Raw genomic sequence first — 199142 nt, forward strand, 5'->3', positions numbered from 1 at the left:
ACACACGCCCTTATTTAAGCGAATCCGCTGGTAGAACCATGAAAAGAATTCACTTTAGTTAACCCCGTACGCCAAATCAGAGACTTCCTACGGACCTGACCCCCATGTGGTGGACACCTGATATCCAGCCCAGTCGAGCTGGGAAGAAAGGTAATCTACCACCATGTCCAGGTACTCCGAACAGTTCAAACGCGATGCCGTAGCCCTCTATGAGAACAACGAGGATCTCTCGCTGAACTCAGCATCAGCTGAGCTCGGTATCAACCGTGCCTCGCTACATTCTTGGGTCAAAAAGTACGGCACTGGCAAACGTGCCCGCATTAAAGCCGTGCACGATCAAGCCCAAGCGGCGAATGATTCTGCGCGAATCCGTCAGCTGGAAAAAGAAGTCTCTAAGCTGCGCGAAGAACGCGACATCCTGCGTAAGGCCGCGAAATATTTTGCCGAAGAGACTCACTGGTGATCCGCTTCCAGTTTGTCGATGACCACCGAACCGAGTACTCGGTTAAGCGGATGTGCGATGTGTTAAAGCTGAATCGTTCCTCGTTTTACAAGTGGGTGAGCACCCGTAAAAACGCAGGTTAAAGATGTATTCTGATGCCGTTATTGGTGCAAGAATCAAGACCATCTTCGATGATGAGCACGGGCTTTATGGTGCTAAACGCATCGCCGCAAGCCTCAAGGAGGACACGACGTATACCCCGATCAATCACAAGAAAGTTGCACGCATCATGAAATCCATGGGGTTAAAAGGCTTTAGCAAACGGCGTCGATGCATTACTACCAGGCGTAAGCCTGGTCACCGTGTCATGCCAGATCTAGTAGGCCGCAAGTTCACAGCTGGCGAGCCAAATCGTGTGTATGTCGGTGACATTACTTACCTGCCGTGTAGGGGAGGCAAAAACATGTACCTTGCCACAGTCATTGACACGTATTCACGTAAACTTGCAGGTTATGCACTCGCAGACCACATGCGGGTCTCACTAGTTATCGATGCTCTAGCCCACGCACACGGCGTGCGCGGCAGTCTTGACGGGACTATTTTCCATTCCGATCACGGCAGCGTGTACACCTCACAAGACTTTAGGAACTACTGCTCGTCGTTAGGTGTGCGCCAGTCCATGGGCGCGGTTGGAACGAGTGCCGATAATGCCCTGGCAGAATCCTTTAACGCCACCTTAAAGCGGGAAGTGCTGCGTGATCGGAAAGTCTTTGACAACCCAATTAGCTGTCGTCAAGAGGTCTTCCGGTGGTGCATGCGCTACAACACGCGCAGGCGGCACTCCTGGTGCAATCTCGTAGCTCCTGATGTCTTTGAAGCCGAGACTTCGGCTATACTGACCACAGCAGCATAGCTAGCCCCCGATGTGTCCACTTTCCGGGGGTCGGGCCCTACGGCTCGGTCTCTACTTGTCAGCAACTCAGCAACCGACCAATTACTTAGTCAGAGCCGCCTTGTCACCTGCGAGTCGTCGCCAAGCAGTGGCAGATGCGACACCCATCAGCGCACCCGCCCCCAGAAACACGCTGCCTGCACCCATCGCGGTAGCACCCACACCAGCAATCGGCGGCAGGATGACCTGCGCCAAGCGGTTACCCATTAGCCGGATGGACAACGCCTGAGCACGCACCTCGGCATCCACCAGGGAACTCACCCACGTCATCGACATGGGCATCACAAAGCCCCAGGCCAAACCGCAGATACCAACAGCAATAACCATGAGCCACGCACTCTGCAGCCACGGCATAGCCAAAAGCGGCATGACACCGGCACAAACTGCAATGATAAGGACCCGATTGCGATTAGCTTTGCGCAAAACAGTCGGCATGAGGGCTCGGGAAATAATCGCAAGACCACTACGCGCACCAAGGATCGCCGTCACCTCGGCAACACTAAAGCCCAGTTCACGTCCCAGCACCGGCACATATGCCGTCAACAGGTCAATGGCTACGATGACCGCAATTGAGACAGACATAGCGCTGGACATGCCATCGATACGCAGGATGCTTAAGACCGATGCGCCACTGGCTTCGGCCTGCGCCAGCCGCCTCTCCTCCATCCGGCTGCGGTCGCTAACAGTCGACGCCGGAGAATACTCAGTTGAGCTAGCAGCTTGCACTTCGGCGGCTGCATTTGCTTCGTGCCGTCGATAAGCAGTTGCGACCGGCCAGCCGATGACCAGGGCGACCGCACCGATTCCCGTCATCGTCCAGAGCGCGGAAGTGGTGGCGGTCATGGCGCTGCCGTCGTGGTTGGGAGTGAGCAGACCCGCACCGACGATGCCGAGGAACTGCCCGACGGAGATTCCAAGCGTGAAGTATGCAAAGAGGCTATCAAGCCCGGCGACGCCGCCACGCAGGTGCGAAACCATGCCTTGAGCGGCGATGAGCGTGGTCATGTGGGCAAAACCCAGGGCCACGTAGCCGATCAGAAGAATAGGTAGGTTCGGCGAGAGCGACATTACTGCTGCAGCGATGACGGTGGCGACGAGACCGGAGTACATGACTTCGGTGGCACGATGGCTGTCGACAAGCTTGCCGGCGGGAAGCGCAATAATAAGAGGTACAAGTGAAAATGCGGCAGTGAACCAACCGACGGTGGCGGCGGAACCGCCAAAATCGAGGACTCGCCAAGAAAGCAGCACGCGACCGCCGTTGAAAACCGCTTGCCCCAACACAGTAATGAGAACCAATAGGCCGAACCAGCGTCTCATACCTGTTTGTAACTCCCCTTCTCCTGTGTGGTCGCACTCTTCGCGGGGCGATTTCTTTGCACGTCAATACCTAAATTGATCGGTGCTTTCTCGTCGGCTCGCACTTCTGCCAACCCGCGAAGAACGGTCAAAGCAATGCGGCTTATTAAGAATAGTCCCTGAAGTTAAACATGTTTAGCGCATAGAATGAATTATTCGGGCATCCTTGTCGATGTAACCGGTTTTCTTATTTAGTTAATAAAGAATCAGGAATTAGGAGCCATGCTTGAACGCACATTGGTGTTCGTCGATACGTCATATTTACTGGCGAGCTTTTACAACTCGTGGGAAACCGGAGCCCGCGGGCAATTAGAAATCGACCTTAGAGAAGTAGTTAGTGTCCTTGACCGAATGATTAACCAGCAGCTGAACCAGCCAGTTCAGCGGCAACTTTGGTACGACGGCATCCCGGAGTCGGGGCCGCATCGTTACCAGCGCTCACTGCGCACGATTGATGGTGTGCAGCTGCGCGCAGGTCAGCTCATTGAATGGGGTGACCGACGGACGCAGAAGGCCGTCGATACGCGACTCGTCGCAGACATGGTTGTCGCCGGCCTGCGCAACCAAGTTTCCGATATCGTGCTGGTCTCGGGCGATGCGGACATGCTGCCCGGCGTCGCTGAGGCTTCGGCCGCCGGTGTGCGCGTGCATCTCTACGGCTTCGGCTGGGACTCCATGTCCGGTGCACTTCGCCATGCCTGCGATTCGACGACAATCCTCGATCCCCGCGAGGACTTCGCCGACGCCATGCAGCTCAATGTCCTCGAGGGCCCAATCCCACCGGTCGTCCGCACGAATAAGCCGCTGGGCGATGCCGAACCAATCGAAGATCTCGGTGCCACCTGTGTACCGGATACGCGCATCACTCCTCCGGGCGAGGACTCGCTTGACGACGGCACGGAGAACACTCCCTCCGCTGCCGACGGTGATGTTGCTTCGCCGGAGGCCGGCTCTCCGGAGGTTCCGCAGGACCAGCGCGTTGTGCCATCCCCCACAGCTGACCGCGACTCCGACTGTCGCAGCGAAGACAATGCCGCAGCCACGCCGACGGCCAAGGCCGACTCGCCGAAGTTCAACGAGGTCGAACACGCGGCCAAGATGGGTGCCCGGGAAATCCCGGCGCAGGCTGAGCACCGCGCTGAGGTAGAGCGCACCGGCGGTTTGGAAACTACACAGGTGGATTCCGCTGCTTCGGGCGTTTCGGCTGACTCGCCAACACAGCAAACGCAGCCAACGCAGCCAGCACAGCCTTCTCCAGCGGCCATGCCCGGCGCGACAGTCAACACTGGCAGTGGGGCTGGTAACGACACTGCGAACAACACCGGAGCCGAGAATGCAGGCGCGTCTGCCCCCGATTCCGCGTCGTCGACTGCAGTTGGCAGTGGGGGGTCGGCGACGGAGCCGTCGACAAGCGAAGACGGTGCCAACACGAGTACGCCGAAACCAAGCCCGCGGCCGAATCCTTCGATGATGGCGCCAAGGAGGAAGCTGCGTAGTCGATACGTGCCCCTGCCGAACGAGGTGTGGGCATCCGCGGGTTTTCAGACGCCGTTCGATGTGGGACAGCAGTACGCGAACTGGTGGTACGAGAATATTGCGAACGAGCAGGCGCGCGATAGTGCCCACTTGCTCTCTGGTGGTGGGCTGCCACCGGACATTGATCGTCCGCTGCTGCAGTTTGCGTGCGAAACCCTGCACGAATACACGCTGACGGAGACGCAGCGCGTCAATCTGCGCGATGGTTTCCACGCCGGTATCCGCGGAGTGCTGCTCGCGCGGAAGAACGGCGAATTGGAGTAATAGCGCGCCTCACGGATTCGGCAGTTTCGGTGGCTTCAGCACTGCTGGCGCTACTGTCGCTGCTGGTGCTGCTGGCGCTGCTGGTGCGAGAAAGTGTCGGGGTTTATGTCAGTTTAGGGTGGTTTTTCCCGCTCAAACTGACATAAACCCCGACACTTTCTTGTTGGCGATCGTTGGCAACTGGTGAACGCTACTTCGCTTCGTCTGCGTCCGTTGTGGTGTCCTCAACGGCCTCAACGGACTCGGCGGACTCGGCGGCCTCCAGCTCGCCGGCGTTATCCTTCGCGGCAGAACCGGATTCGAGAGCAGCGTTTTCATTATTCATCTGGGCACGAATTTCGGCCAGACGCATGTCAGCAGCGGCATCGCGAGTCGAAGTCTCGATCTCAGCCATACGACCTGCCTGTGAGGATTCCGCGAGCTCCTGAGCGCCCAACGCATTGGCGTAGCGGCCTTCAATCTTCTCACGGACCGAATCCAAAGTCGGCACATTCGGATCCTCGGAAATACCCTGCATGCTCTGGAGAGTCTTCGACGCGGTCTCTTGCATCTTGGCCTGATCCGCCTGCGACTCCAGCTTGCGGATATCCTGCTTAATCTGCTCGTAGCGAGCCTGCGACTGCTGCGCCTGACGCTGTGCCTCCTCAGCAGCAGATACGGCCTGCTGGTGGAGCTGCGTAGTATTTTCCAGCTCCTTTTCAACATTCACCAGCTGGGTGGCAAACACCTCAGCAGTGCTTTCCATCTTCTGTGCAGTGGCCTCATCGCCCTTGGCACGAGCCTGATCCGCGTTGGCGAGTGCCTGGCGGGTGTTCTCGGTAATCTTGTCACGCTCAGAGGTCAACCGCCCCAGCTGCATTTCCAGCTGATTGCGGTTGCCGATGATAGCCGCAGCCTGACGCTGAATCTCCTGATGGCGCTGACGCTCGGCCTCAGCTGCCTGTGCAATCTGAACCTTCGGATCCGCATTGTCCTCGATTTTCTTATCAAACGAAGACATCATGTACTTCCAGCCCTTGGCAAATGGATTAGCCATGCAAATCCAACCTTCCTCAACATATGCGGAATAACTAATCGGAACCGAGAAGATTCCATCTCTTAAAAAATTGTACGTGAGCTAGCTCGCTCTCTCTCGGCAAACGGAAAGAGCTGGTTACCGACAAGCAAGACTCCCCCAGAGTTGTAAACTCTCTAAACATGGTTCATTGCCCTCAACGCGCGTACCGCGGACTTGCCGCGAGTCTCGCCGCGGTAATTACTCTGTCAGCAACTGCGCCGCTGGCTAACGCGACAGTCACCGCAACTGCTGACTCCACCAATACCGGCGCATTTTCGCAGGTAGTCGTCGCAGCTCCATCCTCAACGGAGCCGACTAAGCCCTCCGACGCAAAAACCAAGAAGACCACCGAAAAACCAGCAGGAAAGGCTCCCGAGAAGCACACAGGGAAAACCGCGGAGAAGTGGGCGGAACAGTCGGCAGAGAAGTCGGCAGAGAAAACCTCTTCAACGACATCGGAAACGTCCTCAACGGAGCCGTCGGAAAGCACTGCGAAAAGTGAGCCGAAGGCGTTTCCCCCACTTGTGCCAGGGGCGAATACCCAGTGGGGCCTTGGCGTCCAAACTCGTCTCGACCAGGTGACCGAGAAGTTTGATGCTAAGGGCGGCATGCTCGGCATGGGCATCCTGGATCGCCAGACCGGTGAGTTCATCTGCAACGCACACTGTGATGATGTTTTTCGCCTCGCCAGCCTGATGAAGGTATTCATCGCCGATGTCGTGGCCTACTCCAACTACACACAGCCGAAGAAGGGCGAGATCGTCGCTGGCCAGGGCGATATGCCGGTTGAGGGCAACCCTGATGCCATGCTGCGCGACGACATGATTCGATACTCCAACAATGAAGCAACTGACGAGCTGTGGGATTCCTACGGCGGTGTACGCATCGTTGACAATGTCCGGCAGCGCTACGGCCTGTCGGATAAGACCGTCGGCTCGCCTATGTGGGGAGCCACCACTAGTACGCCAGCCGACATGGTCGCCTACTTTGACCGCATGCTGAGCGAAGAAGGCGGACTGAGCGACACGGAGACCAAATACATGCGTCAGCTGATGTACTCACTGCCGCGTTACTCCTACGGCGATGCAGACCAGAACTTCGGTCTGCGTGCAGCGCTACCGAAGGAAACGATTGCCAACAAATCCGGTTGGTACGAAGAGCAGCACACCACTGCCGGGTTCCTTGGCGACGATGACCGTTACGCTATCGCGGTTCTGGGCAAAAACCTGACCGCCAACGACCTCACCGAAGCTGTCAAGCACGTGTTCCCGAGCGGGCAGGTTCTGCCAACAGGTGAGAAGGAGACAAAGCATGCCCGCACCAGCGCACCACTGTCGATTGAGGAAAACTCAAACAAAGTCGCTCCAGCCCTGTGGGCACTAGTAGCGGCACTCGCTGGCTTTGGTATTGGCTGGCTCATTCGTGGCCAGCGCGCGGACTAGATACAAAAAGTCCCCGCGGGCTTGAGGCGCGGGGGCTCATGCGGCAGTGCTCTAAGTTGGAAAACGCACAGTATGCGGACTAAACCGCAGAATTTACTCGGTAGCGCTATCCTGTGCGGCCTGCTCGGCAATCTGCGCACGGACATCATCCATGTTCAGCTCCGAAGCCTGGCCAACCAGGTCGCTCAGAGCGGTCTCAGGCAGCACACCAGAGTGCTGGAACAGCAGGATTCCCTCGCGGAAAACAAACAGCGTCGGAATCGACTGAATGCCCAGGGCGGCCGAAACCTCCTGGTTGGCATCGGTGTCCAGCTTTGCGAACACTACCTCTGGGTGCTTCTCCGAAGCCTTCTCATAAATCGGGGCGAACTGGCGGCACGGACCGCACCAGGATGCCCAGGCATCAACGAGCACAATGTCGTTGTTCTGAATAGTCTCAGCGAAAGTCTCGTTCGTAATATCAACAGTTGCCATGGGTCTAACTCCTCTTACTCTTTAACGTCGTGTTCTAACTTCACGTTCTTTACGTAGGTTTTTACCCGTTAGTTCCCCACAACGCACGCGGGAGTCGATTCATTCCCGCCGGGTTCGCGGGGACGTCGTAAAGCGGCGCGTGCTAGTGGTTGATGCGGACAGTGTTGGCCTGTTTACCCAGGCCATCGATGGTGATGATCATTTCCTGACCATCCTGAAGGTAGGTCTGCGGGCTCATGCCGTGACCAACACCCGCCGGCGTTCCCGTGGAGATGACATCGCCCGGGTTCAGCTGCACGAACTGTGAGATGTAGGCGATTAACTTCGCCGGGGAGAAAACAAGGTCCGCAATCGGGGCATCCTGGCGCAGCTCTCCGTCGACATATGTGCGCACCCGTGCGGAGTCCGCATCGAAAGCATCTGCTGTGAGCATCCACGGGCCGAAAGCACTGGCGCGCTGCAACGTCTTCCCCTGTAGCCACTGCGCGGTGGCGTACTGGAAATCGCGCTGGGTGAAGTCATTCATAATCGCGTACCCAGCGATAGCGTCCTGTGCCTGCTCCTCCGACACCCGCAAGCAGGTCTCGCCGACGATAACCGCGAGCTCGCCTTCATAATCGAGCTTTTCCGCGCAGGCCTCCGGCACTCGGATATCATCCTTCGCACCGGCAACGGCATCGGCAAACTTCGCGAATAGCGTCGGCACCTCGGGACGCTCGTGTCCCATCTCATCGATGTGGGCGGCATAGTTCAGGCCGACGCAAACAATCTTGCCCGGCCGCGTGATCAGCGGCGCGAACGCCCACGTGCTCTCCGCCATGACGTTGTCAGGGTTGTTCCCCGCCTCCGCCAAGAGTTCTTCCGCTTCACGACGCCACGTTGGCCGCGCTAACACATCTCCGAGACAGTGGTCATCAAAAAGGACCGCTACGCCGTCGCCGAGAACAGCGGCGCGGGTTGCACCCTGGTATCGCAACGTTGCTAGACGCATGGCTTTCTCATTTCTTCATGGCTATTCTCTGTGTCACTTCTGCCGCCTGATCGGCTCCCGGTTCCACGCTACCGCCTTGTTGAGCTGAATTAGGAAGCAGGTTCGCTCTTAGGCTGCCGCGGAGCCTCGCCTTCAGGCAGGGAAGAAGGATTCTGACTGCGCTGAAGGGCACGCTGCCCCGGCGTAGTCATGCGCACTACCCACGCAGGACGGACAAAGAGCCACCCGGCACCGATGGCAAGCAGCAACCTGTGCAGACCAAGGCACAGCATCGCCGCAATGATAGTCACCAGCGGCGTCATGATGGCCAAGTGTGGGTCCTTTGGCAGGATGAGGTCGCAAATAATCATGACCACAACCAACATTGGAATGTGCATAAGGAAGATAGGCAGCGTTCGGCCGCCAACCTTTTCAAAAGGCACAACTAGGCGAGTGTTCTGCAGCATCGCCATGACATTGATTGCAGCCAGTGCGCCAGTGGTGGACAGGTACACACGGGTGAAGCCGACGTTGCCTTCGTTAAAGCTCGAGTAGGTCGCCTGCACCCAGATCGCCACCGACAGGAACGCCGTCAGCGTCACTAGTAGTGCGAGACCACTGCGACGCTGTGCCATCCGGAAGATCCAGGGCGCGCCGTACATGCCCAGCACGTAGAAGAACAGCATTTTGCTGACAAAGTCCCACGACCAGCTGGACGAGGCAAAAGGCGCCCATGCACTAATGAGGCCTGTAACGATGAGCTGAATCACCGGATGCACCCAGCGGAATGCTCGTGTGAGAATTGCAAACAGCGCCAGCGCCCACAGAAACCACAGGTAGGAAGTTGGCTCGATGATCGCGTGAAGCGTGTTGTAAATTCGCGGCCCCCACGCGCTGTGGTCCGTAATCGGCGGCGGAGACACTATGCCATCGGCATCCACGTGCGTATATGGCATGAGGAAAAGCACGAAGTCACGCAGTGGCACCCAAATCACGTAGAGATAGACCATCACCCAGATTCGGCGATTGGCCAACTTATGCCACGACTCCTTGAGTGCCTTGCCGGCGAACAGACCAGATAGCAGGAAAAACAGCGGCATACGGATTGGTCCGAGGAAGAAGTTAATCCCCGCCCACTGCGCCGTGTAGTAACCGTGCGCTTGCAGCTCTGTGATGGCATGGCCAAGCACAACTAAAAGAATGCACAGCCCCTTAGCCGCATCTACCCAACCGACGCGCTGTTTCGGCGCACTCTTCTGCCTTTTCGCTTTGGCCTCCGCTGCCACGGGAGCGGCAGTTGGTGACATAGTGCTTCCCCGCTTCCCGACGACTCCGCGTAACCCTCAAAACCTTCAAAACCATCAACGCACGAAAACTCGCCCTATTGACTGTCACTCACCTTACCTAGCCACCCGGATTGCACTAATTCTGGGTGGCTAGGCCAGGCACCTAGAGAGAACCGCTGGGCTCCTCCGCCAGGTTGGCGAACCTGGAGTAATGCAGCTGGTGGGCCACAGCAATGCTTCCGGTCGGTCCACCACGGTGCTTTGCGACGATAATATCCGCCTCACCAGCACGTTCATGGTCAGCCTCCTGCGAGTCCGGCCGGTAAATCAGCATGACGATATCGGCATCCTGCTCCAGCGAACCCGACTCACGCAGGTCCGAGACCTGTGGCTTCTTATCTGTGCGAGCTTCCGGACCACGATTCAGCTGCGAAATTGCAATCAGCGGTACCTCGAGCTCCTTCGCCAACAACTTGAGCTGACGGGAGAACTCCGAGACCTCTTGCTGCCTGGACTCGACTTTTTTACCCGAGCTCATCAGCTGCAGGTAGTCGACCACGATCATCTTCAGATCGTGCTTCTGCTTCAGCTGACGTGCCTTCGCGCGAATTTCCATCATGGTCAGGTTCGGCGAGTCATCAATAAACAGCGGAGCATCACGAATCTTGTCGCCGACCTCGACCAGCTTTGTCCAGTCCCGCTCATCCAGGTCACCGGAGCGCAAAGATGCCATGTTGATCTTCGCCTCTGCGGACATGATGCGCATCATGATTTCATTGCGCGACATTTCCAACGAGAAAATTGCGCTGGTCATGCCGTTGCGAATCGAGGCCGAACGCATGAAGTCCATTGCAAGCGTGGACTTACCCACACCCGGACGGGCCGCAATAATCACCATCTGACCTGGGTGAAGGCCATTTGTCAGCTTGTCCAGGTTGGTAATCCCCGTCGGCACACCCTGCGCCAGACCGCCGTTTTGGGTAATAAGATCCAGTTCCTCCAGCGTGTCATCCAGGACATCGGCGATGGGAACGTAGTCATTCTTCGTGTTCTCACGTCCAACGCTGAAAATGAGCTGCTGCGCCTCATCCACCAGCTGCTCCGGCTCCGTGTCCTCCGCGCCCGCATAGCCAATCTGGGCGATTTTCGTGCCGGCCTCTACCAGGCGACGGATTGTCGCCTTCTCCGCAACAATTCGGGCATAGAACTGCGCATTCGCCGCCGTTGGCACCAGGGAGGCCAAGGTGTGCAGGTACAGCGGACCACCGATGCGCTCCAGGTCTCCAGTTCGATCCAGACGACCTGCCAGCAAAATGGGGTCAATTTCCGAGGACTCACCGTAGAGGTGCAAAATCGCCGAGTAAATCGTCTGGTGCGCTGGCCGGTAGAAATCCTCCGGCGTCAGCTGCTCGTACACATCCGCAACGACCTCTGAGTTCAGCAGCATCGCGCCGAGCACACTCTGCTCCGCCTCGATATTGTGCGGCGGGGTGCGCTCAAAAGTCGCGCCCGCGACCGCACTCGCACGAGCGCCACGACCACGGTCTCGCTCCCAGTCCCGCGCCCCAGATCCGCTTGCCGACGATCCGTTGCCCGAGCTCTGCGAGAAGGAATACTCCTCCGGTGGCGCATCCTCTACCGGCGGTTCCGGGGGCAGCGGAACGTCATCGAAGGAATCATCGTGGGAATTTACCGAGTAGGAGGACGCCTCGTCCCCTGCTCCGGAATGACCACCATCACCTACAGGCTGACTCATCGTGAGCAGCTCCTCCCCTTCTGGACCACTTAGGTGCCTTTTCAACCCTGTTGCTGACTGACCGTCACACTCAATATGTCTGTTCCGACCGCCAGCACTGGACACCTGATTACCTACCGCAGTTATACCTGTTCGAGCGGATTGACGGACCTGTAAAAGTACCCTTGAAGGCCCCGGAAAACAATCTTCTACGGTGTTTATCCCCGAAGTTATCCACAGCACCTGTGGACAAGCCTGGGGAGAACATGTGCACAATCAAGAAAAGTCCAGGTGAACGGTCCGTAACCCTAAACCGCCGCTTGAATGTTAACGGGGGTAGCGGAGTTTCAACCCGGAAATATTCTATCTACGCAGGTCAGTGCGTATTTGCCTTAATTCTGCACAAATGTAATCCTCTGTTACCTCGTTAGCATCGATGCTGCTCATGCGGAGATTATTAACGATAAATTAATAAAAATCTCGCGCTCTCCAGAAAAGTTATCCACGGCAGCCAGGCAAGTTACCCACAGGTTTATCCACAGCAATCATCGTTAGCCTGTGGACAAGTCGTAGACGCTCTTTCCAACACCTGCGTAAAAGGCTTTAAACCAGCCTTAAACCACGAAAAGCCCCGACCTTTCACTACGAAAGATCAGAGCTTCACGTGTGCTGTTGTCATTGGGCCTCAGAGCCCGCGCAGTCTTTAAACGCGGTGCTCGTCAGCCGCCGTCAAAGTAAAAACTCTAAACCGCGAACTTACGCGGCGACGACCTGTACGGAAACATGCGCGGTAATCTGCGGGTGCAGCGCGATGTCAACGGTGTGCTTACCAAGGGACTTGATCTGGCTCGGAGCAAGCACGACTGCGCGCTTGTCGATAGCCTGACCGGAAGCCTTACGAACTGCATCGGCGATGTCACCCTTGGTGACAGAACCGAACAGCTTGCCATTTTCCGAAGCCTTCACAGCAACGGAGACGTTGTCGAGCGAATCAATCTTCTGCTTGACTTCACGTGCATGGTCGAGGTCGCGGATAGCGCGAGCCTCCTGGGCACGACGAATGCCCTCGATCTGCTTTTCTGCGCCGCGGGTGGCAACAATTGCCAGTCCGCGAGGAAGCAGGTAGTTACGTCCGTAGCCGGCCTTGACCTCAACGATGTCGCCTGCGACACCGAGCTTGTCAACGTCGGCGGTGAGGATCAGCTTCATGATCCCTGCCTTTCGCTGGATATGTCTTTAAAAGATTATGAGAATTGTGGATGCTAAATCTGCTGCAAACTAGTCACGTAGTGCCGTGGCTGGAAGGAGCTTAGAACGGAGGCTCATCGCCGCCGAAGCCGCCACCGGCCGGAGGAGCTGAGTTCCACGGATCTTCCGCAGGAGCTCCGCCACCAAAACCGCGATCGCCCTGTCCACCCTGGTTGCCCTGGTTTCCACCAAAGCCACCGCCGAAACCACCACCGGCATTTCCGCCCTGGCTGCGGTTGCCGCCGCCAAAGTTTCCACCGCCGTTGCGTGGAGTGCGCGTGACCTGAGCTCGAGCGAACTTCAGGGACGGGCCCACCTCATCGACCTCAACCTCAAAGACGGTACGACGCTCGCCCTCGCGGGTCTCGTAACTGCGCTGGCGCAGACGACCCTGGACGATGACGCGCATGCCCTTGGAGAGACTTTCGACAGCGTTCTCCGCCGCCTCACGCCACAGGCTGCAGGTGAGGAACATGCCCTCGCCGTCAACCCACTGGCCATCTCGGTACACCCGCGGAGTCGACGCAACGCGGAAGTTCGCGACGGCGGTGCCGTTCTGGGTGTACTTAAGCTCCGGGTCAGCAACCAGGTTGCCAACCACTGTGATTTGTACGTCTCCCTGAGCCATGCTTCTTCTCCTCGGTTGTATTCTGTCGAGCTGATGATGGGGCTTTCGCCCGCTATCCTACGGCTTTCGCTTTACCGGTGTGCCCCATTCGAGCACTCTGGCTACGCAAATATGACGCAGATTAACGATCAACCCGCAGCACCTTGGTGCGCAGGATGCTGTCGTTCAGATTCAGACGACGGTCGAGTTCCAGCACGGTTGCGGACTCGCAGGTGAGGTCGACGACAACGTAGATGCCGTCTTCCTTCTTCTCGATCGGGTAGGCGAGGTGGCGCTTACCCCAGATGTCCACCTTCTCCACCTTGCCGTTCTCCTTGCGGACAACGTCGAGGTACTTCTCCAGGGACGGGCCTACGGTGCGCTCATCCTGAGACGGATCGATAATAATCATTACTTCGTAGTGACGCACGGACCTCATCACCTCCTATGGTCTAGTTCTTGTATTTCGGCTACACAGCGTGGTGCGCTGGCACTGTCTTTCATGCCAACCGCTATGCAGCAGGAGGATCGTTGCGTCAAGCAACCCTGCCAGGGTACCGCAGGCAGAGGTATATGTCCTAATCGCAGGCGCCGTCGGCAAGCAGTACCGGCAAGCGGTGTCAGGGCGCCGAATAAAAAGAGACGCACACAGAGCTACTGCGTGCGTCTCTTTGAATTGTGAAGTTGTCGCGTGCTTGGTGGGCAGTTAGCGCTCTAGCAGCTAACTACCTGGCCTGCGTCCTACATTGATGTCGAGGAAGCATGTGCCAACGCAATAATCACCGGAATGACTGTCGCGAATAGGAAAGCTGCCAGGCACAGAGCCCAAATGATTGCCGGTTTCCACTTCTGCATGAAGCCCCAAAAGGCCGTGCCGAACATCAGGAAGCCAATCGCGACGCAGACGATGGTGAAAATCACCCACGTGTCCACTTACTGTCCACCTCCAGGGTTACCGGGGTCTCCGCCGCCTTCATTGCCACCGCCGAAACCACCGCCTCCCGGAATCGGGATGGGCAGTAGGTCAGCGATTCCGCCGCCACCGCCTCCGCCATCGCCACCCGGAACCGGAAGCGGTGCAGGCTGCTCCTCGGAGGACTCAGAGGTCGACTCCTCGGCCGACTCCTCTTCTGTGGTCTCCGGGGCATAGCCCTGGTCATAGCCAGAGTCAGAGGTCGACGGCGCCTGGTACTGCGGCGCACCTGCGACACCACCGATTGGCTCCGGCTTGGTGAAGTACTCAAAGTCCTCGTTAGACAGTGCGTTATCCATGGTGTACTTCCACAGATCGCCCGGGGTTTGCGAGCCGTACATGATGCCACCATAGGAGTTGTAGAGCGCCGAACCATCGACGTTGCCAACCCACACTGCAGTCGACAGCTGCGGTGTCGAACCGATCATCCACGCATCCTTGTTCTGGCCGGTGTCACCCAACTGCGTAGTACCGGTCTTGGCGGCCGACGGGCGACCACCACTCAAGGGCTTGTTGCTGTAACCGGCAATAGGCTCCATGGCCGATATCATATTGGTGGCCACTGCCTTGGAAACTCGACGGTCGCCCTTGTCAGCGTTGGACTCGTAAACAATCTCGCCCTTGGAGTTTTCGACCTTCTCTACGAAGTGAGTCTGCTGATAGACGCCATCGTTAGTCAGGGTAGCCAGACCAACGGCCATATCCAGCGGACGTGAGAGGTACTGACCCAGGGCGATACCGTCCTGCGAGTGACCGTTGTCGTCCATCAGAGTCTTTTCAATACCCGGGATGGACTCAGCCACGCCCAGACGATGAGCCATTTTGGCGGTGTCATCCGGACCATTCTTCAGGTCGCGCTGCAGGCGAATAAACGGGGTGTTCAGCGACTGCTTCAGGGACTCATAAAGCGGAAGCACGCCACCGCCGGCACCGCCGTCGTTGTGCAGAGTGACGTTACCGGACTGCACAGGTGCCGAAGAGTACTGCGCGGTCAGTGGAATACCTTGATCGAGAGCTGCTGCCAGCGCAAAAATCTTGAAAGTAGAGCCGGTCTGCAGACCGCTGTTTGCGTAGTCCCAACCAGTCGGATCGTCGCCACCGTAGTAGGCGCGGACAGCACCGGTCTTCGGCTCCACCGAAACGATGGCGGCACGCAAACCCGTTGACTGATCGACGTAGTTTTCCATCGCATCCAGGGCAGCCTGCTGCACCGTCGGGTCAATGGTCGTCGTAATGCGTAGACCGCCAGTGTTGACCTCCTGCTCGGAGATACCTTCGCGCTCCAACTCAGCCAGAACCTGATTCTTAATCATGGCAGCCGGGCCGGGCTCCGGAGCCTGCTTCGGCGCCAACGCCGGATCGATGGTCTCCGGGTACTGCATTCCCGCGCGGTCCTGCGGCGAGACGATGTTCATCTCCACCAGGCCATCGAGGACGTAGTTCCAACGCTGCTCAGCCTCCGGGCGGTTAGTCCACGGATCCAGTGCAGATGGACGCTGAATCGAGGCTGCCAGCACAGCACCCTCTTCGGCATTCAGCTCACCGACTTCCTTACCGAAGTAGGCCTTCGACGCTGCCGCGATACCGTATGCGTTACGACCAAAGTAAATCGTGTTGAGGTAGGCCTCAAGGATTTCGTCCTTAGTCCACTCCCGCGCCATCTTCGCCGACATGACCAGTTCCTTGGCCTTACGGGTCAGCGTGCGCTCATTGCCCACCACAGCATTCTTGACGTACTGCTGCGTAATGGTCGAGCCGCCACCGGCACTGGAATTACCAGTCACGACTCCCAGAGCCGCACGGGCATAACCAGTCAAGGAAAAACCCGGGTTGGTATAGAAATCACGATCCTCAGCTGCCAGCACTGCATTGCGTACAGCATCCGGCACCTTGTCGATAGTGATGTTGCTTCGGTTACCGCCCTCGGGGACGATGCGCGTGATTTCCTTTTCACCACTGCGGTCATAAATCACCGCAATCTGGCTATTGGCCAACTCCTCTGGCTCCGGCACGTCCGTTGTCGCATAAGCAACACCGAACACAACTACCGGCAACAGCACGACCAGCGCCACGGCTAGACCGAGCCACGCTAAAATTCGCCGCTTATTATCAGTCGGCTGTTCTTCTTGCGCCATCGAGCTTTCCTCTTCATGGTCATCTGGTTCATGGTCATCTGGGGCGTACTGCCCCTTCTCCGGGTCCGGCTCGCTTGCCGACGTCATCTCTGAATCGGTAGCCAGACCCTCGTCATTGCCACCGACCGGAACAGCATCAATGCTGTCACTGGAATCGTCGTCAAGCGATGCGTCATCGGAGCGTGCGTGCGTATTGAAGGAATCAGCATCCGGCTGATCCCACCACTCGCCTGATGAATTAGAACCCTGGCCCTCGTGAGGGCTGTTAGGACCGCCTGGGCTATCGGGTCGATCATTGCTCACGGGTGCTCTCCCTAGTTTTCTGACTCTTCTCGAGCTGCCTGAAGTGTCCGGGTCAGGAAACTCCACTTGCAGTCGGGGCACACCTCAACTTCTTTGACGGTGCACGAACCATATTCATTAACTATTGCGGATAATTCGTTTTCAGTACAAGCAGAGCCGGAACGACGGCCCAAGTTTTCTCCGAACACCCAGAATACGAGTCGGAGGTCGAATTTGCGACATACTGGGCACTCTTCCTGGGACTTTCTGCCGTGAAAACGCGCGGCAGCGACCAGCCGAGCATCGGCATCACAGAGTGATTTTCGTGAAATCTCCCCTGCACGCCACTGCTCCAATAACTGCTTCTTGAGCAAGGAGTGATCGATCTCGCCCTGCCATGTCATCACGAAGACAGATTAGCAGGCGTGTGCGGGCTGATTTCACCCCCGCTTTATCGGTACACACATGCCCCCTCACGGTTCGGGCATCGGCAAAAAACGCATAAAGGTATAACGTCACGCTCGTTACCTCAATGCGTGCACCCACTCACGGCCGCACCGCGGACGTAAGGCCCTGGTGCGGGGTCCTGATGCTTGGTCCTGATGCGGGTTCCCGGTGTGAGTTCCCGGCGCGAGGTCAAAGCCTCCGAGCACATAGTTTCAAGGAGAATTACCAAATGAGTTCAATTCGCGTCGCTATCGTCGGCGTCGGCAACTGCGCCTCCTCCCTGGTGCAGGGTGTCGAGTTCTACCGCGATGCAAAGCCCGATGAGACCATTCCTGGCCTCATGCACGTCGTCTTCGGCGACTACCACGTCTCCGATGTCGAGTTCGTCGCAGCTTTCGATGTTGACGACAAGAAGGTCGGCAAGGACCTCTCCGAGGCCATTGTTTCCTCCGAGAACTGCACCATCAAGATCGCCGATGTCCCGACTCTCGGCGTTGAGGTTCAGCGGGGCCCGACCCTGGACGGCGTTGGCAAGTACTACGCGGACACCATCGACGAATCCCCAGCTGAACCGGTCGACGTTGTTCAGGCGCTGCAGGATGCCAAGGTCGATGTCCTGGTCTCCTACCTGCCAGTTGGTTCCGAGCAGGCCGACAAGTTCTACGCACAGTGCGCCATTGACGCTGGTGTAGCCTTCGTCAATGCCCTGCCGGTCTTCATCGCTTCCGACCCGGAGTGGGCCAAGAAGTTCGAAGACGCAGGCGTTCCGATCGTCGGCGACGACATCAAGAGCCAGGTCGGCGCAACCATCACCCACCGCGTCATGGCCAAGCTATTTGAGGACCGCGGTGTTCGCCTCGAGCGCACCCTGCAGCTCAACGTCGGCGGCAATATGGACTTCAAGAACATGCTCGAGCGCGACCGCCTCGAGTCCAAGAAGATCTCCAAGACCCAGGCCGTCACCTCCAATCTCACCGGTCCGCTGGCCGGCAAGATCGACGACCGCAACGTCCACATCGGCCCGTCGGACTGGGTGGACTGGCTGGATGACCGCAAGTGGGCCTACGTCCGACTCGAGGGCAAGGCCTTCGGCGAGGTGCCGCTGAACCTTGAGTACAAGCTCGAGGTCTGGGACTCCCCGAACTCCGCTGGCATCATCATCGATGCTGTTCGCGCTGCCAAGATCGCCAAGGATCGCGGCATCGGCGGCCCGGTCTACGCCGCTTCTTCCTACCTGATGAAGTCCCCGCCGAAGCAGCTTGCCGACGATGTTGCGCGAGCACAGCTCGAAGCATTCATCAAGGGCGAAGACTAAAAGGTACAAGCACTCAAAAGTACAAGCGAGCAGCTCCGAGAGCATGTGCCTTGAAAAGTGCCAGCCGGTTACCCATGCGGTAGCCGCTGGCGCTTTTGTGCTTCTCTCTCCCCTATCCTCCCCGCGTCTCTTCCACGCCTTCTCGCCCTACTCGCTGCTGCGCCCATCTCGTCCCCGCCATGGATGCGTGCGCTGCAGTCGTCGTAAAGCAGACAGCAATACACCCGCGAGGATGAATCTGCGAGACATATCACAAGCCAAAAGCATTCGCGAAAGTAGCCGTATGGCTACCTCCAACCCAACGTTCTAAGTACAGAAGAAGTGACACTTTAGGGGGTTTCTGCCAGCACCGAAAAACCTTATACGCAGATAGGTTTAATGTTTTGTACTGGGGTTTTAGATGTTTGGTGGAAAATTCCTGGTGATTTCATCGCCGAAATCACCAGTTGTAGAAAAATAAATAGCACCCCAAATAAATTTCGTATTGGCAACTAGCACTGTTCGCATATAACATCGTCGCTATGACATTATCTTCGGGCTCGATTGGCAATCCTGATGCCGTTACTCCTCTGTCGCTCGCTAAGCGCATTCGCCCTCTCCTGACTCGCGCTGAGCTGCTCTACAGTCGCCGCTCCTCGGAGTCCCAGCTCAGCCGCGCGCAGCTGTCCATCATGATGACCCTGGAGGCACTGGGCGCCTGCCGTATCAGCCAGTTGGCTGAGGCCGAGGCCATCCGCATGCCCACCGCCTCCAACGCCGTGCACCACTTGGAGGTCGCCGGCATGGTGGAGCGCGTCCGCGACAGCAAAGACCGTCGTGGCGTCCGCGTTGAACTGACCGACCGTGGCCGTGAAGAGCTGCACCGTGTTTCTGAAGAGCGCGATCAGCAGATGGCTGAGATGTTCAGCACGCTGAGCCAGGAAGAGCTGGAATTTGGCGCTGGTCTTGAGACGATTCTGTCCAAGATTCTCGAAAACTACCCGGAGCACCCAAAGACAAACCCAAACGTCTAGTCTCTTTTCCAGCTAGCCCTGCCCTCTTTAAGCCCACAGGCAGGATACATAGCTTTTACACTTCCTCGGTGCCGTTTTAAATATGCCCGCCTATCCACGTAGGCTATTACCCAGAAGCACCACTTGGATATTTCTGAGTAATCACAGGAGGATTAGCGATGGCTTCCCGCCCGCTTCGTATCATGATTGCGTGGCGTCCAGGCGAGTACGGCACCGAAACGCTTGCTTACGCCGCTTGGTTAGCTCGCACCACGAAGGTGCAGATTCGCGTTGTCAGCGCACTGTCGCGCGGCTGGCCGCTGACCTCACTGGCTCGGTTGAGCACCAATGACTCCTGGGTTTCCCACGAAACCGAGTCTCTTGAAAAAATCATCAAGGATGAGCTAAAGCTCGCTGGCCTGCGCAAGGGCATGCTTGACGACGATGCCGTACGAATCATCGAATCCTCCAGCGAATCCACAACTATCTGCAACGAAGCCGAAGAATTCGAAGCCGATGTGGTTTTGCTTGGCACGCGCCGAAGCAATACCAAGGACTGGACCGCCAAGAACCGCAGTCGCTTTACTGCGGGATCAACCTCGGATGCGCTGCTGCATTACTCGCCAATCCCGCTGGGATTGGCGATCCCCGGCGCGAAGCTTTCTAAGCACGGTGTGACCCGTGTCAGCATTTGCTACATTGACACCCCGCAGTCCCACCATGCATTGAATAAGGCTGCTGACCTGGCATATCGCTGGGAAGTTCCCCTGCGCCTGGTCTCGTTTACGCCTCGTGGTGCGACCATGTACCCAACGGAGAACGGCTACGGCCCCTCCTCTGACCTGATGATTGAGTGGCGCGAGCAGGCTATGGGGCTGCTCGACCGCGGTATCGACCGCGCACATACCCGTTACCCAGACCTTTCCGTTGATGCGGAAGTGGCGTCCGGCAACGGTTGGGAAGAGGCCATTCAGTCCATCAAGTGGAAAAAGGGAGACTTGCTCGTTTTGGGTTCGTCTACCCTTGGCCCATTCGGACGAATTTTCATCGGCTCGTCGACTAACCACATCGTTCGCCACAGCCCGGTGCCAATGCTGATTACTCCGGCCTAGTATGGCAGGCACATCAGACGGCATTTAGAGGCGAGGGGAGCAGAAGGTGGATAATTCACCGAAGCGCAGTACACCAGAGCGCAATGAGGATGAAATCTTCGACGAGCTTGAGCGCAAGATGTATTCCGGAAAGCGTGCCTACATCTACACCGCGGGTGTGATTCTTACGACGCTGCTCGCGGGCCTCATTATCGGCATCGCCGGCGCCATTGTCGGTGGCCCCACCTGTGATGCGGGTAAGTCCAGCTTCCTCTGCTCCCGCACTTGGGAGATCCTTTTCCCCGTTGTCCCGGGCGTAATCTCCCTGGTCGGCTGCCTTTTGGGCTTCTGGCAGACCTACGTGGAGTGGAAGAACTTCCGCAACTGGCGCGCGTGGCTCGCTATGTGCTGGGTGCTCATGCCCTTCACTTTGATGTGGATGCTCTCCACATTCGGCGTCCTGATTCTGGGCGTTAAGTAGGGGTAAGAGGCGGCCAGCCTCGGAGCCACCCCTTGAGGCTTTTGCGAGAAAGTCTCAAGCGAGAAAGTGTCTGGGTTTATGTCAAATTTGAGCCGATTTTAGGCTTCAAACTGACATAAACCCAGACACTTTCTTGTAGGCATTAGCCTCCCGGCTACTTCTTCACAACCAGGTTGACCATCTTGCCCGGAACGACAATGACCTTCACGATATTGCCACCGGCGTTTTCCACAGCTGCGACAACCTTTTCGTCGGCACGCGCGGCGGCCTCGATGTCCTCGCGGGAAGCATCGGTAGCCACGTCAATGCGAGCGCGAACCTTGCCGTTAATCTGAACTGGCAGCTCGACGGTGTCGTCGACCAGCCACTTCTCGTCAACTGCCGGCCACGGGCCGTGTGCCAGGGACTCGGTGTGGCCGAGGCGGCTCCACAGTTCCTCCGCGATATGCGGCGCGACCGGACCAAGCATGAGGGCCAGCGGCTCCACGGCGGCGCGCGGTGCACCGGCCGAACCGTAGGTCTTAGTCAGGTAGTTGACGTACTCAATGAGCTTTGCGACGGCCGTGTTGTCACGCAGCTCTGCGTAATCGGAGGTAACCCCTTCCACGGTGCGGTTGAGGGCCTTGAGGTCGTCGTCGGAAAGCGCTGCGTCCGTGACGGCGAGCTCACCGGAGTCCTCATTGACCACCAGGCGCCAAGCGCGCTGGAGGAAGCGCTGCGAGCCGACCAGATCCTTCGTCGCCCACGGGCGGGAGGTGTCCAGCGGACCCATGGCCATCTCGTAGACGCGCAGGGTGTCAGCGCCGTAGTTGTCGCAGACCTCGTCGGGGGAGACGGCGTTCTTCAGGGACTTGCCCATCTTGCCGTACTCCTGGAAAACTTCCAGGTCAGAGCCGTCTTCGGCGCCGCCTGGGATGAGGAACTTACCATCGCGCTCAACAACCTGATCCGCCGGCTGGTAGACACCACGGGCATCGGTGTAGGCGTAGGCCTGGATGTAGCCCTGGTTGAACAGACGGCGGTACGGCTCCTTGGAGGTCACGTAGCCGAGGTCGAAGAGGACCTTGTGCCAGAAGCGGGAGTAGAGCAGGTGCAGCACTGCGTGCTCGACGCCACCGACGTAGAGGTCGACGCCGCCTGGGTCGTCCTTACCGTGAGTCTCCGGGCGAGGGCCGGTCCAGTAGCGCTCGTTTTCCAGGTCAACGAACTCCTCAGCGTTGTTCGGGTCGATGTAGCGCAGCTGGTACCAGGAGGAACCTGCCCAGTTCGGCATGACATTGGTGTCACGGCGGTACTTCTTCTTGCCATCGCCGAGATCGAGCTCGACATTGACCCAGTCAGTGGCCTTGTCCAGTGGAGCCTTTGGCTCGGTGTCGGCGTCGTCCGGGTCGAAGGTGACCGGCTTGTAGTCCTCGACCTCTGGCAGCTCGACCGGAAGCATGGACTCGGGCAGCGCGTGGGCGTGACCGTCCTCGTCGTAGACGATGGGGAAGGGCTCGCCCCAGTAGCGCTGGCGGGCGAACAGCCAGTCGCGCAGCTTGTACTGGACCTTCTCGTGACCAGCACCTTCCTTCTCCAACCACTCAATGACGGTGGCGATGGCGGTGTCCTTGTCCAGGCCATTGATGTCCAGGCCGGAATCATTGGCGGAGTTCACGCACGTACCGTTACCGACGTACGCCTCCTTTGCAATGTCACCACCTGCGACGACCTCGCGGATTGGCAGACCGAAGGCAGTGGCGAACTCGTAGTCGCGCTCATCGTGGGCCGGGACAGCCATGATGGCACCGGTGCCGTAGCCAATCAAGACATAGTCGGAAATGAACACCGGCACCTGCTCACCGCTCACCGGGTTGGTGGCGTAAGCGCCCAGGAAGACACCGGTCTTTTCCTTGTTCTCCTGGCGTTCCAGGTCGGACTTGGAGGCAATTGCGGCGCGGTAAGCGGCGACGGCCTCGGCTGGGGTTTCCTTGCCGAAGGTCCAGCGCTCATCCACGCCCTCGTAGGAACCGCTGCCGGCTTCGACCAGCTGATCCACCAGCTCGTGCTCAGGAGCGAGCACCATGTAAGAGGCTCCGAAGAGAGTGTCCGGGCGAGTGGTGAAGACCCTGATCTTGGTGGAGACCTTCGGGCCGACCTCGGCTGTGAAGTCGACCTCGGCACCGCGGGAGCGGCCAATCCAGTTGCGCTGCATGGACTTGACCTTGTCTGGCCAGTCCAGCAGCTCCAGGTCGTCGACCAGGCGGTCAGCGTATGCGGTGATGCGCATCATCCACTGGCCCAGCCGCTTGCGGAACACCGGGAAGTTACCGCGCTCCGAACGGCCCTCGGCGGTCACTTCTTCGTTGGACAGCACAGTGCCGAGGCCCGGACACCAGTTGACCATCGAATTCGACTGGTAAACCAGACGGAATTCGTCGACTGCTTCGCGCTGCTCGGTCTCGCTGAGCTCAGCGTAGACGCGACCGTCCTTGGTATCCATCTCGCCCGACTCCAACAGTGGAATCAGCTCATCGATGCGACGGGCCTTCTTCTGATCCTCATCGAACCAGGCGTTGTAAATCTGCAGGAAAATCCACTGCGTCCACTTGTAGTAGTCCTGGTCAGTGGTCGCGAAAACACGGCGGCGGTCATGGCCAAGTCCCAGGCGGCCCAGCTGGCGCTCCATGTTGGCGATATTCGTTTCCGTCGTCACGCGCGGGTGCGTACCGGTCTGGATTGCGAACTGCTCCGCCGGCAGACCGAAGGCGTCGTAGCCCAGGGTGTGCAGCACGTTTGCGCCCTGCATGCGGTGGAAGCGCGCGAAGACATCGGTGGCGATGTATCCCAGCGGGTGGCCTACGTGCAGACCGACACCGGACGGGTACGGGAACATGTCCTGGACGAAAAGCTTGTCCTTCGGCGGAGTCGAACCGTCGGCAGCTGCCAAATCCCCCACCGGGTTGGGGGCGTAGAAGGTGCCGTTATCTTTCCAATACGCCTGCCACTTTCCCTCTAGCTGAGTCGCCAGCTCGGGGGAGTAGCGGTAGTCGGTGGCTTCTGCCGAGGACGAGGACTTTTCGCTGTTGGTCATGGTCTCACAGTCTAATAGGTGCGTTTGGCACGTGCTCAACCACCTATATAAATTGGAAGCATGATTGTCATCCCTGTAATTACCCTGGTTCTGGCTGTTTGCATAGCCGTTGTCGCTGGTTTGGCATGGTCGGCGAAGCTACCGGGTAATAACTGGATCGGAATTCGTGCGCCTGAGGCTCGAAAGTCCCAGGAAAACTGGGATATTACGCACCGCGTCGCCGGCCCGCCGTGGGCTGTGTCCGCTGTCGCTTTCCTCGGTGCCACCATGCTCGGCTTCCTCGCCATCCGCCCGGAGGCCTCTGGTTGGATGTGGCTGTGGTACGCCGTCGCTCTGCTCGCCGGTATCGCCATGCTCGGCATTGGTGCGGCTATCGGCTCGCACACCATCGCGCTTTACGACGCCAAGGTCTCCGCCGAGTCCGGCTCCGGTTGTGGGTGCGGCGACGGTGACAGCGGCTGTGGCTGTGGCTCCGCCGCCACTGATGCCACCGACACTGCGGCTGATGATGCCTGCTGCTCCGACAACCCGGCAGCTGACTGCGGTGTCTCCGGTGGCTGCAGCTCCTGCGGTCTGGAAGGACTGTGCACGGACAAGGGCTCATCCGCGAATGCCACTTTCAAGCCTGTGGACAAGGATGCGCTGCGCAAGGCAGCTGAGCAGAAGAAGTAAGAAAATTATTGCAGAGAAAAGCTTCTGCAAAATAGTAAGACAACCTCTGGTTGCCCACTAAGCTATTTGTCCATGTGGCAACGAATTGTGAATTGGCGTCCAGATCCCCTCATCGTCGGTATCGTTGCTGCAGCGATACTGGCGATTATTTTTCCTGCAAGCGGCACTACCGCTGAGGTTTTCAGCTGGGCCACAAAGATCGCCATTGGCTTCTTGTTCTTCCTCTATGGCGCGCGCCTGAGCCCGCAGGATGCGTTGGCCGGTGTTAAGCATTGGCGGCTGCACATAACCATTCTGGCTTTCACATTCGTGCTGTTCCCAATCCTCGGCCTGCTGATGAAACCCCTGGATTGGATTCTTTCTCCTGGCCTCTACCTGGGCATTTTGTACATGACGCTGGCACCGTCGACGGTGCAGTCGAGTGTGAACTTCACCTCCATCGCCAAGGGCAATGTCGCCGGCGCAATCGTCAGTGCCTCGGCATCTAACCTGCTGGGCATTGTGGTCACACCGGTGCTGGTGATGCTGTTGATGGCCACCGGTGGCGGCGTTCATGTGGATTCGTCGGTGTTCTTGGATATTTCGCTGCAGTTGCTGCTGCCATTCGCAATCGGCCAGCTCACTCGCCGTTGGACCCTGAAGTTTGCCGCCGCGAAGACGACTAAGAACGTTGACCGCCTATCCATCGCAATGGTCGTTTACGCAGCCTTCTCCCAGGGCATGGTGCAGGGCATCTGGTCGAAGGTGCCGGCAGGGGACATTGTCATCCTGTGTGTGCTTTCGGTCGTGCTGGTGGAATTCGTTTTGCGGTTGTCCGGATTCATCGCAAACAAGATGGGCTTCGACCGCAAGGACCGCATTGCGATTCAGTTCTGCGGTTCGAAGAAGTCCCTGGCCACCGGTCTGCCAATGGCTGCCGTTATCTTCGGTGCCGATGCCAGCCTCTACATTTTGCCGCTGATGATTTTCCACCAGATTCAGCTGATGATCTGTGCGGTCTACGCCGCTCGCTGGGGCAAGGAAGCAGAAGCTGAGCCGGAGCCACAACCCGCTTAACGCGGTCTAGCGCATGGACCCGAGGGGCGAATCCGGCTTGGCACATATACTGGGGCGCACAACATATGGTTCGGTTTTAAACGAGCAAACGAAAGTGTGAGATTCAGCATGGCTAACGAGAATCCGGCTCCGTTCTCCCCGGAACAGCGCGCCGCAGAAGAGACCGCAATCAACGAGTTCTGGTCGTGGTGGAACTCTTTTGGCGCCGATGCGCTCGACTCGATGTTTAGTGTCCAGCTCGGTATCGATGGTGCTCCGAACGCCGCCGATGTGGACATTATTGATGTCCAGAAGGAGGTCGGCGGCCGCATCGCCGCTATTAATGACCGGCTCATCTGGGGGTTTGAGGCTGGCGCTCCGTATTCTCGCCACCTTCTGACTGTTAGCGCTGCCGGCGATCCGGAGCTGCGTCCGGTCGCTCGCCGTTGGCTGGAGGCCGCGCCTGACGACGGCGCGGTGTGGTCTTTCACCGACCTCCGTCAGGCGGATCCGGCGATGAAGCTGTCGCTGGGGGATGTCGCGGCCACGTTGGTTGCACAGGGTGCGCTCGAGGCCGATGCTCCGGCCGAGGTCGATCCGGCAGACGCCCGCGTGGCTGTTAGCAGTGGTCATGGGGCAGTGGACGTTCGTCTATTCCACCCGCTGTTCCCGGCAATTGCTCAGTTGGAGGACGGTGAGCGCTTGGTAGCTCAGCTCGGTTTCACGCTGCTGCAGCTGGCTCTGGGGGAGGAGGACTTCGGCCTATGGCTACGCGGTTTTGCCTTCGCCGGCGAGGAGCCGGAAGGTGCGATCCCGCTACCGGAGCTGGGCGGTGTCGTCGAGAAGCTCGCGGAAGAGTGCCCGGAGTGGCTCACCATTGATGCCGAAGCCAACGGCCAGCCACTCGTCGTCGCCACCCGCGCTCCGATTACGCAGCTGGTGAGCCCGACTATGACGCAGCATGTGCTGATTCAGCTCATGCTCGGCAATATTGACGACAAGGGCTTGCCGACGGACGAATCGAAGGAATCCCTCTCCGAGTTCAATACCGCTGCCGCTGAAGCCATCGCTGAGGACAAGGGTATTTTTGTCGCAACTGAGCAATCCGATGGCATGGCTCTGATGCACTTCTTTATTGACCCGGCATCTGATGCGGAGGCGGGTCTGCGAGCTGTTGCGGAGACGTGGGCCGAGGGAGAGCATGTCGTCGATACCGGTTACGATCCAGCTTGGCAGCGCGTCGGTCACCTGCGCGTGTAGATTGGTTTTTTGTTATGCACGCTCGTCATCGTGACGGTTTCGTGAAACGACCTTCAATCGTTTGCGAAACTGCCTCCGATAGATAAACCCACCGCTTTTCGCGGTGGGTTTAGTCGTTTTCGCCGCGATCCAGGCGCTAACCAATAAGAAACACAACATGGTTCGTCCCCTCTAAAACGACTAATAGCCCGGAACCTCAAATCGGTTTTCCGAGCTAACTGTGTGATAAGTATTCAGTTGGTCTTAGGCCACGTGCTGCGCAGGCGGCGCGTTCGGGTGCGCGCTAGCAAGCTCCGGATCGCGCGGCGGATGCGGCTCTCGTACTTTTGGTGGCGGTGTCTTTTCATCTCGCTCAACCCGGCCAAGAAAGCGCCGGATCATGGAGGCATTGGCCGCAACCACACCAAGGGCTGTATAGAAGAAAGCCGCAGCAAAGCCACGAACAGGCCTCCTAGTGTGATCACCAATAGCAGCACCACCACGATTGTTCTTCACATAGTCGTTACGGGTTTCAATCACATTGCGCCAGGTACCGTAAATTTTCTGCCACTCAGGTGTCTTGTACGCCGGGCCAGTCTGGCGGTAGCGAATACCCTCTGTGTGAGGGATGGTCACAGAGGACTTATTGGTACAGCACTTGCCCATCTGGCTGCGCGGGGCTTCAAGACTAGGTGTTGGGATAATAGGAAGACCTTTAGCCCGAGCGTCCTGCCTCTCGGCCTTTTGCACCAAGGGACATACCAGTGTCTTTCCCCTACCGCGACCAGGACAAATAAACATTTGGCTCTCGCCGGTATCATCAACACCTTTACGACGCATGGCATAAGCGCGGCGCTCGTTAATACGGGCCTTGTAGGTGTCCTCATCAATAAGACCAGCCCTAAACTGCTCAGTGGCCTCAATCAGTGACTTCGGCATGGCCGGGCAATACCAGTGGCCTTCCACAAGGCTCATGGTTTCAAAGCTGCCACGTTGGCCCAACTGGTTGGACTTGTAATCACCAACCAGCGTGTATCCCTTTTTACGTAGTGGCTCGTGGAAGTCTTTGGTTTTGGCCACAGCGAAGTACGCACGGTCGCCAACTACCACGCCTTTTGGTGTGCTCGGATCATCGGTGAGGTGCCTCATGGCTTGCAGCCCACGGATAGCAGGACTGTGACTGGGCCGGTCAAAAGCCATGCCCATAATCAGGTGAGGCTGTGCATATGGGCCTTGATTTCGGATAACTCCAGCCACAAGGGTGGCCTCCCAGCCCCACACGTGCTTAGCGTTCTTCCTTCGCTTGTTCTCGCCGTGGGTTTCCTGCCGCTCGTCGCGGGAGTACCAGCCTGCCTCCGGCTCAGACGACATAAGATCATCCGGCCGGTTCGTCCATCGGTTGTTTCCACGGCGAACCCCTGGAATCAGTGTGCCGTCTAGGGTGAGGTCTCCCTGCCAGTTGTTTAGGTACTCCTCCGGCATGTCTTTAGTACTGGCCATGACCAGCTGGTTGAAGACATAGGTGGCACGCTGCCATTTTTCTTCGCGGCGCTTTGGGTCTTGTTCGTCCATTAGCCGGTTGAACTCGGCACGGGTTAGCCGCGCGTGGTGCGGGATGTTGTCGAAAGGATCAACCAGCTCTAAGAACCTGTGCAACGCACGCCATAGGCGGTGGTACCACAGGCCGTGCTGAACAAAGTAATTGTCGCCCACGCGGTGTGCCTTGTCGCGGCTGGGTAGCTCAAGGAGTTCCAGGGCTTTTTCAGTGGTGTCTTCACTGGCTAGCAGGGCAACCATGGTGGTCAGATGCATGGGTTGCCCGGAGCGAGCCAGAATCAGATACAGCGCAAGGATGGCGCGGTCGCTGACAGTCTTTGGTCGTCCACCTTTCTGCGGGTCGTATCCTTCCTCGCGCCGCCACGTCTCAAGGTGAAAGCAGATGTCGGTGCGGTCGATGATGCCCAGTGCCCAGGACACACTAGCTCCGTCCAGGCGCAGCAGCGGGGTGGGAGTAACCGATATGCGGGCCATTTAGCTCTCCTCCCCTGTAGGTTCCACCAGCCGCAGCGGCGGGTAAGCCGGTTCGTCCCTGTTGCCTGTAGTCCACACCCAGTACTCGGCCTCAGTTAGTGCCCCGGCCTCGACGATCATTCGGTGGAAGGTGTCGTGGAAGGGCTGTATGGTGCCGGTGGCATAGACCAGCTGGTTAAAGTCCACGCGCTCGGCGGCATGATGAGCAATCCAGGTATAGCGCAGCCTGTTGATGTTGGGTGCAAGCCCGGTACTCGACGGGTTTTGGCTGGTCTTGTGGATAAAGTCAGGTATCAGGTGTGGGCCTGTGGCATCGTTGCGGCGGCGTGCTGAGTTTGGTTTCACCAGTGGTTCGTGCTTACGGTCTGCGCCCACACCGCGCAGGACTTGGCGCATGACATCGCTATAAGGCGCGGAAAGCGGAATGGTTCGCGACGTAAGGCCTCGCCCACCGCGGGCATGTACTGCCAGCACGGTGCCGAAGTCAGTGAAGTCACCATAACGGCAGTGATAGATCTCCTCCGTGGTCATGCCAGCACCCAGACCTAAGGCCACAAGGATCCAGGCCACGCGCCGCGATTCGCGGCGCGGTCTAGAGCGCAACCAATCCGTAATACGGATCAGCTCGTGGGAGGTGTAGGCGCGGCGCTTCGACTCGCCGCAGGATGAATAACTTCGGGTAGATCTTCTACCCAATCCAGCGCGCCGTGGTGCTCGATGACGTGGCGCGCGCAGCGGTTAAGGAGGCGGCGGGTGGCATCGAGGCTGGTTGTGGATAAATCCGTGCGGTATTGCAGGTAGTTGTGGATGGAGCCGCCGTCTTTAAGCAGCATGATGCAGTTGTCCAAGGTTAAATCCACGTACCAGCGCTTATGCACGTAGCAAAAATATGCAGCGAGTTGGCGCTTGCGGTTGCCTGCGGCCACAGGTGTGGTGGCGGGCAGTAATCCACGTGTAGTCAGTGTGTCGATCACGGCATAGACCTCACTGTATTTAGACTTAAGTGGTTCGTCCTTTAGTTCTGTTGTCTGAAAAGGTGGCTCGTGGCTTCCGACATTCCTGCTGAGGCTCCGGTCAGGCGCTACGCCGACTGGCCCAACGCCCACATCGAGGCCCATGACCCGGTGATGCGGAAGTTGCAGGACTTCGCCCGCAACGTCCAACAGCTCACCGTGGACGGCAGCTACCCCAGTGCCAAGCACCTGGCCGAGGCCTGCGGGGTTCCGGCCTCCACCATCACCCGCATCATCCGCGGCGAGATGATCCCGACGGGACGTGTCATCGCCAATATCGAGATCACCACAGGCAAATCCTTGTGGCCGCGCCATAGCAGCCACCGATACGGGATCTAGTGGCCCCAGCGTTGGAAACTGCATGTCTTCAACGCTGGTCAAGTGGCTTTTCGGGTGGCGTTGTGTACTCATGGCCCAAGAGATGAGCACACATCGACCTCAAAACTGGTGGCGGTACCTTCGCTTTAAGACCCCGCATTAAACCCGCAGGTCAAAGCCTGGTTCGTCCCCATGTTCAGTTTTGTCGAAATCGAGCCGGTTTGCGTATCCGCAAATATGGTTTGCATATCCGCAAACGCCGGGCCTTAAAAAGACCCCATGTACAGCGCTAGCTACAGCACGTGCAGCCCGCCGACAATTGGCCCATTGGCGGAGCCTCCTGCCAGCAGCATCCGGTAGGCGTGGCGGCGGTTAGCCCCGGCCTCGACCACGTAGTCCTCGAACTGATGCAGCGACTTTAGTCCCGCTGCCGCACACAGCACATCAGCTGGCACCCCGGCTAGAATCCGGTCAACGATCCAGGTGTTGCGCAGCCTGCGGGTATCCGGCACCATCTCCGGGGACGTGCTCGGTGTTACCCGGCGCAAATACGCCGAGAGCTGGCCCACATGCTCATTATCGCGGCCGGGCCGAAACAGGTAGTCGTCTGGCGCGGTGGAGTTAATCACGGCTTGTAGTGACTCGATGTGTGTTTTCAGCAGGGGCACCTCGCGCGGGCCTGCCCCACGGTAGCCGTGCGGGAAAAGCAACACGCCGTCCTGGTCTACGCGCACGTCCTGGCCTTTAAGCGTGCAGATTTCACCTGCACGCAAGCCCGCGCCCAGTGTCAGCGACAGCACGGTTAGGAAGTTGCGGCGGCGCGCAGCCGTGGGCTGGGATAAAGCCCAATCCCACAGACGGTCGGTGGCGTAGCGGTCGTAGGGTTTAAGCGCAGGCTCATAGGTAATCGGGTGCTGAAAGTCGGGGTTCCAGTCGTCGTTTAGTGCCTCGCCCACCCGGTACAGCAGCGAGCGCTGCGTACCTGCGGTGGACGGGCTTAACTTCGCTCCCGCCCCGGTCAGGAAGTAGTTTCCAATGATGTCGGGGTGGAAGACGGTTTCGACGGAGACCACACCGTAGCTCACCCACACCCAGGCGGATAGCTTGGCCACGACATTGAGCGTCATGCGCAGTGTGTCGCGGCTGGTGGACTCGGGTGTAATGTCCAGTGCTCGCACGCAGTCGCGGGTGAAGTCAGCAACCTGGCTCCAGTGCTCCTCGCGTACGGCCTGTGGTGTGTAGTTGGCGATGATTGCCTCAAAGTCAGCTGCGGTGTAGTTACTCGTCATGTCCCTTTCTCCTTAACCCAGCAGTGATTAGGGATGTACAAGATGCAGCAGGCGGGTTCTTTAACTCAGAGAGCCAGACTGCATCTTGCGCTATCCAGTCTGGTTTGCGGATACGCAATTTCGCAAGGAGGTGGTGCCACAGCGCCGACCGCGCAGGTCTTGTTTATATGGCCAGTATCTGCGCGGTTTTATGCGCACCGGCGGAACGAACCTCCACAGCATGTGGTGTGTTTTCTCACGTGGCCACACCATATCTAGTACCCCCGCTCATGTGGCGTGGTGACCTCCTGACGCAACCCCGAGTCACGCGGTGGTGCCGTCTTGTGCCTCGCCGCGACTGGCACCCCAACATATAGATCTGCTGCCCCCGTGTGAGGTTAGTAAGTCAGGCCACGACCTGCGCAGCTACGAAAACACGGTGCGCCATGGGCTAGCGTGAGCACCGTTGGGACAGTTTGCGGATACGCAATTTAGGCCAGTTCCCCAATGGCACCCGTGCCGTGCCGCGCGGCGCAATCCCGATCCACCGCGCGGACAGTTTGCGGATACGCAAATCTACATCCCCGCAAGCTGTGCCCAATGCCTGTCCACACCGCACACGAAAGGGGACGAACCATGTCCACACTCGACATGAGCACACCACTGTACTGCCAGTACTTCACCGCCGAGCTTGAGGTAGACGACCTCGCCCAAGTCACCGAAACCCTGAAACAGGGAAAACAGGTGGCCGACACCATCTTGTCCATGTCCACCGCCGCGCTCTACAACCACGTCCTTGACTTCACCGGCCCAAAGGGGCGTATCACCGAGCGCGAAATCAACGTCCTCACCGCGTTTAACTCCATGTCCGTAGCCACCGCCCCGGTGCGCGTCACGTTTGTCACCTTGGCCGACACCTACGGCAACCGCACAGGACTCACCCGAATCCAGGGCGGTTTGCCCGCCTCGCAGGGGATAATCCCGCTTACCCGGTCTGTAAACGAGGCCACGGTTGCAGACATGTCTGCCACCACACCAGGACTCACCATCAATCTGCCCTATAGTGTCCACGACGACCTGATCATTCGCTGCACGACTTTTGACCCGGACGGGTGCGTTCCCGAAGCAAAGGACGAGTTTCCCGGCGTGGACTACTGCCCTAGCCTGTACCACCTTTTGCGGGACGAACCATCTCCAGGCATCGACATCACCCACGACATTATCCGCGCACTACTTCCCTACCGCGGGATCCACATGGAGGTAGAGCCGAGGATTCTCGATGGCGATGTAGACATCGAGCGGCTGTAGCTGCTGGCTACGCTGTAAGCCATGAAGGAACCCAGCTGTGGTGTGTGCTGCGGCTGGGTTTCTTCTTGGGGAGGGTGAAGAGGGGACGTGATGGGACACCGGCCACGTCTTAAGTCGGGCAGCGTCTCCGCCAGACCCGGCAGAACTTGCGCACCGCTGACTGTAAGCATATACTTACACCTGACATCGTTCGATTACGATACGGAGGGATGATGGACGCAGCACGGCTCGCTCAGATGCTCAGTGCTCTTGGAAGTGAGCCTCGGTTGCGAATTATCGCCTCCCTAGAGACGGATTCGACCCATGTCAGTGAGCTGGCCCGCCGACTCGGGATGTCTCGGCCACTGCTCTACCAGCACCTCAACCGCTTGGAAGCTGCTGGACTCATCGAGAGTGGCCTGGAACAGCTCGGAGAGAGCCGAGTGAGGAAGCACTACTGGGTCGCTCCGTTTCAGCTTGAAGTAACTCCAGACCACATTAGGCACCTGATTAATCAAGAACAGAAAAGGGAATCTTCGTGACACTTACCGCTACCGTATTTCTTGTCATCCTCGCCGCCGCATTACCACTCGCGATCTTCGTTGCTCTTACCGTCTGGGTGGTACGCACCGTCACCAGCGCACGACGCGAAACGGCGACGGCGATCGATGGTTCCAACCAACTCATCGTGGAGCATCTACGCAACATCACCGAGCGGTTGGATCGGATTGAGGCCCAACTCAGCGAGATCCCCGAGTAATCAGGCTCTTCCTTAAACAAGGGGCGCGGTGGTTTTGGCTCCGCGCTATGGGCTGTCACAGCGTATGCGCTAAGCACGTCGCGTAGACCTCCAGCAACATAAACTTGCTTGTGACTTTGGCGGCGGGGTGTGTCTCCGGTCGTGGCGTTATCCTGTCCCTCTCGCGGATAGGGGCTAGGACTGGGGACGAACCACGTGGTGTGCCCCCACCTCCGACACCGCCCCGGCCCACCTGCCGACGGAACCGGGAACGGAAACCGACGGAAACCATAGCTGTGGTTCGGGTCGTTGCAGGTGGGTGGGTAGTTTCGCAAAAGACTCATCGTCTTACTCCACGGCCTTCCCGCGCGATTCGCATGGGTCTTACCGGTGTCATCGCTGTCACCAGCCTTCCGCTGGCAGCTGGAAACGTCGCTGCGGCTCCGCAGCCAAAACTGACTCCGCAGGGCACTATTGATGCTCCGGGGCGAACCCAGATCAGCTTTACCCACACCCCAAGTGGCACGCACTACGGTACGGCGAACGAGAATGAAGCTCGTCCGGGGCTTTCGATTGTCAAGCTCTACATTGCGGACTACGTCTTCAAACATGGCACAGAAGCGGACAAGGCGAAGGCCACAGAGATGATTCGCTACTCCGATGACAATATCGCCAGTGAGCTCTATGGCCGTTACCCGGATTCCATCAACGCCACTGCGCGTGAATACGGCCTCAGCAACACCCACGATGCAGGTCACTGGGGAAATTCAACTACGTCCAGCGCGGACACTGTGAAATTCCTGGAGGCCAAGAAGCGCGAGAACCCCTCTGACCCGGTGCTGGTTGCTATGAGCACCGCGTCACCTGAGGCGGCGGACGGCTATCGCCAGGACTATGGCACCGCCACGCTGCCGGGTGTGATTGGCACAAAGTGGGGTTGGTCCGATGACCGCCAGAGCGTTCACGCCTCGGCATCCATTGGACCTGACTTCAGCGTCGCTGCTAACACCTACGGCACGAAGGAAACTCACACCAGCGATGTTCAGAATGCCTTCGACGGCACGCTGGGCACTCCATCGCTGCCTGGCCTGCCCGACAGCCCGAGCCTGCCGGGCATCCCAAGCGTCCCGAACCTGCCCGAGAGCCCGAATCTCGGCGAACTACTGAATCTGCCGGAAACCCCGCAGCTGCCCCAGATTCCGGGACTACCGGACTTCACAGGCCAGGTACCGGCGCAGTTCTAGCCACTGCCGCTAGCCACTGGTTCGCTGGCACTGTCCACACACAGCGCACCTCACGCGACAAGGTTCACGAGGACCATATACAGCGCCGTGCCTACAAAAATCGAAATCACGGTGTTACGCCGCCACCAGTGCAGGCCAATGGTGACCACCAGTGCTACCGGCACGGCCCAGGCAGCGCCGGGGTCGCCACTCTCACCACTGAGTCCTAGCCGCCCGAAGACGGTGTAGGCAACCAACGCCACCATGACTCCAACCGGCATGGTCGTGCCGAGGAACTCGAACAGGGGAGACCCTTTCAGAGTGCGCACGAACGCAAACGGCAGCGCACGCAGCGCAAGAGTCACCGTACCCATCGCAAAGAGCGCGGCAAGCACATAGCCGGAATCGGGCATCGCGGTCATGCTCGCTCTCCCTCCGTTACACGCTGATTGCTTGCCGACGTCATGCGCATCACCCGATCCACCCGCGGTGACCACACGCGCAACAGCAGCAGGCCGAAGTACATCAGCAGTCCGATAACCAGCATCTGGTTCGGGTTAATCAGCCAGCCCACCAGCGTGCAGACGATAGCGGACAGGGGCAGTGACCAGTCCTTAGAAGTCTCAAACGCGTCCATGGCCAGCACCGTAAAGAGCGCCACCAGTGCGAACTCGGCACCGCGGATACCCTCGGGCAGTGCTGCGCCGGTTAGAGCCCCGACAATACCGGAGCCCACCCACAATAACTGGCAGAGAATCTGAATCGTCAGCAGTCGGTGGCCCGACATCTTTTCGTCCGCATTTGCCGCAGAGACGATGGCATACGACTCGTCGGTAAGCGCGTATGTGGAGTATGCGCGACCGAGACGAGACTGTATCCGGTCGCGTGGGAACGTCAGCCCATAGAAGACGTGGCGGAAGTTGACCATAAAGGACGTCACGGCACAGCCGAGCAGACCCGTATGCGCCATAACCAGGCCGACAGCGAGGAATTCCATCGACCCCGCGTAGACCACGAAGGAGAAGATGGGGGCCCACCACCAGCTAAAGCCAGTCTGTGCGATGAGCAGGCCGAATGCGAGCCCCAGCGGAATGAGTCCCATGCCCACGGGCAGTGTCTGCCGGATGCCGGCAGCTATGTCGCTGCGGTCGCTGTTTCCTGTGGCGCTACTTCCTTCAGCCCTGTTTCCTTCGGTATTGATGTGCTCACTCATCTAGTTGTCACGTACATCTACGGGGTAGGTGCCATACAGTGGCAGCGGCCATGGCTGACGGCGCATGCAATCACCCCAGATGTCCGCGGCAGCAGGAGCGAGTACATCAGAGGGCAGGGCAGGGGCGACGTACCAGTCACCGCGGTCGAGCTCGTCTTCCAGCTGTCCCGGGTCCCAGCCTGCGTAACCGGCGAAGATGCGTGCGCCATCTATGCGGTCGCGTACGTCCTCCGGCTCCGCACCGAGGTTGACCAGCGCAAACCTGTGGGCGATGCGTTCCATCAGCGGGGTACCGGTAATACTGTCGGTCTCCTCTGGGAGGGTGGCGCCGTTTCGCACCACACCAATGCAGATTGGCTGTGTCTGGTTGACCGGACCCCCGACGTAGAGCACCGGCGGCTTGGCCATCAGCGGCGCCCAAGGCTCGAGCACATTGTGCACCGGCGTCTGCGAACGCTGCGTGAGATCGACACCAAGGGTGCCGTGTTCATCGTGCTCAATGAGGAAAATCACCGAGCGGGAAAACTCCGGCGAGAGCATGCCGGGTGCTGCGAGCAGCAGCATACCGGCAGCCGGGTCGTTGCGCTCAAGGCTGGTAAAAAGCCGGTCGCCGTAGAGATTTTCCGGATTAATCGATGCCATTAGCTCTCACTTTCGCTTTCAGCCTGCTCACCGGACTGCTCGTACCACCATTTCTTCAGCGCCAAGATAGCATCTTCACGCTCCAGCGGACCGGACTCCAATCGCAGCTCTTTCAGGTAATTCCAGGCCTGTCCGACTTCTTTGCCGGGCTTCAGGTCCAGAATTTCCATGATTTCGTTGCCATCCAGGTCGGGGCGGACGCGTGCGAGGTCCTCCTGCTCGGCGAGCTCCTTGATTCGCGCTTCCAGGCTGTCGCAGGCTCGTGCGAGGCGTGCTGCTTTACGACGGTTTCTCGTCGTACAGTCGGCCCGCACGATTTTGTTGAGTCGTTCCAACAGATCTCCGGCGTCGTTGACATAACGTCGCACCGCCGAGTCCGTCCACTTGCCTTCGCCGTAGCCGTGGAAGCGCATGTGCAGGTAGACCAACTGCGAGATTTCGTGGTTGGTCTTCTTCGGGAACTTCAGTTTCCGAAGGCGGCGTCGCACCAGCTTCGCGCCGACAACTTCGTGCTGGTAAAAGGTGACGTTTCCCTGCTCGTTGTAGGCACGGGTAGCGGGTTTGCCGCAGTCGTGCAGCAGTGCCGCCCAGCGCAGTACGAGGTCCGGTTCACCGGGTTCTTCCTGGTCAATAGCTTGCCGCATGACCTGCAGAGAGTGTTGGTAGACATCCTTGTGCTGGCGGTGTTCATCCTGCGTCATGCGCATGTCGGAGATCTCCGGCAGCACGCGGTCGGCCAACCCCGATTCCACCATCAGGTCGATACCTCGGCTTGGGTCCGCACCCAGGATGAGCTTGTTCAGCTCGGTGGAGATGCGCTCGACCGTGATGCGGTCAATTTCGCTGGACATTTCCTTCAACGCCTTGAGCACACGCGGTGCCACATCGAACCCCAACTGGGATGCGAAGCGGCAGGCACGCAGCATCCGCAGGGGGTCGTCGCCAAAACTGACCTCCGGCGCACCCGGGGTATCCAACACACCCGCGACAAGATCCTCGAAACCTCCGAGCGGGTCAAGGAAGGTGCGGGTGCCGTCACCGTGGAGCTCCACGGCGATGGCGTTACAGCGGAAGTCACGGCGGATTAGATCGCCCTCCAACGTGTCACCGAAAGTGACCTCCGGATTCCGGCTGACCTGGTCATACGTATCCGCGCGGAAGGTGGTGATCTCCACCTGACGGCCATGCCGTTCCGCGGAGAGTGTGCCGAATTCAATGCCGGTATCCCAGACAATGTCCGCCCAGTCATCGAGGATTGCGCGTGTCACCTCCGGGCGTGCGTCGGTGGTGAAATCGAGATCCACGCCCAGTCGCCCTAAGAGAGCATCGCGCACAGAACCGCCGACAAGGTACAGACGGTGGCCAGCTGCACTAAACGCAGCTGCCAGCGAATCGAGAATCTCCGACTCCTTAGCAATCGCCTGATCCGCCACTGCCAGCATTGCCGTCCTACGCACCTGTGGGTCCGCATCAGCAGCCGCCGGAGTAGCGCCGTGAGGTGTAGTCCCCCCGGGCTGGTCACCATTTGTCGTTGAAGGAGTCGATTGTGTCACGACCGACACAATACCCGCTTATACCTATAAACCCGGTAGTCTAAGTGGAATGAACAACGTGGTACGCAATGACAACTCGGCGGCGAAGAGCCGTCGACGTCGTCGGCGACCGCGCAGAAGGGGTGGCGCTTCCGCGTCCACCAACACCAATAGCGCTACTACCAGCGGAAATTCCGCAAAACGTAGTGGCTCCGGTGCCAATGGCCCCAAATCGGCCAAGCCAAACTCCGGTGGCGCCAAGAAATCTTCCAAATCACCGAAGTCGGCACGACCCTCGAAGCAGTCGAACAACCGCGGTGGCCGTAAGAACGGTCAGGATAGGAACAATCGCCGTCGTCACGCACAGACGAAGCGCACGAACAATCGCCGTGCGCACTCGTCGCGCGCGCAAAATGCAGCGCCGATGCAGACCTCGATTGAGACTTCGGCGGGCGGACTGGTCGTCTCGGGGCTTGCTGAGGCGGTCGGCGATGGCGGCAAAGTCAACCTGTCACGGATTTATGTCGCGCTGATTGGTCGGCACGATCGTCGCGGGCGCCTGCTGTGGTCGATGCCCAAGGGCCATGTCGAGCCCGGCGAAGCTTTCGATTCCACCGCCGAACGTGAGGTGTGGGAAGAAACGGGCATTCGCGGCGAGGTCATCGACGAGCTCGGTGTGATTGACTACTGGTTTGTCTCCGATGGCACGCGGATTCACAAGACCGTGCACCATCACCTTCTGCGCTACGTCGATGGCGATTTGAACGACGAAGATCCCGAGGTCACTCAGGTCATGTGGGTCCCGGTAGACACCCTGGTGGAGCGGTTGGCCTACGCTGACGAACGCAAACTGGCCCGGCGCGCGCACAATCTGCTGCCCGATCTCTCCCGCGCGGAAAAGCGAGCAGGCCGGCAGACGCCGAGGTGATTGCGCATGTTCAGGTTGCAGTTGCCAAGGAATGTTGTTCGTAAAGTCACGGCCGCCACCGCAGCGCTCATACTGTGCTTGCCGACGGCCGTTGCGCCCCCAGCTTTTGCGCAAGATGAGCAGTTGTGGGGCAGTGGTACCAATCGAGTCGGTGAACAGGGACCCCTTCGGCTTTCGATAACCAGCTTCGCTCCGCATGTCGCGGCTCTACATTCGACACTGACCATCAAGGTGCAGGTGCACAACACCTCCAACGCGGATATCAGCAATGTTGCGCTGCGCCCACAGCGGGCCGGCGCACTAGCTTCCTCTGCAGATGCGCGGACGATTCTCGCTGAGCCTGAATCGGTGTTTGATGTGGCTGGTACCTTCAGTGCCCCCATCGAGCTGAAAGCGGGCGAGACGCGTGAGGTTACGCTAAGTGTTCCTATCTCCGCACCGGCCCCAGAAGGACTCGACATCACGGAAGCCGGCACGTTTCCGCTGCTCATCAATGCTAACGGGCAACCGGAAGATGACATCGACCGCCTGCTGGCGGAAACACGCGCACTGCTACCGGTGACGGATTCGCAAGCCGCAGGTGATGAGCCGGAACCGCCTGCCGGTGATGAGAACGACAACGATGAGACCGACAATTCCGATGCGCCCACCCGCCGTGACCCAGTGCCGTTTTCGCTGATTTGGCCCATCAGCCAGCCAGTGCCAGTGGTCGGCGGTGAGACCGGTGACGCACCCTCGTCGCCGAATCTCATCCTCACCGACAATTCTTTGGCCGAGTCTCTCGAACGCGGTGGCCGCCTCGACGGTTTGCTCACCTCGTTGGAAAAAGGCTTTGCCGGCCCCGATGGGGAGAGATTGCGGGAATCGACATGCATCGCCATCGACCCGGAGACCCTCGATGCAATCTCCCGGATGACCCGTGACTACTGGATTGGCACCAGCCGCCCAAGTCCTGTGGAGTCCTCTCCACGACTGCGGGATTCCTGGGGAAACGCGGATGACACCAATCTCACGCATATGCCCGCCAGCGACAATGCCGCCGACTGGCTTAATCGGCTGCACGATCTCACACAGGACACATGCACACTGTCACTGCCGTGGGGCGGCACCGATGCCAGCGCCGTAGCTCGCGTGGCGGATCAAGAGCTTTCCATGGAGGCACTCGCCGCTGGTCGGCAGACCATCGCCAAGCATTTGGACGTTCAGACACTGCCGGGTATCTATTTGCCCGCCGAGGGATACGTAACGTCGGAAAGCGCCCCGCTGTACTCGGCGGCGACAGCTCTGAACGGAACCACCCCGGAGCGCGCATTCGAAGACCGCGTAGATACCGGCGAGACGCTGCCTCCCTCGCCCACTCCACGCGAAGCCGCGCACGACACCACCGTATTAGTCGCGGACAACACCACTATCACCGCCGATGGTCAGACACTACGGCCTGGCCACAGTGGCGTGCTTGCCGACGGTAGCCGCGCCTTCGCCCTCTCTGGGGCACTGACAGCCTCTCTGGCTGTAACAGGACGGTCTCCCCAGACTGTGGCGTATTCGAATCTGCTCGGACGCTACGATTTCCGAATCGACTCCGAGGCTGCACGGATGCAGACAGCGATTGGCACTCTGTTCCAATCACTGACTGATTCGGATGCCCCTCGCGCGGCTGTGGTGGCAGCACCACCGTCCGGTTGGGATCCACGCGCTAGCGACGCTGAAGATTTCATGGCCGCGGTTCGGAAAGCCGTGGACGATAACCTGGCTGAGCTGACTCCGCTGATGGACTCCATCACCGCCGCAGCTCGTGACCTGGATGCGGGCTCGGTTACCCCAGTTGCCGAGTTCGCCGATCCCGCGCCGGTGGGTGAAGCGCTCGTGGAGAAGGCTCGGATAGCCTCCCGCGAAATCACGGACCTGACCACAATCATGTCCAACGATCCCAACGTCGCGCTGACGCGGTATGAATTCACCCGCCCCCTGCGGCACGACTTACTGCGCTCGTTTACCACTCTCGGCCGGCGAAATCAGCTGCAGTCAACTGACGTGCAGCGGCGGAGCGAAGAACTCAGCGACCAGGCACTGGTTATGACTCGACGTCTGCGCAATTCAGTGACATTGGTAGCTCCCGGCGGTGTCTACACCCGCGCAACGCAGCTGTCGCCAATTGCGGTGCTGGCTCGCAATGGTCTGCCACTGCCGGTTCCCGCGTTCGTGCGCGTCGGCTCTGGAGATTCGGTGATGGAGGAGAAGTATGAGGCCGCCATCCCTGCCAAGGGATCGGTGACTGTTCAGTTCACTCCGAAGTCGGGTGATGATGCAGAATCTACTCCGGCAACCAATGCTCCAGAGGGAGACCGGCCACGGGATAGTGGAGACAACTCCCACAATCTGTTGCTGTGGCTCGAATCACCTGGCGGCACGCCCATTTCCCGATCAGTGAGTATTTCCGTGCAATCGGGCGCTTCGGTTGGGGTTTTGGCTATCGTGACCCTCGTCATCGTCACTGTTGGTGGGTTTTTTGCCGCAAAACGGTCACAGTACTTTCGGAAATAGACCCCCTTTTAAGCAACAATAGGACATGTGACTGACTCAGACGCGCATAAATCTGGACTTCGAGGCCGCATTCGTCGCCCCGCGCCACCGGCTCCGGTTCCGGCGGCGCGGCCAACGGCTGAATCTCAGCCGGCCGAAGCGGCCCCGGACCTAACTCGCGTATCCGGCCATAAGGCAAATGCCGATACCGCCACTGACGCGATGACGGAATCGGCATCACCATCGCCAGCAAAGGCGGCAACTGCGACAGCAACCGCTTCCAGCGATTCCTCCGCAGGCTCGACGGCGGACGCAAATCAGGGACAGTCGAACTCGGACATCGTCGCCTCCACGGGCTCGATGGCAATCGCTACCCTGATTTCGCGCATTACGGGTTTTTTGCGAAACCTGCTCATCGGCGCGACGCTGGGTCCGGCTGTGGCTTCAGCCTTCAACGTCGCCAACACACTGCCGAACCTGATTACGGAAATCGTCCTCGGCGCAGTGCTGACTTCTCTGGTGGTGCCAGTGTTGGTGCGCGCGGAGAAGGAGGATCCAGATCACGGTGCCGCCTTCATTAGACGTCTCTTGACTGTCTCTATGACGCTGTTGGCAGTGGTGACGGTGCTGGCGGTGATAGGTGCGCCACTGTTGACCAGATTGAGCCTTAACGAGGCCGGTAAGGTCAACGTTCCGCTGGCAACGTCATTTGCGTTCTTACTATTGCCGCAGATTATCTTCTACGGCATATTTGCGCTGCTCATGGCGGTGCTAAACACCAAGGGAATCTTTAAACCCGGTGCGTGGGCACCTGTCGCCAACAACGTCGTGGCCATTGCCACGCTCTTGCTATATCTGTTCCTGCCCGGCCAATTGAGTCCGGATTCGGACGGTTCACTCTCCGATCCGCACATCCTGCTTTTGGGTCTTGGTACCACCCTGGGTGTCGTCATTCAGGCAGCCATCATGATTCCCTACCTCAAGCGCGCGGGCATTGATTTGCGTCCGCTGTGGGGTATCGACGACCGCATCAAACAGTTCACCGGCATGGGTGTTGCGATTATCACCTACGTGGCAATTTCGCAGGCTGGTTACTTCATCACCACCAATATTGCCTCGACTGCCTCCAAGGCAGCGCCGACGATTTACCAGCAGGCTTGGCTGCTGTTGCAGGTGCCCTACGGCATCATCGGCGTTACCTTGCTGACCGCCATCATGCCGCGACTGTCCCGCAATGCAGCCGACGGCAATGATGGGGCAGTGGTCCGCGATCTATCCATCGGTACGCGTCTGACCATGATTGCGCTGGTGCCGATCGTCGCCTTCTTCACCGCATTCGGCCGCCCCATCGCCGTCGGGCTTTTCGCGTATCTGGAGTTCCCCCGCGAAACCGCGGAGATTCTCGGCTGGACGCTGTCCTTCTCGGCGTTCTCGCTTATTCCATATGCCATCGTGCTTTTGCACTTGCGTGTTTTCTACGCCCGTGAAGAGGCCTGGACCCCGACTTTCATCATCCTCGGCATTACCACCGTCAAGGTGATTCTGTCGTTCTTCGCTCCTCGTCTGGCTTCTGACGATGAGACCGTCGTCGTGTTGCTCGGTGCCGCCAACGGTTTCGGTTTCGTCGCCGGCGCAGTAATTGGCTTCTTGCTCTTGCGCCGCACTCTCGGACACTTGGACAGTAAGGCGACCGTCCACACCGTGCTGTGGGCACTGGGGGCGTCGCTTGTCGGTGTCGCCGTTGCTTGGGGTGCATTCGCATTGACCGACCTTGTGCTGTTCGATTTCTTCGGTTCCTTCGGCGTGCTGCTACAGACCATCGTCACCGGCCTGGTCTTCCTCATCGGTACCGGTCTGGTGCTCGCTCAGGCGCCATTGGAAGAGGTCCGCGTTCTGGGTGGCTTCCTCGGTCGCATTCCGGGTCTACGCCGCTTTGCTCCGCAGCCCCATGCAGCCGACAATGCCGTCGCCGACCGTGAGGATATGGAGCGCGAACGTGGCTTCGCCGCTGATGCTTTCTCGATTGCCCCGTCGAACCTGATTGGCGAGGCCACGGGTCTGGCAAACGAGGGCTTCACCGCTTCGCCGCTGCTGCCGCCGATGCCGACGCAGGGTTCTCGCCCAACCCGCTATGTACCCGGCGAGATGGTCTCAGGTGGACGTTTCCGTCTGCGTTCTGAAGTCGCGACCTACCCAGGTCTGCGCCTGTGGCGCGCCATGGATATGGGAGATCCCGATAACGCAGATGTCGCACTTGTCTTCGTCGACACGATTGCACTGCCGTACTACGACACTTCGCCATCGGCTGCCGCCCAGAAGATTGCCACGACCACCAATGAGCTGCGTGACCTGGCCGGCGCCGGGATGTCGCGGATTCATAGCGTGGCGAAGACGCGCACCGAGGTGCTCATCGTCGCCGACTGGACCAGCAGTATCGGTATTGAGCGGTTCGATCAGGCCGCCCATCCGGATGCCCTGGCACTCGCAGTTGCATCACTTGCCGAGACGATCGCCGACGCCCACGAATCTGGACGCTGCCTTGGCCTGACAAACAAGCCTGGACAATTGCGCATCAGCAGCGACGGCCACATCTACGACGCTTTCCCCGTCGTTTTGCCCAATAGCTCGCAACGTTCGGACTACAGCGCGTTGCTTTCAGTCATCGACGAGCTGTTCTACAGCGTGACAAACATCCCCTCCGATATTTCTGCTGCCATCGACCACGCGAAGCAAACACGCCCGGAGAACTTCAATGGGCAGGAGTCGCCAGCTCGCACGCTCGCCGAGGACTTGCGCGCCGCAGCGCTGGGCCCCGATTCTTCGGAGTTTCTCGCAATCGACCCCGACACCGGTGCGCGCGAATCCGTCGATGCCGGCGGTGCAGCCCAATCAAACGCTCATCACACCAAGAATCGCACCCGCGCATTCAGCACCGGCGCAGTCGTTGTCGGCGTAGTCATTGTCGGTGCACTTGTCGCCGCGGGCATCTTTGGTCTGGTTAACCGTTCCTCGGACGCACCGATTAACTCCGAGTCCGTACGACGCGGTCCGGCTCCGGTCACGACGCTCTCGCTTGCCGACGCTAGCGAGTGGCAAGCCGACACCGACAACCCTGCAGCAGGTCCAGACAATCCGGACATGGCTGAGCTGACCATCGATAATGACGAGGAAAGCTTCTGGGTAACTTCTACTTACCTCAGCCAGTTCGGCAATCGTCCAGAGGACTTTAAACCTGGTGTTGGTATTCGGGTCACTCTGGATGAACCGGCAACCATTCGAGAGCTTAAGGTCTCTGCGACCCCGGGCGCACACATTGAAGTTCGCGGCCTACGCGATGCTGGCTCGACAAACTTGGATGACACAACGGTTCTCGGTAGCGCAACCGCCACCTCAGGTACGACAACTATCGAAATTGATAGCCGCGACACCGAGTGGAAGAACCTTGTTGTCTGGATCTCCGGCTTGCCGACGGCTGCGGAAGCGGTAGCCGACAGCAACTCAGACACTGATGCTGATACGAATGCTGATGCTGAGTCGCAGAATTCCGATGCGGACAACCCACTTGTCGGCGACCGCAATCTGGCTGAGCAATCTCCGGATTCGTTGCTGCCAGTTGCTATTGGCGACATTCAGGTGCGTGGTACGGAATAACGCTCTGAGCTTGCCTTAGGTGGCAACAGTTCAAGTTGTCCCAAGTTATCCACAGCTACTGGGACGTTTTGAAATTCATCCACAGCCCGCGGTCTCCACAGCAGTTTTGCCAAGCGGAGAGCGCGGGTTTCGTGTTTGCATAGGAGCCATGAACTTTGGGGGAAGAAATCGAATTGGGGACAGTCACCGTAAGGCCCGCATGGGTCGGCGACTGGGGGATTGTGGCGTCGTCGGTATGCAAAAGCATGCATCTGCGGACGAGGTCGATCGTGAATTATTGAAGGCGCACCTGGCGGGGGATCGTCGCGCGTTCGCGGTGTTGGCACGGCGTTATTATCCGCAGTTGGTAGCGATGGCGCGGCGCTATCGTCGGGATGATTTCGATCCCTTGGATGGGGTACAGGAGGGGCTGGCGCGGGCAATTGCGGGGGCGGCGAATTTTCGCGGGCGTTCGACGGTGGCGACGTGGCTGACGTGCATCGTGAAGAATGCGTGTATTGACCACAACCGCGGTCGTTTCGGGGAGATCCCTCTCTGCGATAAGGAGGAGGATTTTGAGACGTTTATGAGTTCACAGCCGATTCCCTGCCCGGATGTTCCGCTACGTGTGACTATGGCCGCCGCATTGGAGCAGCTGCCAACGGATCAACGGGATGCCCTGCTGTACTTGGACATCTTTGGATATTCGCTGCAGGAGACCTCTCGCAGTATTGGGCAGCCGAGCGGGACGTTGAAGTCTCGGCGGGCGCGGGCGCGTCGTACGCTTCGGCGACAATTGGAAGAAGTGCAGGTGGCCTAACAACTGCGGAGCAGGGGAGAGGCTGGGGGAATAGAGATGGCTAACCTCACGTTGGTTGAGGTGGCTGGTTCCGGTAATTTCTTTCCCGGAGCTGAAAAATTTGCTTACTACTGAGCATCACTGTGCGCCATGTGATGTGAGAGATAAAAATTATAGGAGTCTTCATGAGCGATATCGTTCACGACCTGATCATCGTCGGTTCCGGTCCCGCCGGTTACACGGCTGCCACCTACGCAGCCCGTGCCGACCTGAAGCCTGTGGTGTTCGAGGGCATCGAGTTTGGCGGCCTGCTTATGACGACTACCGATGTGGAGAACTACCCAGGTTTCTCCGAGGGCATCATGGGCCCAGAGCTGATGGATCAGATGCGCGCACAGGCAGAGCGCTTCGGCGCTGACCTGCGCATGGAGATTGTCGATCGCATGGATCTCACCGGCGATATCAAGTCTGTCTGGGTTGGCGAAGAAGAGCACAAGGCTCACGCTGTCATCCTGGCAACCGGTGCCGCTCCGCGTTATGTGGGTGCTCCGGGTGAGCAGGCGCTGCTTGGTCATGGTGTCAGCGCTTGTGCCACCTGTGATGGTTTCTTCTTCCGCGACCACGATATCGCCGTCATCGGCGGCGGTGACTCCGCAATGGAAGAGGCAACTTTCCTTACCAAGTTCGCCCGCTCGGTGACGATTGTCCATCGCCGCGATGAGTTCCGTGCGTCGAAGATCATGGTCGAGCGCGCGCAGAACAATGACAAGATTCGCTTTGCGACGAACAAGGTTGTGTCCCAGGTTCTTGGTGAGGACAAGGGTTCGGTTACCGGTCTCGAGCTGGAAGACACCGTCACTGGTGAGAAGTCCGTCCTGGATGTGACTGCCATGTTCGTAGCAATTGGCCACGAGCCACGTTCGCAGATGGTTCGCAATCAGCTGGATTGCGATGAGAATGGCTACATTCAGGTAGCCGCTCCGAGCACCCAGACCTCTCTCAAGGGCGTCTTTGCGGCGGGCGATGTTGTTGACTCGCATTACCAGCAGGCAATTACCGCCGCTGGTTCTGGCTGCAAGGCTGCGCTGGATGCTGAGCACTACTTGGAAACTGTTGCTCGGTAGCTGACAGCAGGGCAGTCGCACTAGCTGGATAAACACCTAATAGTTGGGGTATCGCAATTGTTGGATAAGCCCTACGATTGCAGATATCCAACTATGGGGAATATCCGATAGCCGGTAAGCCCAATTGTTGTTAGCTGTAGCTCAATCAGGGCGCAGCAGGACGTGTTATAGCCCGGTACGCCCCGTACTCATCGAGCACTTGCAGCGTTCTCAAGAACACCATTAATTAACAATTTAGTACTTCACTCGCACCACCGGAAGCCCTAATTTTTGACGCCTTGAGCGCCAAATCCGTACGCGAGGCTGAAGAAGCTAGGTTGAAAAATTAGAATCAAGACCACAAAACAAAACCACTAAGAACTCAAACGAGCTCATTCTAAGGAGAAGAATTTCATGGCTCCGGTAACCGTCACCGCCAACACCTTTAAGTCCGATGTCCTCGAATCCGATAAGCCGGTGCTTGTTGATTTCTGGGCAGAGTGGTGTGGCCCGTGTAAGAAGATTGCTCCCGTTTTGGACGAGGTTGCGACCGAGCTCGATGGCAAGGCCGTCATCGCCAAGGTCAACGTTGATGAGGAGCGTGCACTGGCTGGCATGTTCCAGATCATGTCCATCCCAAGCCTGCTCCTATTCAAGGACGGCAAGAAGGTCGAAGAGATTCGCGGAGTCCGCCCGAAGGGCGAAATCACGTCGCTCATCGAAAAGCACCTTTAAAAGAACTTGGGGTTGCTCCTTATCCGATACGAGGTTACGACTGCCCACCCGCCACTTCGCTATTGCCACCTTCGTTGGACACACCCCATTATGATGTGACTGAAGTTGTGGTTGTGATTTAGAGTTAGTCCTGGGGTTCTGCCGTCGGGCTAGCCGACGCGCCCTCGTAACAATCAATTCGCGCCTGCGACCTGGTAATCTTGCTGGAAATGGCGGTTTACGTCTTCCTTAATACCGTGAAGGAACCAGGTTGCCGCCAACTTGAGAGGTATTGCTGACCATATCCTCTGAGAGTGCGCGAGATTTCTTAACTGAAGTTTCGTTTAGCTCACTGGCCAGTAATACTGATTAAGTGTTGTGAGGACCCACAACGGCCTAAACATAATTGTGGAGTTCGGAAGGGAGTTTTCGTGCCAGAGTTTCTGAAGGTGGGCGATAGGTCACCTCGTGTAGCCGAGGTACGTTCTACCCTGGCTCGTCTTGGGCTTCTGCCCAATTGGGAGGGCTCAGCCGCGGAGGAGAACTCGCCTCAGTGGTCTGGTGACGATGACCTCTTTGATGAGGATATGCGCAACGCTCTCCTGGCGTTCCAACAGTCCCGCGGTGTCTATGCCGACGGGATCATCCGCGACAGCACCCTGCGCCTACTGCGAGAAGCCTCGTACACTCTGGGCACCCGCGTACTGTCCTACGATCCACTGTCACAAATGACCGGTGAGGACGTAGGCGTTCTCCAAGCTACCTTGCAGGAACTCGGCTTCCACGATGCCCGAGTAGACGGCCACTTTGGCCCGAAGACCGATGCCTCTGTACGTGAATACCAGCTCAATTACGGGCTGGAGCCCGACGGTATCTGTGGTCCCGTTACTCTCCGGGCGCTCAGCTACTTGGGCAGGAGGGTTACTGGTGGCTCTGTAAACGCCTTCCACGAGAAGGAAATACTGCGCACGATGGGGCCGAAGCTCTCTGGAAAGCGCATTGTCATTGATCCAGGTCTTGGGGCAGGGGAGCCCGGCATTGTGGTCGACGGCCCTTACGGTCAGATTTCTGAAGAAGAGATTCTTTGGGATTTGGCCTCTCGCATCGAGGGTCGCCTTGTCGCGGCAGGTGCAGAGACTATTCTGTCTCGTCCTCGTACCGACAATCCGTCCATCGAGGATCGCGCTGAGATGGCCAACGCATTTGGCGCTGACGTCTTCATCTCCCTGCAGGCCGACCACTATCACAACAACCGCGCCAGCGGTATTGCGACTTTTTACTTTGGCTCGATGAAGGGCTCCAACTCCATTCTGGGCGAACAGCTCTCTGGCCTTATCCAGCGAGAGATTGTTGCCCGTACGAGCCTGGTAGACTGCCGCTCGCACGCCCGTACCTGGGATCTCCTCCGTCTGACCAGGATGCCCACGGTGGAAGTCGCCGTTGGTTACCTGACCAACGAGGATGACGTCGCAATTCTTTCTTCCCCAGATCAGCGTGACGTAATTGCCGAATCTATCGTTGTCGCTGTAAAGCGTCTGTACCTGGGCGATGAAGAGCAGCAGCCAATGACCGGCGCTTACAGCTTTGCGCAGCTGATTGAAGAGGAAAAAGCCTAAACACGGCTGATCAATCAAACCCGGCGCTAAAGACTGAACAGCTTTGAGCGCATAAAGGGTTCTTTCGCACTTAGATCCAACGCATGGCCGATTTCTTCGTCCCAATCCAATTCCGCATCCAACTCGATACGGAGTTTCGGATGAATCGGATGTGGAGTGACCACCCGAAACCCGGAGTCAAGAAGGGTTCGCGTACGAATCAAATCACCGGCGTTATGGTTAATCGCCGCCAACGAATCTGAAATACACGGCTTAGGATTTAGCTTTTCTTCAAGTTGCGCTTCGAAATCAGCGATTAGGTTCTCCGTACCGTCGTCAGGCGTTGGCGATGACGGCGTGGGTCCCGACATAGAATCCGCTGTGCCACTGCAACCAAACGCCTCTACCGCTGAAATCCCGCGCAGCGCGAGCTTGTGCAGAGCGGTCACAATGAGAACGCGGAGCATGTCATCATCGACCTCTAAAGCGTTGTAATGGAGACTCGTCAGCGCAATCGCATCCGGCGATATTGGCCCGGAAGGCATGGAAAATGTCGTCGGGCAGAAGCGCGGGGGCGCAAAGAGGAGCGTGCCGACGGTCTCAGGCTTCCCATCGATAAGTGATGCCGGTGGCTTTCGCCGTAGCGAATATCCGCACGGCCCCCAGGAAAGGTAGACGGTATTGAGCCATGCTTCCTTCTCCAAGCGCACCTGGGCGGCTAAATCAGAGCTTAGGACGCTATTTAAGGGGCTCTCACTAGCTCCGGTAGGCCGAGTAGGGGGTTGGCTGTCCGAATGCTTTAAATCGCCGTTGAGAGCTTCATCCTCTTTTGCCCTGCGAGGGTCCAATTTAGGTTCGCGCGGCTCAGACGAGAAGTGGGGTAGGGCAGTTGCAGTACGGATATGCTCCATGCCCTGTTCCCAAAACAGGCTTAACATCGTCTCCGGATAGATTCCATCGATGTCGGCCAGCGAGATTTTCTCGATGAATACTTCAGTCACAGTAGCCGGGTTTACTCTTCGTCGAGATGCATCAGTGACATGATGCGATCAAAGTCCTCGAGGTTGCCGAATTCGATGACAATTTTGCCCTTACGCTTGCCCATCTGGGCAGTCACCTTCGTATCAAAAGAATTGGACAGGCGATCAGCCCAATTGTGGAGTACCTCCGGCTGCGGAGTGGGCTCGCGGTGCTGCTTCTTTGGTCGCTCGCCTGCATTGAGTAATGTCACTGCTTCTTCGGTCGCACGGACGGATAGTCCTTCAGCAACAATTCGCTCGGCGAGGCGCTGCTGTTCCTCCTTACCTGCCTTGACCCCAAGCAAGGCACGTGCGTGGCCAGCCGACAGAACACCGACCGCTACTCGTCGCTGTACCTCCACCGGCAACTGCAAGAGTCGAATCATGTTGGTAATAACGGGCCGCGAGCGACCGATACGATCCGCGAGCTCTGCCTGAGTAACACCAAACTCATCGAGCAGCTGTTGGTACGCAGCGGCCTCTTCGAGTGGGTTCAACTGAACGCGATGGATGTTCTCTAGTAGGGCATCGCGAAGCAGGTCCTGGTTTGGAGTATCGCGAACGATGGCGGGAATCGTGTCAATTCCAGCTCGCTGAGAAGCACGCCAGCGACGTTCACCCATGATGATTTCAAACTCGGGTTGCGGCGCGTTCGGATCTTCCTTGCGCGCTGCCTCGAGTGCGGCCGCACGACTATCCTCAGAGATTGGTCGTACGATAATCGGCTGCAATAGACCGAACTCACGAATAGAGTGAGCGAGCTCATTTAGGGGCTCCTCATCGAAGACCTCTCGTGGCTGCTTCGGGTTCGGCGTGATCAGCTTCAAGTTGATCTCGCGATAGGTCGCGCCAAACTCGTTTGCGGCCGAAGCGTCAACATCGGTAGCCTCGGCGCTGCCATGGTCCGCTGCTCCCGACGTCGTCGAGGGCAATGTTTCACGTGAAACATCACTAGACTTACCAATAACCTTATCGTCACTGTGACGTTTCTGCGCCTCATTGGTATGAGGTTTGCTCTGGCCGGATTTTGCAGATTTTCCGGCGTTTTTGCCTTCAGTCAACGAGGTGCCGGATCCCGTCGCGGCTGCCCCCAGTACGTCGGCAACTCCGCTACTTCCAGGCTGCTTCGTCCCCTGGGTACGGCGGGGACCGAAGATAATATCCGCGGCACTCTCACCTACCGAGGGGTTAGCCGCCGGAGCAGTTGGGATCAGCGCGGCGATACCGCGACCGAGCCCTCCCTTGCGGTTCTCCTTTTTTTGATTCGACATCGGTAACTACTCCTAGTGGCTTTAATTTGTCTCAGTGGAATTGGACGGGGTAGGGGAGGAAGCTGGTTTTTGCCCAATCGCACTTCCACCCGGAACTGCGGAATAGTCGCCACGCGTTGCCAATTCCTTCGCGGCGTCAAGATAAGCAACTGCGCCCCGAGACCCTGGATCGTAGGAAATTACGGTCTGCGAATATCCCGGCGCCTCCGATACCTTCACGGATCGAGGGATGAGATTACGTAGCACAACCTCACCGAAGTAGTTACGAACCTCATTGGCAACTTCTTCCGAAAGCTTGGTGCGGCCATCGAACATAGTGAGCAGCACAGCAGAAATATGTAGCTCCGGATTGAGATGCTGACGAATCATCTGCACGTTATTCATCAGCTGAGTCACACCCTCCAAGGCGTAAAACTCACACTGAATCGGAATCAAAACCTCGTTGGCGGCAGTCATCGAATTCAGAGTCAACAGACCGAGCGAAGGAGGGCAGTCAATAATGAGAAAGTCAAAGCCGTTGTCAATCAGGTACTGATCTGACACTGCATCGAGAAGTCGGCGCTCACGGTTCAGGAGCGAGACCAGCTCAATCTCGGAGCCCGCCAAGTCCAACGTCGCTGGCACACAAAAGAGATTCTCAGATTCAGGGGAACGCTGGATGACATCGTCAATCTGTAGTTCGCCAATTAGAAGCTCATACGTCGACGGGGTCCCGGAAACATGCTCAATCCCCAGGGCCGTAGAAGCATTTCCCTGCGGGTCATTATCGATGACTAGCACCTTGAGACCATGCCGCGCGAGCGCCGACGCGATGTTGACTGCCGAAGTGGTCTTGCCCACGCCACCCTTCTGGTTGGCGATAGTAATACGGCGCGGGCGTTCGGGGCGTGGAAGCGATAAACGGTTCGGGGCCTTAACTTGCGCTGCCCGTTGAGCTGCCGCAGCGATGGGTGTGTCTTGCCAGGACTTCCGGCTCATTAACTATTCCCCTTACAAGCACAGCAATCACCAATCATGGCCACTGGAGTGCGAATAAAAACTTAGTAACTATCTGCAAAAGCGTAATCATCAAGCCCCAACAACCGTTAGACGCCGACGATTGTGGAATGTTTCACGTGAAACATCCACCTTGGTCGCTAGGACTTTGCCATACCGCGATACTTATCCCACTCTAGCCCGACGGCACTACGCGCCTCAATGCCGAAACCAGAACACAAACGAATCCGCAGTGGAGTTGGGGGAGCGGGGCTTACAGCCTACTTCTTCTGAATAATCACGGCGTACGTCGAAGTTCCCAACACGGAACCGCCGACCTCTACGACGCGGGGATTAATTCCCTTCGCCTTAGCAATAAGCTTTGCATCCCGATCGATTTCCTCTTGGGCAGTTCCACCCTTCAGTGCAACCATCGCGCCTCCGGATTTAACTAAAGGAAGCGACCATCCCGCCAACTTCCCAAGAGGGGCAACAGCGCGGGAGGTGACGACATCCACTTGGCCAATCTCAGCGCGAACCACTTTCTCCTCAGCACGCCCGCGAACTACCGTTACATTGTCCAGCTCAAGATCTTCCACAACTTCGTTCAAAAAGGTTGTACGGCGCAGCAATGGTTCCACAAGAACCACCTTCAAATCCGGTCGCGCAAGAGCAAGCGGAATGCCGGGCAAGCCAGCCCCCGAACCAATATCCGCAACTACAAGCCCTTTGCCTATCGCTTCTCCAACTACCGCAGAATTGATAATGTGCCGATCCCACAGCTTTGGAGTTTCACGTGGTCCAATCAAACCTCGGACTGTCGCCTCCTCGGCCAACCATGAGTGGTAGCGGTATGCCCGATCGGCATTGTCTCCAAACACGGTATCTATCACCGAACGCAGATCTGCATCGACCAAACCTGCGGAGGCTTCTTGCTTATCGACGTCTTTCGCGGAGTTACTCAACAGTTCCTCTAACCTTTCCAATGGGGCAGCTGTGCCGTCACTCGTCGAGCTTTTCAACACCCCTAGTGTACGACAGTGCAACAGCGATGTTTCACGTGAAACATTGATCAAAGTTGGATGCCAAACTCCAGGCCCCGGAGAAAATTACATGCCTGTAATAACAGTGACGTTGTTTGCTCGATAGAGCACCAAGGCAAGCAAAAACGCCCCGCATCAACTGCGGGGCGTTTCGATTATTTAACTTATGTAGACGAAGGGCGATTCCACTTCAGCTATTTCTTTTTCCGCTTCCGGTTCTTCCGATTTGCGGGTTTCTGTCCTGGCGCTGGCTTCGAGGCTGGGCCCTGCTGTCCCTTCCCCGAATTACCATCCGGAAGATGGCTAGAAGCCTTTTTCGCTGCAGAGGCCTGACCGGACTGCGCCTGCTGCGCATTCTGCGCTGCCTGACGCTTGCCACCCTTCTTCGGATTGATTGGCTTCTGGCCAACCTTCGGAGCGAGCTTCTCCTGTGCCTCGCGCTTGGCAGCCTTCTTAGCTGCGACAGCTTCCTTCTCTTCCTCATCCAGCTTGCCGAAGATGTAGCGCTGCTGGAAGTAGGTCCAGACGTTGTTAGTCACCATGTAGACAAGAAGACCGATGTGCCAGAAAGCACCGGTAACAAGAATCATGATCGGGAAGAACCAAAGCATCATCTTGTTCATCATGTCCATCTGCTGCCCCATAACGCCTTCCTGGCGCTTCACCAGACCGGCTTCCTGGCGGGCACGCGTGCGGTCAACAGACATGCGAGCGTTGAAGTGCGTTGCCAGTGCCGCGATAACGATCAGCGGAATGGCAACGATCATGATGTCCATGCGGGTGAAGTCCGCAGGCGTACCAGGCACGGTAAAGGCTGCGTATTGATCCTCACCCATACCAACCGAACTGGACAGTGGAGCATTGAGCACACGAGCCAGCAGGAAAGACCGCACCTCATCTACACCGAAGATGTAGTTAGGCGTATTCCAGTTCTGCTCCACCGACATGCCGAGCGCATTGCCCGACGTACCCGTTCGGTTAAACGAACGCAGCACGTGGAAAAGACCAATGAACACAGGCATCTGAACCAGAATCGGCAGACAGCCGCCGAGCGGGTTGACACCCATTTCCTTCTGCAGCTGGCGCATAGCAAGAGCCTGCGCCTGCTGATCGTTCTTGTACTTCTCCTTGATCGCCTGCATCTCAGGAGCGAGTTGCTGCATCTTGATGGCAGAACGCTGCTGGTTCAGCATCGGCTTAAACAGGAGGATACGGATGGTGACCACAAGCAAAACAATGGCCAGCACCCATGAGATACCCGAGGAGGGATCGAATAGGAAACCTGAGGCCTTATGCCAGAACCACAGGATGGCCGAAATCGGCCAATACACGAAATTGAGCACGGTCTAAGATCACTCCGTTCTTTAGGGGGACAGCGCACTCGCGCCTTCGTCTACAAAGCCCGGTCAAAGGCTAAGCATTACTAGAGGTTACCTGTGCATTCGCTTCAACCACGAACCCAGGCCGGGGAATGTGACAGGAACTGGATCCCAGCCGCCCGGATGCCAGGGTGCGCAACGGAAGATACGCAGGAGAGTCAGCCACAGGCCACGAATAGCTCCAAAGCGGCGCACGGCCTCAAGACCATATGCGGAGCAGGTCGGTTCAAAACGACATGTGCTCGTTGGCTTCAGATTAGAGATACGACGGCGGTAGAAGAGAATCGCCCTCTCAGCCACACGTGCAGCGGGGGCCTGGGCGAGGGGGCCGTCGTCAAGCGAATTAGCGCCGACGTTCGTATGTGGCGAGTGCCGATTGCACATCGTGGGACAGCTCCTGGCTGGTGGCTGTGGCAGATGCAGGCAGCGCGCGAACGACAATGTCCATGGTGGACGGAAGATTCTGCGCGGCCGCGGCCATAACATGGCGAAGCTTGCGGGATACAGCGTGACGAGTCACAGCGTTGCCCACAGCTTTAGATACGACAAGACCGACACGCGGACCACCAAACCTGGCAATCTGCGTATCGGTCTTATCTTCACCGCCAGAAGCGGCGGTGTCACGAATATGCAAGACCAAGGTCTTGCGTCCGATTCGGCGTCCACGTCGTACGGTGACCGTGAAGTCACGCGAAGAACGCAGCTTATTGCTCTGAGGGAGCACCGAAATCGGTGTCCTCTTGCTTAAGCGGACAGGCGGGCACGGCCCTTGCTGCGGCGTGCTGCCACAACGGCGCGACCGGAACGGGTACGCATACGGGTACGGAAGCCGTGCACGCGTGCACGACGGCGGTTATTCGGCTGGAACGTCCGCTTCGACACGGTTGACACTCCTTGAAACTCAAACGACCACGAGTCCACGCTGAACACACCGCAGTAAACTCCTCGCTTCGAGTGCGAGGCAGCGATGCGTCTGACGCATTCCCGTGATGCACGGAAAAATTACTTACCGACAGATTGAAAGCTACATGCGTTCTGTCGGGTCCAAGCACAAGCTCGGACTCATATCTCAATGGATATGAAACACCCAGATAGGTTACGTCGAATCGAGCGAGAAATTCAAATCAACACGCCGGATTTACCTGGAGAATCATTTTCCAAGTTTTCCGACGGTACCGATGTTGACCTGTGGAAATACTGACCTATGCACTGCAATCCACAGGGCGTTTATCCCATCAGCTGTGGATAACTTCCACACCATGAATCACAGCGAGCAGGGGAAATAACGTGTTTACCTAGGTAAACGCAGACTAGGGGGCTATTTTTCATTGTGGGCAAACTGTGGATAAACTGTTAGTCAATTAGCGACAAGGTTTATCCACAGGTGTGGACAAACATGTGGAAGTCCTGCTCGGGGCGTATAGCACCTTGTGTAGAAACACCCCACAGGGCGAATTACAATAAATAGCCCCCAAATGGGCAGATATGGCGCTCTCGCCATGCCAAAAACACTCCACAAAAACAGGTCGCCTCGATAAATTTGATGAACGTAAACATGTAAAAGGACATTCACACAGTGAGCGAACAACCAGAATTGCCAGGTGGACTCTGGGAGCAGGTCGTTTCTATCCTGACTTCACCAGAAGGTGCGCCGGAGTTGGGCATTGCACCACTACGCCCGCCACACAAGGCACTGCTGCGGTCAGTGACGCACACTGGTGACTTTCCAGGTTTTTTCCTGCTCAGCACTCAATCGCCAGTGGTGCAGGCACTGGTAAAAGAAGAGCTCAAGGGCATTATCGAGGCCGTCTTAGCCTCGCTGACCGGCGAGGAGTTGGAAACGGTCATCACCGTTGCCGATCCTGCTGACGACGCTGAAGATAGCCAGGCAGCAGAGACCACTCAACCATCTGCACAGCACTCGGGGCAGATGCCATCTGCAGCTTCGCGTCCGCAGCAGGCTCAGCGTCAACAGCCAAACCAGCAGCACCAGCAGCAATCTGGCCGCAACTACCCGTTCCCCAGTGCAGATACGAACGACTTCAATCTCCACGAGCAGCACCAGGGATCGACGCAGACGCCACAGGTGTCGCAGACGCACCAGCCGAATGTCCATAATCAGCAGAGTGCCCAGTCACAACGCCGATCGATGGACGCCGTAGATTCGATGGCCCAGGGGCTTTCGCACTCATCTGCCGAGAATCCGATGACTATTGCTGATCAGCGCCAGGTCACAAGTCCTTTCCGTTCCGAGAGCCACGGCACTCCAACCGAGATGAGCATGCCTTTCGAGGAGCCCACCCTCAACCCGAACTACACCTTCGAGACCTTCGTTATTGGTCCGCAGAACAAATTCGCCGCCGCAGCCGCCGTCGCTGTTGCAGAGTCTCCGGGGCGCACCTACAACCCGCTGTTTATCTCCGGCGGTTCGGGTCTTGGCAAGACGCACCTGCTCCACGGCATTGGTCACTACGCCAAGCATTTGTACCCTAACCTGCGGGTTCGTTACGTTTCCTCGGAAGAGTTCACCAACGACTTCATTAATTCCGTGCGTGACGACGCCCAGGAATCCTTCAAGCGTCGCTACCGCGATTTGGACATGCTCATCATCGATGACATCCAGTTCTTGGAGGGCAAGGAAGGTACACAGGAAGAGTTCTTCCATACGTTCAATGCCCTGCACCAGTCCAATCACCAAATTGTGCTGTCGTCGGACCGCCCACCACGCGAGCTTAAGACCCTGGAGGATCGCCTTCGTACCCGCTTCCAGTGGGGGCTCAATCCGGATCTGCAATACCCGGACTTGGAGACGCGAATCGCAATTCTGTCGAAGAAGGCACAGCTGTCTGATTTGGTCGTTCCGCATGATGTACTCCAGTACATCGCGGAGAACACCTCGTCTTCTATTCGTGAGCTCGAGGGGCGTCTCCTGCAGATTAGTGCTCACGCATCCATGATTCATGAGCCTGTGACCTTGAAGTTTGCGCAGGAGATCCTCGGTGCCGACGAAATCGAGGTGCAGATTACCCCGGAGATCATCATCTCCACCACGGCTGAGTACTTCGACTTAACGGTTGCGGATTTGGTGGGCCCGGGTAAGACTCGCCCGGTCGCTCATGCACGCCAGATTGCTATGTACCTGACGAGGTCCTTCACCGAGCTTTCGTTGCCGTCGATTGGCCGAGAGTTCGGAAATCGTGACCATTCGACGGTTTTGCACGCTGAACGCAAGATTGTTAAGGAAATTCAGGAGAAAAAGCCCTCAAAGGACCAGGTCAACGACCTGACTACACGCATTCGTGACCGAGCTCGCGGCACGGCTTAAAATCCTTGGGTTCGGCGTGCGGAATTCTTGTTATTAACTGCGGTTTTTCCGTGCACAGAGCTGTGGACAACTCCTAAATTTTGTGGATGAAAGATGAAGCCCGAACACTATCCACAGACACCCCAAGTTATCCACAGTTAGACGCACTGGTTATCCACAGCGCGAAATCAGTGAAGACCAGCGGGAATCATGTAATTTCACAATGTGCACACCCCCTATTACTACTCCCGACTTTAAAAATCTCTAGAAACTTCTAGATAAAAGGGGGCCTGCGCACAACCTCTGGCAAGCAACCTCTCGCGCACAACTTCATAAATGCCAAGAACGAGTAAGAACTACGATCAAGCACTAGACGGACTACAAGAATCCCAGTGAGGTCTTTGGCAGTCTGCAGTAGAGTTGTACGATGGAATCTTTGTAACTCCAGTCATGTGCGCTGACATAGCGTGCTGACAACACAAAAGACGGCTAATAACAGACATCCAATACCGGTGGAGGAACGATGGAGCAGACCGAAGTCCGTATTCGCGCGGCTAAGGACGATCTCGCGGGTGCGGTGAGCTGGGTTGCTCGTAACCTGCCTGCACGCCCGACTCAGCCGATTCTGCGTGGCATGATTTTTCTCGCGGATGACAATGGTCTGCAGCTCGCTGGCTATGACTACGAGGTCTCGACTCAGATTCGTATTAGTGCAGAGGTCGATGAGCCCGGTCGCTTCGCCGTCAATGGCAAGTTGGTTTCTGACATTGTCTCTAAGTTGCCGAATAAGCAGGTAGAGATGCACTTTGATGGCACGAAGGTCATCGTTCGCTGTGGTTCTTCCCGCTTCGAGCTACCAAGCCTGACCTTGGAGGATTACCCTCAGCTACCAGAAGCTCCGGCTGCTACCGGTACTGTCGATGCTGCTCTGCTGGCTGAGGCTATTGGTCAGGTCGCTATCGCTGCCGGCAAGGATGAGTCGCTGCCGATGCTGACCGGCATCCGGATGGAAACCGAAGGTAACGAGGTCACTCTCGCTGCCACCGACCGTTTCCGCCTGGCGGTTCGCAGTTTCGAGTGGGAGCAGATCCCTGAGGGGGAGACCAAGCTGCTCATCCCGGCAAAGACATTCGCGGAGACTGCCCGCACTCTCGATACCACTTCCAGCGAGCCAGTGACCTTGGCATTCGGCGACGGATCCGATGATCGTGAGGTCGGCTCTGAAGGTCTGCTGGCTATCCTCGCCGATCCTCGTCGCACTACCACGCGACTGCTGGACGCCGAGTTCCCGAAGTTCCGCCCGCTGCTGCCGAAGCAGCATTCCTCCATGGCTGTTGCTCGTGTTGACCAGCTGCAGGATGCCATCCGTCGTGTGTCTCTGATGGCGGATCACGGTGCGCAGATTCGCATGGACTTCTCCGACGGCCAGGTTGTCCTTTCTGCTCATGGCGACGAAGTTGGTCACGCAGAAGAGACTGTGGCCTGCAACTTCTATGGGGAACCACTTCTGATCGCCTTCAACCCGCAGTACCTGCTCGAGGGGCTCAGCGCTGTTCGCTCCCACCGCGTTCTGCTGGGCTTTACGCAGCCGTCGCGTCCCGCGATTCTCATTCCAGAGCCGGAAGCTATCCCGGAGCTCGGTGAGGACGGCTTCTACCCAACGCCGGAGACCGACTTCACTTACCTGCTGATGCCTGTACGCCTGCCGGGCTAGTCTGCGGCTATGCACATTCGGTATTTGTCCTTGCGGGACTTCCGCTCCTGGCCGGAGTTGGAAGTCGAGTTCACGCCTGGAATTACCGTATTTACCGGGCAAAATGGCTACGGCAAGACCAATATCGTCGAGGCCGTTGGGTATCTCTCCACGCTCGGTTCGCATCGAGTGTCTACGGATGCTCCGCTGGTTCGTTCGGGGACCCCGTCGGCACGCATTTCGGCGACGGCGGTCAATGATGGCCGCGAGCTGACGGCGCATCTGCTCATCAATCCGCATCGCGCGAATCAGGCGCAGATTAATCGCACGCGGCTGAAGTCTCCGCGGGAGCTGCTGGGGATCGTTAAGTCGGTCTTTTTCTCGCCCGAGGATCTCACGCTGGTCAAGGGCGAGCCCGCTTCCCGTCGCCGATACATCGATGATTTGCTCGCTTTACGACGGCCATTGTCCGCCGGTATCCGCATTCAATATGACAAGATTTTGCGTCAGAAGAATGCGCTGCTGAAGTCGGCGGGCTCGACGCTGCGCCGTGGCTATTCTTCCTCGGAGGGGCAGGCCGCCCTGAGCACGCTGGATACCTGGGATGCGCAATTGGCGCAGGTGGGAGCGGCGTTAATGGCTGCGCGCATGGATTTGATCGCCGAGCTTTCCGAGCATGTCAGCGAGGCCTATGCCACGCTTGCCCCGCACTCGCGCCCAGCCACGATTGCCTATGCGCCGAAGGTCGACAGTCTGGATGGCGGGCCATTGCCCAGCGAACCGGAGCTGCTCGAGGCACTGCTGCTGACGAAGATGGCGGAGCGCCGCACCGCGGAGATTGAGCGCGGTTCCTGTCTCGTTGGTCCGCATCGCGATGATCTCAACCTCATTCTCGGCAATGACCCCGCCAAGGGCTTCGCTAGCCACGGCGAGACCTGGTCTTTTGCACTCGCGCTGCGTCTCGGCGCGTACTTTTTGCTCCGTGCCGATGGGCCCGACCCGATCTTGGTGCTTGACGACGTGTTTGCGGAGCTCGACCGGCATCGTCGGGAAGCTCTCATGGAAATCGCGCAGCAGGCTGAGCAGGTGTTGATCACCTCGGCGGTGGGGGAGGAGTTGCCTCAGGCACTGGTCGAGGATTCTTCTGTCACTCATCACACGGTGACGGTGGCGCAGACTGAGCAGGGGCGAATCTCACTGCTGGATGAAAACCCAGTCGCGGAAGAGTGACGGGTATGGTCGAGAACATGGAGCCGGATAACTCACCGGAAGAAGAAAAGGACCTGATCAGCGACGCTTTCTTCCGCATGCGCGATGCCGCTAAGGAGGGCGGTCACAAGTTACCGAATCTCCAGCGGCCACCGAAGAAGAAGGGCTCGTGGTCTGGCCTCGATAGCCGTGTGCCTGTGAAGGCCGCGGAGGGGATTGTTGCGGACGTCGATAAGCAGCGGGCAGCGCAAGCAGTGGTGCGAGATCGTGCCGGTACGGTGATTTCGCCGAGCTTATTGAAGGAGGCGGGGATTCGGCTGTACCGGAAATATGACCGTCGACCTGCGCCGATTGGTGCGGTGCTGAATAAGGCAGTAGTCGATCGCGGCTGGCAGATCCACATTGCCCACGGTGTGATCATGACGGAGTGGGATTCGATGGTCGGCAAGGTCGTCGCGGAACATTCCCAGGTGAAGGAGTTCAAGGACGGCACTTTGGTGGTCGAGTGCCAATCGACAGCATGGGCAACACAGCTGCGGCTAGCACAGCGACAGGTTTTGAAGTCGATCGCGGAACGCGTCGGCGATGGGGTGGTTGAGGAAATTAAGGTGCTGGGGCCGAAAGCGCCGAATTGGCGCAAGGGCAAATTGCACATCGAGGGCCGAGGACCGCGTGATACTTATGGGTAAAGGTCGGTAAACGGTCTACGAATAGGCGTCGGTATGCGTAAAACTGCGAAATTTGGTCCTTTGAGCGCATCGGCTATATCCACAGTAGGGGACTACGTTGGGGTAAGATGGGCAGGAGAATACCGGCAGGCGGTTCTTGAGACGTTCTCGGCATCCAAACTAGCCAGACCTATCTAGTAGTCCTATGTAGTTCTGGCTGGCGCCGATAGCGCTTGACCGCCGGCCTATTTTTCGCGCGCTGACGAATGTTGTGCGGGGAGAGAACCAAGAATAGGAGACGCGCCGAACCGTGGCTGCTACCGAACATCAATATGACGCCTCATCGATTACCATCCTCGAGGGCCTCGAGGCCGTGCGTAAGCGGCCGGGTATGTACATTGGCTCGACTGGTGAGCGTGGCTTGCACCACCTGGTGTGGGAGGTTGTAGACAACTCCGTCGACGAGGCGATGGCGGGTTACGCCACCGATGTTGAGGTCACTCTGCTGGAAGACGGCGGCGTTCAGGTCCGCGATAACGGCCGTGGTATTCCTGTCGAAATGCACCCGTCGGGCATGCCGACGGTGCAGGTGGTTATGACTCAACTGCACGCCGGCGGCAAGTTTGACTCCGAGTCCTACGCTGTTTCCGGTGGTCTGCACGGTGTGGGTATTTCGGTGGTTAACGCGCTGTCGACGCGTATGGAAACCGAGGTCATCCGTGATGGCTACACCTGGTACCAGAACTTCGACCAGGCCGTCCCGGAAGAAATTATCCGAGGTAAGAAGACTCGTGGTTCGGGCACCACACAGCGTTTCTGGCCGGACCCGGAGATTTTTGAGACCACCGATTTCAAGTTCGACACCATTTCTCGCCGCTTGCGTGAGATGGCGTTTTTGAACAAGGGCCTGACCATCACGTTGGTGGACAAGCGTGTCTCCGAGGAGGAGCTCGAGGCTGAGGCTCTGGCGGAGCAGGCGGAGACCGAATCCGCTGAAATCGCCAAGGATGCGGTTGAGGAGCAGAAGGAGAAGGCAGAGAAGACCACCAAGCCGAAGGAGCGCCGTAAGGTCTTCCACTACCCGAATGGTCTGCGGGATTATGTCGAGACTCTGAACAAGTCGAAGAACATCATCCACCCGACCATCATTTCCTTCGATGCTGCAGGTGACGGCCACGAGGTCGAGATTGCCATGCAGTGGAACTCGGGTTACTCCGAGTCGGTGCACACCTTCGCCAACACCATTAACACCATTGAGGGTGGCACGCACGAAGAGGGCTTCCGTTCTGCGTTGACATCGCTGATGAACCGCTATGCGCGTGAGCACCGCCTGTTGAAGGAGAAGGAAAACAACCTCTCCGGTGAGGATTGCCGTGAAGGTCTCGCTGCCGTGATTTCGGTGAAGGTCGCCGATCCGCAGTTTGAGGGCCAGACGAAGACGAAGCTCGGTAACACCGAGGTGCGTTCCTTCGTCCAGCGCATGACTAATGAGCACATCGGTCACTGGCTGGAGGCCAATCCGGCTGAGGCCAAGGCCATTGTTAACAAGGCCATTGCTTCGGCACATGCCCGTCAGGCGGCTCGTAAGGCCCGTGACCTGGTGCGTCGTAAGTCCGCGACCGATCTTGGCGGTCTTCCGGGTAAGTTGGCGGACTGCCGTTCGAAGGATCCGAAGCAGTCCGAGCTGTTCATCGTGGAGGGTGACTCCGCAGGTGGTTCTGCAAAGGCAGGCCGAAACTCGCTGTTCCAGGCCATTTTGCCGCTACGCGGTAAGATCTTGAACGTCGAGAAGGCGCGCCTGGATAAGACGCTGAAGAATAACGAGGTCCAGGCCATTATTACGGCGCTGGGCACCGGTATTCACGACGAATTCGACATCGAGAAGCTGCGCTACCACAAGATTGTGCTGATGGCCGACGCCGACGTCGATGGTCAGCACATTGCCACGCTGCTACTGACGCTGCTGTTCCGTCTGATGCGTCCGCTGATTGATGAAGGGCACGTCTACCTCGCCCAGCCGCCGCTGTACAAGCTCAAGTGGGCCAAGGGTGAGCCGGGCTACGCCTACTCCGATGCTGAGCGCGATCAGCTGCTGGAAGAGGGGCTGGCTGCCAACCGCAAGATCAACAAGGACGATGGTGTTCAGCGTTACAAGGGTCTCGGTGAGATGAACGCCGCTGAGCTGTGGGATACCACCATGGATCCGGATCACCGCGTGCTGCGTAAGGTCGCCCTCGAGGACGCGCAGAAGGCGGACGAACTGTTCACCATTCTGATGGGCGATGACGTCGCTTCACGACGTTCGTTCATTACCCGTAATGCGAAGGACGTTCGCTTCCTCGACGTCTAAGCCGATACCAAGTCTGGTTATCGGCTTGTCGGTTCCCCTGACAAAACCTCCGTTCAGCCATTAATGTTTATGAAATGGAAGATACTCGGGGAAGCATGGTCAACGGGGAACCGCCAGTCGTGCCACGTATTGTGCAGGAGACATTGCCAGATGGCTCCGTGACCCCGATGGCGCTTCGGTTTCCCGAAGGTTCGCCTCGGGGCATTGTCGTTATTTGGCCGGGCTTTGGCATGGGTGCTCGCTACTACCGGCCGATTGCCCAAGAGTTACAGCGTCGGGGTTTTTGCGTCCTGACCTCGGAGTTACGCGGCCAGGGTAACCAGACTGCGGTGGCCACCCGCCGTCACAATTGGGGCTACCAGGATCTCGCATCGGTGGATTACCCGCTGGCCGTGGCGCGGGCTCGCAAGGAGTTTGATCACCTCGCGGCAGGGGAGAGCACAGGGGAGAAGCTACCCGTCTACTTGCTGTGTCATTCCATGGGCGGTCAGATTGCCTCGCTGTATCTGGCCCGACCGGAAGCGGACGTGGCCGGCGTAGTGATGGTCGGCTCCGGTACTCCGCACTACAACTGTTTTACTGGCAACGAGTACAAGCGGCTTCGCTACGGTGCACCGTTTATGCAGGTGGTGTCCCAGATCCTGGGCTATTGGCCAGCGGGCAGGCTTGATTTGGCCGGCTATGGCCGCCAGGCTCGTAACCATGTGGTGGAGTGGGCGCGGTTCTCGCGCACGGGTCTTCTGCGACCGCGCGGTGCGGATATCGACTACGCCGCTGAGATGCCGAAGGTGACCACCCCGGCGCTGCTGCTGAACTGTGGTGGTGACCGTGACTGCCCGGAGGCTTCCGCACAGGCGCTGGCACGGATGCTGCCGAATTCGGCAAAGTACGAGTTCATTGAGCAGCGGCTGGGCCACAATCGCTGGGCGCGTGAGCCACAGGCTGTGGTTGACCGTCTAGAGCAGTTTATTGAGGAAATTTAAACCGCAATTTTCCAGCTGGTAATCTGCGCTTCTTAACGTAGATGCCTATGGCAACTTCACCTAAAAATATATCTGAATTTTCCCGTCGGCACTTCCTGCAGACCGCCGCAGGAGTCGGTGCTGTCACCGCTGCGAGCACGCTGCTGCCGCCATCATTGCGCCATGCACTCGCGCAGCCCCGACCGGCTGGCTCCCTCGACCAGGTTGAGCACGTTGTCGTGTTGATGCAGGAAAACCGCTCTTTTGATCACTACTTCGGCACTCTCCGAGGTGTGCGGGGGTACAACGACAATTCCGCTTTGCCGGGCGTTTTCAACCAGAGTGGGGTCAGTCCATACCTGATTCGCAACGCCGCTAATCGCGGTGATCTCTCGGTGGAGTACATTGCAAGTTTGCCGCACGGTTGGGAAGACGGGCAGGTTGCACTAAACGGCGGCCGCTGTAACGGCTGGATCGAGGCTAAGGGCAAAGGCACGATGGCCTGCTATGACCGTCAGGACATCGCGTTCCAATTCGCACTCGCAGAGACATTCACTATCTGTGATGGCTACTTTTCTTCAATGCCTACGTCGACAAGCCCGAACCGCAACTACCTGTTTTCGGGTGATACCCGAAAGGAACCGTGGGGGACTGGAGCGGTTGGCAATGCGGCGTACGAGCCGACGCACCCGGGGTACAGGTGGCGCACGTATGCCGAGGATCTCTCGGCGGCTGGGGTGCCATGGCGCGTCTACCAGGAGTGGGATAACTACACGGACAACAACCTGGATTTCTTCGCCGCGTTTCGAAATATTGGCCGCAAGGTCATTCGTGAGGCCGGGCTGCCTGGTCTCGACATGACGGGCTTCCACGAGGAGCTGCTGGAACTGGGCGATGGGATGCCGCCAACTGCAGAGCAGCAGGAGATGGTCGACCGCCTGAATGCCGCTGTGGAGAAGCTGCCTGAGGCGGAACGGAATCTCTACGATCGTGCACTTTACCGTCGCCAGCCGGGCACGCTCGCTGATGCTTTCCGACGGGACGTTGAATCCGGACAGCTGCCAAAGGTGTCCTGGATTGTGCCGTCGGCCGCGGAAAGCGAGCACCCGGGAGCGTCCTCGCCGATTCAGTCGGCGAATATCACTTACCGCCTGTTGGATGCGTTGGCCTCCAACCCGGAGGTGTGGGCCAAGACCGTCTTCCTGATTAACTTTGACGAGTTTGATGGTTACTTCGACCATGTGGTGCCGCCGCTGCCGCCGAAGAATGAGCCGGGGGAGTGGTACCTGGGCAAGCCGAAGGGGCTCGGTTTCCGCGTCCCGATGACTGTCATTTCACCGTGGTCGGTGGGTGGTTTGGTGTCCTCAGAGGTCTTCGATCACACTTCGGTGATCCGTTTCCTGGAGCAAGTCACCGGCGTGAGCTGCGGAAATATCACTGATTGGCGTCGTCGGGTATGTGGTGATTTGGTATCCACACTGGACTTCTCGGCGTCTACGGGAATGCAGCTTCCAGAGCAGCCGGGACCAGCGCCGGAGTTTGTGAAGCGCTGGGAGGCGGAGCCGGCCGGTGACTATCCTGTGCAGGAGTCCGAGCAGGCGACCGCGCTGCCGACACCGTACCGGCTGCACGCCTACCTCAAAGGCGGCAATCTTGTGCTGGTCAATGACGGTTCCCGTGAGGCTGTTTTCGCTGTTTACAGTGGCAATAAGGTGGAGCATCACACGGTGCTCGGTACGTTAGAGCTGCGAATTGGACTCCTGGAGCGCGAACTTACCGTGTGCGGCCCGGACCGCTTCCTGCGTGTATTCAGCAAGACGGCGAAAGAGTTGCCGGAGGTCACTTTGGAGCACGCGGCGGGACGTGTTCTAGTTGGCGGGCAGGACCGGACGGCTGATTATGTCCGTGATGGTTGGTACGAGGTTGAGCTGGCTGAAGGTGAGGCCACGGCGTATTACACGGGCCGGCTGGAGTCCGGCAATCGCATTCCGACCAGCCCGTTTACCCGAAAGAGTGACTAGGCCCTGTCCCCGGCTAAGTGCCGCCTTTGACCAGATCCCACGTCTCTGCGAATGACAGCTCTTCGCCGTTGGTGGTGAGGAGTATGTGTGCAAGTAGTGCGCCCAGTGCGGTGTTGCCAAAACTTAGTGGTTTCACGTGAAACGTTGCGTAAGCGACCGCTTGTGCAGCCGCAGAAACCATGGGAAAGCTACGGTGACCAGCAATGACTCCTGAGCTGGCGGCGACAATAGCGCTGATTGTCCATGGTCTCGCAAGTGTAGCGTCGGCCAATTCCGGCACTGTGGCCACCAGTTCATCGGTGGCCGCCAGGATAGCGGCCTCGCTGAGAAGCTGAATCTGGAGCGCGCTCATTCCTGTGCTCCCCGGGGCCTCGGGGAGCACAACTTTCGCAGCAGCGCCATGTCAGTATCAATTACGCTTGCCGTAATTTCCCGAGCCTGACCTTGCTGAAGGGCTCTCGCTGCGGCGGATTCGATGGCGCGAATGGCGGCCTCGTGTTTAGACACGCCCTCCATGTGCGCCAGCAGCGCCAGAGCGGTGTCCTGTTCTTTCGTGAGTCTCAAGGTCATCGCCATCGTATTTGCTCCTTGCTGCCTAGCTTGTGCCGTCTTATTCGTCTCTACTAGGCCTAAAACCCCAGATTTGATACCACAATGGTATCGAAAAGTTGCACACGGCGTCGTAAAGCGGGCTCTAAAGCCCTGTAGAATGGATGCGAACCTCTTTTAAGTAAAGGAAGCAGTCATTGAGCGACGATAACAACAACGACGGCTCATCTTTCGGAAGTGGAGTATTGGGCCACCAGGTTCGCCCGATCGACATCAATGAAGAGATGCAGTCGAGCTATATCGACTACGCCATGAGCGTGATTGTTGGCCGTGCGCTGCCGGAGATCCGTGATGGTCTCAAGCCGGTGCACCGCCGCATTCTCTACGCCATGTTCGACAACGGCTACCGCCCGGAGCGCGGCTATGTGAAGTCCGCAAAGCCGGTTTCGGACACGATGGGTAACTACCACCCGCACGGCGACAGCGCTATTTACGACACCATGGTGCGCATGGCGCAGCCGTGGTCCATGCGCTATCCGCTTGTCGACGGTCAGGGTAACTTCGGCTCCCGCGGTGACGACGGCCCCGCAGCTATGCGTTACACCGAGGCCCGTCTGACGCCGTTGGCCATGGAAATGGTGCGCGACATTCGCGAAAACACCGTCGATTTCCAGCCGAACTACGACGGTCGTACGACAGAGCCGGTTATTCTGCCGTCGCGTGTCCCGCAGCTGTTGATGAACGGCTCCGGCGGTATTGCCGTCGGTATGGCCACCAATATCCCACCGCACAACCTGCGTGAGGTCGCGGATGCCATCAACTGGTGCCTGGACAACCCGGAAGCGGATGAAAAGACCACGCTGGATGCGGTCATGGAGCGCATCAAGGGCCCGGATTTCCCAACTGCCGCCCAAATTGTCGGCGATAAGGGCATCAAGGAGGCCTACACCACCGGCCGTGGTTCGATTCGCATGCGCGGTGTGACCTCGATTGAGCAGGAGGGCACCCGTCAGTCGATTGTCATCACTGAGCTGCCGTACCAGGTCAACCCGGACCGCATGATTGCCAACATCGCGGATCAGGTCAAGGACGGGCGTCTGCAGGGCATTGCCTCGATTGATGACGAATCTGACCTGAAGTGGGGCATGCGTATCGTCGTCAAGCTCAAGCGCGACGCCGTACCGCGTGTGGTGCTGAACAACCTGTACAAGCACTCCCAGCTGCAGACCAGCTTCGGTGCGAACATGCTCGCCATCGTCGACGGTGTGCCGCGTACGCTGCGCATTGACCAGATGGTGACGCTGTATGTCGCCCACCAGATTGAGGTCATTGTTCGACGGACCCAGTTCCGCCTGGACGAGAAGGAAAAGCGCGCCCATATCCTGCGCGGCCTGGTCAAGGCTCTGGATATGTTGGACGAGGTCATCGCCCTGATTCGCCGGTCCGCCACGGTTGATACCGCGCGCACGGGCCTGATGGGTCTGCTCGAAATCGACGAGATTCAGGCTGACGCCATTTTGGCGATGCAGCTGCGTCGCCTGGCTGCTCTGGAGCGCCAGAAGATCATTGACGAGTTGGCTGAGATCGAGCTCGAGATCGCCGACCTGAAGGACATCCTGGCCAAGCCGGAGCGTCAGCGCGCCATCGTCAAGGAAGAGCTGGGCGAGGTCGTGGAGAAGTACGGCGATGACCGTCGTACCCAGATTGTGGCCGCTGAGGGCGACGTCACCGAAGAGGACCTCATCGCCCGCGAAAACGTGGTTGTGACCATTACTTCCACGGGCTACGCCAAGCGCACCAAGGTCGATGCCTACAAGGCCCAGCGCCGTGGTGGCAAGGGCGTGCGCGGTGCGGACCTGAAGCAGGACGACATTGTCCGCCACTTCTTCGTCTGCTCCACGCACGACTGGATTTTGTTCTTCACCAACAAGGGTCGCGTCTACCGACTCAAGGCCTACGAACTGCCGGAGGCCACTCGCGCCGCCCGCGGCCAGCATGTCGCCAATCTGCTGGAGTTCCAGCCGGAGGAGCGCATCGCCGAGGTGCTGCAGATTCAGAGCTACCAGGACAGCCCGTACCTGGTGCTGGCCACCAGCGAGGGCAAGGTCAAGAAGTCTCGCCTGGAGGACTACGAGTCCGCTCGCTCCGCTGGCCTGATTGCCATCAACCTGCGCGAAGGCGACTCCCTCATCGGTGCCCGTCTGTGCTCTGCTGACGATGACCTGCTGCTCGTCTCCGAGCGCGGCCAGGCTATCCGCTTCACCGCCTCCGACGACGCGCTGCGCCCGATGGGCCGCGCCACTGCCGGTGTCCAGGGCATGCGCTTCAAGGGCGACGACAAGCTGCTCAGCATGGTCGTGGTCGAGGAAGAGCACAACCTGCTGGTCGCAACGACCGGTGGCTTCGGCAAGAAGACCAAGCTCAGCGAGTACACCCCGCAGAACCGCGGCGGTATGGGCGTGCTGACGCTCAAGTACGACCCGAAGCGTGGTCCGCTGATGGGCGCCCTGGTGGTCGACAACGACGACGAAATCTTCGCTGTCACCTCCGCCGGCGACATCATCCGCACCAACGTCAACGAGATTCGCGCCACCTCGCGTGCCACTAAGGGCGTGCGCCTGGTCAACCTCGCTGACGGCGTGGAACTGCTGGCTATCGACCGCAACGTCGAGGATGAGGGCGAAGAGACCGCTTCTAAGGTTTCTGAGGCCGGAACCTTGGACGTAGTCCCGAAGCGCACCGGCGCGACCAAGAGCACCGGTGCCGCTGAGTCCGGTGACTCGGAGGCGGAGAAGGAGTAAGCGCATGGCCGAAACTAACTTGGTAGTCGACAAAGTGAGCCCCTGGTCCGCCATGCGCATTACGGCGGCCACCGGTTTCATTGGCTTCCTCGTCTGGCTTGCCGCGGTTGGCCTGCTCTACCTCTTGCTCTCCGGGATGGGATTGCTCGCTCCGATCAGTGAAATGGTCGGAGGGGAGGATTCCATCAGCGCGGGTCTTGTCCTTGGCCTGGCGGCCGCTGTGGGAGCGCTGTGGTGGGTGCTGTCGATTGGGCTCATGGCTCTCGGCGCGGTCATCTACAACGCTTGCGGCGGTCTCGTCGGAGGTCTCAAAATTTCGCTTGCCGACGACGACTAGGCTGCCTAGCCTCCCGCTGGCCCCGGTGTTACCCCCCCGTTCGGTGGCCCCGGGGTCGCGTTGGTTTAGAGGTGTTTTCAGTAATCTGGTCATGGAGTAGCCGTAATGACTACTTAATGACTACTTTTTAACTCAATATTTAGGCCTCTGACCAGGCGATTTGTGAAGTGTCATGGTTACGGGTTAAGTTATATCTCGTTCCACGGGGCCTATAGCTCAGGCGGTTAGAGCACTTCGCTGATAACGAAGGGGTCGGAGGTTCAAGTCCTCCTAGGCCCACTGCCGAACAAGGTATAATTGCTCGGTGTACGGGGCTTTAGCTCAATTGGTAGAGCACCTGCTTTGCAAGCAGGAGGTCAGGGGTTCGATTCCCCTAAGCTCCACAAGGAACAAAATCCCCCGGTCGTAAGGCCGGGGGATTTTTGCGTTTTGGGGATGTAGAAGGGGAGGGGGCAAGAACGCCGAGTTACTGACTGCGTTTATGACAAAAATGCCGTGAAAAATGGCTTGAAACTGTCATAAACTTGCACAGTTTCACATTTGCAGCCCGTCTTTCTGAAGTTGTCAGGTTTGCTGCTTAACCAAAAACGCCCGACCGCCTGCGCATCAACTGCACAGAACAATCGGGCGTGAAAAGGCTTTTGGCTATCTAGCCGCCTATTTACTTCTTGCGAGCCTGACCCGGCTTCGGAGCCGGCTTGGACGGCTTGGAAGAGATCTTCTTAGCGTCGTCAGCGTTCTTCTTCTCGGTCTTGACCTCGTCGACCTTGATTTGAGCCTGCTTGGAAGCCTCTGCGGCCTTCTCCTCAGTGGTCTCCTTGGCCTCAGCAGCCTTGTCCTTGGCCTCGTCGGCCTTGTCGGCTGCCTTGCCCTTTACCTCTTCAGCCTTGTCCTTAGCCTCAGAAGCCTTCTCTTCAACGGTCTCCTTGACCTCTGCGGCCTTCTCTTCGACCTTGTGCTTAACTTCCTGGGCCTTCTGCTGGTACGGAGCTGGGTCAACCGGGAGCTTGTCGTCCTTGCGCAGCTTCCAAACGATGACACCGACGATTGCTGCAACAACAGCGAAGACCAGGGAAGCGGTTGCGATGCGACCGTTCTTGGCGCGCTGCTCTTCCTTACCGGTTACCTTGTCGATAGCCTTCTGGGTACGCACCTCGAGGTCCTTGCGAGCCTTCTTGGCCTTCTTTTCAGCCTTCTTAGCCTCGCAGCGAGCCTTGCAACGGGTCTTCTTGCCCTTGCGCTTAGCGTCCTTCTCGGCCTGCTTCGCAGCCTTCTTAGCCTGCTTCTTGGTCTCCTTGGACTTCTTCTCAACCTTGCCGGTCAGTTCTTCGGCCTGCTCAGCGAGCTGATCGCGGGCGTCGGAAACCTTTTCCTTAACGTCTTCCGCCCAATTGGTTGCTGCGTCCTTTGCTGCCTCGTTCTGTGCAGCTGCCACCTTCTTAGCCTCCTGCATCGTGTCGTAGAGCTCTGCAGCCTTCTTGTCCCGGTAATCCGAGTAGCTGTCGTAAGCGGACTTCAGTCCCTTGACAGCCAGCGAGATTGCGTTGGGGTTCATGACTCTCCTTTATTAGTGCGTCGCCAACAGGCATCGCCTTTAATTCTCAATCAATGATTAATACTGCTGCGGCGCCAGTGCCTCTGAGACCAAGATGCTTCTAAGTCCAAGAGCTAGGGCCCAGTTAGGCCTAGCGCCGAAATATTTGCAGCAGGCTCACATTCCAGCTTAGGCACTATTTGGCCTCCATGGGGGTCAACGAAGAACTCTTTTCCTTATCTTGAGAAACATTTTCGCTGGTTTCTGCCACGGAGAAACTCACCAGTAGGAGCAATTGGCCACCAAGGTCGGTATCCTAAGGAACGTGACTATTAAGACTGCTACTGCAACTGTGCACACCAACCATGGCGATATCGTGATTGACCTGTTCGGCAACCACGCGCCGAACACCGTCGACAACTTCATCGGCCTGGCAGAAGGCACCAAGGAGTACAAGGGTCAGAACGCCTCTGGCACCGAGTCCGGCCCGTTCTACGATGAGGCCATCTTCCACCGCATCATCGCTGGATTCATGATTCAGGGTGGTGACCCGCTGGGCACCGGCACCGGCGGCCCGGGCTACATGTTCGACGACGAGATCCACCCGGAGCTCCAGTTCGATCGTCCGTACCTGCTCGCTATGGCAAACGCCGGCAAGCGCGGCGGCCGTGGTACCAACGGTTCCCAGTTCTTCATCACCGTTGTTCCGACCCCGCACCTCAATGGCGCTCACACCATCTTCGGTGAGGTCGCTGATGACGCCTCGAAGAAGGTTGTCGACGAGATCGCTCGTGTGGCTACCGATCACTGGGATCGCCCGCTGGAGCCGGTCGTGATTACCTCCATCGACATCGAGAAGTAATCCGCTAGCTTCTACGCTCTTTAACCCGTCCGGTTGTTCCGGGCGGGTTTTTTCATGCCCATTTTCGCTTTACGACGGCCCGTAACCTCAATGTTGTGTTTAGGGGTAGTGGGGGTAGTAGCAAATCGTGTTGATTCTCCACATGTCCACAGCCCTGTGGACAAAATACTCCACTGTTCACCTAGGTGAACACGGGCCAAGAAGCACGTTACGGGCCCCAATTTTCACAAATTACAACAATTCACAGTTGTCCACAGACTTGTGCACATGTGTGGATAATTCCATTCTTGTAATTTACGAACCAGCGTTCGAAAGTGGTCGAACTCCGCAGAATATTGGAGTTACGCACAACTTGACTTGCAACTATGTTACTTGTTCACAGAGTTATCCACAGGCTGTGGATACTGTGGACACAGGGGATAGAACCAAAGTTGTCATGCTTTACGGTTTCTGTCACGTAACCCGTGAGAAATTTGGGACGAAATCTCTCCACAGTTATCCACAAATTACATGATTGTTACACAGGTTTCTGTGGATAACTTTTTTGCGCGATCAGTAGGAGGGAAATCCTCATTCGTCGAAAAACGTGTGGGAAACGGGTGTATTGACGGGGGTGAATTGACCTGGGTTTTTAGGTATGAAAAAAAGGCGCATCCAAAAGTGGATGCGCCTGAGGGGGTGCGATGTATTAGAGCTGACTAACGCCAACCCATAGTCATCAGCAGACCAACAATGAAAAGACCAAAGCCGATGACGTAGTTCCATGCGTTCAAAGTCACCATGAACGGAATATGCGGACCCGCGATGTAGTTGACCAGCAGCCAGCCCAAACCAATCAGCATGAACCCGAACATCAGCACCTTGTACCACACCGGCGTCTGAGTGCTGTTGATTTTGACCGGGGTACGGCTGACGGAGGAGCCACCGGATTGTGGTGAATTAGTGCTTTCGATCTTTGCCTTAGGCATAGCGCTTTAAACTCCTTAGGTTGTGGTCAGCAGGTTGCGATCAGCGCGGTATCTACACTCCCGCGGTATATGCATAATTGTAAACTTTGCATCCGAACTTACCAGTGAAGTTCGCAGGCAGTAGAATCCCCAGTTATGCAGATTCTCGTCGTCGATAACTATGACAGCTTCGTATTCAATCTGGTCCAGTACATAGGCCAGCTCGGCGAAACGGTTACTGTCTGGCGCAATGATGATGCGCGTCTCCGCGATGTTGACGACGTCGTAAAGCAATTTGATGCAATCCTACTGTCGCCCGGTCCCGGTGAGCCGTCCAATGCTGGATGGACAGAGGACATTATTCGCGCGGTGAGCAGGCAGGACGAGCCGACACCGGTGCTGGGTGTGTGCTTGGGTCACCAGGCGATTGGTGAGGTTTTTGGTGCGCAGGTTGTGCGTGCCGACGAGCTGTTGCACGGCAAGACCTCCCCGGTCACCCATGACGGCACGGGTGTTCTGGCCGATGTGCCCAGTCCTTTTATTGCCACGCGCTACCACTCGTTGACGGTGGATCCGAAGACGTTGCCGGAGGAACTCATTGCCACGGCATTCACGGATTCGGGCATGCTGATGGCGATGCGCCACCGCGACCTGCCGATTCACGGCGTGCAGTACCACCCGGAGTCGGTACTCACCCAGTACGGGCACCGCATGCTGGTCAATTGGCTGCGGCTGGCCGGCGGTGAGTACACCGAGGAACTCCTGGCGGAGTTGGAAGAGCAGCAGGCCGTGTACCAGCGCGCCTTCTCAGACGTGCTGGCACACTAGCCGCTAGTTAGGCAGCAGATCCGGCAGCCTTATGGGAGGTTCAGGAGCAGGCCGTTCCTCTGAAGAGCTCTCCGGGGCAACCCCCAGCCGGTAGACGCGCAGGGTGACCTCGCCGTCCTTGTTGACCTTGGAGCCGGCCGACGGGTCGGCCTTCTCCACGTGGTCGACCTTGGACAGATCCAGCGTGGTGACTTCCTCGGTGCGGATAGTTCCCTCGAAGCCGGCATTGGTGAGTGCCTTCTCCGCATCGCTGCGAGTCTGGCCCTCAACTCGTGGCATCTTAATTTGGTTGCCGCGCGAAACGTGCAGCTCGACAGTCGTTCCGACGGTGAGCTCCGTGCCCTTCTGGGGAACCTCAACAACGGTTCCCTGTTCCTCAGTGGAGTCAACCTCCACCACCTCGACAACGAAACCAGCGGATTCGAGGGTCGTGCGGGCGGAATCCAACCTCTGACCAGTGACATCCGGAACAGTCTTGGTCTCGATACCGGAGGAGACAGTCAAAGTTACACGGGTTCCCTTCGACACCTGAGAACCGGCAGCTGGAGACTGCTCGATGACATTGCCGCGCGGAACGTCCTCACTCGGTTCCTCTTGCAGCTTTGGATTGACGACAAGCCCCGCCTCCTCGAGCAGGCGGCGAGCTTCCTCGGCCTGTTTGTCGCGCACATCCGGCACATTGGTCAACTCTGGGCCCGAAGATACGCGCAGCTTGATACGAGATCCCTGCGGCAACCCCGATCCCACACCCGGTTCGGTGGCAATCACCGTGTCTCGGGGCACATCTGGGTTCGGCTCGTCGACGCGGTTGACCACGAAACCAGCCTGCTCGAGAACCTGCGTTGCCTCATTGACATTTAGACCCTCGACCTGCGGAATGGCAACGGTCTCGACCTCGGTGGACGAGTTGAAGAGCTGGTAGGCACCATAGCCGACACCGCCGAGAGCGACCAGCGCAGCAGCCGCCAGTGCGACAGTCTTTCCTGCGCCACCCTTCTTTTTCTCAGGCTCGTCAGTGTTAGCGATCTGAGCAGGGGCTTCCGGCTGGGCAGCCGCTCTCTCCGGTTCCGGAGCCGGAGCAGGGACAGCGGCCGGAGCCGGAGCCGGAGTTGCCTGCTGCGCAGGGGTCACCCGGGTCTCAGCATCCGATGGAGCTGCCGGAAGGAATTCGGTGGTCTTCGCGTCGTCGTCATGCGCGCCGTGGTGTGCCAGCGCCAACGGATCCTCGCCGCGTGCAAGACGACGCAAATCCTGGGCGAAGTCCTCTGCAGAGTCGTAGCGCTCCATCGGATCCTTGGCCATCGCGGTCAGAAGCACCGCGTCGAGGGCCTGAGCCGTGTTCGGGTCGGTGTTGAGCTTCCCCGAAGGCCGCGGCGGCTGATCCTGAACGTGCTGGTAAGCGACAGAAAGAGGGGTTTCGCCGGTGAACGGCGGGGCGCCCGTGACGGCCTCGAAAAGTACGCAGCCGACAGCGTAAATATCGGAACGGGCATCAGCGGTCTTACCGCGCGCCTGCTCCGGCGAGAGGTATTGCGCGGTACCCAGCACCGCCGCAGTCTGCGTCATCGTGGTGGAATCACCGAGCGCGCGAGCGATGCCGAAGTCCATCACCTTCACCTTGCCGGTGTTGGTCAGCATGATGTTCGCCGGCTTGATGTCACGGTGAATAATGCCCGCATGGTGCGATGCCGTCAGCGCATCACACACCGATGCCATAATCGACGCGGCTTTCTTCGGGTCGAGCCGCCCCTCACGACGAACAAGATCACGCAGGGTCTCGCCCTGAATCAGCTCCATGACAATGAAAGGCACGCGCCCCATCGGGCTATCCGTCTCGCCGGTGTCGTACACCGACACGATCGACGGGTGATTCAGCAGCGCTGAGTTTTTCGCTTCACGACGGAACCTTGCGAGGAAGTTCTCATCCCTGGCAAGGTCGGCCCTCATCATCTTGACCGCGACAGAGCGACCGAGAACAGTATCTTCAGCGCGGTAGACATCGGACATGCCGCCAACGCCAATGAGCTCGCCGAGCCGATAACGGCCGGAGAGGAGATCGTCATTGCCAGACATTGTTCGTCAGTCCCTTCGGAAGGATTTCCACCAAAACATCTTGTACCTGAATATTACTGTGCATCTGGAGTCCCCAAGGTATTACCGGAGTCATTTCCCAAGGGCAATTGAATACCGGGTAGACCACCGCCACTGGAGTCGTCGCCACTGTTGTCGCCACTGTCGTTGCCCGAATCCTGGGTCGGTTCGGACGTTTCCGGAGCGGTCTCGCTGGTGTCCTGCTCAGTGGAGCTGTCAGAGGCACCGTCATTGTTGCCGCCGTCGTTATTTCCCCAGTTACCGGAATTGTCTCCCGACCAACCGTAACCAGAACCGTCGTTGGGGTCGGTGTTTTCCTCTGTGGTTTGCTGCTGTGACTGGTTCGGAATGTACTGCTCCAAGTTCGGAATGGTTGGCAGTGAACCGGTAGTCGACAGCGAATAGACGACCGCGATAGCACCGGCCAGCAACACTAGCAGCACCAACAGCGCAATGCTGCCGCAGCCACAACCGCAGCCGCTGCGCTTCTTTGCCGGCTTACGCTGTCGGGCGGGTCGCTGCGGTGGCCGCTGCGGTTGCTGCTGTGGCTGCGACACCGGCATGGGCGGTCGCGTCATGGCACCGAGTTCGGTGGTCGCCGGGTTGGCAGCGTTGGATTGACGGTGCACCGTTGGGGTCACACCACGCGGCTGTGGTGGGCGGTGCCCCGCGCGCACTCGCAAAACAGCCTGTGCCAGCTCACGGCCATCGGCATAGCGACGCTGCGGATCCTTGCGCAGCATAATGCCGATAAGTTCGCGGATATGCGGATTGACCGTCGGCGCCAACGCAGGTGGTGCCTCGTTGATGTGTGCCACGGCAACCGCGACGGTGGAGTCGCCCTGGAAGGGCCGGGCGCCGGCCACCATTTCGTAGGCGACACAGCCAAGCGAGTAGATGTCTGTCGCCGGACTCACCTGTTTGCCCTGTGCCTGCTCCGGTGAGACATACTGCGCGGTACCGACGACCATGCCGGTACGCGTCAGAGGCACCGCTTCAGCGGCTTTGGCAATGCCAAAGTCGGTAATCTTCACGGTGCCCTCCGGCGTCACCAGGAGGTTGCCCGGCTTAATGTCGCGGTGGACAAGGTTCGCAGCGTGAATTGCCGACAGGCCGTGTGCAGTCTGCTCCAGCACGTCGAGCATCAGGTGCTCTGGCAGGGTGCGACGCCGCTGCAGCACCTGCGACAGAGATTCGCCACGGATGTACTCCATGACGATGTAACACGCGCCGTGGCTGCCGATGTCGCCTTCCTCGTAGGTGACAATTTTCACCACGTTTGGGCTGTTGACGCTGCGCGCAGCGGCGGCTTCGTTCTGGAAACGCTGCCGGAACTCGTAGTTGTCCGAGTACTCCTGGTTCAGAAGTTTGATTGCAACCAGTTCGCCGCTGGTGGCGTCGTCGGCAAGCCAGACGGTGGACATGCCGCCACGGCCGAGCAGACGGCGAACGTGATATCGGTCGCCAACGATGTCTTGAACTTGGTGGGCATCCATGCTTATCGACCCGCCTGTTCGACCGCGTCAATGAGTGCACGGCCAATCGGGGCAGCAACGGAGGCGCCGGTAGCGCCCTGGCCCTGGCCGCCACCGTTTTCCACGACGACAGCCACGGCGACATCGGAGTCCGGCGCGAAGGCGATGTACCAGACGTGCGGTGCGTACTCGCCGCGGACAGCACCGTGTTCCGCGGTACCGGTCTTGGAGGCAATACGCGAACCGTTACCGCCCGAGTGCGACTCGGAGCCGCGCATCAGCTCAGTTACGGTCTCCGCGACCTCCGGCGAAATCGCCTCGCCGGCTTCAATCGGCTTAAAGGACTTGATTTCGGAGAGGTCGGCACCGCGCACCGATTTGATGATCTGGGGTTCCATGCGCACGCCGCCGTTGGCAATCGTGGCGGCGATGATGGCGTTGTCCAGCGGCGTGAAAGACACGTCGCGCTGACCAATGGAGGTCTGACCCAGCGAGGACTGATCCGGAATATCACCGACAGCGGAGGGCTGAATCGGCAGGCCCGCGTCATCGTGGGTCTCACCGATGCCGAATCGCTTAGCGACGTCCTTGAGCGCATCGGCCCCGTACTGCATACCGAGCTCAGCGAATGCCGTATTACAGGACTGCGCGAAAGCCTGGCGGAGAGTTGTAGTAGCCCCACCACAGGTCGAGCCACCGTAGTTCTCCAACGTAGTGGTGGTATCCGGCAGCGTAATCTGCGGTGCGCCAGTGACCGAGGTGTCCGGGGAAGCGCCTTGCTCCAGTGCCGTGACCGTGGTCAACACCTTGAAAGTGGAACCCGGCGGCAGCGGACGCTGAGTGGCGTGGTTGAGCAGCGGTGCGCCCTCATTGTTATTGAGGGACTGCCAGGTACTCTCGTCGCCGGCGGCGATGTCATTCGGGTTGAACGACGGTGTGGAGGCCATCGCGAGAATTTCACCCGTCGATGGGCGAATGGCGACGGCGGAGCCGACGTAGCCGCGTTCAGCGAGTTGTTGGTACGCAGTCCGCTGAGCGTTCGGCAACAGCGTCAGCTCCGTGGAGGCCCCAGAGGGTTCCTTGCCCGTGACCATGTCGAGGGCGCGGGAGGTAAACAGCGAAGGGTCGCTGCCGTTCAAGATCTCGTTCTGAGAGCGTTCGATACCGGCCGAGCCGTAGATGTCCGACAGGTATCCGACCACCGCGGCATATGCCTCCGGGTCGGTGTCGTAGCTGCGGTCATAGAAGCCGCTCTCGCCCTTGACCGAGTGGGCCAGAATGTCGCCGTCAGTGGTGATTTGGCCGCGAGGTTTGGACTTTTCCTCCAGGAACTGGCGGCTATTCAGCGGATTGTGGGCGTACTTATCCTGCTGGAAGCCCTGGATGTAGGTCAGGTTCGCCAGTAGAAGAACGAAGAGTCCGAGAACGACAACAAAGATTTGGCGAATGGTTTTATTCATCTACTGGTTCACCTCCTGAGATGCGTTGGCATTGTCGTTGAGGCCCGAAGGGCTGCTTTGAATGCCCCAGGGGCGGTTGGCCTCGTCAGAGACGCGCAGCACGATGGCCAACATGATGTAGCTGGCCAGCAGTGAGGAACCACCGGCTGACATGAACGGAGTAGTCAGACCTGTCAGCGGCATCAGCTTGGAAACACCGGCTGCAACCACGAACAGCTGAATGGCCATCGAGAATGCGACACCGGCCGCCAGCAGCTTGCCAAAGGAATCACGTACCGCCAAGCTCGCCGAAATACCGCGGGAAATCAGAATCGCGAACAGCAGGATGATGGCACTCAGACCGGTAAAACCTAGCTCTTCACCAAAGGCCGAGAGGATGAAGTCAGAGTGTGCCACCGGAATGTTCTGTGGGTAGCCCTGGCCCAGACCGGTGCCACCGATGCCACCCCAGCTCATGCCGAACAGACCCTGGGAGAGCTGATAGCCGCCCTCGTCGTAGGAGCCCAACGGATCCAGGAAATGCGTGACTCGCGCCTGAATCTTGTCCGAAACCATGTAGACACCGACAACGCCGACGGTCACCAGCACCATGCCGATGATCAGCCAGGAACCACGACCGGTGGCAGCGTAGAGCATTGCCAGCACAGTGCCGAAGAGCACCAGCGCCGGGCCAAAGTCATTCTGCAGAGCCATGATGACGGTAGCGATGCCCCAGATCAGCAGAATCGGACCCAGGTCGCGAACACGCGGGAAATCAATGCCCAGGAAACGCTTGCCCGCCACATTGAACAGCGAGCGCTTATTCACCAGCAGCTGAGCAAAGAAGATCAGCAGCATGACCTTGGCAAACTCACCCGGCTGCATGGAAAACGGGCCGATGGAAATCCAGATGCGGGCATCAGCATTAATCGACGACGGCCACACCAGCGGTAGCGCCAACAGAATCAAGCCGCCGAGACCCAGCAGATACGAGTACTGCGACAGCGAGTGATGGTTGCGCAGCAGGACAATCACGCCGATAAACAGTGCGACACTAAGTACGGTCCACATGATCTGGTTGCGCACCAACGAGGTGTCATTGGCCAGGTCGAGGCGGTGAATCATCACCAGCCCCAAGGCATTGAGCGTGGCTGCAACCGGCAGCATCACCTGATCGGCGTTGGGCGCCACAAAGGTCAGCGCGATATGCGCCACTGCAAAAATCACAAAGAATCCGCCAATGATGTAAAAGACATCTCCGGTCAGAGAGTTGCCCTGAGCCAGTTCCAGCGAAATTAGTGCCAAAAGCAACAATCCTGCCGACAGCAGCAGCAGGAGCATTTCCTTCATCCGAAGCTGTCGCTTCGTGGTAGTTTCACTCATTTTCGCACCTGCCTACAGTTGACTCCTGGCTTCGAGCCCAGCTTTTCATCCTTCTTGTCATCGTCGGAAACGGACAGACATACCGGCAGTGCCGACTCCGCCAAACGTCCAATCTGGTCGCTGACACCGTCGTAGGAATCAGCCGGCAGACCTTCCAACGAATTGCGTGCCGCCGGCGAGAGATCTTCCGGCGTCATGATGTGGCAGTCGACCTTCTCCTTCGCCGTCCCAGCCGGAGGAAGCTGAACTTTATTGTCATCGGTCAAACAGATGAACTGATGTGGCTCTTGCAGATCGAAGCCCAGCAAACTACCGGGCACGCCGTGCATCAGCTGCACCTGCCCGTCGACCACCGCGAGATGGTACATCGACTCCTTCTTCTGCCAGCCCCAAACACCAAGGCCGACCAACCCGGCCACCAGCACCAGCACCACAGAAATAACCAGCCACTTGCCCTTGGAAGCTTTCTTCTCCGGCGCCGAAGTCACTGCAATTTCCTGCGACTTCCGCGGGCGGAGTGCCGCCGCGCGTCCCGCTGACGTATTGGGGCGGGGGAGTTCCTCCTCCGCACTCTGCAGGGCACCGGCCAGGGCGGGCTCGTAAGGCGTGCGTGCCGACGAATCGACAACATCGGCAACCACCACGGTGATGTTATCCGGACCACCGGACTTCAACGCGTAGTCAATGAGCTTGGTAGCGGCCTCGTCCGGAGTGCCCTCCGAGAGCACATCCTTGATGGTGTCCGCGGACACTGGATCGGATAGACCATCCGAGCACAGCAGGTAGCGATCGCCCTCGTGAACATCGCGATAAGACAAAGTAGGCTCCACCGGGCGACCGGTGAGAGCCTTCAAAATCAGTGAGCGCTGAGGGTGAATTGCCGCTTCTTCTTCGGTGAGATTGCCCTCATCCACCAGGGACTGCACATAGGTGTCATCCCGGGTAATGCGGATGAGCTCTCCGTCGCGCAGCAGATAGCCACGCGAGTCACCGACATGGCACATGCCCAGGCGGGTGCCGTCGAAAAGCAGAGCAGTCAGCGTAGTGCCCATGCCTTGCGTAGAGGGGTTCTGCTCAATTTCATCCGCAATGGAGTTATTGCCCTCCATGCAGGCGCTGCGCAGGGACTCGAGCAAATCGGGGCCGGGCTGATCATTGTCCAGCCGAGAGACGGCCGCAATCATCAGCTGAGATGCGATTTCTCCGGCGGCGTGGCCACCCATGCCGTCGGCAAGCGCGAGCAGACGCGAACCCGCATAGGCGGAGTCCTCGTTGTTCTGTCGGATGAGGCCGCGGTCAGAGCGGGCCGTGTAATTCAGAGCAAGACTCATGGTTGCAACCTCAAAGTTGTACGGCCAATACGAAATTCCATACCCGAAGCCAGGCGTTCCGGCTGTTCCACGCGCTGGCCATTGAGGAATGTGCCATTGCGGGAGTCCAGGTCTTCCAGGTACCAGATGCCGTCGCGGTTGATGACGCGAGCGTGCTGGCCCGAGGCGAAGTCATCGTTGAGGACGAAGGCATTCGACTCTGAACGGCCAATAGTGATGTCGCGTTGGTTGTTTAGGTTCATGCGCGAACCCGCCAGCGGCCCGGAGGTGACAAGGAGCTGATGTGGAGTCTGCGAGCGCTGGAAACGCTTGGCCGGAGCACTGCTGGCCTGCCGAAGTGGGCGCAGCGGAGCCGAGCCTGTTGTTTCTGTACGCAGGGTGCGAAGCGTCATCCAAATGAAAAACCACAGGACGACCAGCACGCCGATGCGCGAAAGCAGAAAAACGATAGCTTCCACGTCCGAGGAACCTCCTTATGTAGAGCTGGTGGGTCCGCAAACCGAACACACGGACGTAATTATTCCAGGAATGTGTCGGCAAACCTAGGGCAGTGGCATGTGAACCTGGTGAACCTCACTACTTAGCGGATCTGAATCAGCGGATTTAACTAGCGGATCTGAACTTCGAGAACAGAATGCCCCAGCGAGATTTCGTCGCCGTCAGCCAGCAGCCAGTTCTCAATGGGTTCGCCATTGACAATGGTGCCGTTGGTCGAATGCAAATCGACGAGCACAGCGTCCTGGCCGTCCCACGTGATCTCGGCATGCTGGCGGGAAACACCAGTATCCGGGAGACGGAAGTCGGAAGCGGTGCCGCGGCCGATGATGTTCGAACCATGGCGCACCTCAAATACGCGCGAGGAGCCGTCCTGCAACAGCAGGGTGACGGTCTTTTCCTGGGACTGGTCTTCGCCCACGGTCGCGCTGCTCAGCTCAGTTGCAGCCTCTGGGTCGACCGCGGGGATGGGGCGGGAAGCGGTGGGGAACTGCTCAGCTTCCGGCTGCGGGTGGTAGGCGGCAGAGGTCTCTGCAGCTTGGGGTTCATCATCGCTTTGCGACGGGGCTGCGTCAGTGTTGGCATCATCGGCACTGTCCTCGAATGGGACGAACTCCGAGGTGCCCACGGTGTCCTCGGTGAAAGTGCTGGCCGTCTTCAACTGGCCGGTGTGGAGAGACTCCACTGCCTGCAGGTGGACGCTAATGGAACCGGTGAAGCCCCAGCCGTTGTTACGGCAGTAGCGCGTCATGCGGTCAGCCAACTGATTCGGCAGGTTGGGCTCGGACGCAGAAAGGTTCTTGTAGTCGGCAGCGCTGATGCCAATGCGGAAATCATTGGGTGCCAAGTACTGACCGTTGGCGTCCTGCATCAGGAAGTCTTCAATTTCCTGCTTCAGGCATTCTTCTAACTCATTCGGGACAACCTTGCCGCCGAACACGCGCGCAAAGCTGTTATCGAGCCCGCGCTGAAGCGAGCTATCGAGCTTGCGGATGCGTCCTAGGAAATCCATCTGACTAAAGAAATTCGCCTTCTCCCGCCAAACCGCGGCGGGTTACGTGAAAAAAATGTGCACAAAAATTATCGATACTTAAGCAACAGTATAGAGCCCTACACCTTCAGTTAAGGGCTAGGAACTACTGAGGTTTATCAAATAGTGACGACGGTTGTGGAGGAAGTTGCTATTGCTAAGTGCTGAAAAGTGATGGAAAACGTGCGCTGGCCTGGGGATTTGGTGGTGTATTAGCGCGGGGTGTTATAGTTCTATTCGTTCCCACGGGCGAGTGGCGGAATGGCAGACGCGCTGGCTTCAGGTGCCAGTGTCCTTTACGGACGTGGGGGTTCAAGTCCCCCTTCGCCCACAGCGAAGATCCTCGGAAGTGTAAAAGCTTCCGAGGATTTTTTGTTTCTGGGGTTGGGGTTTGGGTTGAAGCAGAAGCAGATGCTGAGCTGACGTTGTTGGCTTGTCCTTTAACTCTCCTTTAACCCTGTCCGGCACTTATGGCCAGGTTTCGGGGACTTGTCGATGTATTCCCCTGACTTATCGATGGTTTTTCGGCACTTATGCGCACGCTGTGAGCCAGGCTCTCTCACTTGTCGATGCGCTATTCACTTGTGGACACGCTGTAGCGCATCGATAGGTGAATAGCGTGGCCATAAGTCGTCGGATGCGTCGGCCAGCTAGCATTGCAACGGCTCACGAGAAGAAATGTAGAAATCTCACAACTCATTTTGTATTGAAAGTAGAAGAAAACTTGAATAGTTTTGAGATGTGCATGAGGGCAGTCGGCCCTCATCTGGGGCATTGATATAGCGGTGTTCAGTCATGAGCTTGGCTTACGGCCATATTTTAACGACCATTTGGTACCTGTTCATATCGTGAAAAGGCAACTCAAGAATGTGTAAGAAGTATTAAGAGAGAGCCCGTTTGGTGAGTAATCTTCTTCCGAGGAAAACCTGCCAATTCATAGTCGGAAGGCAAACATGAAAATTGTATTTAGAGCAATGCTGGGTGCCGCAATTATTTTTGAAGGAGTTCTTTTCCTTCTTATGAATGTGGTATCTGGTTTGCCGGGTTGGGTATTCCTGTTACCACTTGCCGTGGTGGTTGCGGCTTTTCTCTTACTGTTTAGAGGTATGTGGCAAGACTATCTCAGAAATGGCAGGTCATGGGCTTCTTCGCTGTCCGAGACGTCAAAGAAATTTGGCGTACCTCGAAAAATACTAGCGTTACTCGTTTCGGAAGTTGGTTCGCTGCTAGCTGCTTTCACCTTTTTTAAGCCTCAGAGAAATGTCGACAGTGAAGTCAGATCCTTCACAGCATATAGAAACCTTCGAACTGTTGTTTTTATGATACTGGCGCTGAGCGTTGCAGAAATAAGCATAGTGCATTTTGCTATTTCTAATGCGTTTTGGCGATATTTATTGCTGGTAATTAGTGTTTATGCCGTAGTTCTTTTATCTGGATTTTACGTAACTGTTCGGGATCATCCACATCTAATGACACCGCAAGGACTCGTACTGCGAAATGGGCGAAGGCTTATTTGCGAAATTCCGTGGTCACAGTTACGTCATGCGAGCTCCGTAACGGCAGGTGAAGGAGGGGACATAGCAATTGACGAGGACGGCAATCTCAGGGTGCCTGTTTTGAGTGAAGTGAACGTCAGATTAGAAGTGGATTCGCAAGTCGTGGCAGAAGATCTTTACAAGGGGCTAATGACCGTTTTCTCGATTGAGATTTACTGCGACGACAAAGACGCATTCCTCCGCAATCTCGCTGAGGAAAGGAATGCTCATTAAATGCTTGGCAGCTTCCAGGTCTGGTAATCAACCCCGGCCTATCGCCAAAACTTGGTCATCCCGCGCTTGTCCTCCATGTTGAACTCAATCATCTTGGCCAGCAGGTCCAGCGGCATGGACTCGGCCTTGCCGTCCTTTGGCCAGGGGAAACGGACCATCATTTTTCCGTAGGAGAGGCCACGGGCATCGAAGTCGTCGGCGAACTTTTCAATACCTGCGCGTTCCGGGGCAATCGCCATGTGTTTCTTGGCGTAGGAGAAACCGATGATAAAAGTGCCATCGAGCGTGAACATCGGCTGATTCCAAGCGATGCGAACGCCCAGTTCCGGGTACTTTTCGTGAACCCATTCCAGCACCTCGAGAGCGACAGCGCGCTGCGTGTCATCATCTACGCGCGAGAGGTGGTCGGCGAAGAACTCGGCGATGGTTTCGTCGGTCATATGCTGAACAGCCATGGTCTGGATTTTACTGTGCCATCAACTAACAACCGTGCCATCAACTAACATGACTCCGAGTGGCTACAGATTTGAATACTCAGTTTGATCCCAAAAAGGCGTGGCCAGCGCTGTGGACCGTTTTGCTCGGCTTCTTCATGATCCTGGTCGACGCCACCATTGTCACCGTTGGTATCAACACCATCCAGCATGAACTGGGCGGTGAGCTCAACCAGGTCATGTGGGTGACCAGTGGTTATCTGCTGGCCTATGCTGTGCCGTTGCTTATTACCGGCAGGCTCGGTGATCTCTGGGGAGTCAAGCACACCTATGTAGCGGGCCTGGTTATCTTCGTGTTGGCGTCGCTGGCGTGTGGGTTGGCGCCGTCGTTAAGCATGCTGATCATTGCCCGCGTGGTGCAGGGACTGGGGGCCGCGCTGCTGACGCCGCAGACGATGGCGCTGATTACGCAGATGTTTCCGCCGGCACATCGCGGTGCGGCGATGGGGCTGTGGGGTGCGGCGGCCGGAATTGCCTCGCTGACGGGGCCGCTGGCCGGAGGCGTGTTGATTGAGCTGCTGAGTTGGCGCTGGATTTTCCTTATTAATGTGCCGATTGGGCTGATCGGGCTCGTTTTTGCGTTCCGCTATCTGCCGACATTTGAGACGCACCGCAACAAGATTGATTATCTCGGTGTTGTACTCAGCGCGATTGGTATGTTCCTGCTGGTCTTCGGCATTCAGGAAGGTGAGAGCGCCGGTTGGGCAGGCTGGATCTGGGCGCTGATTGTCGCTGGTGCGGTGGTTCTTGGACTATTCACCGCGTGGGAGGCCAAGACCACGGCCGAACCGCTGATGCCGCTGTCCCTTTTTAAGGATCGCAACTTCACCATCTCCTCGCTGGCGATTGCTGTGACGGGGGCGCTGGTGGTCGCGGTTGGTTTCCCAATCATCCTCTTCGCCCAGAATGCTCGCGACCTATCGACCATCCAGGCCTCACTACTGCTCGTGCCGCAGGCGGTCATTTCCGGTGTCATGGCACCGTGGACTGGGCGAATGCTGGACCGGCTGAAGTTCCGCGAGTTCGCGCTGATTGGTTTTGGGTCCTCGCTGGTGGGCATGCTCGGGTTCCACTACCTCATCCACGAGGACCTCTCTGTGCTGTGGCTGCTGCTGCCGGGCGCCGCATTCGGTGTGGCAAACGCGTTTATTTGGGGCACGCTGTCGACGGCTGCCACCCGCAACATCGACCCGTCCCTCGCCGGTGCCGCCTCCGGTGTGTACAACACCATCCGCCAGATCGGCAGTGTGCTGGGCAGCGCGCTGATTGCCACCGTCATGGCCGCGGCGCTCAGCAGCAGCCGTGGCGACTTCACCACCGCCATGAGTGACGCGATGTGGTTGCCGGTGGCACTGTCGGCCCTGGGTGTCGTGGCGGCGCTGGGGCTTAAGAATCCGAAGTAAAACGCTCCACCATGTAGTCCGCGATGCCGACGGGATCGGCTAGGAAATCCCTGGTTGCCCGTACCGCGAGGGTGTCTTCGAAGTGGGTGGTGTCGGCGTCGTCAAGCGAAATGATTGTTGCTTCCGGTGCGGCGAGCAGGATAGGGGAATGCGTCGCCATGATGATTTGTGCGCCGGCTTCCGCGAGCGCGCCGAGGCGGCCGAGGAGCTCCAGTTGGCGTAGGACCGACAGTCCGGACTCGGGTTCGTCAAGGAAAATCAGTGATTCGGGACTGAAGCGGCGTTCGGCCAGCGTCATGATGGATTGGCCGTGGCTCATCTGGGTGAGGTCTGCCATTTCTCTGCCACCTGGTAGCAGCCCAAGCGACTCGTAATAGCGCGCGAGGTTCAGGTGCGCGTCGCCGCGAAAGAAAAACGTATCCGGGGGATTGCGCCTGGTCAGCGCCAGGGGGACTGGGGAGGTGCGCTCCTGCGTCTTGTACCGCGAGCCGCCGTCCGTATCGACACCCATCGCCGATGCCAACGCCTCCAGCACTGTCGACTTTCCCTTGCCGTTTTCGCCGGTCAGGATGGTAATCGGCGTGGTGAAGGCCATGGGGAAGGGCAGGGCGAGCTTTACGACGTACGCCGGGAGCTCGGCATCATCGTGAATACGGGCATGGCGGAGGTAGATCATGGTTGCGGCAGCTGGTCGATCTGTTTGAGCAGTTCATAGCCGTCTGTGCCCTCGATGAACGGGACCTCCTTGTTCTCCAACTTTTCAATTGGCACCGCCGTGCCGTGAGAGAGCACGTGCTCGCTGGGAGTGAGGTTGCGGATTGCGATGGCCGCGACCTTGTCCGGATGCTCCGCCGCGGCCGTGCCGTAGATGAGCGGGTCGTACTGGCCATCATCGCCGACGAGAATCCAGTTGATTTCGGGGAAGTCAATAAACAGGTCGCGAAGTCGCACCTTCTTGTGTTCCTTGCCCGAGCGGAACAGGCCGGTGGGCGTTGGCCCCCAGTCGGTGAGCAGCAGTGGGCCCTTCGGCAGGTTGTTGCGGTGTAGGAACTTTTTTAGTGTGCTGAAGGTGTTCCACGCTCCGGTGGAGAGATAGATGACGGGAACGTCCGTGTCCTCGTCGGTTTTGCTCGCGTAACGACGGCGAAGTTGCGCATAGAACTCGCTGAAGCCAGCGACGGCCTTGCGCTCGTCTGTCTCCTTGACCCAGGAGTTGTAGGCGGCGATGAGGGCGCGCGGCAGCATGGTGACCAACACGGTGTCATCAATATCGGAGACGATGCCGTATTTGGTCTCCGGGGAGAGGATGAGGACCTCTGCAGGAGTGTCGTTGATGGTAATTTCGTGCCAGCCGGGTTCGAGGCCGTGATTCCTGATTAGTACCTCGATATAGCCGTTGCTATCCGTGGTGGTTTCCACCGTGCGGTCGCCGGCAGTGATGGTGACGGGAAAGTCCGCGAGTTCGACGGTAAAGAACTGCCAAAAACCGCGTTTTTTGTTTCGTTCTTCGTCTCGTTTTTTGGCCGGATCCTTCAGGAGGACACGGCCGAATACGCGAACGCGCTCTGCACTTCCGTACCCGGTGAAACCGATGATTTCCGGTTCCCAACCAGCGTTTTTGGAACGCTTGGCGGCCAGCGCGTTGATCCTTCTCTCGGTCTTGCGGACGACATCTGCCACGGACATGCTTTCCAGGATACGGGTTGACAGGACGGGGGAGGGTGCGCGTAGGTTGGTCGCCCAAGAGAAAAGTCAACCCTTTAGGAGTGTTCTCTTTTTATGCGTTTTTCCGGTAAGTTCATCGCATCCGCCGCTGTGGCAGCAGGCATGATTGCTGCCCCGACCGCGGCCGCTAACGCTGCATCAGTTAGCGCCTGGGATCAGGTTGCGGCTTGTGAGTCCGGCGGAAATTGGCAGACCAATACCGGTAACGGCTACTACGGCGGACTGCAGTTCTCGCAGCAGACCTGGAGTGGCCACGGCGGTGACCAGTACGCACCGACGGCTGACCAGGCCACTAAGGAGCAGCAGATTGAGATTGGCGAGCGCGTGCTTGCCTCCCAGGGTGCTGGCGCATGGCCGAACTGCGGTGGTCCGCTGGGTTAATCCTCCCCATCATCAAAGACCAGATCTGGCACAGCCGCGAATGACAGCCACCACTTCATGTAGTGGTCATGGCGTGCTTTCGTCTTCTGAGTAGCGCGTTTGTCAAAAGTCTGTCGCCCGAACCCGGCTAATGGTCCGGCCGGGACGGTCGCCGCGGTAATACCGTCGGCAGAGGACCACACCTCTGAGCCGTCCTCATAAGCGGTGATATCCCAGAGCTTGTGGGTTTTCAGGTTGTGGTGCTTCCTGCATAGGCAGTGCAGATTCTGTGTGTCGGTGGGGCCACCGGCTTCGGGGGCTTCCTGGTTGTACGGCGCGATATGGTCAATATCGCACTTATATGCTGGGACTTCGCAGCCGGGGAAGCGACACGTGCCGTCGCGACCGTGGACGCGGGCGACCTGCGCTGGAGTTGGACGGTAACCATTGGTGGCGCTGTCTGCTGAGAGGCGGACATGCGTCACCTTTTGCATCCACTCTTCCGTGACCAGCGCGCCAAGCCAGCCGGCGCCGTCCAGCCAGGCATCATCACTGTGGGGCTCGCGGAAAACATTGAGCACAACTTCCGCATTGGTGCGCTGGTGGATGAGTTCCACAAATGCATCCGCCTGCGTCATTTCCTCATTCGCGCGGAAAACCGTTTCAATCGCGCACATGGCAAAATAGGCGCGGTCCGGCCGCAGTGTGAGAATGATTTGGGAGTAGCTGTCGGGACGTTCCACCAGAGTCACCGATTCCGTATCGGTGATGGTGGGAATTGTGCCGTCGGCACGAGCGCGGTCATCCAAATCCGCAGCAATATCACCAATTTTGGTGGTGAGCGTGCGAGGACCAATCATTGCTTGACGACGCTTCCGTGGCGTAACCAATGCCAGAATCTTCTTCTCTGCATCGGGTATTTGATCAGGCTCGATGCCGACTACGCCATGTGCAATGATGCCGAGTTGCCGCATGGATAATGCGCAGCTTTCCCGGGCATATTCCGCCAACTGTGGCATTTTCTCCAGCAACAGGCCAATGTCACAGATACGCAGTGCCTCACTGCGGGTGATTCCCAGCCGAATGCTGATGCGAGCGGCATGGTTTTCAACGTCATCATCACCTGCAGGGCAGCAGGCTTCAATCAACTCAAGTTGGGCGCGGTTGGTAGCCCGCGCGAGTGCTGAGAGCTCATCTTCAGGATTTTCGTGAGCCCAATATGGTTCGGGTACTTGTTCGGACTTCATTGGATCCCCCTGGTGCTCCAATGGTTGTCGGTTTTCTTTCGAACTTACTTGCTATCATACGGGCATGTTTCTAGTTTGTAAAGAGAAATGAAAAGAAATATTGGGGAGTTTTCGAAGATGGTTAGCCGACTATAAAAGCACATGTTACCTGGGTGTTTGTGGGTTGTTCGCGGGGTAGCGTACCAAAATACAAATAAAACACCCGTTCGAAATTGAAAGCTTGGTAATCTCGCTTTCATAAAAGCGGAGTTGTAGAAAACAGCACAGAAACAGCGCAGACAGCGGGGAGTAAAACCATGATCATCCGACAGGCAACGCGGGAGGACGCCGCAGCAATCGCGGAGATCTACAACGAGGCCGTGATCAACACCGTCGCCATCTGGAACGATGACACCGTCAGCGCGGAGAATCGCATCGCATGGCTGGAGGCGCACTGGGACAAGGGCTACCCGGTTTTCGTCGCCACGCTTGACGACGAAGTCGCTGGATATGCCACCTTTAGCGATTTCCGTGACTTCGACGGGTTTCAGTACACGGTGGAAAACTCCATCTACGTGCATCCGAACTTTCAAGGCAGGGGAATTGGAGGCGCACTGTTAAGCGCGACCATCGATGCTGCTCGTGAGGCGAGAAAGCACGTCTTGGTTGCGGCGATTGAAGGCAGTAACGAGGGGTCGACTGCGCTGCACAAAAAGTATGGCTTTCAGCGTGTTGGGCTACTGCCGCAGGTGGGGACGAAGAACGGGCGATGGTTGGACATGCTGTTGATGCAGGTCATGCTGACAGACGGGCAGCCACCCGCTCGGCCGCGCGCTTAGCAAAGGGGCCAACACCCATGATCGTGGCGGCACCGGGGCCAACCCAGTCGCCGTAGCCGACGAACTCGATGAGGTCAGAGTCGATGCTGCGGAAAGGGTCGAGCGCTGGGCGGAAACCGGTGCACCAGATGAGGTGGTCCGCGTGGACGTCGTCAAGCGAAGAAAACATGGGTGTCCAGGTGAGTGCGCCGGAGTCGCGGGCTTTGCGGACGGGCGGTAGGGCAACGATGTCGCCAATGCTGTCGGTGGCGCCCTGGCGGTAGCGTTTGAACAGGACGCGGCCGTCGACGTCGTCGGGCATCCAGCGTGGTTCGTGGCGGGTGAACCAGGTGGTGTCGATGCCGGAAAGCACCAGTTCAGAGGCTATTTGGGCGCCGGAGTTCGCCGCGCCGACAACGGCAACGCGGGAGCCTTCGAATGGCTCGGGACCTGGGTAGTTGGCCGAATGCCACTGTTTCGCGGAGGTCGTGCCGGGGTAATACGGGACGAAGGGCCGGTTGCCGGTGGCGGCGATGAGCTGGCGGGATTCGAAGTCACCGGCATCGCTGGTGAGGTGGAAGGTGCCGTCGTGGGAGACGTCCGTGACGGCGACCGGGCGCTGAACGCGCAGTTCGTAGCGCTTTTCGTAGGAGCTGAGGTAGTCAATCACGTGGGAAGCGGGCGGGAAACCGTCATAATCGGGCATCTGGATGCCCGGAAGGTTGGAAAAGTCCGGGGTGGAAAAGAGCGTCAGTGAGGGCCAGACATTGCGCCAGGAGCCGCCGGGAGCGGGCTGATTGTCCAGAATGAGCGGATCAATGCCGCGTTTGTGCAAGTAATAGGCGGTAGCGAGGGCAGCTTGGCCGCCACCGACGATGATGACATCCTCAAGCATGTTTCCAGCTTAACGACGAGTGCCGCACCTCGAGCTGTACTACCGTGGAGCATCATGAGCTCGCTGTTTGATCTTTCGGACAAGCCTATCGACGAACTACCCGGTTACCAGCGCACATTCGCGCCGGGCCGACTCACGGTAGGGCTGAGTCTGCCCATCGAGCAGGACGCCGAAGCCGAGCCCAGGGACGCGCTGAGCAACCAGATTCGGCTGATTCAGAAAGTCGAACGCGCAGGCATCGCGGCGGTCTGGGCACGCGACATCCCGCTGCGCGTGGAAACATTTGGCGACGTCGGCCAGGTCTACGACCCCTGGATGTACCTCAGCTACATCGCCGCACACACCACCGATATCGCGCTCGGCACCGGTGCAGTCGTCGTGCCCTTCCAGCATCCGCTGGTGATGGCCAAGCGCGCTGCCACACTGGACAGGCTTTCCGATGGCCGTTTCCTCTTTGGCGTTGCCACCGGTGACCGACCCGAGGAGTTCCCCGCCTTTAACCAGGACAAAGGCAAGCGCGGTGAGCGTTTCCGCGAGCATATCGAGGTCTATGAAAAAGCCCTCAGCACCAGCTACCGGCCTATCCGGTGGTCCGAGGGCAAGATGGGCGGATCCGATGTGGTGCCCAAGCCGCTGGCACGCCGAGTTCCGCTGTTGGCCACTGGCTCCTGTCAGCAGAGCCTGGAGTGGAAGGCCGCGCATACCGACGGGTGGTTCATGTACCACAAGGGTTTGGAGATGCAGAGGAAAAACATCGTCAACTGGCAGGAGGCGGTGGCCCAGGAGTGCGGCGAGGGCGTGTTCAAGCCCTTCTTGGAATCACTGTGGATTGACCTGCATGAAGATCCCGACGCCCCCGCGCAGGGCGGCCACTTCGGGTACCGCCTTGGCCGCAACAAGCTAATTGAGCTGCTGCAATCGCAGCGACAGCTCGGGATCAACCACGTCAGCATCAACTTTCGTACCTCGAAGCGGGATGCGGAAGAGCAGATTGATGAGCTGATTGAGTATGTGCTGCCGGCGCTCGATGAGCTCCCTACACAGACTCCGTAGCGCCCTGCCACTGATTAATCCCGCGGTCGACGGCCCACTTGTCGATCTCCGCGAGTTCTTCATCGCTAAACGGCGCAGCCTCCAGGGCGCCGAGGCTGTTCTTCAGCTGCTCCACCGAGGATGCGCCGATCAGGGCGGAGGTCACTTCGTCACGGCGGAGCACCCACGAGATGGCCATCTGTGCCAGGGACTGGCCTCGTCGTGAAGCAATGGCGTTGAGCTCGCGGATGGCGGTGAGCGTGTCGTCGTTGAGGAACCCCGAGTTCATCTTGTGCGCCCCGAGACGCGAGGATTCCGGCACGCCATCCAAGTAGCGGTCGGTGAGAAGCCCCTGCGCAAGCGCGGAAAAGGCGATGACACCCATGCCTTCATCGGCGCAGGTTTCCAGCAGTTCGTCCTCGATCCAGCGGTTGAACATGGAGTAGCTCGGCTGGTGAATGGTCAGCGGTGTGCCCAGCTCACGGGCGATTTTCTGCGCGCGGCGAGTGAGCTCAGGGGAGTAGGAGCTCACGCCGACGTAGAGCGCGCGACCCGACCGGACGAGGAAATCGAGGGCGGCGACGGTTTCCTCGATAGGCGTATCCGGGTCGGGGCGGTGGTGGTAGAAAATGTCCACATAATCCAGCCCCATGCGCTTCAGCGAGGCATCGCAACTGGCCACGAGGTACTTCCGCGAGCCGCCGAAGCCGTAGGGGCCATCCTGCATGTACCAACCGGCCTTGGAAGAAATGATCATTTCATCGCGGTAGGGAGCGAAATCCTTGGCCATGATGCGACCGAAATTCGCCTCCGCAGAGCCCTGCGGTGGGCCGTAATTGTTGGCGAGGTCGAAGTGCGTGACGCCGTGGTCGAACGCGGTGCGCAGGATTTCACGCTGCGTCTCGAGCGGTCGGTCATCACCAAAGTTATGCCAAAGTCCCAGCGTAATGGCTGGAAGCTTCAGCCCCGTGCTGCCGGAGCGGTTGTACGGCATTGTCTCATAGCGGTTGTCATCGGCGTGGTACACGTCTGGATAAGCCATGTCTACGAGGGTACGCGTGCTTAACGACGGGTAGTTGCGCACAAGGTGGCCGACAACGAGGTGCGTGGCCGAATGGCTACCCCTGGAAGTAATAAAAGTGAGCTTGCTGGGGAACAACTGGGGCAGTTCGTCCGACTAATAAGGCATGACTTCAATAGCCACAGGCGATGCCGCTGGAACGCCAGCCGCAAACCCCGTCGCACAGACTCAGAAAAATGGTGGGCCACGAGCATTACTGCACCGAATCCATGTCGTTGCAGGCATCCTCGTTGCGCCACTACTCGTTATTGCAGCTATCACAGGCGTGGCGTATGCCCTCGCCCCGAGCATAGAAAAGGTGGTTTACCACGAAGAGCTAACCGCAACATCAAGCCTTCCCGCACAACCGCTGGAAAAGCAGGTTGAGGTCGCGCAGCGCGTGCACCCTGACCTGCCGGTGACCGCGGTGCAGGTCCCGGAAAAGCCGGGGCAGACAACGCGAGTCATGTTCAATGATGAGCAGCTGAAGTCGGAGTCCTACCGACATGCGGTGTTCGTCGACCCAGGCGACCTGAGCATCAAGGGTGACCTGGTGCAATACGGTTCCTCGGCGGCGCTGCCACTGCGGGCGTGGATCTCTGAAGGGCACCGCAGACTCTGGATTGATAGCAACTTCGGTCGCCTCTACTCCGAGACGGCAGCATCCTGGATGGGCGCACTGGCTATTGGTGGCCTCTGGCTCTGGTGGGACCGTTCGCGTCGCAAGCGGACACAGGGAACAAGTAAGAGGGCGCATCATATGCGTCGTCACGCGAATGTTGGCGTGGCGGTTAGCGTTGGACTTCTGTTCCTGACCGTCACCGGCCTGACGTGGTCGTGGGTGGCTGGAACGGGCATCGCAAAGCTGCGCGAGACGATGGACTGGTACGCACCGAAACCAGCCATGACTGCGACTGCACCAGCGAATTATGACTGGTCAGAGGCAGATAGTGTTATGAACCTCGCACGTGCCGAGGGCCTGTCCGGGAAAGTCGAACTGACACCACCGGAGGCTGGCACGGTGTGGATGGCCAAGGAAGCCCGCGAGGAATGGCGGATGGGCATTGAGACCGTCACCGTTGACGGCTCGACCGGAGCGATGGTCGATCGGATTCACTTCGCGGATTGGCCGCTGCCGGCGAAGCTGACCGAATGGCTGATTAACGCGCACATGGGCATCCTGTTCGGTTGGGTGAATCAGCTGGTCCTGGCACTGATCGGTGTCGCTTTGTTGGCGATGATTGTGCGCGGGTACGCCATGTGGTTTGGGCGCGGTCGAGGTGGCCGCCCGGGCAGGCTCCCGGCGCCGACGCGCTGGCGGGACATTCGCCCGGGAGTTGCAGCGGCCGTTGTGGCGCTGCTGATTGCCTACTCGGTGGTTGCACCACTGTTCGGTGTGACTCTCGTTGGCTTCGTGATCGTTGATTGGGTCTGGCGGAAGCTGCGGAGAGGTTAGTGTAGGTTCTGTCGCCTTCGGGTTCCCTGTACCTAACGGCGTGGTAAGACCCATGAAAAACACTCAGGAGGGTAAACGCATGACAAGGTATTGGGACCACAGCGGCAGTATCTACAAAGACGACGGTCAGGAAGACTGGTGCGACCCCATCACCGAGCAACAGGCACTCGCTGAGATTGCAGAGCAGCAGGAACAGCATGACGAAAGGGCGAAGAACAAAGTCAAGGAACTGCGCGCAAGAATGAAAGCTGTCGGCGCGCAGGCCAGGCAGACCACCGAACAGCCGTATCCAACCTTTTCTCAGCAATCCGCCGCATACCGTGAGGGCGCGCAGGCCTACAACGAGGGCAAATCTTGGCGCGATAACCCGCATGCCCCCGAGTCAGGTCTAGCCGCCCCGTGGCGCATGGGTTTCAATACCCGCAAGCAGCAGGTAGCGGAGATTAGGGCACAGCGAGCCGCCGCTGCGAGACAGGAAAACTAGGCCCTGGCCGCAAAAACGCTCAACCAAAGCTCTAAATTCCTCACAAATTCCCGGTTCCATCCCCACTCAATCTGTTACACTTAGCAAAACGAAACCCAGGAGCTTGGTGTGCAGTACTTTTTCACGGTCCATGGCCGCAGAGATATCAACGCGTATGACTCTGATGAGGAAATGCACGCTGCCTTTGAACGGATTGGACGCTTCAATCAGAAGCTCCAGGACGAAGGCCACTGGGTTATGTCCGGCGGGCTGGTACCGCCGGAGGATGCCATGACGGTGCTGCCGGATGGTTCACATAGCGATCTGCCGTACTACAACGCGATGACGTTCCCGTCAGCTTTTTGGATTGTCCAAGTCGCAGACGAGCAAGAGGCCATCAACCTAGCCCACGAAGCCGCGGAGGCGTGTGCACAGGCCGTTGAAATGCGCGCCGTCGCCGATTAACTCACCGCAGCCCGTGCACCCGGCGCATGATGGTCAACACCGCTTGCGTCGGGATTCGCCGCATGAAGGGCACTGCAACGCTTGCCGACGACCCCCGCGCCACCAGAGCCAAAGGTCGCTCGGCAGATACCTCGCGCATAACCACCTCAGCAATCTCCGAAGCGGGAATGCCATCTTCCTCATTGGCGTTCAACTTCGTCAGCATGCGGTGGACATCAGCAGCGTAAACGGAGCCCTCATCGCCATACGTCGTCCGACGTGTAGAAATCCCCGTGTTGATGGCACCCGGTTCGACAACCGTCACCCCAATACCGAACTGCGCGACTTCACCGCGCAACGAAAGCCCAAAGCCGCGGATAGCGGCCTTCGTCGCCACATAGGAAGAACGGTAGGACAGCGGCAACCCGCCGAGCATCGAGCCAACCAGCACAATTCGGCCACGACCGGCCTCGCGCATGCCAGGCAGCAGCTGCTGTAACAGCTCCACCTGCCCCAGAACATTGACTTGGAAGAGACGCTCAAGCGCCTCGCGGGGTAGCTCCTCGAAAGCGCCCGACTGGCTCTCACCGGCGTTGGCGACGACGACGTCGTAAGGCCCGTGGGCGACCACAGCAGCGATGTCGTCGGCGCTGGACATGTCGAGTGCCACCATCTGCACGCCCTCGGGGTGCGGCGCCTCGGCGCCCCTGCGGGACGTGCCAACGACCTCGAAACCGTCCTTGACCAGTGCCTCCGCGCATGCCCAACCGATGCCGGAGGAAGCGCCGGTCACTAACGCACGGCCGCCACCTACACTCGGCAGTTTCGGTCCGCGGGTGAGATTCGCAAAAGCACCGGTCAGGCCATCAGTCATCGAGCCTGCACCGCCTCAATGGTCATGCCGCCCGCGCGGAGACGGCGGGATAGGGCGTCGCCAAGCGCGACAGTGGGAGTGAGCACGCCGGTAGCGTCCGGCAGATCGTCGTGGACGAGTGCAAGGGCGGCGCTGGAAATCATGATCGCGGTGCCTGCGTACCCCGGGTCTTCCTCGAGCGACACCTTGGAACGCCAGTGAATACCGGAGGTATCGACGGTGTAGGCCTCGATGGTGAAGCGTCCCTCGGCCTGTTCTTCAGCGCTTGGGCCCTCGCCCGGCTTCGGCAGCTTCTTATCAATGAGCTTGGCCGTCGGCCCGAACGCCATCGCCGCCAGCGCCAACCTGCAGACAGCCGCGAAAATATTTGCGCGCACGAAAGCCTTCGGACCACGGCCGACATTGAGTAGCTCACGGTAGCGGAAGGAATCGCCGTAATCCGCCAGCATCGCCGAGCGCTGAACAATGCGGGTGTTGAACGGCGACATGAAGAAGGGTGCTCGCCAATGGCGGCGGAAGCGCGCCGGGCGCAGGTCGACGCCGAACTTACCCTGGTCGGGACCCGGCTCAGCCAGGGCGTACTGATCCGCGATGATGCGACGCAGCTTGGGGTCCTTCTTGGCCTGTGCTAGCTGGACACGGACCGAATCGATAGTGCCGCCGGAGACCCCGCCCTTGACGTGCTTGAACAACAGGGTTGTCTCACCGAGCTTGGTGTGGGCCGCCTCGTGGAGCTCGCGGACAGCGACGTCGGAAGGAATCGAGTCGAAGCCGCAGGAGTGGACAATCTTCGCTCCGGTCTGCTGCGCCACCTCGTGGTTATTCGCAATGGAGTCGTGGACGAACAGCACCTCGCCACAAAGGTCGACGTAGTGAGTACCGGCCTTGGCGCACTCGGCCACCAGGGTGCGACCGTACTTCGCATACGGCCCCACAACGGTCAGCACCACCTTTGTACTGGCCGCAAGCTCAGCCACCGCCGGCTGGTCGGCAGCATCCGCAACAATGACCGGCCAGTCCGATACGCCTGCGTTCTCCGCGACGTCGGCAAGCTTCTGGGCGTTCCTGCCTGCAAGCGCCACCTTCGTCTGACCGGCGTGTTTAGCCAGATAGTCCACAATCAAACGGCCCACGAAACCCGTGGCACCGTAGACGACGATGTCGTACTCGCGGTCGTGATTGCGACTCTGTGGCTGTGCGGAAGAAGTAGTCATGCCTACGAAACTAATAAAACGAAAGCGATACCGCGGGCGAATTAAAAAGGTTTTCTGAATCCGTGTATTCAGCGAGGGGTTTGGAGGGAGGGCTAACCTAGGACAAGTGACTAGCGCTAACGAAAACCCCGAACAGATCGAAGGACTACGGCCAGAAGATCCCGGATTCCGTCGCGCGCTTATCGCTGTGCTTTTCGCCGGCCTGGCATCGTTCCAAGCGCTCTATGCAACGCAGGCGCTACTGCCCACGCTTTCCGACGAGCTATCGGTCGACCCCGCCACCGCGGCGCTGACGGTATCCGCCACCACCGGTGGCTTGGCCTGTGCGATTATCCCGGTGTCCATCTTGTCGGAGCGCTTTGGACGCAGGCGCGTCATCGTCATCAGCGCATTTGTGGCAACGCTACTGGGGCTCGTGGTGTCAATCGCGCCGGGCATCGGTTCGATGATTGCGCTGCGCCTGTTGCAGGGCATTGTCATTGCCGGTGTGCCCGCAGTGGCTATGGCGTATGTCAGTGAGGAAGTCCACGCCGACCACGTCAGTCGCGTGATGGGGCTGTATATCTCGGGCACGACGGTCGGTGGCCTGCTCGGCCGTATCATTCCGTCCATTGTGCTGGAGTTCGCCTCCTGGCGGGTGGCGATTGCGGTCTCGGCGACGGTGGCGTTCATCTTCGCCATTCTGACCTGGTACTTCCTGCCGCAACAGCGCAGGTTTAAGCCGAAGAAACTGTCGTTTGCAGGGGAGGGGCAGGCCATTGCGCGACACTTGCGCGACCCGCGCATCCTGGCGCTGTGCGCCCTGGCGTTCCTGTTTATGGGAGCGTTTGTCTCCCTGTACAACTACCTGGGCTTCCGACTGGGCGATAAGTTCGGGCTCTCCCCGGCACTGGCAGGGTTCGTATTTATTCTCTACCTGTCGGGCACATGGTCGTCGGCACGCGCGGGTGTGTGGGCGAAGACGGTGAGCCGCCGTCGGCTCATCGCCATTGCGACTCTGGCCGCGTGCTTGGGCCTGGGGCTGGCGCTGCTACCGTGGCTGCCCGCGCTGATTGTGGGCGTGCTCGTGTTCACGGCCTCGTTCTTCGTGGCGCACTCGCTGTCCTCGTCCGGCGTGGGGCTGGTGGCACAGCGCGACCGCGCCGAGGCATCATCGATGTACCTGTTCAGCTACTACGCGGGTTCGTCCATTGTCGGTTGGGTATCCGGCATGGTGTTCAGTCGCTTCGAGTGGGCAGGACTGATTCCATGGCTGGTGGCGCTGTCCTTCATCGCAGGTGCGTGTGCTGTGGCGGGGTTGAAGCCGCGGCGGTAGAAGATAAACCTACTTCTGGCCCACAATCAGCTCAGTGCCTTCGGCTGAAAGCGATGCCTGACCAGCGGGCTTACGCGAGGGGCCAGAAACAACCTCACCAGTAGCAATATCAAAGTGTGAGTTGTGGTTCGGGCAAATCATCACACCATTGCTGACCTCAGTGATACGACCATTCTGGTGCGGGCAGGAGCTGGAGAAAGCGGCGAACTTGCCTTCCTCCGGCTGCGTGACGACGTAATTGCCAATCACCACACCGCCGCCAACCGGAATGTCGGCAGCGTCAACCTTTTCCACCGCAGACTTTGGTGCACAAGCGGCTACGAGTGCGCCAGCTGCAGTGGCGGCAGTTCCCAGGAGGAAACGACGACGGGAGCACGGGGAGACATCAGAACTCATGGCACTGAGATTACCTTCATTTGATTACCTTTATTTCTGATAGGAGCGCTCACCGAAGATGGCGCGTCCCACACGCACGGTGGTCGCCCCTTCGGCGATGGCTTCGCGGTAGTCGCCGGACATACCCATTGACAGTTCGTCGAGGCTGACACCCTCCGGTAAATCCCCGAGCAGACTGTCCCGCAGCTCCCGCAGCTCCGCGAAGGTCTCGCGCACATTCGGATCATTCTGGGCCGCGATGGTCATAAACCCGCGCAGACGCAGGTTCGGGTACTCGCCATCGGGTCCAAACATGCGGACAAACTCCGCCGCGTGGCTTGGTGCCAGCCCCGACTTCTGCGGCTCGCGGGAGGCGTTGACCTGAATCAGCACATCGAGCGTGCGCTCGGAATCGGCCAAGCGACGCTGCAGTGCTCCGGCCACCTTCGGGCGGTCCAGAGCCTGAAACTCATCGGCACAGCTGACCAAGTGGCCGGCCTTATTCGTCTGCAGTGGACCAATGATGGCCATATGCGGTGCCTTGTCGCCGAAGGCCTCCCGGAATGCCTCCGCCTTGGCCACCGCTTCCTGGACGCGGTTTTCCGCCAGGCCAGCGCAGCCGGCTGCTGCGAGCTCCGGCCAGGATTCCACCAGGGCGTCGACAGGCACAGTCTTGCTGACGGGCAGCAGGCGGACCTCGGAGGGCTGGCGCCCAGCTCGTCGGCAAGCGTCGTCGATCTCGGAGCGAACCTTGCGATAGTTTTCCACGAACATACCTCCCACTCTAAGGCCTGAGTAGGAAGAACTGTGCGGTAGTGTCGAATCATGCTCATGGACAGACTCTCGACGCTTTCCGTCATGCAGAGACGGATCTTGGCAATTGTATTTGGGCTGGTGTCGCTGGTCGTTGTCATCGACTTCATCTATCTTGCGGCAACTGCCTACATGATGGACCTCGAGGTCTTCCAAGACGCCGGCTGGGCGCTACGACGAGACCAGGATCTCTACTCACCAGAGTTTCCCACCAGATCGGGTTTCCGCTTCATCTACCCACCCTTTGCAGCGCTGCTGTTTTACCCGCTGACCTGGGCGGGGCCGGTCACCCTGCAAATCATCTGGACGTTCGCCACGCTGGCGGCGGTGTGGGCGATGCTGTGGATGGTCTTCACTCGTCTCGGCTCTGAGCGTCCGAAGCTGATGGCTACCTGCCTGCTCGGGGTGGTGATGCTGCTCGACCCGCTGCGCGCCAACGTGCTCTTCGGGCAGATCAACGTCTTCCTCGCGCTGCTGGTGGTCTCCGATGTGCTGGGCTTTTTGCCCAAGAAGCTGCGTGGATTGGGCGTGGGTATCGCGGCGGGTATCAAGATCACCCCCGCGGCATATGCGCTGGTGTTCCTCATGCGCCGTGACTTTGCGGCCGTGGCCAAGAGCTTCTGCTGGTTCCTGGTGACCGTCGCCATTGGTTTCGCCGTGCGCTTTAAAGAGTCCATCTACTTCTGGACCGATGAGTTCTTCGCCGGCAACCGCGGTGGCGCCCCGGCTTACGAGGCCAACCAGGCGTTCAGTGGTCTGCTCGCCCGTGCCGGGGTGGAGGGCACTGCGCTCGATATTGGCATCTACGGTTTCTTCCTCTTTGGTGCCATCGCCGCTGCTTTCGTGGCGTGGATCTACCACCGCAATGGCTATGAGGTCGCAGCCCTCGGTTTCGTCGCGCTGGCGGTCAGCTTTGCTGGACCGTACGCGGTCAGCCACCACTGGTCGATTGTCATGGTCTTTGTGCCGCTGGTGCTCTTCGTCCGCGAGATCGGGAACATCGTTGTCGGCACCTTGTTCATGATCGCCCACTGGTGGGCGCCGTACAAGGTCTTCGTGGGCAACGACTTCGGTCACGCCGCGGGCGTGGGGCAGTGGTTCTACGGCAACATGCAGGGAATCATGGGCGGCGTGCTCTTCTTCACCTGCCTGGGCTACGCAATCTACCTCTGGTACAAACCCAGTCGCGTGCGGGCGCAGGCAGTTGCTTAACGACGAGCCTGCTTAACGACGGCGCTTCGTTCTCGCAGTAGCCTGCTCCTCCCACGGGTTCTCCGGCCACGGGTGCTTGGGGTAACGGCCCCGCATCTCGGAGCGAACCTGTGCGTAGGCGCCATTCCAGAAACTTTCCAAGTCTCCAGTGACCGCGAGTGGTCGCTGAGCCGGTGACAGTAAGTGCATTGTCACCGGCTTTTCCAATACCTGCGGGGTCTCCGCCAGGCCGAAGCACTCCTGCAACTTCACGGCGAGCACAATCTTTGCCTCAGGGTTCGTGGGGTCCTCCGGGTACTCCAGGCGAATCTTCGAACCGGAGGGGACCTCCAGGCGTTCGGGCACCAGCCGGTCGAAGTCCGTGGCCTCCGGCCAGGGCAGCAGGCGGCGGAGGTGCTCGGCATCTAGCTTGGGAGGGGTCGGGCGGTCCAGCTCGCCAGCAAAGAGGAGCTCGGCCTGGGCCGCGAGCCCTGCGGGGGAGACATCCGGCCATGGGGCACCGCGATGAGTGTGGAGAAAGGCCATGCGGCGGCGGAGTTGTTCGGTGTCGCGGTCGAGGTTGGGGGCGGCGTCGGCAAGCGCGTCGGCAAGCCAGGCGGAGTTGGCAGCAATGCACTGCTCAGGTGTTGGGGAGACCTGGCGGGAGGACAGCTCGATGGCGCCGAGCAGGTCACGCTCGCGGGCGCGAACGCGGCCCTGTTCGACGCGCGCCGTGGTCTCCGTGCGGGCGAGGTGGCCGGCGGCGAGCATGGCGATTTCCAGGTCGATCGCCTCGCCGTCGCGAATCAGTGCGCGGCCGTGTGAGAGCCGCGAGATGTCGGCGGCCGCGATCCATTCGTGGCCGTGTAGGTCAGAACCGCGGGCGAGTTCCGCTGCGGTGCCGCCGGTGAAAAGGTACTCGTCGGAATTCGCACTGCGCCGTCGCCCGATGAAATCCGGCCACGCCAGGGCCGTGACCAGCGCGGGGATGTCCGAGGGCAGCAGGTTGGCGGGGGCTTCAGTATCCAGCTCAATGCGGCGCACCTGCTTGGCCAAGCCGCGGGCATCGGTGAGTTTCTCCACCGCGCGTGCGACCGCGTCGGCGTGCTGCGGCATCATGGCCGTGGCGGTCAGCAGCGCGCGTCCCATGCGCGGATGCACCGGCAGGGTAGCCAGGGTGCGGCCGAGTTCCGTGATGTCACCGGCCTCATCAACAGCGCCCAGGCCAGCGAGAATGCGGTTTGCAGCCTCGGCGTGGTGGGGTGGTGGGGCGTCGAGAAGCTTCAGTCCCTGCATCCCCGGCGTGCCCCACGCGGCGGCGTCGAGGAGCGCCTGGGTCAGGTCGGCGACCTCGATTTCCGGCGCGGGCCAGGCGGGAAAGGACGCGAATTCCGACTGGGAGACGCAGCGCACCACGATGCCCGGGCCCTCACGTCCCGCTCGGCCAGCGCGCTGGTTCGCGGAGGACTGCGCACACGAGCTGGTGACCAGGCCGGAGAAGCCACGCGCAATGTCGAGTCGCGGTCCGCGCGCGAGGCAGGCGTCGACAACGGCGCGCACGCCCGGCACAGTCACGGATGATTCCGCAATCGCGGTGGACACAATTACGCGTCTACCATCCGCTTGCCGACGGAACACGCGGTCCTGCTCCTCGGAGCTCTGCTGGCCGTGCAGCGTCAGCACCGCCACCTCCGAGGAATCCGCGATATAGCCTGCGCAGCGTTCCACCTCGCGGATGCCAGGGAGGAAAACCAGCACATCACCGGCGGCTTCTTCCGCGAGTGTGCTGGCCTGGGCGGCAACGTGCTGCAGGAAGTCGTCGGTCACACCGCGTGCATTCAGCCGCTGCGGAAAGGGCGCGTAGCGGATGTCCAGAGGAAAGATCTCCGCCTCCGCCGCCACAATGGGAGCCGGGGTGGAGCCGCCGAGCAAGGCCGCGAACTTCGGTGCGTCCACCGTTGCCGACATAGCGACAAGGCGCAGGTCATCGCGGATATCCCGCAAGTCGCGCACCATTGCCAACACCAGGTCGGTGTCCAAGCCGCGCTCGTGTACCTCATCGATGAGCACCGCGCTGGCATCCACGTCGCCGTCGCGCAGCAGTCGGCGCAGCAGCACACCGGGAGTGACAAACTCCACGCGGGTGGCGCGGGAAACTTTTGCGTCGCCACGCACCGAGTAGCCAACTTCCTCACCGAGCTTGGTGCCCGACAACTGCGCCAACCGCCGCGCTGCCGAGCGCACCGCCACACGCCGGGGAGCCGTGACCACAATGCGGCCGCCCAGGGTGTTGGCTACTGCCGGCGGAACCAAAGTGGTCTTGCCGGTGCCCGGTGGGGCCTGGACTACTACGTCGTGGTCGCGCACGGCGTCGGCAAGCGAGGCGAGTTGCGACGCGAACGGCAGGCCTGCAGAAATGTTCTGCAAATTGAACTGGAAATCGGTGCTCATAGAACTGGTAGTAACTCCGGAAAGGCGGGTAAAGTGCCCGCATATGCAGGACTTATCTCGTTTTGGTTGGCTTTCAGTGGGGGCGGCGGTCGTCACCATCGCGCTGAAGTTTTGGGGCTACACTCTGACCGGATCGGTGGGCCTGCTTTCCGACGCGACGGAGTCGATTGTCAATCTGGTTGCGGCAGTTGTCGCAATTATTGTGCTCAAGGTTATCGCGCGGCCCGCGGACCGTGATCATGAGTTCGGCCATTCCAAGGCAGAGTACTTCTCGGCCGGGCTGGAAGGTGCCATGATCTTCGTGGCGGCGGCGGCCATTATTTATGTCTCCATCGAGCGGTTGGTGAACCCGCAGCCGATTGAGCAGATTGGCCAGGGCCTCGTCGTGACCGTAATTGCCTCGGTGATCAATGGTGCGGTGGCGCTGATTCTGCTTAAGGCCGGGCGCCAGCACAACTCCCTGGCGCTGACCGCCGACGGCAAGCATCTGATGACCGACGTGTGGACCTCCGCCGGAGTGCTCGTAGGTGTGGCGCTGGTGTGGGTTACCGGCCTGTGGTGGCTCGACCCGATTATCGCGCTGGCCGTGGCCGTAAACATCCTGGTCACCGGCTACAAGCTGCTGCGCGATTCCGGTAACGGCCTGATGGACAAGGCCATGGAGGGCGACGACCGCGTGGCGGTGGATGAGATTTTGGCCTCGCACCGTGACCGGAGTCGTGGCATCGACGTCCACGAAATCCGCACTCGCGAGTCGGGGCATCAGAAGTTCATTGAGTTCCATGTGCTGGTGCCGGGCGCGTGGAGCGTGGAGCGCGGTCACGATGTGCTTACCGCGATGGAAGATGAGCTGCGGGAGCGTTTCCCAGGTGTGCATATCTCCTCGCATCTGGAGCCAATTGAGGACGAACGCGCCTATGGGGATGTGCAGTTGTAACGCGTGTGAGGCAAATTCCACGAAAGCGCTGAAAGTGATGAGCCTTACACTTTAAGATTGTGTATACAAAATCATGCACTGTTTAAGTCCACTCGAAGGAACTGCATAAATGACCTCCGAAGCCTCAACCACTTCCACTGGGGATAGCCGTTTTTCCGCGAAGAGCCCGAAGTTGCCGGAGCCGTGCCCTCGGCAGGACATCATTATTCCGGCTAATGACCGCGTCCTGCTGCGCGGAACCATGTTCCGCCCGAAGGAGAACCCAGAGAACATTCCCAACGGCATCATCACCGTTCACTCCGGTACCGGTGTGCCGCAGGGTTTCTACCACCGTTTCGCTGAGACCGTGGCAGAAAAGGGCTACGGCGTTATCACCTATGATTACCGCGGAATTGGCCAGTCCGCTCTGAAGACTGACCAGAACAACGAAGACATCCGGATGTCGGACTGGATCACCAAGGATATTCCGGGTGTGATCGAGTGGGCCAAGGAGACCTACCCGGACGTACCGCACTTCGCTGTCGGCCACGCGGTTGGCGGTCACGGCATCGTCTACGCCGGCTCCGAGGGCACCTATGACGCAGCGGCGTTGGTCAACTGCCGCGGTATGCGTATTTCCAAGGTGCCGTCCGTGGCGGGCAAGGTCCGCGCATTCTTCATCTTCAATATTCTCGGCCCGATTAGCGGTTTCATTACCGGCCACATTCCGGCGTCGGCGTGGCGTCTGGCTGTTGAGCCGCCGAATGGTGTCATGCGTCAGTGGGCTCGCTGGGCTCGCAAGGAAGGCTACTTCTTCGACGATTCCGAGTTCGACTTCGCTAACCGCTTCTCCAAGGCTCCGCAGCCGTTCCTGTCCATCCGCGTTCCGGATGATTACTGGACTGAGGAGTCCTCGGCAGACCTGATCACCAATGTGATGAGCTCTGCTGAAAAGATTGAAAAGCGCCAGGCTCAGCCGGCTGGCGGCAAGGGCGTGGGCTACGGTGGTTACTTCCGCTCCGGTCACGAGAAGGAGTGGGACGAGCTGCTGGCCTGGTTCCAGGCCAACAAGGGCTAAGTAGGAGGTTTTATGGCGATTTCCCAGGTAGAAACGCCTTTCGGCGTGCTTGGAATCGCCACCTCCGCTCGCGGGGTCGTCGAAGTCAATCTCTTAGGCCCCGTGCTTGACGACGACCCCAGCGCCGCCGACCCCGAAGCGCAAGCGGTGGCGGAACAGGCAGCGCGGCAGTTCCGCGAGTACTTTGCCGGGCAGCGCCGTGAGTTTGCGCTGCCGCTGGACTGCGACATATTCACCCAGGATTCTTTCCGCGCCCGTGCGCTGACCGCACTGCGCGATGTGCCGTATGGCCAGGTCGTAACTTACGGTGAGCTCGCTGAAATGGCCGGATCACCCCGTGCCGCCAGAGCTGCCGGCTCGGCCTGTGCCACCAATCCGCTGGGCATTCTGATTCCCTGTCACCGCGTGGTGCCCGCCAGTGGGGGAGCGGGGTCTTTCGGATCCTATGCCGGCGGCCGCGAAATGAAGCGCTGGCTGCTCGAACTCGAAGGTTGGCAAACAGTTATTCTTTAATGCATGACTTCGCATTCTCCGCGCGACCAGTTCGCCACCGAATTTGAGAACATCATCCGCAACCGCCGTGCCACGCGCGTCTATGCTGACGAACCGCTTGACGACGCTGACGTGCGCCGCCTCCTGGAGCTATCTCTGGAAGCTCCCAGCGCCTTTAACATTCAGTCTCGGGCTATCGTGCGCATCGAGGACCCTGAGGTGCGCCAGCAGGTAGTGGAAGCTGCCGGTGGTCAGAAGCAGGTTGCCAATGCGCCGCTGCTGCTCGCCTTCATTGGTGAGCCGACCGGCTGGAAGCGCGGTATTCCACGCCTGGTTGAGGCCAACAAGGCGACTGGCCTGTGGGACGAAGTTGCCGCTGCCGAGCGGGAAGCCTCGATGACCTCCTTCCATAAGGTCCGCGAGGAAAAGGGTCTCTCCCGCGAGTTCGCAATCCGCGACGCCATGATTGCCGCTTCTTTCGCTATGGTCACTGCCAGCGCCTTTGGTTGGGCTAGCTCCCCGATGACGGGCTTTAGTGAGCAGAAGGTCAAGGAAGCTATCGGTGCCGGTGACACCGATGTGGCGGTAGCGCTGTTGCTGGCCATCGGTGTCCCGGGTGAGTTCCCGGCTCACCCGGGCCGTTTCGAGTTCGAGCAGCGCGCCTACACCGACCGCTACGAGGCGTAGCAGCCCTAGCCCTACAGCGCGAGCGCTACCTCGACGGCCTGGCGGATGGCACGCTTAGCGTCCAGCTCAGCGGCCACGTCCGCGCCACCGATGATGGTGACATTGGAGTTATCGCCGGTGACGCTCTCGCGATCCTTGCCGCCCAGGCAGTCCAGATTGGATACCTGACCAGTACAGACAATCACGTTGTCAACTGCGATGACCTGTGGCTTTTCATCGATGGTGATGTGTAGGCCCTCGTCATCGATACGGTTGTAGGTGACGCCGGTGTACTGCTTGACACCGGCCTTCTTGATCTCCGCACGGTGAACCCAACCAGTGGTCTTGCCCAGGCCCTTACCGATGCGGGAGGTCTTGCGCTGCAGCAGGTGCACCTCGCGCTCAACCTCAAACTCCTCAGCTGCGCCAGAGACCGTGCCCGGCTTGGTCAGACCCGCGCGGAACTCCGCAGGGTCACCGACGCCCCAGGCGTCCTTCCAGGCTTCGATGGTCTGGTTCGGCTTGCGAGTGAGGTATTCACACACGTCCACACCGATACCGCCAGCACCGATGACGGCCACCTTGTTGCCGGCCTGCTTCGCACCCGAGAGCAGCTCGTCGTAACGAATGACCTTCTCGTGGTCGATACCGTCAATGCCCGGGATGCGCGGGGTGACACCCGTGGCCACAATCACGTGGTCAAACTTGGTCTTGAGCTCGTCGACGTCGGCACGCGTGCTCAGGTGAACTGGAACTTCGAGTACCTCCAGACGGCGGGAGAAGTACTTCAGCGTCTCGCCGTAGTCCTCCTTGCCCGGAATCTTTGCGGCGAGGTTGAACTGGCCACCAATCTGGTCGGCGGCCTCGAAAATCTCCGGGTGGTGGCCGCGCTGAGCTGCGGCTTCCGCGAAAGCGAGTCCAGCCACACCAGCGCCGATGACGGCGACGTGCTTGGCCTTGTCCTTCGACACCGGCACGGATACCAACTCGGTTTCGTAAGCAGCCTTCGGGTTGACCAAACAGGTGGAGCGCTTGGCCGCGAAGGTGTGGTCCAAGCAGGCCTGGTTACAGGCGATGCAGGTGTTGATCTGGTCAGCTCGACCATCGCCCGCCTTGATGGCGAAGTCCGGGTCAGCCAGCAGTGGGCGGGCCATGGAAATCAGGTCCGCATCGCCGTCAGCGAGGATCTTCTCCGCAATCTCGGGACGATTGATTCGGTTGGAGGCTGCCACCGGGACGTCGACAAGCGAACGGAGACGACCAGTCAGATCCGTGAATGCGGCGCGCGGCACGGACGTAACGATGGTGGGGACGCGTGCTTCGTGCCAGCCGATACCGGTGTTGAAGACATCGACGCCAGCCTCGACCAGACGCTGCGCGAGTTCAGTGGTCTCGGACCAGGTCTGGCCGTCTTCCACCAGGTCAAGCAGCGAAATGCGGTACTGCAGCAGGAAGTCCTCGCCCACCTCGGCGCGAATGCGACGGACAATTTCGATGGGCAGGCGCATGCGAGCCTCGGCGCTGCCACCCCAGTTGTCCGAGCGGTGGTTGGTGCGCTCGGCCAGGAACTGGTTGAGCAGGTAACCCTCGGAACCCATAACCTCGATGCCGTCGTAACCGGCACGTTTCGCGAGCTTCGCGGCGCGGACGTAGGCGCCAATGGTGCGCGAGACATCAAAGCCGGTGAGGCGGTGAGCCTTAAACGGGCTAATCGGCGACTGACCGGTATTGGCGGAGCGAGCCAGCGGGCTGTAGCTGTAACGACCGGCGTGCAGCACCTGCAGCACGATGTGGCTGCCGTGGGAGTGCACGAGGTCAGTAACGCGGCGGTGATTGTCCGCCATGCGCTTCGACGCCATCATCGAACCGGCCGGAGTCAGCCAACCTTCGATGTTGGGAGCATAACCGCCGGTGACGATGAGCCCCACGCCACCTTCGGCGCGTCGACCAAGGTAGGCAGCCAGCTTGGGGATATCACGGGTGCGATCTTCCAGGCCGGAGTGCATTGAGCCCATGATGATGCGATTGCGCAGAGTTAGAGGACCGACGTCGAGAGGGGAGAGAAGATGTGGGAAGTGAGGCTGGTCAGACATGCAACCAGTATCGCGGTTTTAGCGGCTGTGTATGAGGTGAATCGGAAAAATTCCGGCACAGTTTTATATACGTTTCACGTGGAACATCAGGTGTAAAGCACGCGCAGTCTTCGGCGCAGGAGGGTGTCGTATGACTACAGTCGGGAATATTAGTAGACGCATGTAGCAAGGAGTTGAGCCCCCATGACCTCTGAAACTTCAACTAATGGCAAGAAAGTAGCTGTAGTTACCGGTGCTTCTTCCGGTATTGGTGCAGCCACTGCCAAGCAGTTCGCAGCTGAAGGTTTCCGCGTTGTGCTGGGAGCCCGCCGCGAGGACAAGCTGGAGGCTGTCGCGGAGGAGATTCGCGCTGCCGGTGGTGAAGCGACGGTCTACAAGGTTGACGTCACCTCTGACGCCGATGTGGCGGCGCTGGCTAAGGCCGAACCGCGCGTCGACGTGCTGGTTAACAACGCCGGTGGCGCCTGGGGCATGGAATCGGTTGAAGGCGCTGTCGAGGAAAAGTGGCGCTGGATGTACGAGGTCAACGTGCTGGGCACCCTGCGCGTCACCCGCGCGCTGCTGCCCGCATTGAAGTCCACTAGCGGCATTGTGCTCACCGTCGGCTCGATTGCCGGCCGTCAGGTCTACACCGGCGGCGCCGGTTACAACGCAGCCAAGCACGCTGAGCGCGCGCTGGTGGAAGTCCTGCGTCAAGAGGTTGCTGCCGATGGCGTGCGCGTCACCGAAATCGATCCGGGGCGCGTCCACACCGACTTCTCACTCGTGCGTTTCGACGGCGACGAGACCAAGGCCGCAGCGGTCTACGATGGCGTTGAGTCGCTGACCGCCGATGATGTTGCCGACATCATTGTGTTCGCGGCCACCCGTCCGAAGCGCGTCAACATTGACTTCCTGCAGGTGACCCCCATCGACCAGGTGGGCGGCGCGAAGCCGAAGAAGTAAACCGACTACATAGAGGAGCCGTACATGAGCATCGATATTGCCGCTGACACCAAGATTGCCCTGGTCACGGGTGCAAGCCGTGGTATTGGCCTGGCGGTCGCCAAGGATCTCTCCCGTGACCACCATGTCATTGTGGGCGCTACCAGTGCTGAGTCTGCCGAGAAGGTGGCGTCGCAGTTGCCGTCGGCAAGCGTATTCGTTGCTGATCTGGGTGATACCGACGCCGTAAACGCGGAAGTGGCAAAGCTGTTGGAGGCGCTCGGTGGGCGCGGGCTGGATGTGCTCGTGCACTCGGCGGGCGTGTACGTCGATGGGGACGTGGCGGAGGTTTCGCGTGCGGACTGGTCGCGAATTATGGACATCAACGTCGTCGCCGTCGCCGACCTGACACGCCAGCTGCTGCCAGCGCTGCGCAAGGCGGAGGGCACGCTGGTAACCATCAACTCGGGCTCGGGATTCCGCGCTTCAGCTGGTACTTCACCGTATGCAGCGTCGAAGTTCGCGCTGCGGGCCTTCACCGATGCGCTGCGCGAGGAAGAGCGGGGCGCGGTACGAGTCAGCTCCGTGCACCCTGGGCGCGTCGATACCGATATGCAGGTTCAGCTGCAGTCGAATTGGCACCGCGATGATGCGGATTGGCGTTACGACGGAACGAAGTTCATGCGGCCTGAATCGATCGCAGCCGCAGTACGTCTGGCCGTTGATACCGGAGCGGATGCCAACGTGGATGAAATCCAGGTGCGCCCGCGCGGATAGCCGTGTAAAAGGTAGCGAAGATAAGCAAAAAGTGTGCCCACCAGGCGGATAGCCGGTGGGCACACTTTCGTGTGCAGGCTTCTTACTGAGCGTCCAGGTTCAGGCGCTCGTGCATTGCTTTGACCTCGCGCGGGACAACCTTGCCGATGGCGTTGCGCGGCAGGGAGTCGACGAAGAAGACGCGGTCCGGAGTGGAGTGCTCGGCCAGAGTTTCGCGGACGTACTCGCGCAGCATGTCCTCGGTGAGGTTCTTGCCGGCCTCATTGTCCTCGCGGACAACGTAGAGGAACAGGTCAGCGAAAATCTCGTCGTTTTCGTTGCTGCCGTGGCAGAAGACATCGGCGATGCCCGGCACCGGGCCCAGAATTTCTTCGACCTCGCGTGGGAAGACGTTCTCGCCGCCCTTGATCACCATGTCGTCGGAGCGACCACAGATGTACAGGTAGCCGTCCTGGTCGATACGGCCGAGGTCACCAATCTGGAACAGGCCATCGACGGTGGTGAACTTGTCCTTCTTGTTCAGGTAACCGATGAAGGAGAGCTCCTGAGCGGTGTGGATCATGCCAACCTCACCCGGCTCGACTTCCTTGCCGTCGTCACCCAGGATGCGAACCTTGGCGCCAATTGCCGGGCGACCTGCGGAGTCCGGGCGAGCTGCGAGGTCCGCGCCGGATGCGATGGAGCACAGGCCGGCCTCGGTGGAGCCGTAGAAGTTACAAATAACCGGACCGAAGCGGTGAGTCAGCGCGGAGACGAGCCAGCCCGGGATGGCGTTACCAGAGGAGACGATGAAGCGGAACGGGCCAATCTTGCGGTTCGGCTCCTCATCCAGAACGTCCTTGATCTGGCGCAGGAAGAAGGCCGCGGAAATCATGCCGTTACAGCCGTACTGCTCACACTGGTCAACAGCCTTCTTCGGGTCGAAGACACGCATGGTGACAATGGTGGAGCCGGTAGCCATGCCAATCAGCACATTTGCCCAGCCCCAGGCGTGGAACATGGATGCGGACTGGTGAATGACCATGTTGCGGCGCCACGGAATACGATCGGCGATTGCACCCACAGTTGCCGGTGTCTTCGGCTCATTGCGCAGGACACCCTTCGGGATGCCGGTGGTGCCGGAGGACATGATGATGATGCGTCCCTGCTCCGGCTTCGGATCTAGCTTGGCGTTCGATGTACGACCTTCTTCAATGAGGTCTTCCATGAACACGAAGTTCTTGCCCGCGTTCTTGCGGGTCTCCGGCTTGGTCACGGAGGTAATAACGACGGTGACATCGTCGAGGTCTTCTGGCAGGTTGCCCAGGAACTCGTCATCGACGAACAGGAACTTGGCCTTATTCTGGTCAACGACACCGCGAATCTGAGTCGGGCCGGAGCCGATGTTCATCAGCATAATTTCGGAGCCGATGAATCCCTTGATGGCCATCGGCAGGATGATGCCGCGGCCGTTGCGTGCGATAACGCCGAAGCTGGACTTCTGGGTCATGCCACGGTCCATCAAGGCGCGAGCCAGGGCGTGGGCGTTGTCAAGCAGCTGAGAATAGGTGAGTTCACCGTCATCGTCGACAAGGGCGAGGCGATCCGGGTAGCGCAGCGCACTCATGGAAATCAGGCTGGCGACGGAGAACTTCAGGCGACGCAGGTAATCGAGAATCTTCGGCGCCGTCTTCGGAGTCATGTACAGGGCACCAGTACGCAGGAGTGGTGGAATCGACTGGGCAAAAGCCTTGATTTGGAGCCCAAGTGGTACTTCCGGAGCCTTCATTTCAGCTGCCATGGGTGAGAATCCTCCAAGATGATGGACAAGCGATTAATAGCGCCAAGCGACTCTTTAGTCACACTGACACCATCAGTCACGGTAGTGCGATTTTGTAACAACCAGACTTTAACAAACCTGTGCCGCGTCAAAAAGTAGTTTCCACGAAGAAAAGTAAAAAATACGCAGTCGGCGTGCGCAATGCTTTACGACGGATACCTTTTCGCGTACGGGCTCGAGGATACAGTGTTATCAAACAGTTATAAACCGACAGGAAGCAGTGAATATAACGAAAGGATAACACTGCGGTAACGAATTCAATTCTGATATTGACGTATATAACTCTATGAACCCAGGGTTTTCGGTTGGTTTGTTTGACGGGGCGGGCAGTAGCTGAATGGCGGTCGCCCCCAGAAATTAGGGGGCTAGGAATCTTCTGAAAAATAGAAATGTTCGAGACTAGGAGGGGCGGAGGTTGCGAGTGCGTAGCTGAATAGGTGGCATATTCGCTGGCTTGAGCCTCGGTGTGCGGCATCGGTGAGCGTCGGAGGAAGTTGCCCTAATTCAGGGTTAGGGCGGCAAGTGTGGGCTCATCCTCTGGTGTGCAGGTAGAGAGCCAACGGTCGATGGCATCGTACTCCGCCTGTGTGAGCCACAGGTGGTATTTCTGTTTTACTGCCACCTGGCGAGCGACATACTGGCAGCGAAATGGCTTATTGGCGGGTACCCAGGATGCGGCATCGCTATCCCGCTTCTGTTGATTGGCGGGGCCATCGACGGCCAAGAGGTTGAGGGGGTCATTGGCAAAGTCCTGCCGAACCTCGGGCGGGAGTTGCTGTGCCCCCTTTTGCCAGGCGTCGCTTAAGGCTACGACATGGTCGATTTGAACGGCAGAAGAGGTATCGCGGCCACGCTGGAACTCAATCATCGTGCCGGTATAGGGATCCAGTAATTGCCCTGAAAGCACGACGCAATCGTGGCTATTTGGTTTGTACTCCTTATTAATAAGGTCACGATTCAAAATATCGTTTCGCGTGTCACATCCGTTGTGCCCAAACTCGGCAGAGACGTCGTCGCTCCAACGTTGCCCGAACTCATCGCGCGCATAGCCGGTTTTCGGTGCGCGCCCTTTTACCTCCAGCTGGTTGAGGGCGCTACGGATGCCGTCGATAGGCGATGTGCCGGGCGCTGGGGTGTCCGGGGCGTCGGGCGCTTCAGGAATCTCGGGCGCGGGTTCCTCTGGCTCGGGCGTAAATGCGGGTGCCGGTGCCGGGCTGTATGACTGGCTCTCTGGAGTGGGGGCTGTGGGAGCCGTGCAGCCGCTGAGGATTGTCGCTGCGCCGATAAGGAGGGCGAGGCCCTGCAGTGGCGAGCGGAAACGACGGTTGACGAGCATGGAGCTAACCATAGCGGTGGGAGCGGATTGGGTATGGAGGGAGGTTTGCTAAAGAATCGAACAATTGTGCGTAGTTAGCGGGGGTGGTAGCTCGATTAGGGGGTTATGGCGTTAAAGCGGGTAGTAAAAGCCCGGTTTTAGTCGAACGGGAAGGGTGTTCTAGCTCCTTCGGGGGTGGGTAAATATAGCTAATTCCCTAAATACGTATTGCAATACGCCTAGATGAAAGTGCATTGTTAAAACAGTTGGAAATATAGATAACCCGTGTCCCCCAATTGGCACATTGCACCTATAAGGGGAAAACAGCCATGACAGCTAAGACAGCCATGACTCTGACCGAAACAGCGGCCACATTGCCTCGTGGTCCTCAGAGGGAAGGTCTCTACCACCCGTCGAACGAACACGATGCGTGTGGCGTGGCCTTTGTCGCCGACATTTACGGTCGCCAGACCCATGACATTGTGGAAAAGGGCATTCAGGCACTGGTCAACCTCGACCACCGCGGGGCCGCTGGTGCCGAGAAGACCACTGGCGACGGTGCCGGCATTCTCATTCAGGTGCCGGATGCCTACTACCGCGCTGAGCTGAGTAAAGAAGGCGTCATTTTGCCACCGGCTGGCACCTACGCCACCGGTATTGCGTTCCTGCCGCAGTCGCGCATGGCCACCCTCGATGCCATCCGGGCTATTGAGGACATCTGCGCCGAAGAGGGCATCGAGATTTTGGCATGGCGCGATGTGCCGATTAACGCTGACGGGCTTGGCCAGATGGCCCGCCAGGCTATGCCGGTGCTGCGTCAGCTCTTCGTTACCGCGAAGAACTACGAGGGGCGCCAGCTCAGCGATATTGATCTCGACCGCAAGATGTTCTTCCTGCGTAAACGCTGCGAGCGCGAGCTGGGTGAACAGGGCGCCGGCGAGGGCTCTGGTGGTGACACCGTGTACTTCCCGTCGCTGTCCAGTCGCACGATCGTCTACAAGGGCATGCTGACTACACCGCAGCTGAAGGATTTTTACCTTGACCTGCAACAGAAAGAAGTCACTTCCGCGCTTGCCATCGTGCACTCGCGCTTTTCCACGAACACTTTCCCGTCCTGGCCACTGGCACACCCGTACCGCTACGTCGCTCACAATGGCGAAATCAACACCGTGCGCGGCAACGAGAACTGGATGCGCGCCCGCGAGTCGCTGATTCGCTCTGGCAAGCTGGGCAATATCGACCGCGCACTGCCGGTGTGCGATCCCAACGGTTCTGACACTGCGCGTTTCGACGAGGCCCTGGAGCTACTGCATCTCGGTGGTCGTAGTCTCCCGCATGCGGTCATGATGATGGTTCCGCAGGCCTGGGAGCACGACGATAACCTCAGCCCGCAGGTTCGCGCGTTCTACGAGTACCATGCCTGCCTGATGGAGCCGTGGGACGGCCCCGCCGCCATCTGCTTTACCGACGGCCAGGTCATCGGTGCCACCCTGGATCGCAATGGCCTGCGCCCGGGGCGCATCTGGGTGACCGACGAGGGCCTGGTGGTGATGGCCTCCGAAGCTGGTGTCTTGGATATCCCGCCGGAGCACATTGTGCAGCGCACGCGCGTACAGCCGGGGCGTATGTTCCTGGTGGACATGAAGGCCGGCCGCATTATTGAGGACAAGGAGATTAAGTCCACGCTGGCCGCCACTGGGCCCTACGAGGAATGGATCAAAGAGGGCCTGGTCGACATCGCCGATTTGCCACGAGAGCGCTACCAGTACATGCCGCATGCCCGCGCGGTGTTGCGACAGCGCGTCTTCGGCATCACCGAAGAAGACGTTGACCTAATCATCCGCCCGATGGCACTCACCGGCGCGGAGGGCCTGGGTTCGATGGGCTCGGACACGCCGATTGCAGCACTGTCCAACCGCCCTCGCATGCTGTTCGACTTCTTCTCGCAGCGGTTTGCACAGGTGACCAATCCGCCGTTGGACTCGCTGCGCGAAAAGTCCATCACCAGCATGAATACGTTGCTGGGCGCAGAGACCAACATCCTGGAGCCCACTGCCGATGCCGCCCGTCGCATCCGGCTTGAGCATCCAATCCTGGACAACCACGACTTTGTCACCCTGTGCCAGGCAGGCAAGAACGAGGAGTATTCCGAGTTCCGTGCCGAGGTCATCTCCGGCCTGTACCCGGTCGCCCGCGGTGGCCGCGGCCTGCGCAACGCTATCCGTCGTGTCCGCCGTGAGGTCTCTGAGGCCATCGACCGTGGTGCCCGACTGATTGTGCTGTCTGACCGCGAGTCCAATGAGCGCTTTGCCCCCATCCCGTCGCTGCTGCTGACCTCTGCGGTCCACCACCACCTGGTGGAGGAGCGCACTCGCACGCGCGCCAGCCTCATCATTGAGGCTGGCGACGCCCGCGAGGTGCACCACATGGCCATGCTGCTGGGCTTTGGTGCCGATGCCATTAATCCGTACATGGCTTTCGAAACCATCGATGAGCTGCGCATGAAGGATCAGCTTGGTGATCTGACGCTGGATCAGGCCTGCTCGAACTACTGTAAGGCCGCCTCCAAGGGCGTGTTGAAGGTCATGTCCAAGATGGGTATCGCCTCACTGCAGTCCTACCGTGGCGCACAGCTGGCCGACACCGTCGGTCTGTCGCAGGAGTTCCTGGACGAGTACTTCACCGGCGCTGTTTCTCCGCTGGAGGGTATCGGTCTCGACGAGGTCGCAGAAGACGTTGCAGCTCGTCACCGCAGCGCATTCCTGCCGCGTCCGGAAGAGCAAGCACACCGCGAGCTGGATCTCGGCGGCGAGTACAAGTGGCGTCGCGAAGGCGAGTACCACCTATTCAACCCGGAGACCATCTACACGCTGCAGCATGCGACCCGCACTGGTCAGTACGCGGTCTTCCGCGACTACACCAACAAGGTCGATGAGCAGACCAAGCAGCTGGCAACTCTGCGCGGCATGCTCGAGTTCGCCTCGGACCGCGAGCCGATCGACATTGAAGAGGTTGAACCGGTCTCCAGCATCGTCAAGCGTTTCTCCACCGGCGCGATGAGCTACGGCTCCATCTCTGCGGAGGCACATGAGACGCTGGCCATCGCTATGAATCGCCTGGGTGCGATGTCCAATTCCGGCGAGGGCGGCGAAGATCCAGACCGTTTCGAAATGGAGGCCAACGGCGATTGGAAACGCTCTGCCATCAAGCAGGTAGCGTCGGGCCGCTTCGGTGTGACCAGCCACTACCTGTCCAACTGCACCGACATCCAGATTAAGATGGCCCAGGGTGCAAAGCCCGGCGAAGGCGGCCAGTTGCCACCGAACAAGGTCTACCCGTGGATTGCGGAAGTGCGCATCACCACCCCGGGCGTGGGTCTGATCTCGCCACCACCGCATCACGACATCTACTCGATTGAGGATTTGGCGCAGCTCATTTACGACCTCAAGAACGCCAACCCGCGCGCCCGCATTCACGTGAAGCTCGTCTCCGAGCAGGGTGTGGGTACTGTCGCCGCTGGTGTGTCGAAGGCGCATGCCGACGTTGTGCTGATCTCCGGCCACGATGGCGGCACTGGTGCCTCGCCGCTGACCAGCCTCAAGCACGCGGGCGGTCCGTGGGAGCTGGGGCTCGCTGAAACCCAGCAGACCCTGATGCTCAACGGGTTGCGCGACCGCATCCGCGTGCAGTGCGATGGCCAGCTCAAGACCGGTCGCGATGTCGTGGTCGCGATGCTGTTGGGCGCTGAGGAGTTTGGTTTTGCTACCGCTCCGCTGGTGGTTGAGGGCTGCGTCATGATGCGCGTCTGCCACCTGGACACCTGCCCAGTCGGTATTGCCACCCAGAATCCGACGTTGCGGAGCAAGTTCACCGGCCGTGCCGAGCACGTGGTCAACTTCTTCACCTTCATCGCCCAGCAGGTCCGTGAATACCTCGCTGAGCTGGGTTTCCGCACCATCGATGAAGCGGTCGGACATGCCGAGTGCCTGCGTCCGCGCAAGAATCTGGGCAACCTTCCGCGCGTCGCAAAGCTTGACCTAGAGCGAATCCTGCACGTTGCCGAGAGCCCCTTCTTTGTGGATCAGGATTCCTACTGCACGAAGGCGCAGGACCACGGCCTCGAGGGGGCGTTGGACGAGCGCCTCATCGACGAAGCGCAGCCCGCGCTGCGTACGGCGCGTGCGAACGGGTTGGCGCCGACGCCAGTGGCGCTGCACCACGCCATCAGCAATGTGAACCGTTCCGTGGGCACGCGCCTCGGGTACGAAGTCACCAAGGTCGCAGGTAAGCAGGGGCTTGCCGACGACTCTATCGTCGTCAACCTGCTCGGTTCTGCCGGTAACTCGCTGGGCGCGTTCCTGCCAGCCGGTGTGACTATCAAGCTGGAGGGCGATGCCAACGACTTCGTCGGCAAGGGCCTATGCGGCGGCAAGATTGTGGTCCGACCTTCACGTTCGGCCCCGCCAACCGCGGATGTGGCTACCGACACGATTGCCGGCAACGTCATTGGTTTCGGTGCCACTAGCGGTGAAATCTTCGTCCGCGGCACCGTCGGCGAGCGCTTCTGCGTGCGTAACTCCGGTGCCACGGCCGTGGTCGAGGGCATCGGTAACCACGGTTGCGAGTACATGACCGGTGGCCGCGTCGTAGTGGCGGGCCCGGTCGGTCACAACTTCGGCGCCGGTATGAGTGGCGGTATCGCCTACCTGCTGGATAACGAGGCGACGCGAGCGAACATCAACACCGAGTTGGTCGACATCGTGCCGCTCGACGATGAGGACATCAGCTGGCTGGAGGCAACGCTGTCGAAGCACCGCAAGCTCACGGGTTCTAAGACTCGGTTCCCGGCTGCACAGTTCATCAAAATTATGCCGCGTGATTACGCCCGAATTCTCGACGTAGTCGCGAAGGCAAAGGACAACGACGCTGACATCAACGAGGCAATCATGGAGGCAGTAAGCAATGGCTGATCCGAAGGGTTTCATGAAGTTCCAACGCGAAGAGCCTGCTCATCGCCCGGTTCCGCTGCGTCTGATGGACTGGAAAGAAGTCTATGAGGAGGCTAGTCAGGAGCACCTGCAACAGCAGGCGACCCGCTGTATGGACTGCGGCGTGCCGTTTTGTCACTCGGCCTGCCCTCTGGGCAACATCATTCCGGAGTGGAATGACCTGGTTCGTCAGAACCGCTGGCACGAGGCTTTCGAGCGCTTGCACGCCACCAATAACTTTCCCGAGTGGACCGGTCGCCTGTGTCCGGCTCCGTGCGAGGGCGGTTGTGTGCTCGGCATCAACGACGATGCGGTGACCATTAAGAATATTGAGCTGGCCATCGTTGAACGCGGCTTCGATGAGGGCTGGGTGCAGCCGATTGTGCCGACTTTCGACACCGGCCAACACATTGCTGTCATCGGCTCCGGGCCGGCGGGCCTTGCTGCAGCACAGCAGCTCACTCGCGCCGGGCATGATGTCACGGTCTTCGAGCGTGACGACAAGATCGGTGGTCTGATGCGCTACGGCGTTCCGGACTACAAGATGGAGCAGCGCTTCCTCGACCGTCGCCTTGAGCAGATGGAGATTGAGGGTACTGAGTTCCGCACCTACATCTCACCGACAGCCGCTGACCTGGCCGACTTCGATGCAGTGGTCCTAGCTACCGGCGCCTCGCTGGCTCGTGACCTGCCCGTCGATGGCCGTGACCTCGAGGGCATTCACCAGGCTATGGAGTACCTGCCGGGTGCCAACCGCGTTGCCGTAGGCGAGCTCGACAGCCCGCCAATTGATGCCAAGGGCAAGAAGGTTGTCGTCATTGGCGGTGGCGACACCGGTATTGACTGCTTTGGTACCGCGCTGCGTCAAGGTGCTGCGTCCGTCACGCAGTTCGATATCCGTCCGCGGGCTCCGAAGTCCCGTGCGGCGTCGACTCCGTGGCCGATGTACCCGCTGGTCTGGCGCGTGGCGACTGCCCACGAAGAAGGTGAGTACACCATCACCGGTTCCGAGCCGCCAGAGGTTACCGAGGCGCTCGGCCTTAACGCTCGCGTCACCGGTGAGACGCTGGGCAAGCGCGTCTTCAACGTCAACACCGTCTCCTTCCACGGCGAGGACGGTCACGTGACCGGTCTGTCCGCCAACGAGGTCGAGGTCATCGATGGGAAGCGCGTGCCCATGGAGGACACGGATTTCGAGCTCGATGCCGACCTAGTTCTCATTGCTCTGGGCTTCTCCGGTCCGGAGCGCGGGGGCCTGCCGCATGAGCTGGGTATTCAGTTCAACGATCGCGGTGTGATGATGCGTGACGACGACTACCTTGCCGTGCGCAGCGACATCGAGCAGAACTTCGACGGTCCGGTGTTCGTGGCCGGTGACAATGGCCGCGGTGCCAGTTTGATTGTGTGGGCTATCGCCGAAGGCCGCGCCTGCGCCGAGGCTGTGGACCAGTACCTGATGGGCGAGTCCAACCTGCCTCGCGCGGTGGAGCCAGAAGACGCTCCAATTAAGTTGTAAACCCTGGTTTAGTTCACCACTATGTTGCCGCGTGCCCCCATTTCGGCATGCACCATCTGGTGGTCAACAAAGTGGTACGTGCCTGGCTCCGGGAATTCGGCCTCAACATAACCACCCTGCGCGGCACCGAGGTCAAGGGCTTGGGCGCCGCCCACGCCGTCGTCAAGCAAAAGTGTTCCCTCTTTGTACACGCGATGGAACTGCGTGCCGACGATGTGGAAGCTCGTGCCTTTGTTGGGGCCTGCGGCCAGTAACCAGAAACGTACCATCTCACCTGCGCGAATACGAATCGGGTGGGTGAGATACTGGTCGGGGTAGCCGTTGAACTTGTAGATATCGGGGTCCTCGGCCATGGTCTTGTCGGCATCGGGGCCGTCCTCGCCCCAGTAACTTTCCGACTGCACCAGAAGAACTTCGTGGTCGACTTCGGTGAGATTCGGTGGGTCGATAATGACAGCACCGTGCATGCCGGCAGCGATGTGCATGGACATGGGCATGGTTGCGCAGTGGTACATCCAGATACCCGCCCGGTCGGCACGGAAGCGGTACTCAAGCTGTTCACCAGGGGCAATGTCGCGCATAGGTTCATCCGGTGCAACGATGCCCGCGTGGAAGTCGATGGAGTGACTCATCGTGCCATCGTTAATGAGCGTGACGACGAACTCGTCGCCCACCTTGCCGCGCAGGGTTGGCCCCAGCGGTTTGCCGTTGAATACCCAATGCTGCTGCTCGACTCCAGGGGCAGCGTAGCCGGTGAACTCGCTGGCTCTCAGGGTGACGTGGTGAACCGTGGCGTCCTCGGCGGGTTCTAATAGCGGGTTGATGGTGGGGGAATCCGGGCCGGGTTGCTCGCCGACATTCCCGAGCGCACCGGGAGTGGCATGGTCAGCGTGGTTGCCACCTCCGGTGTGGTGTGAATGATCAGTGCTACCTGTATTGACTGTGAGGGTCATGCCCATCTGTCGGTGACCAGCAATGGTGCACCAGCCGTCAATGTCACCGGGAACAACCGGCACTTCAATGGTGGCGGAGTTGCCAGGGGCGACACGTCCGGTGTCCTCGCCGGTGGCCAAGCGCAGATCGTGGACCTGGGAATCAGCGTTGACCATGGTGATGACCAGTCGGTCGCCGGGGTTTGCCTCTATAACGTTCGGGGTATAGGTCATATCGTTGGCGGTAACCGTGACCTCGACGGTTTCTCCGGTGGGCGCAACATCGCTGGTGGTTTTAATGCTTCCCGTACCGCCACCGCTCAGCGCAACACCAATAGTCACTACCAGGCCCAATACAGCCAGAGCGGCGGTAGTTTGAGCACCGAGTCGACGTGCAGTTGCGTGCAGTTCGACCGGCTTCGGCGTTGCTTCTTTGTTGGCCCGTGCCTTCTGACTTTCTTTCAGCGCACCAATCTGAGCCTTCGCGGCACGGCCGACAAGTGGCAGATAGGACACCAAGGCAAGGGAGACCATTGCGGAGACCGCTACTTTGGTCCAGGACGGCAGCGGCATTAGCCACAGTGCCAGACCAATATTGATGGTCGACCAGCGGAATGCTCCCGCGCGGTCAAGTTCCTTCATACCGGCGGAGACTGGACCAGCACCTCCGCCGATGGTAGCGGGCAAGAGTTGGCTCATCATGCCGATAAGCAATTGTGCGCCGAAACCGATTACCAGCGGCAGCGTAAGGGATGAGATTACGAAGCTGCCGTCAAGCGCCTTGACTGTGGCAACTGTGAGTGTGCCGATCAGCCAGACGGCCGCAGCCGCAACAGACAGCGCCGGGTAGCTGAGGCGGTCGCGGGGGTCTTTAGCGACAGTCATGACGTTGTGCGCCCACGGAATGGCGGCTATGACCCAGCCGATAGTGATGATGCCAAGGCCGACGGAGGCGAACCAGTTGAAGCTGGTCAGTGCACCGATTGTGGTAGTCGCGATACCTATGAGCTGTACTACTAGTGCCAGCTTCGGGCGGGAATGCGGCGACATCTGGGTTCGCCACAGCGCTGGGAACATGGTGATGAGCGTGCCGCAGGCCGCGAGCCCGAGGAAGCCAATGAGGTTGATGGCTTCATGTGCCAGTAGGAGGTCGTCGTGAAGCGCTTCGCCCTTCGGAGATGCGAGGATGGCGCCGAGCGCGGCGCCGATCGGCAGTAGGCATGCCGACGCGACGTAGTACGCAACGGAGATGGCGAATGGTCGATTGCGCTTCGCTACCAGGTCGCGTCCGAGGGAAATCGCATGCCATGCGACGGCGACGCCGACGACCGCCGCGCCGGCCGTGGTCACTGGCCACCAATCACCCAGCTTGCCGACGACCGTTGCGCCAACACCTACGTTGAGCAGGTAAATGTTTGCTAACTGAATGTGCCGATTGCCATCGGGCACATCGATTTTCAGTAGTTTCTCGGTGAAGTGGCGGCCCCAGATAAGGATGGAGTTGGTGACGGCGCCGAGAGTAAAGAGGTGCACCAACAGCCAGCGCCCATCGGAGACAAATGGGTGGACTAATGCGGCCACAATGATGGCAGCGAACCACCAGCGCACCGGCATACTGGCCTTGCGATGCCAGGACATGCGGTGACTCTTGCCAGGTTTAGAAGGTGGTTTGGTTGTGGGGGCTTGGGGTTCTGGTGTGGCGGGCGACGACATATATCAATAATACGCATACTAGTTGCGTATTTAATAGGGGTGCATGTAAGAGTGCTTTTATTTGGGCAGGTCTTCGCCGTTTTTGTAGGCCTGCCAGAACTGTGTGGTCTGCTGTGTCCAGACCGCATTGACACCATCGTCGGCAGGGCCTGTCGGTAGTGTCGCGGTGGACACCGGTGTGGACGCGGCGCGCTGCATCAGGCTGCGGACATCATTCAGACTGACAGTAGTGGCCGTTCCATTAGTTAGGGCGGTGAGGAGGGCAGTGAACTCCTTCATGGAGTTCACGGAGCCGCTGCTGTCAATGATTCCTTCGCTGCGGTAGTAATCCAGTAGCGCTCCCAGAATTTCCTGCTGGTGGTTGATGCGCGAGAGGTCACTGCCACCCGTTTCGGTCTTGCGAGCGCGAAGCTGTGTGACCACACCTTGGCCGGAAAAGTGCTGCTCACCTTTGCCTTCGCGGACGATGCGACCGCCGTCATCGACGGGGAGGTCTGCGCCGCCGAGGCTATCGATGATGCCGGTGACACCGTTGAAAGTGGTGGCGATGGTGTCATCGATGGGAATCCCAGCTTCTTCAGTAATCGCCATGGCTGCGCAGTCCATGCCCGCTTGGGCTGATCCGCGGTCATCGACATCGGCGACGGATCCGTAGGCGAATGCGGAGTTCAGTTTGTCCTTTTTGCCGGAGTGCTCGGTGGCGTGAGAACCAGCGCAGTCGGGTAAATCTACCAGGGAATCTCGCGGCACAGAGACAATGTCAATCCACTCCGGATCGTGACGCATACGCATGAGCATGATGACATCTGAGCGGTGTCCCACCATGGATGAGTCTTGACTATCGACACCAAGGATGAGCAGTGTCTCTTGGTGCGTGGCCGATGTGTCGGCGACGTTCTGTGTCTGACTCATCCGGTTTTGAATCAGCATCAGGGTAGCAAGCAACAGCGCCATCACCGTTAGAACTGAAACGGCAGTAATCAGTGCAGCAAGGAAGGGCTTTCGGATGATGAAAGCGCGTGCCCGACGCGTTGATGATGTGCTCACGGGGGAAGTGTAACCCTTTTGTCAAAAACGATTGTTTGAGTATTCACGCAAATACTTCCTTGAATAAGCATCTCAATAAAGAGGTGATTTTGCATTAATTGCAATCGTCAGGAAGTGGTTACGTTAGAAGTTAGTTTGTACAGCTAGTTATATGAATGTAAACAGATTGAAGCTTCGGTAAATAGTTGGTGAAACATTGTTTTACCAGGGAGAATGATGGGTGGAAAGGGTGGCTTTTTGGCTACCCGAACGATGGGGTAGCCCTTTGGGGTAGGAGCTGTAAATGTAGTTTATATCGCATAGTATGCCAAGCCTGTGGAACGCATTGTGCGTTAGGAAATTTAACCAGCAGTAAAAGGCATAAGAATGTTTATCCGAGACTGGAAGCAGCTCGCCTGGTGTGTATTTGATGTACTCGCTTGGCTGGTTGCGCTGTCCGCCGCTAACGGAATCGTCCGCGGGGAATTGGTATCTTTCTCTGAGATATCAGGCACTAATTTTTTGGTTGTCGCCGTCGCCGTAGTCGTCATTGTCCTGCTAGGCCTGCTGCTCGGGGAGTACACTAACCCGCAACGCGTATGGCCCGGCAGTCGAACTGAAGATATTGTTCTGCTGACCATCAGCATGGGTGGCGCTACCGCAGCCACTGGTTTGGCTCAAATTCTGAAGACCGTCCCGGAAATTGCGTGGTACGTTCCGTTCGCCGGTGGGTGTGTCGCAACTTTGGCAAGTATCTATACCCGAACTCTCGCTCGCTGGATCACCAACAACTTTGGTTCCCGCCAGACGGATGATCGCTTGATTGTTCTCGGTGCAGGCCGTCGAGCCAAGTTTTTTATTAACAGCCTTACGGATTCCGGTATTTCCCGTGAGAACCGCTTCCACTTGGTTGGAATCGTCGATCCCGAAGAAAGCGGCGAGAACCATATTTCTCGTATCCATGGTCTCCGCGTGATTCGTGGCATTGATCAGCTGGGCGAAGTCGCATCGCGCACTTCGGCGGAGTCGGTCATTATTGCGACTGATGAGCCACTGTCCACTGAGTGCATCAACGTCCTCAACCACATTTGTGAGGAATCGTCCCTGCGCCTGCTCATTCTGCCGCCGGTGGAGGAGTACTCGCGCCACCGTGGCGCTGTCGCTACCTCGCAGGTGCGCGAAATTAACATCGCCGACCTCATTGGCCGTCAGCCCCTACACCTGGATGAATCCAAGGTCGCTTCGATAATCCGCGGTAAGAAGGTGCTGGTCACAGGCGCTGGCGGTTCTATCGGTTCCGAGATCTGCCGACAGGTTCACCGCTTTGAGCCGGCAGAACTTATCATGCTGGATCGCGATGAGGGCGGCTTGCATGCCACTCAGCTGTCGCTGACGGGTTCGGCGCTTCTCGACGGCTCCGATACCGTCTTGGCTGATATCCGTGACGCGGAAATGCTGACGCAGATCTTCACCGAGCGCAAGCCCGATGTTGTCTACCATGCTGCAGCTCTCAAGCACCTGCCGCTGCTGGAGAGCTACCCTGCAGAAGCAGTGCAAACCAATGTCATCGGAACCCAGAACGTCCTGGATGCAGCCGCTGCGGCCAATGTCTCAACCGTTATTAATATTTCCACGGACAAGGCTGCGAACCCAGCCTCGATTCTGGGTGAATCCAAGCGCGCCGCAGAACGTCTGACTGCGCACATGGGGCAAACTCACGAAGGTGTCTGGGCATCTGTCCGATTCGGTAACGTGTTTGGCTCGCGTGGCTCGGTCATTACGACTTTCCAGCGTCAGATTGAAGAGGGCGGCCCGGTTACGGTGACGCACCCTGACGTTCAGCGCTACTTCATGACCATTCCGGAGGCATCGCAGCTGGTGCTGCAGGCTACCGTTATTGCAGAGTCCGGTGAGACTCTGGTGCTGGAGATGGGTAAGCCGGTCAAGATTGCTGAGCTGGCGGAGAACCTTATCAGGCTCCATGACGCAGACGTAGAGATTGTCTACACGGGTCTTCGCGAAGGTGAGAAGATCTCCGAGGACTTGGTTGATGACCGCGAGGTTCCCAAGATTGGTGATCGTCATCCGCTGATCACTGAGGTACGTGTTGAGCCGGAACGGCTGAATTCGCGGATTCTCCAGTGCACACATAATCACGATGCTTCACGTCGTTGGCTTGCAGAGCTCGGTGGGGCGCAAAGCAGTATTGCGGCGTATCCCGCTGATGCACAATCACTTGCAACCGCTAGCTCGAAAGCAAAATAGTTAGGATGACTCCCCACCGTGACAACCACCAGCTCCTCTAACTCCGGGCAGCTGGCGCAAAGAGTTCGAACAGTTGCGACGATTTCGGCAGCTTCAGCGCTCGCCGCAGTCGTCGCCTTTGTGGTCAGTATTCTTTCCGCGCGAGTGCTGGGGCCCGCCGGTCGAGGCGAGGTCGCTACCGTTTTGCAGTTCGCCTATATTGTGGCGCCCTTCGTCGGCTTTGGGGCCGATCGGCTTTTGCTGCGCCGCGATGATTACGACCACGGTCTCATTCCGAGTGGTTTCGCCATGACTGTGGTCGCTCTGATTGCCTGTGCCATCGCAGGTGTCGTCTACGGACCGTGGACGGCAATGGCCGGCATTGTCGCCTTGGTTACCGTGTCATTTTCCATGGTTCGTGCGATGGCTATCAGCCGCCATCGAGTGTCTTTCTTCGTCGCAGTATTCGTCTGTTTCCAGGGCTCAGTGCTGCTGATTAGCACTGCGCTGTATTTCGCTGGAGTCGAGGACTGGCGCTGGTGGGCTGCGGCCTACATCTTCCCGGCGCTGCCCCTGGCAATCTGGTCGCTGGCGAAGTCACGCGAGCATACCGATTCCCGTGTCGGCGGAGTGGTAGAGACGGCTCGTACAAATGCTCCGTTCATCGCATCGGGTCTCGGACCGCTGACGACCACACGCTTGGGGCGCGTTTTACTGCCGGCGCTGGCCTCGCCGGCGTCGTTAGGCCTTTTCGTGGTCGTGGCGACGGCGACAGAGCCGCTGTACTGGGTCGCGCAGTCAGTCGCCGATCAGCGCACCAGCGACCAGAGGGGTCGCGAACTCACCCCGTCTCGTGTGCTCCGACACCTTGGCATAGTCACTGCAGCGTACGGCGCGCTTGGTGCGCTCGGTGGTATGGCACTCTACTTCCTCATCGTGCCGGTATTCGGCCATGAGTTTGAGCCTGCTCGGGAGTTGGTGCTGCCACTGACTATCGCGGCCGTGGTGCTCGGCTGCTACCGACACCTGTGCGGTGAAATTCTCGGCAGCGACAATCCCCGTCGAATTGGCCGAGTGGAGCTCATTTCCGCCGTTATCGCTGTCATTTGTTACCCGATTGGCATTCTTCTCGGAGACGCCCTCGGTCTCGCGTGGACCAGCGCAGTTGTCTACTTTGCAGCAGCCGTTGTTGCCGCAGTGGCGTTGATGCAGCCGAGCAGAGGCCCGAAAAATCCATCAACCACCAACGAAGAACTTCCCGTCGACGTAATCGAGGAAAGCTAAACAATGCGAATCACTTATATCCACCAGCACTTTGTTCTCCCCGGTGAGCCGGGTGGTTCCCGACCCTACGAGTTTGCCCGCCGAATGGCCGCTGCAGGCCACGAGGTGACAATGATCTGTGGTCGCGATGAGGCCATGGATAAAACGGTCGATGGCATCCACGTGCGTCGTTTAGCGATTCCGTACCGCAATGAAATGTCGAAGCGCGAGCGCATCGTCAGTTTCTTCAACTTCCTGGTGCGCGCCTCCGCGGTTGCTGCCCGTGTGCCTGCCGACGTGATTTACGCGTCCTCGACTCCGCTGACTGTGGCGGTTCCGGGAATTGTGGCGAAGTTTACCCAGCGTGCGTCGTTGGTGGCGGAGATTCGTGACCTGTGGCCAGAGGTGCCAATCAAGTTGGGCTACCTCAATAATCCGGTGGCGATTTTCCTGGCCAAGCAACTGGAGAAGGCATTTTATGCGGCATCGAGCGAGGTCGTGGCGCTGTCGCCGTCGATGGCCGATGGCGTCAAAGAGGTCGCTCCGAAGAAGCGCGTGACCGTCATTCCGAATGCGTCGGACTTTGAGCGTTTTGATGTCCCGGCCGAGCAGCGTGCAGCTTTCCGCAAGGAGCAGGGCTGGGGCGATGACGTGGTGGCGGTCTACGCCGGTGGTTTTGGCATGTCCTACCAGCTGGAGTGGCTTGTGGATTTGGCGGCGCAGCTGCGTCGTGATGGCGTGGAGAATGTGCGCTTTGTCCTGCTGGGGCAGGGAAGCGACTCGGATGCGTTGTACCAGCGCGCCGAGAACGCTGGCCTCGATGCCGATGCGATGTTCCTCGGCCGTCAGCCGAAGGAAGATGTCGCCAAGTACGTGTCTGCCGCCGATATCGCGCTATCACCGCTGCGTGATGACCCCTGCCTGGAAGGCAACTCCCTGAACAAGGTCTTCGATGCCATGGCCGCATCGCGTCCGGTGGTATTCAACCACGGTGGCTGGCTGGAGGAAGCCGCAACCGAGCACGATGCCGGCTGGCGTCTCTCGCGCGATATTCCGACTGCGGCCAAGCGATTCGCTGAGATCATCTCCGACCGCGATGAGATGCGCGCAGCGGGACAGCGAAACCGCGAACTGGGTGAGAAGCGTTTTGCTCGTGACAGCCTGTACAACCAGCTCATCGAGGTACTCAACCGCGTTCGAAAGGTTCAGAAGTAATGACTAACGCCGACACTAACAAGCCCAATGAGCGGATCTTTCTTTCGCTCGCGACAGTCACCGAAGCAGAAGAACAGGCCGTCGTTCGTGCACTCCACTCTGGTTGGGTGGCTCCGTTGGGTCCCGAGGTAGACGCGTTTGAAGCGGAGATTGCCAAGCGCTGCGGTGTTGAGCACGCGCTCGCGCTGTCGTCTGGAACTGCTGGCCTGCACTTGGCGCTGCTCGCGCTGGGGATTGGTGAAGGTGACTACATCCCGGTTTCCACCATGACCTTCGCGGCCACGACCAACGCCATCGCTTACGTCGGCGCTACGCCGGTGTTTGTCGATGCCGCAGAGGACGGCAACATCGACCCTGAGCTGCTGCTCCGCACCGTCGATGAACTGCTTGCCGAGGGCAAGAGCGTTCCCGCCGTGATGATTGTGGACCTCTTCGGCCGCTGCGCCGACTACCCGGCCTTCGCGCCACGCCTGGAAGAACTCGGCATCGCGCTCATCGAGGACGCCGCCGAGGCGCTCGGTGCCAGCGTCGATGATCAGCCGGCCGGCAGCTTTGGCCGTGCCGCCGCGCTGTCTTTCAACGGCAACAAAATCATGACCACCTCCGGCGGTGGCATGCTGCTGTCCAACGATGCTGATCTCATCGCCCGCGCGCGCTACCTGTCCACGCAGGCGCGTCAGCCCGTCGCTTGGTACGAACACACCGAAATCGGCTACAACTACCGTCTTTCCAATCTGCTTGCCGCGCTGGGGCGGGCGCAGCATTCGCGTCTGGACGACATGATTGCTCGCCGTCGCCAGATTCGCGACGCGTACCTAGATTTGCTCGCCTCGCTTGACGACGATGCCCCTGGTAAAGGTACCCGCTTGCTCTCTGACTCCGACGAGCGGTTCACCGAGAACTGCTGGCTGACCTCGATTGTGCTGCCACAGGATGCCGTCGATAAGGGCGTGCTGAGCCCGGACAGCGTGATTGCGGCGCTGGATGAGTCCAACATCGAGGCTCGTCACCTGTGGAAGCCGATGCACCTGCAGCCGGTGTATGAGGGCGCGCGAGCGACCATCAACGGTACCGCTGAGAATCTTTTCTCCCGCGGCATTACTCTTCCTAGTGGTCCGGCGCTGGACGATGACGACGTCGCGCGGGTGATTGGTGTTCTGAAGGAAGTGCTGGGATGACCAAAGCTATCGACACGGGAATAGCCCGGATATCGCAACTGACAGCTATCGAGGCGGTTCTGTGGCTATTCTCAGTCGTCGTAGTGACATCGTGGACGGATCCGCTGCAGGGGGCGCAGATCGGTACCATTTTGTTGGCTTTTTTCTGCCTGCGTACTTTCTTGGGCAACGGCGGTCGGACAATCACACCGTTGGGCGTATTTGCGCTTGTGACCCTGTTTACGGCAGCTTTTCCTGCTTACGAAGCGTGGGATGACACAAGAGTTTCAACCGAAGCGTTGCGCACGGCCGTTGGCCTCACCTACTTGCTGACCTTTCTCGTGACCATGATTTCTTGGCGCTTTGGTCGAGAAATTCGTTTCGATAAAAAGGTGCTTCCTGGCCGGTGGCTTTTCATCCTCATCGGCCTTGCGCTGTACGCGTTTTCGTACCAATTCCGCGCCTCTAATCTACTGCCTGGCATCATTATTGAAAGCCCGGCAATTGTGGGAATCCTGCTGGTTTCCTTTGGTGCCTGGTGGTCGCGATCGGTGATTCTCCTGGTTTTGTCATTGCCAGTAGTGCTAGGCATGTCGGCGGTGTACGTCCTAGATATTCATAGTGGACAAGGCCGCTTGCGTATCGCAGCTGTGGGGCTTGGGCTCTTGGTGTTGTTCGCGATTCGTGTGCGGGGTTTTTGGATCAAGCTTCTGGCCATTGTTATGGGCCCTGGTGCGTTGATGGTGTTTGCAACGCTGCGTAAAGCTCACCAGGAGAGCATCAATAAGGGTAATTCAGCTAACCGCACTGGTCTGGAATCTTTGACTGATCCATTTGTTACCTTCGCAAATCTGGTCGACCTGCATGAGCAGGGACGCTTTGAATTTCAAGGCGGAAAAAACCTGCTGACTCCGCTAACGCCGATTGCGCCGGAGAGCTGGGATTTGCCTCGTGCAGTGGGGTACGAGTTGGTTAAGTATTGGAAGCCAGAGAAGGCAATCCCGAAGTACGACTGGTATTCGGTGGCCGCTAACGCTACCGGTGAGTGGTACTGGATGTGGGGCAGCATTGGTGTCGTCATCGGCGGATTAGTACTCGGACTCGGCATTGCCCTGTTTAACTGGGGAGTTACTCGCGGACATGCTGCACTGCAGACGCGCTGGTGGGCGCCAGCATTGTTTATTACTGCAGTGACTTTCGCGGCTGGTCTGGGTGACCTTATTTGGGGCGGCCTGCATATTTACTGGTTCCGGACGCTGCCGCGAATTGGTCTTGAAATCGCAATCGCATTCTTCGTTGCCTTTGTGGTGGGAATCGTTTCCTTGTTCCGCAGTGACAAGACTAGGTTGACCGAAAGTACCGAGGAAGAGGAACTCACTTCTGAGCCAGTGCAGGCGGTAAATGCTATCGAGCGAGTTGCCGATGAACCTGTATCTGAGACGGATTCGGAGCCGGAACCAGTCTCTGAAGTGGAACCAGAACCAGTACCCGCAGCCGAGCCCGAACCAGTCATGGTCGCCGATAGCGGAGAGCAGGTTGTTCCGGAGTCGGGGCCAGCGGTGACCGTCGTCAAGCAAAGCGCGCCTGACAACAAGAATGACAACACCAAACTGCGCGTTGCGGCAGCCGCGTTTGCGACGGCTGGGGCGGCAGGTGCGATTGGTTGGCTGGTTAGGACGCGCCCGAACGCGGAGGTCGATGCGCGTGCCGAAAAGCTCTTGCACGAAATGTTCAACGAAAAGTAGGAGATAACCAGTGGATTCATTGGGCATCCGCGCGCAGCGAGCAGTCAAGCGTGGCATCGACATCGCAGCCTCGGCGGCAGGTCTGATTGTGCTGTCCCCGGTGCTGGGCGCCACGGCCTTGGCAGTGCGAACCTCTATGGGCAAGCCAGTCCTGTTCCGTCAGGAACGTCCGGGCAAGGACGGCGAACTGTTTAACATGCTCAAGTTCCGGACGATGCATCACCTCGATCCGGCAAAAGGGCTTGTAGACGACGCCTCGCGCCTCACCGAGGTGGGAAAACTCCTGCGCTCCACAAGCTTGGATGAGCTCCCGGAGCTCATTAACGTCCTGCGCGGCGACATGAGCCTCGTCGGCCCGCGCCCACTGCTTGTGAAATACCTTGACCTCTACACGCCTCGCCAGGCACGTCGCCATGAAGTTCGACCGGGCATCACTGGCCTCGCACAGGTGTCAGGGCGCAACGGCCTTTCCTGGGAGGATCGCTTTGAGCTGGACGTTCAGTACGTCGACAATTGGTCATTGCTTGCCGACGCCAAAATCCTCCTCGACACCATCCTGGTCGTGCTTAAGCGGGATGGGATTGCGGAGGAAGGCCAGGCGACGATGACGGAGTTTACTGGCCAGCAGGAGAAGGAGAGCACTTGCCAGGAGACTTCTAGCTAGCGTTGGGCTCTTAAGCTAGCGCATTTTTGTTATCGCAGTGTTTTCTTAACCTTTGCGGGAACCCCGGCGACTAGCGTGTATTCGGGCACATCCTTGTTCACTGCTGCACCGGAACCAACGTATGAACCTTCGCCGACGGCCACGCCCGGATTGATAACGGAGTTAGCCCCAATGGTGGATTCCGCACCGAGAGTGACGAATCCAGAGATGGCGGCCAGCGGGAAGATACTTACAAAATTATTTGTCACGGCATCGTGGCCGACCTCCACGTTTACGTGAACTTGGCAGTGAGCGCCGATTTCAATGTTGCAAGTGATTCGCGCACCAGGGCATACAACTGTGCCCGGACCGATGCTGACCACAGCACCAATTGTTGTGTCAGGATGAACCAAAGTTGCAGGAATAAGTCCAGTGGAATCTGCACGGTGAGCAATCGAGCGTCGAGCAGCGCCGTTGCCGATTGCAACTACGTAGTGCACGTCCTTAGGCAGATCCTTGAGAATATTGGTATCGCCTAGGTACTCGATGCCTAGCTTGTGGAAATAGGTCATATCCGGGGTGCCATCATCAATGAGCCCCAAAATCTCCCATTGCTGTGGCAGTCCGTTTTCCACGGCGTAGTCATTGATATCGCGGATATGGCTAGCCACTTCGCGCCCAAAACCGCCAGCGCCGACGATGACAATCTTTTCGGTCGTCGTGTTGTTAATCCACTGCTTTGGCATGAGTGTCATTATCCCACTGATAGCCGTTTTTAGCCGGAGCGCTTGGCCCCGAATCCACCTACCACCAGTAGGTGGGATACCGAAGGCCGCGCAGTCGATTTGCGAGGATGCCAAGCACCACGATCATGATTGACGAAGCGAAAATGAAGCCTATGAAGCGGAAGTCGTTGGCAAGCCCATGGCCGTGTGGCATCAGTACGGTGACCATAGCAGTAGCGGTGGCAGGGGAATGAGCCGCGCGAGCAAGAAGCATGAGCGCGAAGGCAACGCCGGCGGCAACCGCTGCAGCAATGATGGTCGAACCCAGCATGTGCAGAATTGCGATGCCAGTCGTGCAGCCGATGAGGTGTCCGACCACGACATTTCGTGGCTGAGCCAGGGGCAGGTTCGGTGCGCCGACGATAAGCGCCATGGCAGCGCCAATAGGAGGCAAAAATAGCAGGTCAGAGACAGAAGTTGAGATGAGTGCCAGGGTCATCAGCGGCAGGCTCACGGCGACCGAGGCGGCGACAATATGGCGCAGCGGCGGGCGAGGTGGTGCTTCGCTGGCGATAAGGGGCCGTCTCGTTGGCCGTGAATAGGACATGGAAAGCATGTTAGGATGCGCTGCTTCGCTCCGCAGAGGTTCAGAGTTTTTATTGAAATAGAGGTTTCATGAGACGCTCTGAACCTCTCTGAACCAGCCAAACTCCGACCATTTTCGCCGGGTATGACACACTTAAGGGCATGGAGCCTATCGATGTCGCAATCCGGGACGAGTCCATCCGTCTCGGGCAATTCCTGAAGTTGGCCAACCTGGTGGAAACGGGCGGTCTGGCCAAGGAACTCATTGCTGAGGGCCAGGTCAGCGTGAACGGTGAGGTCGACACTCGCCGTAGCAAGGTGCTGCGTCCAGGGGACGTCGTCTCTGTTGCCGGTATGTCGGCACGCGTGGCCACCGCCGATGAAGTCGATGATGACTACTTTGATGAGGCCACCGCCGACGATGACTTTGATCCTGAAAAGTGGAGGAACTTGTAACTCATGCCCGCATTTCCCGCCGAATTTGGCATGCCCCTGCGCGTAGACCTGCTCTCCGCCGCACCGCGTAAGACCGAGCGCTTCTACCGCGGCGTTCTCGGGTGGGCTTATCGCAATACCGCGCCAATCCATGAGGATGCCCGCGAGGCATCCGCTGGTCGCCGCGTTGCCATGCTGTCCGGAATGCCGGTGTCGGTGCTGCTTGAGGCCGATAAGGACGCTGAGGATGCCTTCGTCAACCAGTGGCGCGTGAACTTCCATGTCGACTCCGCCACTGGTGCCGTCGAGAAGGCGCGCGAGCTTGGCGCTGAGGTCTTCCAGGAACCGACCCCGCTTGTCGACGGATCCACGATGGCCGTCGTTTCCGACCCCGCCGGTGGCCTCATTGGACTTTTGGAACAGCCGGGTGAGCAGGCCTTCATTGCAGCGGGCGAGCCCGGCACCCCGGTGTGGTTCGAGCTGGTCGCAGGCCCGGAGGAGACCTTTGAGCAGGTCGCGGACTTCTACCACAACTTCTTTGGCTGGGAAATCGCAGTGCGCAACAAGAACGAGCACGGCACTTTCGCAGTCGCGATGGAAGACGGGGCACCGTTCGCAGGTTTGGTAGCCAGCTCGGTTGCCGCACAGACCGATGCGGCCGATAAGAGCTTCGTTGGCTGGCTAGCGTACCTCGGCGTGGAGAACATCGACACCGCTGTCGCTAAGGCTGAGGAACTGGGCGGTTCCGTGCTCGTCGCCCCGCAGGCCACCGAGTTCGGTCCGCTGGCAACCGTGCAGGACCCGTGTGGTGCGGCAGTTGTGCTCTGCGAGGTGCCGCTGCCGCCGGAGGAGGACATCCGCGAGTCCGACCCGCTGGAAGGCATTGACCTCAGCCAGTTCCAGTAGGGGCTCAGAGTTCTTCGTCGTCGTCCTCGGGGCCCGTTTCCCGGTGTAGTTAACGTGTAAAGGATCGTCTTCGTTAGTGATCTCACGTAAAGGCACAGCTCGCGCAGCACTATATCTGTTTCTACTCATATTTCTTGGCCCTCCCCCTATGAGTAATCCCAGTCATCGGCGCTCTCCTTATCAGCGGAGGGTCAACGGCTGGGATTGATAGCAACCACTTTAATTACGCTTCGTAATCGAGTCAATGCCTACAACCCCAGCTCCGCCCGCACCGCAGCCACAAACTCACTAGTTGTCGCGATGCCGCCGAGGTCCAACGTCGGCGCGGTGCGTGTGGCGGCGTAGACGGCCTGGCGCAGCTTGGCTGCGGGCGCAAGCTCTGAGGCCGGTGCCCCAAGATGTTCCGCGCACATTGCCGCTGAGAGCAAAAACGCAGCCGGGTTAGCAACGCCGCGACCCGCAATGTCAGGTGCCGAACCGTGTACCGGCTCGAAAACTGCAAAGTCGTCGCCCACATTCGCCGACGCCGCCAGCCCCAGCCCGCCAATCAGCCCAGCACCGATGTCGCTGAGGATGTCGCCGATAAGGTTCTCCGCGATGATGACATCAAAGCGCGCCGGGTCGGTTACCAGCTGCATTGCCACGGCATCCGCATTGGCAAAATCGAATGTGACCTGCGGATACTCCTCCGCCACCTGCTCAACCGCCCCGCGGATCACACGCGCAGAGTCCCGCAGGATATTCGGCTTGTCCGCCACCGTCACCGTCGGCGTGGCCTCCGAATCGGGGTTTGCCGCCTGCCGCGCGAGAGCCAACTTGGCCGCCGCTTGCGCAAGGCGGTGCCACGCAAAGGACGTCGTTACGCGCAAAGAAACCGCAACTTCGCCACGCTTATCGACGGCGCGAGCCACCGTCGAGTCCTCCACCACCTCTGCCCACAGGTGGTGGTGCGAGGAGTCGGCCGGGGCGTCGTGAGGCGGAAGGAGATAGTCGTGACTGTAGAGGCCCTCGGTGTTTTCGCGGACGATGGTGAAGTCGGCAGCCGCGCCGGGCAGGGTGACCGGGCGGATGTTGGCGAAGAGATCGAGGCGCTGGCGCAGCTGGAGAACAGGGGAGCGGTAAGTCAGGCCGGTACCGCTCAGATGCGGTGCTAGTTCTTCCTCGGCCTCGCGAGCGGGCTTGGAGGTAATCGCCGCGAGGAGAGCGGCATCGCTGCGCTCTAGTGTTTCCCAGGTCTCCTGTGGGATGGGATTGCCGTGCGCGCACCATTGTGACCAGCCAATATGTGCCTCTTTCAGTTCCCAGTGGGGGAAGACGCCGGTGATGAGTCCTCGGCAGGCATCGGTGATTTCGGGGCCGATGCCGTCGCCGGGCAGGAGTGTGATGCGGCGCGGTGCCGCCTCTTTGGCAGTCGCAGGCTGGTCGGTTTCCATGGCTCTTAGCCTAGGTCTGCGACACCTGCGCGTGTGTGGTTTGGCTACTTTGCGAAAGTAACCGGGATTTCGGTGATGTCCTCGAAACCCTCGCTGTGGTCGCCGAAGAGCTTCAGCACGCACTCCTGCTGAGTACAGTCCACGGCCTCACCGGTGGGGACGACGCTGAGCTCGAAGTGCGCAGTGTTGTCGTCGGCGATGGTGGTGGTGCCGCCGGACTTCTTGGTAATCCACTGCTGCGACTGGGTGCCGGCACTGCGGTCACCGGTGCAGTCCGGGACGGGGTTGCCTGGAGCCTTCTCGGCGGCGCAGAGTGCGGCGTAGTAGCCGTAGTCGGGGTCGAGACCAGACAGGTCGACGGAGATGACATCGCCCTCGGAGAGGTCGTTGACCGGCTCGGCCTCCATGGTTACTTCGCCGGCGCTGGCGTCGGTGTCGGTTTCTTGATCTGCAGCCGAGCTGGTGGTTTCCGAGGCGTTGGCAGCATCCTGCGCGGCATCGGACGCGTCATCTGCGCCACAGGCGGCGAGAAGTGGAAGTGCGGCGACGGCCGGAATAGCCAGGAAAGCCGCGCGACGCTGGAGTGTACGAGTAGTCATAGGAGGTAACGTCCTTCCGAAAAACTGTAGAAATTACTATCTTTATTTAAGGGTAGGCTAACCTAGAACTAAAAGATAGCCTAAGATTCTTTGGGTGAGTAGAGCAAAGTCCTTTCTAAGCTCTTTGTTACTAGTGTTAGTCGTTATTTAGTCATTCTTTTTGTCGTCTATCTCCGTGCAGCGTCAGCTCACAGAGGGGGAATATGTTCACCGTGCCTGCCTGTCGCGTTCGCAGTCTTGCCGGAACACTGCTGAGTGTTGTCCTAGTCGCAGGACTAGTCGCCTGTGGTTCCGATGATGCCGCGAGGGAGGGGGCATCGTCGTCAAGCGCTGGCGTGACGACGGTTCCGCGCGCCGACAACATTTCCGCTCACGGTGCCGCGCATGCGAACCTGCCTTCGGAAAACCCCGAAGTGCTGCTGAAAGACCCGAAACCGGCGGCGGACAAGGACTACCAGCGTATTCTCACGCTTGACCGGGCGGGAGCACTCAGTCGTGCGGTCTACACGCTTGGCCTCGGAGACCGTCTGGTGGGGCGCGACTCCACCTCCGATTTCCCGGCGGTAAAGGATTTGCCGAACCTCACCATCGGCGGGCATGCAGTCAATGCTGAGTCGGTGATGAAGCTAAAGCCGGAGCTCATCATTACCGATGGCACGATTGGCCCTAGCCGTGTCTTCGACACGTTTGAAAAAGCGGGGATCACCGTCGTCCATGTGTCGGACGAGCGCACTCCCGAGACCATCAACACGCTTATCGACGAAGTTGCGGGCGCAGTCGGCCTGGCTGACCAAGTTGGCCCGGTGAAGGAGCACCTGGACAAGGAGCTGGCGGCTGCGACCGAGTACGCGCAGGCCAAGGCCGATGGCCGCAAGATGATGATTCTCTACGTGCGCGGAACCGGTGTGGCCATGATTGCGGGACCGGATTCTGGTGGGCGTTCTCTGATCACTCGTCTCGGCGGTGTCGATGCCGGTGAGGGCGTGGGTATTGAGGGTGCGTTCACGCCTATTACTCCGGAGTCCCTGATTGCTGCGGCTCCCGACACCATCTTGGTGATGACCGGTGGCCTGGAGTCCGTCGGCGGGATTGAAGGTCTGAAGGAGATCCCGGGCATCGCACAGACCCCGGCGGGCCAGAATGAGTCCGTTGTGGACGTGCCCGATTCGCAGCTGCTGTCCTTTGACTCGCAGTCGCCGCGTGCGATTCGCGCCATTGCGGATGCTCTCTACGGTGGCGGTGCTGGTGATGGCGCTGACAAGACTGCGGGAAAGTGACTGGCTGAGCAATGCAGACAACCGCGAACAAAACTAGTCCGTTCAGACAGGTGGCCGTTTTCATTGGACTCGCCCTAGCGCTGGTGCTGGCAATAGGTTGGTCGGCCTCCGTGGGGCAGTTCGGCGCTACCATCGGCGAATCACTGAGCTCAATGGTGAGGCTAGTGTTCAATGGCGGTCTCGGTGACGCGCCAGAGCCCATCGACACCGTGCTGTGGCAAGTGCGACTGCCGCGCATCGCGCTGGCCTGCCTCGTTGGCGCGGGGCTCGCCCTCGCAGGTGTGGCGCTGCAAGCGGTGTTCGGCAACCCGCTTGCCGAACCCGGCCTCATCGGCGTTTCCTCCGGCGCCGCGGTCGGCGCTGCCACCGCCACAGTTTTGGGCACCGCCGCCGGGCTTTCCGGAGTGCTCGGCGGAGTGTTGAGTGTCTTCGCCAGCAGCTGGGCCATTGCGGTCTCAGCTTTTATTGGTGGCGCGGTAGCCACGGCTATTGTGGCCGCCAATGCGCACGGTGGCCGCGATATCGCTCGAATCATTCTGGTCGGTGTGGCTGTGAACTCCATCTGTGGTGGTCTGGTTTCGCTCCTGACATTCGTAGCCTCCACGGCTGCCCGCGACCGCATTGTGTTCTGGCAGATGGGCTCGTTTGCCAGTGCCACCTGGACGCAGGTTGTCATTATTACGTTGGTGACAGTTCCGGCCGTAATTGCCATGTGGGTCAGCTACCGCAAGCTGGACATTCTGAGTCTTGGTGAAGCGCAAGCCCGCCACCTGGGTATTAACGTCGTCACGCTGCGTCGCGCCATCATTTTTGGCACGTCCCTGGTCGTGGCGGCTGGTGTGGCATTTTCCGGCATCATCGTCTTCATCGGCCTGGTCGTGCCGCACGCTGCACGACTGCTGCTGGGACCAGCGCATCGCACGCTGATTCCTGCATGCATCCTCGGCGGCGCGCTGGCCACAACGCTGGCCGACCTCGCGGCCCGCACCATGATCACCGGTGCGGACCTGCCGCTGGGAATGCTCACCTCGATCGTCGGTGGCCCGCTGTTCTTCTGGCTGCTCCTGCGTTCGAAGAGGGCGGTGCACTAATGGAAATTCACTCTGGCCTGGGCATTTCTGCCGAAAATGTCAGCATCACCCTGGACGGTCACCGCATTCTCAACGATATTTCCGTGGTCGCCGAGCCCGGAAAAGTCACCGCGCTGGTCGGCCCGAATGGTGCTGGAAAGTCGACACTGCTCGCAGCGCTTTCCGGCGACCATGAGCTCAGCGGCGGCAACGTCCGGATCGGCGAGCACTCCATTACCGAGCTCTCCATCGCCGACCTGGCCCGCTACCGCGCCGTCCTGGTACAGAGCCAAGAACTGTCCGTGCCATTCACCAGCCGCGAAGTAATCAACTTCGGACGCAACCCCTGGGGCTGCCCGAACGAAGAGCTGCTCGCGGAAGTCATCACTGAATGCGACGTCGCGCACCTCCTTGACCGGGAAGTCCCGACCCTCTCCGGCGGCGAGCGCGCCCGCGTCCACAGCGCGCGCGTGTTCTACCAGGACACTCCTGTCGTGCTTCTCGACGAACCGACCGCAGCCCTGGACCTCCACCACGCCGAAAAAATCATGGGAATGATGCGCGCCCGCGCGGCGGCGGGCAAAGCCGTGGTCGTGGTCCTGCACGATTTGTCCGCCGCAGCGGCGTATGCCGATCACGTTGTGGTGGTGGCGCAGGGGCGCGTCGTAAAGCAAGGCCCGCCTGCGGAAACCCTGGATGCACAGACCGTCAGCGAAGTCTCCGGCATCGGTGTGGAAGTGCTTCAGGACTCCGCGGGCAACCCCGTGCTGGTGCCTCAGCGTGCGGGCCACAATCTCTCACCCCAGTCTCCGAACCTCACAGAGAAAGAAGAAAATCATGGTTGAAAACACGATTAAAGAAGGTGACAAGCAGGCTGCTCAGCCCCTGGCAGAGCGACTCAAAGTGGAGACTGCGGGTGTCCACAGTGAAGCGGAGAACTCCGACTTCATGTCGAGGCTGCTTGCGGGTGAACTGAATGCGCAGGCGGCCATCGATCTAACTGGTCAGCTCTACTTTGTGTACGAAGCGTTGGAGCAGGCAGTGCGGTCCACTGCGGAGTCGCCGCAGGTCAGAGCGGTCTACGATGCGCAGCTGGAGCGCCTGGAGGCTCTGGCGGCCGACCTTGAACATTTGGTGGGGCCTGACTGGCGGGAAAAGATCTCGCCAGTGGAGGCGACAAAGAACTACGTGGCCGAGCTTCGTGAAATCGAAAGCAACGGCAACGCCAACGCCGCATTGGCACACCATTACGTTCGCTACCTGGGCGATCTTTCTGGTGGTCAGGTGATTGCGTCCATGCTGGCCAAGCATTACGGCATCGGTGCGGAGGGAACCCGATTCTATGACTTCTCCGCGATCGGAAAAATTAAGCCCTACCGCGACGGCTACCGACAGAGTCTGTCTGAGCTGGGTATTTCGGATGCCGACAAAGATGCCGTGGTTGACGAGGCGAAAAAGGCATTTCGTCTCAACCGGGCCATTTTCCACGACCTAGCTGGCGGCCTAGACGACGCTGTGGCGTAGGTCGCGGACTGGAGTGCTGTGGCCGTGGCGGTGGGCGGTATGCGTTAGCCGATGTACACCACTGCGTTACGGCCACCCGTGCACTTGATGTTGCCGCCAGCAGGACGGCACCACATGTTGTAGGTCAGGCCAGTCGTTGGGCTGTAGGCCGTGATGGTGCCGGATTCCGCACCAGTGGAATTGCGGTAGCGGACGTAGGCGCTGTGTACATTTCGAACGAACGGATCGCTCGTTGAGGACGTGCCCTTCCATGCGCTGGAGAGGTTGCCGCCAGCCAGGCCCGATGAGCGAGACGAGCCCGAATTACCGGATGAGCCACTCGAATCTTGAACAACCACGGTCTCAGTCTGTGTGACCGGTGGGTTGGGCTGGCTCGAAGCATCGGCAGCGGCCTGTGTAGTGGCAGCCGTCTGTGTGTCGGCCGCAGTTACCGAGTCATCTTTACTCAGGGTGACATAAAGTACCGCGCCAACCAGGCCCAGCAGGACCACGACCAGCACTGAAATGAGCGCAATCATTGCGCCGGAAGTACCTGATCTTTGCTGCGGATACGCCGGGGCTGCGTAAGCGAAAGTTGGTGCCGGCTGCCCAGCGAATTGGGGCTGTGGTTGTGGTTGGGGTTGAGGTGCCTGGTTCGGGTACACGGGGCCGAAAGAACCGGTGGAAGGATTCGAATTGTAGTTGGGGTCTGAGCTGGGGAACTCGTTATGCGACATGCTGGACGTACCAATCACGAGGAGGAAGTGTTCCCCCTGTGATGAGCCCAACCCGCGTAGCGAATGGTGCTCCATCCCCTGGGGACACGGTTAACGGCTTTTATTGTATTACTGGGAAAACTGTAAAGCATGTTAGGAGACGCATGTCTTGCGCAAAATGCGGCAAGGACGGGTTTAGCTAGACCCGAAATGAGGTGGTGAGCTTCAAATGAGGCTGTGACCATCGAGAAACTGCCTAAGTTTATGTCAGTTTCGGCACTAATTTCTGCTTGTTTTTGTCATAAACCTAGTCAGTAACTCATGAGCCGGTCCAAGACTCCGGGCTGCATATGTGAAACTGGGGCGCGCGTGAAACCCCACGGCCATTTTTCGGCCGTTTCGTTCATGCGCACCCCAGTTTGTTGCGAGGTGTAGCTGGTAGCTGGTAGCTGCTTAGTGGCTACATCCCCAGGATTTCCTTGAGCTCGGCCTTAATCTGGTCGAGCCGCTCGGCCGCGGCCACGTGCGGAATCGCGGCCGAAGCGACCGGCAGCACGACTTCCAGGTAGCACTTCAGCTTCGGTTCCGTGCCGGAAGGCCGGGCAATGACGCGGTCGTTGGCCTCGGTGAGGATGAGAATGCCGTCGGTAGGCGGGATGTGATAGCTCTCGGCCTTGGCGTCGACCATGTCTAGGCCGTCATTCATGTCCGTGACCTGCGTGACCTTCGATCCGGCCAGCTGTGCAGGCGGGTTGGCGCGCAGAGTGTCCATGCCCTTGGTAATCAGCGAGCGGTCCTCGACTCGGAAGGTCAACGGGGCGGTCTTGTAGAGGCCGTGGGCGCAGGCGACCTCATCCAGCAGGTCCTGAATGCCCAGCCCCTGGCCCTTCAGACGCGCCACCGCGTCGGCGACACGCACCGCCGCAGATACGCCGTCCTTGTCTCGCACGACTGCCGGATCGGTGCAGTAGCCAATGGCCTCCTCGTAGCCGAAGACGAGCCCGTCCACACCAGCAATCCACTTAAAGCCAGTCAGTGTAGCGCGATAATTCAGTCCGTGACCTGCGGCAATCTTGCCCAGCAGGCGTGAGGACACAATCGAGTTAGCCATTGTGGCCGGAAACTCTGCGCCCTCATCATTGGTCACGGTCGCAATCCCACGGGCCTCGGCATCCGCAGCGATGACTTCACCCAGAAACGCACCGATGTCATCGCCGGAGAGCTGTCGCCAGCCGCCGTCGACGCCGCTATCCGGAATAGCCACCGAGCAGCGGTCCGCATCCGGGTCAGCCGCGATGATGACATCCGCGTCTTCGGCACGCGCGAGCTCAAACGCAAGATCCAGCGCACCGGCTTCCTCCGGGTTCGGGAACGATACCGTCGGGAACTCCGGATCCGGCGCGAACTGCTTTTCGACCACGCTGACATTCGAGAAACCTGCCGCGTTCAGTGTGCGCACGATGTTCTCGCCACCGACACCATGCATCGGGGTGAGAACAATCTTCGCTGCCTGCTTCTCTTCGCTTGACGACGTCGTTGCGAGCGCAGCCGCCCGTTTCACATAGGAATCAAGCAGTTCAGAACCCACCTGCTCGACGGCATCGAAGTCACGCGGGACCTCATCAGCTGGTGGTGCAGCGGCAATGGCGTCCGCAATTTGCTTGTCATGGGGCGCGATAATCTGGACGCCTCGGCGGGAATCAGACTCCACCGCGCGGCCACCGAGGTAAACCTTGTAACCGTTGTCCTTCGGCGGATTGTGGCTGGCTGTGACCATAATGCCGGCATCGGCATTGAGGTGGCGTACGGCAAAGGCGGTCACCGGTGTGGGCAGCTGCTGCGGCAGGGCCAGGGCCTTGCCACCGGCTGCGGCGACAACCGCGGCGGCATCGCGGTGAAAATCAGCGGAGCCGTGGCGGGCATCGCAACCAATGACCACGGTGAAGTCATCGCCGACAATGTTCTTCAGATGCGCAACCAGGCCAGCGGTGGCACGGATGACCGTGGCACGGTTCATGCGAGACTGACCAGCGGCAACGACACCGCGAAGACCTGCAGTGCCGAATTCGAGTGGCCCGGCGAAACGGCTTTCCAGCTCGGCAATCGCATCGGGGTTGGCGGCCTTGGCTTCGTCGTAAAGCGAAGAGAGCTCGGCGGCGGTGGCCTCGTCCGGATCGTGGGCGATCCAATCGGTGATGGTGGCTTGTAGCTGTTCGGAGAGCATCGGGGTTCGCCTACTTCAGACCGTCGAGGACAGCGGCGGAGGAAGAAAGGCCCAGGCGAGAGGCGCCAGCGGCGATCATTTCCTCAGCGGCAGCGGCATCGCGGATACCGCCAGAAGCCTTGACGCCCAGGCGGTCGCCCACGGTTTCGCGCATGAGTTTCACGGCGTGAGCGGAAGCGCCGCCAGCTGGGTGGAAACCTGTGGAGGTCTTGACGAAGTCTGCGCCTGCGGACTCGGAGGCCTTGCAAGCTGCGATGATTTCCTCATCGGTCAGGGCGGCCGACTCGATGATGACCTTCAGAACCTTGCCCGGAATGGCATCGCGAACAGTCTTGATTTCGGCCTCAAGGTCGTCGAAGCGGTGCTCCTTGGCGAAGGCGATGTTGATGACCATGTCAATCTCTTCGGCACCATCGACCACGGCGCGGGCGGCCTCGGTGGCTTTGACCTCGGCCTTCACCGCACCGGAGGGGAAGCCTACGACAGTGGCGATGTGCAGGCCCTCAGGCACCTCGACTGGGAGCTCCGAGGGGGAGATGCAGATGGAGTAGGTGCCGAGCTTGCCGGCCTCAGCGATAAGAGCCTTGACCTGGTCAGAGGTGGCTTCTGGCTTGAGCAGGGTGTGGTCAATCATCTTGGCAACATCAGCGCGGGAAGTCATGGGAGAAATCAAGTCCTTTCGGAAATTTGGGAGAGAGCTTAAAAGTAGGGAGATGGCGGGCTCGGGACGGGGAAGTGGCGCCGGCGCGAGCCCGTCAGAAATTTTCTAGGACACGCGATCGAGGATAATCTCGTGCTCGGCTGTCGGCGCGGTGTCGCCGATTTCAATGCCCGGCTCGATGGACTCGAGAGCGCGCTCGAACTTATCCGGAGTTTCAGTGTGCAGCGTGAGCAGCTTCTGACCCTTGACCACCTTGTCTCCCGGCTTGGCGAAAATCTCAATACCGGCAGTGGCCTGCACCGGATCATCCTTACGAGCACGTCCCGCGCCCAAGCGCCAGGAACCAACGCCGAGAGCCAGTGCATCCAGCTTGGTCAGGTAACCGTCAGCCTGCGCAACCACATCGTGCGTGTGAGGTGCCACCGGCAACGCGGCATCCGGATCGCCGCCCTGAGCGCGGATCATCTTCTTCCACGAATCCATTGCGCGGCCGTCCTTCAGAGCCTGCTCCACGTCAGCATCGTGTACGCCGGCCAGCTCCAGCATGTTTCGGGCCAGCTCACAGGTCAGCTCCACGACGTCCGTGGGGCCACCGCCAGCGAGAACCTCCACCGATTCGCGGACCTCGAGGGCGTTGCCGATGGTCAGGCCCAGCGGAGTGGACATGTCCGTTAACAGTGCGCGGGTATTCACGCCCGCGTCGTTGCCCAGGTCAACCATGGTGCGGGCCAGTTCGCGGGCCTGATTCAGATCCTTCATGAAAGCGCCTGAACCGACCTTGACATCCAGCACCAAGCTGGAGGTGCCCTCCGCAATCTTCTTGGACATGATCGACGAGGCAATCAGCGGAATGCAGTCCACCGTCGAGGTGATGTCACGCAGCGCGTAAATCTTCTTATCCGCAGGTGCCAGACCCGCACCGGCTGCTGCGACGACCGCGCCGGAATCCTCCAGGATCTGCATCAAGCGGTCATTCGGAACATCAGCCTGCCAGCCAGGAATGGATTCCAGCTTGTCCAGGGTGCCGCCGGTGTGGCCGAGGCCGCGGCCGGACAGCTGCGGGACGGCCACGCCGTAGGAGGACACCAGTGGGCCCAGCGGCAGCGTGATCTTGTCACCGACACCACCGGTGGAGTGCTTGTCCGTGGTGGGCTTGCTCAGCGATGCGAAGCTCATGGTCTCGCCCGAGTCAATCATCGCCTGAGTCCAATCCACAATTTCGCGACGGTTCATGCCGCGGATAAAGATGGCCATGTTCAGCGCCGCCATCTGTTCATCGCCCACGACGCCGCGAGTGTAGGCGTCAATGACCCAGGAAATCTCTTCCGGACTGAGTTCACCGCCATCACGCTTTACCTTGATGACGTCAACTACATCGAACTTTTCAGCCATTGTTCGCTCCTTTTATAGGCGATTGTGCTTAGCGATATTGGTCTTGTGAACTCTGCTGATTCCGATTATCATCAGCACTAGAACAAATGTCAATAGTTAACTTTCCATTTGTACCCACATAAGTATGTTTGCATAAACACCTCGCACAGGCTCGGGGAGGGAGAGCACAATGTCCCACATCTCAGACGAAGAACTACTGGCTAAGGCCTACGCAGCCACGGAAAACTCGTACGTCCCCTATTCAGGTTTTCCGGTCGGTGCCGCACTTCTGCTTGACGACGGCACGGTGGTCACAGGCTGCAACGTGGAAAATGCGTCCTATGGGTTGACCAACTGCGCAGAGCGCACAGCCGTGTTCCGCATGGTCGCGGAGCACGGCGGCAACCATAAGATTGCGGCCTGTGCCATTGTCGGGCGAAAGGCGGCACCGTGCCACCCCTGTGGTGCCTGTCGGCAGGTCCTGCACGAATTTGGGTGCAAGCGTGTCATTGTGGAATCCGAGCGCCCGGAAAATGGTGGTTTAGGCGCTCCGGCCAGCATCGACTTCGAAAAAATTCTCCCTTACGCCTTTGGTCCCGAGGACCTGTAGGCATCATCACCACAGCCTCTTTTATCAAGAAAGAAGACCTTAGTCATGGATAGACTGCAAGGCTTACTGGGCATCATCCTCGTCATCGGATTTGCCATTGCTATCTCAAAGAACAGGAAAGCCATTAACTGGCGCACGCTCGGCGTTGGCCTGCTGCTGCAAGCGGTGTTCGCGCTGGTAGTGCTGAAGTGGGAACCCGGCTTCCAGGCGTTGAAGAGCGTCGCCGGTGCCATTGAGAAGATGATCGACTTTACAAATGAGGGCACCTCATTTGTCTTCGGTAATCTTTTCGACGGCACGGGGAAAAACTTCGTCTTCGTGCTCAACGTGCTGCCAGTGATCATCTTCCTGGGCGCAGTCCTCGGTGCCCTCTACTACCTGCGGGTAGTGCAGTACTTCGTTGAGTATGTCGGGTCCGCACTGAAGTTCATTATGGGAACCTCGAAGGTAGAGTCCGTCTTCGCTTCCACGGTGATTTTCCTCGGGCAGTCGGAGGCTCCGCTCGTCGTTAAGCCGTATATTCCGAAACTGACCAAGTCGGAGCTGTTCGCATGTATGTCGGGCGGTTTTGCTTCGGTGGCCGGATCGACGTTGATTGGTTACTCCCTGCTCGGTGCGCCATTGGAGTACCTGCTGGCGGCATCGGTAATGAACGCGCCGGGCTCGCTGCTGATTGCGAAGACTTTCTGGCCGGAGACGGAGGAATCCGATCTGGATGCGTCGGTGAAGGATGTCCGCGACACTGAGTCGAAGAACGTCATTGACGCGCTAGGATCGGGTGCGTTGGCCGGCGGTCGTATCGCTGTGGTTGTGGCATGTCTGTTGATTGCGTTCATCGCTGTGATTGCGATGCTGTCGGCCATGATTGGCGGCATCGGCGGCTGGTTCGGTCAGGAAAACTGGTCACTGGAGGGGCTGTTCGGCCTAATCTTCGCGCCGATTGCCTGGTTGATTGGTGTGCCGTGGGAGAACGCAGGGCTGGTCGGTAGCTTCATTGGTGAGAAGACGATTCTGAACGAGTTCGTCGGCTACACCTCGTTCTCGGAGCACGTCGACTCGCTGGATCCGAAGTCCATCATGTTGGCGACCTTCGCCCTGGCTGGCTTCGCCAACCTGTCTTCCATTGCAATTCAGATCGGTTCCTTCGGTGCGCTATCGCCGGAGCGTCGCGGTGAGATTGCCAAGAACGGTCCGCTGGCGCTGATTGCGGGTCTGTGCACCAACCTGCTCAACGCTGCAATTGTGGGTGTGATTGCGCTATAGCTAGGTGCTTGCTGTGTGGTTAGTTACTGGCCCTGCTAGTCGATCTTCTGGAACGGATCGGTAGCAGGGTCAGTCTCAGCAGCGGGCTGCGAGGAAAAATCTTCAGTTGCTTCTGCTGGCATTTTATCCAGGCGGTCGGGTTCCTCAGTTCGGAATTCGGCCGCCTGCTTTTCTAGATTCTGATGGATTTTCTGCTCGCCCTCGGCGGCCGCGGTAGCTCGGGGTGGAAGCTGGATGTATCGCTCTGCGGGCAGGCCGGCGCGCAGTTGGCGCATCCTCTCAACCTCGGCATCCAGCTTGAAGCCGAAGACCACGACGACATTAATGCCCCAAAGTGCAGTCATGAGAGCAATGACGGCACCCATGGCGCCGTAGGGGTTTGAAGCCGCAAAGTTGAACAGGTAAAGCTGCAATGCCTTGCCAATACCCAGCGAGCTGATAATTGCCAGTGCCGAACCGGTACTGAGCCAGCGGAATTTGCGCATGCGCACATTCGGTGTGAAGTAGTACAGCGAGCCAATCAGAATCATCGACATGACGATAATGACCGGCCAGCGCAGCCAACTCCAGACGGAGATGCAGAAGTCAATGACCTGTCGCGTGGTCGATTCAATACCCAACGGGCGGGCAACCGGTTCGACGATGGTGATAACTAGCTGGTCATTGACAACAATCGCAATGAGCAGTACCACCGTGCCAATGAGCAGCAATAGCGTAATGGCGACCATGAGCAGGTGGTAGCGAATAAGCGTGCGGCCTTCGGATACGCCATAGATGGAGTTACCCGTGCGCGAAAATGCGCGCGTGTAGGCCGACGACGAAATCAGCGCAAAGACAATACCGATAGTCAGTGCGACGAGACCGCCCGTGGCGGAGCCGATAATCGTTGAGATGACATTGCGAATCGGTTCGGCATACTCAGCTGGAATGTAGCTGCGGATGAAATCCTCGGTCAGTCGGTTGAGGTCATCGGTGTAACCGGCCAACATCAGCGTGGCAATTGAGTAAATCGCAAGCAGTGCGGGTGCGAAGGTTAGCACCGTGTAGTAAGTCAACTTCGCGGCGGCGTCGAAACCGAGCTCCAAGAAAAACTCGATACCCGCACGCTTGAGAGCGTAGAGCGCTCCTTTCCACCCCACGGGTGGCAGCTTCTTCGCGGACTGAGCAAAAGATGCGTCCGCCGACTCGTAGGCCTGGAGTGTGTGCTTGATCTGCTGTGCTGGTGACACCTAAAGAATCGTCCTCTCCGACCGGACAGCGGCTGCAACATATATGCGGACATCTGCGCTCGCTTAAGTCTATCGGTCGAAGAGGGCAGAGACGCTTCTCGGGCCCGGGTGTCAGTTCTTTGTACTGATGCGTCCCGAGACAGCTAATCCGTGGCAGAGGGAGGGGTGGAGCTAGTGGGTGAGTCTGGCGAGCCCGGTGAGTCCGATGAGTCGAGCGAAAGTAGGCGCTCGGCGGTGGCATCGTCAATGACCAAGTGAGTGGCCAACTTTGTTCGAAGGGCCACATCGATAGCCTCGGCCTTGTGTGCGCCACCGGCCACAAGTACCCGAGTGGGGATCCGGCGCAGGTCAGAGAGGCTGATACCTACCGTGCGGGCATCGACCTCTGGCAGCGCAATGCCACCGTCCGGGCGGTAGAAGCGTGAGCAGGCATCGCCCACTGCGCGCTCCACGAGTAAGTCCTTTTCGGTTGCCGACAGCTGCCCCAAGTTCAAGGCCAGTGAATCATGGTCGACTGCGCCGACAGTGAAAACGGCAATGTCCACCGTCCGGCCAAGCGCCAATACGCTGGCGATGAACCGATCCTGTTCCACGATGCGCTTGGTCTCGACCGAATCGAAAATCACCGGCAGCGGCAATGTGCGGGCATAGGCATGGAAAGCGTGGCAGAACCCGCCAATAGTGCGGATGTCATTCGTCGACTTATCGGAATGACTCATTCCGCCCTTGAGCTGCACAATTTCCACGCCCGAGACATCCTTGGACTTCAGTTGCGTGGATACGGAGTACATGGTCTTACCCCACGAAACACCGAGAAGGGTACCGTCGACCACCAGCTCGTCGAGAAGCTCGGCGCCCACACGCCCCAACTCGCGGAGCAAGACCGCGTTGCCAGCGCGTGCCGGTTGCGCCAGGCGCACATCGTTGAGCTGGTAGCGATCCCGCATCTGCGTCGCGGTCTCTGAGGCTTCCTCGCGCGGGTCGTGGATTTCAATGCGCACGTAACCGCGCTCACGGCCAAGGTTGAGCAGTTTAGAGACCGTTGGGCGGGAAACCCCGAGTTCGGTTGCAACCTGAGACTGTGTGAGCCCCTCGCCGTAATAGAGCTTGACGGCGGTGAGTGCTTGGATGTCGCGGGTGTCCACAGCGGCCTCCTCCAGCAAGAGCACTTAGTAAGCGCACTTGTAACAGGAACCTCGCTTGATTGGGACCCTGCCCGACTTGGTCATCGGGAAAGCGTGCGCCTCACCTGTGATTTTAGTTCTACGTTTGCAAAAACAAAAAGTCAGCTTTTGCATTTGTAGTAAACGGTGAGGCATTTGCTGTCCCCGGAGGCTGCGGAAGGCATCGGAGGGTATCGCAGCGCAGGTTGAGTTCCCGCAGAATTACCAGATATTCACGCGCTCATTCGGCTCACGCCACATGCCGTCCCCCGCTGAAGTGCCGAAGGCCTCATGGAACTCATCGATGTTGCTGGCAATGACGTTGCAGCGGAACTCCGCCGGCGAGTGCGGGTCAATGGCAAGCAGCTGACGTGCAAACTCCGGACGAATCTTGGAACGCCAGACCAGTGCCCACTGCTTGAACAGGTCACGGTAGGTCTCGGGGGTGTCCTCCAACCCGAGTTCCTTTCCGCGGGCAGCGAGGAAACGGCGGAAAGCGACGACAGCAATACCAAGCCCGCCCAAGTCACCGATGTTCTCTCCCAGGGTGAAGCGACCGTTGACACCGGGCAGGTCAGCGCCCTCCTCGGCCTGCTCGCGCAGAGCCTGCGGAACCAGGCCCTCGTACTGGTCCACCAGTGCGGAGGTCAGCTTCTCAAAAGCTGCGCGATCCTCATCGGTCCACCACTGGTGAAGGTTGCCGTGACCGTCATACTGCGAGCCCTGGTCATCAAAACCATGACCAATCTCGTGACCAATAACCGCACCGATGCCACCGAAGTTCTCCGCTGGGGAAGCGTCCGGTGAGAAGAACGGCGACTGCAAAATCGCAGCCGGGAACGTGATGTCATTGACCACCGGATTGTAGAAGGCATTGACCGTCTGCGGAGTGCCATGCCACTCATCACGATTGGCCGGGGTTCCCAGCTTTGCCACCTCATAATCATGCGCAAAAGCGCTGGCAGCGCGAGCATTGTCCATCAGTGAATCCCCGAGCTCCATCGCCGAGTAATCACGCCAACGCTCCGGGTAGCCAATCTTGGCCTTAAACAGCGACAGCTTCTCCAGCGCCCGCTCCTGTGTCGCCTTCGTCATCCACGGCAGCTTCGAAATTCGCTCCCGGTACGCCGCCAGCAGGTAGTCCACCAGTTCCAGGACCTGCTCCTTGTACTCCGGAGGGAAGTGCTTTTCCGCATACAGCTTGCCGACGTCATGTCCAACCGCCCCGTCCGCAAAGGCAACACCACGCTTCCAGCGTGCACGCTGCTCGGTCGAACCCTGCAGGGTGCGGCCGTAGAAGTTAAAGCTCTCCGCAGAGAAGTCATCCGACAGGTAGGCGGCGCGCTGGTGGAGGACGCGCCACAGTGCCCACAGGCGCAGATCTGCCAGGTCAGTGTCCTGCCACAACTTGCTCAAGTGCTCGAAGTACGACGGCATCATCACCACGATGGTGTCGATGGCAGTCTGGTTCGTCTCATTGACACCGGTGGCCGCGAGCCACTCCGCGACCGGGAAGCCGGTGGGGAGGTCAGAAATGGCCGTCTTGTTATAGGTCTTCAGTGCATCGCGGGTATCGACCACATTCCAGTGACCAGCGGCAATACGCTTTTCAAAAGCCACGATGCGCGCCGCCGCAGCGGCCGGGTCCACCAACTCGAATGCAGCAAGCGCGGTGGAGAGGTTCCCCGCGCCGTCGTCATGCGAGGAGAGAAGCTTCAACATAGCGGCAACATGCTGCTCATAGGCAGCGAGGGTGTCGGCGTGACCAGGCTCGCGGTAGTAAGCCTCATCCGGGAGGCCGAGGCCCGACTGCAACAGATAGAGAGCATCCAGGTCCGAGCCGGAATCCTTCTCTACCCAGTACCCGAGCGCACCACCGACACCGAGGCGGTCGAGGCGGCCGAGCGCCAACGCCAGCTCATGCGCGTTCTCGGCGGAGGCAATCATTTCTAGATCCTGCGCGAGAGGAGCTGCGCCGGCGTTATTAATAGCGGCTTCGTCCATAAAAGAGTTGTACAAGCGAGCGACGCGGGAATTCGGATCCGCATCGGCGGCAGTGGTGATGAGCTCGCGGACGTTTTCCTCCGCCTCATCCCGCAGCTTGTAAAAGGCGCCATCGATGGGGCGGTCAGCCGGGATGACGTGATTGCTAATCCACCCACCGTTGGTGGCCAAGTAGAGGTCATCCTGCGGGCGAGGAGTTGTTGAGAATTGGGACGTTGCGGACTGGGTCTCAGTATTAGTGCTATTTGTCATGCCGCCAGTCTAGGGGCAAGGGCGGATTGAAGCTGTGACTGGAGGGGTGGAATAAGTTTAGGCTTACGAATGGGGCTGAAGTGGTTTAGGGGGTAAGGTGCAAACCATGAAATTTCTTCCACTTTCCGCGAACGCGGTGTTGAAGCGACGCCCGGGACGCGCCACTTTGGCAAGTATCGTGGCCGTTGCGCCGCTGACCTTGGGTGTTATTGCACCGGCAGACGCACAAACACAGGACGCATCTGCACACTCCAACCAGTCCGCTGCTGATTCCAAGGGGTCGCTCGACTTTTTGACTGTTCAGGAGTCGCAGGGCTCTGATGCCAACGGTTCGTCAACTGGTTCGGCTACCAGCGCATCGTCAAACTCGGCTCGCACCGGCTTCAACATGGGGCCGACCGGCGTGGACGTTTCCAAGTGGCAGCGCCCAGGTGGCGTCGCGCTGAAATGGGACGAGGTCGCAGCCAGCGGCCAGAAGTTCGCTTTCATCAAGGCCACCGACGGTGTCGAAGGTGACCAGAAGTACTTCCTCGAGGACTCCATTGCTGCAGCGAAGGCCGGTCTGTATGTGGGCAGCTACCACAAGGCACATCCGGATCGCTCCGCAATTGCGCAGGCTGACCAGTACGTAGAAGCACTGCAGCAGCGCGATGAGCAAATCTCCACAGACAAGACACTGCCGCCGGTGCTGGACATCGAGCTGGATAATGGCCTCAACCCGACCCAGCTGCAGAAGTGGACCAAGGACTTCCTCGAGCGCGTAGAGGAAAAGACCGGCGAAACCCCGATGATTTACACCTACCGTTGGTTCTGGCAGAACCCGATGGGTAACTCGACCGACTTCACCGACTACCCGCTGTGGCTCGCCGCCTACGAAGACAGCGCTCCGACCTCGCTGCCGGGCGGTTGGGAGAGCATGGCCTTCTGGCAGCGTTCCTCCACCGGCCGCGTCGATGGCATCCCGACCATCGTGGATGAGGATGTCTTCAACGGCACCGAAGCTGAGCTGCAGCAGCTGGCTGCTGCTCACTAGCAGTGTGTTGTGGGGCCTGGGGGCAGGCTAAAACTTCGTCCGCCCCGCACGCCACGCAATCAACGCAGGCAGGAGCTTGTCGACGTCGTCGACGACGATAAGCGCATCGAGAAGCTCCGGTCGCACAAACCCCGCATCCACAACTTTGCGCAGGAGCGCCAACAGGGGCTCCCAGAAGCCCGAAGGTCCCAGCAACGCCACTGGCTTGGCATGAATCCCCAGGTGCTGCTGGGTCCACACCTCGAAGAACTCTTCCAGTGTGCCCGCACCGCCGGGGAGTGCAACAAAAGCATCGCCGAGCTCATACATGCGCGACTTTCGATCGGCCATAGTCGCAACAGTTTCCAGGTGAGTCAGCCGCGGATGGGCAATTTCCTTCTTGACCAAGACCTCGGGGATGACACCTGTGACACTGCCGCCGTCGTCAAGCGCTGCGTTAGCAACCGTGCCCATAAGACCAATCGCCGCGCCACCGTAGACGAGCTCCACCCGATTTTCCGCGAGTGTCTGGCCGAGACGTTCGGCGGTGACGCGCCAGGCGGGATCGTTGCCGAAGCCGGAGCCGCAGAAAACAGTTAGTGACGACAGTGCGCGCTGTGGCTGTTCACGGCCAGCGGCAAGCTGGGGCAGCTCTTCGCGGAGCTTCGGCAGAGTGGTTTCGACCAGCATAGGGGCGATTTTCCCGGTCGGTAGCCAGGGGTCGAGCCAGCGGACCTCTTCAATTTCGGCGTGGGGCTGAACGTTCGCCAGCTCATCGGTGAACTCGCCGACATAGCGCACATGGTGGCCGACGACCTCGAAGCCCGCCTCGTTGGCGGCGGCCGCACGGGCGATATTCCACGGACGCAGCTGCGATAGCTCGATGTCCACGCCGAGCTCCTCGGAGACTTCGCGCGCGGCGGTGACCTCCGGGTGATCGACGGACTCACCCGGCTCGAACTTGCCGCCGGGCAGCATGAACGTATCCGTGCCCCGCTTACGAACGCACAAAACCCGCCCCACCGGGTCAGTCACAACCATTGCGGCGACAACGATGGAACGGGTTTGTGCAGTCACTCGGTCTCCTTAGGTGAAGGAGGCACCGAGGCTCTTTCGCCTAGGGATCCTTCACAATCATCTTCCCGGGCGAGTATAGACCCGAGCGAGTGATATCTTCATACTCAATTTCGGCGACATCCGGCTTGACCTTGTCCTTATTCGGACGCGGCGAGAGCTTCTCGACGGAACCCCAGTCGCGGCGCCAGTCGTTCTTGAGGTAAGTCGGTACGGACGTAGCCTCATTCACAGCGTCGGAGAATCCGAGCGGACCACCGCCATCGACCGACTGCCAGACATCTGCACCGACGACCTTCAGGCCACGGTCCGGAGTGATGCGGTACTCCGGAAGCTCTGCGACACCTGCGTAGTGGTCGAACGGACGCTGGCACGGGAACTGGAAGGCAACCGGCCAGTCCGGGATAGTCGCAGTTTCCGGCGAAATGACATCAGTCATCGACTGCAGCTCGGCCAGGCGAGGAGGGGTCAGCGCCAGCCACTGATCCTCGGAGACGTCATTGTCCTCCGCTACCAGTCGCACAGCGGTCGCTCCCTCTGGGATCTCCTCGGTCAGGAAGCGCAGGTTACGCCAGGTCGGAGCAGGGCCGATATCAATCGGCTCCGACTCGGAGAGGACCTCGAAGCCATCCTCGTCGCCGCCCTTGCGACCGTACTCTGCCACCAGCTTGCGGCCCTGCTGAGCCACACCGTTGATGTCGTGGTGGAAGATACGGCCGGCCGCCGATACGACGAGCAGCGGGTGGTTCTCATCAATCTCAGGCAGCTGGAACCAGGAAGTTTCCAGGCTTGCAGGACGCTGAATGTCCTCGGAGTAGGAGCCAAGCACCGGCACCTTATCCGGATCCAAGCCAAATGGCAGCTCGACCTGCGAGCCGTTGACACCCTTGTCGGCACGCTTGCCGCCGTCGGTGCCCGACGCGGAGCCGCCCTCAACTGTGGCTTCCGGATCAGTAGACTGATCATCAGTGTCGGCAGTACTTGCCTGGCTCTGGCTGGTGTCCACAGCTTCGGCCTTCATGTTAGACGGGACGCCGTTCGGGTCGAAGCCACGGTTCTTGCCGCCACCGCGCAACGATTCCGCTAGCGGCTTGCCATCGACGGTATTCAGGAAGCCATCGTTCGGATCGGTTTCCATCAGCACATCGCTCGCCATATTACATGTCTGACCAGCCAAGGAGCGGATATTACCAGCGGCGACCGAGTATGCCGGGTACTGCGATACTGCGCCCTTGCCCAGCGAAGCCACCATGAACATCGTCACCAGCAGCGTCGTCACTGCAATCGGGGACGATGCAACTGCATTGATGCGGCGCGCGCGTGCCGACTTTTCCTGCGACTTCGGCTTGGTGCGGAACTCCTGGACGAAGTTCATTACGGCACCAGCCAGCAGCAGTAGCAAGGCTAGAGCCAATACTGCTGAACCCAGCTGGTGGCCGCGCAACTGAATAGTCTTGTCGAACCACGGCACACCGTAGGACGACACATACCACCAGCCGTTAATGCCCATCAGCGAGAAAGCGAGGATGAAGGTGATACCACCGGCAAAGAACAGCTGGTTGCGCGGGTTACCTGCTACCCAATGGCTAATGGCCATGGCGGCAAGTGCTGCCAGGGAAGCCGCGATGCCCGCGTATACGCCGAAGTGGTGCGTCCACTTTGTCGGCGTGAAGGTCAGGAAGAACATGGTGCCGATGAACATGAACACCAGGCGTGCCGACGGGCCGGCCAGAGCCCCCGGAACGGTGCGGTGACGAAGCAGCGCGGCAATCGTGATGGTCAAGCACGCCAGTGCAATCAGAACCGGGAAACGACGCGGGAAGGCGCCGTCGACCGACTGCAGCACCAGCCAGTAGTAGCGGACGTACTCGTTGTACCAAGGCTCCGACGGGCCGATGATGCTGCGGACGCGAATGGACTCGCGGACCGTGGCCAAAGTCTGGTCGCCGAAGACACCGGCCAAGATTGCGGTGCCCGCAGCCAGGAACGGCGCAATCTGCATCAGTGGGGCCTGCCAACCACCACCGAGAGCCTTATGGCGCTCAACGACAATGCGCACCAGCATCGGGATGCCTGCGAGCAGGGCAGCAACTGCCATTAGGCCCGTTGGGCCCGAGCCCAGTGCCAGCGTGGCGATAACCACTGCGACTGCAGCTGGCAGCAGGCGTCGAGTCAGAATTGCGCGCTCAATGAATGCCCAGGTCAGCAGGGATCCCAGAGCAATGACCGGCTCCGGGCGCAGTCCGTTGTTGTACGGCAGCCAGAAGGCCAACAGCACACCAGCAGCAGACCAGTAGGCCACCCGGCGCTGGGCAATCTTCTCGCCGAGGCGTGGGATAACCATTCGGGAAATAATGAACCACACCAGCAGTGCGGACAGCAGCGCCGGTAGTCGCATCCACAGTGACGAGGTGGACACCTTCACCATCAGCGACAGCAGGTCGTAGTAGGGGCTGCCGAACGGTGACTCAGGAGCGCCGAACCAACGGTAGTAGTTCGCCATGTAGCCCGACTCGTCGGAGACGCGCGCCATGGTGAAGATGTAACCGTCATCGGAGGTGTTGCCACCGATGAAGTGCCAAACAACCAAAATCGTGCCGACCAGGATGTCCAGCGGAGTCGGCTTCAGCGCACCGCGCTTGAACAGCGGAGTGAAGGGGGAACCGTCGATACGGTCAATGCGAGCCAACGCGACCAGGGAAGCCAGCGTCAGAAGCAGACCCAAGTACATGACGATGTACTTCACCACTGTCGGGTGTGAGGTGTAGCGGGAGTCGATGTTCATGTGGACATCGAGTCCATCGGCTACGGCCTTGGCCGCGTCGCCGTCAGCGGGCAGGTCAGTGTAGATACCGGTGACCTGCGGACGGTAATCGCCCTGTGTGGTGGCGGTGAGCTTCTCACCATCTGAGTTCTTGGCGCCGTCGATGTTGACGGTGGTTTTGTGCTCGGTGGAACGGATTTCCAGGATCCTGCCCTTGTTTGCGGCAAGCTCCTTCTTATCCAGGCTCATCACCACGCTGTCGCGCAGAATGACGTCGAGGCCGTCCTTGCCCGAACGCACCATCAGACCCCGTTTGGTCGGCTTATCCGCGGTCGGGGGGATAGTCGACAACAGGGTTGTCCGCTTGTCGGAAAGTTCATCCGTCAGGGACAGAGGCAGATCGACGCTCAGATCCAACGGTGCCTGCGCCATAAGCGGTGCATCCACTGAGTTCAGTGTGTCGCGCTGAGGCCAAGACACGGAGGACTGAGTATTCACGACCGGGAGGAACGGTGTGATGACAAAGCAAATGAAACCGACGATTCCAGCGATAATCGCTGTCCAACGAGTCAGTGTCGTAGGAGAGGGGCCGTCCATAGGCGGTCTCTCCACGCGGTCGATGGTCACTTCGGGTGAGCCGTCGACACTTTCTTTGATTTCTTTAGTTTCGGCAGTCACAAGGAAAGATACTACGGTAATTGGCGTTTTTCTTTGAGTTTGCAACGCGAAAGTTACATCACAGTTTCCACATTAGTAACAGGAATCACGTTTATAGCAGGGGATAGCCGCCCAATACCTACTTGCCAATACCTACTTGCGAACCGCCACTACGAACGGGCCGACCTGGTTTAGCTCCCAGTGCTTCTCAAATGCAGAGCGGGCAAAATTCAGGCTCCGGAAGACCACATTCGGATTGTTCGGATAGATATCATCCGCGATGTCCAACGTCAGTGGAGCGGCATCCTCGCCATCAGGTGTCTCAACCTCGCCCCGCAGCACAATGGCATCCGGTCCGCGCCACGGCGTTTCATCCATGGCCTGCACGAGCTCATCGGGGTCGCGAATCTCCGACCATTCCTCCAATGCCTGATTACGGCGGTCGAACTCACCCAGAGGGTTAGCGTAGTGGCTGGTCAGCGCCTGGAATCCGTACCAGGGATAGAGTGCTTGGAAATTCTTCTCATCCGTCAGCACCACTGTCTGGGCCGGATCGAGCCCGGCCTCCTTCAGCGTTTGGTCCACCGCTGAGTACCACGCCCCGGCATTCGGTGGGAAGCGGTCCGCGCGCTCGCCGTTACCGTCGGTGTCGGTATGCGCCAAGTCGATGGCACCATGCAACTTATTCGGAATCGACTGCGCGTAGCCAATGCCCGCCAGCAGCAAGACTGCCGCCATTACCGCGGAGACACGCTTGGCAATGTGAGCTGGTGCCGCCTGCGGCCAATACTTCTCGATGCCGTTGAGACGGGCGTCGGCAAGCGCGACCACACCAGCCGCGATCAGCATGAACGTAATCGGTGCGGTGAGGCGGAACCCCAGCAGCGTGCGTCCGAGCAGCGTCGCCACCATCGAGGCCACTACCCAGCCATAGAGCACCAGCGTGCCCAGGCCGAGCGCGCGGGCATCCGGCTCCGTGGCGCTGACCAGCATGCGCACGACACCGATGAAACACAGCACACCGATTACGCTGGCGGCGAGCATCGGCAAAGGCAGCTGCGCGCTCTCCGGGGGCAGGTAATGCGTCGCTGTCGCGCCCGAGCGCGGTGCCCCCGTCACAACCGCCAGCATGTACGGACCCCACACCGTCGCCGCAATCAGCATCGATCCCACGCCCATAATGATCAGGCGCACTACAGGCATCCACGAGCTTGACGACGTCCACGCGACCACGGCCAACACGACCACAATAAGCGCGCCTACGGCAGTGTAAAGAGTGTAGAAAGTCGCAGAAATACCCAGGAAGACGAGCACGCCAAACATGGCGGACCAAGCGCCGGTGAGACCGCGCCAGGCCATCACGGTCATCGCCGGAAGACCCATAGCAACGACTGCGGCGTAGGGCTCATCGGCGACAGTGGCCAGGGCGACGGCCGTGGTTGTCAGCGCAATGCCAGTGGCTACTGGCAGGGAGCCACTCAGGCGTTGCCACACCGGAATCAAAACACAGCCAGCAGCGGCGAGTGTCATCAACGCCCAGGGCTGGAAGACCTCCCAGCCGGCAATGCCCAGGATATTGGCCAGGCGTCCGCCCAGGAAGAACCAACCAGCGGGGTAGAAAGACGGGATGTCGATGTACGACATGTCATGCAGGCCAGGCTCCGCGGCCATCCTGGTGAGGTATTCAGTGCGGAACTCCTGGTCGACAGACAGACCGTCTAACCACAGCTTGGTCGAGCCCAGCGGCAGGCCGACGGCAGAGACCACCAGAATGGCCGGTGACATGTAAGCCAGCAGGTACGTCAACCACGTTAGCCACCGGGGGCGATTGTCTTTGCCCTTGGTGGCGAAGAAATACAGCAGGACGGTGGTGAGCGTCAGCGTGATGACAATCAGCGCTGTTGCGACCGCCCTGGTCAGCTGCGAGCCGCCAAAGGCCGGCAGTGACAGGCGGTGGAACACAAACCAGGACGCCAGAGCGATAACCGAACCGCCCACAAGCGCTGCGACCAGGTAGAGGAGGGCAGCCTTGAGGGAGAGCTGGTCATCATTGAAGATCTCGTAGCGATCTTCGTCGGTGAACTCGCCTGCGAGCCGGTTTGTGGAAAACTCTGTAGTTTCGTCAAAAGCTGGCGAAGCCTGTTGGGCTTCGCTGCATGATGAGGTGTCGGCCTGCTTGTCAACCATGCTTTTAAGTGTTGCACACGAACGTGAACGACCGGATACCTGCGACGTGGATATCGCTTTGAGGGACGAGTTCTTTAGAGTTTCACGGTAAGGTCTTTACGCGTCGCGAGAAGGAAAGCTCTCCAAAGGATTATTGAAGAACTGGCAAGCCCGATGACCAATCCCCACCACACCCCGTGAGGCCCTAGACCGATGGGAAAAGCAAGTATTAAAGCAGCTGGCAAACCTATAATCCAATAACCAGTGAGGGATGCCTTCAAACCAGTAGTGGTGTCGCTAATCCCGCGCAGGAGACCGATAGCTATGTTTTGTGCAGTATCGACAAATTCCATCACTGCGCCAATAGCCAACAACCCCAATGCGATGCTTAATGTCTCGGTGGCATTGGATTTCTCGGAGCTGTTTATAAATGGGGAAAGTACGAGGCGGGGAGCGCAAAGAAAGCTGACGGAAGCAACAGCAACGATGGCAGCCATCATCGTTTGAGTTCGAATGCCGACTTGGCGTGCAAGGGAGTTGTCATTCAGACCCCAAGCGCGACTCACAAGAATAGAGCTGCCGTGGGAGAACCCAACACCAATCTGGAAAACAATAAAGGTTATTTGATAGACGACGTTGTGCGCTGCGAGTGCTTCTGTGCCAAAGGATCCCATGACCATCGCCAGCACAGAAAACATGCCCGCTTCGGCTCCGTAGGTTGCTGAGACTGGAAGCCCCAGACGAAGCTGAGTGCGGACGAGGTGACGGAGCCTTCCGTGCATCGTGTCTCTGTCGGCACTCCAGAAATCGAGGGCAAGAAAAGTTGAGAGGTCGGGATCTCGGATGGTGATTCGCAGGTAAATTAGGGCCGACAATAAATGAACCAGTGTGGTGGACAGTCCAATACCTAGCAGCCCCAATGCAGGAATAGGCCCGAACCCGAAACCGAGTGCGTAGTTCAATGCTGCATTCACTACAATCATCGCCACGGTGATGTGCAGTAGAGATTTTGGTTTGCCGAGGCCTACACAAAACTGACGGGAGACTTGGAACCACAAACAAGGAACAAGACCTGGCGCGAGCAACCACATCATGGAAGTGGCTGCGGAACTAATCTCAGCGGACTGGCCGAAAAACGGTAGGGCGTAGGCAATCGCCATCAGAACCAGTGCTCCCACTAGACCGCTGACAGTTGCTAATAGCCAGCCGGTGCGTGAGAGGTTGCGAATTTCGCGTTGCAGCGTAGCGGCAGATAGTTCGGAGTCCGCTCGCTCGCGAGATTTGCTTTCGTAGAGTGAATGAGCCGACGCAATTCTATTGCCCAGCGGTGTTAATAGGCCCACGGCCATTGTGCGTATCTGGTTAAACCACACAACTGCCAAACCTCCGCCAGCAAGAGCCCCGAGGCTAAGTTGGCCCATCATGAAAGTGTCGGTGGTTGAAATTGCGATATTCGCAAGCTGTGTGCCGGCAAGGGGAAGAGACAACGCCAAAATCTGGCGGTTTAGTTTCTGAGAGGTAGCTCCGGGCACTACTTTTCCTTCGACCATGAAACTCGTGTTGAATTTAGCGAAATTGGGCTTTCCCCAGCGCGCAATGACATAACTTGTTCCCAAATTTTGGACTCGAGAGCTACATCGAGCAAATCGCGTTCGGCCATCCACTCATCGTTGAACACGGTATCTAGATACTTTTCCCCTCCATCGCACACCATGGTCAATGATGTAGAACCAGCGGGAAAGCTCGGTAGGAGCTCGAGGGCTGCCACTACGGCTCCACCGGCAGATCCTCCCAGTAGAAGTCCCGTATGCTTTGCGATCGCCCGACATGCAGCGAAAGCTGCCTTGTCGGATACCTTTGCTCCGTAGTCGAGTAAGTCGTAGCGAACCGAAGTGCCGATAACTGCACCTTCGGGGGTGCCCGTTCCAGATTGCCAATAGTCGTGTCCAGGAGCACCGAATGCAATGGAACCTTCCGGTTCGACGCCTATAATAGTGGGACGGTGTCCCAATTGATGGAGACGTTCAGTAACTCCAAAGAGACTTCCACCTGTGCCTACAGCACTGATGATATGAGATGGACTTGCTCCGAGATCATTCAAAATTTCATCAGCTGCAGGGTAATAACCCATTGAATTTGCAACATTGTCGTGCTGCTTCATGAATACCCAGCCGTGTTGTTTGCTGAGCTCCTCAGCATGGTTTTCTCTAGCCGATGTGGCGAGCGAATCGTCATCTTGATTGGAAACGAAGCACATCTGTGCATTCATTGCACGCATGGAGTTCAATTTATCTTTACAAGAATGATTATCGACGACTGCTACGAAGTCGTATCCGCGCTCAAGTGCAAGAAGTGCTAAGCCCTGTCCAGTATTACCGGAAGTCGATTCAACGATAGTGCCATGCTCTTGAAGTCGGTTATCCTGCTCTGCCGCCTTAATCATCGACTGGGCCATCCGGATTTTCGCACTTCCAGTTGGGTTGAATTGCTCGAGCTTAAGCAAAACGCGACTTTTCTGGGGAGTACAGACAAGCTCGAACAGAGGAGTATTGCCAATGAGTTGAGACATCTGCGTATAAATTCTTTTTGGCATCTTTATTTGGCCTCTGTTCTAGCGATCTTCCGTGATGGTCATGGTGACAGGATTAAAGGCGTATTTCTGAGGAATCCGATATCCGTGGAAAGCAGACTCGTTCGAGTCCATTTGATACCCGGCTGTGTCGGGATAGACTAGGAAATCTCCAGGTCGAGGCCTGTCGGGGAGTTGAATCATTCTTTTGCTGAGATAATCGCTGTCTAAGCACGTTGATCCGGAAACTGCTGTTGCGGTAGCTACTCCCGAGTCGATAATGACTCCGTTACGCACAAGGTATGGGTCCGGATAATACTCCGAGTTGAACCATTGCTCTGAGAGGCTGAGACTAGTTCCACGTACGACAGTTACTGTCCGTGCAGCATTGGGCAATGCGTGACACGAAAGAACAGGAAAGAAACTAGCACCCGCGAACTGGCATAAAGACCGTCCAGGCTCTGCCAAAATCTTTATGTTGTGACGATGAGCGCGCTGAGCCATGGAGTCCGAGCTGCGTCGAGTGGACTCCATATCTCGACGTGTCAGTGGGCGATGTTGATTAGCTATAAACCGTAGTGAGTATTGTCCGGATAAAGGTGATCCGAACGGATATTGGTCTTTAGGTTTATCCGAATCTATGAACATTTCGTTTTTTAGTCGAGATTGTAGGTTTCGCCAGACTCCATACTCGACTGAGCTTGTGGGAAATCCACCTCCAATGGAAATAGTGTCGGCCCGTGGAGACAGGGAGCGCACCTTGAGTAGGGTGTCGATTGCCAGATGCGACATGTTTATCCTCTCGTGGAGGTCATAACCGTTGCAGTGGAAACTTAGGCCGGTAATTTCGATGTTGGCACGGCCTTGGCTAAGACGAGCGGTTAGAGACAAGGCGGTATCGATGCTCATACCAAACCGTGTGGAGGGGGTTTGGTTCGCAATCCGGAGAAGAACTCGGAGCTGATTAGGCGTATCGATTTCGTCGACAAATTGGGAAATTATTCTTGAATCTACTTCATTGGAAATAGTTAGAGTTGCATCGTGGCAAACTGCCAAATGGATAAGTTCTCGACTCGGTGTAGCACCAGTAATGATTAATTTATTTCCTGGTACACCAGCGGCCAGAGATGATTGGAACTCTTCTACGCTGGCGACATCGATTCCACTGTCAAAACCACGAAGAGCACTCAGTGCTATCTCGCGACTGAAGTGCGCGGACTTATTTGCCTTTTTGCCAAATCGAATACCGAATTTAATGCCGACTTCCTTAGCGGTTGTATGCCAGGCTGAAAGTGTTTGAGCAAATTGGTTTGGGCAAAGGACATGAAAAGGGGTGTCGGAAAGCTCAGCAATGAAGTCAAGTTTCCCTGAGCCAATCAGAGCCGTTTGCCAGCTTGGAACATCAATCTTGCATGATATGGCACTTACCACAGGGATATCTCCGTCCCGAATCCCTGCTTAAGACCTTCCTTGGCGAGGATTTGGCCGACAGCGATATCGGTTAGAACTAGTCCGCTGTTATAGCAAAACGTAGTTTCGTCAATACGAGGCAGTTTGCGCCCTTTGCGGAGCAAATCGGATAGTTCGGCATGGACATTCGGCAACCGACCATCGGTGTCAGCGTAATCGCGACCGGTAACATTCATCTGTTCGATACTCGTCGTGATGACTCTGCTCGCTTGATGACAGATATCAGGGGCGATTCCGTAGCCCACAACAACGACGGTTGCGTGCCGGGGAATATCGGATGCTGTGACAGTACAACGAGTCTCAGGTCCAGCGGCCCCGATAATGAGATCACAGTTTGAACTCACAGTTGTAGGATCGTCTACAATCTTGATTTTTATTTTTCGGCCAAGCTTCACTGCTGCTGTTGATGCAATCTTGGCGCCTTTCTCTAGTCCCACGCTGTGGCTGCCGGCGAGATAAATCGTGTTTAATGTTTCAAAGGTTTCAAGGAGAAAAGGGGCTGCGTTTTGTCCTTGGGTTCCCGAACCGATGATGAGAGCGCTCTGAGGAATTGCACCAGCATACTGTGCCAACAGCGCTGAGACTGCCGGGGTTCTGAGAGTTCCTGCCGCAGCGCCGTCGAGAAGTGCAATAGGATATCCGCTGGAATCGTCGTACAGTGTGAGGGTCGTGTAATAGCTTCTATCCCTGGCGCTTTGTTGGTGAGTTTTGCTCCAATGGGTATAGGAAGTCTTGAATCCGACGGAATTTGAAGAACGACTTCTGCCGACCATCGAGTAACTCACGCTTTCAGGTACTTCAACTTTGATTTTCCCTGGGCACAGAGTTCCTGGCTGGTCGAGCTCGATGAGAGCGGATTTCACCGACTCGAGTACGGACTCGGGTGAAATTTTTATTTGAGCTAGTTCTGATCTGCTGAGGACGGTCAGGTTAGTTCGCTGTTTCATAGGATTTCACCATCCATAAATCGGATGTGTTGGCCGTAGCCGGGTTCGTTGATTTCATTGATGGGGCGTGTGTTTTTGGTTCCCATAATGTTGATGCGTAGCATCCAGCGGTCGGTCCCGTCGTAGTTGGCTACGAAAGGTACTCGTCCGTGGGCGCATCGGTCATTGTTGATGATGACCATCTGACCTGGCTTTATAGGCACCGTATAGGTGACAGTGTGAAGAGCCTGTTGAAGCTTCTCAAATGCCTCCCACCACTGTAAGGTTCCAGAATTTTTGTCTGTGTAGGCGGGGTCAAACCGCATGCCTAAATTGCCATCAGTTTTCCAGATTGATGTCATGGCAGTAGGAGCTGCATATTCGTAATCACCGTAAGATGCATCTGGAATAATGATGGCTCCGTCCCCGGTTAGAATTTTTTTCGAATCTACATCGAGTAGATGCCATGCTTCATCGATGGGGGCCAGCGTAGTGCCGACATTTTTGGGGTTACGAAGACCAAATAAAGCGAAGTGCGTCGCGCGCCGCGGATGAAAAGCATCTTCTGTGTGCAGAGTCAATGTGGTGTTGCTGCTGGCGCCAACTTGCTGGTTCTCCTGGCTGCGGGTCGGCACCAAGTCTGTGGTGATACGGCCTTTCTGCTGTCCGAACCATCCGAATGGGCGACCGACAGCGCTAGCGATGATCGCAAGAACGAATCTCCAGGTTCGGACCTTGCCAACGCATTCCTGCCACGTGGCTGGGGTAGGTCCGTGAACTGCAGGGAAGGGAAGTCCATGGATGGAAGTGGCATGGGCAGTAGGGGAGAGCAGAATTAGTTCTTTCAGTTCCTCCAGCTCATCAGTCAAAAGATGATTGATGGCATTGTACGAGTCGGGAGAGCTAATCTTCTGTGTCGCAGCCAGTTCGTCGGCAGCTTTAACGATCCTGTGTGAGAGTTCTTGGCTCAGGTGCAAATGCTGCATGACAGAGAGATTAGGTGGGGGTAGCCTATGCTGTAAAGGGTGACCTAGGTAATTATTCTTAAAAGAATTTCGTTAGTAGGCTTGCCTAAGCTTTACTGCTGCTGTAGTTGTTAGCTATGTCTTTTCTCCTGTGGGCAGTCTTTCTTAGAGATTAAGGAACCATCATGACCAATTTTTCTCGACGCCAATTCCTCGCTGCAATGGCAGTTATTGGGACAGGCACTTTTCTGACGGCGTGTACGTCACGAGAGTCGACGGCAGGGGATGGGGCTGCCAGTGGGGATGAAGTCGAAAACGTTAATGTGCTGCGTGTTGGGGCTCTCGGGAAAGCGGCAAGCGCTCAACGAGACCCTTACCAGCTTTTGCCTAATGATTCAGATATGCTTATTAGCTCCCTGATCTGGGAGGCTCTGACGGTGCCGGGCGAGAAAGAAACTGTAGTGCCACGCCTGATGCAGGAATGGAAACAGAATAATCCGACTGAGTGGGAATTTATGATTGCCGATGGTGCTACCTTCCATGATGGTTCCTCGGTCACATCTGAAGATGTCGTGTGGTCGTTGAAGAAGATGCTTTCGGATGAGGAAAACTCATTCCGGCTTCCAGTGATGCCTGATAGCATTCGTGCTGCTGGAGCCAACGTCGTTGTGATGGAAACTGCGGAACCGAATTCACAGCTTCCGATGCTTGCGCGATTGATGACCTTCGTGATGAAGAAGGGTTCCTCTGCTGAAAAGCCCATTGGATCGGGGCCGTTCCAGCTGGTCAGTTGGGAAAATGGTTCTGCTAAGCTCAAGCGTTTCGATAACTATCACGGAACAGTAGCAGGAGTTGCTGAGGTCCATGTCATTCCATTTGAAGACTCCACCGCAATGACTAATGCGCTGTTGTCCGGGCAAATTGACTTAGCTCAAGCTGCGGGTCCTATTGCGGCCCGATCCGTCGAAGGAAATGAAGATATAAAGATTGTGCGCCGGATGAATGACTCGGTTATTCCACTAATCATGCGTACCTCAGATGGGCCTTTCTCAGATGTGAAAGTTCGTCAGGCGCTGCGCCTTGCAGTTGATCGGGAGCAAATCATCCAACGAGCTCTCTCCGGTTATGGAACCCCTGCAAACGACATTCTTGGAACGGCAGATTCGAACCTGGATTCTTCGTTAGTGCGTAAGCGTGACGTTGTGAAAGCGAAGAATCTCCTCCAAGAGGCAGATTTTGACCTTGAGAAAACGTATGACTTGTACGTTACCCCTGAGGCTCCGGGTCAAGTAGAGGCGATGAAGGTTATCGCTGATCAGGTGAAAGAAATCGGCATGACTCTCAATGTAGTGGAGCAGGATTCGGGTACTTTCTACGACGAGACATGGACCAAGGCAGACCTATATTGTGGCTATTGGGGAACTAATGATTCTGTGCTCTTCTTCGCTGGGAAGGTTCTCGACGGTGACGCGGCCTCTAATGAGACCGCATTTGATGATGCTGAATTCAACGAGATCTATGATCAGGTACTGGAAAGCACCGATACTGAGAGAATTAACCAGCTAAGCCGCCAGCTGCAGAAGATTGAGTTCGAGCGATCCGGGTATCTGGTCTGGGGTGCATCTGACGGAGTCGATATTGCGAGAGCTAATTTGAGTGGTCTGCCTAAGGCTCCAGGCTATGGTCGTGTCCTTCTTGAAACCGTCCAGAAGGCTTAGTGTGCCAGCGGAAATCGCGCGTTGGCTTATTCCTCGGCTGATAATTCGTGGAGGCTTACTTTTCGCAGTTCTCGGACTTGTTTTTGTAGCGATTGATTGGCTGCCCGGTAATGCTGCCTCCGCAATCTTGGGCGCAAACCGGACCCCGGAAGCTCTGGCAGCGCTAGAAAGAAACCTGAATCTTGATAAGCCGCTTATGGCCCGCTTCCTGAGCTGGCTGGGAAGTGCGTTTGCGGGCGACTTTGGTACTTCCGTAAACGGAGTACCGATTATTAATCTGCTGAGTTCAGCGCTGCCTGTGACGCTGGCAACAACTGGTATGGCATTTTTAGTCACTGCTGTTCTTTCGGTAGCAATCGCCATTTTTTGGGCTTCACGTGCTGAAAGACCCTGGATTTCGCACATTATTGACCGATCGACAGTGGCATTAATTGCGCTACCAGAGTTTGTCGTTGGTGTGTTTCTGGTAGCGGTATTCTCTCTCTGGCTTGGTTGGTTTCCCGCGGTCACTATCACCGCGGAAGGCTTGCCAACCCAGAGAAGTATGTACGCATTACCGGTTATGGCGCTGGTAATTCCTCAGGCGGCCTGGAATTCGAGAATGCTTTTCGCAGCGTTCGAGGATGCTTCTCACAACACTGCGGTCCGCAATGCTGAGCTAAACGGAATCGTGGGAAATCAGCTGGCACTTCGACATATCCTGCCGCTATCCGCACCGACATTTGCTACTTCAATGGCTACAACAGCAGGTGTTTTGATAGCAGGGACAGTCACAGTCGAAGCGTTATTTAACCATCCTGGAGTGGGGCTTTTGGTGTCTAATGCAGTCGCGCAACGGGATATCTCGGTGATTCTTGCCGTACTTGCTGTAACAGGGGCGATCATATTGGTGTTGCTGACTGTGGCAGATGCAATAAAAGTCGCATTCACCCCGAAGGTGCAACTATGATTCGAAGGTTTTTAGCGGGGGCCTTTATCGCCCTAGTGTTAGGCGGACCGGTCGCTGCTGGTTTGTTTGGCATTGAACTGTCGGCGCATGGCGTGCCCTTCGCTAACGGTAACGAGGAGGGTTTCCTAGGAACAGAACACCTGGGGAGAAGCGTGGGCGCTGCAGTGCTTGTCGGTGGCCGGTCCTTGGTCGTAACTGCAATTATCGTCGGTTCTTTGACCACGGCATTTGGCGCTCTATTCGGTATCTTGGGGTCGCTAAAGCCAAAACTGGGCTTCTTTATTGAAGCAGTGGCGGATGTCACCATCTTGGTGCCCGCAGTAATTCTTTTGCTTTTAACCGCAGTCTTGTATCCCAATGGTGGGCTACCAGCGCTTATTGGTGTTTCAGTTGTGGTGGGTACGCCTTATGCTGCCCGTGTGGTCGCCGCCGCCACCTATCCCGTTGCTAACGCTGGTTATGTTCAGGCTGCGCTGGGCAGTGGCGTATCGACCGTCTCGATAATCTTGCGGGACATCATTCCCAATATTTCCGCAGTACTTCGTTCGGTATGGAGTCTTCGCATTATCGAAGCGCTGTATGTGCTGGCTACGGCGAGCTTCCTTGGGGTCGGGAGAAGCCTCGGTGAGTTTGCATGGTCAGCGATGGTGCGGGATAACGCGAGTGGAATATCACTGAACCCCTGGTCAGTACTTGCACCAGCCGCCGCGTTGGCAGCGACATCGATTGCTGTAGTGGCCCTGATTAATGGGAGGCAGAAGGAACCGAAGGATGTGCCGAGCTCGTGATTGATGTAGATATTTCCGTGATGCAAAGCGGGCACGTTATCCTACCCCGCACAGTGCTCACTGCCCGAGCGGGTGAGATTACGGTTTTAACTGGGGTGAGCGGCTCCGGGAAGACCTCACTTTTAAAGGCATTGATTGGTGCGGTACCGGAGAGATCGGAAGTAATTGGTGGGGTTTCTGTCGAGTCCAGTGAGTGGCGAGATGTAAACCCGCTGGAGCTTCCATCATGTGAATTAGCTCATTTTCGCCGTGAGCACATTGCTTTCGTAGGACAGGATCCGGGCGCCGAGTTGCCACCATTGATGTCAGTAGCCCGGATGCTCCGGGAGCTAGCTCCAGCGGCCGACGTTGCAGCGTTGCTGCAGCGTGTAGATCTTCCAGCCAGCATTGCTTCCCGACGTATTCACCAGCTTTCTGGTGGACAGCAGCGACGGGTGGCACTGGCTCGGGCACTATCGCGTTCGCCTGAAGCCATCGCTCTTGATGAGCCCTTCGCCGGCCTTGACTCCGATACTTCGACGGTAATCGCTCATCTGCTAAGAGGCATCGCGGATAGTGGCGTTACGGTCATTTTCACCGCCCACCAGGTTCCTAAGCTTGCGATTTGCATTGACTCGGTCGTGGCTGTCGGGAATGGAACGGAAAAAAGCGATTCGATCACCCAGCGCGTGGAACGCCAGAGTGTAGAGACGACTTCTGGCCACAGCCCGCGTTCAGTAACGAAAGGCATCCAGGTCACAGAACTCTCCAAAGCCTCGATTGGTGAATCTATGCCGGGGGCGGGGGCAGGGGCGGGCGCGTCTCCAGTCTTAAGAGTTTCCAACCTGAGCTGCGTGAATAATGAACGCGTGACTCTTTTTCAGGGCCTCTCTTTCGCTGTACAGCGTGGCACTATGGTTGGGGTCAAGGGACCGTCGGGAAGCGGAAAGTCGACACTACTTCGGTGCCTAATCGGGCTAAACCACGCAGAGTCGGGTGAGATTGAATGTGCTGGTGTAACTCGTGAAGCTAAGCGTACATGGCCACGGAAGAATCGTTTGATGATGCAGATAGTTCCGCAGGATCCTGCCTCTACGTTGAACCCGAAAATGACCGCACTCGATGCCGTAGCGCGTGCAGCCCGGGTGTCGGTAAGGGGACGCCGTGACGCACGCCGAGCGGCAATAGATTTGCTCGATAAAGTCGGTATCGATAAGCAGCTCGCACAGCGTAAGCCAAGTGGACTCTCTGGAGGGCAGAGGCAGCGTGTTGCAATCGCACGTGCTCTAGCCGTGCGCCCAAAGCTCCTGCTCTGCGATGAAATTACCTCGGCGCTTGATTATCAAGCAGCGACCAAAGTGATGAACGTTCTGCAAGAACTCAACAGCGAGGGAATGGGCATAGTTCTAGTCAGTCACGATGATGAGCTGCTGCAATCGTATTGCTCCACGGTTATCCCAATTGGAACTGCAGCTGTGGGTTGAGACCAAAGCCCTGCTATTCGGGCCTTGGTCCCCTCCAGACCTTAAATAGGCAGCTTCTTGAAGATCGGGCGCGGAATGTGCTTCAGCACCATCATCACCAGCTGGAATGCTGGCGGAGCCCAGACCAGGGTCTTGCCGGCCTCGACGGACTTCACCGCGAGCTTGGCGACATCTTCCTTATTCACAGTCAGTGGCGCCTCGTCCACGTCAGCGGACATACGGGTACGGACCTGGCCCGGGCGGATAACCAGGGTCTTGACGCCGTACTCCTCCAGGGCCTCACCCAGGTTCAGGTAGAAACCATCCAGGCCGGCCTTGGTGGAACCGTAGACAAAGTTGGAGCGACGTACGCGCTCACCAGCAACGGAGGACATGGCAATGAACTGGCCGTGGCCCTGCGCCTTGAACTTCTGACCAACCAGAACACCCATCGACATCGCACCGGTGTAGTTGATGTTCGCAGCCAGGACCGCCTTGCGCTGGTTCTGCCAGAGCTCCTCGGCGTCGCCAAGCATGCCGAACGCGACGATGCAGATATCCACGTCGCCGTCAGCAAATGCCTTCTCGACGACCTCCGGGTGGGAGTCGAAGTCCGTTGCGTCGAAGTCGAGGGTGACCACCTCGGAAGCACCGGCGGCCTTCATCTTCTCAGCGGAGGCCTCGCGCAGCGGATCGTTCGGCAGGGAAGCCAGGATGACCTTGGCCGGGCCCTTCTTCAGGAACTCGGCGGTAATAGCCAGGCCGATTTCACTGGTGCCGCCGAGCAGCAGGATGGACTGGGCAGCGCCTACAGCATTAATCATTGGGGCTTAAATCCTCTCGGTTCTTTTAGTGCAGTTCCAGTCGACGCGACATGTCAGAGGCGAAGACACCGTGCGGGTCGATCTCGTTGCGGGTGTCCAGCCAGCTCTGCATCTCGGGGTACATCTGGTGGAAGTTAGCGGCGGAAGTGCGCGACTCCTTGGCCAGGTAGAGGCGGCCGCCGAACTCCATGACGCGACGGTCGAGGTCGTCCAGGAACTGGCCGAGACCCGGCTTAATCGGGAAGTCCACGCAGACGTTCCAACCCGGCATCGGGTAAGACAGCGGAGCGCGATTACCCTCGCCGAACAGCTTGAACACATTCAGCGCCGAGTAGTGGCCGGAGCGCTGGATATCGCGGACAATCTCCTTGAACGGCTCGACGGCCTCGCGCGGAACAACGAACTGGTACTGCAGGAAGCCCTTGGAGCCATAGCCACGGTTCCACTCACCGATGAGATCCAGCGGCTGGTAGAACTGCGTGAGGTTCTGCACCTGGTTCCGGTAGGTACCGGACTTCAGCCACCACAGCTCACCAATGCTGATCATGGTCAGCTTGTTCATGGTGAAGGACGGGAAGATATCCGGCACGGTCACCAGCTGCGGAGCGTTGAACTTCAGCGGGTCCTTGGCCAGCTTCGGGGCGTATTCCTCCAGCTGAGCCAGGGTTGCCAGCGAACCGCGGGAGATTGCGGCGCGTCCCAGCTTCGGCTCCGGCGAGATGGCATCGAACCATGCGGAGGAGTAAGTGAAGTTTTCCTCGGAGCCATCGGAGTGGAACTCGATGGTCTCGTCCAGAGTGTGGGTCATGTCGCCATCGGCGATGAAGTAGGCCGTCTCGGTCTTGGTCATCTTGATCCGGGCGCGGACAATAATGCCGGTCAGGCCCATGCCGCCGACAGTTGCCCAGAACAGCTTGCCGTCCGGATCATCTGCGGAGCCCTCCGGCTCGAGGTGCAGGATACGGCCATCAGCGACCAGCAGCTCCATCGACAGCACATGGTTGCCGAAAGAACCTGCGGAGTGGTGGTTCTTACCGTGAATATCCGGACCAATGGCACCACCGATGGTGACCTGGCGAGTACCCGGCAGTACCGGCACCCACAGGCCGTAGGGCAGCGCGGCCTTCATCAGCTGATCCAGTGTGACACCGCCGTCGACATCAACAATCGCCGACTCCTGGTCAATGGAGTGGATCTTGTTGAGCTTCTGCATGTCGATGACCAGACCGCCCGAATTCTGGGCGGGGTCGCCGTAAGAGCGGCCCATACCGCGGGCAATTACACCACGGCGCAGGTGGGCAGGCTTGTCGGAGTTCTGGTCTGCGACAGCCTTGACGGCGTTAACAATTTCATCCAAGTCCGGCGTCGACAGCACCTGGGACTTAGCGGGGGCGGTACGACCCCAACCGGTCAGGGTCCTGGCTTCTGTGTGTACGGCTCCGTAGGCACCGTTCGAAGCATCGGTGCTGGACTTGCCGTTAGTGTTAGTGGACATCAAGGCTAGGCTACCCCTTTGCACTGGCTCCGTCGCCCGTGACGCTCCGAGGTGTTGGTCACGCTTGAGGCTGCGCACGGGCCGTCGGAAAGCGAACGAAATGTACGGAGAGGCTATAGATCCATAATTTTTCGGATCTCTTCCGGCAGCATTTCCTGCGAAGTAATTTGCGGGCCGTCGTAAGCCTCGAGTGCGCGGTAGACCTGTGCGCGTTCCTTGCTGTCGAGGATGGGCAGTTCCTCGGCGAACAGCATGACCATCTGGTTCGACAGCGGGGTGTTGGTGTACTCGGCGGCCATGTTGATGGTTTCGCGCGGCTTCTTCTTGAAAAAGTCGAACATGCGATAAAGGCTACCCCGCTTCGAATCCGTCACTCGCGATACCATCAACCTCATGACATCCACGCCCGCTGCTACTCCGCAGACCCTTGCCGTATGTAGTTTCACATCGCCCGTTGTCATTTGGCATGTGGAGCTCTCGCCGTCCTTTGCAGGCGAGAGGTTGTCGGGTGCATGGCTGGTGGATCCGCTTGACGACGGAGCCCTGGAGACCGCCACCAATCTGCTCACCGGTTGCTTTGTTGCGACTGTGACCGCGGGCGATGGTGACGGTGACGCTTCAGCTGAGAGTGCTGAGGGGGCTGAGGGGGCGGACCTGCTATCGCAGGCGATTGAGCAGGCGGGGGCCACGGTGGTGGACCTGCCAGCATCGGTGGCCGGCATTCGTGACCACATCGGACAGCTGCGCGCCGCCGCGAAGGAAGAGAAAGCCAAGCCCGGCAAGGGAAATCTGACGGCGCCGCGGTTTCCCAAGGTCAACGACGTGGAGGTCATTGATTTTCCGCATGTGGGCGAAAAAGTCGCAGGACCGGTGCTGGGGCTTGCTCGCGGGGTAGAAGAGCTGGTAGCGCAGTGGATGGCTGTGGAGTCGCAGCGTCTGCGCCGCAAGTACTTGGCAGAGCCGTGGGGTGCGGAGCCGCGCCAGATTCCGCTGGTAAAAACGCGCGCATTGTAGCGAGTTTTTGCTATCCAGGCCACCTTGTTTTTCCTGCGTACGCTGTGAAGTATGGCAGCACAGACCGATAACGTAGTCGCCTTCCCAGGCGTTCGCGTGGCCACGGAACCGGCCACGCTCATTATCGGTGCCTCTTTAGAGGAAGAACCGTGCAGTGCCCACCGCGTCTTCGGGGTCAATGACCAGATGGATCTGCGAAGCCTGTCCCGCGTGTTAGCGGTCATCTTTGGGTGGGGCGACGAAAGCGTGCCGACGAAGTTCCATTTGCCCGGCTCTGCGGTGGAGTCTGTGGCGCAGCTGGTGACTGGCGGCAGACCCGCAGCGGGCGAAGTCGTCGATGTTCCCTTATCCACCACAGTTGCCGAGGTGCTGCAAAGTCCCGGCGATACCCTTATCTGGCAGTGGGGCCTGTGGGAACATACCTTGCAGGTCAGAGAAGCTTTTGCCCGCGATGAGGCCACACCGGATGCCCTGTGCATCGGTGGCTCGGGTGCTATCCGCGCACTGGGGGATGTGGACGCGGAGGAGCCGGTAGATATTGCCGCAATCAATAGGGAATTGACCGGACGGGACTCTATTCAAAATACGTTGGCCACCGCTCGTGCCGATGTCGTGGACATCATCGAGAGGTCGGGGGTGTTTGAATTCGTGCCCCTGTTACAGGCTCTGGACCTGCAGAGGTCGGAATCAACCGCGCTGGAATTGACCGGGGAGGCGGGGGAGAGCGTCGTCAAGCGATTGCGTGCATTGCCTATAGAGGACGCCGAGAAAGACCCAGCCGGGCACGATGCGGCGTTGGTGGAGCTGCTATGTTTGGCGGCGCTGACCTCGGATGAGCTGCGGCATGATGTGGCGGCGCATGTCATGGAGCGCCTCGGTTGGGAGAGCGACGAGGGCATCCCGCTATCCGGCGAGGATGTGGAGGAATTGGCGGCGGCTAGCTGGGCGGAGATGAGTGCGTTGGGCCTAGCTGGGGAGGATGTGCTCTCGCCGGTGGAGCGGCTGGATCTGCTGCGTGAGGCGCTGCGGCGTTAGTTCGTTTCTCCTCTTTATTGCCTCCTCATGCTCGCGCTGGCTGTTTGTTAGCTGGCCGGTGGCCTAGAATTTCTAGGCGTGTCAGCGAATGAAACAGCAAATGAAAACCCGAACCGTGAAAACGGCAAGCTCGGAAACGGCTCCCACGAAAATGGCTTTGTCGTAGAGGACTCGGCCGCAGTGCCGATGGCGACGGAGACCAAGGACGAGCACGGTCTGAAAGTGCAGATGATGCGCTTTATTATCTCCGGCGTTATTGCGGCGGTGGTGGACTTCGGCCTGACGTTCATCATGCTCAACGTCTTCGGGGCGACCAACTTCTGGGGCAAGACGGTCGGCTGGGTTTTCGGCACGATTACGGCGTACATCATCAACAGCCGCTGGACCTTCAAGTCGAAGTCCTCGGCGAAGAAGGTGCTGGCAGTTGCGGTGCTGTACCTGATTACTTACGCCACCCAGGTCGGTATCTTCAACGTGTTACAGCCCTGGCTCGTCGAATCCTGGGACTGGAACGCGCAGTGGGCACAGTTCGGCGCATTCGTCGTCGCGCAGGGCGTTGCGACGGTAATTAACTTCATCATTCAGCGTGTATTCATCTTCCGTGTGAAATAGCGCGATACGCTGGGGGACGTGACTTCGACTGCTTCTAATAAGGAATCCACTCAGCTGACCGCCGAAACCGATGTTGACATGCTGACTATTCAGCGCGTGCTGTTTGCTCCGCCCGCAGACTGGGTGGAGCCGGATTTGTACTACCGAGTCGAAGGCGTTGGCGCCTACGACAGCTCGGTGCAGGCCACCCGTAACTCGATCACGCTCGGTCGCCACACCGTGGTGCGCACTGACACCTACTTCGGTCGCTTCCGAGCTTCTTACTGGCAGCGCTGGACCTCAATTAAGCAGGTCGAAATCCGTGCGCGCGTGGTCGGTTCCGCGCGTGTGCTGGCCTACACCGAAGATATTGGGGGCCACCTCCGCTTGGAGGACTCCTGGGCAGCGGGCGGCTCGGATGCCGACGGCAACTGGACCGGTGAGCACTCGCCGATGTCAGGTTCTGCCAATGAAGAGGTGCGTCTGACCGTCCCGCTGGACCGCTTCGCCGATGGCGGTGCCATTCACCTGCGCTTCGACACCGAGGACGCAGGCGCAAAGATTTCCGATGTCCGCTATGTTGTGCCCAAGTCGGCTATCAAGCGCGATATTCCGACTGACCTGGTCATTTGTTCCTACAACCGACCGGTTGACTGTGCTCGAACCGTCGCCACGCTGGCTGAGGACCTGCCAGCCCTTGAGCGCGTTCGCACCATCCGCGTCGTTGACCAGGGCGAACAGCACCCGGCCGACGAAGCCGACTTCATCCAGGCCAAGGAGATCCTCGGCGAGCGCCTGAACGTTGTCCACCAGCCGAACCTCGGCGGCGCCGGCGGTTTCTCCCGCGGCATGCGCGACGCCACCGCTGCGGGCGACTGCATGGTTCTGCTTACCGACGACGACATCCGCCCCGAGCCCGAAACCACCCTGCGCCTATCCGCCCTGGCCGTATGCGCGGAAAAGCCGATGCTGCTCGGTGCGCAGATGCTCTTCCTGTTCAACCCGACCAGCCTCTTCCGCACCGGCGAGACCTACAACTGGAAGGCGCTGACGGTCGAGGAGAACGACCCCAAGTTCGGTTACGCCGACGTGGACGTGCGCAAGTACCACCAGCTGCGTCGCCTGGGCGTTGACTACAACGCCTGGTGGACCTGCCTGGTGCCGTCCGAGGTCATTAAGAAGATTGGCCTGGCGCTGCCGCTGTTCTTCCAGTACGACGACATCGACTACGGTTTCCGCGCCGCCAAGGCCGGCTACCCGACTGACACCATTCCGGGCGCCGCCGTCTGGCACGCCGATTTCTACTGGAAGGACATCGAAAACGCCGCCCAGTACTTCGGCCTGCGCAACTCCCTCATCGCCGCCACCATTCACGGCGATGTCACCGCAAAGGACATGGTCAACGTCGCTTCACGACGAATCCTCTCGAACCTGGTCTCCATGCGCTACGGCCTGGCCTGGACGCAGATGGAAGCTGTTCGTGACCTGCTGCGTGGCCCGGAGGTGCTGAAGAACGCATCGCAGGGCGACTTCGCTCGCATTTCTGCTGGTCGAAAGAACTTCCCGGAGACCGAGCTGCTGCCGATGCACGAGATGCCGGGTGGTCTGACTCCGGTTCGCCCGCCGTCACACGAGATTTCCAGCGAAAACAAGACGATGGCAAAGCGTTTGGCTTATACGCAGATGGGTAAGAAGCGCCCTGGTCCGGTGGCTGTGGCCTTCGAGGACTCCTTCTGGTGGCACATTTCCACGTTCGACGATGTCTGGGTCACCGATGCCTCCCAGAACGGAGTGCGTCACCTGGTCCGCGACCTGGATAAGGAAAAGTCCATGCGCGCCGAGACCATCAGCCTCATGCGCGAACTGTCCTCCAAGTGGGACGACCTTGCGAAGCAGTGGCGTGCCGCCGTGCCGGAGCTGACCAGCGAAGACAACTGGGAAAAGTTCTTCCAGGGCGAGTAGTTCTTCAATCATGACCACGCACACACCCACGCCTTCGACTAGCTCAGGTGGCAAAACCCGCAAGCAGCTCATCGCCATTTTGGTGCTATTGGTGCTGATTATCCTGTTGCTGGCTCTGTTCCTTTTCCTCCAGGTTTCTGGGGATCGAGGTGGCGATTCGGCGGCTGCCGAGGGCAGTGCGTCGTCGTCAAGCGAAAATGGCGATGCGCAGGTGCAGGCGCAGGCGGAGAAGGCCGTCGTAGTGTACAAGCAGGTGCTGGCGAACCCGGCGCCACTGCAGACTTTTGTCGGAGAAGTTAGCCCCGGTGGGGCGATGAAATATGCGCTCGTGCATCTTGATGATGGGTGCGTGCCCGAGCTGGTGCTGAACTATGGCACAAGTGCGATGAGCGCCGAAATTGATGCGATTGGTGTCTACGGCGTTGACGAGAATGGTCAGGAAATTCAGTTTCAGAATTCCTACCATGACGGCGTGACTTCTGTGGGCGGTGTACGTCGCGCTCTTCAGCGAGCTACTGGTCAGCCGGGTATGTTCTCGTTTTCTGCAGAGAGGATGGGGCGCGATCAGGAAGATTTGCTGGTGACGCGCCAGGGCAATGAGCTGGTGGAAACGCCTGCGAATCCGGGTGCCGGGGAGTTCGAACAGTTTAACTGGATTCCGGTTGACAACCTGGATGTCGTCGAGGCCATTGCTGCTGGTAATGACTGCGCGCCGGGCTCGGGCTCGAATGGTACTGGCGCTGATGGTGGTAACGGTGGCAACGGTGGCCCGAATCCGACGGCGGGGCAGCAGGCTTCGGGGTCGGGTTCGAACTCGGACTCGGGCTCGGGTTCGCAGTCTGGGGCTTCGGGTTCTAGTTCGCAGGGGTCGAGCAACGGAACCAGCGGCCAGCAGACCGTGACCGGTACTGTGAAGGTTTTCCAGAATCGAGCCGAGGTTCTCGCTTATCAGCAGCGTGAGGATCCCAACCCCCATACTGCCGACGATCGACAATTTGCGATTCTGGTTCTCGACCAGCCAACTGAAGTGACAGCAAAGCTTGCAGGAAGTAATGAATCTGAGACACGCACTATTGACCATGTCGTGATTAACCCAAGTCTCCACAGCGACGGGGAAAGGGTAACGATTAGCTTCTCAGCTGACGAGAAGTACTGGCCGTCAGACACCGGCATTCCGTTCGGTCTCGCAGTTGAGGACGGCGCCAAGTACTAAGTAAGCGACAGCTGGGTGTCCGCAGCTAGTTATCCACAGCCGCCAAATTGTCCACAGAAACGGGCAATTCGGCGGCTTTTCTGCTGCCAATTTCCGCGGGGTCGACCATAACTAAAGGCACTAATTCCAATGCGTGAATTCCTGTAGCCCACCTCGGGGAGCGTGCCTAAACCAATGCCTAACTGGACTTACGATTCCGATGGCCTCATCCACGCGGCTTCGCAGAAACAAATCAAGCATCCTTGTGAATATGTCAGTGCCAAGTCAGAGCTGGATAATCTGCACGGGCACGTCGGAAGCGCAAATATTCGAGATGGATCCCTGCTCAGACTGGCGTACGGCACATACATCGAGTGCTCTCGCTGGAATGCGCTGTCAGCATTCGAACGTTTTCAACTGCAGATAAAGGCACTGGTCAAGCCAGGTTCCGGGACAATCATTACGGGTGAAGCAGCCGCTGCGTTGCATGGCATCCCGTTGCTTGTTCGAAATGCCACAATCGCGCTTGCCAATTCCGGCCTGCGCCGACCTGGCGGCGGATTGCGCCATGTCGGTGACAGAATCCTCGAACAAGACATCGTTCGCATTGGTGGGCGCTGCGTTACCGATGTGCCGAAAACCGTCATCGATATCTGCCGCACCGCCGAGTCCGAAAACGGGCCAGTCATCGTTGACACCGCACTGCGACAGTGGTGTGACCTCGAAGAACTGCACACCGTCCTCACAAATTACCCACGTTCGCCGGGTCCCCGCCGCGCCCGCGAGCTACTTCGAACTGCCAGCGCACACAGCGAAACCATCGGTGAGTCAATCACAAAGAAATGCATAATCGACTCAGGAATTGCCACGCTTTACGACGAAAAATGCGTGCTCATGCAGCAAGTCGAGTTCTATGACAGTGAAGGATTCATTGGGCGCGTCGATTTTTATGTGCCTCATCTGAATTTGATCATTGAGTTCGATGGGCTGACTAAGTATTCCGGTGGCGGGGTAGCAGCTACGGAGACTGTGCTTCTGAAAGAGCAAGCTCGCGAGAAGCGTCTGCGAAACCTCCACTTAGATGTACTCCGCTTCCAATGGTCACAGGTCATTAATGGGGACTGCGTGGAGGTCTTGCGACAGTTCGCTATTCGGCAGAGGCAGCGCATTCAGGCAGGTGGGTTGGTATTTTCGTCCGAAGTTGGGCGTTTTCGTCAAGCCACTGTCCCGTATAAAGATCGGCAGCTCCGTGAGTCCAGAATCCAGGAGCGTAAGCAGCGTTTGCAGCTTCTGGAAAATGCACCGGCCTCGCGCGACTCAGGCTAAGTTCAGCTGCTGACCTATTGCAATTGTGCTGACTTATGGCCAACTTTCCGCCACTTGTCGATGACTTTTCAGGACTTATGGCCACGCTGTTGGCCTGGCCCGCGCACTTATCGTAGGACTATTCACTTATGCGCAGGCTGTAGCGCATCGATGAGTGAATACCTCATCGATATGTCAGTGGAGGAGAAGGGAACCAGGGGTTAGGTAACACTTTTGCGCACTGAGCACTCGAAATGCGGACTACACGACCCGGGCGAGATCAAATATGCAGGCCAGCGCCACAGCCTCAGCCCCACCAGCCTCATCAGCCTCAGCGCTTGCCCGAACCCACCAGCCCCACCAGCCGCAACGCCAGCCCGAACTACTTCGACTTCGGATCGAAGCGCTCGAAGTTCTCCGCGCGGCCCTGTTTCAGTAGCTTGAACCAGCGGTAGAAGCCGCGGACATCGCGACGCTGGACCAGGAAGAACCAGCCGAAGCGCAGGAACTCCTGTGGCATGAGCTTGCGCATGCCGGGCTGGCTCATCAGGTAGCCGCGGTTGCGGTAGGTGAAGTAGCGCTTGAAGTCATTGGTCGGGTACTGCGTGTGCATCTTGCCGCCGAGAATGGGCACAAATTCACCCGAGCCGGAGGGGTGCAGGTAGGCCGTCGTCAAGCATGTGCCGAACCGGAGGCCGGAGCGGACTAGGCGGCGGTGGAATTCGACCTCGTCGCCGCGGATGAATAGGCGGTAGTCGGGAACGCCGAGCTGTTCCAGCGAGCGGGCGCTAAACAGCGCGCCGTTGAACAGGGATGCGATGCCGGGCAGGAGATCGTGGTTGCCGTCGATGGTCTCGAGGTCGCTAGGCAGTTCGAGCCCGGTAGCAGCCTTCTGATCTGCGAAATTGGTGAACCACTTCGTGCCCTCGGAGTCGCGTACTTCCGGGAGTTTGGGGTTGATGCCGCTTTCGAAAAGCTCCTCGCGATGACGGCGCCACACCAGCCCGCGGCGCAGGGGGAATGCCAGCTTGTTCGGGGCCTTAATGTCGCAGACCACCGGCGAGACAGCGTCGAGCTGGTGACGTCGCGCGCAGCTGTGCAGCGCCTTCAGCACGTAGGAGTCCTCCGGGCGCCCGTCATCATCGGCGCACCAAATCCACTCCGCGCCCAGCGACAGCGCAGTCAGCATACCCAGTGCGAAACCACCAGCGCCGCCCAGGTTCGTCTTGGAGCCGACGTAGTGAATCTCCGGCGCCGATCCGCTTTCCGACGACTGCTGCGCCGCCACCTGCTCGGCGAGTTCCTTGACCTTCGGGTCGTTGCCGTTGTCGACGATGATGAGCCACTTCGGCATGTGGGTCTGGCTGGCAACGATGGGAAGCGATTGACGCAGGTCCTCGATGCGGTTGTGAGTCACCACGATTGCGGCCGTTGCTGCTTCATCGTGCTTTGGGTGGTCAGCCGAGTTTTCGCTCACTTCGTTCTCCATCGGGGGAAGTACCGTTTATTACTGTTTTTATTGCTGTCTATCTTGCCATGTTGCTCCGGGTGGGCAATTCCAAGCATCCGTGCCGCCCCGCTAGTCGCCCGCCAGCCGCCCGCTCGGCCACGATGGGGAACCGCGCCCGGACTCCCGGCGAAGCTGCTACCGTCGCTGCGCGAGCACGCGGCGCACCTGGTCGGCGGCCTCTTTACCTTCGTAGGCTTCGACCACTTCGTCGACAAGCCCTGCCTGTCGAACCGTACCGTGATCAATCCACAGCGCCGTGTCGCACAGCTGCGCCAGGAACTCATTTGAGTGCGACGCAAACACCAGCAGACCGGAGCGGTCGACCAATTCGGTCAACTTCGTCCGGGCCTTCGCCATGAATGCGGCGTCGACGGCTCCGATGCCTTCGTCGAGAAGCAAAATCTCCGGCTCAATGGACGTGACCACGCCGAGCGCCAGTCGCACGCGCATACCGGTGGAGTAGGTGCGCAGTGGCATGTGCAGGTAGTCGCCGAGTTCGGTGAACTCTGCGATTTCGTCGAGCTTGGATTTCATCTGCTTGCGCGTCTGCCCCAGGAACAGACCGCGGATGATGATGTTTTCCAGACCTGAGATCTCCGGGTCCATGCCGACACCGAGGTCGAACACCGGAGCCACACGGCCGCGCACATCGGCGGCACCGCGCGTGGGCTCATAGATGCCCGACAGCAGTCGCAGCAGCGTGGACTTACCCGCGCCGTTGTGACCTACCAGGCCGACGCGGTCGCCCTCACGCAGGTGGATGTTGATGTCCTTCAGCGCCTCAATAACCACGACGTTGGAGTCATTGCGGCCAATCGCACCACCCGCGGCGCCGAGGAACGCCTTCTTCATCGACCGCGATTTGGCGTCGAAAATGGGGAAGTCAACGCACGCGTTGTAAGTATCAATGCTGACCATGCTTATCCCTTGCTAGTTCTATTCGCTTTACGACGGCCCTTGCGGCCTAAACCCAGTAGCTCACGCGGGAGCGCCACAGGCGCATAGCCCCGAGTGCCAGCAGCAGGCCGACTGCGGTGCAGGCGAGGACAATCCACCAGTGGTAGGTATCCACCGGCTCGCCGGTTAGCGGGGCACGGATGATTTCCAGGTAGTGGAACAGCGGGTTGATCTCTGCGATGCGTGCGCGTTCGGCGACGGCACCGCCCTGTTCCTCCAGCGTCTTGGTGGTCCACACAATCGGAGTCATGTAAAACACCAGCTGAATTAGGGAATCCAGCAGTGGTGCCACGTCGCGGTAGCGCGTAGCGATGATGCCGAAGAACATCGTCACCCACACACCGTTGACCACCAGCAGTGCCATCGCTGGGATGACTAGGAAGAAGTTCCAGCCCAAATCCGGACGGAAGACCAGCACGAGAATCAGCCAAATCACCATGTTGTGGGCCAGGAAAAGCAACTGACGCCACACCAGCCTGTAGACGTGAACACTCAGCGCACTGGGCAGCTGTTTGATGAGGCCTTCGTTTTCAATGAAGACGGTTGCGCCCTCGCGCACGCAGCCGGAGATGAATCCCCAGATGATCAGGCCAACGGTCACGTGTGGCAGGAAGAACGCCAGCTCCTGCTGGAACAGCAGCGAGTACAGCAGGCCGAGAGCGAGGGCCATGGCGCCGGTGGCAATGGTGATCCACAGTGGGCCAAGTGTGGAGCGGCGGTAGCGCTGCTTGATGTCCTGCCAGCCCAGCTGCAGCCACAGCTCGCGCTGGCCGAAGCCGATAGCTAGATCCCGCCAGGCAGCGCCCATGGTGCGGGAACGCGACTTGAAAGCCGGTGCCTCGCCTGTTGCGTCAGTTATGCGCGCAATGTTGCGACGGAGAGTTTCCTCCGTGCGGATAGCGGAGCCATTGCGCACAGTATTGGCCGGCTGGTCGGCTGCAGCTGCGGATTGGCGATCATTTTCTGCGTTAGTCACGTCTCCAAACTACTAGCTAGGGCGGTTTAGATTGAATACCGACGGCACCGGGCGAGCCATTATTCCACGTCGTGACGGCGAACAACCGTCGCGTGGGGTGGTCGTCCTTGGTGGTGACGTGGTGCTTCTGAGGCTGTTTCCACGGTTGGTTATGTGACCCTGGAAAACTTACATACAATCGCCGCTGTAACTGCTTTATGGCATGCAGCTGGTGCATATGGTTCACGCATCGGGAGTGCTTGCGCATGGCTACAGGCAAGAAAAGTTCGTCCAATTTTAAGCAACTACTAAAAAGGGATAAAGATTATCCTATAGGGGGTTGCTTCGATAGAATTGGTTCCAACTAAGATGTGCAATCGATACACGGTTCGGGGCATGGATGCTCGATTCGTGGGTGATTGCACAGTTAACTCTGAAATAGATATCGCAGCTTGAATTCGAAACCGGGAAAGGGTTTTCATGGCCTTCGATGTGCCGACAACCAGGGGTGCTTACTCGTCGCTTTCCGACGGGTGGACATACCTCAATGCGGGTCAACGCACCCAGGTACCCGAGCGTGTCCAGGCCGCGATGATTTCTGCATTTCGCAATGCCCAGAAGTCCCTTCCTGGTGAGACTGGGGCGGGGGCTCATGGCCAGTCGCGCAGCTCGGGCGTTCCCGCTGCAGCGGAGCTAACCGCCAGTGCGCGCCGGGCTTTTGCCGACCTCACTGGCGGCCCGGTCGCCGGCGTGGTGTTGGGATCTTCGCGTGAGGTGCTCATGGAGCAGTTCACGTCCGCAATGAGTCGACGCTTGACGCTCGGCTCTAACCTGGTGATTTCTCGCATTGGTTCGCAAGTTGTACACGCACCACTACGCCGGGCAGCCAATCTCTACGGAGCTCAAGTCCGCATTGCTGAGGCTGACTTGTCCTCGGGTACGTTGCCGTCCTGGCAGTTCGACGAGCTCGTAGACGAGCACACTCGCCTCGTTGTCGTCCCGGCCGCGGATCCGTTCATTGGCACCATTGCCCCGGTAGCTGACATTTCTCGGCGGGTGCATGAGTACTCCAACGCCTGGGTTTTGGTTGATGCCTCGGATATTGTCGCCTACCGCGATGTGTCGATGAGCAAGCTGGGCGCCGACATCATGCTGGTTGATGCCTCCGTGCTGGGCGGACCTGAGGTCGCAGCATTGGTGTTCAAGGATCCCGAGATGTTCGAGCGCATGACGTCGTTAAGCTATGTGCCGAATGTGCGCGGCGTCGAGCGGATCGAGGTTTCCCCGGTGTCGCCGGCATTGCTCGGCGGAGTGTCGGAATCGGTGCTGCACCTGGCATCGCTGGATAGCACGGCGAGGGGGTCACGTAGGCATCGCATTGAAACGGCGATGCCGCAGGTTTCTCGCTACTTGACGACGTTGTCGGAACGCCTGATTGCGGCGTTGATGACCCTGCCGCGGGTGTACATCATCGGCATGGATACCGAAGATGATTCTTTCGCGAGTGTGTCGCGGGCACAGCACATTCCGCGCGTTAGCTTCCTCGTCGATGGGGTGTCGGCGAAGGTAGTCGTGGACAGGCTGCTGGATAATGGTCTCGTGACCAGCATTGTTGATGCATATGAATCACCACTGCTGGAGGCCATGGGCATCGATGAGGCTGGAGGCGCCGTGGGAGTCGGCCTCCAGCCGTTCAATACGCCGCACGACATTGACCAGCTCGTGCGCGCAGTTGCCTCGCTCGGTTAGCTAGGCAGCCGGTTAACTAGACGGTCAGCACAATCTTGCCGCTGACCGCGCCACTGTCGAGCAGCTCGTGGGCCTTGGCTGCGTCACGCATATCCATGACCTCATGAATTTGAGGGGTGACGGTGCCGTCGGCAAGCATTGGCCAGATGGTGTCCTCTGTGGCGTTGACGATGCGAGCCTTGTCAGCGAGATCGCGGTAGCGCAGGCCGGTGGCGGTGATGGAGCCGCGCTTGCTCAGCAGGCGGCCGATGTTGAGCTCTCCCTTAACGCCGCCCTGCATGCCGATGATGACCAGGTGGCCGTCCTTCGCCAGGGCCTTGACGTTTCGGTCGAGGTATTTTGCGCCCATGATGTCCAGAATGACATTGGCACCGCCCTCAGCTGAGACAATCTCCTCGAAGTCCTCTTCCTTGTAATTGATGAGGATGTCGGCGCCGAGCTCCTTGCACTTAGCCAGCTTCTCCGCCGAACCGGCGGTGACTGCGACGCGAGCACCGAGCCGCTTGGCCATCTGAATAGCGAAAGTGCCGATGCCACCCGCGCCACCGTGGACCAGCAGCAGGTCGCCTTCCTTGAGGCCGGCAATCATCACGACATTCGAGAACACCGTGCAGGCAACCTCGACGATAGATGCGGCCTCGGTGAAGGAGTAGCCATGTGGTAGTGGGAGAATCTGGCCGGCCGGGACTGCGACCTTTTCGGCGTAAGCGCCACCGGAGAGAAGGCAGCAGACCTCGTCGCCGACTTTCCAGCCCTGGGAGTCGCCCTTGACCTCTTCAATGACACCCGCGCACTCCAGGCCGAGGGTGTCGGTCACGCCTTTCGGTGGCGGGTAGTGGCCAGCGGCCTGCAGCAGGTCAGCGCGGTTTACGCCAGCGGCTTTGACCTTGACCAGCACCTGCCCATCCTCGAGAGTCGGTTCCGGAGCATCGGCCCATTCCAGGGCGCGGGGGTTGGAAAGATCAGTCTGAATGATTGCCTTCATAGTCTTCAAAGGTAATGCAAAAACTGGTTATGCACGCGGTATTTCAAGCTCTTTTGCAATTAGCAAAAATAGTTATGTCTGTAGAGGTGGATGCTTGGGGTGTGGTTTCCGATGAAGGGCTTGCGAAAGGTGCTGGCAAGGGGTGTTATGAGGGCGTTTGCTGCCTTACGGCGGTATGCGGTTATGATGTTGGCGTTGGAAGTATGGCAGAGCGGCCGAATGCACTGGTCTTGAAAACCAGCGAGGGTCACACCTCCGGGGGTTCAAATCCCTCTACTTCCGCAGCTGGGAGCCCTCGGTAGATCTTCTACCGGGGGTTTCTCCATTTCTCCTAAAAGTTGGCGTATGTACTGAGGTCGGCGACGGATAGTTGGACCTTTGGGCGGTTTTCGTGGTTAACCCCGTTATGGGGTGGTCGGACGGGCATGTAATTGGGCTCTTTGGATACCCCTGAACAGCGTTACAGGGGGCAAGCTGGGGTGTTTTGTCGCGGGATGGAAAATGGGGTCAATTTCGGCAGCGGTGGGGAATAGCCATTTCAGGGCAGTGTGTATTTCTATAGTTAAAAGTATTCCAGCCGGCCCAAACCTGTAACGCATGTGCGGACGTGTGACTGGTGTGACCGATGTGGCGACATAGTTTTCGATTTTTAGGTTGATGTTCGAAAAATGGCTACTTGTTGCCGCCGTCGATAGGTGTCGTATTAACTATCGCCAAGTGAATCGCACGCCGATGCATCACGCGTGCATTCCTACTGGAGAACCCCCATGTTGGCCTACTCCGACCACAAGTCTTCGCATCGTTAAAAGGAGCCCGTGACAGATGGCAACTCGCACCGTACGTAACCGCAGCATTGCTCGCATTGCTGCACTCTCTCTAGCCGCAGGTATGACCTTTGCGGGATTCGGTAATACCGCACATGCTCAGGAACTGCCGAGCATTGATTCCATCACTCAGACCGTCACCGACGCCATTGGCGAAGTCACCGGTACTGGTTCCTCCAGCGCGACGCATAGCTGGAAGAACTCCAATGTGACGCGATCCGTTGAGGTCAATGGTGTCGCGGGTGCCGTCGTCAAGCCTGGCGATGTCGTGACCTTTACTCTGACCTACACGGACAACAACATCTGGGGTGCGAAGTCCTACATTCAGCGAATGACCGATGTCATTCCGGATGGCCTGCAGTACGTGGCCAACTCGGCGACGTACAAGGTCGGCGACGATGAGTGGGCGGATCCGAACGAGTCGGATAAGTGGCTGGAAATCGTTAACAACGGTGCGGTGGAGTTTAAGGCCGGCACCATCTTTCAGGCATGGGGCTCCCCGACCACGTCGACTGTGAGTTTCAAGTGGCAGTACCGCGTCACGGACGCGATTGCCGACGGTGCGTTGAATACGGGAACCGAAATCCACTTCAACCCAGGCGACAAGGTGGAGAAGCTGCATGACATGGGGCCGAAGCTCACTGTGAAGCGGGAGGCGCCGGCTCCGGGTATTCCGGGTATTCCGGATGTCCCAGGTGGCTCGCTGGGCTCCCCGAGCCTGCCGTCACCGGGCTTCCAGTCCCCGGGGCTGCCGTCGCCGGGCATTAACCGCTAAGTAATTCCAGCTTTTCCACCGCGCCTGTTTTCAGGTTTTCACAGAGAGTTTTCCCATCATGCGCAATATGCACTCCAAGAACATCGCGGCCTCTCGTCCGCGACGTCGCTCCCGTACCGCCATTGCCGCAGTTACCCTCGCAGCTGGCTTGACCTTCGGTTTCGGCGCTCCTGCCATGGCGCAGTCCCCGGGTCTGCCCTCGCCGAGTCTGAACTCGCCAGGACTTAATTCGCCTGGTCTGACCCTGCCGGGCTCGAGCGCCCCGAAGAAGAAGCTCGGCACCATCGGTGGCCCGGCATGGTCTGCTGATGTTTACTCGCAGATTATCCGCGGTAAGGAGGTCCGACCGGGTGACGAGGTCACGATCCGTATTGAGGTCGTCGGTGTCAACGGCAACGCCAAGCTGCGGGGAATCGGCCACAACATCCCGGCTGACTTTGAGCTCGTTCGTGTGACTCGCCAGTCGCAGGACAATATCCTCGGCGGCGGTATTTACACGCTGAAGGAGGGGGAGTACGTCAACACCGAGCGCAACGGTAATCGTCAGGTGCGCCTGTCCTGGACGGAGGGCGGCTTCCTCGGTGCCTTCAAGGACAACCCGACTGTCAGCAGTTCGAAGTCTGTCTCCGTTGACTTCACGTACCGGGCTCCGGACTACGAAGGTGAGTTCGACAACGGCGGCTACGCCCACGTGGGCGCGCTTTTGAGCCCCAACGAGAACTGGGTTGTCGGCGGCGAAAAGGTAGTCGTGAACAAGAATGCGAAGCCGTCGTGGTGGCCGTTCTAACGACTGTTCTAGGTCGCGATTAGCGGCAGTTCTCCAGGGATGAGTAAAAACTTCCCCAGATAGAGAGCGAATTACAGAACGTAAACCCCCGGTCGCATGCGGTCGGGGGTTTCGTGTGTCCGAAATCTGCCACAGGTAATTTTGCGGAGGTAATTTAATTGCTCCGACCAACGTGTACTGTGGCCTGAAACAATACGGGCAAATTGCCAAAACCGGTAAGCTCGGTCTTGCTGTAATACAAACCCAGCGTCATGCTGGCGGACGGTATTGAGGGAAAAGGTCGAACAATGGCAACGAATCGGAGCAACCACTCGGACGACTCGTTCGGTGAGTGGAGCATAAATCCGGGCACGTCAGATGATCAACCGTCCGCTGATACGCCGGCAAATGCGTGGAGCGCTGTGGATGGGTCACAGTGGGAGCAGCCTGAGGGGCAGACCCAGTATCTGCAGCAGCAGTATCCACAGTCCCAGCAGCCTGAACCATACCGCCCTGCCCCCTATGTTCCAGGTCCGCAAGCTGGTCCGGCTGCTGCGCCGCGCAATGACAACAAGGGGCTGACCATCGCGGTTATTGTCCTGGCACTCGTTGCGGTCGCTCTCTTCGTCGGCGCAATGGCTTACTTCTACTTCTCCGATTCGAAGGGAGTGAATTCGGCCGGCAGCAACTCGCCCCAGTCGGTTCAGTCCGCTAGTGCTGAGGATTCCTCCACGTCGTCGACTGCTGAGCAGAAGCGTCGCGCTGAAGGGTTCCAGCCGCCATCGAATTGGCGCCACTGCTCCGGCTCAGGCGATCCGGGTGATTTGAACTTGGTATATGCAGAAGATGTCGGCGGTAACACGACGACCTGTCAGTTTGCCACCAACGTCCGCAATTCCTTCGTTGAGCAGTATCAACTTACGAAGAAGCTCAACGGTACTGTCACCGCTAGCAGCCCAACAACAGGCAAGACATACAGCATGACCTGCCGCGATAACGGTGAGGTTGTCACTTGTACCGGCGGTACGAATGCGACGGTGCACATTGTCTAAACGTCTCCGAGTAGCTCTGGCCGCAACCGCCGTCGTCACGCTCGGCCTTAGCGCCTGCACCATCGGCACCGACTCGGCGGACATGCCGTCGCCGACGCTATCCAATCCGCTTGACGACGGCCCCGGCGGAGCATCCTCCGACGGGAAAGTTGTGCCCGGTGAGATGCCTCGCGAAGTTGTCGAGGCAGTGAAGTCCGCGCAAAAGGAACTCGGTGGTCTGGCCGGCGCCGCTCTGGCAACGCCGGATAAGGATTCCGAAGTGGTTGCCACAGGTGACTTCAAAACGGGTCCGGCCTGGTCTACCTCCAAGGTGCCGATTGCGGTGGCTTATGTGCGCCAATCGGGCGTGGATTCCCTGGTCGAAGCCGCAATCACGGTTTCCGATAACGATGCGGCTGAGTCCATGTGGTACTCCCTGGGCGATGACGCGACCGCGGGCGCGACCACCGACGAGATTCTCCGAGAGGGCCACGACACCCGCACCGTCATGGGCACTGACCGCATCCGTGCGGAATACACCGTCTTCGGGCAGACGCAGTGGGATTTGCGCGACCAGGCTATTTTCGGCGCCAATTTGCAGTGCATCGAGGCGGGCCCAAAGGTCGCTGACCTCATGGGACAGATTGCCGACGAGCAGTCCTACGGCCTCGGACGCATCCGCGGTGCCCACTTCAAGGGTGGGTGGGGCCCAGATGATGAAGGTGTCTACCTTGTGCGGCAGTTCGGCTATCTGCCGGGCAAGAAGCCGGGCACCTTCGTTGGTGTCGCTATCGCAGCTCAGCCTGACGACGGCACCTATGAGACCGGCCAGCAAATGCTTGACCGCATCGCAAAGGCGATTGAGCGCAGCGGTGGCGCGACCACCGGCCGCGCCGGTAGCTGCTAGCTGAGCGATAGCTGTTAGCGCTCAATTCCTAGCGCAGCCAGCAGCTGCGAGGTCTCTTCCTCAGTAGTGATGGTGATGCGAGCACCTTCGCCGGCAAAGCAGCGGATGAGAATGTTGCGCTGCGCCAGGAAGTCACCGAGATCCGTGGTGGTGGCCACCGAGACGTCGTCAAGCAAAGAGAGATCCGCAATCCGACCCTCGTCAATCCAAATGAAGTTGGCCTGCGAGTTCGGCAGCACCGTCTCGCGGCCGGTGGCGGCGTTGATGGCCTCTGTGACGGCGACGCGCTGTGCGCGGACCTCAGCAATGCGGGCGGTGAGCTCTTCCTGTGCGTCGAGCGAGGTGAGCGCGGCAATCTGCGCGAGAGTGTTTACGGAGAAGGGGATAGCGACCTTATTCACGGCCTCCACAAGCTTCTCCGGGCCGAACATGTAGCCCACACGAAGCCCGGCCAAACCGTAGACCTTGGAGAATGTGCGCAGGCCAACCAGGTTGGGGTAGGTATCCAGCAGCTCATGCGCCAACGGGGTAGCAGCATGAGTGGCCTCGTCCACCAGCTCGATGTACGCCTCGTCGAGAGCGACCACAACATCGCCCGGAACCTGCGCCATAAACTCCGCGAATGCCTCGCGAGTGATGGTCGTGCCCGTCGGGTTATTGGGATTACAGACGAAAACCAGGCGCGTGCGGTCGGTGATAGCCGCAGCCATTGCCGAAAGATCATTGCGACCCTGCGCATCCAGCGGCACCGGCACCGGAGTAGCCCCGGCGACGCGAGCGAGAATGGGGTAGGCCTCGAAGCTGCGCCACGGGAACACGACCTCATCCCCATCCGCACAGGTGGCCTGCACGAGCTGCAGGCACAGAGCGGAGGAGCCGCAGCCGACCGCGACCTGCTCCAGGGGCAGACCCAGATGCTCGCCGAGCTTAATGCGCAGGTCAACCGCGCCCATGTCCGGGTAGCGGTTCGGGCTGGTGGTTGGGTCAGCGATGGTCTGCGAGATGGCCTCCACCACCGAGGGCAGTGGCGGTTGGGTCATTTCATTGGACGCGATCTTCAGCGCGCCGGGCACAGCCTTGCCCGGGACATAGGCCGGAACCTGCTCGAGGTCGGCACGGGTTTTGGGCTGAACTGAAGATGCATCGTTGGTCATAGGCCTAACTGTAGAACATGGCCCGGATTGGGCAGTACAGAATCCCCGCAAAATCCCAAGGTGTGGTCGCTATTTGTGGCGCCGTATTTGGTGGCTCCGCGGGTGTTTTGCTTTTCAATTCTTGTGTTCTGTAGGATTGGCTGCGGTTATTTGGTCTCGTCCACGCAATGGCGAACAGCTTTGCTGAAGCGGGATCGATGCCAGTGGTTTTGGAGGCGTGCCAGAGCGGCCGAATGGGGCTCCCTGCTAAGGAGTTGCCTGTCTTGCGACGGGCCGGAGGTTCGAATCCTCTCGCCTCCGCCACACGCGCCCGTAGCTCAACGGATAGAGCATCTGACTACGGATCAGAAGGTTAGGGGTTCGAATCCCTTCGGGCGCACCATGTAGACCCGCACCGTGGAGGTGCGGGTCTTTTTGTTTTATTACCTGGCAGTGCAGCGCGAGCCGGGGCATTGCGGGGCGGGGCAGCGCGGTCCTTCACTTGTGGCCAGGGTTCGGTCACTTATCGATGGTTTCTCGTGACCTGTCGATGGTTTTGCGCCACTTATGCGCACGCTGTGGGTGCTACGTGTGCACTTGTCGATGCACTGTTCACTTGTGGCCAGGCTATAGCGAATCGATGGGTGAACTATGCATCGATAAGACAACGAACCAGCTCCCTTGCTTCAGCAACGCGCAGCAACAGGTAGCAAAGCGCAGCAACAGGCACCAACCCGGACCTGCCGACCGACTCGCCACCTCTCTGAGCCGCCACGGCCGTACCTCCAACACCCCCGCGCAGCCTTTGCCCGACCGAATCCGATTAGCCTGGCCTTGTACTTGGTCAATCGGGGCTTCCGCCCCGCGCCGCCTCCGCCCCGCGCCGTCCCGCGCCGCCTCGCGCACCGGGGGACATTTTCCTATCCTGAACAGTTGCAATAGACTTAGACCCCGGTTGCCCTCCCCGTATTTCGATAGGAGCCTTGATGGACGCCCGTCTAGCCGTTCGCCGTAAGCCCGAGTTCCGCAATGAGGAAGCTACGCTGCTGTCCTCGATCGGCCAGGACGGCGAGGTGGCAATCTACTATCTCTACGATGCTTTCGATGCGACGGAGGAGGATCTTGTCGCGCTGCGTGAGTCGGTAGTTGCTGATTCGCGTGTCGACGAGCTGGTCGAGCTCCCGGCCCCCGCCGAGCTGGGGAACTACCTTGCTGTCGAGCCGCTGCCTGGCCAGTACGACCAGCGTGCCGATGCCGCCGAGCAGGCCCTGCGCCTGCTCCGCCCGGAAACGCAGGCGCAGATCACCTCGGCAACGCTGTATGTTTTCGATGCTCCGGTGAATGACGCCGTGCGCTCCTTCCTCATCAACCCGGTCGAATCGGGGGAGAAGAACCTGAGCGTCCTGCGCCGTCCGAGCATGGGCGAGATTGAGCCGCTGAAGGAGTACCCGGGCTTCACCGAGCTGGATGACGAAGGCCTGGCCGAGCTGCTCGCAGCCGACGGCATGGCCATGTCGCTGGCTGACCTGAAGACCATCCAGGATTACTTCCGCTCCGAGGGCCGCACTCCGACCGAGGTAGAGCTGTCCGCGCTGGATACCTACTGGTCGGACCACTGCCGCCACACCACCTTCAACACCGAGCTGACCTCCATCGAGAACAACGAGCCGCGCTTTGCCGCGCAGTTGGATCGCGCGCTGCGTCGCTACGACGAGCTGCGTGAGCTCAACGGCCGCACCCACAAGCCACGCTCCTTGATGGACATGGGCACCATCATGGGCCGCGAACTGCGTCGCACGGGTGTCATGGATGACCAGGAAGTCTCCGAAGAAATCAACGCCTGCTCCGTCTATGTCGACGTCGAGGGCGATGACCGCAAGTGGCTCCTCATGTTCAAGAACGAGACCCACAACCACCCGACCGAAATCGAGCCATTCGGTGGTGCCTCCACCTGTCTCGGTGGCGCTATCCGCGACCCGCTGTCGGGTCGCTCCTGGGTCTACCAGGCCATGCGTCTGTCCGGCGCAGGTGACATCAACACTCCGCGCGAGCAGACCCTCGAGGGCAAGCTGCCGCAGCGCGATATTTCCTCCCGCGCCGCAGCCGGCTACTCCTCCTACGGCAACCAGATCGGTCTGGCCACCACTGGTGTGCGCGAGCTGGTCCACCCGGGATACGTCGCTAAGCGAATGGAACTCGGTGCCGTCGTCGCCGCTGCCCCGGCAGACAACGTCAAGCGCCTCGAACCTGCGCCGGGCGATGTGGTGATCATGCTCGGTGGCCGCACCGGCCGTGACGGCGTCGGCGGTGCGACCGGCTCGTCCAAGGCTCACGATGAGGACTCGCTGGGCCGCTCCGGTGCCGAGGTGCAGAAGGGTAACCCGGTCAACGAGCGCAAGATTCAGCGCCTGTTCCGCCGCGAGGACGTCGCCACCAAGATTGTCCGCTGTAATGACTTTGGTGCAGGTGGCGTGTCCGTTGCGGTCGGTGAGCTGGCTGACTCCATCGACATTCACCTCGAGCGCGTGCCGCTGAAGTACGCCGGTCTGAATGCCCGCGAAATCGCGATTTCCGAGTCCCAGGAGCGCATGGCGCTGGTCGTGCGCCCGGAGGACGCCGACTTCATCATCGCCGCCGCTGCCGAGGAGAACATTGAGGCAGTCGCGCTGGCAGACATCACCGACACCGGTCGGCTGCGCATGTTCATGGGCGACGAGGTCGTGTTCGACCTCTCCCGTGAGTTCATCGACACCAACGGCGCCGACCGCGCCCAGAACGTCGAGATGGTTGCTGCGGAGGGCGGCGTCGTAAAGCAGGCTCCGACGAGCGTACTGGAGTCGCTGCGTGCGGCGACGGCGGGCTCCCAGGAGGGCATGATCGAGCAGTTCGACTCGACCGTCGGCCGCTCCACCGTGCTCATGCCGTACGGCGGTGCGACGCAGAAGACCGACGAGCAGGCGTCGATCCAGACGCTGCCGGTCGATGGCGGCACGAGCACCGCGTCCATCATGACCTGGGGTTACTCGCCATCGCTTGCCGACGAGTCCCCGTACCTCATGGGTTCCTACTCCGTCGTGGAGGCACTGGCTAAGCTCGCAGCGGCCGGTGGCGATCCGCGCGGTGCCTGGCTGAGTGTGCAGGAGTACTTCCAGCGCCTGGACCAGGATCCGAAGCGGTGGGGCGAGGTCGCGCAGGCTCTGCTTGGCCTGCTGGAGGCTCAGGATGGCTTCCAGGTTGCGGCTATTGGCGGTAAGGACTCCATGTCCGGCACTTACGGCGAGGACCTGCACGTGCCGGCGACCCTGGTGACCTTTGCGGTCGCTGCAATGGACGAGACCGACGCTGTCTCTGCCGCAATCCCGGCCGGTAACTTCGACCTCTACCTGTTTGCGCACAAGCCGCTCGAGTCCGGGGAACCGAACTACGAGCAGCTCAACGAACTGTTTGCTGCCGTGCGGGAGCTGCGCCCGGCTGCGGCCTCGGCTGTTACTAACGCGGATCTGGCTGCGACCCTGGTCAACATGGCTGTGGGCAATGGCGTGGGCCTGGAGGCATCCCTTCCGGAGGCTCCGCTGGGTTCCATTGTGGTGGCTGTTCCGGCTGGTCAGGATGTTGAGGGTGCTGTTGAGGGTGCTGTGAAGATCGGTGCCACCGACGAGTCGGGCACGCTGCGCTTCGGTGAGGAGTCCTTCACTGTCGCCGAGGCTCTGGAGGCAATGGAGTCCGGTTACCGTGAGGTCTTCCCGCTCAATGACTACGAGGGCGAGGCCCTGCCGGAGTTCGCTAACCAGGTCAGCGAGACCAAGACTGACCTGCAGAGCCCGGGCAAGAAGGATGTCCACGTGTTGCTGCCGGTCTTCCCGGGTACCAACTCCGAGTACGACATGGCCGAGGCATTCGTCGCTGCTGGCGCTACCTACGAGTTCCACGTAATCCGCAACCTGACCCCGGCAATGCTGGCGGAGGACACGAAGGCGTTCATCGAGAAGCTTCAGGACTCCGACATCCTGGCATTCTCCGGTGGCTTCTCCCTGGGTGATGAGCCGGACGGGTCCGCCAAGTTCATCGCCGCGTTCCTGCGTTCCGACGATGTCGCAGCCGCCGTCAAGGAGTTCGTGGCCGACAACGGTCTTGTGCTCGGTATTTGTAACGGTTTCCAGGCGCTGGTCAAGTCCGGCTTCCTGCCGTACGGCGACCCTGCGCAGCTCCGCGAGGACTCGCCGACCCTGGCCCACAACCGCCAGCTGCGTCACGTTTCCCGCATCGCTACTACTCGCGTCGCGACCGTGAATTCCCCGTGGCTGCGTGGTTTCGAGCCAGGCCAGACCCACCTCATGCCGGTTTCTCACGGTGAGGGCCGTTTCGTGGTTTCCGAGGACGAGGCCCGCCGCCTGTTCGAGGCCGGTCAGGTCGCTTTCCAGTACGTCGATGCCGACGGCGATGCCGAGGGCGTGCCGACGATGACAGCGCCAGCCAACCCGAACGGTTCCTCCTACGCCATTGAGGGCATTGTCAGTGCTGACGGCAGGATTCTGGGCAAGATGGGCCACCCGGAGCGTTTCCGCGAAGGCCTGATGCGCAACATTCCGGGCATTGGTGAGCAGGACATCTTTGGCAACGCTGTCCGCTGGGTCCGCGGCGAGTAGTTCCTCGGTTTCTTCGTTACCTCGGTCAGGGGTACCTCGGTCGGTCCTGTTCGGATAGGCCGGGGTAACCGCTACGAAACCTGTTGTTAATGTGCAACGAATATGTACTTGAATAAGTGCCGAAAAGGTTGCTTGAACAGGCGATTTTGTAAAACTTAGCAGGATGAGTAAAGTATCTATTCGTTGCAGGGGCCGAGGGGATTACCCCAGAGTCGCTGAATAACAACAAAATGCGCCCGTAGCTCAACGGATAGAGCATCTGACTACGGATCAGAAGGTTAGGGGTTCGAATCCCTTCGGGCGCACAATGCAGACCCGCGCCGATAAGGTGCGGGTCTTTTTGTCTGCCTGACTTATCGATGGTTTTCGGGGTTAAGTAAAGAAAAGTGTGTCTTTTCC

164 protein-coding genes, 7 tRNA genes and 1 pseudogene are annotated in these 199142 nt (G+C 58.8%); 89 read left to right on the forward strand and 83 right to left on the reverse strand.

Annotation, left to right across the window (positions count from 1 at the left end):
• Positions 1-163: 163 nt before the first annotated feature.
• Positions 164-1355, forward strand: a pseudogene (locus tag HMPREF3130_RS00095) (IS3 family transposase).
• Positions 1356-1436: 81 nt separating this feature from the next.
• Here HMPREF3130_RS00095 and HMPREF3130_RS00100 read toward each other — a convergent pair.
• A complete protein-coding gene (locus HMPREF3130_RS00100; protein WP_070429051.1) occupies positions 1437-2714 on the reverse strand; it encodes an MFS transporter in 1278 nt (425 codons plus the stop codon).
• Positions 2715-2975: 261 nt separating this feature from the next.
• On the opposite strand from HMPREF3130_RS00100, the gene HMPREF3130_RS00105 reads away from it, so the two are divergent.
• A complete protein-coding gene (locus HMPREF3130_RS00105; RefSeq protein WP_070429052.1) occupies positions 2976-4553 on the forward strand; it encodes an NYN domain-containing protein in 1578 nt (525 codons plus the stop codon).
• Positions 4554-4743: 190 nt separating this feature from the next.
• On the opposite strand, the gene HMPREF3130_RS00110 is transcribed toward HMPREF3130_RS00105, so the two are convergent.
• Positions 4744-5589: a PspA/IM30 family protein gene (locus tag HMPREF3130_RS00110; RefSeq protein ID WP_070429053.1), complete on the reverse strand. Its 846-nt coding sequence runs from the start codon at positions 5587-5589 to the stop codon at positions 4744-4746.
• Positions 5590-5750: 161 nt separating this feature from the next.
• Between HMPREF3130_RS00110 and HMPREF3130_RS00115 the strand changes: the two genes are divergently transcribed.
• The gene (locus HMPREF3130_RS00115; protein WP_070429054.1) at positions 5751-7052 is read left to right on the forward strand and encodes a serine hydrolase; all 1302 of its coding nucleotides are present in this window, start codon (positions 5751-5753) and stop codon (positions 7050-7052) included.
• Between the two features lie 93 nt (positions 7053-7145).
• On the opposite strand, the gene trxA (HMPREF3130_RS00120) is transcribed toward HMPREF3130_RS00115, so the two are convergent.
• The 10 genes from trxA (HMPREF3130_RS00120) to HMPREF3130_RS11200 all read right to left on the reverse strand — a co-directional run bounded on the left by trxA (HMPREF3130_RS00120) (position 7146) and on the right by HMPREF3130_RS11200 (position 17166).
• Positions 7146-7526, reverse strand: a complete 381-nt coding sequence (gene trxA, locus HMPREF3130_RS00120) for a thioredoxin (RefSeq protein WP_070429055.1) — start codon at positions 7524-7526, stop codon at positions 7146-7148.
• Between the two features lie 142 nt (positions 7527-7668).
• Positions 7669-8517, reverse strand: a complete 849-nt coding sequence (locus tag HMPREF3130_RS00125) for a fumarylacetoacetate hydrolase family protein (RefSeq protein ID WP_070429056.1) — start codon at positions 8515-8517, stop codon at positions 7669-7671.
• 89 nt (positions 8518-8606) lie between these two features.
• Positions 8607-9803, reverse strand: a complete 1197-nt coding sequence (locus tag HMPREF3130_RS00130; RefSeq protein WP_049193095.1) for an acyltransferase family protein — start codon at positions 9801-9803, stop codon at positions 8607-8609.
• 142 nt (positions 9804-9945) lie between these two features.
• On the reverse strand, positions 9946-11538 hold the full coding sequence (gene dnaB / locus HMPREF3130_RS00135) for a replicative DNA helicase (protein WP_049170075.1): 1593 nt from the start codon (positions 11536-11538) through the stop codon (positions 9946-9948).
• 735 nt (positions 11539-12273) lie between these two features.
• Positions 12274-12726, reverse strand: coding sequence for a 50S ribosomal protein L9 (gene rplI, locus HMPREF3130_RS00140; RefSeq protein ID WP_005511982.1), 453 nt, complete (start codon positions 12724-12726; stop codon positions 12274-12276).
• A gap of 100 nt (positions 12727-12826) precedes the next feature.
• Positions 12827-13393 carry a single-stranded DNA-binding protein gene (locus HMPREF3130_RS00145; RefSeq protein ID WP_049170077.1) on the reverse strand — a complete coding sequence of 189 codons (567 nt, stop codon included), beginning with the start codon at positions 13391-13393 and terminating at the stop codon, positions 12827-12829.
• Positions 13394-13514: 121 nt separating this feature from the next.
• Positions 13515-13802: a 30S ribosomal protein S6 gene (gene rpsF / locus HMPREF3130_RS00150; protein ID WP_005511978.1), complete on the reverse strand. Its 288-nt coding sequence runs from the start codon at positions 13800-13802 to the stop codon at positions 13515-13517.
• A 311-nt stretch (positions 13803-14113) separates the two neighbouring features.
• Positions 14114-14305 carry a hypothetical protein gene (locus HMPREF3130_RS00155; protein WP_016421704.1) on the reverse strand — a complete coding sequence of 64 codons (192 nt, stop codon included), beginning with the start codon at positions 14303-14305 and terminating at the stop codon, positions 14114-14116.
• Positions 14306-16783: a transglycosylase domain-containing protein gene (locus HMPREF3130_RS00160; protein ID WP_070429057.1), complete on the reverse strand. Its 2478-nt coding sequence runs from the start codon at positions 16781-16783 to the stop codon at positions 14306-14308.
• 11 nt (positions 16784-16794) lie between these two features.
• The gene (locus HMPREF3130_RS11200) at positions 16795-17166 is read right to left on the reverse strand and encodes a DUF5318 family protein (protein WP_224783765.1); all 372 of its coding nucleotides are present in this window, start codon (positions 17164-17166) and stop codon (positions 16795-16797) included.
• A gap of 272 nt (positions 17167-17438) precedes the next feature.
• Here HMPREF3130_RS11200 and HMPREF3130_RS00165 point away from each other — a divergent pair, with 272 nt between their 5' ends.
• The 4 genes from HMPREF3130_RS00165 to HMPREF3130_RS00180 all read left to right on the forward strand — a co-directional run bounded on the left by HMPREF3130_RS00165 (position 17439) and on the right by HMPREF3130_RS00180 (position 21088).
• On the forward strand, positions 17439-18524 hold the full coding sequence (locus HMPREF3130_RS00165) for an inositol-3-phosphate synthase (RefSeq protein WP_070429058.1): 1086 nt from the start codon (positions 17439-17441) through the stop codon (positions 18522-18524).
• Positions 18525-19045: 521 nt separating this feature from the next.
• The gene (locus HMPREF3130_RS00170) at positions 19046-19537 is read left to right on the forward strand and encodes a MarR family winged helix-turn-helix transcriptional regulator (RefSeq protein ID WP_070429059.1); all 492 of its coding nucleotides are present in this window, start codon (positions 19046-19048) and stop codon (positions 19535-19537) included.
• Between the two features lie 158 nt (positions 19538-19695).
• The gene (locus HMPREF3130_RS00175; RefSeq protein WP_016421709.1) at positions 19696-20628 is read left to right on the forward strand and encodes a universal stress protein; all 933 of its coding nucleotides are present in this window, start codon (positions 19696-19698) and stop codon (positions 20626-20628) included.
• 46 nt (positions 20629-20674) lie between these two features.
• On the forward strand, positions 20675-21088 hold the full coding sequence (locus HMPREF3130_RS00180; RefSeq protein WP_070429060.1) for a hypothetical protein: 414 nt from the start codon (positions 20675-20677) through the stop codon (positions 21086-21088).
• Positions 21089-21242: 154 nt separating this feature from the next.
• Here the strand turns inward: HMPREF3130_RS00180 and leuS are convergent, their stop codons facing one another.
• Positions 21243-24161, reverse strand: coding sequence for a leucine--tRNA ligase (gene leuS / locus HMPREF3130_RS00185; RefSeq protein WP_070429061.1), 2919 nt, complete (start codon positions 24159-24161; stop codon positions 21243-21245).
• A gap of 60 nt (positions 24162-24221) precedes the next feature.
• On the opposite strand from leuS, the gene HMPREF3130_RS00190 reads away from it, so the two are divergent.
• The 3 genes from HMPREF3130_RS00190 (at position 24222) to HMPREF3130_RS00200 (ending at position 27128) form a co-directional block, all read left to right on the forward strand.
• A complete protein-coding gene (locus HMPREF3130_RS00190) occupies positions 24222-24833 on the forward strand; it encodes an SdpI family protein (protein WP_070429062.1) in 612 nt (203 codons plus the stop codon).
• Between the two features lie 72 nt (positions 24834-24905).
• A complete protein-coding gene (locus tag HMPREF3130_RS00195) occupies positions 24906-25889 on the forward strand; it encodes a bile acid:sodium symporter family protein (protein WP_049170088.1) in 984 nt (327 codons plus the stop codon).
• A 108-nt stretch (positions 25890-25997) separates the two neighbouring features.
• Positions 25998-27128, forward strand: coding sequence for a DUF695 domain-containing protein (locus tag HMPREF3130_RS00200; RefSeq protein WP_069358893.1), 1131 nt, complete (start codon positions 25998-26000; stop codon positions 27126-27128).
• Between the two features lie 243 nt (positions 27129-27371).
• On the opposite strand, the gene HMPREF3130_RS00205 is transcribed toward HMPREF3130_RS00200, so the two are convergent.
• From HMPREF3130_RS00205 to HMPREF3130_RS10980, 3 genes are all read right to left on the reverse strand, one after another.
• Positions 27372-29138, reverse strand: coding sequence for a hypothetical protein (locus tag HMPREF3130_RS00205; protein ID WP_070429063.1), 1767 nt, complete (start codon positions 29136-29138; stop codon positions 27372-27374).
• Positions 29139-29669 carry a hypothetical protein gene (locus tag HMPREF3130_RS10975; protein WP_083280642.1) on the reverse strand — a complete coding sequence of 177 codons (531 nt, stop codon included), beginning with the start codon at positions 29667-29669 and terminating at the stop codon, positions 29139-29141. It lies immediately after the preceding gene.
• An 89-nt stretch (positions 29670-29758) separates the two neighbouring features.
• Positions 29759-30112 carry a hypothetical protein gene (locus tag HMPREF3130_RS10980; protein WP_083276300.1) on the reverse strand — a complete coding sequence of 118 codons (354 nt, stop codon included), beginning with the start codon at positions 30110-30112 and terminating at the stop codon, positions 29759-29761.
• Positions 30113-30181: 69 nt separating this feature from the next.
• Between HMPREF3130_RS10980 and HMPREF3130_RS10985 the strand changes: the two genes are divergently transcribed.
• Complete coding sequence (locus HMPREF3130_RS10985; protein ID WP_083276301.1) at positions 30182-30490, forward strand: helix-turn-helix domain-containing protein; 309 nt, start codon at positions 30182-30184, stop codon at positions 30488-30490.
• A gap of 272 nt (positions 30491-30762) precedes the next feature.
• Here HMPREF3130_RS10985 and HMPREF3130_RS00215 read toward each other — a convergent pair whose 3' ends face one another.
• Positions 30763-31758, reverse strand: a complete 996-nt coding sequence (locus HMPREF3130_RS00215; protein ID WP_070429064.1) for a tyrosine-type recombinase/integrase — start codon at positions 31756-31758, stop codon at positions 30763-30765.
• 615 nt (positions 31759-32373) lie between these two features.
• Between HMPREF3130_RS00215 and HMPREF3130_RS00220 the strand changes: the two genes are divergently transcribed.
• The 4 genes from HMPREF3130_RS00220 (at position 32374) to HMPREF3130_RS11430 (ending at position 35007) form a co-directional block, all read left to right on the forward strand.
• The gene (locus tag HMPREF3130_RS00220) at positions 32374-33045 is read left to right on the forward strand and encodes a hypothetical protein (protein ID WP_070429065.1); all 672 of its coding nucleotides are present in this window, start codon (positions 32374-32376) and stop codon (positions 33043-33045) included.
• A 236-nt stretch (positions 33046-33281) separates the two neighbouring features.
• The gene (locus HMPREF3130_RS00225) at positions 33282-33566 is read left to right on the forward strand and encodes an ArsR/SmtB family transcription factor (protein WP_230310978.1); all 285 of its coding nucleotides are present in this window, start codon (positions 33282-33284) and stop codon (positions 33564-33566) included.
• Positions 33563-33784: a hypothetical protein gene (locus HMPREF3130_RS00230; RefSeq protein ID WP_005323143.1), complete on the forward strand. Its 222-nt coding sequence runs from the start codon at positions 33563-33565 to the stop codon at positions 33782-33784. Before HMPREF3130_RS00225 ends, HMPREF3130_RS00230 begins: the two co-directional genes overlap by 4 nt.
• Positions 33785-34059: 275 nt before the next feature.
• The gene (locus tag HMPREF3130_RS11430) at positions 34060-35007 is read left to right on the forward strand and encodes a hypothetical protein (RefSeq protein WP_246815080.1); all 948 of its coding nucleotides are present in this window, start codon (positions 34060-34062) and stop codon (positions 35005-35007) included.
• Between the two features lie 50 nt (positions 35008-35057).
• Here the strand turns inward: HMPREF3130_RS11430 and HMPREF3130_RS00240 are convergent, their stop codons facing one another.
• The 4 genes from HMPREF3130_RS00240 to HMPREF3130_RS00255 form a co-directional block, all read right to left on the reverse strand.
• Complete coding sequence (locus HMPREF3130_RS00240; RefSeq protein WP_049189416.1) at positions 35058-35408, reverse strand: branched-chain amino acid transporter permease; 351 nt, start codon at positions 35406-35408, stop codon at positions 35058-35060.
• Positions 35405-36088, reverse strand: a complete 684-nt coding sequence (locus tag HMPREF3130_RS00245; RefSeq protein ID WP_048733174.1) for an AzlC family ABC transporter permease — start codon at positions 36086-36088, stop codon at positions 35405-35407. Before HMPREF3130_RS00245 ends, HMPREF3130_RS00240 begins: the two co-directional genes overlap by 4 nt.
• A 111-nt stretch (positions 36089-36199) precedes the next feature.
• Positions 36200-36841, reverse strand: a complete 642-nt coding sequence (locus HMPREF3130_RS00250; protein ID WP_048733149.1) for a YqgE/AlgH family protein — start codon at positions 36839-36841, stop codon at positions 36200-36202.
• The gene (locus HMPREF3130_RS00255; RefSeq protein ID WP_016421726.1) at positions 36841-38283 is read right to left on the reverse strand and encodes a CCA tRNA nucleotidyltransferase; all 1443 of its coding nucleotides are present in this window, start codon (positions 38281-38283) and stop codon (positions 36841-36843) included. Before HMPREF3130_RS00255 ends, HMPREF3130_RS00250 begins: the two co-directional genes overlap by 1 nt.
• A 160-nt stretch (positions 38284-38443) precedes the next feature.
• Between HMPREF3130_RS00255 and HMPREF3130_RS00260 the strand changes: the two genes are divergently transcribed.
• The 7 genes from HMPREF3130_RS00260 (at position 38444) to HMPREF3130_RS00290 (ending at position 49686) form a co-directional block, all read left to right on the forward strand.
• Entirely contained in the window at positions 38444-39301 is an 858-nt protein-coding gene (locus HMPREF3130_RS00260; RefSeq protein ID WP_180950691.1) for an NUDIX hydrolase, read from the forward strand.
• A 6-nt stretch (positions 39302-39307) separates the two neighbouring features.
• Complete coding sequence (locus HMPREF3130_RS00265; RefSeq protein WP_070429066.1) at positions 39308-41845, forward strand: hypothetical protein; 2538 nt, start codon at positions 39308-39310, stop codon at positions 41843-41845.
• A 27-nt stretch (positions 41846-41872) separates the two neighbouring features.
• Entirely contained in the window at positions 41873-45475 is a 3603-nt protein-coding gene (locus HMPREF3130_RS00270; RefSeq protein WP_070429067.1) for a murein biosynthesis integral membrane protein MurJ, read from the forward strand.
• Between the two features lie 235 nt (positions 45476-45710).
• Positions 45711-46274: a sigma-70 family RNA polymerase sigma factor gene (locus HMPREF3130_RS00275; RefSeq protein ID WP_224783764.1), complete on the forward strand. Its 564-nt coding sequence runs from the start codon at positions 45711-45713 to the stop codon at positions 46272-46274.
• A 164-nt stretch (positions 46275-46438) separates the two neighbouring features.
• On the forward strand, positions 46439-47377 hold the full coding sequence (gene trxB, locus HMPREF3130_RS00280; protein ID WP_005511625.1) for a thioredoxin-disulfide reductase: 939 nt from the start codon (positions 46439-46441) through the stop codon (positions 47375-47377).
• A 393-nt stretch (positions 47378-47770) separates the two neighbouring features.
• Positions 47771-48091, forward strand: a complete 321-nt coding sequence (gene trxA / locus HMPREF3130_RS00285) for a thioredoxin (protein WP_016421730.1) — start codon at positions 47771-47773, stop codon at positions 48089-48091.
• Between the two features lie 410 nt (positions 48092-48501).
• Positions 48502-49686, forward strand: a complete 1185-nt coding sequence (locus HMPREF3130_RS00290; RefSeq protein WP_048733139.1) for an N-acetylmuramoyl-L-alanine amidase — start codon at positions 48502-48504, stop codon at positions 49684-49686.
• Positions 49687-49712: 26 nt separating this feature from the next.
• Here the strand turns inward: HMPREF3130_RS00290 and HMPREF3130_RS00295 are convergent, their stop codons facing one another.
• From HMPREF3130_RS00295 to rpmH, 8 genes are all read right to left on the reverse strand, one after another.
• Positions 49713-50666, reverse strand: coding sequence for a hypothetical protein (locus tag HMPREF3130_RS00295; protein WP_070429068.1), 954 nt, complete (start codon positions 50664-50666; stop codon positions 49713-49715).
• A gap of 11 nt (positions 50667-50677) precedes the next feature.
• Positions 50678-51955 (reverse strand): ParB/RepB/Spo0J family partition protein, encoded by a 1278-nt coding sequence (locus HMPREF3130_RS00300; RefSeq protein WP_070429069.1) that lies wholly within the window; start codon positions 51953-51955, stop codon positions 50678-50680.
• A gap of 21 nt (positions 51956-51976) precedes the next feature.
• A complete protein-coding gene (locus tag HMPREF3130_RS00305; RefSeq protein ID WP_016421734.1) occupies positions 51977-52933 on the reverse strand; it encodes a ParA family protein in 957 nt (318 codons plus the stop codon).
• 278 nt (positions 52934-53211) lie between these two features.
• Positions 53212-53847: a 16S rRNA (guanine(527)-N(7))-methyltransferase RsmG gene (gene rsmG / locus HMPREF3130_RS00310; RefSeq protein WP_049193120.1), complete on the reverse strand. Its 636-nt coding sequence runs from the start codon at positions 53845-53847 to the stop codon at positions 53212-53214.
• 320 nt (positions 53848-54167) lie between these two features.
• The gene (gene yidC, locus HMPREF3130_RS00315; RefSeq protein ID WP_070429070.1) at positions 54168-55316 is read right to left on the reverse strand and encodes a membrane protein insertase YidC; all 1149 of its coding nucleotides are present in this window, start codon (positions 55314-55316) and stop codon (positions 54168-54170) included.
• An 87-nt stretch (positions 55317-55403) separates the two neighbouring features.
• Positions 55404-55736, reverse strand: coding sequence for a membrane protein insertion efficiency factor YidD (yidD, locus tag HMPREF3130_RS10990; RefSeq protein ID WP_083229182.1), 333 nt, complete (start codon positions 55734-55736; stop codon positions 55404-55406).
• A complete protein-coding gene (gene rnpA, locus HMPREF3130_RS00320; protein WP_048731381.1) occupies positions 55696-56076 on the reverse strand; it encodes a ribonuclease P protein component in 381 nt (126 codons plus the stop codon). The genes yidD and rnpA overlap by 41 nt, the downstream gene beginning before the upstream one ends.
• Positions 56077-56096: 20 nt before the next feature.
• Positions 56097-56234 carry a 50S ribosomal protein L34 gene (gene rpmH / locus HMPREF3130_RS00325; RefSeq protein ID WP_005511646.1) on the reverse strand — a complete coding sequence of 46 codons (138 nt, stop codon included), beginning with the start codon at positions 56232-56234 and terminating at the stop codon, positions 56097-56099.
• Positions 56235-56928: 694 nt separating this feature from the next.
• Between rpmH and dnaA the strand changes: the two genes are divergently transcribed.
• From dnaA to HMPREF3130_RS00360, 7 genes are all read left to right on the forward strand, one after another.
• Positions 56929-58677: a chromosomal replication initiator protein DnaA gene (gene dnaA, locus HMPREF3130_RS00330; RefSeq protein WP_048731378.1), complete on the forward strand. Its 1749-nt coding sequence runs from the start codon at positions 56929-56931 to the stop codon at positions 58675-58677.
• A 502-nt stretch (positions 58678-59179) separates the two neighbouring features.
• Complete coding sequence (gene dnaN, locus HMPREF3130_RS00335) at positions 59180-60370, forward strand: DNA polymerase III subunit beta (RefSeq protein ID WP_048731377.1); 1191 nt, start codon at positions 59180-59182, stop codon at positions 60368-60370.
• Positions 60371-60379: 9 nt separating this feature from the next.
• Positions 60380-61579, forward strand: a complete 1200-nt coding sequence (gene recF / locus HMPREF3130_RS00340; RefSeq protein WP_048731375.1) for a DNA replication/repair protein RecF — start codon at positions 60380-60382, stop codon at positions 61577-61579.
• Between the two features lie 5 nt (positions 61580-61584).
• Positions 61585-62247 carry a DciA family protein gene (locus HMPREF3130_RS00345; protein WP_049170117.1) on the forward strand — a complete coding sequence of 221 codons (663 nt, stop codon included), beginning with the start codon at positions 61585-61587 and terminating at the stop codon, positions 62245-62247.
• Between the two features lie 289 nt (positions 62248-62536).
• A complete protein-coding gene (gene gyrB / locus HMPREF3130_RS00350; protein ID WP_016421743.1) occupies positions 62537-64576 on the forward strand; it encodes a DNA topoisomerase (ATP-hydrolyzing) subunit B in 2040 nt (679 codons plus the stop codon).
• A 95-nt stretch (positions 64577-64671) separates the two neighbouring features.
• Entirely contained in the window at positions 64672-65559 is an 888-nt protein-coding gene (locus tag HMPREF3130_RS00355; RefSeq protein WP_070429071.1) for an alpha/beta fold hydrolase, read from the forward strand.
• 47 nt (positions 65560-65606) lie between these two features.
• On the forward strand, positions 65607-67559 hold the full coding sequence (locus tag HMPREF3130_RS00360) for an alkaline phosphatase family protein (RefSeq protein ID WP_070429072.1): 1953 nt from the start codon (positions 65607-65609) through the stop codon (positions 67557-67559).
• 13 nt (positions 67560-67572) lie between these two features.
• On the opposite strand, the gene HMPREF3130_RS00365 is transcribed toward HMPREF3130_RS00360, so the two are convergent.
• Together HMPREF3130_RS00365 and HMPREF3130_RS00370 are read right to left on the reverse strand one after the other, a co-directional pair.
• Positions 67573-67911, reverse strand: coding sequence for a hypothetical protein (locus HMPREF3130_RS00365; protein WP_070429073.1), 339 nt, complete (start codon positions 67909-67911; stop codon positions 67573-67575).
• Positions 67908-68135 carry a CopG family transcriptional regulator gene (locus HMPREF3130_RS00370; RefSeq protein WP_070429074.1) on the reverse strand — a complete coding sequence of 76 codons (228 nt, stop codon included), beginning with the start codon at positions 68133-68135 and terminating at the stop codon, positions 67908-67910. Before HMPREF3130_RS00370 ends, HMPREF3130_RS00365 begins: the two co-directional genes overlap by 4 nt.
• A 170-nt stretch (positions 68136-68305) precedes the next feature.
• Here HMPREF3130_RS00370 and gyrA point away from each other — a divergent pair, with 170 nt between their 5' ends.
• From gyrA to HMPREF3130_RS00390, 4 genes are all read left to right on the forward strand, one after another.
• Positions 68306-70909: a DNA gyrase subunit A gene (gene gyrA / locus HMPREF3130_RS00375; protein WP_070429075.1), complete on the forward strand. Its 2604-nt coding sequence runs from the start codon at positions 68306-68308 to the stop codon at positions 70907-70909.
• Positions 70910-70913: 4 nt separating this feature from the next.
• Positions 70914-71246, forward strand: coding sequence for a DUF3566 domain-containing protein (locus tag HMPREF3130_RS00380; RefSeq protein ID WP_049189406.1), 333 nt, complete (start codon positions 70914-70916; stop codon positions 71244-71246).
• A 205-nt stretch (positions 71247-71451) separates the two neighbouring features.
• Positions 71452-71525, forward strand: a tRNA-Ile gene (locus HMPREF3130_RS00385).
• A gap of 31 nt (positions 71526-71556) precedes the next feature.
• Positions 71557-71629 (forward strand) — tRNA-Ala (locus HMPREF3130_RS00390).
• Positions 71630-71907: 278 nt separating this feature from the next.
• Here HMPREF3130_RS00390 and HMPREF3130_RS00395 read toward each other — a convergent pair.
• Positions 71908-72801 carry a hypothetical protein gene (locus tag HMPREF3130_RS00395; RefSeq protein WP_016421751.1) on the reverse strand — a complete coding sequence of 298 codons (894 nt, stop codon included), beginning with the start codon at positions 72799-72801 and terminating at the stop codon, positions 71908-71910.
• A gap of 292 nt (positions 72802-73093) precedes the next feature.
• Here HMPREF3130_RS00395 and HMPREF3130_RS00400 point away from each other — a divergent pair, with 292 nt between their 5' ends.
• Positions 73094-73642 carry a peptidylprolyl isomerase gene (locus tag HMPREF3130_RS00400; RefSeq protein ID WP_040361963.1) on the forward strand — a complete coding sequence of 183 codons (549 nt, stop codon included), beginning with the start codon at positions 73094-73096 and terminating at the stop codon, positions 73640-73642.
• Between the two features lie 698 nt (positions 73643-74340).
• Here the strand turns inward: HMPREF3130_RS00400 and crgA are convergent.
• Positions 74341-74610, reverse strand: coding sequence for a cell division protein CrgA (gene crgA / locus HMPREF3130_RS00405; protein WP_005511903.1), 270 nt, complete (start codon positions 74608-74610; stop codon positions 74341-74343).
• Positions 74611-74745: 135 nt separating this feature from the next.
• Between crgA and HMPREF3130_RS00410 the strand changes: the two genes are divergently transcribed.
• Positions 74746-75417 (forward strand): aminodeoxychorismate/anthranilate synthase component II, encoded by a 672-nt coding sequence (locus tag HMPREF3130_RS00410; protein WP_048731900.1) that lies wholly within the window; start codon positions 74746-74748, stop codon positions 75415-75417.
• 3 nt (positions 75418-75420) lie between these two features.
• On the opposite strand, the gene pknB is transcribed toward HMPREF3130_RS00410, so the two are convergent.
• The 7 genes from pknB to HMPREF3130_RS00445 all read right to left on the reverse strand — a co-directional run bounded on the left by pknB (position 75421) and on the right by HMPREF3130_RS00445 (position 84643).
• Positions 75421-77490, reverse strand: coding sequence for a Stk1 family PASTA domain-containing Ser/Thr kinase (gene pknB / locus HMPREF3130_RS00415; RefSeq protein ID WP_070429076.1), 2070 nt, complete (start codon positions 77488-77490; stop codon positions 75421-75423).
• 53 nt (positions 77491-77543) lie between these two features.
• The gene (locus HMPREF3130_RS00420) at positions 77544-79004 is read right to left on the reverse strand and encodes a serine/threonine-protein kinase (RefSeq protein ID WP_049190705.1); all 1461 of its coding nucleotides are present in this window, start codon (positions 79002-79004) and stop codon (positions 77544-77546) included.
• A gap of 2 nt (positions 79005-79006) precedes the next feature.
• A complete protein-coding gene (locus HMPREF3130_RS00425; RefSeq protein ID WP_016421755.1) occupies positions 79007-80443 on the reverse strand; it encodes a penicillin-binding transpeptidase domain-containing protein in 1437 nt (478 codons plus the stop codon).
• On the reverse strand, positions 80444-81805 hold the full coding sequence (locus HMPREF3130_RS00430; RefSeq protein ID WP_080969613.1) for an FtsW/RodA/SpoVE family cell cycle protein: 1362 nt from the start codon (positions 81803-81805) through the stop codon (positions 80444-80446).
• Complete coding sequence (locus tag HMPREF3130_RS00435) at positions 81802-83136, reverse strand: PP2C family protein-serine/threonine phosphatase (RefSeq protein WP_070429077.1); 1335 nt, start codon at positions 83134-83136, stop codon at positions 81802-81804. Before HMPREF3130_RS00435 ends, HMPREF3130_RS00430 begins: the two co-directional genes overlap by 4 nt.
• Complete coding sequence (locus HMPREF3130_RS00440; protein WP_016421758.1) at positions 83133-83594, reverse strand: FHA domain-containing protein FhaB/FipA; 462 nt, start codon at positions 83592-83594, stop codon at positions 83133-83135. The genes HMPREF3130_RS00435 and HMPREF3130_RS00440 overlap by 4 nt, the downstream gene beginning before the upstream one ends.
• Positions 83595-83743: 149 nt before the next feature.
• Positions 83744-84643 (reverse strand): DUF3662 and FHA domain-containing protein, encoded by a 900-nt coding sequence (locus HMPREF3130_RS00445; protein ID WP_070429078.1) that lies wholly within the window; start codon positions 84641-84643, stop codon positions 83744-83746.
• Positions 84644-84908: 265 nt separating this feature from the next.
• Between HMPREF3130_RS00445 and HMPREF3130_RS00450 the strand changes: the two genes are divergently transcribed.
• Together HMPREF3130_RS00450 and HMPREF3130_RS00455 are read left to right on the forward strand one after the other, a co-directional pair.
• Positions 84909-84992 (forward strand) — tRNA-Leu (locus HMPREF3130_RS00450).
• A gap of 622 nt (positions 84993-85614) precedes the next feature.
• Positions 85615-86430: a hypothetical protein gene (locus HMPREF3130_RS00455; protein ID WP_016421761.1), complete on the forward strand. Its 816-nt coding sequence runs from the start codon at positions 85615-85617 to the stop codon at positions 86428-86430.
• Between the two features lie 38 nt (positions 86431-86468).
• Here the strand turns inward: HMPREF3130_RS00455 and HMPREF3130_RS00460 are convergent, their stop codons facing one another.
• On the reverse strand, positions 86469-86885 hold the full coding sequence (locus HMPREF3130_RS00460; RefSeq protein ID WP_016421762.1) for an iron chaperone: 417 nt from the start codon (positions 86883-86885) through the stop codon (positions 86469-86471).
• Between the two features lie 59 nt (positions 86886-86944).
• On the opposite strand from HMPREF3130_RS00460, the gene HMPREF3130_RS00465 reads away from it, so the two are divergent.
• Positions 86945-88327 carry a DHA2 family efflux MFS transporter permease subunit gene (locus tag HMPREF3130_RS00465; RefSeq protein WP_016421763.1) on the forward strand — a complete coding sequence of 461 codons (1383 nt, stop codon included), beginning with the start codon at positions 86945-86947 and terminating at the stop codon, positions 88325-88327.
• Here the strand turns inward: HMPREF3130_RS00465 and HMPREF3130_RS00470 are convergent.
• Positions 88311-89003: an AAA family ATPase gene (locus HMPREF3130_RS00470; RefSeq protein WP_016421764.1), complete on the reverse strand. Its 693-nt coding sequence runs from the start codon at positions 89001-89003 to the stop codon at positions 88311-88313. The genes HMPREF3130_RS00465 and HMPREF3130_RS00470 overlap by 17 nt on opposite strands.
• Positions 89000-90013, reverse strand: coding sequence for an App1 family protein (locus tag HMPREF3130_RS00475; RefSeq protein ID WP_016421765.1), 1014 nt, complete (start codon positions 90011-90013; stop codon positions 89000-89002). Before HMPREF3130_RS00475 ends, HMPREF3130_RS00470 begins: the two co-directional genes overlap by 4 nt.
• 93 nt (positions 90014-90106) lie before the next feature.
• On the opposite strand from HMPREF3130_RS00475, the gene HMPREF3130_RS00480 reads away from it, so the two are divergent.
• Positions 90107-90433: a transglycosylase family protein gene (locus HMPREF3130_RS00480; protein ID WP_005511827.1), complete on the forward strand. Its 327-nt coding sequence runs from the start codon at positions 90107-90109 to the stop codon at positions 90431-90433.
• On the opposite strand, the gene HMPREF3130_RS00485 is transcribed toward HMPREF3130_RS00480, so the two are convergent.
• On the reverse strand, positions 90430-91659 hold the full coding sequence (locus HMPREF3130_RS00485) for an HNH endonuclease signature motif containing protein (RefSeq protein ID WP_070429079.1): 1230 nt from the start codon (positions 91657-91659) through the stop codon (positions 90430-90432). The two genes, HMPREF3130_RS00480 and HMPREF3130_RS00485, sit on opposite strands and share 4 nt — an antisense overlap.
• Positions 91660-91955: 296 nt before the next feature.
• On the opposite strand from HMPREF3130_RS00485, the gene HMPREF3130_RS00490 reads away from it, so the two are divergent.
• On the forward strand, positions 91956-92477 hold the full coding sequence (locus tag HMPREF3130_RS00490) for a GNAT family N-acetyltransferase (RefSeq protein ID WP_070429080.1): 522 nt from the start codon (positions 91956-91958) through the stop codon (positions 92475-92477).
• Here HMPREF3130_RS00490 and HMPREF3130_RS00495 read toward each other — a convergent pair.
• Positions 92434-93351, reverse strand: coding sequence for an FAD-dependent oxidoreductase (locus HMPREF3130_RS00495; RefSeq protein ID WP_070429081.1), 918 nt, complete (start codon positions 93349-93351; stop codon positions 92434-92436). The two genes, HMPREF3130_RS00490 and HMPREF3130_RS00495, sit on opposite strands and share 44 nt — an antisense overlap.
• Positions 93352-93405: 54 nt before the next feature.
• On the opposite strand from HMPREF3130_RS00495, the gene HMPREF3130_RS00500 reads away from it, so the two are divergent.
• Positions 93406-94404 (forward strand): LLM class oxidoreductase, encoded by a 999-nt coding sequence (locus tag HMPREF3130_RS00500; protein WP_070429082.1) that lies wholly within the window; start codon positions 93406-93408, stop codon positions 94402-94404.
• On the opposite strand, the gene HMPREF3130_RS00505 is transcribed toward HMPREF3130_RS00500, so the two are convergent.
• On the reverse strand, positions 94388-95425 hold the full coding sequence (locus tag HMPREF3130_RS00505; protein WP_070429083.1) for an aldo/keto reductase: 1038 nt from the start codon (positions 95423-95425) through the stop codon (positions 94388-94390). The genes HMPREF3130_RS00500 and HMPREF3130_RS00505 overlap by 17 nt on opposite strands.
• Before the next feature lie 145 nt (positions 95426-95570).
• On the opposite strand from HMPREF3130_RS00505, the gene HMPREF3130_RS00510 reads away from it, so the two are divergent.
• From HMPREF3130_RS00510 to HMPREF3130_RS00520, 3 genes are all read left to right on the forward strand, one after another.
• Positions 95571-96899 carry a PepSY-associated TM helix domain-containing protein gene (locus tag HMPREF3130_RS00510; RefSeq protein WP_070429084.1) on the forward strand — a complete coding sequence of 443 codons (1329 nt, stop codon included), beginning with the start codon at positions 95571-95573 and terminating at the stop codon, positions 96897-96899.
• Between the two features lie 79 nt (positions 96900-96978).
• Positions 96979-97383 carry a hypothetical protein gene (locus HMPREF3130_RS00515; RefSeq protein WP_083276305.1) on the forward strand — a complete coding sequence of 135 codons (405 nt, stop codon included), beginning with the start codon at positions 96979-96981 and terminating at the stop codon, positions 97381-97383.
• Positions 97384-97491: 108 nt separating this feature from the next.
• Positions 97492-97827 (forward strand): YciI family protein, encoded by a 336-nt coding sequence (locus HMPREF3130_RS00520; protein ID WP_049189837.1) that lies wholly within the window; start codon positions 97492-97494, stop codon positions 97825-97827.
• A 1-nt stretch (position 97828) separates the two neighbouring features.
• Here HMPREF3130_RS00520 and HMPREF3130_RS00525 read toward each other — a convergent pair whose 3' ends face one another.
• Positions 97829-98680 carry an SDR family NAD(P)-dependent oxidoreductase gene (locus HMPREF3130_RS00525; protein ID WP_070429086.1) on the reverse strand — a complete coding sequence of 284 codons (852 nt, stop codon included), beginning with the start codon at positions 98678-98680 and terminating at the stop codon, positions 97829-97831.
• The gene (locus HMPREF3130_RS00530) at positions 98677-99894 is read right to left on the reverse strand and encodes a saccharopine dehydrogenase family protein (RefSeq protein WP_070429087.1); all 1218 of its coding nucleotides are present in this window, start codon (positions 99892-99894) and stop codon (positions 98677-98679) included. The genes HMPREF3130_RS00525 and HMPREF3130_RS00530 overlap by 4 nt, the downstream gene beginning before the upstream one ends.
• 106 nt (positions 99895-100000) lie before the next feature.
• Between HMPREF3130_RS00530 and HMPREF3130_RS00535 the strand changes: the two genes are divergently transcribed.
• Positions 100001-101209 (forward strand): MFS transporter, encoded by a 1209-nt coding sequence (locus HMPREF3130_RS00535; protein WP_070429088.1) that lies wholly within the window; start codon positions 100001-100003, stop codon positions 101207-101209.
• Between the two features lie 9 nt (positions 101210-101218).
• Here HMPREF3130_RS00535 and HMPREF3130_RS00540 read toward each other — a convergent pair whose 3' ends face one another.
• Together HMPREF3130_RS00540 and HMPREF3130_RS00545 are read right to left on the reverse strand one after the other, a co-directional pair.
• The gene (locus tag HMPREF3130_RS00540) at positions 101219-101605 is read right to left on the reverse strand and encodes a Rieske (2Fe-2S) protein (protein ID WP_049172555.1); all 387 of its coding nucleotides are present in this window, start codon (positions 101603-101605) and stop codon (positions 101219-101221) included.
• Between the two features lie 30 nt (positions 101606-101635).
• A complete protein-coding gene (locus HMPREF3130_RS00545; RefSeq protein WP_070429089.1) occupies positions 101636-102358 on the reverse strand; it encodes a YggS family pyridoxal phosphate-dependent enzyme in 723 nt (240 codons plus the stop codon).
• A gap of 84 nt (positions 102359-102442) precedes the next feature.
• Between HMPREF3130_RS00545 and HMPREF3130_RS00550 the strand changes: the two genes are divergently transcribed.
• Entirely contained in the window at positions 102443-103609 is a 1167-nt protein-coding gene (locus HMPREF3130_RS00550; protein ID WP_246815081.1) for a glycosyltransferase 87 family protein, read from the forward strand.
• A gap of 12 nt (positions 103610-103621) precedes the next feature.
• On the opposite strand, the gene HMPREF3130_RS00555 is transcribed toward HMPREF3130_RS00550, so the two are convergent.
• The gene (locus HMPREF3130_RS00555) at positions 103622-106039 is read right to left on the reverse strand and encodes an ATP-dependent RNA helicase (protein ID WP_070429091.1); all 2418 of its coding nucleotides are present in this window, start codon (positions 106037-106039) and stop codon (positions 103622-103624) included.
• 43 nt (positions 106040-106082) lie between these two features.
• Between HMPREF3130_RS00555 and HMPREF3130_RS00560 the strand changes: the two genes are divergently transcribed.
• The 4 genes from HMPREF3130_RS00560 to HMPREF3130_RS00575 all read left to right on the forward strand — a co-directional run bounded on the left by HMPREF3130_RS00560 (position 106083) and on the right by HMPREF3130_RS00575 (position 109212).
• Complete coding sequence (locus HMPREF3130_RS00560) at positions 106083-106976, forward strand: cation diffusion facilitator family transporter (RefSeq protein WP_070429092.1); 894 nt, start codon at positions 106083-106085, stop codon at positions 106974-106976.
• Positions 106977-107085: 109 nt separating this feature from the next.
• Entirely contained in the window at positions 107086-108033 is a 948-nt protein-coding gene (locus tag HMPREF3130_RS00565) for an alpha/beta hydrolase family protein (protein WP_049189819.1), read from the forward strand.
• Positions 108034-108045: 12 nt separating this feature from the next.
• Entirely contained in the window at positions 108046-108546 is a 501-nt protein-coding gene (locus HMPREF3130_RS00570) for a methylated-DNA--[protein]-cysteine S-methyltransferase (protein WP_070429093.1), read from the forward strand.
• Positions 108547-108549: 3 nt separating this feature from the next.
• The gene (locus HMPREF3130_RS00575) at positions 108550-109212 is read left to right on the forward strand and encodes a nitroreductase family protein (protein WP_049172542.1); all 663 of its coding nucleotides are present in this window, start codon (positions 108550-108552) and stop codon (positions 109210-109212) included.
• 11 nt (positions 109213-109223) lie between these two features.
• On the opposite strand, the gene HMPREF3130_RS00580 is transcribed toward HMPREF3130_RS00575, so the two are convergent.
• Positions 109224-111284, reverse strand: a complete 2061-nt coding sequence (locus HMPREF3130_RS00580) for an oxidoreductase (protein WP_070429094.1) — start codon at positions 111282-111284, stop codon at positions 109224-109226.
• Positions 111285-111467: 183 nt separating this feature from the next.
• Between HMPREF3130_RS00580 and HMPREF3130_RS00585 the strand changes: the two genes are divergently transcribed.
• Positions 111468-112229: an SDR family oxidoreductase gene (locus HMPREF3130_RS00585; RefSeq protein ID WP_049193380.1), complete on the forward strand. Its 762-nt coding sequence runs from the start codon at positions 111468-111470 to the stop codon at positions 112227-112229.
• A 24-nt stretch (positions 112230-112253) separates the two neighbouring features.
• Positions 112254-112985, forward strand: a complete 732-nt coding sequence (locus HMPREF3130_RS00590; RefSeq protein WP_016421787.1) for an SDR family oxidoreductase — start codon at positions 112254-112256, stop codon at positions 112983-112985.
• An 82-nt stretch (positions 112986-113067) separates the two neighbouring features.
• On the opposite strand, the gene HMPREF3130_RS00595 is transcribed toward HMPREF3130_RS00590, so the two are convergent.
• Positions 113068-114765 (reverse strand): AMP-binding protein, encoded by a 1698-nt coding sequence (locus HMPREF3130_RS00595; protein ID WP_049193377.1) that lies wholly within the window; start codon positions 114763-114765, stop codon positions 113068-113070.
• A gap of 538 nt (positions 114766-115303) precedes the next feature.
• Positions 115304-116140 carry an HNH endonuclease family protein gene (locus HMPREF3130_RS00600; RefSeq protein WP_246815082.1) on the reverse strand — a complete coding sequence of 279 codons (837 nt, stop codon included), beginning with the start codon at positions 116138-116140 and terminating at the stop codon, positions 115304-115306.
• A 326-nt stretch (positions 116141-116466) separates the two neighbouring features.
• Here HMPREF3130_RS00600 and gltB point away from each other — a divergent pair, with 326 nt between their 5' ends.
• Positions 116467-121089 carry a glutamate synthase large subunit gene (gene gltB, locus HMPREF3130_RS00605; protein WP_070429133.1) on the forward strand — a complete coding sequence of 1541 codons (4623 nt, stop codon included), beginning with the start codon at positions 116467-116469 and terminating at the stop codon, positions 121087-121089.
• A complete protein-coding gene (locus HMPREF3130_RS00610; RefSeq protein WP_070429096.1) occupies positions 121082-122623 on the forward strand; it encodes a glutamate synthase subunit beta in 1542 nt (513 codons plus the stop codon). Before gltB ends, HMPREF3130_RS00610 begins: the two co-directional genes overlap by 8 nt.
• An 8-nt stretch (positions 122624-122631) precedes the next feature.
• Here HMPREF3130_RS00610 and HMPREF3130_RS00615 read toward each other — a convergent pair whose 3' ends face one another.
• A complete protein-coding gene (locus HMPREF3130_RS00615; protein ID WP_070429097.1) occupies positions 122632-125193 on the reverse strand; it encodes a multicopper oxidase domain-containing protein in 2562 nt (853 codons plus the stop codon).
• A gap of 132 nt (positions 125194-125325) precedes the next feature.
• Positions 125326-126315: an LCP family protein gene (locus tag HMPREF3130_RS00620; protein WP_141737765.1), complete on the reverse strand. Its 990-nt coding sequence runs from the start codon at positions 126313-126315 to the stop codon at positions 125326-125328.
• Positions 126316-126681: 366 nt separating this feature from the next.
• Between HMPREF3130_RS00620 and HMPREF3130_RS00625 the strand changes: the two genes are divergently transcribed.
• From HMPREF3130_RS00625 to HMPREF3130_RS00650, 6 genes are read left to right on the forward strand one after another with little or no spacing between them, the layout of a single operon-like run.
• Positions 126682-128559, forward strand: a complete 1878-nt coding sequence (locus tag HMPREF3130_RS00625; RefSeq protein WP_049189807.1) for a polysaccharide biosynthesis protein — start codon at positions 126682-126684, stop codon at positions 128557-128559.
• Positions 128560-128577: 18 nt separating this feature from the next.
• Positions 128578-129822, forward strand: a complete 1245-nt coding sequence (locus HMPREF3130_RS00630; protein ID WP_049189806.1) for a lipopolysaccharide biosynthesis protein — start codon at positions 128578-128580, stop codon at positions 129820-129822.
• 3 nt (positions 129823-129825) lie between these two features.
• Entirely contained in the window at positions 129826-131016 is a 1191-nt protein-coding gene (locus tag HMPREF3130_RS00635; RefSeq protein ID WP_049189805.1) for a glycosyltransferase family 4 protein, read from the forward strand.
• Positions 131016-132194 (forward strand): DegT/DnrJ/EryC1/StrS family aminotransferase, encoded by a 1179-nt coding sequence (locus HMPREF3130_RS00640; protein ID WP_070429098.1) that lies wholly within the window; start codon positions 131016-131018, stop codon positions 132192-132194. The genes HMPREF3130_RS00635 and HMPREF3130_RS00640 overlap by 1 nt, the downstream gene beginning before the upstream one ends.
• Positions 132191-133918 (forward strand): hypothetical protein, encoded by a 1728-nt coding sequence (locus HMPREF3130_RS00645; protein ID WP_070429099.1) that lies wholly within the window; start codon positions 132191-132193, stop codon positions 133916-133918. Before HMPREF3130_RS00640 ends, HMPREF3130_RS00645 begins: the two co-directional genes overlap by 4 nt.
• 10 nt (positions 133919-133928) lie before the next feature.
• Positions 133929-134582, forward strand: coding sequence for a sugar transferase (locus HMPREF3130_RS00650; RefSeq protein WP_070429100.1), 654 nt, complete (start codon positions 133929-133931; stop codon positions 134580-134582).
• A 29-nt stretch (positions 134583-134611) separates the two neighbouring features.
• Here the strand turns inward: HMPREF3130_RS00650 and HMPREF3130_RS00655 are convergent, their stop codons facing one another.
• Both HMPREF3130_RS00655 and HMPREF3130_RS00660 read right to left on the reverse strand, forming a co-directional pair.
• A complete protein-coding gene (locus HMPREF3130_RS00655) occupies positions 134612-135307 on the reverse strand; it encodes a NeuD/PglB/VioB family sugar acetyltransferase (protein ID WP_070429134.1) in 696 nt (231 codons plus the stop codon).
• A gap of 58 nt (positions 135308-135365) precedes the next feature.
• Entirely contained in the window at positions 135366-135893 is a 528-nt protein-coding gene (locus HMPREF3130_RS00660; protein ID WP_224784065.1) for an HPP family protein, read from the reverse strand.
• Positions 135894-136033: 140 nt separating this feature from the next.
• Between HMPREF3130_RS00660 and HMPREF3130_RS00665 the strand changes: the two genes are divergently transcribed.
• Together HMPREF3130_RS00665 and HMPREF3130_RS00670 are read left to right on the forward strand one after the other, a co-directional pair.
• Positions 136034-136327 carry an RNA-binding S4 domain-containing protein gene (locus HMPREF3130_RS00665; protein ID WP_070429102.1) on the forward strand — a complete coding sequence of 98 codons (294 nt, stop codon included), beginning with the start codon at positions 136034-136036 and terminating at the stop codon, positions 136325-136327.
• A gap of 3 nt (positions 136328-136330) precedes the next feature.
• Complete coding sequence (locus tag HMPREF3130_RS00670; RefSeq protein ID WP_070429103.1) at positions 136331-137212, forward strand: glyoxalase/bleomycin resistance/extradiol dioxygenase family protein; 882 nt, start codon at positions 136331-136333, stop codon at positions 137210-137212.
• 248 nt (positions 137213-137460) lie between these two features.
• On the opposite strand, the gene HMPREF3130_RS00675 is transcribed toward HMPREF3130_RS00670, so the two are convergent.
• Positions 137461-138645 (reverse strand): isocitrate/isopropylmalate family dehydrogenase, encoded by a 1185-nt coding sequence (locus HMPREF3130_RS00675; RefSeq protein ID WP_070429104.1) that lies wholly within the window; start codon positions 138643-138645, stop codon positions 137461-137463.
• 44 nt (positions 138646-138689) lie between these two features.
• Complete coding sequence (locus HMPREF3130_RS00680) at positions 138690-139244, reverse strand: neocarzinostatin apoprotein domain-containing protein (protein WP_070429105.1); 555 nt, start codon at positions 139242-139244, stop codon at positions 138690-138692.
• A gap of 203 nt (positions 139245-139447) precedes the next feature.
• Between HMPREF3130_RS00680 and HMPREF3130_RS00685 the strand changes: the two genes are divergently transcribed.
• The 4 genes from HMPREF3130_RS00685 to HMPREF3130_RS00700 are packed head-to-tail and all read left to right on the forward strand — an operon-like array spanning position 139448 to position 143115.
• Positions 139448-140521 carry a heme/hemin ABC transporter substrate-binding protein gene (locus HMPREF3130_RS00685; RefSeq protein ID WP_070429106.1) on the forward strand — a complete coding sequence of 358 codons (1074 nt, stop codon included), beginning with the start codon at positions 139448-139450 and terminating at the stop codon, positions 140519-140521.
• An 11-nt stretch (positions 140522-140532) separates the two neighbouring features.
• On the forward strand, positions 140533-141612 hold the full coding sequence (locus HMPREF3130_RS00690; RefSeq protein WP_049172506.1) for a FecCD family ABC transporter permease: 1080 nt from the start codon (positions 140533-140535) through the stop codon (positions 141610-141612).
• Entirely contained in the window at positions 141612-142436 is an 825-nt protein-coding gene (locus tag HMPREF3130_RS00695; RefSeq protein ID WP_083276304.1) for an ATP-binding cassette domain-containing protein, read from the forward strand. The genes HMPREF3130_RS00690 and HMPREF3130_RS00695 overlap by 1 nt, the downstream gene beginning before the upstream one ends.
• Positions 142429-143115, forward strand: coding sequence for a biliverdin-producing heme oxygenase (locus tag HMPREF3130_RS00700; RefSeq protein ID WP_070429107.1), 687 nt, complete (start codon positions 142429-142431; stop codon positions 143113-143115). Before HMPREF3130_RS00695 ends, HMPREF3130_RS00700 begins: the two co-directional genes overlap by 8 nt.
• Before the next feature lie 44 nt (positions 143116-143159).
• Here HMPREF3130_RS00700 and HMPREF3130_RS00705 read toward each other — a convergent pair whose 3' ends face one another.
• From HMPREF3130_RS00705 to HMPREF3130_RS00720, 4 genes are all read right to left on the reverse strand, one after another.
• Positions 143160-143849, reverse strand: coding sequence for a hypothetical protein (locus tag HMPREF3130_RS00705; protein WP_241482042.1), 690 nt, complete (start codon positions 143847-143849; stop codon positions 143160-143162).
• 421 nt (positions 143850-144270) lie between these two features.
• Positions 144271-146034, reverse strand: a complete 1764-nt coding sequence (locus HMPREF3130_RS00710; protein WP_070429108.1) for a phospho-sugar mutase — start codon at positions 146032-146034, stop codon at positions 144271-144273.
• A gap of 10 nt (positions 146035-146044) precedes the next feature.
• Positions 146045-146695, reverse strand: a complete 651-nt coding sequence (gene deoC, locus HMPREF3130_RS00715) for a deoxyribose-phosphate aldolase (protein WP_070429109.1) — start codon at positions 146693-146695, stop codon at positions 146045-146047.
• Positions 146696-146800: 105 nt separating this feature from the next.
• The gene (locus HMPREF3130_RS00720) at positions 146801-148087 is read right to left on the reverse strand and encodes a thymidine phosphorylase (protein ID WP_070429110.1); all 1287 of its coding nucleotides are present in this window, start codon (positions 148085-148087) and stop codon (positions 146801-146803) included.
• 169 nt (positions 148088-148256) lie between these two features.
• Between HMPREF3130_RS00720 and HMPREF3130_RS00725 the strand changes: the two genes are divergently transcribed.
• Positions 148257-148676, forward strand: coding sequence for a cytidine deaminase (locus tag HMPREF3130_RS00725; RefSeq protein ID WP_049189792.1), 420 nt, complete (start codon positions 148257-148259; stop codon positions 148674-148676).
• Positions 148677-148721: 45 nt separating this feature from the next.
• Positions 148722-149939 carry a NupC/NupG family nucleoside CNT transporter gene (locus HMPREF3130_RS00730; RefSeq protein ID WP_048732023.1) on the forward strand — a complete coding sequence of 406 codons (1218 nt, stop codon included), beginning with the start codon at positions 148722-148724 and terminating at the stop codon, positions 149937-149939.
• A gap of 35 nt (positions 149940-149974) precedes the next feature.
• Here HMPREF3130_RS00730 and HMPREF3130_RS00735 read toward each other — a convergent pair whose 3' ends face one another.
• The 3 genes from HMPREF3130_RS00735 to HMPREF3130_RS00745 all read right to left on the reverse strand — a co-directional run bounded on the left by HMPREF3130_RS00735 (position 149975) and on the right by HMPREF3130_RS00745 (position 154587).
• Entirely contained in the window at positions 149975-151168 is a 1194-nt protein-coding gene (locus tag HMPREF3130_RS00735; protein ID WP_224783750.1) for a YihY/virulence factor BrkB family protein, read from the reverse strand.
• 143 nt (positions 151169-151311) lie between these two features.
• Complete coding sequence (locus HMPREF3130_RS00740; protein WP_049172610.1) at positions 151312-152313, reverse strand: sugar-binding transcriptional regulator; 1002 nt, start codon at positions 152311-152313, stop codon at positions 151312-151314.
• A 240-nt stretch (positions 152314-152553) separates the two neighbouring features.
• Positions 152554-154587 (reverse strand): M13 family metallopeptidase, encoded by a 2034-nt coding sequence (locus HMPREF3130_RS00745; RefSeq protein ID WP_070429111.1) that lies wholly within the window; start codon positions 154585-154587, stop codon positions 152554-152556.
• Positions 154588-154693: 106 nt separating this feature from the next.
• Here HMPREF3130_RS00745 and HMPREF3130_RS00750 point away from each other — a divergent pair, with 106 nt between their 5' ends.
• A complete protein-coding gene (locus HMPREF3130_RS00750) occupies positions 154694-155620 on the forward strand; it encodes a glycoside hydrolase family 25 protein (RefSeq protein WP_069359693.1) in 927 nt (308 codons plus the stop codon).
• A 27-nt stretch (positions 155621-155647) separates the two neighbouring features.
• Here the strand turns inward: HMPREF3130_RS00750 and HMPREF3130_RS00755 are convergent, their stop codons facing one another.
• The 8 genes from HMPREF3130_RS00755 to HMPREF3130_RS00785 all read right to left on the reverse strand — a co-directional run bounded on the left by HMPREF3130_RS00755 (position 155648) and on the right by HMPREF3130_RS00785 (position 168211).
• On the reverse strand, positions 155648-156676 hold the full coding sequence (locus HMPREF3130_RS00755; RefSeq protein ID WP_070429112.1) for a TIGR00730 family Rossman fold protein: 1029 nt from the start codon (positions 156674-156676) through the stop codon (positions 155648-155650).
• Positions 156677-156716: 40 nt separating this feature from the next.
• Positions 156717-160115 carry an arabinosyltransferase domain-containing protein gene (locus HMPREF3130_RS00760; protein ID WP_070429113.1) on the reverse strand — a complete coding sequence of 1133 codons (3399 nt, stop codon included), beginning with the start codon at positions 160113-160115 and terminating at the stop codon, positions 156717-156719.
• Between the two features lie 132 nt (positions 160116-160247).
• Entirely contained in the window at positions 160248-162281 is a 2034-nt protein-coding gene (locus tag HMPREF3130_RS00765) for a galactan 5-O-arabinofuranosyltransferase (RefSeq protein ID WP_070429114.1), read from the reverse strand.
• 74 nt (positions 162282-162355) lie between these two features.
• Positions 162356-163810, reverse strand: coding sequence for an MATE family efflux transporter (locus tag HMPREF3130_RS00770; protein WP_070429115.1), 1455 nt, complete (start codon positions 163808-163810; stop codon positions 162356-162358).
• Complete coding sequence (locus tag HMPREF3130_RS00775; RefSeq protein ID WP_069359689.1) at positions 163792-164853, reverse strand: PLP-dependent cysteine synthase family protein; 1062 nt, start codon at positions 164851-164853, stop codon at positions 163792-163794. Before HMPREF3130_RS00775 ends, HMPREF3130_RS00770 begins: the two co-directional genes overlap by 19 nt.
• An 18-nt stretch (positions 164854-164871) precedes the next feature.
• Positions 164872-166260: an alanine racemase gene (locus HMPREF3130_RS10995; RefSeq protein ID WP_076772194.1), complete on the reverse strand. Its 1389-nt coding sequence runs from the start codon at positions 166258-166260 to the stop codon at positions 164872-164874.
• Positions 166254-167246: an ornithine cyclodeaminase gene (locus tag HMPREF3130_RS00780; protein ID WP_070429116.1), complete on the reverse strand. Its 993-nt coding sequence runs from the start codon at positions 167244-167246 to the stop codon at positions 166254-166256. Before HMPREF3130_RS00780 ends, HMPREF3130_RS10995 begins: the two co-directional genes overlap by 7 nt.
• Complete coding sequence (locus HMPREF3130_RS00785) at positions 167243-168211, reverse strand: TauD/TfdA family dioxygenase (protein WP_069359687.1); 969 nt, start codon at positions 168209-168211, stop codon at positions 167243-167245. Before HMPREF3130_RS00785 ends, HMPREF3130_RS00780 begins: the two co-directional genes overlap by 4 nt.
• A 164-nt stretch (positions 168212-168375) precedes the next feature.
• Between HMPREF3130_RS00785 and HMPREF3130_RS00790 the strand changes: the two genes are divergently transcribed.
• The 4 genes from HMPREF3130_RS00790 to HMPREF3130_RS00805 are packed head-to-tail and all read left to right on the forward strand — an operon-like array spanning position 168376 to position 173108.
• Complete coding sequence (locus HMPREF3130_RS00790; protein ID WP_035010183.1) at positions 168376-169908, forward strand: ABC transporter substrate-binding protein; 1533 nt, start codon at positions 168376-168378, stop codon at positions 169906-169908.
• Position 169909: 1 nt separating this feature from the next.
• Positions 169910-170857, forward strand: a complete 948-nt coding sequence (locus tag HMPREF3130_RS00795; RefSeq protein WP_070429117.1) for an ABC transporter permease — start codon at positions 169910-169912, stop codon at positions 170855-170857.
• Positions 170854-171645, forward strand: a complete 792-nt coding sequence (locus HMPREF3130_RS00800; protein ID WP_070429118.1) for an ABC transporter permease subunit — start codon at positions 170854-170856, stop codon at positions 171643-171645. Before HMPREF3130_RS00795 ends, HMPREF3130_RS00800 begins: the two co-directional genes overlap by 4 nt.
• Complete coding sequence (locus HMPREF3130_RS00805) at positions 171642-173108, forward strand: ABC transporter ATP-binding protein (RefSeq protein ID WP_246815083.1); 1467 nt, start codon at positions 171642-171644, stop codon at positions 173106-173108. The genes HMPREF3130_RS00800 and HMPREF3130_RS00805 overlap by 4 nt, the downstream gene beginning before the upstream one ends.
• A gap of 41 nt (positions 173109-173149) precedes the next feature.
• Here HMPREF3130_RS00805 and HMPREF3130_RS00810 read toward each other — a convergent pair whose 3' ends face one another.
• From HMPREF3130_RS00810 to HMPREF3130_RS00820, 3 genes are all read right to left on the reverse strand, one after another.
• Entirely contained in the window at positions 173150-173911 is a 762-nt protein-coding gene (locus HMPREF3130_RS00810) for a decaprenylphospho-beta-D-erythro-pentofuranosid-2-ulose 2-reductase (protein ID WP_069359684.1), read from the reverse strand.
• A 25-nt stretch (positions 173912-173936) separates the two neighbouring features.
• A complete protein-coding gene (locus tag HMPREF3130_RS00815; protein ID WP_005510894.1) occupies positions 173937-175406 on the reverse strand; it encodes a decaprenylphosphoryl-beta-D-ribose oxidase in 1470 nt (489 codons plus the stop codon).
• A 113-nt stretch (positions 175407-175519) separates the two neighbouring features.
• On the reverse strand, positions 175520-175747 hold the full coding sequence (locus HMPREF3130_RS00820) for a hypothetical protein (protein ID WP_005510976.1): 228 nt from the start codon (positions 175745-175747) through the stop codon (positions 175520-175522).
• 52 nt (positions 175748-175799) lie between these two features.
• On the opposite strand from HMPREF3130_RS00820, the gene HMPREF3130_RS00825 reads away from it, so the two are divergent.
• From HMPREF3130_RS00825 to HMPREF3130_RS00850, 6 genes are all read left to right on the forward strand, one after another.
• The gene (locus HMPREF3130_RS00825) at positions 175800-176420 is read left to right on the forward strand and encodes a hypothetical protein (RefSeq protein WP_070429119.1); all 621 of its coding nucleotides are present in this window, start codon (positions 175800-175802) and stop codon (positions 176418-176420) included.
• A gap of 51 nt (positions 176421-176471) precedes the next feature.
• The gene (locus HMPREF3130_RS00830) at positions 176472-177455 is read left to right on the forward strand and encodes a plasmid pRiA4b ORF-3 family protein (protein WP_070429120.1); all 984 of its coding nucleotides are present in this window, start codon (positions 176472-176474) and stop codon (positions 177453-177455) included.
• A 78-nt stretch (positions 177456-177533) separates the two neighbouring features.
• Positions 177534-178067: a GtrA family protein gene (locus HMPREF3130_RS00835; RefSeq protein WP_070429121.1), complete on the forward strand. Its 534-nt coding sequence runs from the start codon at positions 177534-177536 to the stop codon at positions 178065-178067.
• A gap of 18 nt (positions 178068-178085) precedes the next feature.
• Positions 178086-180008 carry a glycosyltransferase gene (locus tag HMPREF3130_RS00840; RefSeq protein ID WP_070429122.1) on the forward strand — a complete coding sequence of 641 codons (1923 nt, stop codon included), beginning with the start codon at positions 178086-178088 and terminating at the stop codon, positions 180006-180008.
• Positions 180009-180018: 10 nt separating this feature from the next.
• Positions 180019-181221 (forward strand): hypothetical protein, encoded by a 1203-nt coding sequence (locus HMPREF3130_RS00845; protein WP_070429123.1) that lies wholly within the window; start codon positions 180019-180021, stop codon positions 181219-181221.
• A gap of 174 nt (positions 181222-181395) precedes the next feature.
• Positions 181396-182526 carry a PDDEXK family nuclease gene (locus tag HMPREF3130_RS00850; protein ID WP_070429124.1) on the forward strand — a complete coding sequence of 377 codons (1131 nt, stop codon included), beginning with the start codon at positions 181396-181398 and terminating at the stop codon, positions 182524-182526.
• 361 nt (positions 182527-182887) lie between these two features.
• On the opposite strand, the gene HMPREF3130_RS00855 is transcribed toward HMPREF3130_RS00850, so the two are convergent.
• The 3 genes from HMPREF3130_RS00855 to HMPREF3130_RS00865 all read right to left on the reverse strand — a co-directional run bounded on the left by HMPREF3130_RS00855 (position 182888) and on the right by HMPREF3130_RS00865 (position 185948).
• Positions 182888-183994: a glycosyltransferase gene (locus HMPREF3130_RS00855; RefSeq protein WP_070429125.1), complete on the reverse strand. Its 1107-nt coding sequence runs from the start codon at positions 183992-183994 to the stop codon at positions 182888-182890.
• Positions 183995-184150: 156 nt separating this feature from the next.
• The gene (locus tag HMPREF3130_RS00860; RefSeq protein WP_005510871.1) at positions 184151-184933 is read right to left on the reverse strand and encodes a galactan export ABC transporter ATP-binding subunit Wzt/RfbE; all 783 of its coding nucleotides are present in this window, start codon (positions 184931-184933) and stop codon (positions 184151-184153) included.
• 46 nt (positions 184934-184979) lie between these two features.
• Positions 184980-185948, reverse strand: a complete 969-nt coding sequence (locus HMPREF3130_RS00865; protein WP_080971508.1) for a galactan export ABC transporter permease subunit Wzm/RfbD — start codon at positions 185946-185948, stop codon at positions 184980-184982.
• Between the two features lie 459 nt (positions 185949-186407).
• Here HMPREF3130_RS00865 and HMPREF3130_RS00870 point away from each other — a divergent pair, with 459 nt between their 5' ends.
• Positions 186408-187676 (forward strand): aminotransferase class V-fold PLP-dependent enzyme, encoded by a 1269-nt coding sequence (locus HMPREF3130_RS00870; RefSeq protein WP_049193883.1) that lies wholly within the window; start codon positions 186408-186410, stop codon positions 187674-187676.
• A gap of 16 nt (positions 187677-187692) precedes the next feature.
• Here HMPREF3130_RS00870 and HMPREF3130_RS00875 read toward each other — a convergent pair whose 3' ends face one another.
• Positions 187693-188661, reverse strand: a complete 969-nt coding sequence (locus HMPREF3130_RS00875) for an NAD(P)H-quinone oxidoreductase (protein ID WP_070429126.1) — start codon at positions 188659-188661, stop codon at positions 187693-187695.
• Between the two features lie 197 nt (positions 188662-188858).
• Between HMPREF3130_RS00875 and HMPREF3130_RS00880 the strand changes: the two genes are divergently transcribed.
• From HMPREF3130_RS00880 to HMPREF3130_RS00900, 5 genes are all read left to right on the forward strand, one after another.
• Positions 188859-188943 (forward strand) — tRNA-Ser (locus HMPREF3130_RS00880).
• A 540-nt stretch (positions 188944-189483) separates the two neighbouring features.
• Positions 189484-190260, forward strand: coding sequence for a DUF11 domain-containing protein (locus tag HMPREF3130_RS00885; RefSeq protein ID WP_070429127.1), 777 nt, complete (start codon positions 189484-189486; stop codon positions 190258-190260).
• A gap of 58 nt (positions 190261-190318) precedes the next feature.
• Positions 190319-191047, forward strand: a complete 729-nt coding sequence (locus tag HMPREF3130_RS00890) for a hypothetical protein (RefSeq protein WP_070429128.1) — start codon at positions 190319-190321, stop codon at positions 191045-191047.
• A gap of 287 nt (positions 191048-191334) precedes the next feature.
• Entirely contained in the window at positions 191335-192078 is a 744-nt protein-coding gene (locus HMPREF3130_RS00895; protein ID WP_016421838.1) for a hypothetical protein, read from the forward strand.
• Complete coding sequence (locus HMPREF3130_RS00900; protein WP_101688002.1) at positions 192071-192964, forward strand: hypothetical protein; 894 nt, start codon at positions 192071-192073, stop codon at positions 192962-192964. The genes HMPREF3130_RS00895 and HMPREF3130_RS00900 overlap by 8 nt, the downstream gene beginning before the upstream one ends.
• Before the next feature lie 14 nt (positions 192965-192978).
• On the opposite strand, the gene HMPREF3130_RS00905 is transcribed toward HMPREF3130_RS00900, so the two are convergent.
• Entirely contained in the window at positions 192979-194118 is a 1140-nt protein-coding gene (locus HMPREF3130_RS00905) for a histidinol-phosphate transaminase (protein ID WP_070429129.1), read from the reverse strand.
• Between the two features lie 211 nt (positions 194119-194329).
• Between HMPREF3130_RS00905 and HMPREF3130_RS00910 the strand changes: the two genes are divergently transcribed.
• The 4 genes from HMPREF3130_RS00910 (at position 194330) to HMPREF3130_RS00925 (ending at position 199048) form a co-directional block, all read left to right on the forward strand.
• Positions 194330-194421: transfer RNA gene (locus HMPREF3130_RS00910), tRNA-Ser, on the forward strand.
• Between the two features lie 3 nt (positions 194422-194424).
• Positions 194425-194500, forward strand: a tRNA-Arg gene (locus tag HMPREF3130_RS00915).
• 583 nt (positions 194501-195083) lie between these two features.
• Positions 195084-198743: a phosphoribosylformylglycinamidine synthase gene (locus HMPREF3130_RS00920; protein ID WP_070429130.1), complete on the forward strand. Its 3660-nt coding sequence runs from the start codon at positions 195084-195086 to the stop codon at positions 198741-198743.
• Between the two features lie 232 nt (positions 198744-198975).
• Positions 198976-199048 (forward strand) — tRNA-Arg (locus tag HMPREF3130_RS00925).
• Positions 199049-199142 lie beyond the last annotated feature (94 nt).

It is taken from the genome of Corynebacterium sp. HMSC14B06 (assembly GCF_001807075.1).
GTDB classification, from domain to species: domain Bacteria; phylum Actinomycetota; class Actinomycetes; order Mycobacteriales; family Mycobacteriaceae; genus Corynebacterium; species Corynebacterium jeikeium_D.

Bases quoted from the DNA above. Each gene is read 5' to 3' on its own strand.
- HMPREF3130_RS00100 (WP_070429051.1), bottom strand. From the start codon at position 2,714: ATGAGACGCTGGTTCGGCCTATTGGTTCTCATTACTGTGTTGGGGCAA.
- HMPREF3130_RS00105 (WP_070429052.1), top strand. From the start codon at position 2,976: ATGCTTGAACGCACATTGGTGTTCGTCGATACGTCATATTTACTGGCG.
- HMPREF3130_RS00110 (WP_070429053.1), bottom strand. From the start codon at position 5,589: ATGGCTAATCCATTTGCCAAGGGCTGGAAGTACATGATGTCTTCGTTT.
- HMPREF3130_RS00115 (WP_070429054.1), top strand. From the start codon at position 5,751: ATGGTTCATTGCCCTCAACGCGCGTACCGCGGACTTGCCGCGAGTCTC.
- trxA (WP_070429055.1), bottom strand. From the start codon at position 7,526: ATGGCAACTGTTGATATTACGAACGAGACTTTCGCTGAGACTATTCAG.
- HMPREF3130_RS00125 (WP_070429056.1), bottom strand. From the start codon at position 8,517: ATGCGTCTAGCAACGTTGCGATACCAGGGTGCAACCCGCGCCGCTGTT.
- HMPREF3130_RS00130 (WP_049193095.1), bottom strand. From the start codon at position 9,803: ATGTCACCAACTGCCGCTCCCGTGGCAGCGGAGGCCAAAGCGAAAAGG.
- dnaB (WP_049170075.1), bottom strand. From the start codon at position 11,538: ATGAGTCAGCCTGTAGGTGATGGTGGTCATTCCGGAGCAGGGGACGAG.
- rplI (WP_005511982.1), bottom strand. From the start codon at position 12,726: ATGAAGCTGATCCTCACCGCCGACGTTGACAAGCTCGGTGTCGCAGGC.
- HMPREF3130_RS00145 (WP_049170077.1), bottom strand. From the start codon at position 13,393: ATGGCTCAGGGAGACGTACAAATCACAGTGGTTGGCAACCTGGTTGCT.
- HMPREF3130_RS11200 (WP_224783765.1), bottom strand. From the start codon at position 17,166: ATGACATGGCAGGGCGAGATCGATCACTCCTTGCTCAAGAAGCAGTTA.
- HMPREF3130_RS00165 (WP_070429058.1), top strand. From the start codon at position 17,439: ATGAGTTCAATTCGCGTCGCTATCGTCGGCGTCGGCAACTGCGCCTCC.
- HMPREF3130_RS00170 (WP_070429059.1), top strand. From the start codon at position 19,046: ATGACATTATCTTCGGGCTCGATTGGCAATCCTGATGCCGTTACTCCT.
- HMPREF3130_RS00175 (WP_016421709.1), top strand. From the start codon at position 19,696: ATGGCTTCCCGCCCGCTTCGTATCATGATTGCGTGGCGTCCAGGCGAG.
- leuS (WP_070429061.1), bottom strand. From the start codon at position 24,161: ATGACCAACAGCGAAAAGTCCTCGTCCTCGGCAGAAGCCACCGACTAC.
- HMPREF3130_RS00190 (WP_070429062.1), top strand. From the start codon at position 24,222: ATGATTGTCATCCCTGTAATTACCCTGGTTCTGGCTGTTTGCATAGCC.
- HMPREF3130_RS00195 (WP_049170088.1), top strand. From the start codon at position 24,906: ATGTGGCAACGAATTGTGAATTGGCGTCCAGATCCCCTCATCGTCGGT.
- HMPREF3130_RS00200 (WP_069358893.1), top strand. From the start codon at position 25,998: ATGGCTAACGAGAATCCGGCTCCGTTCTCCCCGGAACAGCGCGCCGCA.
- HMPREF3130_RS00205 (WP_070429063.1), bottom strand. From the start codon at position 29,138: ATGGCCCGCATATCGGTTACTCCCACCCCGCTGCTGCGCCTGGACGGA.
- HMPREF3130_RS10975 (WP_083280642.1), bottom strand. From the start codon at position 29,669: ATGACCACGGAGGAGATCTATCACTGCCGTTATGGTGACTTCACTGAC.
- HMPREF3130_RS00215 (WP_070429064.1), bottom strand. From the start codon at position 31,758: ATGACGAGTAACTACACCGCAGCTGACTTTGAGGCAATCATCGCCAAC.
- HMPREF3130_RS00220 (WP_070429065.1), top strand. From the start codon at position 32,374: ATGTCCACACTCGACATGAGCACACCACTGTACTGCCAGTACTTCACC.
- HMPREF3130_RS00225 (WP_230310978.1), top strand. From the start codon at position 33,282: ATGCTCAGTGCTCTTGGAAGTGAGCCTCGGTTGCGAATTATCGCCTCC.
- HMPREF3130_RS00240 (WP_049189416.1), bottom strand. From the start codon at position 35,408: ATGACCGCGATGCCCGATTCCGGCTATGTGCTTGCCGCGCTCTTTGCG.
- HMPREF3130_RS00245 (WP_048733174.1), bottom strand. From the start codon at position 36,088: ATGGGACTCATTCCGCTGGGGCTCGCATTCGGCCTGCTCATCGCACAG.
- HMPREF3130_RS00250 (WP_048733149.1), bottom strand. From the start codon at position 36,841: ATGGCATCGATTAATCCGGAAAATCTCTACGGCGACCGGCTTTTTACC.
- HMPREF3130_RS00255 (WP_016421726.1), bottom strand. From the start codon at position 38,283: ATGCTGGCAGTGGCGGATCAGGCGATTGCTAAGGAGTCGGAGATTCTC.
- HMPREF3130_RS00260 (WP_180950691.1), top strand. From the start codon at position 38,444: ATGAACAACGTGGTACGCAATGACAACTCGGCGGCGAAGAGCCGTCGA.
- HMPREF3130_RS00265 (WP_070429066.1), top strand. From the start codon at position 39,308: ATGTTCAGGTTGCAGTTGCCAAGGAATGTTGTTCGTAAAGTCACGGCC.
- HMPREF3130_RS00275 (WP_224783764.1), top strand. From the start codon at position 45,711: ATGCAAAAGCATGCATCTGCGGACGAGGTCGATCGTGAATTATTGAAG.
- trxB (WP_005511625.1), top strand. From the start codon at position 46,439: ATGAGCGATATCGTTCACGACCTGATCATCGTCGGTTCCGGTCCCGCC.
- trxA (WP_016421730.1), top strand. From the start codon at position 47,771: ATGGCTCCGGTAACCGTCACCGCCAACACCTTTAAGTCCGATGTCCTC.
- HMPREF3130_RS00300 (WP_070429069.1), bottom strand. From the start codon at position 51,955: ATGTCGAATCAAAAAAAGGAGAACCGCAAGGGAGGGCTCGGTCGCGGT.
- HMPREF3130_RS00305 (WP_016421734.1), bottom strand. From the start codon at position 52,933: ATGAGCCGGAAGTCCTGGCAAGACACACCCATCGCTGCGGCAGCTCAA.
- yidD (WP_083229182.1), bottom strand. From the start codon at position 55,736: ATGTGCAATCGGCACTCGCCACATACGAACGTCGGCGCTAATTCGCTT.
- dnaN (WP_048731377.1), top strand. From the start codon at position 59,180: ATGGAGCAGACCGAAGTCCGTATTCGCGCGGCTAAGGACGATCTCGCG.
- recF (WP_048731375.1), top strand. From the start codon at position 60,380: ATGCACATTCGGTATTTGTCCTTGCGGGACTTCCGCTCCTGGCCGGAG.
- HMPREF3130_RS00345 (WP_049170117.1), top strand. From the start codon at position 61,585: ATGGTCGAGAACATGGAGCCGGATAACTCACCGGAAGAAGAAAAGGAC.
- HMPREF3130_RS00355 (WP_070429071.1), top strand. From the start codon at position 64,672: ATGGTCAACGGGGAACCGCCAGTCGTGCCACGTATTGTGCAGGAGACA.
- HMPREF3130_RS00360 (WP_070429072.1), top strand. From the start codon at position 65,607: ATGGCAACTTCACCTAAAAATATATCTGAATTTTCCCGTCGGCACTTC.
- HMPREF3130_RS00365 (WP_070429073.1), bottom strand. From the start codon at position 67,911: ATGAGCGCGCTCCAGATTCAGCTTCTCAGCGAGGCCGCTATCCTGGCG.
- HMPREF3130_RS00370 (WP_070429074.1), bottom strand. From the start codon at position 68,135: ATGGCGATGACCTTGAGACTCACGAAAGAACAGGACACCGCTCTGGCG.
- HMPREF3130_RS00380 (WP_049189406.1), top strand. From the start codon at position 70,914: ATGGCCGAAACTAACTTGGTAGTCGACAAAGTGAGCCCCTGGTCCGCC.
- HMPREF3130_RS00395 (WP_016421751.1), bottom strand. From the start codon at position 72,801: ATGAACCCCAACGCAATCTCGCTGGCTGTCAAGGGACTGAAGTCCGCT.
- crgA (WP_005511903.1), bottom strand. From the start codon at position 74,610: ATGCCTAAGGCAAAGATCGAAAGCACTAATTCACCACAATCCGGTGGC.
- HMPREF3130_RS00410 (WP_048731900.1), top strand. From the start codon at position 74,746: ATGCAGATTCTCGTCGTCGATAACTATGACAGCTTCGTATTCAATCTG.
- pknB (WP_070429076.1), bottom strand. From the start codon at position 77,490: ATGTCTGGCAATGACGATCTCCTCTCCGGCCGTTATCGGCTCGGCGAG.
- HMPREF3130_RS00420 (WP_049190705.1), bottom strand. From the start codon at position 79,004: ATGGATGCCCACCAAGTTCAAGACATCGTTGGCGACCGATATCACGTT.
- HMPREF3130_RS00425 (WP_016421755.1), bottom strand. From the start codon at position 80,443: ATGAATAAAACCATTCGCCAAATCTTTGTTGTCGTTCTCGGACTCTTC.
- HMPREF3130_RS00430 (WP_080969613.1), bottom strand. From the start codon at position 81,805: ATGAGTGAAACTACCACGAAGCGACAGCTTCGGATGAAGGAAATGCTC.
- HMPREF3130_RS00435 (WP_070429077.1), bottom strand. From the start codon at position 83,136: ATGAGTCTTGCTCTGAATTACACGGCCCGCTCTGACCGCGGCCTCATC.
- HMPREF3130_RS00445 (WP_070429078.1), bottom strand. From the start codon at position 84,643: ATGGATTTCCTAGGACGCATCCGCAAGCTCGATAGCTCGCTTCAGCGC.
- HMPREF3130_RS00455 (WP_016421761.1), top strand. From the start codon at position 85,615: ATGAAAATTGTATTTAGAGCAATGCTGGGTGCCGCAATTATTTTTGAA.
- HMPREF3130_RS00460 (WP_016421762.1), bottom strand. From the start codon at position 86,885: ATGGCTGTTCAGCATATGACCGACGAAACCATCGCCGAGTTCTTCGCC.
- HMPREF3130_RS00470 (WP_016421764.1), bottom strand. From the start codon at position 89,003: ATGATCTACCTCCGCCATGCCCGTATTCACGATGATGCCGAGCTCCCG.
- HMPREF3130_RS00475 (WP_016421765.1), bottom strand. From the start codon at position 90,013: ATGTCCGTGGCAGATGTCGTCCGCAAGACCGAGAGAAGGATCAACGCG.
- HMPREF3130_RS00480 (WP_005511827.1), top strand. From the start codon at position 90,107: ATGCGTTTTTCCGGTAAGTTCATCGCATCCGCCGCTGTGGCAGCAGGC.
- HMPREF3130_RS00485 (WP_070429079.1), bottom strand. From the start codon at position 91,659: ATGAAGTCCGAACAAGTACCCGAACCATATTGGGCTCACGAAAATCCT.
- HMPREF3130_RS00490 (WP_070429080.1), top strand. From the start codon at position 91,956: ATGATCATCCGACAGGCAACGCGGGAGGACGCCGCAGCAATCGCGGAG.
- HMPREF3130_RS00495 (WP_070429081.1), bottom strand. From the start codon at position 93,351: ATGCTTGAGGATGTCATCATCGTCGGTGGCGGCCAAGCTGCCCTCGCT.
- HMPREF3130_RS00500 (WP_070429082.1), top strand. From the start codon at position 93,406: ATGAGCTCGCTGTTTGATCTTTCGGACAAGCCTATCGACGAACTACCC.
- HMPREF3130_RS00505 (WP_070429083.1), bottom strand. From the start codon at position 95,425: ATGGCTTATCCAGACGTGTACCACGCCGATGACAACCGCTATGAGACA.
- HMPREF3130_RS00510 (WP_070429084.1), top strand. From the start codon at position 95,571: ATGACTTCAATAGCCACAGGCGATGCCGCTGGAACGCCAGCCGCAAAC.
- HMPREF3130_RS00515 (WP_083276305.1), top strand. From the start codon at position 96,979: ATGACAAGGTATTGGGACCACAGCGGCAGTATCTACAAAGACGACGGT.
- HMPREF3130_RS00525 (WP_070429086.1), bottom strand. From the start codon at position 98,680: ATGACTGATGGCCTGACCGGTGCTTTTGCGAATCTCACCCGCGGACCG.
- HMPREF3130_RS00530 (WP_070429087.1), bottom strand. From the start codon at position 99,894: ATGACTACTTCTTCCGCACAGCCACAGAGTCGCAATCACGACCGCGAG.
- HMPREF3130_RS00540 (WP_049172555.1), bottom strand. From the start codon at position 101,605: ATGAGTTCTGATGTCTCCCCGTGCTCCCGTCGTCGTTTCCTCCTGGGA.
- HMPREF3130_RS00545 (WP_070429089.1), bottom strand. From the start codon at position 102,358: ATGTTCGTGGAAAACTATCGCAAGGTTCGCTCCGAGATCGACGACGCT.
- HMPREF3130_RS00550 (WP_246815081.1), top strand. From the start codon at position 102,443: ATGCAGAGACGGATCTTGGCAATTGTATTTGGGCTGGTGTCGCTGGTC.
- HMPREF3130_RS00555 (WP_070429091.1), bottom strand. From the start codon at position 106,039: ATGAGCACCGATTTCCAGTTCAATTTGCAGAACATTTCTGCAGGCCTG.
- HMPREF3130_RS00560 (WP_070429092.1), top strand. From the start codon at position 106,083: ATGCAGGACTTATCTCGTTTTGGTTGGCTTTCAGTGGGGGCGGCGGTC.
- HMPREF3130_RS00565 (WP_049189819.1), top strand. From the start codon at position 107,086: ATGACCTCCGAAGCCTCAACCACTTCCACTGGGGATAGCCGTTTTTCC.
- HMPREF3130_RS00570 (WP_070429093.1), top strand. From the start codon at position 108,046: ATGGCGATTTCCCAGGTAGAAACGCCTTTCGGCGTGCTTGGAATCGCC.
- HMPREF3130_RS00575 (WP_049172542.1), top strand. From the start codon at position 108,550: ATGACTTCGCATTCTCCGCGCGACCAGTTCGCCACCGAATTTGAGAAC.
- HMPREF3130_RS00580 (WP_070429094.1), bottom strand. From the start codon at position 111,284: ATGTCTGACCAGCCTCACTTCCCACATCTTCTCTCCCCTCTCGACGTC.
- HMPREF3130_RS00585 (WP_049193380.1), top strand. From the start codon at position 111,468: ATGACCTCTGAAACTTCAACTAATGGCAAGAAAGTAGCTGTAGTTACC.
- HMPREF3130_RS00590 (WP_016421787.1), top strand. From the start codon at position 112,254: ATGAGCATCGATATTGCCGCTGACACCAAGATTGCCCTGGTCACGGGT.
- HMPREF3130_RS00595 (WP_049193377.1), bottom strand. From the start codon at position 114,765: ATGGCAGCTGAAATGAAGGCTCCGGAAGTACCACTTGGGCTCCAAATC.
- HMPREF3130_RS00600 (WP_246815082.1), bottom strand. From the start codon at position 116,140: ATGCTCGTCAACCGTCGTTTCCGCTCGCCACTGCAGGGCCTCGCCCTC.
- gltB (WP_070429133.1), top strand. From the start codon at position 116,467: ATGACTCTGACCGAAACAGCGGCCACATTGCCTCGTGGTCCTCAGAGG.
- HMPREF3130_RS00610 (WP_070429096.1), top strand. From the start codon at position 121,082: ATGGCTGATCCGAAGGGTTTCATGAAGTTCCAACGCGAAGAGCCTGCT.
- HMPREF3130_RS00615 (WP_070429097.1), bottom strand. From the start codon at position 125,193: ATGTCCTGGCATCGCAAGGCCAGTATGCCGGTGCGCTGGTGGTTCGCT.
- HMPREF3130_RS00625 (WP_049189807.1), top strand. From the start codon at position 126,682: ATGTTTATCCGAGACTGGAAGCAGCTCGCCTGGTGTGTATTTGATGTA.
- HMPREF3130_RS00635 (WP_049189805.1), top strand. From the start codon at position 129,826: ATGCGAATCACTTATATCCACCAGCACTTTGTTCTCCCCGGTGAGCCG.
- HMPREF3130_RS00640 (WP_070429098.1), top strand. From the start codon at position 131,016: ATGACTAACGCCGACACTAACAAGCCCAATGAGCGGATCTTTCTTTCG.
- HMPREF3130_RS00645 (WP_070429099.1), top strand. From the start codon at position 132,191: ATGACCAAAGCTATCGACACGGGAATAGCCCGGATATCGCAACTGACA.
- HMPREF3130_RS00655 (WP_070429134.1), bottom strand. From the start codon at position 135,307: ATGCCAAAGCAGTGGATTAACAACACGACGACCGAAAAGATTGTCATC.
- HMPREF3130_RS00660 (WP_224784065.1), bottom strand. From the start codon at position 135,893: ATGTCCTATTCACGGCCAACGAGACGGCCCCTTATCGCCAGCGAAGCA.
- HMPREF3130_RS00665 (WP_070429102.1), top strand. From the start codon at position 136,034: ATGGAGCCTATCGATGTCGCAATCCGGGACGAGTCCATCCGTCTCGGG.
- HMPREF3130_RS00670 (WP_070429103.1), top strand. From the start codon at position 136,331: ATGCCCGCATTTCCCGCCGAATTTGGCATGCCCCTGCGCGTAGACCTG.
- HMPREF3130_RS00675 (WP_070429104.1), bottom strand. From the start codon at position 138,645: ATGGAAACCGACCAGCCTGCGACTGCCAAAGAGGCGGCACCGCGCCGC.
- HMPREF3130_RS00680 (WP_070429105.1), bottom strand. From the start codon at position 139,244: ATGACTACTCGTACACTCCAGCGTCGCGCGGCTTTCCTGGCTATTCCG.
- HMPREF3130_RS00685 (WP_070429106.1), top strand. From the start codon at position 139,448: ATGTTCACCGTGCCTGCCTGTCGCGTTCGCAGTCTTGCCGGAACACTG.
- HMPREF3130_RS00690 (WP_049172506.1), top strand. From the start codon at position 140,533: ATGCAGACAACCGCGAACAAAACTAGTCCGTTCAGACAGGTGGCCGTT.
- HMPREF3130_RS00695 (WP_083276304.1), top strand. From the start codon at position 141,612: ATGGAAATTCACTCTGGCCTGGGCATTTCTGCCGAAAATGTCAGCATC.
- HMPREF3130_RS00700 (WP_070429107.1), top strand. From the start codon at position 142,429: ATGGTTGAAAACACGATTAAAGAAGGTGACAAGCAGGCTGCTCAGCCC.
- HMPREF3130_RS00710 (WP_070429108.1), bottom strand. From the start codon at position 146,034: ATGCTCTCCGAACAGCTACAAGCCACCATCACCGATTGGATCGCCCAC.
- deoC (WP_070429109.1), bottom strand. From the start codon at position 146,695: ATGACTTCCCGCGCTGATGTTGCCAAGATGATTGACCACACCCTGCTC.
- HMPREF3130_RS00720 (WP_070429110.1), bottom strand. From the start codon at position 148,087: ATGGCTGAAAAGTTCGATGTAGTTGACGTCATCAAGGTAAAGCGTGAT.
- HMPREF3130_RS00725 (WP_049189792.1), top strand. From the start codon at position 148,257: ATGTCCCACATCTCAGACGAAGAACTACTGGCTAAGGCCTACGCAGCC.
- HMPREF3130_RS00730 (WP_048732023.1), top strand. From the start codon at position 148,722: ATGGATAGACTGCAAGGCTTACTGGGCATCATCCTCGTCATCGGATTT.
- HMPREF3130_RS00745 (WP_070429111.1), bottom strand. From the start codon at position 154,587: ATGACAAATAGCACTAATACTGAGACCCAGTCCGCAACGTCCCAATTC.
- HMPREF3130_RS00750 (WP_069359693.1), top strand. From the start codon at position 154,694: ATGAAATTTCTTCCACTTTCCGCGAACGCGGTGTTGAAGCGACGCCCG.
- HMPREF3130_RS00765 (WP_070429114.1), bottom strand. From the start codon at position 162,281: ATGGTTGACAAGCAGGCCGACACCTCATCATGCAGCGAAGCCCAACAG.
- HMPREF3130_RS00770 (WP_070429115.1), bottom strand. From the start codon at position 163,810: ATGGTCGAAGGAAAAGTAGTGCCCGGAGCTACCTCTCAGAAACTAAAC.
- HMPREF3130_RS00775 (WP_069359689.1), bottom strand. From the start codon at position 164,853: ATGCCAAAAAGAATTTATACGCAGATGTCTCAACTCATTGGCAATACT.
- HMPREF3130_RS00780 (WP_070429116.1), bottom strand. From the start codon at position 167,246: ATGAAACAGCGAACTAACCTGACCGTCCTCAGCAGATCAGAACTAGCT.
- HMPREF3130_RS00785 (WP_069359687.1), bottom strand. From the start codon at position 168,211: ATGCAGCATTTGCACCTGAGCCAAGAACTCTCACACAGGATCGTTAAA.
- HMPREF3130_RS00790 (WP_035010183.1), top strand. From the start codon at position 168,376: ATGACCAATTTTTCTCGACGCCAATTCCTCGCTGCAATGGCAGTTATT.
- HMPREF3130_RS00800 (WP_070429118.1), top strand. From the start codon at position 170,854: ATGATTCGAAGGTTTTTAGCGGGGGCCTTTATCGCCCTAGTGTTAGGC.
- HMPREF3130_RS00810 (WP_069359684.1), bottom strand. From the start codon at position 173,911: ATGATTAATGCTGTAGGCGCTGCCCAGTCCATCCTGCTGCTCGGCGGC.
- HMPREF3130_RS00815 (WP_005510894.1), bottom strand. From the start codon at position 175,406: ATGTCCACTAACACTAACGGCAAGTCCAGCACCGATGCTTCGAACGGT.
- HMPREF3130_RS00820 (WP_005510976.1), bottom strand. From the start codon at position 175,747: ATGTTCGACTTTTTCAAGAAGAAGCCGCGCGAAACCATCAACATGGCC.
- HMPREF3130_RS00825 (WP_070429119.1), top strand. From the start codon at position 175,800: ATGACATCCACGCCCGCTGCTACTCCGCAGACCCTTGCCGTATGTAGT.
- HMPREF3130_RS00830 (WP_070429120.1), top strand. From the start codon at position 176,472: ATGGCAGCACAGACCGATAACGTAGTCGCCTTCCCAGGCGTTCGCGTG.
- HMPREF3130_RS00845 (WP_070429123.1), top strand. From the start codon at position 180,019: ATGACCACGCACACACCCACGCCTTCGACTAGCTCAGGTGGCAAAACC.
- HMPREF3130_RS00850 (WP_070429124.1), top strand. From the start codon at position 181,396: ATGCCTAACTGGACTTACGATTCCGATGGCCTCATCCACGCGGCTTCG.
- HMPREF3130_RS00855 (WP_070429125.1), bottom strand. From the start codon at position 183,994: ATGGAGAACGAAGTGAGCGAAAACTCGGCTGACCACCCAAAGCACGAT.
- HMPREF3130_RS00860 (WP_005510871.1), bottom strand. From the start codon at position 184,933: ATGGTCAGCATTGATACTTACAACGCGTGCGTTGACTTCCCCATTTTC.
- HMPREF3130_RS00870 (WP_049193883.1), top strand. From the start codon at position 186,408: ATGGCCTTCGATGTGCCGACAACCAGGGGTGCTTACTCGTCGCTTTCC.
- HMPREF3130_RS00875 (WP_070429126.1), bottom strand. From the start codon at position 188,661: ATGAAGGCAATCATTCAGACTGATCTTTCCAACCCCCGCGCCCTGGAA.
- HMPREF3130_RS00885 (WP_070429127.1), top strand. From the start codon at position 189,484: ATGGCAACTCGCACCGTACGTAACCGCAGCATTGCTCGCATTGCTGCA.
- HMPREF3130_RS00890 (WP_070429128.1), top strand. From the start codon at position 190,319: ATGCGCAATATGCACTCCAAGAACATCGCGGCCTCTCGTCCGCGACGT.
- HMPREF3130_RS00895 (WP_016421838.1), top strand. From the start codon at position 191,335: ATGGCAACGAATCGGAGCAACCACTCGGACGACTCGTTCGGTGAGTGG.
- HMPREF3130_RS00905 (WP_070429129.1), bottom strand. From the start codon at position 194,118: ATGACCAACGATGCATCTTCAGTTCAGCCCAAAACCCGTGCCGACCTC.
- HMPREF3130_RS00920 (WP_070429130.1), top strand. From the start codon at position 195,084: ATGGACGCCCGTCTAGCCGTTCGCCGTAAGCCCGAGTTCCGCAATGAG.